This window comes from Streptomyces sp. S063, assembly GCF_002832675.1.
Classification (GTDB): domain Bacteria; phylum Actinomycetota; class Actinomycetes; order Streptomycetales; family Streptomycetaceae; genus Streptomyces; species Streptomyces sindenensis.
Genome location: NZ_CP021707.1, coordinates 2,105,849 through 2,336,534 on the forward strand (window position 1 = coordinate 2,105,849; position 230,686 = coordinate 2,336,534).

Sequence of the window (230,686 nt, forward strand, 5' to 3'; positions counted from 1 at the left end):
CCAGCGCACTGGTGATCAGGACGGGCGGGACCCCGGTCGACAACGACCATCGCAGCGCCTCCAGCGCCTCCGCCGCCCGCCCCTCGACCGCCCGGTCGGCGACGGTGAACGAGGACGCTTCGGCCCGCCCGGTGTAATAGCGCCCGACGACCGCCTCGTCGATCGTGCCTTCGACATCCGCGATCAGCTGGGACACCGCACTGGCCAGCTCCCGCAGATCGCTGCCGATGGAGTCGACCAGCGCCTGGCACGCCTCCGGCGTCGCGGACCGCCCGTGGGCCCGGAACTCCGCCCGTACGAACGAGAGCCGCTCCGCGGGCTTGGTCGTCTTCGGGCAGGGCACCTCCCGCGCCCCGGCCTTGCGCGCCGCGTCCAGCAGCCCCTTGCCCTTGGCCCCGCCCGCGTGCACCAGGACGAGCGTGATCTCCTCGACCGGTGCGCCGAGATACGCCTTGACATCCTTGACCGTGTCGGCCGAGAGGTCCTGCGCGTTGCGGACGATCACGACCTTGCGCTCGGCGAAGAGCGAAGGGCTGGTGAGCTCGGCGAGTGTGCCGGGCTGCAACTGATCGGGCGCCAGATCGCGTACGTCGGTGTCGGCGTCGGCAGCACGCGCGGCCGCCACCACCTGCTGCACCGCACGGTCCAGGAGGAGGTCCTCCTGGCCCACGGCGAGGGTGACGGGGGCGAGCGGATCGTCGGTGGAGTTCTTCCTGGTGGCCATCGCGATCCAGCATCCCACGCCCCACTGACAGCCCGGGCCGCCCGGGGCCCGGCCCCCGTACCGGACAATGTCCGGGTGAGCGATGTGAGACATGTGTTGGTGCTGCCCGACCGCGACGCCGCCGAGGAGGTGGCCGAGGAGCTGGCGGACCGCTTCGGGGTCGCCGAGGAGCCCCAGCTCGTACGGGACGCGCTGGCCGGCGAGGACGACGCCGAGGACGCCCAGTGGCTGGTGGTCGTGGAGGACGCGGCCGGACGGCTGGACCCGGCCGCGCTCGACGAGTTCGCCGCCGAGTACGACGGCTGGCTGGAGAAGCCCTAGGCGCGTCCGGTGGCCCCGCCGGGACCTGCTCAGCCCCGGGGAACGATCTGGATGTCCAGGTCGATGCTGATGCTGGGCCCCACCACCGCGATCCCGCGCGCCAGCATGGTCTGCCAGGTGAGGGTGAAGTCCTCGCGGTGCAGTTCGGTGGTGGCCCGGCAGGCGGCGCGCGTCTCGCCCTCCAGGCCGTTGCCGAGACCGAGGTACTGAGTGTCCAGCGTCACGGTACGGCTGACGCCGTGGAGGGTCAGCGCGCCGGTGACGCCCCAGCGGTTACCGCCCCGGTGGACGAAGCGCTCGCTGTAGAACTCCAGCGTCGGGTAGCGGCCGACGTCGAGGAAGTCGCCGGAGCGCAGGTGGTCGTCGCGCATCTGCACATTGGTGTCGATCGACGCCGCGTCGATGATCACGTGCATGGCCGAGTCCTCCATGCGGTCGGCGATCCGGACCGCCCCGGCGAAGGTGTTGAACCGGCCGTGGATGCGGGCCAGCCCGATGTGCCGGGCGGTGAAGCCGATCTGCGAGTGGTTCGGCTCGATGTCCCAGTCGCCGGGGTCGGGCAGCTGCGGGGGCTGCGCCACCTGGAGCGTCACATCGCCCAGGGTGGCGTGCGCCCCCTCGGTCACCGTCGCCGCCCCGTGGAACGGGGTGAACCCCTCGGCCTTGACCGCAAGCCGGTAGTCCCCGGCCGGGACCGTGGCGAGGAGACTCCCGAAGGGGTCCGTCTCCCCGGCGGTCACCTTGCGGCCGACGCCGTCGGTCACGACGAACTCGGCCCGCTGCACCGGTTCGTTGACCGGGTCCAGCACCCGGCAGCTGAGGACGCCCGCGGTACGCGGTACCTGGATTCCGGCGAGGGCCCCACCGCGCCCACCCGCCTGGCCTCTGTTTCCCGGCCAACGGCCGAACATCTTCTACGTACCCCCAGGGGCGCTTCGCACTTCGGGGCCCTGACAGCTGGACGTCGTTGTCGGATCAGCGGCCCGCCGACGAGCATGCATTCGATCACTGATGTGACGTTCGAGGCAAACAGAGAGCCTCGGATGGAGTTGTACGAAGGTGTTACCGAAGGTCCGATTTTGTGGAGTCCTAGGACTCCTGCCCGAGGCCCCGGGCCCGAGGCGCGAAGGCGTGACCACCCCTAGCGTGTCGACCATGACCGACCACGACCCCCCGCGCAGCCGGGAACAGCGCAAGCAGGACGTCCTGGTCCGCCTGCGGCAGGACGAGGACGCGTGGGTGGCGACGGCGTCCCCGGACGGTGTTCCCACCCTGGTGCCGCTGTCGTTTCTTTGGGAGGACGGGACCGGCACGCTGGTGATGGCCACCCGGCGGACCAACCCGACAGCCGTCAACGTCACTCCCCACGGGCTGATCCGGGTCACCGTCGGCCACACCCGCGACGTGGTGCTGATCGAGGGCGGGGCAAGGATCGTGGAGGCTGCGGACCTCCCCACCGCGACGAGGGACGCCTTCGCCACCAAACTCCGGGGGTGGAGCCCGCGCGGCCCCCGCTGGGTGTTTCTGCGCATCACCCCCCACACCGTGCGCGCCTGGCGCGAGGAGAACGAACTCGCCGACCGCGACCTGATGCACAGTGGCACCTGGCTGGTCTGACCCACGGGCCCCGCCACCGCGAGGAGAACAGCGAAACGGCGGGGCGCGCGGGACCGGCTCCCGTGATGTCACGACCGGCCCACCGCCCGCAGTCCCTTTCCCGCGCCCGTCACCGCGATCGGGCCGTCGGTGTCGGTGCGCAGGACCCGGGCCCCGGCCGCCCCGAGAGCGGCCACCGTGCGGGGCGAGGGATGACCGTACGGGTTGTCCGCGCCGCAGGAGATCAGCGCCAGCCTCGGCCGTACGCTGTGGAGCAGCCCGGCGTCCTGGAAGGCCGAGCCGTGGTGGGCCACCTTGAGGACGTCCACCGGGCCCGGCGCCTCCCGTTCGCGCAGCAACTCCCGCTGGGCCGGGGGTTCGAGGTCCCCGAGGAGCAGCAGCGTCAGCCCTCCGGCCGCCCGTACCCGCAGGGTGACACTGGAGTCGTTCGGCTCCCGCACCGCCGCCTCCGCTCCGCCGGGCCCGGGGCGGGGCCAGAGGACCCGCCACTCGACCGGGCCCGACCGGCGGCGCTCACCGGCCACGGCCCGCACCGTCGGGACCCGTGCCGCGGCTGCCGTCCTCCGTACGAACGCGGCCTGTCCGGGCGGGTCTTCGAGGCTCGTCGTCTGGATCGCGCCCACCGACCTGCCCCGGAGCACTCCCGGCAGCCCGCGCACATGGTCCGCGTGAAAGTGGGTGAGCACCACGAGCGGGACCCGGGTCACCGCGAGGTCGCGCAGGCACCGGTCGACCGCACGGGGGTCGGGTCCGGCGTCGATCACCACCCCCGTGCCCTCTCCCGCCGCGAGGACCATGGCATCGCCCTGCCCCACGTCGCAGAGCGCGAACGACCAGTCGGGCGGCGGCCACCCGGTCATGATCCGGGTCAGCGGAACCGGCCTGAGCACCGCCAGCACCAGAAGCAGCCCGGCTGCCGCGCAGATCCAGGGGTGGCGGGCCAGCCTCGGGGCCAGGAGCACGACGAGGGCCGTGAGACCGGCCAGCAGCGCGGCGCCGGACCACCCTCCGGGCCACTGCGCCTCGGCCCCGGGGAGGCCCGCCCCCGTCCGGGCGACCGTGGCGATCCACCCGACCGGCCAACTCGCGACCCCGGCCAGCAGCCCGGCCACCGGCGGGGCGACCGGGGCCACGGCGAGGGCCGCGAACCCGAGCACCGTCGCCGGCGCCACCGCGAACTCCGCCAGCAGATTGCACGGGACGGCCACCAGGCTGACCCGCGAGGCCAGGACCACCACCACGGGCGCGCACACGGACTGCGCGGCCGCCGCCGCGGCCAGAACCTCGGCGAGCCTGCCCGGCACCCTCCGGGCCCGCAGCGCGGCACTCCACCGCGGCGCGAGCGTCAGCAGCGCACCGGTGGCCAGGACCGACAGCAGGAATCCGTAACTCCGGGCAAGCCAGGGGTCGTGGAGCACCAGGAGGACGACAGCGGCCGCCAAGGCGGGGATCAGCGATCTCCGGCGGCCCGTCCCGATCGCGAGGAGGGTGATCAGCCCGCAGGCAGCCGCACGGAGCACGCTCGGTTCCGGGCGGCACACCACGATGAACCCGAGGGTCAGCACACCGCCGATCACCGCGGTCCCCCGCAGGGAGAGCCCCAACAGAGGTGCCAGGCCACGCCGTTCCGCGCTCGACGCCGATCCCGGTGGCCCGACGAGAAGAAAGAGCAGAATGGAGAGATTCGCTCCGGAAACGCTGAGCAAGTGCGTCAGATCGGTCGCTTTGAAGGCGTCGTGGAGTTCGGGCGGGACCCGGGAGGTGTCGCCGACCACCAGCCCCGGCAGCAGCGCACGCGCATCCGCGTCCAGACCGTCCGTCGCCTCCCGCAGCCCCGCACGCAGGCCGCCCGCCGCGCGCTGGATCCATGTCGGGGGCCCGGTGATCCGTGGCTCCCCCGCATCGTCCACCCGCAGGACCGCGGCGAGCCGCTCGCCGTCGTGTGCCGGAGGCGAGAGCCGGCCGTCGAGCCGCAGCCGGGTGGACGGGAGCAGCTTCTGCCACTCCGCCCGTCGGTCGCCCGCCGCGACCATGAGGAGCACCGGTGTACGGACCCGGGTGCTCGGCCCGTCCGGCGTCCGCACCTCCAGGACCTCGGCGTTGATCAGGAGAAGGGCCGGGGCGCTGTGGTTGCCGCGTACCGCCGGGCGGGTCGGCCGGGGATCCGAGGTCACCCGTACCTCGGCGTCGATCCGTGCGTGCTCCCGGGCCAGCCCCGGTACGGGCCCGCGCCGCACATCGGCCCCGTGCAGCCCGGCCACTGCCGCGCTCGCCGCCGCGCAGAGCAGCACGGCTCCCCCGGCGACGAGCACCCGCGACCGCCCGGCGGCCCGCCCGACGTGCGACCGTCCGGCGCGCGCGGACGCCACCAGCAGGACAAGCGCCAGAGCCGAGCAGGTGACGGCCACGACGACCGCCCACCGCCCCGAAAGGCCCAGCGTCACCGCGGCTGCCGCCCAGACCGCCAGGGCGGGCGGAACGAGCCGTAGATCCGTGGGCCCCTCCCGCCGTAGGCCCTCCCCCGCCACGCCCGCGTTTCCGGTGCCGTCCCTGTCCCTGTCCACATCCCGGGAGCCGAGCCCGGCCTCACGGCTGCTCATGGCCGTACGAGCGGCCGGAGGACGGCGAAGCGGCGGTCGCCGATCCCGTTGACCTGCCGGAGTTCGTCGACGGATCGGAAACCGTTGTTCTCCGTGCGGTAGTCGATCATGTGCTGGGCCAGCACGGGCCCGACCCCCGGCAGGGTTTCGAACTGCTCGGCCGTCGCCGAGTTCAGGCTCAGCGGCGCTGAGGGCCCGGCCCCGGCCCCGCCGCCCGCGGTCGCCCCGGCGACCGGCGGGCCGGGCGGAAGGCCCACGGCGACCTGCTCACCGTCCACCAGGACCCGCGCACGATTGAGTCCGGTGACATCCGTGCCGGCGCGCACACCGCCCGCCGCTTCGAGTGCGTCCTCCACCCGCGAACCCGCCGGAAGCCGACGGACGCCCGGCCGGTGCACCTTGCCGCTCACATCGACGACGATCTCACCGCTCCCGTTCCCGCCGCCCGTGCCGGGCGGCTCCCCGGCGGCCGGGCGGGGAACCGGGTCGGGGGTGCCGGACCGTAACGGATCCGGTGGCAGCGCGAGCGCCGCCGATTCGTCCGCGACGGGTTCCGGCGCACGCACGGGCTGGGGTCGTACGGACCAGAAGTGCACGGTGGCGACGGCCACGGCGGCGAGCAGCACCAGACCGAGCACCACCGGCGTACGCGGAGCCATCCCGCACCGGAGCCGCACCCACAACGGCAGCCGCTCCCGGGCGGCCGACACGAGACGACGCACCCTCGACGTGCCGCCGGGCGCCTCTCCCGCCGTTCCGGGCCGGGGCACGGGCACGGATGGTGTCGACGCGGACGCGGGCGGCTCGGCCGGCTCATGAACCCCGGGCGCGACATCGTTCCCGAGCCCGGCGGCACCCGCCATCAGCGCGTCCGCCCGGCGACGCGCGGCCGCCGAGGCGAGGGCGGACCGCCCCCGCACCGACCGCCCCCGCACGGACCGCCGCCCGCCGGGGCGCACACCTGCTCGCCCGCTCGGGCGAGTACCGGATCCGTACCGCGCCCGGGCGGACGTGGACGACGGATCAGAAGAGTCGGACGAGGACGCAGAGGTGAACGGGGCGTCGGGAGCCGACGCCCGAGAAGATCGAAGGGCCATGCCTCACGACGTTAGGCACATCCGCCGGAACTCGCTGAGCAGCGCCGATTCCTGTGGACAGTCCAGCAGTTGTGGACAACTCGGCCACTCCACGGAGTGAATCTTCCCCGTAGGATCAGCGCACGCTGATCACCGCAGGGAGATCACCGCGCCGAGCAGCCCCGGCCCCGTGTGCGCCCCGATCACCGCGCCGACCTCGCTGACGTGGAGATCGACGAGCCCGGGAACGCGTTCACGCAGCCGCTCCGCCAGGCGGTCCGCGCGCTCTGGGGCGGCGAGGTGGTGGACGGCGATGTCCACCGGAGCCGCACCCGCGCGGTCGACGACGATCTCCTCCAGGCGTGCGATCGCCTTGGACGCCGTCCGCACCTTCTCCAGCATCTCGATCCGGCCCCCGTCGAGCTCCAGGATCGGCTTCACCGCCAGCGCGGATCCCAGCAGGGCCTGTGCCGTGCCGATGCGACCGCCCCGGCGCAGATAGTCGAGCGTGTCGACATAGAAATACGCCGAGGTGCCCGCGGCCCGCTTCTCCGCCGCCGACACCGCTTCGTCCGGGCCGCCGCCCGCCTCGGCGGCCTCCGCCGCCGCGAGGGCGCAGAAACCCAGGGCCATGGCGACCATGCCGGTGTCCACGACGTGTACCGGAATAGGGGCGTCCTTCGCCGCGAGCTGCGCGGCGTCGTACGTGCCCGAGAACTCCGCCGACAGATGCAGCGACACCACCGCGTCCGCCCCGGCGTCGGCCGCCGCCCGGTAGGCCGCGGCGAAGACCTCGGGGCTGGGGCGGGACGTCGTCACGGAGTGGCGTTTCTGCAGGGCCAGGGCGAGCGAGCGGGCGGAGATCTCCGTGCCCTCCTCCAGCGCCCGGTCGCCCAGGACGACGGTCAGCGGCACCGCGGTGATGCCGTGCCGTTCCATCGTCGGGCGCGGCAGGTAGGCCGTGGAATCGGTGACGATAGCGACATGGCGGGACATGAGCCGGAGGTTACCTGGCGGGGTGGGGGTGCGGCAGCCCCGCCCCGGCCCTCTGATCGTTCCTGGCCGCTTCGGAGCGCATCCGCTCGGGCCTGAACCGGCCCGCGTGCGTCAGTTCGTCGTTTCCGGCCGGGTGGACTTCTGCCAGGGGTAGGTCGTGCGCAGCCGCGGGTCCGGTGCGGTGATCGCCTGCGGGCTCTCCTCGCGAGCCGGCCCGGACCACGCCTCGTCGGCCGTGCTGCCGCCGGCCGAGGGGTCCGCCGGGGCCGCCGGCTCCGGCCAGTCCGTGCCGGGGCCGCGGCCCGGTGTCGTGGTGGAGGCGCCCGCGCCGGACGCCTCCGACATCGGCTCGTCCCCGGACCAGTGGCGCAGCGCACCGGCCTCGATGTCGATCTGCGCGTTCAGCGCGTCCAGGTCGTCGTCGGCGAACTGCCGCGCCCGGTCCCGCGCCGCCCAGCGCAGCGACTCCGCGGAGTGCGTGATCCGCTGCGTGCGTTCCCGCAGCTTGGGCAGCAGACCGGCGACCGTCGCCCGGTCCGGCTCGCGCTCCAGCCTCTTCAGCTCGTCGTCCAACTCCAGACCGTGGGCGCTCAGCCGCCGGAACAGGTCCACCGACTCGGCCAGCGAGGCGTCCTCGGCGACACCGGCGTGCAGGGCGTCCTGCGTGGCCCGCATCGAGGTGCGCAGGGAGAGCCGGAGCTGGGCGAGCTCGCCCGCGACACCCACCTGCCCGAAGCTCTTGGCCCGGAGCGTGGTGTCCTCCACCGTGCGACGGGCCTGCGTGATCGTGCGGTCCACACCCCGCTTGGCCGCGCCGACGGCCTTCACGGTCGCGTAGACACCCAGCGCGACGAACGCGACCAGGAGCAACGCCAGGATCGTGAGCGCGGCTTCCATGAATGCCCCTCGGTGTCTCGATGCGGCCGCCGGTACCGGTCGCCCCCTCCACCGTAAACGGAACGGGCAGGCCGAGGGTTCCTTCGGAACCCCCAACCTGCCCGTAGGGGATGGCCCCCACCGCTCACGGGGCCGTCACGCGGGGACGATGTTCACCAGCTTCGGCGCCCGCACGATCACCTTGCGGATGCCCGCCCCGCCCAGCGCGGCGACGACGGCCTCGTCGGCCAGGGCCAGCGCCTCCAGCTCCTCGTCCGTGATGGAGGGCGAGATCTCCAGGCGGGCGCGGACCTTGCCCTTGATCTGGACGACGCAGGTGACGGTCTCGTCGACCACGTACGCAGGGTCGGCCACCGGGAAGTCCTGGTGGACGACGGAGTCGGTGTGGCCCAGCCGGCGCCACAGCTCCTCCGCGATGTGCGGGGCCAGCGGGGCGATCAGCAGGACCAGCCGCTCCGCGACCGAGCGCGACAGCGGGCCGCCGGCCTTGGTCAGGTGGTTGTTCAGCTCGGTGACCTTGGCGATGGCGGTGTTGAACCGCATCCCCGCCATGTCCTGGCCGACCCCGTCGATCGCCTTGTGCAGGGCGCGCAGGGTGTCCTCGCCGGGCTCCGTGTCGACGACGGTGACCTCACCGGTCTCCTCGTCGACGACGTTGCGCCACAGACGCTGCAGCAGGCGGTACTGACCGACCACGGCCCGGGTGTCCCAGGGACGCGACACGTCCAGGGGCCCCATGGCCATCTCGTACAGGCGCAGGGTGTCCGCGCCGTACTCCGCGCAGATCTCGTCCGGAGTGACCGCGTTCTTCAGGGACTTGCCCATCTTGCCCAGGACGCGGCTGACCTTCTCGCCCGCGTAGTAGAACGCGCCGTCGCGCTCCTCCACCTCGGCGGCGGGGACGGCGATGCCCCGGCTGTCGCGGTAGACGAAGGCCTGGATCATGCCCTGGTTGTACAGCTTGTGGAACGGCTCGGCCGAGGAGATGTGGCCCAGGTCGTGCAGCACCTTGGACCAGAAACGCGCGTACAGCAGGTGCAGCACGGCGTGCTCGGCGCCGCCGACGTACAGGTCGACGCCGCCGGCGGGCTGCCCCTCGCGCGGGCCCATCCAGTACTGCTCGATCGACGGGTCGACCAGCTGACGGTCGTTGTTCGGGTCCAGGTAGCGCAGCTCGTACCAGCAGGAACCGGCCCAGTTGGGCATGGTGTTGGTCTCGCGGCGGTACTTTTTGGGGCCGTCGCCCAGGTCCAGCGTGACGTTGACCCAGTCGGCGTTGCGCGACAGCGGGGTCTCGGGCTGGGCGGTCGCGTCCTCCGGGTCGAAGGTGCGCGGGGAGTAGTCCTCGACCTCGGGCAGCTCCAGCGGCAGCATCGACTCGGGCAGCGGGTGGGCGATGCCGTCCTCGTCGTACACGATCGGGAAGGGCTCGCCCCAGTAGCGCTGCCGGCTGAACAGCCAGTCGCGCAGCCGGAAGTTGACGGTGCCCTCGCCGACGCCGTGCTCGCGCAGCCACTCGGTGATCTCCGCCTTGGCCTCGACGACGCCCAGGCCGTCCAGCGAGATCTCGTCGTTGGCGGAGTTGACCAGCTTCGCGTCGTACGAGCTGAAGGCGTCGTCCCACGTGGCGGGGTCGGTGCCGCGGTCGTCGGAGGGCTGGACGACGCAGCGCATCGGCAGCTCGAAGGCGCGCGCGAAGGCGAAGTCGCGCGCGTCGTGCGCCGGTACGGCCATGATCGCGCCGGTGCCGTAGCCCATCAGGACGTAGTCGGCGATGAAGACGGGGACCTTCTCGCCGCTGACGGGGTTGGTGGCGTACGCACCGGTGAAGACACCGGTCTTGTCCTTGGCCTCGGCCTGCCGCTCGACGTCGGACTTGGCGGCGGCCTGCTTGCGGTACGCGGTGACGGCCTCGGCCGGGCTCGCGTGGCCGCCGGTCCACACCGGGTGGGTGCCCTCGGGCCAGGCAGCCGGAATGATCCGCTCCACCATGTCGTGCTCGGGCGCCAGCACCATGTACGTGGCGCCGAACAGGGTGTCCTGGCGGGTGGTGAAGACGGTGATGCCGCCTGCGGTGTCCACCGGGAACTCGACCCGGGCGCCCTCGGAGCGGCCGATCCAGTTGCGCTGCTGCAGCTTGATGGCCTCCGGCCAGTCCAGCGCGTCCAGGTCGTTCAGCAGCCGGTCGGCGTAGGCGGTGATGCGCATGTTCCACTGGCGCAGCTTGGCCTTGAAGACGGGGAAGTTGCCGCGTTCGGAACGGCCGTCGGCGGTGACCTCCTCGTTGGCCAGCACGGTGCCCAGGCCGGGCGACCAGTTCACCGGGGCGTCGGAGGCGTACGCCAGGCGGTACTGGCTCAGCAGGTCGGCGCGCTCGGTGGCGCTCAGCGCGCTCCACTCACGGCCGTCGGGGGTAGCGCGCGTGCCGGTCTCGAACTGCTCGACCAACTCGGCGATGGGGCGGGCCCGGTCGGCCTCGGTGTCGTACCAGGAGTTGAAGATCTGCAGGAAGATCCACTGCGTCCACTTGTAGTACTCGGCGTCGATCGTCGCGAAGGAGCGGCGGTTGTCGTGGCCCAGTCCCAGCCGGCGCAGCTGGACCTTCATGTTCTCCATGTTGGCCTCGGTGGAGACCCGGGGGTGGGTGCCCGTCTGCACCGCGTACTGCTCGGCCGGCAGGCCGAACGCGTCGAAGCCCAGGGTGTGCAGCACGTTGTGGCCGGTCATCCGCTGGTGGCGGGCGTAGACATCGGTGGCGATGTAGCCCAGCGGGTGCCCGACGTGCAGCCCCGAACCCGAGGGGTACGGGAACATGTCCATGATGAACTTCTTCGGCTTGGCGGCCAGCTCCGGGTCGCCCGCCAGGTCACCGGTGGGGTTCGGCGCCTCGTACGTCCCCTCGGCGTCCCAGAAGTCCTGCCAGCGTGCCTCGATGTCGGCGGCCATCGCCGCCGTGTAGCGGTGCGGCGCGGCCGTCTCGGCAGCGGAATTCGTCTCGCTCATGATCCTCAAAGCTCCATCGATCGTCATCTGCCGGGAAACGAAAAATCCCCTCGCACAGGAGGGGACGCCGCGCTGACTCCGACCAGGCGTTCTCACCGGTCGGGACTCTTCAGCGCGGCTCGCTAAGCAGAAGGCGTACGGCACGCATGGCGTCAGGGTACCGCACGGACCCGGAAGGGAGCGGGGAGTAACCGGAGGGCGGACATCACCCGCCCGCGCCCGGACCCCCACCACCCCGCTCACCACTCTGCGTAGTCGGAACATGGTGTTCCGGTGGCTGCCGCGTGTGCGCCCCGCGTGCTTCGGATGAGGTTTTCGCGAAGCACCGGGACGACCTCCGGGAGCCGGGAGAACGCCCGGGAAGCAGGGTTACTCCGCGTACCGACCTCTATCGGGGCAACCGAACAAACCTCGTACTGGTTGGTATGGGGCGTCCTAGCATGCGGCAACGGGACCGCTTTGCCGAACTATTCGGAGTCGCCCCCATGAACCCTCATCGCAAGATCCGCGTATCCCCCAGCATGAGCCCCGCAATGAGTCGGCCGGTACAGGGCGGCCTGACTGTCGCCGCGTTGGTCTTCGTCCCTCTGTTCGCCGTCGCAGGGAGCGACGAGCTGCGCGCCACCCTCGATTTCACCACCGGCGTCCTGTCGCTGGTGTCGCTCAGCGCGGCCGTCGCCTGGGGCCTGCTGGCCACGGACCGGCTGTTCCTCTCCACCCGCCAGCGCATCGTCTGCCAAGGCATCCACCGGGCCACCGCCATAGCCTCGCTCGGCTTTCTGCTGCTGCACGGAACCGTGAAGGTCGCCCTCGGGCATGTGGCGTTGATCGGCGCCCTCATACCCTTCAGCCTCGGCGTGACCGGCGCGGCGGGGCTGATCGGCTTCGGTTCGCTGGCCGGGCTGCTGATGGTCGTGACGGCCGCTACCGGCGCCCTGCGCAGCGCCTTCGCCCAGCCGTCCCCCAAGGCCGCCCGGCTCGGGCAGTCGCTGGGGTCGCCCCGGGACACCGGCGGGATCGCGGGCCGGTGGCGCGCCCTGCACGCGCTGGCGTATCCGGCGTGGTGCGCCGCGCTGATCCACGGCCTGTACGCGGGGCGCGCGCCCGCCACCTGGGTGGTCGTGATGTACGGGCTCTGCCTCGCCGGCGTCGCCGGGGCGCTGTGTCTGCGGCTGCTGCCGCGCCCGACGAAGCGGCGGTTCGCCGACCGGGTCGCCGAACTGCTGGGCCAGGGGCCCCGGCCGCCCCCGACCCGGTCCTGCGGGAGTCCTCGTCGGCGGCCGGGGACCCCTGGTCCGACCCGGCGGCCTGGAGTGAGCCGGACCGGGACGTACGGGGCACGCCGGTGCGCCCGCGCACGCTCTCGGCGCCGATACCCCCGATCGCGCCCCCGCCCACGGCGATCCCCGGCGTACTGCACGACGCGCCGACGGAAACGCTGTACGGCGACCTGTCACCGCTGAACGGCACCCCGCTGCACGAGCCCTCGCTGTACGAACCTCCGCCCCGCAGCGCCGACCGCATCGCCTTCGGCCCGCCGGAGGAACTGCCGGGCCCAAGGCGGAGGAAGGCGGGGCCAGGGCCCGGGCCGGGCATAACGGCCGGGTACCGCGCCGTCTCGCTCGGCGGCGGCCTGTCCGGCCCGCCGGACCCACCGGAGCCCCTCTGGCCCTCACCGTCCCCCGCCCCGCCCGGACAGGCGCACCATGCTCCGCCCCCGCAGGACCCACCGGCGTACGCCGCGCAGGAGCACGCCTACGCGACCTCCCCCTACGAAGCCCCGGAGCACGGCACACCGAGGTACGGGACCACAGAACCCGCCAAGCCCGAACCCGCCGCTCCGGAATCCGGCCCGCCCGGAACAGGCACGTCCAGGACCGGCACGCGCGGGCCCGGAACACCGACGTACACGACGTCGGAGTACGCCGGCGCCCCGACCCCGTACGACTCCACCCCGTACGACACCGCCGCATCCGCTCCCATCACCTCCCCTCCCCCTTCCGCCGCTCCCTCCCCCTTCGCCGCGCCCCGTGCCGAACCGGGGGCCGGGCCGTTCACCGCGCCGCCGGCCGGTGAACCCTGGCACGCACCCGCAGGAGACCGATAGTGAACGTCCCCCTCCCCGATGTGCCCGAGGTCCGCGTCGTCGGACTGCCGCAACTGACCACCGGATTCGACCTGGTGGAGCGGCTCGACCTCGCCATGCACCTCAAGGTGCACGGGCCGCTGGAGCCGATGACCGGTGAGCGGCTGGCCGAACTGGCCGAAACGATCTCTCTGCGCGGAAGGGGAGGCGCCGGTTTCCCGTTCGGCAAGAAGCTGCGAGCGGTGGCGAAGGCGTCCATCCGGCGCGGGGTGCGGCCCGTCGTGGTGATCAACGGCAGTGAGGGCGAACCCGCCTGTCGCAAGGACACCGTCCTGCTCAACCGCGCCCCGCACCTGATCCTGGACGGTGCGCTGCTGGCCGCGGAGGCGCTCGGCGCGCGCACCCTGGTCGTCGCGGTCACCCGCAACTCCACGGAGATCTCCGTACGGGCCGCCCTCGCCGAACGAGGCCTCTCCGACCGGCGCGGGCAGCAGTTGCGCGCCCGCGTGGTCCGCACGCCGGAACGCATGGTCTCGGGCGAGGCGTCCTCGGTGATCCGGGCGGCGAACGGCGGGCCCGCCCTGCCGCCTGGCCGGCGCGAGCGGGCGGCGGAGACCGGAGTGGGCGGCGCGCCGACGCTGCTGTCGAACGCGGAGACGTACGCCCAGCTCGCCGTCGCCGCCCGGATCGGCCCCCGCCGCTACGGACACACCGGGCTGCCGAACGAACCGGGCACCGTCCTGCTGACCGTCTCGGGGGCCGTGGCGAGGCCCATGGTCGTCGAAGTGCCGACCGGAGTGCCTCTGCGGTACGTCCTGGAGCTGGCCGGGGCCCCGCCACTCCCCCAGGGCGTGCTGACCGGCGGCTACCACGGCAACTGGATCGACGCGGTCTCCTCCCACAACGCCGTGATCTCCCGCGAGTCCCTGGCCACCGTGGGGGGCGCGCTCGGCGCGGGGGCCGTCCTGCCGATCGGCCCGGACACCTGCCCGCTCGGCGAGTCCCTCCGGATAGCCAACTGGCTGGCGGCCGAGACCGCGGGACAGTGCGGCCCGTGCAAGCTGGGCCTCCCCGCCGCCGCGGGCGGGCTCTCCGACGTGCTGAACGGTGGCGGGCCCGCCGCCCTGGAAGCCCTGCGCGAGGTCACCCAGGCCGTGAAGGGCCGCGGGGCGTGCAAACACCCGGACGGTTCCGCCCGGTTCCTGCTCTCGACCCTGTCGGCGTTCACGGACGACCTCGCCGCACACGTCCTGGACGGCGGCTGCGGCCGCGAGACGGTCGGGGTGCTGCCACTGCCCGCACCCGGTTACCAGGATCTGGAGGAGTCGATTCCGAGCGGCGAGAAGCTCGCGGTCGACTGGACGCTCTGCCAGGGCCACGGCCTGTGCGCGGACATCGTCCCCGAGCTCATCCGGCTGGGCGGAGACGGCTATCCGGCGCTGGCGGACGCCGCCGTTCCGATGCACCTGCGCGGACGCGCCCAGCGGGCCGTACGGCGCTGCCCCGCCCTGGCGCTCCGTATCGAGCAGCCGCCGGCCGAACAGCGTCCCGCCCTGCCCACCGCCCATCGGCGCGCCCTGGGCAGTGGGCGCGGCTGACCGGGCACGCTGATCCCGACATAAAGAAGCGGGCCACCCGATCCGGGTGGCCCGCTTCTCACTGTCGATCCTGTGGAGCTAAGGAGAATTGAACTCCTGACCTCCTGCATGCCATGCAGGCGCTCTACCAACTGAGCTATAGCCCCTTGCTGCTTGCCGCCCGGTTTCCCCGGCGACATCGAGAACATTACACGGTCCCCCCGGTGCTTCACCAAATCGTTTCCGATCCGCACCGATATGCCCGAATCATCCAGGGCGTTCGCCCCTCAGCCGCAGGTCAGAAGGCCACAGGCCGCGAGCCGTACGGTCGCGCGTCAGGCGGTCGCGAAGGAGTAGAAGCGCTTGAGCGTGCAGTGCTCCTCCAGGAGCCGCCCGTAGATCGGCTCCCCCTCCAGCTCCCGGTAGGTCTCGATGGGGTCGCCTTTTATGATCAGCGCCTGTGCGCATTCCTCGCACCAGTACTGATACTCCGCGTTGACGGGGTCCATGTCCCTGACGATGGGCGTACCGCTGCCGCACCAGTCGCATTTACGCCTGTGTGCACCCATCAGTCAGCTCCAGCTGTGGCCGCAGGCCGTGCACACGTAGGAGACCCCTCCGTTGTCACCCAGAACCTGGGCCACATGGGACGAACCGCAGGACGGACAGCCGAGTCGGGGTCGGGCTTCGGACGTTACGGAGCCGGGGGGCGAGGTGGCGACAAGGCGCTGGTCGGGGACGTGTTCGCGACTCGCAGGCATCGCGCTCCCTCCCGATCGGTACGTCGCCCCCTCCGGCGTTCCGATTCTGCCATGGCCCCGCAAGAGGGGCAGCCCGCTCGACACCCTCCGCCCCCTCCATGCAGAAGATCCCGCCCCCTGATGGGGACGGGATCCTGATTGTGGAGCTAAGGAGAATTGAACTCCTGACCTCCTGCATGCCATGCAGGCGCTCTACCAACTGAGCTATAGCCCCGCTGTTCGCTGTGTTTCCCTGCGTTTCCGCGCTGCGAACAAGATGAACTTTAGCCTGCGACCGGCCGGAAAGTGAAATCCGGCCCGGGCCGCCCGAGGACGGCCCGGAAACGGCCCCCGACGACCGCAGGACGGGCCGGTCTAGTCGTCGTCGCCGAGCACCGGCTCCGGGAGCGTGCCGGCGTTGTGCTCCAGCAGACGCCAGCCGCGCGCGCCCTCTCCGAGGACGGACCAGCAGCAGTTGGACAGCCCGCCGAGCCCTTCCCAGTGGTGCGCCTCCAGGCCCAGCAGCCGGCCGATCGTCGTCCTGATCGTGCCGCCGTGGCTGACCACGACGAGCGTGCCGTCCTCCGGAAGCTTCTCGGCGTGCTCCAGAACGACCGGAGCCGCACGGTCGGCGACCTCGGTCTCCAGCTCGCCACCACCCCGGCGCACCGGCTCTCCGCGCTTCCACGCGGCGTACTGCTCGCCGTAGCGCTCGACGATCTCCTGGTGGGTCAGCCCCTGCCATTCGCCCGCGTACGTCTCACGGAGTGCGGCGTCGTGCGCGACGGTCAAGCCGCTGACCGTCGCGAGCTCGGCGGCCGTGGCCGCCGCCCGCCGGAGGTCGGAGGCCACGATGGCGTCCGGCTTCAACGAGGCGAGCAGCCGGGCGGCGCGGCGGGCCTGCCCGATACCGGCCTCGGTCAGCTCGATGTCCGTGGAGCCCTGGAAGCGGCGCTCCAGGTTCCATGACGTCTGACCGTGTCGCCAGAGGACGATCCTGCGGCCCTTGCCGCTCTTGCTGCCGTTCAGCTCTGGTCACCTTCCGTGCCGCCGTTGAGCTGTGCGTGCTCCTCGGCCTTGCCGCGGGTCTTGATCGCGTCCTCGGGGAGGGCGATCTCCGGGCAGTCCTTCCACAGGCGCTCCAGCGCGTAGAAGACGCGCTCCTCGCTGTGCTGGACGTGGATGACGATGTCGACGTAGTCGAGGAGGATCCAGCGGGCGTCGCGGTCGCCCTCGCGGCGCACCGGCTTGGCGCCGAGCTCCTTCTGGAGCCGCTCCTCGATCTCGTCGACGATCGACTTGACCTGACGGTCGTTGGGGGCCGAGGCCAGCAGGAAGGCGTCGGTGATCGACAGCACATCGCTGACGTCGTAGGCGATGATGTCGTGCGCGAGCCGGTCGGCGGCCGCCTGGGCGGCGGCGTTGATGAGCTCGATGGAGCGGTCCGTGGCGGTCACATGCAGGCTTTCGTCGGCGGTCGGATGGCAACACCTCTAGGGGTGTCCTGCCGATCAGGGACGGGTAGGCCGCGGCGTCCGGTGCGGCGCATCGCAAGGCGCTGGAACGTCCTCATCGCAGAGCGATTCGGGCGTTTCGGCAACGCCGCGAGGTGCCGTGCCAGGCGTCGCGGCCCCGGCCCTGATCGGCAGGACACCCTCTAGGGTCTCACGGACCGCCGACAGAGCCTTACTGCGTTTCACCGGCGGAGCTCCGGGCCGCCGCCGGCCGGTGCCGAAGCGCCGGCCGGCGGACCCGGGTGGGCTACTGGACCTTGTAGTCCTGGCCGAGCACCACGGACACGTCGGCGTTGGCGGCCGGCTCGCCCTTCTTCACGTCGTCGGCGGAGAGACCCAGGGTCTTGGCCACCTCGACGGCCTTCTCCTTGTCCTCGGCGGAGCGGTGGAGCACGACGGACGACGCCTCGGCCCCGGCCTTGCCGCTGTCCACGAAGGCGTAGCCGCCGTTGACCAGCTGGACCCGGGCGGCCTCGGCGGCCTTCTGGTCGCCGGTGGCGTTGCGGACGGCGACCCGGAGCGGGGCGCCGTCCTCGGGGGCCTTCACCGTGCCGCCGAGGATGTCCTTGACGACGCCGCGGGTGTCCGCCTCGGTGAGGGTGCCGTCCTCCTGGACCGGCAGCAGGGCCGTCTTGTAGTCGCCGACCTTGGCCCGCGAGGCCAGCTTGGCGAGCGAGGCCCCGAGGTCCTTCTCGGGGAGCGACGGGTCGAGCACCTGGAGCAGCGTCTCGATGGTGACGGTGGCGGCCTCGGGGTCCTCGGAGATCTTGCGCAGGGTGGCCCGCATGACCTCGCCGAAGCGGGTCAGCTGCTTGGCCTCGGGCTCGCCCTCGGCGCGGTAGGTGGCGTACGCGACGGCCATCGGGCCGCTGAGTGTCTGGTCCTCGCCCTTGTTCACCAGGGGCGATTCGCCCTTCTTCGCTCCGGGCACCTCGGTGTCGGTGTCGACCTCGATGTTGCCGACCAGCTCGACGAGGTTCTCCAGGTACGGGGTGTCCAGCCGCCACGTGCCGGTGATCCGGGTGCCCAGGAGGGTGTCGATCGCCTCGCGGGTGCCGGTCCTGCCGTCGTCCTCGACGGACTTGCCGAGCGTGGTGGTGGTGCCGTCGTCGCCGGCGACGGCGAGGGAGTTGGGCAGCAGGACGGTGGTGCCCTGCTTGGTGGTGGTGTTGTCGACGAGCAGCGCCGTCGAGGTGCCGCCCTTCTTGGTGTCGTGCAGGTGCACCACGATCATGTCGCGCTGCTGGGCGCCGGCGGCGACGGCCTTCTGCTCGTCCGTTCCGGACAGGCCCGGGATCATGTCGGCGGACCACAGATAGCCGACCCCGCCGACGACGACGAGAACGGCGACGACTATCAGAGCGACCATGCGGTTGCGGCCCTTGCGCCGGGCCTCCTCGCGCCGCTCGCTGCGGCTCTCGGTGAACTTCAGCCAGTCGATGACGTCTTCGGAGTCCTCGTCGGGCTCCTCGATGAACGAGAACTGCTCGGTGCGGTAGTCGGGGGCGGGCTTGCGCTGCCCCGGAAGCGCGGCATCGGCCTCCGCCGCCGGCTCGGCTTCCCGCTGCGAGGACTGGGCGGGCGACTGCTGTACGGGGGTCTGGAGCGGGGCCTGTTCCGGTGCGGGGGCGACACCCTGCTGCGGGATGCTCCAGTGCTGACCGGTGTCGACCGCGGCGGGCTGCTGCCCGGTGGCGTAGCCGTAGCCGTAGTCGGTGGACGAGCCGTAGTCGGTGGACGAGCCGTAGCCGTACCCCTGGTCGCCGCCCTGGCCCTGCTGGTAGCCCTGCGCCGCCTGGTCGTGCTGACCGGTGGCGTAGGGGTCGTAGGCCGGCTGCTGCTGGGGGTTGCCGTACGCGTCGTAGCCGTAACCGGTGGTGTCCTGGGTCTGGTGGCCCTGGTCCTGCTGGGCGGCGTAGGGGTCGTAGCCCTGGCCCTGCTGATCGTACGGCTGGTGGCTCTGCTGCTGACCCTGCTGCTGGTAGACCGGCTGCCCGTACGCGTCGTAGCCGACGATCTGCGGCTCCTGGTAGTACGGGTCGTACGGGTTTGGTCGGTCGTTCACCGGTGCCCCTTTCCGTGGCTCACTCGCCGCGGTACAGCTGGCGCTTGTCGATGTAGCGGACCACGCCGTCCGGCACCAGGTACCAGACCGGCTCCCCCTGCGCGACCCTCTCACGGCAGTCCGTGGACGAGATCGCCAGCGCGGGCACCTCCACGAGGGAGACACCGCCCTCGGGCAGTCCGTCGTCCGTGAGCACGTGACCCGGGCGGGTCACACCGATGAAGTGGGAGAGCGAGAACAGCTCCTCCGCGTCGCGCCAGGTGAGGATCTGGGACAACGCGTCGGCGCCGGTGATGAAGAAGAGGTCCGCGTCGCCGTGGACCTCGCGCAGGTCCCGCAGCGTATCGATGGTGTACGTCGGTCCGCCACGGTCGATGTCACTGCGGCTGACGGAGAACTGCGGGTTGGACGCGGTGGCGATGACCGTCATCAGATAGCGGTCCTCGGCCGGGGAGACCTTCTTGTGGCTCTTCTGCCACGGCTGCCCGGTCGGGACGAAGACGACCTCGTCCAGATGGAACTGGGCGGCCACTTCACTGGCCGCCACCAGGTGTCCATGGTGGATCGGGTCGAACGTCCCGCCCATCACGCCGATACGGCGCTTGTCGGGGCCGGTAGGCACTTCCTGCTCTCCCATGCGTGCAGAGCCTACTGGCACAGCTGTGCGCCTCCGGCTCAGCGGTCGCGGTTGAAGCTGATGGTGATGAACAGAAGCAGCATCAGCGCGACGAAGGCCCGGCGCCGACGAGGTAGGGGTTGAGGCTTTCGTGGTTGCCGCCGCCCTCGCCCCCGGAGGCGAGAGTGACCAGCTGGTGTGTGGTGCTCATGAGGCTCATCTTCGGCAGGACCTATCGATCGTGAGTCGGAAGGAAGACGTCGGGGCCATCGTATGCGTGACCCTCGGGCACGCTCACGGCGACTCAGTCGTTGTTGTCGTCGTTGCGGTATCCACGCAGCAGGAACCAGGCGAGCAGCACCGCTCCGAGGATCGAGACGAGCAGCACGATCCGGAGGGTGCCGCCCGGTCCCTGCTCCTGGGACGCGGCGGCGAGCAGTACGGCGGTGTGCGGCATGTCGGGCGCTCCTCAAAGTTATCCACAGCCCCCCGCACACCGTAGCGCCAGCGCATACGCTGGCATTTGTCCGGGGGACGAGCAACGTCTCGTACGAACAGGGGGCCATCCATGACCGAAAACAGTCACGAGAACGTGCCGAGCAGGCAGCGCCGGCGATTCCCCGGGATCTCCTCCCGGGCCTATGAGCACCCCGCCGACCGCTCGGCCCTGGTCGCCCTGCGCAAGCTGACCGGGTTCGACACCGTGTTCAAGGCGCTCAGCGGGCTGCTCCCGGAGCGGAGCCTGCGGCTGCTCTTCCTCTCCGATTCGGTCCGCGTGAGCGACGCGCAGTTCGCCCATCTCAACGACATGCTGCGCGACGCGTGTTACATCCTGGACCTGGAGAAGGTCCCGCCGATGTATGTGAAGCAGGACCCGCAGCCCAACGCCATGTGCATCGGGATGGACGAGCCGATCATCGTGGTCACCACGGGCCTGGTCGAGCTGCTCGACGAGGAGGAGATGCGGGCGGTGGTGGGCCACGAGGTGGGCCACGCGCTCTCCGGTCACTCGGTGTACCGCACGATTCTGCTCTTCCTGACCAACCTCGCCGTGAAGGTCGCCTGGATCCCGCTGGGCAATGTGGCGATCATGGCCATCGTGACGGCGCTGCGCGAGTGGTTCCGCAAGTCGGAGCTGTCGGCGGACCGGGCCGGGCTGCTGGTGGGCCAGGACCCCCAGGCCTCGATGCGCGGTCTGATGAAGATCGCGGGAGGCAACCACCTCCACGAGATGAACGTGGACGCCTTCCTCGCCCAGGCCGACGAGTACGAGAAGAGCGGCGATCTCCGCGACTCCGTGCTCAAGATCCTCAATGTGCTGCCCCGGACGCACCCGTTCACCGCCGTGCGGGCCGCCGAGCTGAGGAAGTGGTCGGAGACCCGCGAGTTCCAGCGGATCATGGACGGCCACTACCCCAGGCGGGACGAGGACAAGGACACCTCGGTGACCGACTCGTTCCGGGAGTCCGCGTCGCACTATGCGGACACGGTCCGCACCAGCAAGGACCCGCTGATGAAGCTGGTGGGCGACATCGCCGGGGGCGCGGGAGACCTCGGCGGCAAGCTGCGCGACAAGTTCACCGGCGGCGGCTCCGGCGGCTCCTCCGCTACGGGCGGGGGCGGGACGTCCGGTCGGCCTCAGGACCCGGAGGAAGGGAGCTCGGGGCCGTCGAAGGGCTGACGGCTGCCAGAGTCCCGCACAGGGCCGCCGTAGGTGGGCCGGAGGCGTACGGGTCGGTGGCGGCCGGGCCGCGGGCGTCCGCCTTCTCCCCGGCCAGGAGGGGGCGGAGCATCCCGGTCGCGTCGGCCGAGCAGGACTGCGGCCCGGCCTGGACCTGGGCGGTGCGCACCTCCAGGCGATGCAGTCGCAGGTCCTCCCGGTCGAAGCGGAAGTGCAGTTCGCGCCGCACGGTGAAGAGGGACGCGCCGTCCTTGCGCGGGGGTCCGTCCGCCGGTCGCAGGGCGTAGGTGAAGGTGTGGTCCGAGACGACACCGAGGACGCCCGCCCCCTCCTCCTCGTAGCGGAGGGTGCCCTGGACCCGGATCTGCGGGTCCGCGAGCTCCACCCGCTCCGGGTCGAAGCGGACGAGCCAGCCGGTGGCGGCGTGGCTCCCGTCGTCCGCCGGGTCGCTCAGACTCCGTTCGAACTGGGGGCGCTGGTCCGGGTCGAGGAGGTGCTCGACCGGGCGGCGTACGGAGCCGGTGAGGACGTCGGGGTTGAGGGACGACTCCACCAGGTAGTCCTTGACCGTGGCGAGCGCGGCGGTGATCTGGCTGTCGGAGAAGTTCTGGGTGCGCTTCACGGCCGGGAAGTTGATGCCCTCCGCGCCCGTGCGGAATCCGGAGAGCGGCTCGGCCCGGTACAGCTGCTCGGGTGATCCGCCCGGTACGGCGCCCCGGGGGGCCAGGGGGACGACGGTGGTCCGCAGGGGTTCGGCGCGGCGGGGGGCCGGCTGGGGATACGGGCTGCGGAATCCGATGTAGACGGCCACGGCGAAGGCCAGGGCGATGAGGACGACCAGGGCTATGGCGGCCCGGGAGCCGCCTCCCCCGCGAACGGGGGCGGGCTCCTCGGGCAGGGTGCGGACGGCGCGGGCGTGGTCGCCCATCCGTTCCTGTGCCGAGTACTCCCGCATCCGGGCAGCCTGGATGAACGATTCGTCGAAGACGAGCGAGCGGTATTCGTCATCGCCGCCCGCGGGGTTCTCGGGCGGGCCGTCCGGCGGTTCTGAGCGGCCTGTCATGACTTCTCTCCCGATCTCCACACCAGTCGGTTCGGTGCGCAACGGTCTGCTTCGGCCGAGCGGGGCGTGCGGCAGCGAGAAGCCCCCCTGGGAACGAGGGGTCACATCTTCAGGGTAGGTCGATTGCGGTCCGTGTAAACGCGGAGACGGCCGGGAAGTGCGCGGCTGCGGGGCCACCGTCGGCGAACGGGTGACGGGAGGGGCCGGGGCCCTCGCGGGCTGCCCGTCCTGAGCCCGGCGCCGGGCTCAGGGCACCCGTGGTTCGGCGGAGACCACGGGGCGGGAGTAGTCGGCGGACGCCGACGGGGCGGCACCGGGCTTGTCCACACCACTGCTGGCGGGGGGCGGCACCTGGTCCTGGCGGTTGTTCGACGCGCCCCGGTAGACCGCGGTGAAGGCGAGGGAGACCATGCCGACGCCCATCACCACGGCGAGCAGCCAGGCGACCGGCCGGTGCCAGCGGGCGGAGTTGCGGTAGGGGCGCAGGGAGCCGCCGTGGCGGCCGTAGGGCCCGGAGCCGTCGAGGTCCCCGACGCCGTCGTCCGGGTCGTAGTCGAGGTCCTGGGGGTCGTGGTAGCCCCGGGAGCCGCCGCGGCGGCCGTACGCGTCGTCGTCCGTGCGCCGGCTGCGGCGGGCGCGGGCCGCATCGGCCTCGGCACGGGCCTCGGCGGCGGCGAGCAGGCGCTCCACGGCGGTGGGTTCGTGGACGGGCGCCGACCGGACGAAGTCCTCGTCGAACACCACGGAGGCGAAGTCCTCGTCCGCGCCCCCGCGGTCGTCGTCGGGCTCCCAGCCGTCAGGAAACGGCTTGCCCCCCACGTCGTCCGGCACGGTTTCAGCGTAGCCCGGCCGGGACCTTTTGGGCAGGGACCCCGCAAACTCCCCCGGATCGCTACGGAGGGGGCGACCGCGGCGGCGGCGGGGCTCGCTAGCGGGTGTGTCCGTCACCCGTGACGATGTACTTCGTCGAGGTCAGCTCGGGCAGGCCCATCGGGCCGCGGGCGTGCAGCTTCTGGGTGGAGATGCCGATCTCGGCGCCGAAGCCGAACTGTCCGCCGTCCGTGAAGCGGGTGGAGGCGTTCACGGCGACCGTGGTCGAATCAACCAATTGGGTGAACCGGCGGGCGGCGGCCTGCGAGGTGGTGACGATCGCCTCGGTGTGGCCGGAGGACCAGAGCCGGATGTGGGCGACCGCCGCGTCCAGGGAGTCGACGACCGCCGCCGCGATGTCGTAGGAGAGGTACTCGGTCTCCCAGTCCTCCGTCGTCGCCGGGACCACGGTGGCCTTGGAGCCCTCGGCACGCTCCAGGACGCGCTCGTCGCCGTGGACGGTGACCCCGGCCTCGGCCAGCGCGTCCAGAGCGAGCGGCAGGAAGTCGTCCGCCACGTCCTTGTGGACGAGCAGGGTCTCGGCCGCGTTGCAGACGCTGGGGCGCTGGGCCTTGGAGTTGATCAGGATGTCGACGGCCATGGCCAGGTCCGTCCGCGCGTCGACGTAGACGTGGCAGTTGCCGGTGCCGGTCTCGATGACGGGGACGGTGGACTGCTCGACGACCGTGCGGATCAGCGAGGCGCCGCCGCGCGGAATGAGGACGTCGACGAGGCCGCGGGCCCGCATCAGCTCGGTGACGGAGTCACGGCTCTCGCCGGGGACGAGCTGCACCGCGTCGGCGGGGAGGCCGGACCCGCCGACCGCGTCGCGCAGGACGCGGACGAGCGCGGTGTTGGAGGCGTATGCGGAGGAGGAGCCGCGCAGCAGGACCGCGTTGCCGGACTTCAGGCAGAGGGCGGCGGCGTCGACGGTGACGTTGGGCCGGGCCTCGTAGATGATGCCGACCACCCCGAGGGGGACCCGGACCTGGCGGAGGTCGATGCCGTTGGGCAGGGTCGAGCCGCGCACCACTTCGCCGACCGGGTCGGGGAGGGCCGCGACGTCCCGTACGTCGGCGGCGATGGCGCGGATGCGGTCCGGGGTGAGGGTGAGGCGGTCGATGATGCCTTCGCTCGTCCCGGCCTGGCGGGCGCGCTCGACGTCCTGCGCGTTGGCCTCGACGATCTCGGCGGTCCGCACTTCCAGGGCGTCGGCGATGGCCAGCAGCGCGTCGTCCTTGGCCGCGCGCGGCAGGGGCGCGATGTCGGCGGCGGCGGCGCGGGCCCGGTAGGCGGCCTGCGTGACCGGGGAGAGGTTGTCGTAGGGCGAGAGCGTGGTCATGCCCGCAGAGTAATGCGCACTCTGCGGGCATCCGTCACGTATCCCGTGATGCGAGACGGCCGACCGCGGGTCGGACGCCTCCCCCGGGACCCCTGGGGCGGCCGTCAGTAGGGGTGGACGCCCACGGGGGCTGCGGGCGGCGGCCCGTAGCCCTCCGCGACCCGCAGGTGATAGGTCTCGCGGTCGATGACTTCGAGGCCGACGATCTCCCAGGGCGGGAGCTGGGCCGTGGAGCGGTGCTCGCCCCACAGCCGCAGCGCGACGGCGGCCGCGTCGTGCAGGTCGCGGGCCTCTTCCCAGTAGCGGATCTCCGCGTGGTCGCCCGCGTAACGGCTGGTCAGCAGGAAGGGATGGTCGTGCGCGAGCTGTTCCAGTCCGCGTCTGATCTCCGCGAGCGGAGTCTCGGTGCCCGACACGCTGAGGGTGATGTGCCAGAGTCTCGACTGCGGGGGCTCCTCCTTCGCCCTCGTGACCGGCTCCCGTTCGGCGGTGTCCGACGGAAGGGGATTCCGGTCGAGATCCGCCCTCGCTCCGACACTCGTCAGGGCACGGTTGGCCGTGCCTCGGGGCGGCGCCCCCGGGCGCACTCGTCTCACCGGCGGCCTCCTGTGATGTGTTGCTGTGCGGTTCCCCTGTTTCCCCACTACAAAGTGGACCAGTCCACAGCCGGGTGTGGGGTGGTTTTGGTGAAGGTCCCCGCCGAAGAGCCGGACTTTCGGCCGTTTCAGGGGGTGAGGCGCGGCGTGAGAAGGACCAGATCGTCCCTGTGTACGACCTCGCGCTCGTAGGCGGGACCCAGTTCGCGGGCCAGGTCCCGGGTGGAGCGGCCGAGCAGCTGGGGGATCTCCTTGGCGTCGAAGTTGACGAGTCCGCGGGCGACCGGGGTGCCGTGCGGGTCGCGCAGTTCGACCGGGTCGCCGGCGCTGAACTCGCCTTCGACGGCGGAGATCCCGGCGGGCAGCAGCGAGGTGCGCCGCTCCACGACGGCCCGTACGGCGCCGTCGTCGAGGGTCAGCGCGCCCTGCGGGGTGGAGGCGTGGGCCAGCCACAGGAGCCGGTCGGCGGAGCGGCGGCCGGTGCGGTGGAAGTACGTGCCGGTGTCGCGGCCCGCGAGGGCGTCGGCGGCGCGGCTGGCGGAGGTGAGGACGACGGGGACGCCGGCGGCGGTGGCGATGTTGGCGGCCTCGACCTTGGTGACCATGCCGCCGGTGCCCACGCCCGCCTTCCCGGCGCTGCCGATGGTGACGCCGGCCAGGTCGGCGGGGCCGGTGACCTCGGCGATCCGGGAGGCGCCGGGGGTGCCGGGCGGTCCGTCGTAGAGGCCGTCCACGTCGGAGAGCAGGACGAGGAGGTCGGCGTGGACGAGGTGGGCGACGAGGGCGGCCAGCCGGTCGTTGTCGCCGAAGCGGATCTCGTCGGTGGCGACGGTGTCGTTCTCGTTGACGACGGGGACGGCGCCCATCTCCAGGAGCTTGTCCAGGGTGCTGTAGGCGTTGCGGTAGTGGCCGCGGCGGCTGGTGTCGTCGGCGGTGAGGAGCACCTGCCCGACGCGGACGCCGTAGCGGGCGAACGAGGCGGTGTAGCGGGCCACGAGGAGGCCCTGTCCGACGCTGGCGGCGGCCTGCTGGCGGGCCAGGTCCTTGGGCCGGCGGACAAGGCCGAGCGGGGCGAGTCCGGCGGCGATGGCTCCGCTGGAGACGAGGACGACCTCGCGTTCGCCGCCGTCCCTGACCTTGGCCAGGACGTCGACGAGGGCGTCGACCCGGTCGGCGTCGAGGCCGCCGGAGGCCGTGGTGAGCGAGGAGGAGCCGACCTTGACGACGACTCTGCGGGCTGTGGTCACCGCCGCCTCTCGGTGCGACGGCCTCTGCTCTGCCACGTGCTTCCTCGCTCTGGATCGCCCCGGTGTCCGATGAGGGCGTCGGAACCTGTCGGCCGGCGCCGCCCCCGGCACGTCACAGTACGCGAGCGGCCGCCCCCGCCGCCTGCCCGTTCCGCTCGGTGGACGACAGGCCTCAGAGGGCGGGGCGTCCGATGGGCGGGGTGCGGGCGGGCGGCGGGGGCGGCCGGTGGGCTCAGCCCCGCAGCTCGTCGTTGACGGCGAGCATCCGGTCGACGACCCGGGCGGCGGCGCGGCCGTCGGAGGGCTCGCAGAAGTCGACCCGGAACTGGGCGTACTTCTCCTTGTACTCCTCGCTGACCGCGTCGATGTTCCGGATCGCGGAGACCAGGTCCTCGGAGGTCTTGATCAGCGGCCCGGGGGCGCGGGAGGTGAAGTCGAAGTAGAAGCCGCGCAGGGTGTCGCGGTAGTGCTCCAGGTCGTACGTGAAGAAGAGCATCGGACGCCCGGAGTGCGCGAAGTCGAACAGCACCGAGGAGTAGTCCGTGATCATCACGTCGGCGATCAGGTAGAGGTCGGCGATGTCCGGGTAGTACGTGACGTCGTAGACGAAGCCCTGTCCGGCCCCGGGGATGGAGTCGAGGACCTTGTGGTGCTTGCGGTAGAGCAGCACGTGGTCCTCGCCGAGCTCGCGCTGGGCGGCCTCGACGTCGATCCGGTTGTCGAGCTTGAAGCGGCGTCCGCCGTAGCGCTGGTCGTCGCGCCAGGTGGGTGCGTACAGGACGACCTTCTTGTCGGCGGGGATGCCGAGCTTCTCCCGGACGGCCGCGGCGCGCTTGACGCGGTCGGGGGCGTGGAAGACGTCGTTGCGCGGGTAGCCCGCCTCCAGGACCTCGCACTGGAGGCGGAAGGCGTTGGTCATGATCGGGGTGGTGAAGGCGTTCGGCGTGATGAACAGGCTGTACTGGCGCGAGCGCTGCGGGAGGCTCGCGATGTAGGCCAAATTCGCCTTGGGGGTGCCGAGGAGGTCGGCGCCGATGCGCTTGAGCGGGGTGCCGTGCCAGGTCTGGACGACGACCTGGCCCTCGCGGCGGACGAACCACTCGCGAATACCGCCGTTGGTGACGACGTACCGGCTCCGGGCCAGCGCCTCGTACCACTCCTTGCTGCCCCACTCGACGCCTCGGACGCCGGGCGGCAGCACGACCTGCTGGTCGTGGACCATCGCGATGTGTTCGACCTCGGTGCCGCGGCGCTTGAGCTCCTCGTAGACCGCGCGGGGCGAGTCGGAGAACTGCTTGCCGCCGAAGCTGTTGTAGAGCACGGCCTCGCGCAGCGGCAGCTTGCGCTGTTCGGGGGTGTAGACGTCGCGCATCAGGCGCTGGCGGTAGGCGCCGCGCAGCTCCGGGCCGAGGACCGGGCCGGACTCCACGAAGATCCGGTCGAAGTCGACCCGCTCGACGGTGTACGTGCGGTGCTCGCCCCGGTGGGCCAGCGGGAGCGTACCGACGAGGTCGGGGCGGACGGTGACGGGCAGGTCGCGGGTGTGGTCCCACTCGGTGGTGCGGCGCAGCCGCGGCATCCACCGGCCGGCGCGCAGCGGGACGGTGCCCTCGTAGGTGGGCATGGTGTCCGGGCGCAGCCGGGCGGTGAAGCGGCCGTCGGCGAACTCGACGGGCAGCGGGCGGTCCTCGTTGCGGCCGGTGTGGCGCAGGACCATCTTCATCTGCTCGGCGGGGCCGGTGTAGACGCCGGAGAGGACGAGCTCGCCGTCGGCGCTCCACTCGACGCCGTCGACGACCGGCTGGACCGTGCGGACCTGCGGGGTGAAGTTGCCGGCGCCGTCGGTGAGGATCGCCAGCTCTCGGCCCTCGGGCAGCGGGTGCACGCCGGTGACGGGGTCGGTGCCGTTGGTGGCGCGGCGGGTGGTGCCGTCGGCGAAGACGATGAGCGTGCGGTACTTGACGGCCTTGCCGGGCCGTACACCGTCGACGGGCAGATCGGCCAAGGGCAGCCGGGCGGTGTGGCGGAGCCAGCCGTCGGCGCCGGTCTCGCCCTGCTGGAGCGGCAGGTCGGTGGCGAAGCCGCTGGGCTCGTGGTCGATGCGCAGGGCGGTGGGGTACTTGCCCGCGGGGGCGGTGACGCGGGAGCGCAGGGTGACGGTGAGGGTGTCGCCGTCCGCATCCTGGGCGATGATCTCTGCCGGTACGACGTCCACGGACAGTCTCAGCCGGTTGCGGTCGAAGCCGGCGACGAGGCGGACGCCGTCGTCGAGGGTCCGGGTGAGGCTGTGTCCGGCAGCGCCCGCGTTGTTCTTGGTGATGCTGCCGACGGACATGCCGCCGGGGCGCGGGATGCCGATGCCCAGGCGCCAGGTGCCGGGCTGCCACTGGCCGCGTACCCGGAGGCGGGAGGGGTCGACGGCGATCTCGAAGCCGGACCAGTCGTAGTTGTGCTGGGCGCCCTTGGCCTCGGCGGTGGCGCGGGGCTCCTCGACCGTGCGCAGCCGTAGCGGGAGGGTGGAGCGGCTGCCCTGGCGGCGGAGCACGGCGACGCGCAGCGAGCGCTTGCCGGAGGCCGAGGGAACGTTGGGGATGTAGGCGTAGCCCTTGATCTGGAGCTTGCCGTCCTCCCAGGCGAGGCCGAGGAGCTTGCCGCGTACGGGGAGCTCGCTGCGGTTGAAGTTGCGCACGGAGGAGGGGAGCGAGGAGCTTTCGACGCCGGGCAGCTCGATGCGGGCGCGCCGCAGGCCGCGGACGGAGAAGGCTCCCGGGTTCTCGCGCTCGTAGTGCAGCAGGTCGACCAGTTCGTCGCCGCGCCCGCTGGCCGCCAGGTGCCACTTGACCCGGGCCATCGGGGAGAACTGCCGTACGACCTTCGGGGCCGCCCGTTCCAGGAAGTCCTTGGCCGCCCGGTGGAATTCGGGGCGCTCCTCGACCGGAGTCTCCGGGAAGTACTTCATGAGCCGACTGAGCTCGTCGGGGATCGCTTCGAGGGACGCCACGGGGGGAAGGCCTTTCCGGGGGGACGTGCAGATGATGAACCCCTGGGAGACGGGGCGTTAATGAGACGTCTCCAACCGTCTCATGGTTGCCCCACAGTATGGCGTGACACCTCTCACAGGACGAACTCGCCCCGGTCGGCACCGGGGACACGAAGAGGCGTTCGAGGGCTGACCCGGAGCCCGGCGAGGAAGCCCCGCGAGCCCTCGAACGCCCGGTCAGACGCGGTGTGCGCGGGGGGCGCGCAGGGCGCTGAGGACGGACCGGCGGGCCTTGCGGACCACGCGCCGGGCGAAGGACGGACGGGGCTTGTTCCGCGGCGCCTCGATCCGCCGTCCGCCGACCCATTCCGTGACGGTCACCTCGTAGGCGCTGTCGGGGAGCACGGAGCTCTCGCCGAAGTGCGGGTAGGCCAGGTGCGTACGGGGCGGGTTCCCCCGGCGGACGGTCTCGGGCTCCTTCTTGTCGCGCAGGAAGGCGGCGATGTCCAGGAGCAGGTCGAGCCGGCCCTCGGCGATGCACATCAGCCGCAGCCGTTCGTCCACCTTGAGGTGGCGCCCGAGCTCCGGCGTCCAGTACGCCTTCATCAGGGGAGCCGCGAGTGCCATCTTCCGCTCGCGGACCTCGGGCTTCTGCTTCACCAGCCCGGGACCGAACTGCGGCAGCAGGGTGATGACGAAGGGGCGCACCATCAAGGCGTCGCGCCGAGGGCCCGGGGGCACGTGCTCGGCGATGAGCCCCATGAGGGCGCGGGCCGAGTCGAAGCGGCGGGTGTAGCCGCCCTTCTTGGTCATCTGGTTGCGGTCCTCGCGGCCGACGAGGTAGTAGCAGGTGTAGTCGGCGACGACGGAGACGCCGTTGCCGCGCAGGTACGCCTCCATCGTGAACAGGGCGTCCTCGCCCGTCTTGAGCTTCTCGTCGAAGGCCATGCCGAGACGTACCAGGAGGTCACGCCGGAACAGTTTCTGCGCGCTCAGGGTGAACTTGATGTTGGAGGAGAACAGGTCGGCGCGCTCGACGGTCTCTTTCCACATCGACTTCGCGGCACCGCGATTGACTCCGACGATCTTCCCGAGCACCACGTCCGTGCCCGCCCTGTCCCCCATGGCGACCATGCGTTCCAGGGCCTCCTCGCCGAAATAGTCGTCCGCGTCGAGGAAGAAGACGTACCGGCCGCGGGCGAGGCCGAGGCCGCGATTGCGCGGGCCGCTGGGCCCGCCGGAGTTCGGCTGCCGGACGACTCTCATGGGGATCTCGGTCCGGGCGGCGAACTCCTCCAGGAAGGCGCCCGTGCCGTCGGTGGAACCGTCGTCGACGGCGACGATCTCCATGCGGTCCGCCCCGATGGTCTGCGCCTCGACGGACTCCAGGCACCGGACCAGGTAGGGCATCGCGTCATACGCCCCGATGATCACACTGACGTCGGGCTCGTGGTTCTTCCTGGGCATGTCGGCCATGTGCACCTGTCGATTGGATCACGAAAGGAGGAAGATTGCCCGGCTACGCACCTTTCATGCATTAACACACCGAACGACCCGTACATCCCTCCCTCAGGAGAGACGTACGGGTCGCGATCGGGGTTGCCTGCTTTTCAGTCAGTTCGATCAGAAGTGCGGCGCGTGCATGTGCGACAGGACGCGCTCAGTGAACAGCCGGGGACCCCTCGGTGAGAGCGGCCCGCGCCTCGTCCTCCGCCGCGTCGGCCTCCAGGACGTCCGGGTCTGCGGTGGCGTCGGCCTCGGCGGCCGCCTGCGGATCGCCGGTCCCGGCGCCACTGGTGGCGGCCTCCGCGTCCGGCACCGCAACGGCCTGCTCACCGATCCGCTGGGTGACGGCCGCGTTACGGGCCTCGGCCTTGGCCGCCAGCGCCCGTACGGCAGCGTTGAACCGCTCCATGGAGGTCGGCTCGTCCGGCCCCAGGAGGTAGGTCTTCAGCTCACGACGGGCATCCGCCAGTGTGTCCGCCGCCGGGTCGGCCACTGCGGCCAGCAGCCCGTCCAGCTCCTCGGCGCCGTTGGAGAGGATGACCGCGGCGCGCACCGCGGTGTTCTGCCGCTTGAACTCCTCGGCTCCCAGTGCGGCCGAGTCGGTGACCGCGTACGGCTTCCCACTCGCGATGAAGTCGGAAACCACGCTGGAGATGTCCGAAACCATGGCGTCGGACTCGTTGAAGCAGTCGTACAGCCTGGGCTGCGCGCCGGTCACCGTACGGTGCTCCCACCAGCCGAACGAGCGCCAGTAGGCGTCGTTCCACTCGGTTCTCAGCCGTGCGGTCTCCGCCTCGCGGACCGGGTCGGCGAGCGAGAGCCGTGACTCCTCCGCGTCGTCGCCGCCCGAGCGGCCGGTGGCGGCGAGCTGCGCGAGCCGCGCCTCGATCCGGGCGATCTCGGCCTTGGCGGCGCTCTGCCCGGCAGCGGCCGAGGAGGCTTCCTTCGCCCAGCGGGGCTCCGACGCGCGCTCGGCGGCGGCCTTCTCCAGCATCGCCCGGATCCGGGCGTCGACGGCCTTGGCCTTGGCGCTGCGGATGCCGGTGAAAGGGTGCGGCTTGTAGATGATCCGGACCGGGTCGGCGGCCTTCAGCAGCCGGCGCACGATGTTCTCGCCCGCCAGGAGCAGGGAGGTGTTGCCCGGGTTGTCGTCCCAGCCCTCCCAGGTGGGCGCGTACAGCACGGTCGGGATGGGGTTCTTGACGGCGCCCGTCCAGCTCTTGATGGGCTCCAGCTGCGGGCGCCCGACCTCGACGATGTCCTCGTCGCGGACCCCCACATCGGCCAGGGCGTAACGGTCGCGGCCGGCCCGGCCGGCCGTCCACACCTCGTCGTACACCTTGGAGTAGGGGTTCACACTGGCGAGCTTGTCGCTGTCGCCGTGACCGATGAAGACGTGCTTCATGGTCGGAACGCGCAGGATGTGGATGTTCTTGCCCACGTTCGCGGGGTAGAGGCAGACCCGGACCGTGGAAAGGTCCAGATTCATCAGGTGGGTCCCCGCCGGAACGCAGATCACCGGGACCGAGGTCTCGGCGAGCTGGGGGACGAGACCGCGCTCCCGCATGATGATCAGCGGGCGCCCCTCGACCCGGCTCATGGTCTCCAGCCACATGTTGCCCTGGTAGGCGGACTCGTTGGAGCCGGAGAAGTAGAGCACCACGGTCGGCTGGTACTCACGCAGCCAGCTGTCGACGGCCTTGAGCACGACAGGGGCCGGAGGAGCCAGCCGGCTGCGGCGCCCGTACGGGAGGAGCAGAGCGAGGTAGAGCAGGGCCAGCAGCAGCGTCAGGCCGATGCCCGCATAGCCGATGACGTCCTCCCCGGTCCCGGCAGCGATCAGCACGCCCACCACGGCCGGAATGTCGAGGTGCAGCATCTTCTCCGCGGACCGCCGCATCAGCGCGCCGGGTGGGGCGTCGGGGATGCGGACGGCGTGCAGGTCCACGTTGCGGGTGACCACCGGCATGGTGCGGCGGAGCCGGATCAGGGTCGCGAGGGCTCCGTGCGGTGCCTGGAGACCGTAGAAGAGCAGGAAGCAGGCCACCGCCCCGTAGAACAGCGGCGACTCGGCGAGATCCATGCGGGCCAGCAGCAGGATGACCATCAGCTGCCGGAGCAGGAAGCGGATCGACAGCCCGGCCCGCACCTTGCCCAGGCGGTTGATCAGGTAGCTCCCCCGGTGGTGCAGATACCAGTCGGCGGCATAGGTGACAGCGGTGGCCGCCGCGAAGAACCAGATGTGGGGAGTGAGCGCGGCAAGCATGACGCAGGGATATCCCAGCCCCATCATCAACGCTGCCACCAGTTCCGACCTGCTGCCCACACGGGCCAGGCGAATGGCTGTCGAGATCACGAAGAACCTGCTCCAGGGGGTGCCGGTTGATTCACGTATTGGCGGAAATGTGAAGGTGCGGCTTCACGCATTCGGGCCTCTGTCATCACGCAAAGCGATGACAGAGGCCCGGAAAAGCACTTTTGTCAGGAATTATTACACATCTGCTTGACGGTCCAGCACCGAGGCCAGGGCCTGCTCGAAGCCCGAGGACTCGGCGGCACCCGCCGTCGGATCCTGCTGCCGCACGTCGATGACGTGGCCGGTCAGCTCGGAGAGCAGGACGTCCAGCGAGGTGCGCGCCACAGCCTCCGAGGAGAGCAGCGAACCCTCGGGCTCCTGGCCGAACGCCTTGGTCCGCATCGGGGTCGCGGTGCGCTCCGGGTTCACGCAGTTGACCCGGATGCCCTCGCCCGCCCACTCGTCGGCCAGCGCCTGGGTGAGGTTGACCATGGCGGCCTTGGTGGAGGAGTAGAGGCTGTACTCGGCACGGCCCCGGGTGTAGCTGCTGGAGGTGTAGAGCAGCAACTGGCCCTGGGTCTCCGCCAGGTACTTGTACGAGGCGCGGGCGATCTGCACGGGTGCCAGGTAGTTGACGTTCAGCGCTTCCTGGATCGTCGTGTTGTCGGTCTCGGCCAGCTTGCCGATCCGCAGCACGCCCGCGGTGTTGATGACGTAGTCGATGCGGCCGGTCTCGCCGTACGCCTTCGAGAGCGCGTCGTCCACGTGCTCCGGGTTCTCGACGTGCGTCCCCGTGGTGGAGCGGCCCAGCGCGTAGACCTTCGCGCCGTAGCTCTCGGCGAGGGCGGCGATGTCGGCGCCGATGCCGTACGAACCGCCGAAGACGACAAGGGTCTTGCCCGTGAGCAGCTCGCGGTAGGCGGCCTCGTCGGCCTGGCGCGGGGCGGCGGTGGAGGCCAGCTGGAAGAGCTTGTCGGTGATGAAGACGTCGACCGGCTGCGTCACCTTCATGTTGTACTCGTCGCCCGCGACCACGTAGATCGGCACGTCGGGAAGGTACTTGAGGACCACCGAGCAGTCGTCGGTGGCCTGGAAGTTGGGGTCCCCCGCCGCGACCTCGTAGGCCTTGCGGATCGTGGAGAGCTTGAAGGCCTGCGGCGTCTGGCCGCGGCGCAGCCGGGAGCGGTCGGGCACGTCGGTGATGAACTCGCCGTCCTCACCGTGCGTACGGGTCACGATGATCGTGTCCGCGGACGGGATGGCGACGTCGACGGCCTGGTAGCGCTCCAGCGCGTCGACACAATCCTTGATCACACGCTGTGACAGCAGGGGGCGGACCGCGTCATGGAAGAGGACGTTGCGGTCCTCGCCCTCGGCGAGGCCCTCGCCGAGGGCCGCGATGGCGCGCTCGGTGGTCTCGTTGCGGGTGTTGCCGCCCTCGATGATCCGAGTGACCTTGGCCAGTCCGGCCTTCGCGACGATCTTCTCGACGTCGGGGACGAAACCGGGCGCCATCAGCACGATGACGTCGTCGATGCCCTCGGCGTTCTCGAAGATGGTCAGCGTGTGCTCGATGACGGCCTTGCCGGCGATCTTCAGCAGCTGCTTGGGGATCGAGAGGCCCACGCGCTGGCCGGTCCCACCGGCGAGCACGACCGCTGTGGTCCGGGGCTTGGCTTCATGCGGCACAGACACAGACGACCTACCTTGCTATGACAGGGGGAACAGTGTGATGGTCGCACTCTCCGTGACCGTCTCGCAAGGTGGACGCTGCCCGTCGCTCGCCCTGCGGATACCCGCAGTTCACCCTCTGGCCAGGGAGGTTGGGCGCTGCCGGGGTGATACCCGGGGTGACCGACCCCACAGATGTGTTGCTCAATCCGCACATCTGCAGCACGTTCACCTGGCGTGACCGGCGGAAATCCTCCGATGCCCGGCCCCGAGGCTACCGGACGGCCCGCCTCCGCAGAGACGGGCCGTTGGCGGTGACCGGAGAGAGCACCCCTGAAGAGGGGCGACCTCGGGGCGGGGACGGGTCGGGCCCGTCGGCTAGAAGGGGTCGAACTCGTCGTATTCCTTCTGGGCGTCGTCGCGTTCGGCCTCACGGTCCTTGCGGCGCTGCGCGGCGGGGCGCGGTGCCTCCATGCGGTGGTCCTCGCCGCGGCGGCCGAGCATCTCCGCGCCGGCCTGCATGGTCGGCTCCCAGTCGAAGACGACCGCGTTGTCCTCGGGGCCGATCGCGACGCCGTCGCCGGCCCGGGCGCCCGCCTTGACGAGTTCGTCCTCGACGCCGAGGCGGCTGAGCCGGTCGGCGAGGTAGCCGACGGCCTCGTCGTTGTTGAAGTCGGTCTGGCGCACCCAGCGCTCGGGCTTCTCGCCGCGCACCCGGTAGAGGTCCTCGCCCTCGGCGGTGACCGTGAAGCCCGCGTCGTCGACGGCCTTGGGGCGGATGACGATGCGGGTCGCCTCCTCCTTCGGCTTGGTGGCCCGCGCCTCGGCGATGATCCCGGCGAGCGCGTAGCTCAGCTCGTTGAGGCCCTTGTGGGCGATCGCGGAGACCTCGAAGACGCGGTAGCCGCGGGCCTCCAGGTCGGGGCGGATCATGTCGGCGAGGTCCTGGCCGTCGGGGATGTCGACCTTGTTGAGGGCGACGATGCGGGGCCGGTCCTCCAGCCCGCCGTACTGGCGCAGCTCCTCCTCGATGATGTCGAGGTCGGAGACGGGGTCGCGGTCGGACTCCAGGGTGGCGGTGTCCAGGACGTGCACGAGCACCGAGCAGCGCTCGACGTGGCGCAGGAACTCCAGGCCGAGGCCCTTGCCCTGGCTGGCGCCGGGGATGAGGCCCGGGACGTCGGCGATGGTGTAGACGGTCGAACCGGCGGTGACGACGCCCAGGTTCGGTACGAGGGTGGTGAACGGGTAGTCCGCGATCTTCGGCTTGGCCGCGGAGAGCACCGAGATCAGCGAGGACTTGCCCGCGCTCGGGTAGCCGACGAGCGCCACGTCGGCGACGGTCTTGAGCTCCAGGACGATGTCCCGGCTCTCGCCCGGCTCGCCGAGCAGCGCGAAGCCGGGGGCCTTGCGGCGGGCCGAGGCCAGCGCGGCGTTACCGAGGCCGCCACGGCCGCCCTGACCGGCCACGAAGGTGGTGCCCTGGCCGATGAGGTCGGCGAGGACGTTCCCGGCCTTGTCGAGGACGACGGTGCCGTCGGGGACGGGCAGGACCAGGTCCTGGCCGTCCTTGCCGGAGCGGTTGTCGCCGGCGCCGGGCTGGCCGTTGGTGGCCTTGCGGTGGGGGTGGTGGTGGTAGTCGAGCAGCGTGGTCACGGACTGCTCGACGACGAGGATCACGTCGCCGCCGCGTCCGCCGTTGCCCCCGTCGGGGCCGCCCAGCGGCTTGAACTTCTCACGGTGTACGGAGGCGCAGCCGTGGCCTCCGTTACCCGCGGCGGCATGCAGCTCGACGCGGTCCACGAAGGTGGTCATGGTGGGTGCCTCCAGGTAACAGGTGCAGGTACAGCGGAAAATGCGGAGTTGTCTCTGTCGTAACACGCCGAGGGCGGACCCGCTTCCCCGTTCGCCGGGAAAGCTGAGATCCGCCCTCGGAAGGTGCTGTGTGTCGTTCTGCGCGCGTCGAGAGGACTCAGACGGCGAGCGGAACGATGTTCACGACCTTGCGGCCGCGGTGCGTGCCGAACTCCACCGCACCGGCGGTCAGCGCGAACAGCGTGTCGTCGCCGCCACGGCCGACGCCCGCGCCGGGGTGGAAGTGGGTGCCGCGCTGGCGGACCAGGATCTCACCGGCGTTGACGGCCTGACCGCCGAAGCGCTTCACGCCGAGCCGCTGAGCATTGGAATCGCGCCCGTTCCGAGTGGACGATGCGCCCTTCTTGTGTGCCATGTGTTCTCAGTCCCTTACTTCGCAGCCGTGGGGATACCGGTGACCTTGATCGCCGTGTACTGCTGGCGGTGACCCTGGCGGCGGCGGTAGCCGGTCTTGTTCTTGTAGCGAAGGATGTCGATCTTCGCGCCCTTGTGGTGGTCCACGATCTCGGCCGTGACCTTGATGCCGTCCAGCACCCACGGGTCGCTGGTGACCGAGTCACCGTCGACAACGAGCAGGGTCGAGAGCTCGACCGTGTCGCCAACCTTGGCAGTGGAAATCTTGTCAACCTCAACGATGTCGCCGACAGCAACCTTGTGCTGGCGACCACCGCTGCGCACGATGGCGTACACGCGGATCTCTCTCTCGCTCGGAACGGAACCCCTGATGCCAGCCGCCCGCACGGGCCGGGGCCCGTGTCGATCCGGAAGGATGAGCGGCCTCTCCTGGCGTCGGCGCGAACACCGACCGTTACCGGGAGGGATGTGCTCAGGGGTAGGTGCGTACGGAAACACACCGAGGGTCAAGGTTACGGGGCCGGGGTGTGGGGGTCAAACCGGGCTCGAGGGACGGGAGGCGGGCCCGCGGCCCGGGGCCGGCGAACCGCCCGCCTTATGCTTTCCGGGCGCATCAGCTCTCCGAAAGGCATGCCGTGAACTACAGGGTCCAGCCCACCGCCCAGGTCGACGAGACCGCCGAGATCGGGGACGGCTCCAGTGTCTGGGAGCTGGCGCAGATCCGTGAGGGAGCGAGGCTCGGCGAGGGCTGCGTCGTCGGCCGCGGCGCGTACGTCGGCACCGGCGTGCGCATCGGCGACAACGTGAAGCTGCAGAACTACGCCCTCGTGTACGAGCCCGCCGAGCTCGGCGACGGCGTCTTCGTCGGCCCCGCCGTCGTCCTCACGAACGACCACAACCCGCGGTCAGTCGACCCGGACGGCAAGCAGAAGCGAGGCGGCGACTGGGAGGCGGTCGGCGTGAAGGTCGCCGACGGCGCCTCGCTCGGAGCCCGCTCGGTCTGCGTCGCGCCGGTCCGTATCGGCCGGTGGGCGATGGTCGCGGCCGGCGCGGTGGTGACCAAGGACGTGCCCGACTTCGCCCTGGTCGTCGGCGTGCCCGCGCGGCAGATCGGCTGGGTCGGACGGACCGGAGTGCGCCTGACCGAGCGGCCGGACGAGCCGGGCGTGTGGGAGTGCCCGCAGAACGGGACGCTGTACGACGAGAAGGACGGCGTGCTGTCCGAGCGTTGAGATGCACCTCCGCGAAATCGCGGGGCAGACGGTGAGGGCGGGCGTCCGGTCGGACGCCCGCCCTCACCGTCTGCCGGGACGGCTCAGCCGCCGATGACGACGCGGCGCACGCCCGCCCAGTTGGCCGGGTCCGTCGTGCGGCGGCCGTCGACCAGGACGCGGACGTCCGGGAGGTCGGTGGCGGACAGCTCGCGGTACTCGGCGTGGTCGGCCTGGAGGATCGCGGCGGTGACGGCCTGGCCCTCGTGCGGGACGAGGCCCAGCGCGGTCAGCTCCTCCGGGGTGTACATCGGGTCCGAGACGAACGGCACCGCGCCCCGTGCCTTCAGCGCCTCGACGACGCCGAAGACACCGGAGAACGCGGTCTCCTTGACGCCGCCGCGGTAGGCCGCGCCCAGCACCACGACCCCGGCGCCGTCCAGGTCGCCGTAGGCGGCGGCCAGCAGATCCACGGCGTAGGCGGGCATCGCGGCGTTGGCCTCGCGGGCCGAACGCACGACGGTCGCCTCCGGGTCGTTCCACAGGTACATCCGCGGGTAGATCGGGATGCAGTGGCCGCCCACGGCGATGCCGGGCTGGTGGATGTGGCTGTAGGGCTGGCTGTTGCAGGCCTCGATGACCTTCTTGACGTCGATGTCGTTTCGGTCGGCGAACCGGGCGAACTGGTTGGCCAGACCGATGTTGACATCGCGGTAGGTGGTCTCGGCGAGCTTCGCCAGCTCGGAGGCCTCGGCCGTACCGAGGTCCCAGACGCCGTTCGGGCGGGAGAGGTCCTCGCGCTCGTCGAAGTCGAGAACGGCCTCGTAGAAGGCGACACCCGCGGCCGAGGACGCCTCGTCGATGCCGCCGACGAGCTTGGGGTAGCGGCGCAGGTCGGCGAAGACCCGGCCGGTGAGCACCCGCTCCGGCGAGAAGACCAGGTGGAAGTCCTCACCGGGGGTGAGGCCCGAACCCTCGGCCAGCATCGGCGCCCAGCGGGTACGGGTGGTGCCGACCGGCAGCGTGGTCTCGTAGCTGACCAGGGTGCCGGGCTTCAGGCCGGCCGCGATGGCCTTGGTGGCGGCGTCCATCCAGCCGAAGTCCGGGGTGCCCTCGGCGTCCACGAAGAGCGGGACGACGACCACGACGGCGTCGGACGCGGCGACCGCGGCCGTGGTGTCCGTCGTCGCGGAGAGCAGGCCCGCGCCGACCGTCTCCTTCAGCTTGACGTCCAGGTCGTGCTCGCCGGGGAACGGCTCGGTGGCCGCGTTGACGAGTTCGACGACCTTCTCATTGACGTCCGCGCCGATGACCTTGTGGCCCTTGGCGGCGAACTGCACGGCGAGCGGAAGCCCGATCTTGCCGAGCGCTACTACACAGATGTTCATCGGTTACTTCCTCTTCGACCTGGACAGCGTTCGGCGCAGCCGCGCGCCCACGCCGGACTTCGGTTCCCGCAGGGGGGCCGTCGTGACCACGAGCCGGCCCTTGGTGTTGGTGCTCGCTGCCACGCGGTGGGGCTCGTCGCTCCCCCAGCGGCGTGCCAACGGCATCGGCTGCCCTTCGGTGCGGACCGGGACCTCGTACGTCGAGCCGGCCACGTCCACGTAGAGGCGGACGCCCCTCTTGGACCGGGTGGCCGCCAGCGGGATGCGGGCGGTCAGCAGGGTGCCGCCGTCCGCCGCGGCGTCGGCGGTGAGCGTGCCGACGCACTGCGGACGCGTGGCGTTCGCCGGCAGTTTGCGCGCACCGGCCTTGTCCGCGCTCTGGGGCATGGCGCCCTGGGCCAGGGCGACAACGGCGGAGGACGTGTCGCCGGTGATACCGGCCCGCAGGGTCACGACGAAGTTCAGTTCCGTGCCGTGCTGGTCCCAGTCGGCCGACTCCAGGCGCGTACCGGCGGAGAGGCGGCCGGCCACCGTCTCGCCGAGCACCTCGTACCAACGGTCGTCGAGGCCGACGGCCGGGTCCCGGAATCCGGGATAGGTAGCGAAAGCACGGCCACCCTCCAGCAGGAAGGGCGGCGCTCCGTGCGCGGTCTCCTCCGCGACGGCGCGGGTCAGTTCCTCGACGGCACCGCTGCGGGCCAGGCCGAAGCGGACCCGGCGCTTGACGCCGGTGCCGTCCCGCAGGCCGTCGGTGAAGTAGCTGTCCACCAGCGCCCCGACGCCCTTGCACACCTGACGGCGGGTGTCCAGGTCGAGTGCCGGGAAGTCCTGCTGGAGAAGCTTGGACAGCTCCCAGTCGAAGTGGCGCTTGAGGACGGCGTCGCGCTGCGGACCCGCGGGGATCAGACCGGCCGTGTGCTCCATGATCTGCTCGACACAGCGCAGCCTGGCCAGGTGGTCCGCCCGGTAGGTGATGTTGCTGCTGTCGCCGCGCTTGACCGCGTAGTAGCAGGTGTAGTCGGAGATCACCGAGATCTTCCGGGCCCGTACGCACGCCTCGATGGTGAACGGCTGGTCGCTGCCGACCGGCATGTCCTCGGGGAAGCGGAGTCCGTGCTTCTCCACCAGATCGCGGCGGAAGAGCTTGGTGTTGGCCAGGGTGAAGGGCAGCGCCGAGTCGTAGAGGCTGATGTCGGGATGGTTCCCGTCGTACAGCTTCTGGTGAACGTACCGGCCGTTCGTGCCGACCATCTTCCCGACGACGACGTCGGCCCCGTTGGCGTCGGCGGTGGAGACCATCCTCTCCAGCGCCTCTTCGCCGAGGTAATCGTCCGCACCTATGAAGTAGACGAAACGTCCGGTGGCCACGTCCAGCGCCCGATTGCTGGGCGCGGCGGGGCCTCCCGAGTTCGGCTGGTGGAGCACCTTCACCACGTCGGGGTGGCGCTCGGCGAACCGGTCGAGTTCGGCACCGCTCCCGTCGGTCGACCCGTCGTCGACGGCCACGACCTCCAGCCGCTCCAGACCGATGCTCTGCCGGATCAAGGAGTCCAGGCACTCCGTGAGGTAGGGCATGGTGTTGTAGACGGCGACGACGACGGTGACATCGGGCTCTCGTGTCATGCCATCACCTGGGAGTCCGGTTGATGCGCCTTCACCGGTGCAGCGCCGGTCAGACGCGTGTAGACGCCGTCCAGGACCTCGGCCTGCGCCTCCCAGGTCCAGTTTTCCAGCAGCCCCTCGCGTGCGTAGACGGCGCGGTACTTCGCGGGGTCGGCGAGCACCGACTTGACCGCGCGTACGTAGTCGGAGACGTCCTCGGCGGTGAACACTTCGCCCTGACCGGTCCGCGCGACCATCTCCCCCATCGTCTTGACGTCACTCACCACGAACGGCAGGCGGGCGTGGGAGTACTCGAAGAACTTGGTGATCAAGGCGATCTCGTGGTTCGGCCAATGGTGGATCGGGATGACGCCCACGCTGGCCGCGGACAGGAAGGGAACCACCTGGTAGTGGGGCACGTACGGCAGGATGTGCAACCGGTCCGAGACGCCCAGTTCGGCGGCTCGTTGCTCGAGTTCCTGCATGTAGGCCGAGTTGGGCCGCAGGACGACGAAGGCCACATGCGTACCGGGGAGCTGGGGCAACCCCTCGATCATGATGTCGAGACCACGCTGCGGGGCCGCGGCACCGCTGTAGACCGCCAGCGGGACGTCCGGGCCGATACCGCACAGTTCGCGCAGGTCGGGTACCGGCTCCGCGGCCTGCTCCGGGGAGACCTCCGCGTCCGGGGCGTTCAGCACGACTTCCGGCAGGGCCTTGAGGCCGTGGCGCTCGACCAGCATCTCCGCGAGGGTGCTGGAGACCGTCGTGACGGCGTCGGCGTACTTGGCATACTCCCGCTCGTGCCCGCACTGCGCGATGTGCCAGCGCGGGTGCGAGCTCCACGGCTTGATCCCGGGGAGGAACTCGTGCACGTCCCAGAGGAGCTTGACCTCACGGCCCTTGGCCTCGGCGCGCAGCTTCGCCCGCGCGGCCACGCCGAGCATGCGGAAGTCGTTGGCGTGGATCACGTCGGGTTCGAGCCGGTCGATGACCTTGCCGTACGCCAGCTCGAAGTCCCACAGAGCCGGGTCGAGGCGCCGCCAAGCCCGGTCGCCCATGGTGCGGACCCAGAAAGCCGTGGTGAAGCGGTCCAGCGGCGAGTCCATGTTCTTGCGACGCCGCGCGAGCGCCTCCGTGCGGCCTGCTCGGAGGCGGACCCACTTGCTCAGCGTCTTCGCCAGCAGCCGCGGGGGCACCAGACGCGCGACGCCGAGCGGGGAACCGTTGCGCCTGGCCTCGACGTTCCGGATGTTCAGCTCGGCACGCCACGCCTTCATCCGCTGCTTGCGGTACTCCGCGAGCGGACCGGGCGGATACGCGAGAGGCGAACGCAGAACGGCCCTGCGGTACTCGTGACGGCGCCGGTGCATGGGCGTGGGCACATGCAGCAGGCGGACCTCGGCATCGCCGAGCCACCACTTCTGGGACTTCTTGGTGGGCGACTTGCCCAGAAGCACCACGTCCCACCCGGCCTCCGCCGCCGAGCGGGCTTCCTTCTGCACCCGGGAATCGCCGTTGACGCCGTTGTCGACGAGCATGACGATCTTTCCCCGGGGACTACGCTCCGGCCTCGCGGCCGAGCTGTCATTCGCCATGGCGGGCAGGCTCTCCTGTCTCGAATACGACGGTCTGGCCACGGTTGGCCGAGTCGAGCAGCGATGTCGCCACCTCGACGGTACGCAGCCCCTGCCGCAGCGTGCAGATGTCGGCGGGCTTGCCCTGCACAGCGTCGCGGAACAGCTCGTGCTCGACAAGCAGGGGCTCGCGCTTGGGGATGGCGTAGCGGATCATGTCGCCCTCGGCGACCCCGCGGAACGCGCGCAGCGCCTCCCATTCGGTGGCGACGGCGGCATTCGAGTGGAACGTGAGGTCGGCGGTGAGGGTGTCGGCGATGAAGCAGCCGCGCTCGCCCGTGACCGAGGTGAATCGTTCCTTGAGCGGGCTCAGCCAGTTGACCAGGTGGTTGACCATCGTGCCGTCGGACAGCTGGCCCACCGCGGAGACCATGTCCTCGTGGGGGCGGCCCGACTTGGAGACGGTGTGCGCCGCGATGGACGTGTACGTCTGGCCGGTGACCCAGGCGGTCAGGTCGATGTCGTGGGTGGCCAGGTCCTTGACCACGCCGACGTCGGCGATCCGGTGGGGGAAGGGGCCCTGGCGGCGGGTGACGACCTGGTAGACGTCGCCCAGCTCACCGGCCTCCAGGCGGGCACGGAGCGAGAGCAGCGCGGGGTTGCAGCGTTCGATGTGGCCGACGCCTGCGACCAGGCCGCGCGACTCGAAGGCGTCCACGAGGCGGTGGGCGCCCTCGACGGTGTCGGCGAGCGGCTTCTCGATCAGGGCACCGACGCCGGCCTCCGCGAGCTGGAGGCCGACCTCCTCGTGCAGCGCGGTCGGGCAGGCAACGACGGCGTAGTCGATGCCGAGGACGATGAGCTCCTCGACGGTGGAGAGCACGGGTGCGCCCTGGGCCCAGCCGTTCTTGTCACCCATCGGGTCGACGACGCCGACCAGTTCGACGCCCTCCAGGCTCGCGAGGACACGGGCGTGGTGGCGGCCCATGGAGCCGAGGCCGACGAGCCCGGCCTTGAGTACGGCGGTCACAGGTTCTCCCCGAGGGCGTTCACAGCGGTGACGATGCGCTCCAGGTCTCCCTGGGTGAGCGAGGGGTGGACGGGCAGCGAGACGACCTCGGCGGCGGCCTTTTCGGTCTCGGGCAGGTCCCAGGTACGGCCCGCCTTCTGGTCCGGCTCCCAGTAGGGCTTCAGACGGTGGATCGGCGTCGGGTAGTAGACCGCGTTGCCGACGCCCGCCTCGGTGAGCTTCGCCATCGCGGCGTCCCGGTCACCCTGGATGCGCACGGTGTACTGGTGGTAGATGTGCCGCGCGCCCTCGGCGACCGGCGGCGTGGTGACTGCCGGGGCGGTGATGTGGGCGTCGAGGTACGCGGCGTTGGCGCGGCGCTGCTCGGTCCAGCCTTCCAGCTTGCCGAGCTGTACGCGGCCGACGGCGGCGGACACGTCGGTCATCCGCATGTTGGCGCCGACGATCTCGTTGGCGTAGCGCTGCTCCATGCCCTGGTTACGCAACAGGCGCAGGGTGCGGGCCAGTTCGGCGTCGGCCGTGGAGACCATGCCGCCTTCGAGGGAGTGCATGTTCTTGGTCGGGTAGAAGCTGAAGGTGCCGCCGGCGCCGAACGCTCCGACCGGGGTGCCGTTCAGCGCAGCCGCGTGGGCCTGGCAGGCGTCCTCGACCACGGCGAGGCCGTGCTTCTGCGCGATGGGCATGAGCTTGTCCATCGCGGCGGGGTGACCGTAGAGGTGCACCGGCATGATCGCGGCGGTGCGCGGCGTGATCGCGGCTTCGACAGCGGCCGGGTCGAGACCGAAGCTGCCGGGCTCGATGTCGGCGAACACCACGTCGGCGCCGACCAGGCGGACGGCGTTGGCGGAGGCAGCGAAGGAGAAGGAGGGGACGATCACCTCGTCGCCGGGGCCGATGCCCAGGGCGAGCAGCAGCAGGTGCAAGGCCGAGGTACCCGAGTTCACGGCGACGCAGTGCCGACCGTCCACCAGGTGCGAGAAGCCTTCCTCGAAGGCCGCGACTTCCGGGCCCTGGACGACGCGGCCGCTGCGCAGTACGCGTACGGCCGCTTCGATCTCGTCTTCCCCGATGACCGGACGGGCAGCGGGAATCGGCTGCTCGTTGATGCTCGTCATGGACATCCTCCTTGAACACCGCAAGAGCTCGTTACCAGGCAGAGCTTTGAGGTGCGGGACGCCCTACGAGGTCGCGCTTAACCCCACCGGCGCAATGCCGACGCCCTGCCGAGGGATCCGGCCCGATCGATAGCGTCGCGGGCCGTGTCACCATCCGTAGTTTTCGTGAAGAACGATCACACGCACGGCAACCATCGTCACATTATCAGGGATTTCTTGACGCATTTCGGTCTCGTTAACCCACTTATGCATCAGTTCTGAAACAAAGCAGGTGTCCCGCCCCTATGTGCTCGGAGCGGGACACCCTGAAGATGAACGAACGGTTACCCATTCATCAGCTCGCCGATGATTCACCGTCCGCCGGGGGCGTGGAAACCGTCACAGAAGGCGACGACTGCTCGGCTGCGACGCTTTTCTTCGTCGCCTTCTTCGCGGCCGTCTTCGCCGTCGTCTTCTTCGCGGCGGTCTTCTTCGCGGCGGTCTTCTTGGCCGCCGCCTTCTTCGCCGGGGCCTTCTTGGCGGCGGCCTTGCGGGCCGTCTTCTTCGCCGGGGCGGCCTCCGCGGGCTCGAACTCCGTCGCTCCGGTCTCCGGGGCCTTCGCCTCGGACTCCTTCGCCTCCGGCGCCGGAGCGACCACGACGATCTCCGCCTCGGCCGACCCGGTGGGCGAACCCGCCGGAGCGGTGACCTTACGGGTCACCCGGCGCCGGGCACGCGGCGGGGCGGCCACGGGGGCCTCGGCCTCGGGGGCCTGCTCCACCGGGGTCTCGGGGGCCGGGGTCTCGGCGGCGGGCGCCTCGACGACCGGGTCCTCGACCGCGACCGGGTCCGTGCTGGGCTCGGCCGGCTGTACCGGCTCCGCCGCTTCGGCCTGCTTCGGCGAACCCGCCGGGGCGGTGGCCTTACGGGTGGCCCGACGGCGCGTACGGCCCTGGGGCGCGGCCTCGGCCGGAGCCTCGGGGGCTGCGGCGGCCTCGGAGGTCTCCGCGACCTCGGCGGCCTCCACGACAGGGGCCTCGGCGACCGGAGCCTCCACAACCGGCGCGGGCGCCTCGGCCTTCGGGGCGCCGGCCGGGGCCGACGCCTTGCGGGAGGCCCGGCGGCGGCCACGGCGCGAGGCGGCCGCCTCGGCCTCGGCGGGGCTGCCGTAGAACTCCTCGTCGGCGGTGACCTCGGGCTCCACGGCCACCGGGGCGGCGACCTCGGCGGCCAGTTCGGCCTCGGTCTCCGTCTCCTCGGGCTCGGCGGACACCTGGTCCTCGGAGCCGTGGTCGTGGTCGTGGGTGTGCTCGTGGTCCTGGCCGGCGCCGCCACGGCCGCGCTTCTTCGACTTCTTGCCGCCGCCACCGCCGCCGACGGACGTCGGCTGCTCCATGTGGACGATGACACCGCGGCCGTTGCAGTGGACGCAGGTCTCGGAGAAGGACTCCAGCAGACCCTGGCCCACCCGCTTGCGGGTCATCTGGACCAGGCCCAGCGAGGTGACCTCCGCGACCTGGTGCTTGGTGCGGTCACGGCCCAGGCACTCCAGGAGCCGCCGCAGCACCAGGTCCCGGTTGGACTCCAGCACCATGTCGATGAAGTCGACGACGACGATGCCGCCGAGGTCGCGCAGCCGCAGCTGGCGCACGATCTCCTCGGCCGCCTCCAGGTTGTTCCTGGTGACGGTCTCCTCCAGGTTGCCGCCCTGGCCGGTGAACTTGCCGGTGTTGACGTCGACGACGACCATCGCCTCGGTCTTGTCGATCACCAGCGAACCGCCGCTGGGCAAGTAGACCTTGCGGTCCAGCGCCTTCATCAGCTGCTCGTCGATGCGGTACGTCGCGAAGACGTCGACCTCGGAGGTCCAGCGGGAGAGCCGCTCGGTGAGGTCCGGCGCGACGTGCGAGACGTACCCGTGGATGGTCTCCCACGCGTCGTCGCCGCTGACGATGACCTTGGAGAAGTCCTCGTTGAAGATGTCGCGGACGACCCGGACGGTCATGTCCGGCTCGCCGTAGAGCAGCGTCGGCGCGTTGGAGCCGCTGGTGCCCTTCGCCTTCTTCTGGATGTCCTCCCACTGCTGCTGGAGCCGCTCGACGTCACGGCGCAGCTCGTCCTCGCTCGCGCCCTCGGCGGCGGTGCGCACGATGACGCCCGCGTCCTCGGGGACGATCTTCTTGAGGATGGTCTTGAGGCGGGAGCGCTCGGTGTCGGGCAGCTTGCGGCTGATCCCGGTCATCGAGCCCTCGGGCACGTAGACGAGGTAGCGGCCGGGCAGCGAGACCTGGCTGGTGAGACGCGCGCCCTTGTGGCCGATCGGGTCCTTGGTGACCTGGACCAGGACCGACTGGCCGGACTTGAGCGCGGTCTCGATGCGGCGCGGCCCGTGGGCCATGCCGAGCGCCTCGAAGTTGACCTCACCGGCGTACAGGACGGCGTTGCGGCCCTTGCCGATGTCGACGAAGGCGGCCTCCATGGACGGCAGCACGTTCTGGACCTTGCCCAGGTAGACGTTGCCGACGTAGCTGGTGGCCTGCTCCTTGTTGACGTAGTGCTCGACGAGCACGTTGTCCTCGAGGACGCCGATCTGGGTGCGCTCGCCGTTCTGGCGGACGACCATCACGCGCTCGACGGCCTCGCGGCGGGCGAGGAACTCCGCCTCGGTGATGATCGGGACCCGGCGGCGGCCCTGCTCGCGGCCCTCGCGGCGGCGCTGCTTCTTGGCCTCCATCCGGGTCGAGCCCTTGATGGACTGGACCTCGTCGAAGCCGGTGCCCGGCTCGCGCTCCTCCTTCTTGCGCGGCTCGCGGACCTTGACGACCGTCCGCTCCGGGTCGTCGGAGCCGTTGTCGGTGTCGACGGCGGCGTCACCGCTGCGGCGACGCCGCCGGCGGCGACGGCGGGAGCTGCTGGAGGAGGACGCCGAGGAGTCGTCGTCCTCGTCGCTCTCCTCGGCGGCCTCGGGAGCCTGGCCACGGCCGCCGTCCTGCTCGTCCTCGGAGCGGGACTCCTCGGCACGGGCGGGCGCGGACGCCTCGTCGGCGGTCTGCTCGTCGTCCATGTCGTTGGCCTCGCCACGACGGCGACGGCGGCCACCACGGCGGCGACGGCGCGAGGGGCGGTCGCCGTACTCGTCGGTGTCCTCGCCCTCGGGCTCCTCCGCCTCGGCCTCGAGGGCCTCGTCGGCGGTCTGCTCGGCGGGCTCCTGCGCCGGGGCGGCGGACTCGGCGGTCTGCTCGGTCGCCTCGGCCTCGCCACGGCGGCGGCGACGGCGGCGCGAACCACTCTGCGGCGCGGCCTCGGCGGGCGCGGTGTTCTGCTCGGCCTCGGCGGTCTGCTGCTCCTCGGCCTCGTCCACCTCGTCGTACGGCGACGTGGAACCGGCCGCGGCGGCTGCGGCGGCCGCGGTCTCGGGGGTCTGGAACATCGGCTCGGCGAAGACCGGAGCCTGGAAGACGGCGACGGCGGGGCGCGTGGCGCGGCGGCTCTTGCGGGTCGGCTCATCGGCCTTGGCCGTGAACTCGGGGCGGCCCGCGGCAGCCGTGGCCCGGCGGCGCTGGCGGCCGCGCGGGGCGGCCTCCTCGACCTCGTCCGCCTCGGCGGCGAGCTCCTCGGCGACGGCGGCGGGCAGGCTCTCGCCGGTCTCGACGGGCTCGGTGACGCTCTCGGCGGCCTCGCTGACCTGCGGCGCTCCGGCGGGCGCGGACGCCTTGCGGGACGCGCGGCGGCGGGTGCGCGGGGCGGGCGCCTCCTCCGCGGCCCCGGCCTCGGCGGCGGGCGCGGCGGACTCGGCGGCGGCCGGCTCCGGTGCGGTCACCGGCTCGGCGACGGGTGCGGCGGCCTGCGGCGCACCGGCCGGGGCGGAGGCGCGGCGGCGGGTACGGCCACGCGGGGCGGTGGGCTCCGCCACGTCGGCGGCGGGCTCGGCGGCCGGGGCGGGCTCCTCGACAGCGGCGGCAGCGGGCTCGACGACGACAGCGGCCTCGGCGGACTGCGGGGCGCCGGCGGGCGAGGTGGCCTTGCGGGAGGCGCGACGGCGGCGGGGCGCCGGGGCCTCGTCGGGGGTCTCCACGGCGACCTCGGTCTCTTCGTCGGCTGCGGGCTCGGCCGGGGTCTCGACGACCGGGGCGGGGGCCTCGGCGGACTGCGGCGCACCTGCAGGGGACGTCGCCTTGCGGACCGCGCGACGGCGGGTGCGCGGCGCGGGCGCGGCGGACTCCTCTTCGGCGGTGGGCTGCGCGGGGGTCTCGGCGGCCGCGGCGGGCTCGGCGGTCTCCGCGTCCGCCTCCGCGGGCGCGGGGGCGCCCGCGGGCGCGGTGGCCTTGCGCACGGCGCGGCGGCGCGTACGGGCGGGCGGGGCGGTCTCGGCGACCGGGGCGTCGGGTGTGTCGTCCACGGCCGGGGCGGCGGACTCGGCGGCCGGTATGGCCGGCGTGACGTCCTCGGCGGGCGCCGCGGTCGCGCCGGGCGGGCCCGCGGGGCGGGAGGCGGCGCGGCGCCTGCGGCGCGGCGGCAGCTTGTCCCCGGGGGTGTTCTCTTCGTTGTTCCCGGTCGTGCCGGGTTCGTTCGGCTGAGGCATGCGGGCGGTTCTCCCGTCGTGCTCCCGGGCGCCGCGTCTGATTCCGGTCCGGCTCGGTCCGCTGTGGTGCGATACCGCCGTCCGGGGCGCGGGCGCCGCACGGGAACTGATGTCTGGCTCGCCGGTTCCGTATGCGGTGTGCGTACGGCCTGGCGAAAGTCTTGTGGGTCAGTGCGCGGCCCGACCCAGGTGGCTCCCGGGTCGGAGGGCTGCGCTACAACGACCGCCTTACGCGGAACCCGCACCTTCCGGCGCCGTCGCGACGGCTGCCCCGGCGACCGCGGGATGTGCGGTCGGGGCGGCCTCGCGGTCGGGCGCGAGAGGGTCGGTCACCGTGCCGGACTCCTCGTCGAAGAGCCCCTGCGCCAGCCTGGTCACCGCTGCGGGGACCGGCGGCGCCAGGTCGGCCACAGCTCGGAGACCGGACAGGACGTCGTCGGGTCGGACGGCAGGTGTCACGTGCCGAACAACCAGGCGCAGTATCGCACAGGGCCGCTCGCCCGGCCTATCGACCGGAGCGTCGACGACCCGCAGGTCGGCGACGGCGGCGCGGGCGTCGAACGTCCGGATGCCGTTCTTGGCCTTGCGCTGGACCTCGACGGTCTCCGCGTCGTTGAACGCGGCCACGGCGGTGCGGACGTCCTCGGGGTCGACGCCGTCCAGGCGCAGCTCCCAGACGGAGGCGGTGAGCCGTTCGGCCAGGCCCGAGGTGCGGGCCTCCACCGCGTCGACGATGTCGAGGCCGACCGGCATGGACGCGTCGAGCAGTTCGCGCAGGACCTCGGGGTCCCGGGCCTCGGTGAGGGCGATCTCCAGGAACTCCGCCTCGCTGCCCGTGCCGGTGGGTGCGGCATTGGCGTAGGAGACCTTGGGGTGGGGCGTGAAACCCGCCGAATACGCCATCGGCACCTCGGAGCGGCGCAGTGCCCGCTCGAAGGCCCGCTGGAAGTCTCGGTGGCTGGTGAACCGGAGGCGGCCGCGCTTGGTGTAGCGCAGACGGATGCGCTGCACTGCCGGTGCGGGCGGCGGGCCTTCGGGCTGTCGCTTGCCCAGTGGTTCTTCTCCTCGGTGCGGGGCGGGCGCGGTGGCGCGCCGCCCACGAAATACGGGTGGTCCCCGGGGTGCCGCTCCGGCTCACCCCTGTTTGGCGAATGGTTCGCCGCCCAGAGGGGTCTCGGACGCCTGCGCCGCGCTGGGGACAGTCGTTGTACTACCCAGAGTACGCGCAGGGATCCCTCGCGGTTCCCCAGGCCGCTCGACGGCCGGGGCGCCGACCAGGGCCCGCCAGGCGTCGCGACGCGCCTGGCGGACGGTTTCCCGGGCGGTGGCGAGGGCCGCGCGGGCCGCCCGGCCCGCTTCGGCGGCGGCGCGCCGGGCCGGGGCCCAGACCGCGTCGCGCAGGAAGTGGCCGACGGGCGTACACACCGTGCGGTACGCCCAGGAGGCCGGTGCGCCGATCAGATACCACGCGAGCCGTGCGAGGCCCCGGCCGACGGCCCGGGAGACGTATCCGGCGATCCGCCAGGCGACCTCGAACGCGGCGGCGATCTCCCGGCCGGCCGGGGTCAGGATCCGTCGGTACATCCAGCCGAGGGGCGCGACCAGCAGGGTCATGACCAGCCAGGCAACCGCCAGGCCGAGCCCGCGTCCGGTGGCCGAGACCCCCCGCCACAGCTGCGCCAGGGTCCAGGCGGTGCCCTGCCACAGCTTGCGCAGGACCCAGGCCGTGCCGCGGCCGATCGGCGTGAGCACGGCTCCGTACAGCCACATCGCCGGGACGACCAGGCCGTAGCGCACCACGGGGACGATCGCGTAGCGCCACAGGCCCGCGACCGGCACGACGAGGAGAGTGATGAAGAGCCAGGTCAGGCCCGTTCCGAGACCGCGCGCCGCCGGGGCGAGCAGGGCGGTGCCGATCCATCTCAGGCCGTGGCCCAGCGGGGTGAACACCGAGGTGTACAGCCACTTCAGCGGAATCAGCACCAGAACGCCGAACAGCGTCCCCACCAACCAGCCGATGCCGCCGAACAGCATCTCCAGGCCTCGCCCGAGCGCCGCGCCCAGCGCCGCCAGCGCCCGTCCGAGCGGGGGCAGCACGACCCGGTCCACGGTGTGCCAGGCGCCGGCCAGGACGTCCCAGACCATGCGGACGGGCAGGACCACGATCAGCACCACCGTGCGCACCACGACCCTGACCAGCCTGTTCGGGGTGGTCTCCGGCGCGTACGGGTCCAGTTCCTGGTGCTCTCTGCCGTCCATGCCGGGAAAGACGCGAAGACCCGGTCCGCAGTTGCCGGAACCGGGTCTTCGTGTCGCCGCGCCGCCGAAGGGCCGGCTACTTGTTCACGACGCTCAGCGGCAGGAGCTTCTTGCCGGTGGGGCCGATCTGGATGTCCAGGTCGAGCTGCGGGCAGACCCCGCAGTCGAAGCAGGGGGTCCAGCGGCAGTCCTCGACCTCGGTCTCGTCGAGCGCGTCCTGCCAGTCCTCCCAGAGCCAGTCCTTGTCCAGACCGGAGTCGAGGTGGTCCCAGGGCAGGACCTCCTCGTAGGTGCGCTCGCGGGTGGTGTACCAGTCGACGTCGACGCCGAACTCGGGGAGCGTCTTCTGGGCGCAGTTCATCCAGAGGTCGTAGCTGAAGTGCTCGCGCCACCCGTCGAAGCGGCCGCCGGACTCGTAGACCGCGCGGATGACGGAGCCGACACGGCGGTCGCCGCGCGAGAGGAGGCCCTCGACGATGCCGGGCTTGCCGTCGTGGTAGCGGAAGCCGATGGAACGGCCGTACTTCTTGTCGCCGCGGATCTTGTCCCGGAGCTTCTTCAGCCGGGCGTCGGTGTCCTCGGCGCTGAGCTGGGGGGCCCACTGGAAGGGGGTGTGCGGCTTGGGCACGAACCCGCCGATGGAGACGGTGCAGCGGATGTCGTTCTGGCCGGAGACCTCGCGGCCCTTGGCGATGACGTTGACCGCCATGTCGCCGATCTGCAGGACGTCCTCGTCGGTCTCGGTGGGCAGGCCGCACATGAAGTACAGCTTCACCTGACGCCAGCCGTTGCCGTACGCGGTGGCGACCGTGCGGATCAGGTCCTCCTCCGAGACCATCTTGTTGATGACCTTGCGCATGCGCTCGGAGCCGCCCTCGGGGGCGAAGGTGAGGCCGGAGCGGCGTCCGTTGCGGGTCAGCTCGTTGGCCAGGTCCACGTTGAACGCGTCGACGCGGGTGGAGGGGAGCGAGAGGCCGATCTTGTCGTCGGTGTAGCGGTCGGCGAGACCCTTGGCGATGTCGCCGATCTCGCTGTGGTCGGCGGAGGAGAGCGAGAGGAGGCCGACCTCCTCGAAGCCGGTCGCCTTGAGACCCTTGTCGACCATTTCGCCGATGCCGGTGATGCTTCGCTCCCGCACGGGGCGCGTGATCATGCCGGCCTGGCAGAAACGGCAGCCGCGGGTGCAGCCGCGGAAGATCTCCACGGACATCCGCTCGTGCACGGTCTCCGCGAGCGGGACGAGGGGCTGCTTGGGGTAGGGCCACTCGTCGAGGTCCATCACCGTGTGCTTGGAGACCCGCCACGGCACGCCGGAGCGGTTGGGCACGACGCGGCCGATGCGGCCGTCGGGGAGGTACTCGACGTCGTAGAAGCGCGGGACGTAGACGCCGCCGGTCTTCGAGAGCCGGAAGAGCACCTCGTCGCGGCCGCCGGGCCGGCCCTCGGCCTTCCAGGCGCGGATGATCTCGGTGATCTCCAGGACGGCCTGCTCGCCGTCGCCGACGACCGCGCAGTCGATGAAGTCCGCGATCGGCTCGGGGTTGAAGGCCGCGTGGCCGCCCGCGAGGACGATCGGGTGGTCCACCGTGCGGTCCTTGGACTCCAGCGGGATGCCCGCCAGGTCCAGGGCGGTGAGCATGTTGGTGTAGCCGAGCTCGGTGGAGAAGCTGAGCCCGAAGACGTCGAACGCGCCGACGGGACGGTGGCTGTCCACGGTGAACTGAGGCACGTTGTGCTCGCGCATCAGCTCTTCGAGGTCCGGCCAGACGCTGTACGTGCGCTCGGCGAGGACACCCTCGCGCTCGTTCAGTACCTCGTAGAGGATCATGACGCCCTGGTTGGGCAGCCCGACCTCGTAGGCGTCGGGGTACATCAGGGTCCAGCGGACGTCGCAGCTGTCCCAGTCCTTGACGGTGGAGTTCAGCTCACCGCCGACGTACTGGATGGGCTTCTGCACATGCGGGAGCAGAGCTTCGAGCTGTGGGAAGACCGATGCGGCAGACATCTCGCGAACCTTCGTGAGCCGGCAGGGGTGACCATCAAGCGTACCCCGCGTCTCAGTGCTTCAGATCCGCCCGCAGTCCGGGGTCCGACGCGCGGGCCCAGACCTCGGGCAGCTCGCGCTCCCGGGCCTCGGCGGCGGCCTCCTCCTGCCCGTACAGAAGTCCCCAGGTGAACGCGGTCTCCCCCGCCGCGTGCGACTGGATCGCGAGGGTCCGCAGGGCCTCGCGGGCGACGACGCTGTCCTGGTGGCCGCCGAGGACGGACTGCACGGCCTTCACCCTCTTGGCGAACCGCTTGGCGGGCTTGCCGAGCGCGGGCCGGGCCGACTCGCCCGCGTACCGGGCGCGCTTGGCGGCCTTGCGGGCCTCGTGCATCGCGGTGTCCCGCTCGGGGCCCGGCGGCCGCTCCAGGGCGCGGTCCATGCGGCGCGCGAGCTTCTCGTAGTCCTTGAGCACCGCCCGGGGCAGGGCCTTGCCCGGTGCCTTGCGGGCGGCGGGGCGCAGGGGCGGGTCGGCGACCAGCGCGTCGAGTGCCTCCAGGAGGTCCAGATAGCGCTGCCCGTCGAGTACGTCGATGATCCTGCGGCGCGATCCGGTGCGGCGGGCAGCCGACCAGGCGCGGAGCCTGCCGCGCACCGGGCCGAGGGTCAGGGCGGCGGGCAGGGCCTCGACGCGGGAGCCGATGCGCTCGTCCAGCACTTCCTGGTCGCGGTCGAGGCCCAGCTCGGCGGCGAGCCACTTGAGCTCCGCGCCGAGGGGGTCGGTGACCTCGCGGTCGAGGATCTTGCGGTGGGTCTTGAAGGTACTGCGCAGCCGGCGGGTGGCGACGCGCATCTTGTGCACGGAGTCGGGAAGGTCGCGGCGGACGGCGGGGTCGAGGCGCACGATCGTGGCGATCTGCTCGCGTACGTAGGCGAGGACGTGGTCGCCCGCGGTGGAGGGGGCCTCGGGGTGTTCGTCCCCGCCCCCGCCCGGCGTCGTCTCCGCCAGCGCCCGGGCGAGCTTCGAGGAGGATTCCGCGGGGCGCACTCCGGCCTTGCGGAGCCGCTTCTCCACGGCGTCCAGGACGGCCGGGTCACCGTCGTCGGCCAGCTCGACCTCGATCTCTGTCCAGGCGGCACTGGTGCCGCTCCCCTCCCCCGCGAGCCGCTCCGCGAGCACCGTGTCGACGCTGACCTCGGCGAGGAGCGTGCCGTCCTCGGCCAGCAGCTGGTGGACGTCCCGCGAGGAGAGCAGCCGGACGACGGGGGCGATCTCCGCGTGGCGGACCCGGGAGCGCAGGAGAGCGGCCAGCGAGGCCGGCAGGGTGTCGGAGAGCGGTTCGTGGATCTCGTCGCGGACGCCGACCGCCACGGGGAACTTCACGTGCCAGCCCTCGTCGGCCCCGCCGGTCCTGCGGCGCAGCGTGAGGGAGTCGGCGGCGAGGCGGAGGTCGGCGGTGTCCCAGTAGACGGCGTCGAGCTCGGTCCGGCCGCGTGGGGCGACCCGGTCGACCCCGGCCGCCCGTGTCAGGTCGGGCAGCCGGGTGTCCTCGGTGGCCTCGTACTTCCGCTCGATCTCACGTTTGGTGTCCGCCATGTACGACACCTACCCGCGACCGCCCGGGTTCAGGCGGACATCGGGCGTTGCACTCTGATGGACTGGAGCAGGCCGACCGCCACCCAGACGGCGAACATCGATGATCCTCCGTACGAGACGAAGGGCAGCGGCAGTCCGGCGACCGGCATGATGCCGAGCGTCATGCCGATGTTCTCGAAGGATTGGAAGGCGAACCAGGCGATGATCCCGGCGGCGACGACCGTGCCGTACAGCTCGGTCGTCTCGCGGGCGATCCGGCAGGCGCGCCACATGACGACGCCCAGGAGCAGGATGATCAGTCCCGCGCCGAGGAAGCCCAGCTCCTCGCCGGCGACGGTGAAGACGAAGTCGGTCTGCTGCTCGGGCACGAACTGGCCGGTGGTCTGGGTGCCCTCGAAGAGGCCGGTGCCGGTGAGTCCGCCGGAGCCGATCGCGATGCGGGCCTGGTTGGTGTTGTAGCCGACGCCCGCCGGGTCGAGCGCGGGGTTGGCGAAGGCGGCGAACCGGGCGATCTGGTAGTCGTCGAGCAGACCGAGCTGCCAGATGGCGACGGCCCCGCCCGCGCCCGCGCCGATGAGTCCGAAGACCCAGCGGTTGGAGGCGCCGGAGGCCAGCAGGACACCGAGGACGATGACGGCCATGACCATCACCGAGCCGAGGTCCGGCATCAGCATGACGATGGCCATCGGGATCGCCGCGAGGCCCAGCGCCTTGGCGACGGTGCGGTGGTCGGGGTGGGCCTGGTCGCCCGCGTCGACGCGGGCGGCCAGCAGCATCGCCATCACCAGAATGATGGTGATCTTGGTGAACTCGGAGGGCTGGATCGAGAATCCGGCGGGCAGCTTGATCCAGGCGTGGGCGCCGTTGACCGTGGTGCCGAGCGGGGTGAGGACCGCGAGGACCAGCAGCACGGAGATGCCGTAGAGGACCGGGACGGCCCCGCGCAGGGTGCGGTGGCCGAGCCAGATCGTGCCGATCATCAGGGCGAGGCCGATGCCGGTGTTGAGGGCATGCCGCAGGAGGAAGAAATAGGGGTCGCCCTGGGTGAGGTGGTCGCGGTTGCGGGTCGCGGACCACACGAGCAGCGAGCCGAGGACCGAGAGCGCCAGCGCGGCCCCGAGCAGCGGCCAGTCCAGCCGCCGTACGCGGGAGTCGCGGGCCGTCAGTTTGGCCCAGGAGCCCTCGTCGGGGCCGTACCTGGAGACGGAGAATCCACCTGCCATTACGGCTGCCTCCCCGTGGACGCGGGTGATCCGGTGAGTCCGGGCTGGCCTCCGGGCGGCAGGGGCAACTGGGGTTCCTGTCCTCCCGGCTGCTCCTCGGGCGTGACCGGAGTGGGGTCGTAGGGCTTGATCTTCGGCGCGTGGATCGAGCCGTCGGACTGGATCTTCGGCAGGGCCTTCTGGGGCTTGGGCAGCAGTGCCCGCTTCAGATCCTGGTTGCCGGCGGAGTCGAGGCCGTAGAGCGCGTCGTAGATCTTGCGGACGGCGGGCCCGGAGGAGCCGGAGCCGGTGCCGCCCTGGGAGATCGTCATGACGATGGTGTAGTCGTCGGTGTAGGTCGCGAACCAGCCGGTGGTCTGCTTGCCGTACACCTGGGCGGTGCCGGTCTTGGCGCGCATCGGGATCTTGTCCTGCGGCCAGCCGCCGAACCGCCAGGCGGCGGTGCCGCCCGGCTCGACCACGGAGCGCAGCCCCTTGTCGAGGTCCTTGATGGTCTGGGCGTTGACCGGGAGCTTCCCGCTGACCTTGGGCTTGATCTCCTGGACCGTCTTGCCGTCGGGGCTGATCACGGCCTTGCCGACGGTGGGCTCGTGGAGGGTGCCGCCGTTGCTGATGGCGGCGTAGGCGGTGGCCATCTGAATGGGCGTGACGAGCACGTCGCCTTGGCCGATCGAGTAGTTGATGCTGTCGTAGGCCTTGAGCTGGTTGCCTTCGAGGCAACTCTCGTACGCGATCTGCTGGACGTAGGTGCCGCCCTTCTTGCCCTCCTTGCACCAGGCGTCCTTGTTGGCCTCCCAGAAGTCCTGCTTCCACTTCCGGTCCGGGATGCGGCCCTTGACCTCGTTGGGCAGGTCGATGCCGGTCTCGGCGCCGAGCCCGAAGTCACGAGCGGTCGTGTAGAACCAGTTCTTGGCGTCCTTCTTGGGCTTTATGCCGCCGTCCTTCACCCACTCCTCGTGGCCGAGGCGGTAGAAGACCGTGTTGCAGGAGTACTTGAGCGCGTCGCCGAGGGTGATGGGGCCGTGGCCCTGGGACTCGAAGTTGGCGAAGGTCTGGTTGCCCAGGCTGTAGGAGCTGCTGCACTGGTAGCGGTCGTTGAAGTCGTGACCGGCGCGCACGGCGGCGCTCGCCGAGACGACCTTGAAGATCGAGCCGGCCGGGGCCTGGCCCTGGATGGCCCGGTTGAGCAGCGGGTAGTTGGACTTCTTGCTGGTGAGCTTGGCGTACTGCTTGCCGGAGATGCCGCCGACCCAGTCGTTGGGGTCGTAGTCGGGCTGGGAGGCCATCGCCACGACCCGGCCGGTCTTCGACTCCATGACGACGACGGCCCCGGAGTCGGCCTCGTACTTCCGGCCGGTGATCTTGTCGGTCTCGCCCCGGACCCGCTTCATCGCGGCGGCGAGCTCGTATTCGGCGACCGCCTGGACGCGGGCGTCGAGGCTGGTGACGAGGGTGGAGCCGGCCACCGCCGGGTCGTCCTCCGCCTCGCCCATGACGCGGCCGAGGTTGTCGACCTCGTAGCGGGTGACGCCCGCCTTGCCGCGCAGCTCCTTGTCGTACGTGCGCTCGATGCCGGACCGGCCGACCTGGTCGGAACGGAGGTAGGGCGACGGGCCGTCCTGCGCCTGCTTGATCTCGTCGTCGGTGACGGGCGACAGATAGCCGAGCACCTGCGCGGTCTTCGCCTTGCCGGGGGCGGCGTAGCGGCGTACGGCGGTGGGTTCGGCGGTGATGCCGGGGAAGTCCTCGGCGCGCTCACGGATCTGGAGGGCCTGCTGGGTGGTGGCCTCGTCGGTGACCGGGATCGGCTGGTAGGGCGAGCCGTTCCAGCAGGGCTGGGGGGTCTTGGAGTCGCAGAGGCGGACCTTGTCCCGGACGTCCTTCGGCTTCATGTCCAGGACCTCGGCGAGACGGGTGAGGACGCCGACGCCGTCGTCCTTCATCTTCAGCAGCTCGGTGCGGCTGGCGGAGACGACGAGGCGGGTCTCGTTGTCGGCGAGCGGTACGCCGCGGGCGTCGAGGATCGAGCCGCGCACGGCGGGCTGGACGACCTGCTGGACGCCGTTGCCCGCGGCTTCGGCGGTGTACTCCTCGCCGTTGCGGATCTGGAGGTACCAGAGGCGTCCGCCGAGGGTGAGCAGCAGGGAGAAGACGAGGACCTGGATGACGATGAGCCGGATCTGGACCCGCTGGGTCCGCCCGGTCTCGGGAATGTTGCTCACTGGGTGCCCCCGGTGGTGGTCCGGCTGGGGGTGCGGGGGTCGTTCTCCGGGAGATACAGCCTCACGCGATGCCCCCGGGCCCCTCGGTCACGTACGGCTTCACAGGCGCTTGACCCCCTTGATCCTGCCCGCGCGGGCTGCCCGGTTGCGGGCCGCCTTGGCCCGCAGGCCGCCGCGCTGGTTACCGATCCGCAGACCGGTGCCCGAGGCGAGCCAGCCGGCGGCGACGTCGTTGGAGCCGGAGGAGGCCTCGGCGATCGGGTCGTTCTCGGTGCGTCTGGCGAGCGCCATGATGAGCGGCACCGTGAAGGGCGCCAGCAGGAGGTCGTAGACCGCGGCCGTGAACAGCAGGCTGCCCAAGCCCACATGGCGGGCGGCGGTGTCGCCGACGAGCGCGCCGACGCCCGCGTACAGCAGGGTCGAGCCGATCGCGGCGGCGACGACCGCGGCCATCGGGGCGAAGGCCGACTTCAGCTGCCCGTTCTCCGGCCGGACCAGGCCCGCGAGGTAGCCGATGACGCAGAGCACCAGGGCGTAGCGGCCCGCGGCGTGGTCGGCGGGCGGCGCGAGGTCCGCGAGGAGGCCCGCGCCGAAGCCGATGAGGGAGCCGCTGACCGGCCCGTACACGAAGGCGAGTCCGAGGACGGTGAGCAGCAGCAGGTCCGGGACGGCGCCGGGGAGCTGGAGACGGGCGAGGACGGAGACCTGGATGACCAGGGCGACCACGACCAGGGCGGTGGCGAGCAGAGTCCGGTTGATGCGCATGGGGATCAGCCCTGCCCCTGGTCGTCGGCCGCGTTGTCGGGTTGCTGGGCGTTGCCCTGTTGGTCGCCTGCCGCGTCACCGGCGGCGTCGCCGTCGCCGGGCTTCTCGTTGATGTTGCCGACGACCTTGCCGGAGCCGTCCACCAGGTCGCCGTTGGGCTGGACCGTGACGGTGACGGTGGGGGTCGGCTTCGGCTTCGTCTTGACGGGCTGTTTGGGCAGGACCGTGTCGCGCGGGTCCTGGCGGGGGGCCTGGACGACGACGCCGACGATGTCGAGCTTGGTGAAACCGACGTACGGCTTCACATAGACCGTCCGGGTCAGCGCGCCGCCGGACGGGTCGACGCGGACGACCTCGCCGACCGGGACGCCGGGCACGAACGGCTTGTCCTTGCTGGAGCCGAAGGTGACCAGCCGGTCGCCGGCCTTCACCTTGGCCTTGCCGTTGAGGAACTGCACCGACAGGGGGCGCGAGCCCTGACCGGTGGCGAAGCCGAGCTCGTCGGTCTTCTCCATCCGGGTGCCGACGGTGAAGTCGGGGTCGTTGGCGAGCAGAACCGTCGCGGTGCTCGGGCCGACCGTGGTGACCCGGCCGACCAGCCCTTCCCCGTTGAGGACGGTCATGTCGCGGCGGATGCCGTCGTTGGAACCGGCGTCGATGGTGACCGTCCAGGAGAAGCCCTGGGCCGCTCCTATGGCGATGACCTCGGCGCCCTTGATGCCGTACTGTCCGGCGCCCGCGTTCTTCAGCATGGCGTCGAGCTGACGGACCCGGCTGTTGGTGCGGTCGTCGCTGCCGAGCTTGGCCTTCAGCGCCGCGTTCTCCTTCTCCAGGGTGGCGATCCGGTCGTGCCGGTTGCCGGAGTCCCTGACCGCCCCTATGGCGTTGCCCACCGGGTCGACCGCTGCCGCGACGCCGTTCTCGACCGGTCCGAAGACGGTGGCCGCGGCCTGCCGCGCGCCGTCGACCGGTGACCCCTCGCCGCCTCGGATATCCACCGTGATCAGGGCGAATGCGATGGCGATCAAGAGCACCAGGAGCAGCCGGCTCTCTCGTGTGTCCCTCACGTGCGGCGGCCGTGCCTTCCTCGTCGGAATATTCGTGCCTGTATACGTCTCCGTACGGGGTACCGGTCGGAGGTGTCCCCGCTCCAGTACGTGTACAGCAACGATCTATATCAACGATCCGGCGACCGGAGCGGGTGCGTCCGCTCGCCGGATCGGGTGTGTCCCGCGGAAACCGCGCTGTGGCTAACGGCGGGGCTGGGCGTCCAGCACCTGCTGGAGCGCCTCGAACTCCTCGACGCACTTGCCCGAGCCGAGCGCCACCGAGTCCAGGGGGTCCTCGGCGATGTGGATCGGCATGCCCGTCTCGTGGCGCAGCCGTTCGTCCAGACCGCGCAGCAGCGCGCCGCCGCCGGTGAGGACGATGCCGCGGTCCATGACGTCGCCGGACAGCTCGGGCGGGCACTTGTCGAGCGTCGTCTTCACGGCGTCGACGATCGCGTTGACCGGCTCCTCGATGGCCTTGCGGACCTCGGCGGCCGAGATGACGACCGTCTTGGGGAGGCCGGAGACCAGGTCGCGACCGCGGATCTCGGTGTGCTCGTCCTTCTCCAGGTCGTACGCCGAACCGATGGTGATCTTGATCTGTTCGGCGGTCCGCTCACCGAGGAGGAGCGAGTACTCCTTCTTGATGTGCTGGATGATCGCGTTGTCCAGTTCGTCACCGGCGGTCCGGATCGACTGGGCAGTGACGATTCCGCCGAGCGAGATCACCGCGACCTCCGTGGTGCCGCCGCCGATGTCGACGACCATGTTGCCGGTGGCCTCGTGGACCGGCAGACCGGAGCCGATCGCCGCGGCCATGGGCTCCTCGATGATGTGCACCTGGCGCGCGCCGGCCTGGGTGGACGCCTCGATGACGGCGCGGCGCTCGACCCCGGTGATACCGGAGGGAACACAGACGACGACCCGGGGGCGGGCGAGATAGCGACGCTTGTGGATCTTGAGGATGAAGTAGCGGAGCATCCGCTCGGTGATCTCGAAGTCGGCGATCACGCCGTCCTTCAGCGGTCGCACGGCAACGATGTTGCCCGGCGTGCGCCCGATCATCTTCTTGGCCTCGGAGCCGACCGCCAGAATTCCGCCGGTGTTGGTGTTGATGGCCACGACGGACGGCTCGTTCAGAACGATGCCGCGCCCCCTGACGTACACCAGCGTGTTGGCAGTCCCGAGGTCGATAGCCATGTCACGGCCGATGAACGACATTGAGTTCCCCTTGTTCCCCATGAGGATGCGTCGGGCCTTCCCAGGTAGCGGAGATGGCTTGTTCTGGTAGGCGAGGTTGGCGCTGCGGGCGTGGAAGCTTCCATCGTAGTGCCGTATGCACGGACACAGCGCGAGGGCCCTTCGCCATTGTGAGCGGAACGGGTGGCCGTCCTACCCAAGGTGACGTTACGTCGGAGGGATGCGTTCCCGCGATCCCAAACCCTATGCCGAGGGGCGACCGAATTACCTCGGTCGCCCCTCGCCTACAGCGCTGTTTGGCCGATCGGGTCAGGAAAGTCCCGGGAAGAAAAGCTTCAGTTCTCGCTCTGCGGACTCCTCCGAGTCCGAGGCGTGGATGAGGTTCTCCCGGGTGATCGTGCCGAAGTCACCGCGGATGGACCCGGGCGCGGCGGCGATCGGGTCGGTGGGGCCGGCCAGGGCGCGGACGCCCTCGATGACCCGCTCGCCCTCGGCCACCAGGGCGACGACGGGGCCGGAGGTCATGAACTCCATGAGCGGCTCGTAGAACGGGCGGCCCTTGTGCTCGCCGTAGTGCTGCTCCAGCGTCTCGTGGTCCAGGGTGCGCAGCTCCAGGGCGGTGATCCGCCAGTTCGCCTTGCGCTCGATGCGGCCGACGATCTCGCCGATCAGGCCACGGCGGACCGCGTCGGGCTTGAGCAGGACGAGAGTGCGCTGGGTCATGTACGGCTCCTTGCAAGGCCAGGCATACGGGTGCGGTGAGGCGAGATTACAGGGGTACGGGAACAGATCCACGCCCGGGTTCACCCTGGGTCACCTTCGGGCCCCGAATCCGCCGGGCCCCGGGGCGGAGGCGGGCGTGTCGGACACCCGGCGCGCGCCTCGGGGCATCGTCGGAGTGCCGCCTAGGCGGTGGCCTCCTCGGCTTCCTGCTGGGCGGCCCAGCGCGCCTTCGCCTCGTCGATCTTGCGGCCGTAGTGGATCGAGGCCCACCACAGCCCGCCGAAGGCGAGGCCCAGGATGAACATCGTCGGGACCACGAAGCCGCTGAGGACCAGCGCGACCTGGAGCGCCCAGCCGAGCTGGACCCCGCCGGGCCGGGTGATCATCCCGCACAGCAGCACCGACAGGGCCATGCCGATGCCGCACACCGTCCAGACCACGGCCATGGAGGCGTCGTCCAGCTTCATCGCGACGAGACCGGCGAAGCCGATCACGAAGAACTCACCGATCAGCGTCGAGGCGCAGAGCGTCCGCATCCGTCTTTCAGCCCCTTCCGAGCAGCAGCCGGGCCTCGCCGACCGTGATCACGGATCCGGTCACCAGCACCCCGGCGCCCGCGTACTCGTCCTCCTCCTCGGCCAGCGTGATCGCCGCCTCCAGGGCGTCGTCGAGGCGAGGCTCGACCTGGACCCGGTCGTCGCCGAAGATCTCGACGGCGACCGCGGCCAGCGCGTCCGCGTCCATCGCGCGCGGGGTGGAGTTCTGCGTGACGACGATCTCGGCGAAGATCGGCTCGAAGGCCTCCAGGAGCCCCCGGACGTCCTTGTCGTCGCTCGTGCCGACCACGCCGATCAGACGGGAGAAGCTGAACGCCTCGGAGATGCCGTCCGCCGCCGCCTTGGCCCCGGCGGGGTTGTGCGCGGCGTCCAGGACGACGGTCGGGCTGGAGCGCACGACCTCCAGACGCCCCGGGGAGAGCACCGAGGCGAACGCCTTGCGGATGGCGTCGATGTCGAGGGAGCGGGCCTGCTCGGCGCCGATCCCGAAGAACGCCTCGACTGCGGCGAGCGCGACGGCCGCGTTGTGCGCCTGGTGGGCGCCGTACAGCGGGAGGAAGATCTCCTCGTACTCCCCGCCCAGGCCCCGCAGGGTGACGAGCTGTCCGCCGACCGCGATCTCGCGGGAGGCGACGCCGAACTCCATGCCCTCGCGGGCCACGGTGGCGTCCACCTCGACGGCCTTCTTCAGCATCACCTGCGCGGCGTCCACCGGCTGCTGCGCCAGGATGACCGTGGCGCCCGGCTTGATGACGCCGGCCTTCTCGCCGGCGATCTCGGCGGGCGTGGTGCCGAGCCGGTCGGTGTGGTCCAGCGAGATCGGGGTGACGACGGCGACCGTGGAGTCGATGACGTTCGTCGCGTCCCAGGTGCCGCCCATGCCGACCTCGACGACCGCGACGTCCACGGGGGCGTCGGCGAAGGCGGCGTACGCCATGCCGGTGAGGACCTCGAAGAAGGAGAGCCGGTAGGGCTGCTGGGCGTCGACCATCTCGACGTACGGCTTGATGTCCTCGTACGTCTCGATGAACCGCTCGGCCGCGATCGGCGAGCCGTCCAGGCTGATCCGCTCGGTGATCGACTGGACGTGCGGGGAGGTGTAGCGGCCGGTGCGCAGCTCGAAGGCGTTGAGCAGGGCCTCGATCATGCGGGCCGTGGAGGTCTTGCCGTTGGTCCCCGTGATGTGGATCGAGGGGTAGGCGCGCTGCGGCTCGCCGAGGACGTCCATCAGGGCGGCGATGCGCGTGACGGAGGGCTCCAGCTTGGTCTCGCCCCAGCGTCCGGCGAGCTCCTGCTCCACCGCGCGCAGCGCCTTGTCGGTCTCGGGGTCGGCCGGGCGGGCCGGGACCGCTTCGCCCTGCGGCTGACCCGAGTGGGCGCGCAGCGTGCGGCTCCCGGCCTCGATCACCGCCAGGTCGGGGTCGCGCTGGGTCGCCTCGTCGACGATCTCCTCGAAGGTGTCGTCGGGATCGGACGCGTCGTGCCGGTCTGGGCGGGGCTCACTCACGGGCCCCAGTCTACGGATGGGCGCCGACATCGCGCGCAGCGCCCGGCGAACCGCGGGGCAAGCGGTACGGCGAAGCCCCCGCGTCCCGGTCGGTCGGGTGCGCGGGGGCTTCGTGTCGTAGCAGATCAGCTCTGCGGGAGGGCCGCCAGCTGGGCGGAGATCCGCTCGATGTCGGCCTCGGCCTTGGCGAGCCGGCCGCGGATCTTGTCGACCACGTTGTCCGGGGCCTTGGCGAGGAAGGCCTCGTTGCCGAGCTTGCCCTCCGCCTGGGCCTTCTCCTTGCGCGCGGCCTCCAGGTCCTTGGTGAGGCGCTTGCGCTCGGCCGCCACGTCGATCGTGCCGGACAGGTCCAGGGCCACGGTGGCCCCGGCGACCGGGAGGGAGGCGGTGGCGTGGAAGCCGTCACCGGCGGGCTGGAGCCGCAGGAGCTGGCGCATGGCCGCCTCGTGCGGGGCGAGCGCCGTGCCGGTCAGGGTCAGTTCGGCCGGGACCTTCTGGCCGGGCTGGAGACCCTGGTCGTTGCGGAAACGGCGGACCTCGGTGACGACCTGCTGGACCAGCTCGATCTCCTTCTCGGCCGCGTCGTCCCGGAAGCCGGAGTCGGCGGGCCACTCGGCGATGACGATCGACTCGCGTCCGGTGAGCGCGGTCCACAGCGCCTCCGTGACAAACGGGACGATCGGGTGCAGCAGCCGCAGCATCACGTCGAGGACCTCGCCGAGGACCCGGCCCGACACCTCGGCCGGGCGTCCGCCCGCGAAGAACGTGGTCTTGGAGAGCTCGACGTACCAGTCGAAGACCTCGTCCCAGGCGAAGTGGCGCAGCGCCTCGCTGATCTTGGCGAACTGGAAGTCGTCGTAGAACGCGTCGACGTCCGCGACCGTCTTGTTGAGGCGGGAGAGGATCCAGCGGTCGGTGACCGACATCTCCTCGGCCGAGGGCAGTTCGCCCTCGATCGTGGCGCCGTTCATCAGGGCGAAGCGGGTGGCGTTCCAGATCTTGTTGGAGAACTTCGCCGAGCCCTGGACCCAGTCCTCGCCGATCGGCACGTCGGTGCCGGGGTTGGCGCCGCGCGCGAGGGTGAAGCGCAGGGCGTCGGAGCCGTACTTGTCCATCCAGTCCAGCGGATTGACGACGTTCCCGAAGGACTTCGACATCTTCTTGCCGTGCTCGTCGCGGACCATGCCGTGCAGGACGATGGTGCCGAACGGCGGGACGCCGTCGTTGACGTACAGGCCGAACATCATCATCCGGGCGACCCAGAAGAAGAGGATGTCGTAGCCGGTGACCAGGACGGAGTTCGGGTAGAACTTCGCGAGGCTGTCGGTGCGTTCGGGCCAGCCGAGGGTGGAGAAGGGCCACAGGCCGGAGGAGAACCAGGTGTCCAGGACGTCGTTGTCCTGGGTCCAGCCCTCGCCGGTGGGCGCCTCGTCGTCCGGTCCGACGCAGACGACCTCGCCGTTCGGGCCGTACCAGACGGGGATGCGGTGGCCCCACCAGAGCTGGCGCGAGATGCACCAGTCGTGGAGGTTGTCGACCCAGTCGAAGTACCGCTTCTCCATCTCCTGCGGGTGGATCTTGACCTTGCCGTCGCGGACCGCGTCGCCGGCGGCCTCGGCGAGCGGAGCGACCTTGACCCACCACTGGAGCGACAGGCGCGGCTCGATGGTGGTCTTGCAGCGGGAGCAGTGCCCGACGGAGTGGACGTAGGGGCGCTTCTCGGCGACGATCCGGCCCTCGGCGCGCAGGGCGGCGACGATGGCGGAGCGGGCCTCCAGCCGGTCCAGGCCCTCGAAGGGGCCGGGGACGGTGATGACCGCGCGCTCGTCGAGGACGGTGATGAACGGCAGGTTGTGGCGGTTGCCGATCTCGAAGTCGTTCGGGTCGTGGGCGGGGGTCACCTTGACCGCGCCGGTGCCGAACTCCGGGTCGACGTGGTGGTCGGCGACGACGGGGATCGTGCGGTCCGTCAGCGGCAGCTTGATCTGCTTGCCGATCAGGTGCTGGTAGCGCTCGTCGTCGGGGTGGACGGCGACGGCGGTGTCGCCGAGCATCGTCTCGGCGCGGGTGGTGGCGACGACGATGGTCTCGTCACCCTCCCCGTACGTCATGGAGACGAGCTCGCCGTCGTCCTCCTGGTACTCGACCTCGATGTCGGAGATCGCGGTGAGGCAGCGGGGGCACCAGTTGATGATGCGTTCGGCGCGGTAGATCAGCCCGTCGTCGTACATCTGCTTGAAGACGGTCTGGACGGCCTTGGAGAGGCCCTCGTCCATGGTGAAGCGCTCACGGGACCAGGCGACGCCCTCGCCGAGGCGGCGCATCTGGCCGGAGATCTGGCCACCGGACTCATTCTTCCACTGCCAGACCCGCTCGACGAACGCCTCACGGCCCAGGTCGTGGCGGGACTTGCCCTCCTTGCCGAGCTCGCGCTCGACGACGTTCTGGGTGGCGATACCGGCGTGGTCCATGCCCGGCTGGTACAGCGCCTCGAAGCCCTGCATCCGCTTACGGCGGACGAGGGCGTCGATCAGGGTGTGCTCGAAGGCGTGGCCCAGGTGGAGGGAGCCGGTGACGTTCGGCGGCGGGATGACGATGCTGTAGGGCGGCTTGTCGCTGTGCTCGTCCGCTTCGAAGTAACCACGCTCTACCCAGCGCTCGTACAGCTTCCCCTCTACATCGGCCGGCGCGTACGTGGTCGGCAGTTCGGGGTTGCTGGCTGGCTGCTGCGATGAGTTCTCGGTCACGGGAGACAGTTTAGGGCCGTCACAGGTCTGCACTGAAACGGATTGGTTCAGTAACGGTGTCCGGGCCGGTCCCCCGTCTCAGGGCGGCTTCCGTCAGGATGTTCGCAACGCATAAGGATTCTTGAGGGGACACCGCGAATGAGCTACAACCAGCCGGGCCCGTACGGTGGGCAGCCGCCGCAGGGCCAGCCCGGACCGTACGGACAGCAGCCGGGCCCGTACGGCGCCCCGCCGCCGCAGGGCCAGCCCGGCTACGGTTATCCGCAGCAGGCCCCGCAGGGCGTACCCCCGCAGCAGCCGAACCCGTACGGCCAGCAGCCCCCGGGGCCGCAGCAGGGTTACGGCTACCCGCAGGCGCAGCAGCCGGGTCCGTACGGACAGCAGCCGCCCCAGCCGCCGTACGGCGGGCAGCCCGGGTACGGCCAGCAGCCGCCGCAGCCGAAGAAGAAGACCGGGCTGATCATCGGTGTCGCCGTGGTGGCGCTGGCGGTCATCGCGGGCGGGGTGTACTTCCTGACCTCCGGCGGCGGCAACAGTGACGTGGCGGACTCCACCAAGGGGTACAAGCTGACGCTCCCGGCCAGCGTGGAGGACTTCCAGAAGGACGCGTCCAAGCCCTCCGTGTCCCGCCCGGTCACCGGGAAGGACAAGGAAGAGGCCGAGGCCATGGGGGTCGAGAACGCCAACAAGGTGGAGGCCCAGTACAAGAGCGGCTCCCAGGACAACCCGCTCGCCCAGAAGGCGCTCATGTTCGAGGGCGTCTGGGGAGAGGTCTCGGACCCGTCGAAGACGCTGGACGGCGCCTTCGACAAGGCCGAGGTGAACATGATGAAGGGGAACGGCGACGGCGACAGCAAGACCTCCCTGGTGGGCAGCCCCAAGGAGGTCAAGCCCGAGGGCTTCGAGGGCGCGCTGATGAAGTGCCAAGACCTCAAGGTGGTCAACGACAAGGCCGACGGCACCCCTGCGAAGGGGCCGAAGGAGTTCACCATGCCGGTGTGCATCTGGGCCGACTACAGCACGGTCGGCATCGTGGCGAGCATCGATGTCGCCTCGGCGCTGACGGGCAAGGGCGCGCCGCAGGAAGAGGTGGCCGACCTCGCCGCCAAGGTCTACAACGCCTCCCGCACCAAGATCTGATCGCCCAACGCCGAAGGGGCGCTCACCGGTTCGTCCGGTGGGCGCCCCTTCGGCGTACGTGACTGCGCTGCCGCTAAGCGGACTTCTCGTGGCGGCCGCCGTCGTTCTTGCCGATCGTGCGCGGCTCGCGCGGGACCAGCGTCGGGTTGACGTTGTCTCGGACGACGTCGGGCGTGATGACGACGCGGGCGACGTCCTTGCGGGACGGGACCTCGTACATCACGGACTGGAGGACTTCCTCCATGATCGCCCGCAGACCGCGAGCGCCGGTCTGGCGCAGGATCGCCTGGTCGGCGATGGCCTCCAGCGCCTCGCGCTCGAAGTCCAGCTCCACGCCGTCGAGTTCGAACAGGCGCTGGTACTGCTTGACCAGGGCGTTGCGCGGCTCGATGAGGATCTGCAGCAGGGCCTCGCGGTCCAGGTTGTGGACCGAGGTCAGGACCGGGAGACGGCCGATGAATTCCGGGATCATCCCGAACTTCACCAGGTCTTCCGGCATGACCTCCTGGAACTGGTCGCTCGCCTGGATCTCCAGCTTGGAGCGGATCGTGGCGCCGAAGCCGATGCCCTTGGCTCCGGCCCGGGACTCGATGATCTTCTCCAGGCCGGAGAACGCGCCGCCCACGATGAACAGCACGTTCGTCGTGTCGATCTGGATGAACTCCTGGTGGGGGTGCTTGCGTCCGCCCTGCGGCGGGACGGAGGCGGTGGTGCCCTCCAGGATCTTCAGCAGGGCCTGCTGCACGCCCTCGCCGGAGACATCGCGGGTGATCGACGGGTTCTCGCTCTTGCGGGCGACCTTGTCGATCTCGTCGATGTAGATGATCCCGGTCTCGGCCTTCTTGACGTCGTAGTCGGCCGCCTGGATCAGCTTGAGCAGGATGTTCTCGACGTCCTCGCCGACATAGCCGGCCTCCGTCAGCGCCGTCGCGTCCGCGATGGCGAACGGGACGTTGAGCATGCGGGCCAGCGTCTGTGCGAGAAGCGTCTTACCGGAACCCGTGGGGCCCAGCAGGAGGATGTTCGACTTGGCGAGCTCGATCGCGTCCTCACGACCGGCGCCGCCGCCGTTCTCCCCGGCCTGGACCCGCTTGTAGTGGTTGTACACCGCGACCGAGAGGGCCTTCTTCGCGGGCTCCTGCCCGACGACGTACCCCTCCAGGAACTCGTAGATCTCGCGGGGCTTGGGAAGCTCTTCCCAGCGCACCTCGCTCGTCTCCGCGAGTTCCTCCTCGATGATCTCGTTGCAGAGATCGATGCACTCGTCGCAGATGTACACACCGGGTCCCGCGATGAGCTTCTTCACCTGCTTCTGGCTCTTTCCGCAGAACGAGCACTTGAGCAGGTCGCCGCCATCACCGATGCGTGCCACGAGGTGCTTCCCCTTCGCCTGGGAGGCCGCCTGGTTCAGCGGCTCCTGGTGCCTCTATCCGACGGTACCTTGCCTGGGCCCCCGTTCGGGCCCCCCTTGGCACGGTTCACACGGCCGTGGTCGTGCGAACGGAATGTGCCAAGGGGAAAGACCGACGTCAGAGCGATGCGCCTGCGGTGGTCTTGCGGGTGGAAACGATCTGGTCGACCAGACCGTACGCGAGGGCGTCCTCGGCCGTCAGGATCTTGTCGCGCTCGATGTCCTCGCTGATCTTCTCCAGCGGGGTCGTCGAGTGGCGGGCCAGCATCTCCTCCAGCTGCGTGCGCATGCGGAGGATCTCGTTGGCCGCGATCTCCAGGTCGGAGAGCTGCTCGCGGCCGGTCTGCGAGGACGGCTGGTGGATGAGCACCCGGGCGTGCGGGAGCGCCATGCGCTTGCCCGGGGTGCCCGCGGCGAGCAGGACGGCGGCGGCGGAGGCCGCCTGGCCCATGCAGACCGTCTGGATGTCCGGCTTCACGAACTGCATCGTGTCGTAGATCGCGGTGAGCGCGGTGAACGAGCCGCCGGGGCTGTTGATGTAGATCGAGATGTCGCGGTCGGGGTCCATCGACTCCAGGCACAGCAGCTGCGCCATGACGTCGTTGGCCGAGGCGTCGTCGATCTGGACGCCCAGGAAGATCACGCGCTCCTCGAAGAGCTTCGCGTACGGGTCGTACTCGCGCACACCCTGCGAGGTGCGCTCCACGAAGCGCGGGACGACGTAGCGGTTGTCCACCTGCGGGCCGGTGTAGAGGCCGCTCGCGGAGGCGCCGGAGAAGTTGTTCATGTGGGTGTTCACCATCCTGGTGGCGTTCTGGGGCTGGAGGTCTCGGCGTACGAGATGAGGGTGCGGGAGTGGTGCCGACGGTCCGGTGGGGACCGGATCAGGCACCGGTGCCGCCGCCGCCCGGGATGCCCGACGCGAACGTGATGATCTCGTCGATGAGGCCGTACTCCTTGGCCTCCTCCGCCGTGTACCAGCGGTCGCGGTCGCCGTCGCGGATGATCGTCTCGACGGTCTGGCCGGAGTGGTGGGCGGTGATCTCCGCCATCCGCGTCTTGGTGCGGAGCAGGTACTCGGCCTGGATCTTGATGTCCGAGGCCGTGCCGCCGATACCGGCCGAACCCTGGTGCATGAGGATGTCGGTGTTGGGGAGCGCGAAACGCTTGCCCGAGGCGCCGCCGGTGAGCAGGAACTGGCCCATGGAGGCGGCCATGCCCATGCCGATGGTGACGACGTCGTTGGGGATGTACTGCATGGTGTCGTAGACCGCCATGCCGGCCGTCACCGAGCCACCGGGGCTGTTGATGTAGAGGTAGATGTCCTTGTCCGGGTCGGCGGCAAGGAGGAGAAGCTGTGCGGTGATCTTGTTGGCGATGTCATCGTCGACCTGCTGACCGAGGAAGATGATGCGCTCGCCGAGCAGTCGGCTGTAGACCTGGTCACCGAGGCCACCACCGAGGGACGGCTCTCCGGCGGCGTAGGGCATCAGATTCGTCACGTATCCACCTGCTCGTCTCTGACGGCTCCGGCCGTCTCAGCGTCTTCGTACCGGGCGGGTGAAGTCACTGCTCCACCCTTCCTCTTCATGGACCCTAACGCGCAGGTGGGACAACGCCATCCCGCTTCCGCAACTGTTCGCTGGGAGCGCAAGGTCCGCAGTGGGCACAAGGGTTCCGGGGGCGCGCGGCGATCCGGCGCGCTACGCCGACGGGCCCCGAACACACGATGCGTTCGGGGCCCGTCGTGACGATCAGCGCGAGGCTGTCGCGGATCGGAGCGAGGCTCAGGCCTCGTTCTTCTCCTCGGCCTTGCCGTCCGCCTTGTCCTCGGTGGCGGCCTCAACCGTCTCCGTGGCCTCGGCGGCCTCTTCCTCGTCCTCGAGGTCGACGACCTCACCGTTGGTGTCGACGACCTTGGCGGCCTCGACGACGACGGCGAGCGCCTTGCCGCGGGCGACCTCGCCGACGAGCATCGGCACCTGGCCACCCTCGACGACGGCCTGGGCGAACTGGTCGGGGCTCATGCCGGAGGAGGCCGCACGCCGCATGAGGTGCTCGGTGAGCTCCTCCTGGTTGACGTTCAGCTTCTCCTTGTTGACGAGCTCGTCCAGGATGAACTGGGTCTTGATGCCCTTGATGGCCTGCTCGGAGGTCTCGTTCTCGAACTCCTCCAGGGTCTTGCCCTGGATCTCGAGGTACTTCTCGAGGTCGAGGCCCATCTGACCGAGCTGGTGGTGCTCCAGGTTGTGCTTGCGGGTCTGGACCTCGTCCGCGAGCAGCTTCTCCGGGATCGGGACCTCGGCGAGCTTCAGCAGCTCCTCGAGGACGCGCTCCTGGGCCTGGGTGGCCTGGTCGTACTGCTTGGTGGTCTCCAGGCGCTTGCGGCTGTCGGCCTTCAGCTCCTCCAGCGTGTCGAACTCGCTGGCCATCTGGGCGAAGTCGTCGTCCAGCTCGGGGAGCTCACGGGCGGCGACGGCGGTGACCTTGACGGTGACCTCCGCGTCCTTGCCCTCGGCGGAGCCGCCCTTCAGCTGCGAGGTGAAGGTGGCCTCGCCACCGGCCTCCAGGCCGGTCACGGCCTCGTCGATGCCGTCGAGGAGCTCGCCGGAACCGATGGTGTACGAGACACCGTCGGCCACGCCGTCCTCCAGGACCTCGCCGTCGACCTTGGCCTGCAGGTCGATCGTGACGACGTCGCCGTCGGCGGCGGCGCGCTCGACCGGGTTGGTGGAGGCGAAGCGCTCGCGGAGCTGCTCCACGGCCTTCTCGACCTCTTCGTCGGTGACCTCGAGGGCGTCGACGGTGACTTCGATGCCGGAGTAGTCCGGGATCTCGATCTCGGGGCGTACGTCAACCTCGGCGGTGAAGGCCAGCAGCTCGCCGTCCTTCAGCTCGGTGATGTCGACCTCGGGCTGGCCGAGGACGTTCAGCTCACCCTCGTTGACCGCCTCGGTGTAGAACTTCGGGAGGGCGTCGTTGACGGCCTCCTCCAGCACCGCACCGCGGCCGAACCGCTGGTCGATGACCCGGGCGGGGATCTTGCCCTTGCGGAAGCCCTTCACCGTGACCTGCTGGTTGATCTTCTTGTACGCCGCGTCGAGGCTGTCCTTGAGCTCCTCGAAGGGCACCTCGATGCTGAGCCGAACCCGGGTCGGGTTCAGGGTCTCCACGGCGCTCTTCACGGTTCGGTCTCCTTGGTGGCTGACTTCTTTGGGTTCTGCTCGACCGCCGACGGCGGCTTCGCGGACCGAGCCCGGTACATCAGACACACGGGCACGCATTTTGCATAGTAACGGCAAGGGGGAGGACTCCCACAATGCGATCTTGCCGGTGGTCGGGGTGGCCGGATTCGAACCGACGACCTTCCGCTCCCAAAGCGGACGCGCTACCAAGCTGCGCCACACCCCGTCGGTGCGACACGTAGGGTACATGCACGGCGACCGTGGGATCCGCCGCTTTCCGGAGCGGCCCCACCGGGCCGGGACGGCTGCGGCGACGGGTCCGGTCCGGCGGCCGGCACAACGGGTGTGCGGGCACCGCCGCCGACCCGCTACGATGCTCTTCGTGCCGCGGTCGCAGGACCTGCGGTGCGACGCTTGCGGGCGTAGCTCAATGGTAGAGCCCTAGTCTTCCAAACTAGCTACGCGGGTTCGATTCCCGTCGCCCGCTCCACGCAGTCGAGGGCCGGGCCGGAGGATGATCCTCCGGCCCGGCCCTCGCGCGTTGCGCGGGCGGAAGCCGATCCGGACTTCAGAAGCTGATCTGGTTGATGGTGTCGGCGAGCGAGTTCATGAACCTGTTGATCGACGGGGCCATGCCGGTCGACGCCAGGAAGAAGCCGAAGAGCACGGCGACGATCGCGGGGCCGGCCTTGATGGAGCCGCCACGAATCATTACCACCAGGATGACCGCGAACAGCAGCACCATAGACAGTGATATAGCCACGTCTGATCACACCCTCGGTCGGTCCGCCTAGCCGGCCCGGAAGCGTGCACCACCGCGCGCCCCGTCGCCTCCATCGTGCCACCAACTCCCCCGTGGTTGCTGCCGGGTGACGGAAGGGAGTGACAGGATCCCGCCATCCTTCCCGGCCGGTGACGTCGCGGTGGCGGGCCCGGGCGCGGAACCGCCGTCGCGCCGCGCCCGGGAGGCGCACCGGTCTCGTACCGTCCCGCCGCTCCCTGTGCGTCGACTGTGAAACCCGGTGGCCGAATATCCGTCACCGCGATCGTTTCGGCATCCCCACACTTAATTCACAGCACATTGACGGCGTGGATGCGACGTAATTCACTCCGGTCAATACCCTGACGATATGCCCTGTTTAAGGGGGATCAAAGGGGTCATAGCGGGCGGTGCTCGACGGTTTCACATTCGAACGAAAGGGAAAACGCGATACCTCCCCGCAGTTTTACGCAAGGCAATCGACCGGTCTAAGGTGCCTTAGATGTTCCAAGCTCCGAGCCTATTTCAGAGGGCCCCGCTCCCCCCGGCGACCCGGGAGTCGGAGCCCAGACACGAGCAGACGCTCACCGCCACCGCGCCCCGGCCCGCCCTCGGGACCAGCGCTCCGGGCGCCGCCGCTCCGGCCCCCGCGGCGGCGAAGAAGCGCGATCCCTACTTCGACAACGTGAAGTATCTGGCCATCGTCCTCGTGGCGGTGGCCCACGCCTGGGAACCCGTGATGGACGGCAGTCGGGCCACCCGGGCGCTGTACATGATCGTGTACATGTTCCACATGCCGGCGTTCATCCTCATCTCCGGCTATTTCTCCCGGTCGTTCGACATGACGGCCCCCAAGGTGAAGCGGCTGATCACCTCGGTCGCGGTGCCGTACGTGCTGTTCGAGACGGCCTATTCGCTCTTCAAGCGGTACGCCGACGATTCGCCCGACATGGCGATCAGTCTGGTGGACCCGTTCTTCCTGACCTGGTTCCTGATCGCCCTGTTCATCTGGCGGGTGACCACGCCGATCTGGCAGGCGATCCGCCATCCGCTGCCGGTGGCGCTCGCCATCGCCATGCTCGCCTCCGTCTCCCCCGACATCGGCGACGACCTCGATCTCCAACGGGTGCTGCAGTTCCTGCCGTTCTTCGTGCTCGGCCTGCTGCTGAAGCCCGAGCACTTCCAGCTGGTCAGGCGGCGCGAGGTGCGGCTGATGTCCCTGCCGCTGTTCGCCGGTGCGCTGCTCTTCGCCTACTGGGCCGCCCCGCGCGTGCAGCTCGGCTGGTTCTACCGCGCCAACAGCGCGCAGGAGATGGGCGCTCCGTGGTGGTCGGGCGCGGTGATGACGCTCGCGATGTTCGGCTGCGCCCTGGTGCTGACGGTCGGCTTCCTGGCCTGGGTACCCGGCCGGGCCCGGTGGTTCACCGTACTCGGGGCCGGCACGATCTGCGGCTATCTGCTGCACGGCTTCCTGATCAAGGGGGCCGAGTACGCGGGCCTGTTCGACCGCTACACCTGGCTCTCCGACCCGGTCGGGCTGGTCGTCGTCTCGCTCGTGGCGGCGGTCGCCGTGACGCTCATGTGCACCCCGCTGGTGGGCCGCGCGCTGAAGTGGGCCACCGAGCCGGAGATGAACTGGGCCTTCCGGAAAGCCGCCGCCCGGCGCTGAGCCCCGGGGCACGAGCGCTTTCGCCGGCTCGGCCGCCGCCCCTCACACCGCTTTTCACTGATCCACCCGCCGATCCTGCCCGCGGGTGGATCAGTGCGTCTCCGGGTTGGCCGGATTCTTTCGGTCCGAGGGTGATTCGCCGCCGATCAGCCCCAGCAGTCCACGCACCTGCGCATACTTCGCCGCCAGCCGGGTACTGCTCGGCTCGTCCAGGGCCGCCAGGCGGGCGGGATCCGCGTTGTGCGCGAGATCCGCCTCCTTGACGAGCAGCGCGCCCGGGGTGGCCAGGATCCGGGCGGTGTACGAGGACAGCTCCTCCCCCGGCCGCTTGGTCACCGCCAGGACGATGTCCTTCACCTCCTGCGGCAGGGCGACGTCCGCCAGCCACCGGGCGGAGAGCGCATCGTCCTCGATCGCGTCGTGCAGCCAGGCCGCCGCGATCTGCCCGTCGTCGCCGCCGCGCGTCCGTACGCCTTCGGCCACCGCCGCGAGGTGTTCCACGTACGGGCGGCCCGCCTTGTCGGTCTGCCCCGCATGGGCCGCGCGGGCGACGGCCTCCACCTCGGAGACGCTCAGATTCCGTCCAGTCATGGGCCGACCCTACGACCGCGCACAGGGGCCCGATCCGAACTCGCCGCTCGCGCGACGGTGTTGGCGAGACACCTTCATGGAACGCAAGCGGACCAAAAGGACAAGAGCCGACAATCCGATGGATCCATAGTTGCAGCATAAATCGTTCGGTAAACTAATTACTGATGGATCCTTGATGCCCCCTTGACCAACTCTTGACCGACCTAGAAGGACCAGGCTCATCGGACACGCAGACACCCTCATCGCCATGGGCGGCGCCTTCCTGGCCGCTGCCTTCCTCGCCCGCCTCGGCGGCCGTATCGGGCTGCCGACGATCCCGCTGTTCATCCTGGCCGGGATCCTGCTCGGCCCGCACACCCCCGGATACACGCTCCTCTCGAACCCGCACGACCTGGAGATGCTCTCCGCACTGGGACTCGTCCTCCTGCTCTTCTATCTGGGGCTCGAGTTCCACATGGACGATCTCAGGACGGGTGGCCGGAAGATGGCCATCGCGGGCGGGACGTATCTCGTCCTGAACGTCGGCGCCGGTCTCATATTCGGCTTCGCGCTCGGCTGGGGCACCTCGGAGGCACTGGTCCTCGCCGGCGTCCTCGGCATCTCCTCGTCCGCGATCGTCACCAAGATCCTGGTGGACCTGGGGCGCATCGGTCATCCGGAGACCCGCCCGATCCTCGGCATCATCGTCGTCGAGGACGTCTTCCTCGCCCTGTACCTCGCCGCGCTCCAGCCGATCCTGTCCGGTGCGGACAGCCTCTCGGCCGCGCTGGTCGACGGCGGCAAGGCCTTCGGCTTCCTGCTGCTGCTGGCGCTGGCGGCCCGGTTCGGTACGAAGCTCATCGGCAAGCTCATGAACACCAAGGACGACGAACTCCTCGTCATCTCGTTCCTGGGTGTGGCCGTCCTCGTCGCCGGCGTCTCCGAGCTGTTCGGCGTCGCCGACGCGATCGGCGCGTTCATGGTCGGCCTGATGCTCGGCTCCACCTCGTCGGGCGACCGCATCCTCAAGCTGGTCCACCCGCTGCGGGACGCCTTCGGCGCCATCTTCTTCTTCGCCTTCGGCCTCTCCATCGACCCGGGCGACCTGCCGAGCGTGCTGTGGCCGGTGGTGGCGGCCGTGGTGCTGACACTCGCCATGAACATCGCGGCCGGCCTCGCGGCGGCCAAGGTGTACTCCTTCGGCGCGCAGGCCACGTCCAACATCGCCACCACGCTGGTCGCCCGCGGTGAGTTCGCGCTCATCCTGGCCACGATGGCGGCGGCGGCCGGACTGGACGAGCGGCTCTCGCCGTTCATCGCCGGTTACGTCCTCCTGCTCGCCGTCCTCGCCCCGCTGGCCGCCGGACGCTCGCACTGGCTGGCCCGCATCCTGCCGGGCGGCCGCGAGAAGGACGACCACCGGGATCAGGACCAGGTCCCGGTGTCGGTCTGAGCGCCACCGGCTGAGCACCATCGGACCGAGCAGCGCGGTCCGAGCAGCACCGGACGGCGGAGAGGCGTCCCGATACCCGGCACCCCCGGGTGACGGTCGTCTCCCCGCCGTCCGGGGTCCAACCCGGCCCCCCAGGGCGCCGGAGGCCGCCTCAGGCCCGGCGGGAGAGCAGCAGCAGCGCCCGGTCGTCGTTGACGTCCTTGGCGCAGGCCTCGATCAGATGCCAGGCCGCGCCCTCGAAGCCGGTGGAGACATAGCGGTCGGCCTCGCCCGTCAGCCGGTCGATGCCTTCGGCGATGTCCCGGTCGGAGGCCTCCACCAGGCCGTCGGTGAAGAGCATCAGGACGTCGCCGGGTGCGAGCGAGCCCTTGACCGCGTCGAACTCGGCCCCGTCGTAGACGCCGAGCAGGGGCCCCTCCCCCGACTTCTCCTCCCACTGGCCGCTGCCCGCGTGCAGCTGGAGGGCGGGCGGATGCCCCGCCGAATAGATCTCGTAGTCGCCCGACTCCAGGTCGAGCACCAGGTGGATGGAGGTGGCGAACCCCTCGTCCCAGTCCTGGCGCAGCAGATAGCCGTTGGCGGCGGGCAGGAAGGCGTGCGGGGGCAGCGAGCCGAGCAGCCCGCCGAAGGCGCCGGACAGCAGCAGCGCCCGGGAGCCCGCGTCCATACCCTTGCCGGAGACGTCCGTGAGGACCGCTTCCAGGGTGCGGCCCCCGTGGGTGCGGGCCGCGACGACGAAGTCCCCGGAGAACGACTGGCCGCCGGCCGGGCGCAGGGCCATCTCGCGGTGCCAGCCCTGCGGCAGCCGGGGCAGGGAACTCTGGACCCGGATGCGTTCGCGCAGGTCGAAGAGCATCGTGCCGCCGCGCCGCCAGGGCACACCGACCCGGGCCCGGAACTGGGCGAGGATCAGCCCGAAGAACCCGCAGGCGGCGACCACGAGCACGGTGCCCGGGGTGACCCGGGCGGGGCCGTCGAGGTACGGGCCGAGGGTGAGCGCCTCCACGATCAGCGCGCCGGCGGCCGTCGCGTACAGGCCCAGCAGGCTGGAGGGGCGCAGCAGGAGGCCGCCCGCCACGATGGGCAGGGCGAGAGCGGCCGGGTCGATCCAGATCGGGCTGACGACGGTGGCCATGGTGATGGCCGGGATCGTCAGCAGCAGACCGGCCAGGGCGATCCAGTCGGAGCCGTCGCCGCGGAAGTAGTCGACCCCGGATTTGCGCAGCCCGATACGGGCCCGGTGCATCTTTCTGCGCCACCGGGCCCAGAAGTCGTCTGTTCCTCCGCTACGGGCCACTGCCGGGACCTTATCCACCCGAACGCCTCCGGTGCAGGGGGACCCCGGTGACAATGCGCTCGAAATGGGGTCGTCCGCGCGTTCCCGCCGGTCTTCTTCGGGCGGTTTTCAGCCTTTTCCGCCGCCGGAGGGGCCGGTGGGCTGGCACCGGGGGCACCAGAAGAGGTTGCGGGAGACCAGGTCCGCGGTGCGGATCTCCGTACCGCAGATGTGGCAGGGCAGGTTCGCGCGCCGGTAGACGTAGACCTCGCCGCCGTGGTCGTCCTTGCGGGGCGGGCGGCCCATGGCCTCGGGGAGGTGTTCGGGGCGGACGGTATCGATGCGGTTGTTGCGTACGCCTTCGCGCATCAGCTCCACCAGGTCCGCCCAGAGCGTGTCCCACTCGGCGCGGGTGAGGTCGCGGCCCGTGCGGTACGGGTCGATGCCGTGGCGGAAGAGGACCTCGGCGCGGTAGACGTTGCCGACGCCCGCGATGACCTTCTGGTCCATCAGCAGGGCGGCGATGGTGGTCCGGCTGCGGGAGATCCGCAGCCAGGCGCGCTCCCCGTCCTCGTCGCCGCGCAGCGGGTCCGGGCCCAGCCGCTCGTGTATCGCGCGCTTCTCGGGCTCGGTGATCAGGGCGCAGGTGGTGGGGCCGCGCAGATCCGCGTAGTGGCCGGCGTTGGCCAGGCGGAGGCGGACGGTGTCGGTGGGCGGCGGGGGCGGGGCGGCGCCGAAGCCGAGCTTGCCGAAGAGGCCGAGGTGGATGTGGACCCAGCCGGTGTCGCCGAAGCCGAGGAAGAGATGTTTGCCGTGGGCGTCGGTGGCGGTGAGGGTGTGCCCGTCGAGCAGGGCCGCGCTGTCGAAGAACTTGCCCTGCGGACTGCTCACCCGGACCGGTGCGCCGGTGAACCGTTCGCTGTGATCGTCAGCGAGGCGGCGGATGGTGTGTCCCTCGGGCACGGCGGAGCTCCTGCGACAGGCGACAGCGGGTGGCGGTGGCGGTGACATGGCCGTGCCGCCGGATCCGGGACCCGGCGGCACGCTAGGAGGGGGAGCGGATCAGCCCTGCTGGGGGTGGTGGGCCGGGATCGGCGGGAGTTCGCCGGTGTTCTCGTACGCCGAGAGCATCTCGATGCGGCGCGTGTGGCGCTCCTCGTTCGAGTACGGCGTGGAGAGGAAGATCTCGACGAACTTCGTGGACTCCTCGACCGTGTGCATCCGGCCGCCGATCGCGACGACGTTGGCGTTGTTGTGCTCGCGGCCGAGGGCGGCGGTCTGCTCGCTCCAGGCCAGCGCGGCGCGGACGCCCTTGACCTTGTTGGCGGCGATCTGCTCGCCGTTGCCGGAGCCGCCGATCACGATGCCGAGGCTGTCCGGGTCGGCGGCCGTCTTCTCGGCGGCCCGCAGGCAGAACGGCGGGTAGTCGTCCTGGGCGTCGTAGATGTGGGGGCCGCAGTCGACGGCCTCGTGGCCGTGAGCGCCGAGCCACTCGACGAGGTGGTTCTTGAGTTCGTAGCCGGCATGGTCGGATCCGAGGTACACGCGCATGGTGCGAAGTGTGGCACGAACTCGGCGGGGCGACCGTCCCGGGGCGGTCCCCGGAGGGGCGCAGGCCCCGATTCGATGATTCGCAGGTGTGGTCCCGATTTTTGTGTGGCGAACACCACTCAAGCAATGATCAGGCAAACGATCCGAAAGGAGGGTTCCCCTTCCTCCTTGCATCGGGCTTGAATGCGTGGCCTTGTCTTCGCACACCCCACGGACAGCACGCCACGGCGGAGCACGGCAGACCCTCATGCTCGAAAAGGTAAGGAATCCCCCCATGACGTCGCAGACGACGCCGGCGAAGCCGGGTCAGGAGCCCGGTGAGCCGGACCGGCCGGACTCGTCGGGCGGGCTTCAGGCAGGCCTGAAGAACCGCCACCTCTCGATGATCGCGATCGGCGGCGTGATCGGCGCCGGGCTCTTCGTGGGATCCAGCGCGGGCATCGCCGCCGCGGGTCCGGCGATCCTGATCTCGTACGCGATGGTCGGCCTGATGGTCGTCCTCGTGATGCGGATGCTCGGCGAGATGGCCGCCGCCCGGCCGAGCTCCGGCTCCTTCTCCGCCTACGCCGACCAGGCGCTGGGCCGTTGGGCCGGGTTCTCCATCGGCTGGCTGTACTGGTTCTTCTGGGTCGTGGTGCTGGCCGTCGAGGCCACGGCGGGCGCGGCGATCCTGGAGAACTGGATCCCGGGCGTGCCCCAGTGGGCCTGGGCGCTGCTCGTGATGGTCGTGCTGACCGCCACCAACCTGGTATCGGTGGGCAGTTACGGCGAGTTCGAGTTCTGGTTCGCCGGGATCAAGGTCGTGGCGATCGCCGCGTTCGTGGTCGTCGGTTTCCTCGCGGTCTTCGGGCTGCTGCCCGGTTCGGACCATCCGGGGTCGGGTCTGGCCCATCTGACGGACAGCGGCGGGTTCTTCCCCGAGGGACCGGGCGCGATCCTGACCGGTGTGCTGATGGTCGTCTTCTCGTTCATGGGCAGTGAGATCGTGACGCTGGCCGCCGGCGAGTCCTCCGACCCGCAGCGCGCGGTGTCGAAGGCCACCAACAGCGTGATCTGGCGTATCGCCGTCTTCTACCTCGGCTCGATCTTCGTCGTGCTGACGCTGCTGCCGTGGAACGACCCGTCGATCCTGGAGAAGGGCAGCTATGTCGCCGCCCTCGACTCGATCGGGATCCCGCAGGCCGGCAACGTCATGGACTTCATCGTGCTGACGGCCGTGCTGTCGTGTCTCAACTCCGGCCTGTACACGGCCTCCAGGATGGCGTTCTCGCTCGGGGAGCGGGGCGACGCGCCGAAGTCCTTCGCCAGGGTCAACCGGCGCGGTGTGCCGCAGGCGGCGATCCTGTCCTCGGTCGTCTTCGGCTTCGTGGCGGTGTTCTTCAACTACCAGTGGCCGGACACGGTGTTCCAGTTCCTGCTGAACTCCTCCGGGGCGGTCGCGCTCTTCGTGTGGCTGGTCATCTGCTTCACCCAGCTGCGGATGCGCGGGATCATCCTGCGCGAGACCCCGGGCAAGCTGGTCGTACGGATGTGGCTCTTCCCCTACCTCACCTGGGCGACGATCGCGGCGATCTCCTTCGTCCTGGTCTACATGCTGACCGACGACACCGCTCGCGAGCAGGTCGTGCTGTCGTTGCTGGTCGCGGCTCTGGTGGTGGGCATCTCGCTGTTCCGGGAGATGCGCGACCGCAAGGCCGTCGCCGAGTAGGGCCCGGAACTCCGCCCGCGTGATCGATACCTGACGGAGGTTGTCAGGTATCCAGGGGAGGCTCTTCTTCGCACCGTCCACCACGCGAGCGAAGGAGAGCCTCCCCTCATGGTTTCCGCATCCTCAGGCGCATCCGCGGGCACCGAACGCCCCGCGGGTCCCACCACCTTCCAGACCGGCTTCCCGATCCGGCCGGACCGGCTGATCGAGGCCCGTACCGCCGACGACGTACGGGAGGCCGTGGTGTACGCCGCCGGGCACGGGCTGCGCGTCGCCGCGCACGCCACCGGACACGGGCTGCCCGGAGCGGTCGAGGGCGGCGTCCTCGTGGCCACCGGCGCCCTGGACTCCGTCACCGTCGACCCGGTCGCCCGCACCGCCGCGATCGGCGCGGGCGCGGCCTGGGGCGCGGTGACCGCGGCGGCGGCCCCGCACGGTCTCGCCCCGCTCAACGGCTCGTCGCCCTCCGTGGGTGCGGTCTCGTACACGCTGGGCGGCGGGCTGGGCATCCTGGCGCGGCGGTTCGGGTACGCCGCCGATCATGTCCGGGCGCTGGAGGTGGTGACCGCCGACGGTGCTCTGCGCCGGGTCACGCCGGAGCGCGAGCCGGAGCTGTTCTGGGGGCTGCGCGGTGGCGGGCGCCGACTGGGGGTGGTGACCTCGCTGGAGATCGGTCTGGTGGCGGTGGAGCGGCTGTACGGAGGCGCGATCGCGTTCGACGGGGAACGGGCGGCCGAGGTGATGGCCCGCTATCTGGAATGGACCCGGACCGTACCGGACACCCTGACGTCCACTCTGGCCGCGCTGCCCTATCCGAACCTGCCGCAGGTGCCCGAGGAGGTGCGCGGGCGGTACGTCGTCTCGGTGCGGGTCGCGTTCACGGGGGACGCGGCGGAGGGCGAGCGGCTGGTGGCGCCGCTGCGGGCGATCGGGCCGCCCCTGGCGGACTCGTTGCGGGAGATGCCGTACGCCGAGAGCCCCACGATCCACAACGACCCGCCGTTCCCGCACGCGTACTACGGGGAGGGGCTGATGCTCGGGGAGCTGGACGCGGGGCGGGCGGCGCGGGTTCTGGAACTGACCGGCCCCGGGGCGCCGACGATGAACGTGGTGCAGCTCAGTCACTTGGGCGGGGCGTTGGCCGAGCGGCCGGAGCCGGCGAGCGCGGTGCCCTACCGGGACGCGGGCTTCCTGCTGCGACTGCTGTCGCCGCTGGACGGTACGGACGTGGCGTCGGTGCGCTCGCTGTACGGGGAGGTGTCCGGGGTACTGGGGCCGCGGGTGCTGGGGCGGGCGCTGAACTTCTCCTTCGGCGGCGGGGACCGTACGACCGGTTTCCATGAGCCGGAAACGGCGAAGAGGCTCGCCGGTCTGGTCTCCCAGTACGATCCGGCGGGCCTCTTCGGAGGGCCTTACGAGGGCTGAGGACTGGTCAGCCGCGGCGGCCCAGCAGCTTCCAGGTGGTCGGCAGGACGCCCATGGCCAGCGCCGCCTTGAGGGCGTCGCCGATCAGGAACGGGGTGAGGCCTGCCGCGACGGCCGCGCTCAGCGACATCCCGGTGGAGAGCGCGAGGTAGGGCACGCCGATGGCGTAGATGATCGCGGAGCCGAGCACCATCGTGCCGGCGGTGCGCAGCATCGAGCGGTCCGCGCCGCGCCGGGCGAGGGCGCCGACGACGGTGGCGGCCAGCAGCATGCCGAAGACATAGCCGAGCGACGGCATGCTCCACCCCGAGCTGGCCTCCGCGAACCACGGCACGCCCGCCATGCCGACGAGCGCGTACAGCGCCAGCGAGAGGAAGCCGCGGCGGGCGCCCAGCGCGGTGCCGATGAGGAGCGCGGCGAAGGTCTGGCCGGTGACCGGGACCGGGGAGCCGGGCACCGGGACGGCTATCTGGGCCGCGATACCGGTCAGGGCCGCGCCGCCGAGGACGAGGGCCGCGTCCACGGCGTAGCGGTGCCGGGCTGCGGGCAGCAGGTCGGCGAGGACCGCTCCGGAGCGGACGGGGGCGGCAGCAGTGCTCATCGGGACTCCGCGGGTTGAGGGCTGGTGGGCCGGGGCGGCCCCCGGCGGTCGGGGTGGGGTCGGGCTCTCGCCGACGTTAGTCCACGGGTCAACGCTCGTTCACCATCAGCCGCCCACAAAGCGGTGGTTGATGGGTTGGTGGGATTCACACAAAGCCTGCGACGCAATCGCGTTCCCGCGTGACGCTCGTCACTGAGGTCGGGCGGGTGGGGGTCCGTTTTGGCGGGAGAGGGACCGCGGCCCCAGACTGTAGGTTCCCCATAAATCATCCGAGAGTGAACCGCACCCCATGCACGAGGCTCCCCCACCCCTGCCGCCACCTCGCCCGCTGCCCCCGCCGAGCCGCTGGCGCACGGGCTCAAGCAGCGCCATCTGACGATGCTGGGGCTCGGCGGGGTGATCGGGGCGGGTCTGTTCGTGGGCTCGGGCGCCGGAATCGCGGTGGCGGGGCCCGCGATCGTCGTCTCGTATCTGATCGCGGGGGCGCTCGCGATGCTGGTGATGCGGATGCTGGGCGAGATGTCGGCCGCGATGCCCGCCTCCGGTTCGTTCTCCGTGCACGCGGAACGCGCGCTCGGGCGGTGGGCCGGGTTCAGCGTCGGCTGGCTGTACTGGTTCCTGCTGGTGGTGGTCCTCGCCGTGGAGGCGACGGCGGCCGCGCAGATCGCCCACGGCTGGGTGCCGGCCGTCGAGCCCTGGGCGTGGGTGCTGCTGTTCATGGTGGTGTTCACCGTGGCGAACCTGACGGCGGTGAAGAACTTCGGCGAGTTCGAGTTCTGGTTCGCGTCGTTGAAGGTCGGCGCGATCGTGGTCTTCCTGGTGCTCGGCGGGCTGGCGGTCTTCGGCCTGCTGCCGGACACCGACCCGGTCGGGATGGCCAACCTGACCGGGCAAGGGGGTTTTCTGCCGAACGGCTGGGGCGGGGTCGTCTCCGGTGTGCTGACCGTGGTGTTCGCCTTCGGCGGCCTGGAGGTCGTCACCATCGCCGCCGCCGAGACGGACGACCCGGCGCGTGCGGTGGGCCGGGCGGTGCGCAGTGCGGTGGTGCGGATCCTCTTCTTCTACGTCGGCTCGATGCTGGTGATCGTGACCGTGCTGCCGTGGACCGCGCAGCAGGCCGGGCTGAGCCCGTATGTGAAGGTGCTGGACGCGATCGGGGTGCCGTCGGCCGGGCAGGTCATGAACATCGTGGTGTTCGTGGCGCTGCTCTCGGCGCTCAACGCCAATCTGTACGGCTCCTCCCGCATGATCTTCTCGCTGGCGGAGCGCGGGGAGGCGCCGCGCGGGCTGCTGAAGGTCTCGGGCGGCGGCGCCGACGGCTCCTCCGGCCAGGCGGGCGGGGTGCCGCGGCGGGCGGTGCTGGCGTCGGTGGCCTTCGGTTTCGTCTCCGTCCTGCTCAATCTGGTGTGGCCCGACACGGTCTTCCTCTACATGCTCAACTCGGTCGGCGCGGTCCTGCTGTTCGTCTGGGCGCTGATCGCCGCCTCCCAGCTGCGGCTGCGCGCCCGGCTGGAGCAGGAGGCCCCCGGCGCGCTCGCGCTGCGGATGTGGTGGTTCCCGTATCTGACCTGGGTGACGCTGGCCGGGCTCCTGGGGGTGCTGCTGCTGATGCTGACCGACGACGCGGCCCGGCCGCAGGTGCTGTGGTCGGCGGCGGCGACAGCGCTGGTGCTGCTGGTCGCGGTGGGGCGCGAGTGGCGGGACCGCAGGGGATCCCGGGGTCACGGCCAGGAGCGCTCGGCGTTCACCGATCGGTAGCGCGTGTGCACCTTGTGTGAGCCTGGTGACCGTATACCGGACAGTCATTCCCTGTGAGCGGTACGGATGCTCAGACTGTGGGGTCATCCCCTGTCTCAGCTAACGAACAGAGCTCGTCCATGCCTCGGACCTCCGCGTCTCCCCCCACCGCAGACTCCGCGGCCCCCGTAGGGCCCTCGGCGGACTCCGCGCTCACCCACGGCCTCAAGCAGCGCCACCTCTCGATGATCGCCCTCGGCGGGGTGATCGGCGCCGGGCTCTTCGTCGGCTCGGGCGCCGGGATCGCCGCCGCCGGACCCTCGATCATCGTCGCGTACGCCATATCCGGGCTGCTCGTCATGATGGTGATGCGCATGCTCGGCGAGATGTCGGCCGCCAACCCGGCTTCCGGCTCCTTCTCCGTGCACGCCGAGCGGGCGATCGGCCCGTGGGCCGGGTTCACCGCGGGCTGGTCCTTCTGGTTCCTGCTCTGCGTCGCCGTGGGCCTGGAGGGCATCGGTGCCGCGCAGATCGTCAGCGGCTGGCTGCCCGGGACCCCGGAATGGGCCTGGGTCGCCCTGTTCATGGTGATCTTCCTGGGCACGAACCTGGCCGCCGTGAAGAACTTCGGCGAATTCGAGTTCTGGTTCGCCGCGCTCAAGGTCATCGCGATCACCTTGTTCCTGGTGCTCGGCCTGCTGGCGATCTTCGGCGTGCTGCCGGACACGGACGCGCCCGGCCTCACCAACCTCACAGGTGACGGCGGCTTCCTGCCGAAGGGCATGGACGGCTTCATCATCGGGCTCCTCGCCTCCGTCTTCGCGTACGGCGGTCTGGAGACCGTCACCATCGCGGCGGCCGAGTCCGAGAACCCGGTGCGGGGCGTCGCGAAGGCGGTCCGTACGGCGATGTGGCGCATCGCGGTCTTCTACATCGGCTCGATGGCGGTCATCGTCACGCTGGTCCCCTGGGACGACCCGAAGGTCGCCGAGGTCGGCCCGTTCTACGCGATGCTCGACCACCTGGGCGTCGGCAGCGCCGCGCAGATCATGAACGTGGTCATCCTCATCGCGCTGCTCTCCGCGATGAACGCCAACATCTACGGCGCGTCCCGCATGGCCCGTTCGCTGGTCGCGCGCGGCCAGGGCCCGTCGGTGCTCGGAAGGATCTCCTCCGGGGTGCCGCGCAACGCGGTGATGTTCTCCTCGGTCTTCGGGTTCCTGTGCGTGCTGCTCAGCTACTGGCGGCCGGACGACGTCTTCCCCTGGCTGCTGAACATGATCGGCGCGGTGATCCTGGTGGTGTGGATCTTCATCGCGGTCTCGCAGCTGATCCTGCGCCGGCGCACCGAGCGGGAGGCGCCGGAGACCCTGGTCGTCCGGATGTGGTTCTACCCGATCGGCACGGTCGTCGCGCTCGCGGCCATGGCGGGCATCTTCCTGCTGATGCTGCGCCAGCCGGACACCCGTGACCAGCTGCTGGCCACGGGGGCTCTGACGGTGGCGCTGATCGGACTCGGTCTGCTGCGTCAGCGGCGGCGGGGCGACGAGGGAACCGGCGACGGCACGGGCGCGGGGGCCGGCACCGGCGCCGCGGCCGAGATCCCGGCGCAGCGGAAGTAGTCACGGCCCGGCTCCCGTACGGCTCCCGCACGGCCTCTACGAACGCCGGGCTCCTCCTCGTACGATCGGGGCGGAGCCCGGCGTTTCGGCGTTTCGGCCTCTCGCGCTCCGGTGCCGGGCCCCGGCGCGGCGCGCGTCCGTGGCCGACAGGACATCGCAGGGCCGGGCGCCGTACCCCGGGCCGTCACCCGTTCTCGCTTCCGTGATGGCTCACCCCACCCGAGGAGCCGTCATGTCCGTTGCCCCCAGGCGTCGTTCGATCCTCCTGGCCACCGCCGCCGTCACCGCCGCGGCCACCGCCCCCGCCCTCGCCGCCCCCGCCGGCGACCGTCACCCCCACCGCCCTTCGGGCCCCCTGGTCATCGGGCATCGCGGGGCGGCGGGCTGGCGGCCCGAGCACACCGCCGACGCGTACACCTATGCCGTACGGGCCGGGGCCGACTGGATCGAGCCGGACCTCGTGCCGACGAAGGACCATGTTCTGGTCGTGCGGCACGAGAACGAGATCGGCGGAACGACGGATGTCGCCGACCGCCCGGAGTTCGCGGACCGCCGCACCACGAAGACGGTCGACGGCAAGGCGGTGACCGGCTGGTTCACCGAGGACTTCACGCTGCGCGAGCTGCGGACGCTGCGCACGGTGGAGCGGCTGCCGCTGGTCCGCAACCGCAACACGGTCTTCGACGGGCGGGGCCGGGTGCTGACGTTCCAGGAGGTCGTGGACCTGGCCCGGCGGCTGTCGCGGGAGTCGGGCCGGCGGATCGCGGTGTTCCCGGAGACGAAGCACCCCACGTACTTCCGCTCGATCGGGCTGCCGCTGGAGGAGGAGCTGATCCGGGTGATCCGCCGCAACCGGCTGACCGCCCGGGACTGCGTCGTCCAGTCCTTCGAGCCCGGCAGCCTGCGCCGGATGGCCGCCGCCCGCCTCGGCCTCCCGCTGTGGCAGGCGCTGGGCACGAGCGGCGGCCCGTACGGGCACGGGATCACCTACCGGGACATGATGACCCCGGCCGGGCTGGGCGAGATCGCCTCGTACGCCGACTGGATCGGCCCGGACAAGTCCTCGCTGGTCCCGCCGCACACCCTGCTGGCGGACGCCCACGCGGCGGGCCTGAAGGTCGGCGCGTACACCTTCCGGGCGGAGAACCAGTACCTCCCGGCCGCATACCGCCGGGGCACCGACCCGAACGCCTTCGGCGACGCCTTCGCGGAGTACGCCCTCCACTACGGGCAGGGCGTGGACGCGGTGGTGACGGACTTCCCGGACATCGCGGTGCAGGCCAGGGAGGACCTGCGGGGGTAGCGGGAGGGCTTGGCCGGTGGGGCCTGTCGGGGGCGGGGGCCTGGCCGGTGGGCGAGGGGCCGGACGCCTCCCCCACCGGCCCTGTGGCCGTCGGGCCTGGGGTGTGTCCGGCGCCGGACACGCCCTAACCGGCATCCCCCGTACCGCCGCCCGTCGGGGTCGCGCCGGGCCGCTCCCCGCCGGGCCGGACGGGGCCGGCCGCCGCGCGGATGCTCTCCCGGGCGGCTTCGACGACCGCGGCGGGCGTGATGCCGAACTCCTCGTACAGGCGCTGGTAGGCGGCGGACGCACCGAAGTGCTCCAGGCTGACCATGCGGCCCGCGTCGCCCACGATGTCCCGCCACCCCTGGGCGACGGCCGCCTCGACGCTGACCCGGGCCCGGACCCCGGGCGGCAGCACCTCGTCCTGGTAGGCGTACGGCTGGTCGGCGAACCACTCGCGGCAGGGCATCGAGACCACCCGTGCGTCGACCCCGTCTGCGGCCAGCGACTCCCGCGCCTCCAGGGCGATGTGGACCTCGGATCCGGTGCCGACGAGGATGACGTCGGGCGTCTCGCCGCGGCTGTCGGCGAGGACGTACCCGCCGCGGGCGGCGCCGGACGCGGGGGCGCAGGAGTCCGCGCCTCGTTCCAGGACCGGCAACGGCTGCCGGGTCAGGGCGAGTCCGGCGGGCCGGTCGTGGTGCTCCAGGACGGTGCGCCAGCAGACGGAGGTCTCGTTGGCGTCGGCGGGCCGTACGACGTCGAGGCCGGGGATCGCCCGGAGTGCGGCCAGTTGCTCGACGGGCTGGTGGGTGGGGCCGTCCTCGCCGAGGCCGATGGAGTCGTGGGTCCAGACGTAGGTGACCGGCAGCTTCATCAGGGCGGCGAGCCGGACGGCGGGGCGCATGTAGTCGCTGAAGATCAGGAACGTACCGCCGTAGGGCCGGGTGAGGCTCTGGAGCGCGATGCCGTTGAGGATCGCCCCCATGGCGTGCTCGCGGATGCCGAAGTGGAGCGTGCGGCCGTACGGATTGCCGGGGAACTCGCCCGTCTGCTTCCCCTCCGGCACGAAGGACGGCTCGCCCTCCATGGTGGTGTTGTTGCTCCCGGCGAGGTCGGCCGAACCGCCCCACAGCTCGGGGAGCACGGGGGCCAGCGCGGTGAGGACGTCGCCGGAGGCCTTGCGGGTGGCGATGCCCTTGGGGTCGGGGTCGAAGACGGGCAGGCTGTCCGTCCAGCCCTCCGGCAGCTTCTGTTCCCGCAGCCGGTCGAGGAGTGCGGCGCGCTCGGGGTGGGCGGCGCGCCACGCCTGGTAGCGGGGCTCCCAGGCGCGGTGGGCGGAGGCCCCGCGCTGGACGACCGCGCGGGCGTGCTCCAGTACGTCGTCCTCGACGGTGAAGTCGGCGTCCGGGTCGAAGCCGAGCAGCTTCTTGGTGGCGGCGACCTCGTCGTCGCCGAGCGCGGAGCCGTGGGCCTTGCCGGTGTTCTGCTTGGTGGGCGCGGGCCAGCCGATGATCGTACGGAGCAGGATCAGGGAGGGTCGGCCGCTCTCGCTCTTCGCGGCCTCGACGGCGGCGAGCAGGGCGTCGACGTCCTCGACGTAATCACCGGTCCGGGTGAAGTCGACCGTCTGGACGTGCCAGCCGTACGCGGCGTAGCGGGCGGTGACGTCCTCGCTGAAGGCGATGTCGGTGTCGTCCTCGATGGAGATGTGGTTGGAGTCGTAGAAGACGATCAGGTTGCCCAGTTCCTGGTGCCCGGCCAGCGAACTGGCCTCGGACGTCACGCCCTCCATCAGATCGCCGTCGGAGGCGACGACGTACACATGGTGGTCGAAGGGGCTGGTGCCGGCGGGCGCGTCGGGGTCGAGGAGCCCGCGCTCCCGGCGCCCCGCCATGGCCATGCCGACGGCGGAGGCGAGCCCCTGCCCGAGCGGCCCGGTGGTGATCTCGACGCCCCGGGTGTGGCGGTACTCGGGGTGGCCGGGGGTGGTGGACCCCCAGGTGCGCAGCGCCTTCAGATCGTCCAGCTCCATCCCGTACCCGCTCAGATAGAGCTGGATGTACAGGGTGAGGCTGGAGTGGCCGCAGGAGAGCACGAAGCGGTCGCGGCCGATCCACTGGTCGTCGGCCGGATCGTGCCGCATCACCTGCTGGAACAGCAGGTACGCCAGCGGGGCCAGGCTCATCGCGGTGCCCGGGTGGCCGTGGCCCGCCTTCTGCACGGCGTCGGCGGCGAGCACCCGCACGGTGTCGACGGCGCGGACGTCGAGCGGCTTCCAGCCCGCCGCCTCGGCCAGGGGCGGGGCCAGTCGTGGATCGCGGCCACGGTCCGGGCCGTCCGTCGCTTCGGGGGCGTTGCGGGGTGCCATCGAGTCCTCCTGGTCACAGGGTGGGCGGGTCTGCGGGCGGCGCGCACGCGGTCCCGGCACCGACCGCCCGGCTGCTGGGCCGGGTCCCCCGGAACGACGGGACCAAACGCGCGACGGCATACGCAGCACTGGAGAAAGAGCAAACCACCTTTGCCGGTCAAAACGACGCAAGGGCGGGGTCGCCGGTCCTAGGCCGAAGGGCTGATCACTTCGCGGACCTTCCTGCTGTTAGCCTGCTCGTAGATTGCTCCTGCATATAGGTTGCAATAACAACTGGACGGCATTCCCAGCAGTCGGAGGGTTCGAACCATGGCCACGTACACGCTCCCGGAACTCCCGTACGACTACGCGGCGCTCGAACCGGTCATCAACCCGCAAATCATCGAGCTGCACCACGACAAGCACCACGCCGCTTACGTCAAGGGGGCGAACGACACCCTGGAGCAGCTGGAAGAGGCCCGCGACAAGGAGGCCTGGGGAGCGATCAACGGCCTCCAGAAGAACCTCGCGTTCCACCTCTCCGGCCACATCCTGCACTCGATCTACTGGCACAACATGACCGGCGACGGCGGCGGCGAGCCCCTCGCGGCGGACGGCGTGGGCGACCTCGCCGACGCGATCACCGAGTCCTTCGGCTCCTTTGCGGGCTTCAAGTCCCAGCTGACGAAGGCCGCCGCCACCACGCAGGGTTCGGGCTGGGGCGTGCTCGCGTACGAGCCCGTCAGCGGCAAGCTGATCGTCGAGCAGGTCTACGACCACCAGGGCAACGTCGGCCAGGGCTCGGTCCCGATCCTGGTCTTCGACGCCTGGGAGCACGCCTTCTACCTGCAGTACAAGAACCAGAAGGTGGACTTCATCGAGGCGATGTGGCAGGTCGTCAACTGGCAGGACGTGGCCAAGCGCTACGCGGCGGCCAAGGAGCGCGCGGACGTGCTGCTGCTCGCCCCCTGAGCGACGCCGGCCCGCCGGAATCGTCCTGCCTCGTGATCGTCTTCTCAACCTTCACCAGGGCAGGCGGATGAACGGAGAGCCCCCGCGAGGACGTGACTCGCGGGGGCTTTCCCATGGCCGGTGTTTAGCTATTTAGCTCATGTGCTAAACATGCACACATGGATTCACCCGCCGCTCCGGCCGCCGTTCCGCCCGTCGTTCCGCCCGACGACGAGGCGAGCGCCTTCCGCGCGCTCGCCGACCCCACTCGCCGCCAGATCCTGGAGGACCTGCGGGGCGGCGAGCTGGCCGCCGGGGAGATCGCGAACCGGTTCTCGATCAGCGCCCCGTCCATCTCACGCCACCTGGGCGTACTCAAGGGGGCCGGGCTCGTCACCGAGCGCCGGGACGCCAACCGCATCCTCTACTCACTCGCCGAGGAGCGGCTCGCCCTGTGCGTGGGCCGCTTCCTCAGCAGCGTCTGCCCCGAGCAGATCGTGCTCCGCAACACCAAGTGGCGCTCCGCGCCGGAAGGCGACGCCTCATGATCAGGTCCCGGCTGTCCAGCGTCATCGAACGCCGCCTCCTGGTGAACTACCGGGTGGACCCGCACGTCGCGGCGGCCCTGCTGCCGGCGCCGCTGCGGCCCCAACTGGTGCGCGGCCAGGCGGTGGCCGGAATCTGTCTCCTCCGCATCGGCGGCGTCCGCCCCGCCTGGGCCCCGGCCGCGACCGGCCTGACCAGCGAGAACGCGGCGCACCGCATCTCCGTGGAGTGGGACGGCCCGGACGGGGTCGAGCAGGGCGTCTACATCCCGCGCCGCGACACCGCCTCCCGCCTCAACGCTTTCGCGGGCGGCCGGATCTACCCGGGCGAGCACGGCCGCGCGGACTTCACGGTGCGGGAGGACGCCGACGCCGTACGCGTGGCCTTCGCGACCCGGGACGGCGAGGTGGAGGTGGACGCCACGGTGGAGCCGGCCGGGGAACTGCACGGCAGCGGCCTGTTCACGGACCTGGCGGAGGCGTCGGAGTTCTTCCGCCGGGGCAGCCGGGGCCTCTCCCCGCGCGCCGGGAGCGATCACCTGGACGTCCTCGAACTCTCCACGGACGCCTGGAAGGTGACGGCGGGCCGCCCCCGCCACGTACGCTCCACGTTCTTCGAGGACCTGGACCGCTTCCCGCCGGGCAGCGCGGTGCTGGACAGCGCACTGGTGATGCGGGGCGTGGCGGCGGACTGGGCGCAGGGGGAGCCGTTTCGGGTGGGGTGCGGGGCGGGAGCGGGAGCGGCGTAGGGGGTTGACGGTCGGCGGATCCGGAGCCGCACCGGCCGGGGAAGGGGGGCCGCGCAGGGCGGCTGCGGGAGGTGGCCGGGGCGGAAATGGTCAGCGGATCGGCAGGCCCGGATGCCACGATGGCGCCATGAGTTCTGCCCCCGCACCCGTCCCGGCGGACCCCACCGCTCTGCACCCGATGCCCGGCCAGCCGCGCGTGGTGCAGCTGAAGCCGCTGGTCACCTCGGAGCTGATCGAGGTGGGCGACTACGCCTACTACGACGACCCCGAGCACGCCACGGAGTTCGAGACCCGGAACGTGCTCTACCACTACGGCCCGGAACGCCTGGTGATCGGCAAGTTCTGCGCGCTGGCCACGGGGGTGCGGTTCATCATGAACGGCTCCAACCACCGTATGGACGGCCCGTCCACGTTCCCGTTCCCGACCCTCGGCGGCTCCTGGACCGACCACTTCGACCTGCTGACGAACCTCCCCAACCGGGGCGACACCGTGATCGGCAACGACGTCTGGATCGGCTACGAAGCGGTGATCATGCCGGGCGTCCGCATCGGGCACGGCGCCATCATCAGCGCCCGGTCCGTGGTCGTCTCGGACGTCCCGGACTACGGCATCGTCGGCGGCAACCCGGCCCGCCTGATCCGTACCCGCTACGAGGAGGAGGACATCGCACGCCTCTTGGCGGTGGCCTGGTGGGACTGGCCTGCGGAGCACCTCACGCGCCACATCCGTACGGTGATGTCGGGCACGGTGGCGGAGCTGGAGGCGGCGGCGCCGGGGGGTGTGTAGGGCGGGGCAGGCGTCGACTTCGAGCACCATCCCCCTCGTCGACGACGCCGTACCACCGCAGCGCCGGCCATGGCCTCGATGGTGGTCGCGGCAGTCCGGAAGACGAACTCGGCGTCCGGGCCGTTGACCGCCCGCAGCCCCCCGGGGCGACGGCTAGGACGACCCCGGCAGCCGGCTCCAGAAGTGGTCGACGATGTTCTCGACGTAGCGGCGGCCGTCCTCGCCGGATGCCGTGGTGCCGCCCGCCCGGCTCAGGGTGGCCGTCATCAGGGCCTGGTAGTCCTGTTGCATGGCCTGCAATGGGGCCTTCAGGTCACGGCGGTCCATGGAGACCAGCTTGGCGATGGCGCGGATGTGGGCCTGCCAGCGGGTGGAGACCGCCTCGGTGAGGAGGCGGGCCAGCTCCTCCTCCAGTCTGGTGATCGCGATGAAGTCGCGGGGAGGCAGACGGAGGACCTCGCCGAGCTTGGCCGACTGCCGTTTGTCGCCGGTCCATTGACCGGCCTCCTCCATGGACAGGTACGCGTCGAGGGGCAGGCCCGTGGCGCGTGCGACGTCCTCGGCCGAGACGCCGCGCGCGATGCGGTGTTCCAGCAAGGTGCTGGGGTGGCCCATCAGTTCACTTGGCTGGCACCACAACGCGCCTGCCAGGGCCGTCAGTTCACCCGTGTCCGGGACGTGCGTGCCGCGTTCCCACGCGATCACGTGCTCGGGGGTGATGTGCGATGTACCGAAGGACGCGCGCATGCCGTAGGCGACATGACCGGGGGCCATCCCGAGCTTCTCGCGCAAGGCGCGCGCTGCCCGTGCGTTGAAGGGGAGTGGTGGGTGCACACACGGAGAGTAGGGGAGTTGTCACCGGCGCTTCCATGCCCTCTGTCGGCTGCCTGCCGGTTTGGCGGCAAAGGTCGCCACCGATTCCGTAGGAAAGCACAGACGGAAAAGGGGGCCAACTAGACGCTCTACGCGGGTAGTTGCGCTCCCATGAGTGCCGCGTATGATCCGCTCGCAAGGTGCCGCATGTGCGTTCGCACAGTGCCTGCCACGCGCTTCGGGCAGCCGTCGGCGCCCTCTCGTCCCCCTCATTCGCTCGCTTGCCCAGGAGACTCCGTCATGCACGCCAGCCCGACCAGCCCACCGCCGCCCGACACGAAGCCCGCCGTATCAGGGGGCGCCGTCGACCGGTTCTTCCGCATCAGCGAACGCGGCTCGTCCTACATACGGGAGATACGCGGTGGATTCGCCACCTTCTTCACGATGGCATACATCCTCGTGCTCAACCCGATCATCCTCGGCGGGGCCGAGGACAAGTTCGGTGAGCAGTTGGACAGCGTGCAGTTGGTGACCGCCACCGCTCTGGTCGCCGCGGTGATGACGCTGATCATGGGTGTGGGCGGCAACCTGCCGCTGGCCCTGGCGGCGGGTCTGGGCATCAACGCCGTCGTGGCCTTCCAGATCGCGCCCCTGATGAGCTGGGAAGACGCGATGGGGCTCATCGTGCTCGAGGGGCTGCTGATCTGTGTCCTGGTGGTGACCGGGTTGCGTGAGGCGATCATGCACGCCATCCCACAGCCCCTGAAGCAGGCGATCAGCGTCGGCATCGGTCTGTTCATCGCCTTCATCGGCTTCGTGGACGCCGGGTTCGTCACCCGCATCCCCGACGCCGCGAACTCCACCGTGCCCGTCCAGCTCGGGACCGGCACGCTCACCGGCTGGCCGATGCTCGTCTTCTGCCTCGGCGTGCTCCTGACGATCGTCCTGGTCGCCCGGAAGGTGAAGGGCGCGATCCTCATCAGCATCGTCCTGATGACCGCCGTCGCCATCGTCATCAACGAGATCGCCGACATCAAGGCCTGGGGCCTCACGTCGCCCTCGATCCCCGGCAACCCCGTCGCCGCGCCGGACTTCGGGCTGCTGTTCCAGTTCGACCTGCTCGGGTCGTTCGGTCAGGTCAGCGTGCTGACGGTCGTCCTGCTCATCTTCACCCTGATCCTGTCCGACTTCTTCGACACGATGGGCACCGTCGTGGGTGTCACGGCGGAGGCCGGTCTCCTCGACGAGCGCGGCCAGGTGCCCGGTCTCGGCCGCGTCCTGCTGATCGACGGGGCTGCCGCCGTCGTCGGTGGCGCCACGTCCTCGTCGTCGGCCACCACCTACATCGAGTCCGCGGCGGGTGTCGGCGAAGGGGCCCGCACCGGCTTCGCCAACCTGGTCACCGGCGGGCTGTTCGCGCTCGCCCTGTTCCTCACGCCCGTGCTGACCATCGTGCCGATGCAGGCGGCGGCCCCCGCCCTCGTGGTGGTCGGGTTCCTCATGATGACCCAGGTCAAGCACATCGACTGGGACCGCTACGACGTCGCCATCCCGGCCTTCCTCACCGTCGTCGTCATGCCGTTCACCTACTCGATCACCAACGGCATCGGCGCCGGCTTCGTCGCCTACGTGGTCATCAAGGCGTGCCTGGGCAAGGCGCGCGAGGTCCACTGGCTGCTGTGGGGGACCGCGGCGCTCTTCCTCGTGTACTTCCTGATCGATCCGCTGGAGCAGGTGCTGGGAATGCAGTAGCGGGAACCCGGGGACGGGTCAGCGGATCCCCGGGGTCGGCCGACCCCGGGGCCCGCGCGGCGCCGGGCCCCGGGAGCCGTCAGTGGCTGCCGGCGTCCGCCAGACAGAACTCGTTGCCCTCCGGGTCCTTGAGGACCGTCCAGGTCATCCCCTGCATCGACTGCTCGCCGACGACCGTCGCGCCCAGCTTCGCCAGGCGCTCCACGTCGGCCGGGCGGTCGGGCGAGGCGAAGTCGATGTGGACCCGGTTCTTGCCGGGTCTGGGCTCGGGCACCCGCTGGAAGCCGAGGACCAGCGGGGTGGCCGCGAGGACGACGAACGCGTCGTAGTCCTGGAGGTCCTCGACGCCGAGCGCCTCGGCCCACCAGGCGGCCAGTGTCTGGGGGTCGGCGCAGTCGATCGTGATCATTTCCGGTGAGATTCGCATGCTCCTCACCGTACGGCGCATCACTGACAACGCCCCGCGGCACAGGGGCTCGTGGGGCCCTTCAGACCAGGACGACCTCCAGCAGCGGCAGCTCGCGGCCCGGGATGGAGCCGGACGGCGTGGCGCCGATCCGGACCGCGCCCATGGCCCGGTAGAACGGCTCCGCGTGGGGGTCGGCGTCGATGGTGAGGCGTGTGAAGCCCAGGCGGCGCGCCTCGTCCACCGTGTGGGTGAACAGGCGTCGCCCGACGCCCCTGCCGATGGTGTCCGGCTCGACGAACATCATGCCGAGCGCGCCTTCCGGCGGCTCTCCGTCCAGGGTGGTGAAGCCCAGGATCCTGCCGTCCTCCTCGGCCACCGCCGCCCGCCGCGCCGCCACCTCCGCAGGGCGCATCGTCAGCTCCTCGCGGCAGGCGGCCAGGAACTTCGCGTCGTACTTCCCGTGGCCCTTCGACCGCAGAGCCAGGTTCGTCAGTGCGGCGGCCTCGGCCGCCTCGCCCGCGCGTATCCGCATGGGGGCAGTCTCCCCCACGCGGATACCGGCGCGTCAGTCCACGGGTCGCGTCAGTCGAAGATCGGGCCCTGCGTCCGGGTCCGCTTGATCTCGTAGAAGCCGGGGATGGACGCGACCAGCAGCGTGCCGTCCCAGAGCTTCGCCGCCTCCTCGCCCTTGGGTGCGGGGGTCACGACCGGGCCGAAGAAGGCGACCTGCTCGCCGTCCGCGCCGGGGACCGCGATGACCGGGGTGCCGACCTCCTGGCCGACCTTGTCGATGCCCTCCTGGTGGGAGGCGCGCAGCTCGGTGTCGTACGTGTCCTTGTCGGCGTACCCCGCGAGGTCGGCGGGCAGGCCGACGTCCTTCAGCGCGGCGGCCACGGCCTCGCGGGTGGGGCCTTCGCCGTTGTTGTGGAAGCGGGTGCCGAGCGCGGTGTAGAGGGGGCCGACCACGTCGTCGCCGTGGAGCTGCTGGGCGGCGATGACGACCCGGACCGGGCCCCACGCCTGGTTCGCCAGCATGTCCCGGTACTCCTCGGGCAGCTCGTCCAGCTTGTCCTCGTTCAGGACGGCCAGGCTCATCACGTGCCAGCGGACCTCGACGTCCCGGACCTTCTCCACCTCCAGCATCCAGCGCGAGGTCATCCACGCCCAGGGGCAGAGCGGGTCGAACCAGAAGTCGACCGGGGTCCTGCCGTTCGCCGGGGTGTTCTCGGACATGTCTCTCCTCTGAAGGGCGTGTTCCACAGCGGGGCGCGACACACGAAGGGCGTGTTCGCCTTCGAACGAGAACGTCTCCCGGGGCGGCCCATTCCCTGCCTGCTGCCGCGCGAGAACGCATGCAAGGATCAATGGGTTCGAACACGACACAAGACGCGCGTCACGAAGGAGTGCCCGTGCCCGGTGAAAACCTGTCCCGCGACGAGGCCCAGAAGAGGGCCGAGCTGCTGACCGTCGACGGATACGAGGTCGCTCTCGACCTGCGGTCCGCCGTCGGCCGGCCCGAGGGGGCCGACGGGGACGGCGGCCCGCTGACGTTCCGGTCACTCACCACCATCCGGTTCCGCTCCGTCCGGGCCGGCGCGTCGACCTTCGCCGACCTGGTCGCGCCGGGTGTGGACGCCGTGACACTGAACGGGAAGGCCCTGGACCCGGCGGTCGTGTTCGACGGGACGCGGGTCGCCCTGGACGGGCTCCTGGAGGGCGAGAACGTCCTCGTGGTCGACGCCCGCTGCGCGTACAGCCGGACCGGCGAGGGCATGCACCGCTTCGTCGACCCGGAGGACGGCGAGGTCTACCTCTACACGCAGTACGAGCCGGCCGACGCCCGCCGTGTCTTCGCCAATTTCGAGCAGCCCGACCTCAAGGCCCCCTACCGCTTCGAGGTCACCGCTCCGCAGGGCTGGCGGGTCTGGTCCAACGGGGCCGAGGAGTCGCGGGAGGGCGGGGTGTGGCGGTTCGCGGAGACCAAGCCGATCTCCACCTACATCACCGCCGTCGTCGCCGGTCCGTACCACTACGTGAGCGACCACTACAGCCGTACGTTCGCCGACGGCACCACGCTGGACATCCCGCTCGGCGCGATGTGCCGCAAGGGGCTCGCCAAGCACTTCGACGCGGACGACGTCTTCCTGGTCACCAAGCAGGGCCTGGACTTCTTCCACGACAACTTCGACTACCCGTACCCCTTCGGAAAGTACGACCAGGCGTTCGTGCCCGAGTACAACCTCGGGGCCATGGAGAACCCGGGCATGGTCACCTTCCGCGAGGAGTACATCTACCGCGGCAAGGTCACCTCGGCGGCCTACGAGCGGCGGGCCAACGTCATCCTGCACGAGATGGCGCACATGTGGTTCGGCGACCTGGTCACCATGGAGTGGTGGGACGACCTGTGGCTGAAGGAGTCCTTCGCGGACTTCATGGGCTCCTTCTCGATGGTGGAGTCGACCCGCTTCACCAACGGCTGGGTCACCTTCGCCAACAACCGCAAGGCCTGGGCCTACCGCGCCGACCAGCTGCCCTCCACGCACCCCATCACGGCCGACATCCGTGACCTGGAGGACGCCAAGCTGAACTTCGACGGGATCACGTACGCCAAGGGCGCCTCCGTGCTGAAGCAGCTCGTGGCGTACGTGGGGCGGGACGCGTTCCTGGAGGGCGCGCGGCGCTACTTCAAGCAGCACGCGTACGGCAACACCAGGCTCGGGGACCTGCTGTCGGTGCTGGCCGAGACCTCGGGCCGGGACATGACCGCCTGGTCGCGTTCCTGGCTCCAGACGGCGGGCGTCAACACGCTCACCCCGGTGCCCGCGTACGACGCGGCGGGCGTCCTCACCGAGCTGGCCGTCGTCCAGGAGGCCGCCGCCTCGCACCCGGAACTGCGCCCGCACCGGGTCGCGGTCGGCCTGTACCGGCGTACGCCCGAGGGCGAGCTGACGCGGTACGCGCGCGCCGAGGTGGACGTGGCCGGCGAGCGGACCGTGGTGGAGGCGCTGGCCGGCTCCGAGCGGCCCGATCTGATCCTGGTCAACGACGACGACCTCACGTACTGCAAGGTCCGCTTCGACGAGGGGTCGCTGGCCACGCTCCGCGACCACCTCGGCGAGATCACGGACCCGCTGGCCCGCGCCCTGTGCTGGTCGGCCCTGTGGGGCCTGACCCGGGACGCCCTGATGCCGGCCCGTGACTTCGTCGCGCTGGTGCTGGCGTTCGCCGGGCGCGAGAGCGACATCGGCGTCCTCCAGATGCTGCACGCGTGGGCGCAGTCCGCGCTGGTCAACTACGCGGCCCCCGACTGGCGCGAGGAGGGCGGCCGGGCGCTGGCCGGAGGCGCTCTGCGCGAGCTGCGGGCCGCCGAGCCGGGCAGCCAGCACCAACTGGCCTGGGCCCGCTTCTTCGCGGCGGTCGCCTCGTCCGAGGAGGACTTCCAGCTGCTGGGCGGGCTCCTGGACGGCACGGCCCGGATCGACGGTCTCGACGTCGAACAGGAGCTGCGCTGGGCCTTCCTCTCCCCGCTCGCCTCGCACGGGGTGGCGAACGAGGCGGCGATCGACGCCGAACTGGCCCGCGACGACACGGCGTCCGGCAAGCGTCACCACGTACGGTGTCTGGCCTCGCGGCCGTCGGAGGCGGTGAAGGCGCAGGCGTGGGCGGCGGTCGTCGAGTCGGACAAGCTGTCCAACGCGCTGGTCGAGGCGACCATCTCGGGCTTCGAGCAGTCTTCGCAGCGGGAGCTGCTGGCCCCGTACGCCAAGCGCTACTTCGAGGTGATCGAGCGGATCTGGGCGGAGCGGTCCATCCAGATCGGCATGCATGTGGTGCAGGGGATGTTCCCCGGTCTCCAGGACAGCCCCGCGACCCTCGCGGCGACCGACGACTGGCTCGGCCGGCACGAGGACGCGGCCCCGGCGCTCCGGCGGCTGGTGCTGGAGGCCCGGGACGATCTCGCGCGGGCGCTGCGCGGGCAGGAGTGCGACCGGGCCGCGGCCTGAGCACGGGCGCTCGGGCCGGTCGCGGGGTGACCGGAGGGGCGTGATCGAGGGGCGCTCGGGCGGGGCGTGCGTTCGGTGTGAAAGCGGCGCTCGTACACCCGCCCGGCGCGCCCCTCCCCGATTCCCGGCGCGACGGCCCTTTTCGGTTGTCGAACGTCCGTACTTCAGGACGGCGTTGTCCGGGAATGTCGACGGACGTGTAACAGGGGTTAGGACCCCCTCCGCGGGCGGGAAACCCCGGGACATGACCCAGAACACCCCGCTCTCCGCCCGTCTCCCGCACCTCCCCCTCCCCGCCGATGACGTAACGCAGCGTGTCCTGTCCGCCGCCCAGTTGAGGGCGCGGGGCGTGTCCGCCGCGCAGACGTCGGCACAGTGCCTGCCCGGCGGCCCCTGGCAGCACCTGCTGCCCGGGGTCTATCTGCTGCACCCGGGCCCGCCCACCGGCCAGGAGCGGCTGCACGGGGCGCTGCTGTACGCGGGGCGGCCGCCGGTCTCCGCGCGACGGGCCGCGGCGGGCGCCGCGGACGCGGGGTACGGGGAGGCGATGGTCACCGGGGTCGCCGCGCTCGCGCTGCACGGCTTCGCCTCGGCCGGGGAGCTGGGCGCGCTGCACCGGATCGACGTGCTGGTCCCCCGTACCCGGCGGCTGCGGTCCACCCGGTTCGTGGAGGTGCTGCGGACCGCCTCGATGCCGGGCCCGGTGCGGGTGGGCGAGGTGCCCGTCGCCCCGGTGGAGCGGGCGCTCGCGGACGCGGTGGCGGCCACGGCCGACGCGGCGGACGTCCGACGGCTGCTGACCGAGGCGGTACGTGACGGGCACTGCGAACCGGCCGCAGTGGTACGTGAGTTGAGCGAGGCGAAACTCCTGGGTCGGCCCGCCGTGGTGGCCGCGGTGGACGCGCTTCTGGCCGAGGGGCGGGCCGTGGCGGAGGCGCGGCTGTACGCGATGGTGCGCGAGCACGGGCTGCCGGAGCCGGTGTGGAACGTGGAGCTGCGGCTGCCGGGCGGGCCGGATCTCGGCGGGGTCGACGCCTACTGGCCCGATCACGCGGTGGCGGTGGAGCTGGACTCCCGGGCACCCCGGTACGGCGTGCCCGGCCGGCGGGGCGGCCGGGCCCAGGAGGACCCGCAGTGGTCCGCGTACGCCGCGAAGCGGGAGCATCTGGAGCGGCTCGGGGTCACGGTCGTCCACCTCACGCCGAGGAAGCTGCGCGAGGCGCTCGACCAGCAGGCCACGGTGGTGCGGACGGCGCTGATGGCGGCCGCTGACCGGGAGCCGGCCGCGTACGTGATGGTGCTGCCGCGCTGAGCGGGCCCGCGCGTGCTGTCGCGGCGGGCGGGGGAGCCGGAACGGGGCACCCGGAGCGAGGCCCTCCGCGCCGGGGCGGCGGTCCGGCGCTGGTCCGGACCACGGGGCTCGAACGCACGCCTCCCACGGATGCTTTCACCTCATTCGTCCCTGGTGGCGCATTGCCCCCAGTGGCGGATCTGTGCCATGTCGCCAACTCGTCTCCGTCAACTCTCCACAAACCTCTGTCATTTACGACAGGGTGAGCGGTCATCCGGTACCGAATTCCGGACTCTCTCTTTCACTTACAGGGATGCTGATGACCAAGGAATCCCCCAGTTCCATACCGGGCGCGAGACGAGCGGCCCGCATAGCGGCCGCGGCCGGCCTCGTGGCCGCTCTCACCGCCACCGGTGCCGCTCCGGTGTTCGCCGTCGACGACCCGGCTCCGGCCCCCGTCAAACCGGCCGCCACGAGCGACCGGGGCGACAAGCTCGGCAAGGCCGACGCCGACGTCCTGGCGAAGGCCGAGGCCAAGGGCGAGAAGAACATCACCATGATGGTCGCCACCGCCCCCGGGGCGACCGAGCAGGTCAGCAAGCAGCTGGACGCCGTCAAGGGCTCCGTGCTCGGCCAGACCTACGACAAGCTCGGCTACGTCCGGGCGACGGTTCCGACGAAGAGCGCCGAGTCCACCATCAAGGCGGCCTCCAAGCTCTCCTCCGTGCTCGGCATCGATCTCAAGCAGGAGATCAAGCTGGACGACCCGACGCCCAAGGGCGACCGGGCCGCCGGGGCCAAGCAGACGAAGGCGACGGGCAGCTACGCGGCGCCGAACAAGAAGACCCCGGCGAAGAACCCGTACAACCCGTCGTTCGAGACGGGCGCGGTCGACTTCGTCGCGAAGAACCCGAAGGCCGACGGCCGCGGGATCACCATCGGCATCCTGGACTCCGGCGTCGACCTCGGTCACCCGGCCCTGAAGAAGACCACCACCGGCGAGCGCAAGATCGTCGACTGGGTGACCGCCACCGACCCGGTGAGCGACGGCGACGGCACCTGGCTGCGGATGAGCCAGTCGGTCAGCGGCCCGACGTTCACGGCCGGCGGCAAGACGTACGCGGCCCCGGCGGGCAGCTACAAGTTCGCCACGTTCGCCGAGTCGGCCACCACCGGCGGCGACATGGCGGGCGACCTCAACCGCGACGGTGACACCACCGACGTCTGGGGCGTGCTGTACGACCCGGTCACCGGCACCACGCGGGTCGACCTGAACAACAACGCGGACTTCTCCGACGACAAGGTCCTCAAGCCGTACAAGGAGAAGTTCCAGGTCTCCTACTTCGGCGAGGACGACCCGCGGACCCCGGTCGTCGAGCGCATCCCGTTCGTCGTCGAGACCCGCAAGGGCGTCACCTACAACTCGGCCGGCGCCAAGGCCGACTTCGTCAACATCGGTGTCATCGAGGGCTCGCACGGTACGCACGTCGCGGGCATCACCGCGGCCAACGGGCTGTTCGGCGGCGAGATGAACGGTGCCGCCCCCGGCGCCAAGATCGTCTCCTCGCGTGCCTGCACCTGGTCCGGCGGCTGCACCAACATCGCGCTGACCGAGGGCATGATCGACCTCGTCGTCAACCGCGGCGTCGACATCGTCAACATGTCGATCGGCGGCCTGCCGCCGCTGAACGACGGCAACAACGCGCGCGCCGAGCTGTACAAGCGGCTCGTCGACATCTACGGCGTGCAGCTGGTCATCTCGGCCGGCAACAGCGGTCCGGGTCTCAACACGATCGGCGACCCGTCGCTCGCCGACCACGTGATCTCGGTCGGCGCGTCGATCTCCAAGGAGACGTGGGCGGCCAACTACGGCTCCCACGTCACCAAGAAGTACGACATGCTGCCCTTCTCCTCGCGCGGTCCGCGTGAGGACGGCGGCTTCACGCCGATCATCTCGGCGCCGGGTGCGTCCATCAACACCACCCAGACCTGGGCGCCGGGCGGTCCGGTCAAGGAGGCGGGTTACGACCTGCCGGCCGGCTACTCCATGCTCCAGGGCACCTCGATGGCCTCCCCGCAGGCCGCGGGCGCGGCCGCGCTGCTGCTGTCGAAGGCGAAGCAGAAGGGCATCGAGCTTCCCCCGGCCGACCTGCGTACCGCGCTGACCAGCACCGCGGGCCACATCAAGGACGTGCCCGCGCACGTCCAGGGCTCCGGTCTGATCAACATCGTCAAGGCCTGGAAGCAGATCAACAAGCAGGGCAAGCCCGCCCACGAGTTCTCGGTGAAGGCCCCGGTCGACACCGCGATCGACTTCGCGCTCAAGGACCCGGGCTTCGGCACCGGCCTCTACGACCGCGAGGGCGGCCTGAAGGTCGGCGAGTCCAAGGTCTACGACGTCGTCGTCACCCGCACCACGGGCCCGGACCGCGACGTCCAGCACAAGCTGACGTGGAAGAACAACGACGGCACCTTCGATCTCAGCAGCCCCCAGTACGTCTCGCTGCCGCTCGACACGCCGGTCAAGCTGAAGGTCAAGGCCAAGGCGAAGACCGCCGGGGTGCACAGCGCCATCCTCCAGGTCGACGACAAGAAGACCTCGGGTGTCGACCACCAGATCATGACCACGGTCGTCATCGCCCACGAGCTGGAGCAGCCCGGCTTCGCCTACAAGGCGTCCGGCTCGGTGCAGCGCAACGGCACGACGTCGTACTTCGTGAACGTGCCGGAGGGCGCGAAGACCCTTGAGGTCGCCCTCAGCGCGCTGCGCTCGGGCAGCCAGACCCGGTTCATCGCCCTGCACCCGTACGGAACGCCGGTCGACCCGACCTCCACGATCAACTGCTACCCGAACTACGAGAACCCGGCCAACACCTGCCGCCCGGACGTGCGCTCCTACAAGGACCCGCAGCCCGGCGTGTGGGAGATCGAGGTCGAGTCGCGCCGTACGTCGCCGCTGCTGGACAACCCGTACAAGCTGGATGTCTCGCTGCTCGGCGCGACCTTCGACCCGGCGGTGCGCACCATCGCCGAGGCGAAGATCGGCGCCCCGGCCGCGGTGGACTGGAAGGTCACCAACACCGCCGCCGCCCTCCAGGGCAAGCTCCGGGGCGGTTCGCTCGGCTCGGCCAAGGTGGACAAGCCGTCGATCTCCACGGGTCAGACCCGTGAGACCACGGTGACCATCGGTGCGGGCGTCGAGAAGCTCGACTTCGCCATCGGCGGTACGTCGGACGCCAACGCCGACCTCGACCTGTACGTCTTCCGGGGCGCCACGCAGGTCGGCAGCGGCACCACCGCCGGTTCCGAGGAGGCGGTCAGCCTGGTGAAGCCCGCTGCGGGCACGTACACGGTCATCGTCGAGGGCTACTCGGTCCCGGCCGGGTCGACCACGTACGACTACCGCGACGTGTACTACGCGGCGTCGCTCGGCACGATCAAGGTCGACGCCACCAAGGCGGTGAACCTCGCCAACGGCGCGTCCGCCGAGGTCGGCGCCGAGGTCGTGGTCGCCGGGGCGGCTCCCGAGGGCCGTCAGTTCTTCGGTGAGGTCCAGCTGGTCAACGCGCGCGGCACCGCCGCGGGCACCGGCAGCGTCGTGATCGAGAAGGTCACGCCGTAACGGATCCCTGCGATACGACGGCGGGGCGGGCGCTCTCACGAGCACCCGCCCCGCTGTGCGTGTTCCTCGTCACAGTCCGCGCAGGCCGCCGCAGATGTTTTCCCACGCGGGCACGGGCATGGCGGATTCTGCGGTCCTCGCGGGAAGAGTCCGCAGGTCGGACAATGGATTGGACAAGGCGGGCCGGGACATACGCATCATGGTGCGGCATACGGACCGCACAGACGCACAGGTGTACAGAACAGAGGAGTCCTCGTGAAGGTCGGAATCGTCGGCGCCACCGGTCAGGTCGGCACAGTCATGCTCAGCATCCTGGCCGAGCGCAACTTCCCGGTCGACGAGCTGCGGCTGTTCGCCTCCGCCCGGTCCGCGGGTTCCACGATCGATTTCCAGGGCTCCGCCGTCACCGTCGAGGACGCCTCCACGGCCGACTACACGGGTCTGGACATCGTGCTGTTCTCCGCCGGCGGCGCGACCTCGAAGGCGCTGGCCGAGAAGGTCGCCGCCCAGGGCGCCGTGGTGATCGACAACTCCTCCGCCTGGCGCAAGGACCCCGAGGTCCCGCTCGTCGTCTCCGAGGTCAACCCGCACGCGGCGAAGGTCCGCCCCAAGGGGATCATCGCCAACCCGAACTGCACCACGATGGCCGCGATGCCGGTGCTGCGCCCGCTGCACGACGAGGCCGGTCTCGAAGCGCTGACCGTCGCCACCTACCAGGCCGTCTCCGGTTCCGGGCTCGCCGGGGTCTCCGAGCTGCACGGCCAGACCTCCAAGGTCGTCGCCGACGCCGAGAGGCTGGTCCACGACGGCGAGGCCGTGGACTTCCCCGAGCCCGGTGTCTACAAGCGCCCGATCGCCTTCAACGTGCTGCCGCTGGCCGGCTCGATCGTGGACGACGGCTCGTTCGAGACGGACGAGGAGCAGAAGCTCCGCAACGAGTCCCGCAAGATCCTGGAGATCCCGGAGCTGAAGGTCTCCGGCACCTGCGTCCGGGTCCCGGTCTTCACCGGCCACTCGCTCCAGATCCACGCCCGCTTCGCCCGCCCGATCGGCGTCGAGCGCGCCTACGAGCTGCTGAAGGACGCCGAGGGCGTCGAGCTGTCCGAGATCCCGACCCCGCTCCAGGCGGCGGGCAAGGACGCCTCCTACGTCGGCCGCATCCGGGTGGACGAGACGGTGGACCACGGCCTCGCGCTGTTCGTCTCCAACGACAACCTCCGCAAGGGCGCGGCGCTGAACACCGTGCAGATCGCGGAGCTGGTGGCCGCCGAGCTGAAGGGCTGACGCGCGGCCCTCGCACCGCGTGCGCGCACGGGAAGGGGCGGCCGCCGGGCACACCGGCGGCCGCCCCTTCCCCATGCCCGCCTCAGGGTCGCCGCACCTCGAAGTGGAAGCACCCGAACTCCACGGCCCGCACATGCGCCAGCGCCACCTCCGGGTCCGCGAACGCCTCGTCCAGGGCCGCGTCGAACCCCTTCGCCTCCTCGGCCGGGATCTCCAGGAGCCGGCCGCCGACGATCCGGCCGTGGGCGTCGTAGCGGCGGACCGTGCGCAGGGCGCCGGGGCGCGAGAACGGGTAGCCCGCGCGCTCCGGGTCCGGGCCCGCGCACGCCTCGGCGTGGATGAAGACCGGGCCCTGCTCGTCGTACGCCCCCGGGCTCACCCCGGTCGCGGCGGCCCAGCGGCGCAGCGGGGCGTAGGAGACGAGGGCGATGAGCTCTCCGGGCTCGCTGCCGCGCAGGCAGCAGCGGAGGGGTGCGCCGGTCCCTGTCTCCCGGTACGGGGCGCAAGGGTGGCCCGCGTCGTCGATGGCGCGGAGTTCGGCGAGGGCGGCGGGGTCGATGGGGCGGGGCTGGTATCCGGTCATGGTTCGAGCCTGTCCCCCGGCGCCGTCCGCGTCCGGCGGAAAACGGACATCGCGCTGGGGGCGCGGTACGTGGAAGGATGGCCGGAAACGCCGCATATCAAGTCGCACACCTAGGAGATGACCGCGTGCCTGGCACGAATCTGACCCGCGAAGAGGCACAGGAGCGGGCGCGCCTGCTGACCGTGGACGCGTACGAGATCGATCTCGACCTCTCCGGAGCGCAGGAGGGCGGCACCTACCGGTCCGTGACCACCGTGCGCTTCGACTCCGCGGAGGCCGGTGCGGAGACCTTCATCGACCTGGTCGCCCCGGCCGTCCACGAGGCCGTGCTCAACGGTGAGGCGCTGGACGTCGCCGCCGTGTTCCGTGACTCACGGATCGCCCTGGCCGGGCTGCGCGAGGGCGCCAACGAGCTGAAGGTCGTCGCCGACTGCTCGTACACCAACACCGGTGAGGGCCTGCACCGGTTCGTCGACCCGGTCGACGAGCAGGCCTATCTGTACACGCAGTTCGAGGTGCCGGACGCCCGCCGGGTGTTCGCCTCGTTCGAGCAGCCGGACCTGAAGGCGACCTTCCGGTTCACTGTGAAGGCTCCCTCCGGCTGGACGGTCATCTCGAACTCGCCGACGCCGGAGCCGAAGGACGACGTCTGGACGTTCGAGCCGACGCCGCGTATCTCCACGTACATCACGGCCCTCATCGTCGGCCCGTACCACTCGGTGCACAGCACGTACGAGAAGGACGGCCAGACCGTCCCGCTCGGCATCTACTGCCGCCCCTCGCTGGCGGAGTACCTGGACGCGGACGACATCTTCGCCGTGACCCGGCAGGGCTTCGAGTGGTTCCAGGAGAAGTTCGACTACGCGTACCCGTTCGCCAAGTACGACCAGCTCTTCGTCCCGGAGTTCAACGCGGGCGCCATGGAGAACGCGGGCGCGGTCACCATCCGCGACCAGTACGTCTTCCGCTCCAAGGTGACGGACGCGGCGTACGAGGTCCGCGCCGAGACGATCCTGCACGAGCTGGCCCACATGTGGTTCGGCGACCTCGTGACCATGGAGTGGTGGAACGACCTCTGGCTCAACGAGTCGTTCGCCACCTACACCTCGATCGCCTGCCAGGCGGACGCGGCGGGCTCGAAGTGGCCGCACTCCTGGACCACGTTCGCCAACTCCATGAAGACCTGGGCGTACCGGCAGGACCAGCTGCCGTCCACGCACCCGATCATGGCGGACATCAGCGACCTGGACGACGTCCTCGTCAACTTCGACGGGATCACGTACGCCAAGGGTGCCTCGGTGCTCAAGCAGCTCGTGGCGTACGTCGGCAAGGACGCGTTCTTCCAGGGCGTGCAGGCGTACTTCAAGGCGCACGCCTTCGGCAACACCCGCCTCTCCGACCTGCTGGGCGCGCTGGAGAAGACCTCCGGACGCGACCTGAAGACCTGGTCGAAGGCGTGGCTGGAGACGGCCGGGATCAACATCCTGCGCCCGGAGGTCACGACCGACGAGAACGGCGTCATCACCTCCTTCACCGTGCTCCAGGAGGCCCCGGCGCTGCCCGCCGGCGCCAAGGGCGAGCCGACGCTGCGCCCGCACCGGATCGCCATCGGCGCCTACGACCTCGACGCGGACGGCAAGCTCGTGCGCTCCGACCGGATCGAGCTGGACGTCGACGGCGAGCGCACCGACGTGCCCGCCCTGGTGGGCAAGGCCCGTCCGGCGGTCGTCCTGCTCAACGACGACGACCTGTCGTACGCGAAGGTCCGCCTGGACGCCGAGTCGCTGCGGGTCGTCACCGAGCACCTGGGCGACTTCGCCGAGTCGCTGCCGCGCGCCCTGTGCTGGGCCTCGGCGTGGGACATGACCCGTGACGGCGAGCTGGCGACCCGTGACTACCTCTCGCTGGTGCTCTCGGGCATCGGCAAGGAGTCGGACATCGGCGTCGTCCAGTCGCTGCACCGTCAGGTGAAGCTGGCGCTGGACCTGTACGCGGCCCCGGAGACCCGTGAGGGCGCGCTCAACCAGTGGACCGACGCGACGCTGGCGCACCTGCGCGCCTCGGAGCCGGGCAGCGACCACCAGCTGGCGTGGGCCCGCGCCTTCGCGGCCACGGCCCGTAACCCGCAGCAGCTGGACCTGCTCCAGTCGCTGCTGGACGGCACCGAGTCGATCGAGGGCCTGGCCGTCGACACCGAACTGCGGTGGGCGTTCGTGCAGCGGCTGGCGGCGGCCGGGCTGCTGGACGAGGAGGAGATCGCCGCCGAGTACGAGCGGGACAAGACGGCGGCGGGCGAGCGCCACGCGGCGTCCGCGCGGGCGGCCCAGCCGTCCGAGGAGGCCAAGGCCCAGGCGTGGGCCGCGGTCGTGGACTCCGGGGAGCTGCCCAACTCGCTCCAGGAGGCGGTCATCTCCGGCTTCGTCCAGCCGGACCAGCGTGAGCTGCTGGCTCCGTACACGGAGAAGTACTTCGCCTCGGTGAAGGAGGTCTCGGACTCGCGCAGCCACGAGATGGCCCAGCAGATCATCGTGGGCCTCTACCCGGCCCTCCAGGTCTCGCAGGAGACCCTGGACGCCACCGACGCGTGGCTGGCCTCGGCCGAGCCGGGTGCGGCCCTGCGCCGGCTGATGTCGGAGTCGCGGTCCGGTGTGGAGCGCGCCCTGAAGGCCCAGGCGGCGGACGCGGCGGCGGCCACGGCCTGATCCGTGCACCCGGAGGGGCGTCTGCTTCGCTGCGGCGGAGGGGGCGCCCCTCCGGCGTACGCCCGTCTGCGTTCGCCGTGCGCTCGCGCGTTTGCCGTACCCCAAGACGCTTTTGCCGTACGCCCGCGCGCGGGTGGGGCTCCCGTGGCCTACGGTCCGAAGGGTCGTCGCATGATGCTTCGGTCGCAGGCCACGGGAGGGTCCGGATGCCCGGCTTCGCCGCCGCCGTGCCGGTCGCGCTGGCGCTGTGCGCGGGGCTGCTGACGGGCCCCTCCCCCGCGCCCGCCGCCGTGTCTCCCGCCGCCGACTGCCGGGCCGGTCCGGCGGGCTGCTACGACCTCTACACGTACGGCTACACCCTGGGACTCCACCCGTTCACCGGGCCGGACGCCGTACGACGGCAGCTGACCGACCACTTCTGGCTCTTCCCCGTCAGCGGCGGGTGTGCGGGGCGGATCCGGGCGGGGGCGCGCTGCGAGCTGCTGGGCGGCAACCCGGTCGAGGTCGAGTACATCGGGGACGACTTCTTCCAGATCAACACGTTGCCGGGCCACCAGCTGGGCCGGGGCATGCACATCCGCTTCGCGTTCTCGCGGACCCTCGGCTTCCACACGATGACGGTCCGGGCCTGGCAGGACCGGCCCACCGACTGCACGGGGGAGGCCTTCTGCAACGGGGTGAACCGGGCGTTCGCCTGGGTGACCTGGCGGGTGCTGGCCAAGACGCTGCGCTTCACGGCGTACGCGGCCTGAGCCGCCGGGTCCGTTGGAAACCGCCCGGCGGGCGGGCGCTGATGCGCAACCGTCCGCCGGGCGGGAACCGGGGGCCGCCGGGAGGCTTCACGGGCTACGCGCCCGACTCCTCGTAGCGGCGGGTCAGCTCGGCCGCGCCGGACTCCGTGAGGGTGCCGTGCAGCCGCATCCGGGCCACGCCGCCGTCGGGGAAGGCGTCGAGGCGGACGTGGGTGACGACGGCCTGGGCGCGCAGCACGAAGCGGTGCGGGGTGTCGGGCTGGAGGCGAGTGCGCGGGAGGATCTCGAACCACTCGCCGGTGTCGCCGTTGCGGCCCTGGAGGGCGATCCAGCCGGCGGAGTTGCCCTTGAGGTAGGCGGTGTCGATCTCGATCGCGCGGACCGCGCCCTGGGCGGGGAGGCGGAAACGCACCCAGTCGTTGGTGTCGCGGACCCGGCGGCGGCGGTTCTCCCAGCCGTCGTCCATCTTGCGGGAGGTGCCCGGCAGGATGATCTGGGTGGGCGAGGAGTAGAAGCGGTCGGAGGCGTCCTCGTACGTACCGCCGTTGAGGACCGAGATCAGGTCGACGGTGCCGAGCGCGGCGAGCCAGGCCGGGTCCGGGACGACCTCGCCGTGCACGCGGAGGCGGGCGATGCCGCCGTCGGGGTGCTGGCAGAGGCGGATGTGGGTGTAGCGGCGGCCGCTCGTGATCGCGAAGGCGTTGGCGGCGTGGCCGCGCACGGGGGTGGGCGGGAGGATCTCCTCCCACTTCACGTCGTCGGCGAGCAGCTGCTCGGGGCCCGGGGCGCCCTCGACGGAGGTGGCCTGCACGGATACGCGCTGCGGGTAGTTGCCGCGGAAGTGGGCGGTGTCCACGACCAGGCCGCGGATGATGCCGGGCGCGCCGAGGCGGACGATCGCCCAGTCGTGGTCCTCGGGGGCGGGGAAGGGGTGGTCGGCGTCCGCGCCGCGGCGGCGGCGGGTCTCCCAGCCGTCCATGATCTTGCCCTTGTGCCCGAAGTGCTCGGGGTCGAAGACGGCGCGCTCGCGGATCAGCAGGTTCTCGCGCTCGGCGAAGAACTCGTCGTTGGCGGCGATCACGCCCGCGCCCAGGCGGCGGTCGGCGAGGTCGACCAGCTCGGTGAAGGCGAGGTCCCCGGCCTCGCGGTAGTCGGCGTACGGGTCGCCGCCGCCGTAGGGCGCGGCGTCATTGGCGTGGGGGTCGGTCTCGGGGTTCTGGAATGTGGTCTCGCTCGCGTCGAAGGTCATGTCCCTTACCTTCGCGCCACCGGACCCATCAGGTCCATCGAAAGTTTCCGCAGGCACCTTTCAGTTCAACTGAAGGATCGGGCGCTTTCGGTGAGCGCCGCGAGGACCCGCGCCACCGCCGGTCCGCTCTCCGCCCCGTGCCGGACGGCCGCCACCACATGGCGGCGCGGCCGGTCGGCCTCCAGCACCCGCATCACCACGTCCTCCCGGCGCTCCCGGGCGGCCATCCGGGGGACCAGCGCCACGCCCATGCCCGCCTCGACCAGGGCGAGGATCGCGGTCCAGCCGGCGGCGCTGTGGGCCTGCTCGGGGACGAAGCCCGCCGCCTCGCAGGCGGCGGTGGTGATCTCGGACCAGGGCCCGGAGCCGCCGAAGATCCAGCGCTCGGCGGCCAGGTCCGCGAGGCGCAGTCCGGGCGCGTCGGCCAGCGGGTGGCCGACGGGGAGGGCCACGTCGAGCGGGTCGGCGAGCAGCGGGAAGAGGCTGAAGCGGGGGTCGCGGGCGGTGGGCGCGTGCGCGGCCAGCGAGAGGGCCAGGTCCACCTCGCCGGCGGTGAGCAGGTCGTACGCCTGGGCGGCCTCGGCCTCCCGGACGCGTACGTCGGGCCCCGGGCGGTCCCCGGCGCGCAGCAGCCGGACGGCGGGGACGACGAGGGCGGGCACGGCGGTGGAGAACGCGGCGACCCTGACCTCTCCGGCCTCGCCGCGCAGATAGCCGGTCAGTTCGGCCTCCGCCCGCTCCAGCTGGGCGAAGACCGCCTCGGCGTGGCGCAGGACGAGATGGGCGGCGTCGGTGAGGCGGACCCGGCGGCCCTGGGCCTCCAGGAGGTCCACGCCGAGCTGCTTGGCCAGGTTCGTGAGCTGCTGGGAGACCGCGGAGGGGGTCATCAGGAGCGCCTCGGCGGTCGCCGTGACCGTGCCCCGGTCGCGCAGGGTGCGCAGGATGCGGAGCTTCTTGACGTCCCACTCGGTCATGGGCGCAACCTACCGGCCCGGCGCGGGCGGGCCGGGCCGCAGCCGGGGCGGGCCCGTCCCGGTCCGCACGCACGGGTGCGCCGCGCGGTGGTTCTCACCGGCGGCGCACCCGTCGAGCGTGTCGTGCGTGAGCGGGTCAGACCTGCTTCTTGGACTTGTCCAGGACCATCACCAGGGCCGTGATCACCACGAACAGGGCGATGGGCGCGACCACGTAGAGACCGATGGTCTCGATCGCGCTCAGGCGCGGAGCCGGGTCGTCACCGTCGTCGGGCGTGAGCGCGAGCGCCGGGGCCGACATGAGCAGCATCATCAGCGTCGTCCCGGCCGCAACGACGCCGGCGCGCATAGCGTTCTTCTTGTCCACGGTGCAAACGTAGCGAACGCCTACGGGCGGCGCTCGCCCGGGGGTGCCGTACGGGGCTTTCGGGGCCCGAGGACCTCCATCAGCGCGTGCAGCCGGGGCGAGGCGGTGATCTCCTCCAGGGTGACCGGATGGCCCTCGGGGTCGGCGATCGGGAGCCGCCAGTTGGGGTACTGGTCCCAGGTGCCGGGGAGATTCTGCGGGCGGCGGTCGCCCACGGTGTCGGGGAGCCAGACGCCGGTCATCCGGGCGGGGGTGCGCCGCAGGAAGCGGTGGACGGCCCGGACGGCGGCCTCCTCGTCGCCGTCGCCCTCGGGGAGCATCCGCAGCCGGGCCAGGAGAGCCAGCCATTCGGCGGTGCCGGTGGCGTCCTCGGTCAGCTCCTCCTCGAGGGAGCGGGTGAGCAGACCGAGGCGGTGGCGCAGCGTCACATGATCGCCGGTCAGCCGGGCGGCGGTGGACGGCAGATCGTGGGTGGTGGCGGTGGCCAGGCAGTCACGGCGCCACTTCTCCGGGGCGAGCGGCCGGCCGTCGCCGTCCCAGTCGCGCTCGAACCAGAGCACGGACGTGCCGAGCACCCCGCGCCGGGCGAGCGCCTCGCGGACCCCGGGGGCGACGGTGCCGAGGTCCTCACCGACGACGGCGGCCCCGGCCCGGTGGGCCTCCAGGACGAGGACGGCGAGCATCGCCTCGGCGTCGTAAGCGACGTACGTGCCGTCGGTGGGCGGGCGGCCCTCGGGGACCCACCAGAGCCGGAAGAGACCCATCACGTGGTCGATGCGCAGGGCTCCCGCGTGGGCCAGCAGCCCGCGCAGCAGGCCCCGGTAGGCGGCGTAACCGGTGGCGGCGAGGACGTCGGGGCGCCAGGGCGGCAGGCCCCAGTCCTGGCCCCGGGCGTTGAAGGCGTCGGGGGGCGCGCCGACGGACATGCCGTGGGCGAAGGCCTCCTGCTGGGACCAGGTGTCGGCACCGGCCGGATGCACGCCGACGGCGAGGTCGTGGACGATGCCGACGTCCATCCCGGCGTCCTCGGCGGCCCGCTGGGCGGCGGCGAGCTGGCCGGCGGTCAGCCAGGCGAGGCGGCAGTGGAAGTCGACCCGGTCCAGCAGCTCGGAGCGGGCGCGGGCGGCGCCCGGGGAGCGGGGGTCGCGCAGGGCCTCGGGCCAGGTGTGCCAGTCGGGGCCGTGGACCTCGGCGAGCGCGCACCACAGGGCGTGGTCCTCCAGCGCCTGCCCCTGCTCGGCCAGGAAGTCGCAGTAGTCGGCGCGGCGGCCGGGGGTGAGGGGCACCTGGACGACCAGCTCCAGGGCCTGGCGCTTCAGCTCCCAGACGGCGTCCCGGTCGATCAGGGCGCCCTTGTTGAGCACGGCCTCGCTGAGGGCGGCGGCGTCCTGCCGGAGGTCTTCCAGGGTGGCCCGGTCGCGGACATGGCCGTATTCGGGGATCGACTCGACGTGCAGGTGGACCGGGTCGGGGAAGCGGCGCGAGGAGGGGCGGTACGGGGAGGGGTCGGTGGGCTTCCCGGGAACGGCCGCGTGCAACGGGTTGACCTGCACGAACCCGGAGCCGATGCTGCGCCCGGCCCAGCCCGCGAGGTCGGCCAGGTCCCCGAGGTCGCCCATGCCCCAGGAGCGGGCGGAGAGCAGGGAGTAGAGCTGCACCAGGAAGCCGTGGGTGCGCTCGGGCGGCTGCGGTACGCGGGGCGGCGCGGCAATGAGGGTGGCGGTGGCCCGGCGGTTGTCCGGCGTACGGACGTGGATGCGGTGGACTCCGTGGGGCGGCGCAGTCCACCAGGCGGGGGCGGCGCCCCCGACGGCCGTCTCACCCGACGCGGGAGCGGCCCCACGCGGGGCGCCCGGGGCCGGAGCGGCCCCCTCGCCGGCGTCCGCGGCCGGGACCCCCGCCCGGGCCCGCATGCTCAGCGGGGCGGGCGGGCGGGCGGCAAGGTGTCCCGGGGGATCGGACGGCTCCGGCTCGACCGTGACGGTCGAGCCGGAGGGCAGGCCGGCCAGAGCGGACGGCAGGGGCTCGCCGGCCCAGACCACCACGGTCGGCGGCAGCAGGCGCGAGCGGGACTCCGCGACGGCGAGGCACTTCCGTACGTCCGCCGGAGTGCCGGCGTCGACGCCCAGCGCGGCGAGCACGGCGATGACCGTGTCGTCGGGGACGGACACCGTGACATCCGGCGACGGGGAGTAGGAGGTGGCGACACCGTGCAGTGCGGCGAGCCGGGACAAGCCCATTCAGACTCCTGGGAACTCCATGCCCCCCGCGGTGCCGGGTGCGGTCGGCTCGCTGGTCAGTGGGGCGACGGCGGCGAGCGGCGGCTCGCTCGTGAGAGGTGTGGCATCGGCGAGCGGCGGCTCGCTGGTCAGCGGCGCGGAATCGGCGAACGAGGATTCACCGAGCAGCAGGGGGACATCGGCGAGCGGCGGCCCGCTGATCAGGTGGGCGACGTCGGACAGGGGAAGTTCGCTGGTCAGGGGCCCGGACTCGGGCTGGGTGGGTACCTGTTTGGAGAGGGCGGAGAGCAGAAGCTGCGCAGCTGCGGGCATGGTGGCCTCCTGGCCATGGATAACAGGACACAGCAGACCTACCCAGGCCACGCCCTGGCAGACGTGGACGTGATGCAGGCGTTATGACAACGAGCACAACGTGCCCTGGGTCACATTCCGTTCCCCCGTACGGCAGGTATGAGCCGTTTTCAGCCACTCCCCTCCGTCACACCAGCCCCACAGGGCCCGAGGTATCACGATTTCCGGCAATTCCGGCAGAACGGCCAAGCGCATTGACACCCTTGCGCCCGGGTGGTGGGCTCGGAGCCCGCCAGCGGCAGTGGGTACGTACGGAAGGGGACGCGACGTGCGGATCGGGCGCAGAGGGCAGGCGACGGCCGTGGCCGCCGCCGTGATCGGCGGACTCCTCGGATCCGTCTCCGTCGCTCCGTCGGCGGCGGCCGCCCCCGGCGATCCCGGCAGGCCCGTCACCGGCACGGCCGACCGTGCCGACAGCGCGCGGACGCCGTCCGTCTGGCCCCGCCCGCAGACCATGAGGACCACCGGGTCCGCCGTACCGCTCGGCTCCGAGGCCACGCTCGTCGCCGCGCCGGACGCCGATCCGTACGCCGTCGAACAGGCGCGCTCGCTGCTGCGCTCGGCGGGCGTCCGGACCCTGCACGAGAGCCTGCCGGGCCGTGGCCCCGTGATCCGGCTCGGCGGCACGGGCGCCGGCGAGGCGTTGCGGGCGCTGCGCGTTCCCGACCGGGCCGATCTGCCGTCGGGCGGTTACCGGCTCGCGGTCGGCGAGGTCGCCGGGCGGGCCACCGTCGCGCTGGAGGGGCTCGGCGGGGACGGCCTGTTCCACGCCGTCCAGACCCTGCGTCAGCTGATCGTCGGCGGATCGGTGGCCGGGGTGACCGTCCGGGACTGGCCGGGAACCGCCGTACGCGGCATGGCCGAGGGGTTCTACGGACAGCCGTGGACCCGCGAGGAGCGGCTCGCCCAGATCTCCTTCATGGGCCGCACCAAGCAGAACCGCTATCTCTACGCGCCGGGTGACGACCCCTACCGGCTGGCGCGCTGGCGCGAGCCCTATCCCGCGGACAAGCGGGCCGACTTCCGGGCTCTGGCCGAGCGGGCGCGCGCCGAGCACGTCACGCTCGGCTGGGCCGTCTCGCCCGGTCAGGCCATGTGCATGGCATCCGACCAGGACGTCAGGGCGCTGGCCAAGAAGATCGACGCGATGTGGGCACTGGGCATCCGGGTCTTCCAGCTCCAGTTCCAGGACGTCAGCTACAGCGAGTGGCACTGCGATCTGGACGCCGAGACCTTCGGCAGCGGTCCGAAGGCGGCGGCCCGCGCCCAGGCCCGAGTGGCGGGCGCCCTCGCCCGGCATCTGGCGGAACGGCACCCGGACGCGGCCCCGCTCTCCGTGCTGCCGACGGAGTTCTACCAGGACGGCGCCACCGACTACCGCACCGCGCTGGCGGCCGAGCTGGACGACCGGGTGCAGGTGGCCTGGACGGGTGTCGGGGTGGTCCCGAAGAAGATCACCGGGGGTGAACTGGCCGGGGCCCGCGCCGCGTTCCGCCACCCGCTGGTGACGATGGACAACTACCCGGTCAACGACTACGCCCAGGACCGCATCTTCCTCGGCCCGTACACCGGCCGGGACCCGGCGGTGGCGAGCGGTTCGGCGGCGCTGCTGGCCAACGCGATGGAGCAGCCGTCCGCCTCCCGGATCCCTCTCTTCACCGCCGCCGACTTCGCCTGGAACCCGAAGGGGTACGACCCCGCCGCGTCCTGGCGGGCGGCGATCGACGATCTGGCGGACGGGGACGCGGCCGCGCGGGACGCGCTGCTGGCCCTGGCCGGGAACAGCGCGGGCTCGGTGCTGGGCGCGGAGGAGTCCGCCTACCTCCAGCCCCTGTTCGACGCCTTCTGGAGCACCCGCGCCGACGCCGCCCGCCGCGACCGGGCGGCGAACGGGCTGCGGGCGGCGTTCTCGGTGATGCGGCAGGCCCCCGAGCGGCTGAGGACCCCGGCGGAGGGCCGGCTGACCGACGAGGTGCGCCCCTGGACCGAGCAGCTGGCCCGCTACGGCCGGGCCGGCGAACTGGCGGTGGACCTGCTCCAGGCCCAGGCCGCCGGGGACGGCGCCGCCGCCTGGCGCATCCAGCTGGCCCTGGAGCCGCTGCGCGAGGAGATCGGGGCGGGCCGGGCCACGGTCGGCAAGGGGGTGCTGGACCCGTTCCTGGACAAGGCGGCGAAGGTGGCCGCGGGGTGGAACGGCACCGACCGCGCCTCGGGCCGGGTCACCAGGGACGCCCGCAGCTATACGGTCCGGCTGGACGCGACCCGCCCGGTGGAGGCCGTCACGGCGCTCGCCGAGCCCGGAGCCGCCCTCGCCGACGCGGTCGTGGAGGCCCATGTGCCCGGTGAGGGGTGGCGTCCGCTCGGGCGGCTCTCGCCGAGCGGCTTCACCCAGACCGCCGCGAAGGGGCTGCGCGCCGACGCCGTACGGGTCACCGTGCCGGAGGCCGCCCGGAGCGCCCGGCCGCCGTATCTCAGCCCGACCCTGCCCGCCGCCCCCGCCGTCGTGGCGGGGGCCCCGCAGGTGCGGGCCCTCGTGCCGTGGTTCGGCGACGAGCCCGCGGCCACGCTCGACCTGAAGCACGGCGAGACCGACGCGGAGATCGGCGGCGAACCCCAGCGGGTCGCGGCGCGGCTGGCGGGCCGGCGTCCGGTCGAGGTCAAGGGCAAGCTCACCGCGAAGGCCCCGAAGGGCATCGAGGTGCGGGTCCCGAAGGAGACGACCGTGCCGCGTGGATCGCGTACGGAGGTGCCCGTCGACATCACCGTCCCGAAGGACACCCCGGCGGGCGAGTACGAGGTGCCGCTGGCTTTCGGCGGCCAGGAGTCGACGCTGACCGTGCGGGCCTTCCCGCGTACGGGCGGCCCGGATCTGGCGCGTACGGCGAAGGCCTCCTCGTCCGGCGACGAGACCCCGGACTTCCCGGCGTCGGCGGCCACCGACGGCGATCCGGAGACCCGGTGGTCCTCACCGGTGGAGGACGGCGCCTGGTGGCAGACCGAGCTGGAGAAGCCGGTGCGGCTGGGCCAGGTGGTGCTGAGCTGGCAGGACGCGTACGCCTCCCGCTACCGCATACAGGTCTCCGCCGACGGCCGCGTCTGGCGGACCGCCGCGACCGTGACGGAGGGCCGGGGCGGCCGCGAGTCGGTCCGGATGGACGCGAAGGACACCCGGTTCGTCCGGGTGCAGGGCGAGAGCCGGGCCACGCGGTACGGCTACTCGCTCTGGTCGGTGGAGGCGTACGCGGTCGTGGACGACTGAGCCGTACGAGGGAGCCGACGGACGACACGGACGACGAAGGCCCGGTCTCAGGCGGACACGCCGTCGATCCGGGCCATCACGTCGTCCGCGCCGAACGGTTGCAGATACGGCAGCCAGCGCGGATCGCGATGTCCGGTCCCGATGATCCGCCAGGCCAGGCCGGTCGGCGGGGCGGGCTGATGGCGCAGCCGCCAGCCCAGCTCGGGGAGATGGCGGTCGGCCTTGACGTGGTTGCAGCGGCGGCAGGCCGCCACCACGTTGTCCCAGGCGTGCTGTCCACCGCGGCTGCGCGGAATGACATGGTCGACGCTGGTCGCGGCGGCCCCGCAGTACATGCAGCGCCCGCCGTCCCGGGCGAACAGCGCCCGGCGGGTGAGCGGGACGGGGCCCGGTAGGGCACCCGGACGAAGCGCTTGAGCCGGACCACACTGGGTGCGGGCACGGCACGGGTGGCACTGTGCAGAAAGGCGCCGGACTCCTCAAGACAGATGGCCTTGTTCTCGAGGACGAGGACGAGCGCGCGGCGGAGCGGTACGACGCCGAGCGGCTCGTACGACGCGTTGAGAACCAGGACGTGCGGCACGGTGGATGCCTCCTTGTACGCCGGCGGCGCGTGGCTCGCGCCGGGACGATCCGATCTCAGTCTCTCCTCATGCCTGGTCAAAGCGCCACCACGTACGGGTAACGGGCCGGGAGGATTTTTCTCACCCCGGGCCCCGCGCACCGTTCCGCGGCGTCGAACAGGTGCCTCACCAGGGCGGCCGTCCGCGCTGTGCGATGGGCCACAGCACAGGTGTTCCCGGTGAGACCCGTCTCTCCTCCCGCGACGGCAACGATCCACTCCCCGGCTTCGTTAATGTTATTGACCAGCCGTCGTCCCCCTGGAGGTCCTCGTCGTGACCCTGTCCGTCCTCTTGGCCGCAGCCCCGTCTCCCGAGCCGGTCGGCTCGCTGGGCGAAGCCGCCGAACAGGCCGGGAACGCCGCGGGCTGGGTCGAGGAGAACTGGTCCACCTGGCTGAGCACCGGCTTGCGCATCCTGCTGATCGTCGCCGTGGCGATCACACTGCGCTATCTGATCCGGCGCGCCCTGACCAACCTCATAGACCGGATGAACCGCAGCGCCCAGGCCGTGGAGGGCACGGCGCTGGGCGGGCTGCTGGTGAACGCCGAGCGAAGACGCCAGCGCTCGGAGGCGATCGGCTCGGTGCTGCGCTCGGTGGCCTCGTTCCTGATCATGGGCACGGCCGCACTGATGATCCTGGGCGCCTTCAAGATCAACCTGGCCCCGCTTCTGGCCTCCGCGGGTGTCGCGGGTGTGGCGCTCGGCTTCGGCGCCCGCAATCTGGTCACGGACTTCCTCTCCGGCGTCTTCATGATCCTGGAGGATCAGTACGGGGTCGGAGACTCGATCGACGCGGGCGTGGCCTCCGGTGAGGTCATCGAGGTGGGGCTGCGCGTCACCAAGCTGCGCGGCGAGAACGGCGCGATCTGGTACGTGCGCAACGGCGAGGTGAAGCGGATCGGCAACCTCAGTCAGGGCTGGTCCACGGCCGGGGTCGATGTCACGGTGCGCCCGACCGAGGACCTGGAACGGGTCCGTAAGGCGATCACCGCGGCCGCCGAGACGATGGCCAAGGAAGAGCCCTGGTCGGAGCAGCTGTGGGGGCCGGTCGAGGTGCTCGGCCTGGACGCGGTGCTGCTGGACTCGATGACGGTCCGGGTGACCGCGAAGACGATGCCCGGCAAGTCGGTCGGCGTGGAGCGCGAGCTGCGCTGGCGCATCAAGCAGGCGCTGGACGACGCCGGTATCCGCATGGTCGGCGCGGCGCCGCTGGAGACGGACGGCGGGAGCACGGCCGACCCGGCAGCGGGCGTGGCCGCTCCTTCCGCGTATGCGTCCGCCACCTCCCCGCAGTCCCTGGCGACGGCACCGATACCCCGGCCAACCTGAGCAAGCAGTAGGAGCCGGCCAGGCACCCGTAGAGCCACGCGTCAGCCGGAGAAGGGGCGCTCCACCGAATCGGTGGGGCGCCCCTTGACGCGTCGGCGACCCGCACCTTACGGTCCTCCCTGAATAGGAAAGTTTCCTAACAGAGTCCGCGCAGATCCGGCGCAGCTCCTCACAGAGGCGGGTGCATCCACGATGACGGGAACGACCCCGGGCACCCCCCGGGTACTGCGGGCCATGAACGACCGGGCCGCCCTCGATCTGCTGCTGGAGCACGGGCCGCTCTCCCGGACCCGGATCGGCAAGCTGACCGGGCTCTCCAAGCCCACCGCCTCCCAGCTGCTGGCCCGGCTGGAGGCGGCGGGGCTCGTCGTCGCCACCGGGACCAGCGAGGGGCGCCCCGGGCCCAGCGCGCAGCTCTACACGGTGAATCCGCGCGCCGCCCATGTCGCCGGGCTCGACGTGAACGGGCAGCGCATCGTCGCCGCCGTCGCGGACGTGACCGGGGCGACCGTCGGGCAGTTCGAGCTGGCCACGCCGGGGCGGCGCGCCGACAGTGTGGTGCGGCAGGTCGCCGACGCGCTGGACGGGGCGGTGAAGGACGCGGGGCTGACCCGCGCGGACATCCACCGGATCGTCATCGGCACCCCGGGCGCGTTCGACCCGGGCACCGGGCGGCTGCGGTACGCCTCGCACCTGCCCGGCTGGCACTCCCCCACCCTGCTGGACGAGCTGGCCGCGTTCCTGCCGATGCCGGTGGAGTACGAGAACGACGTCAACCTCGTCGCCGTCGCCGAGCAGCGCCTCGGCGCGGCCCGCGGCCACGAGGACTTCGTGCTGCTGTGGAACGAGGAGGGCCTGGGCGCCGCCCTCGTCATCAACGGCCGGCTGCACCGCGGCTTCACCGGTGGCGCGGGCGAGGTCGGATTCCTGCCGGTGCCGGGCACCCCGCTGGTCCGGCAGGTCGTCAAGGCCAACAGCGGCGGCTTCCAGGAGCTGGCGGGCGCCCAGGCGGTGCCCCGGCTCGCGAAGGCGCTGGGCATCGCCACCCCTCAGCAGCCGTACGCGAAGGTCGCCGCCGAACTGCTGGCGCGGGCGGCCGACGCGTACGAGGAGGACGAGGCGCTCACCGAGCTGCTGCGCCAGTACGCCCAGCGGCTCGCCACCGGCCTCGCCTCCGTCACCGCCGTCCTGGACCCCGGGCTGATCGTGCTCTCCGGCGGGGCGGTCGCGGCGGGCGGCGAGATCCTGCGCTCCCTGATCCAGTCCGAGCTGGCCGAGCTGGCCGCCTCCCGGCCGCGTCTGGTGGTCGGCGAGATCGGCCGCACCCCCGTCCTGCGCGGCGCCCTGGAGAGGGCGCTCGCCGACACCCGCGACGAAGTGTTCGACACCTCGCGCTGAGCCACGCCCTTCCCGCTTCCCCGTCGTCTGCCTCGTCCCCCGTCGTCTGCCTCTTCCCCGTCCCTGGTCCTGGGAGTTTCGTCATGCGCACCAGCCGTCTCACCACCACCGCTGTCGCCGTCGCCGCGATATCGGTGCTCGCCACCGCGTGCACCGGCCAGTCCGAGGCCGGCGCCTCCGACGACCCGAACGCGAAGACCACGATCAACTTCTGGCACGGCTGGAGTGCGCCCGCCGAGGTGAAGGCGGTCCAGGACAATATCGACCGGTTCGAGAAGGCCCACCCGAACATCACGGTGAAGGTCTCCGGCAATATCAACGACGACAAGCTCAACCAGGCGCTGCGCGCGGGCGGTTCGGACGGGCCGGACGTGGTCTCGTCCTTCACCACGGCCAACGTCGGCAAGTTCTGCTCCTCCGGCGCCTTCACCGATCTGAAGCCGTTCATCGAGAAGTCGAAGCTGGACCTGGAGAAGACCTTCCCGAAGGTCCTCCTGGACTACACCCAGTTCGAGGGCAAGCGCTGCGCCCTGCCGCTGCTCACCGACGCCTACGGCCTCTACTACAACAAGGACGCGTTCGAGAAGGCCGGGATCACCGCGCCGCCGAAGACGATGTCCGAACTGGCCGACGTGGCGAAGAAGCTGACGGTGGAGAAGGGCGACACCTTTTCACAGCTCGGCTTCATGCCGAACTTCCACGGCTACGAGACCGTCGTCAGCCACTACATGCCCTCGTGGAACCACGCCTACTTCGACGAGAACGGCAAGTCCAACATCGCCAAGGACCCGGCGTTCGCCAAGATGTTCACGTACCAGAAGAAGCTGGTCGACAGCCTCGGCGGCTACACCAAGCTGGAGAAGTACCGGGGCACGTTCGGTGACGAGTGGGGCGCCAAGCACCCGTTCCACACCGGCCAGGTGGCCATGCAGCTGGACGGCGAGTGGCGGCTCGGGATGGCCGAGGACGCCGGGGTGGACTTCGAGATCGGGGTCGCGCCGATGCCCGTCGCGGACGACGAGGCGGACAGCTACGGCAAGGGCTATCTCTCCGGCACCATCGTGGGCATCGCCCCGGCCAGCAAGAAGCAGAACGCCGCCTGGGAGCTGGTGAAGTTCATGACCAGCGACACCGAGGCGGTCGTCAACTTCTCCAACGGCATCCGGAACGTCCCCTCCACCCTGGAGGCGCTGAAGTCGCCCGGCCTGAAGTTCGACCCGCGCTTCAAGACCTTCCTGGACATCGCCCAGCACCCGGAGTCCAGCACCTCCGACGGGGCCGTCAACGGGGCCACGTACCAGCTGACCCTCCAGGACTTCGGCTACCAGTACGAGAAGGGCGCGGTGAAGGACCTCCAGGCGGGTCTGGAGAAGACCGCGCAGCAGATCGACACCGACATCGCCAAGGCCAAGTAGCTCACCATGACGACGCACACCCTCCGCTCCAAGCGCCGCAGGTCGGTGCTGCGGAACGCGGCCTTCATGTCGCCGTGGCTGATCGGGTTCTCGCTGTTCTTCGCCTACCCGATGGTCTCGACGGTCTACTTCTCCTTCACCTCGTACGACGGGTTCGGCGCCCCCGCCTTCAACGGGCTGACCAACTGGGCGTACGTCTTCCGCGACTACCCGATGTTCTGGCCGTCGCTGTGGAACACGCTCTGGCTGGTGGTCGTCGTGGTCACCTGCCGGGTCGTGTTCGGCCTCGGGATCGGGCTGCTGATCACGAAGATCAAGACCGGGACGGGCGTCTTCCGGACCCTGTTCTACCTGCCCTATCTGGCTCCGCCGGTCGCCGCGACGCTCGCCTTCGTCTTTCTCCTCAACCCCGGCACCGGGCCGGTCAACGCGATCCTCGGGGACTTCGGGCTGCCGACCCCGGGCTGGTTCAACGACGCCTCCTGGTCCAAGCCGGCGCTCACCATGCTCGCGGTGTGGGGCATCGGGGACCTGATGGTGATCTTCATGGCCTCGCTGCTGGACGTGCCGGCCGAGCAGTACGAGGCCGCGGAGCTGGACGGGGCGTCCGCCTGGCAGAAGTTCCGCTTCGTGACCCTGCCGAACATCTCGCCCATCGTGCTGTTCGCCGTGGTGACGGGCGTCATCCAGGCGATGCAGTACTACACCCAGCCGCTGGTCGCCGGAAAGGTCGCCTCCGGGATCATCGGCGGCTCCGGCCAGTCCTTCGAACCCGGCTATCCCGACAAGTCGACACTGACGCTTCCGCAGCTCGTCTACAACCTGGGCTTCCAGCGCTTCGACTACGGCGCCGCCTGTGTCGTCGCCCTCGTCCTGTTCGCGCTGGCCATGGCCTTCACGGCGCTGCTGATGCGGGGCCGCAACAACCTGATCTCGGCCGGTGACTGAGCCATGACCCACCTCCTCGACCCCGTCCGGGAAGCCGCTGCCGCCTCCCCCGAGCGCCCCTCGCGGACGCCTGCCTCCCGTACCGCCCGCCGGAAGGCGCTGCTGCACTGGATCGCCGTGCACTCCCTCGGGATCGCCGCCGCGCTCTTCTTCGTGCTGCCGTTCGTCTTCGTGGTGCTGACCTCGCTGATGAGCGACCAGCAGGCGCTGACCCGCGACCTCACCCCGAACACCTGGGAGTGGGGAAACTACGAACGGGTCTTCAACACCCCGGGCTTTCTGACCTGGTGGCGCAACACCCTGCTGTACGCGGGCGTCGGCACCGTCCTCACGGTGGTGTCGTCGATCCCGGTGGCGTACGCGCTGGCGAAGTTCCGCTTCCGGGGCCGCAAGCTGTCGCTGATGCTCGTCATCTCGATGATGATGCTGCCGCCGCAGGTCGTCATCATCCCGATGTACCTGTTCTGGGCGAAGCAGATGGACCTGTCCGGCACCCTGTGGCCGCTGATCATCCCGATGGCCTTCGGCGACGCGTTCTCCATCTTCCTGCTGCGGCAGTTCCTGCTGACCATCCCGAACGAGTACCTGGACGCCGCGAAGGTCGACGGCTGCGGCGAGTTCCGTACGCTGATGAGGGTCGTCCTGCCGATGGCCAGGCCCGGGATCGCGGCCATCGCCCTCTTCCAGTTCTTCGCCGCCTGGAACGACTACTTCGGACCACAGATCTACGCCTCGGAGAACCCGGCCGCCTGGACGCTCAGTTACGGCCTCGAATCCTTCAAGGGCGCGCACCACACCGACTGGAACCTGACCATGGCCGCGACCGTTCTGGTCATGGCCCCCGTGATCGCCGTCTTCTTCTTCGCCCAGAAGGCATTCGTCGAAGGCGTCACACTGACCGGAGTAAAGGGCTGACATGAAGCTCGCAGTAGTGGGTGGCGGGTCCACCTACACCCCTGAACTGATCGACGGATTCGCCCGGCTGCGGGACACGCTGCCGATCGAGGAGCTGGTGCTCGTCGACCCGGCGGCCGACCGCCTGGAGCTGGTCTCCGGCCTGGCCCGGCGGATCTTCGCCAAGCAGGACCACGCGGGGAAGATCACGACGACCACCGACATCGACGCGGGTGTCGCCGACGCCGACGCGGTCCTGCTCCAGCTGCGCGTCGGCGGACAGGCCGCGCGCAACCAGGACGAGACCTGGCCGCTGGAGTGCGGCTGCGTCGGACAGGAGACCACCGGCGCCGGCGGCCTCGCCAAGGCGCTGCGCACCGTGCCGGTCGTCCTGGACATCGCCGAGCGGGTCCGCCGCACCAACCCGGACGCCTGGATCATCGACTTCACCAACCCGGTCGGCATCGTCACCCGCGCCCTCCTCCAGGCCGGGCACAAGGCGGTCGGCCTGTGCAACGTGGCGATCGGCTTCCAGCGGAAGTTCGCCCGGCTGCTGGAGGTGGAGCCGGGCCAGGTGCACCTCGACCACGTCGGGCTCAACCACCTGAGCTGGGAGCTGGGGGTGCGCCTCGGCGGCCCGGACGGCGAGAACGTCCTGCCGAAGCTGCTCGCGGAGCACGGCGACACGATCGCGGACGACCTCCACATGCCCCGGCAGATCATCGACCGGCTCGGTGTCGTCCCCTCCTACTATCTGCGCTACTTGTACGCCCACGACGAGGTGGTGAGGGAGCTGGGCACCAAGCCCTCCCGGGCCGCCGAGGTCGCGGCGATGGAGAAGGAGCTGCTGGAGATGTACGGCGACCCGGCGCTCGACGAGAAGCCCGAGCTGCTCGCCAAGCGCGGCGGCGCGTTCTACTCCGAGGCGGCCGTGGACCTGGCGGCCTCGCTGCTGGGCGACGGCGGCTCCCCGGTCCAGGTGGTCAACACGTACAACAACGGGACCCTGCCGTTCCTCGCGGACGACGCGGTCATCGAGGTGCAGGCCCGGGTCGGGCGCGACGGCGCGACGCCCCTGGCCGTCCCGGCGCTGGACCCGCTGTACGCCGGTCTCATCGGACACGTGACGGCATACGAGGACCTCGCCCTGGAAGCCGCGCTGCGCGGTGGCCGGGACCGGGTGTTCAAGGCACTGCTGGCCCACCCGTTGATCGGCCAGTACGAGTACGCCGAGGGCCTCACCGACCGGCTGATCGCGCACAACCGGGAGCACCTGGCGTGGGCGTGAACGTGTCGGTCGTCGCCATCGACGCGGGCAACAGCAAGACCGATGTGGCGCTGATCGGCGAGGACGGCACGGTGCTGGCCACGGCGCGCGGCGGCGGATTCCAGCCCCCGGCGATCGGGGTCGAGGCCGCGATCGACGTGCTGGCCGAGACGCTGGAGCGGGCGTGCGCGGAGCTGCCGGCCCCGCCCGTCCTCTCCGGGCATGTCTCCGCGTGTCTGGCCAATGCCGATCTTCCTGTCGAGGAGGCCGAGTTGGCCGCCGCTCTGGAGGCCCGCGGGTGGGGCTCCTCGGTGGAGGTGCGCAACGACACCTTCGCGATCCTGCGCGCCGGGGTGGACGAGCCCCGGGGCGTCGCGGTGGTGTGCGGGGCGGGGATCAACTGCGTGGGGATGACCCCGGACGGGCGGACCGCCCGCTTCCCCGCGATCGGGCGGATCTCCGGTGACTGGGGCGGCGGTTCGGGGCTCGCCGAGGAAGCGCTGTGGTTCGCCGCGCGCGCCGAGGACGGGCGCGGTGATCCGTCGGAGCTGGCCCGCGCGCTGCCGGGCCACTTCGGGCTCGACTCGATGTACGGGCTGATCGAAGCGCTGCACCGGGGCACGGTCCCGCTGGGGCGGCGGCACGAGCTGACGCCGGTGCTGTTCGCCACGGCGGAGGCCGGGGACCCGGTGGCGGCGGGGCTGGTGAAGCGGCAGGCGCACGAGGTGGTGGCGATGGCCTCGGTCGCGCTGGACCGCCTGGACCTGCTGGAGGAGGAGGTTCCGGTGCTGCTGGGCGGCAGCGTGCTGGCTGCGCGCCACCCGCAGCTCAACGACCCAATCGCCGCGCTGCTGGCCGCCCGCGCCCCGAAGGCCGAGGTGCGCGTCGTGTCCGAACCGCCGGTGCTGGGCGCGGCGCTGCTGGGCCTGGACCGGACGGGAGCGGGTCCGGAGGCGCACCGGAAGCTGCGCGCGCGGTACGCCTGAGGGTTCCGGTGCACCCCTCGTCGGGGAAACGTCCCTCCACGCACGCCGTGTGGAGGGACGCTTCGCGTTTCGTCCGCTGCTCGTTTCGTCCCTCGTCTCGCTCTCGTTTCGTCCCTCGTCTCGCTCCCGTGCGTCCCTCGTGCGTTCCTCGTACGGGTGAACGGCTGGCGCACGAGGGGCGCGAGGGAACCGATCCGGCTTCTGGAACGTGTACCTGATGGGAAGTCCGTTCGCTTATGGGGATGTATCCGGGCACGTTGTGCTGCTTGCCTTGATCGGCCGCGTCTGCCCTGATCGAATGCGGGGACTGATGACGGGGACGGGACGGGGACCCAACTGTCAGTGACCGAGGGGGAGGTCGAGTGACACACCCGCCGAGCGGCGGCTCGCAGACGTCGCGTACGCCGGACCCGGTGTCCGGGCACGTCGGCGTGCCCGCGCAGCGCACCACGTGGACCACGCAGGCACGGCGCCTCCGTGCCGTGGCGACGACCGAGCCCGGCCGGCTCCAGGTCATCGGGGCCGTTCTGGCCCTGCTGGTCGTGGCGTTCGGCGCGGTGACGACGCTGGAGATAGCGCAGCGGGCCTCCTCGGCCGACGACGTGGTCAGCCGCAGCCAGCCGCTCAGCGCCGACGCTGCGGACATCTACCGCTTCCTGGCGGACGCGGACACGACAGCGGCCGGTGGATTCCTCGCGGGGGCGCAGGAGCCCGAGGCGGTGCAGGAGCAGTATCGGAAGGACATCGAGCAGGCGGCCCGGCTGCTGGTGAAGGCGTCGGGGAGCACCGACTCCGCCAGTGCGTCCAGCCGTGAGATAGCCACCCTCAACAAGCTGCTCCCGGTCTACACGGGTCTGATCGAGCGCGCCCGCGCCAACAACCGCCAGGGCCTGCCGCTGGGCGGCGCCTATCTCCGGTACGCGAACCAGAAGATGGCGGGCGAGATGCTCCCCGCCGCCGAGCGGCTGTACGCGGCGGAGACGGGCCGGCTGGAGAGCGACTCCGCCGAGGCCCGGCAGTGGCCGCTGTGGTCGATCGGCGCCGGGATCATCGTGCTGGGCGCGCTGGGGTGGATGCAACGGCGCACCTACCGCCGGACGAACCGGGTGCTGAACCCCGGGCTGCTGGCGGCGACGGCCGCTGCCTCGGTGGTGGTGCTCTGGCTGGCCGTGGGGCACACGGTGGCCCGCGCGGAACTGCGGTCGGCGATGGTGCACGGCCAGGAGTCGCTGGATGTGCTCAACGACGCCCGGATCAACTCCCTGAAGGCGCGCGCCAACGAGAACCTCACCCTGGTGGCGCGGGGCGCGGTGCTCACGCCCGACGGCTCCGCCGACCAGTACGAGGCGGACTACAGCTCGGGGATGGCGGCGCTGAAGGCTCAGCTGAAGAAGGCCGGGCGGCTCGCGGACGACGCCGGCGGGAGCGCTCCGGTGGCCGAAGCGGCGGACGGCGTGACGCAGTGGCAGGTGCGGCACCGCGAGGCCCGGGCCACGGACGACCGGGGCGACTACGACGGCGCGCTGGAGCAGATCATCGGGACGGAGAAGTCCACCGGGCAGTCCTTCCAGCAGGTGGACGCCGCGCTGGAGAAGGCGCTCGCCCATGAGCAGGGCGAGTTCACCTCGGCGGCGAAGGACGGGCGCGGGGCCCTGCGGGGCCTGCCGACCGGGGCCGCGGTCCTGGCGGTGCTGGGGGCCGTCGCCGTGATCGTCGGGGTCAACCGCAGGCTCTCGGAGTACCGGTGAGAGGGGCAGCGATGAGCAGGTCGAAGGACCGGCCCGGGCGCGGCGGCCTGCGCGGCTGGGGCGGTGTCACGGGGATGGCGGTGGCGTGCGCGGTCACCGCGGCGGTCACCCTGCTGCCGCTGGCCCACCACAGCGTCGGACCGGCCGGGGCGGGCACGTCGGGCGGGGTGGCGACGGCCGACCGGGCCCGGGCCGAGGCGTGCACCGAGCCGGAGGCGAGCCTGCCCGCGTCCGGCGACGGCGGGCCGAACATCGACCGGATCAAGGAGCGCGGCAAGCTCATCGCGGGCGTCGACCAGAACAGCTTCCGCTGGGGCTACCGCAATCCGGAGAGCGGGGACCTGGAGGGGTTCGACATCGATCTGGTGCGGGCCATCGCCGACGACCTCCTGGGCGACCCGGACGCGGTGATCTTCCGCGCCATCCCCACCAACCAGCGCATCGCCGCCCTGGAGAACGACCGGGTCGACGTCGTCGTGCGGACGATGACGATCAACTGCAAGCGGCTGGAGCAGGTCTCCTTCTCCACCGCCTACTTCCAGGCGGGGCAGCAGGTGCTCGCTCCGAAGAAGTCGCCGATCACCGGCTACGACTCCTCGCTGAAGGGCAGGCGGGTCTGCTCGGCCGAGGGCTCCACGGCGTACGAGGCACTGGAGAAGAAGTCCTTCGGGGCGCTCTACAAGGACGATTTCGACGGCACCGAGCGCGACCCGGATCTGCTGACCGTGCCCAACCAGCTGGACTGCCTGGTGCGGCTCCAGCTGGGCGAGGTCGACGCGGTCGTCACGGACAACGCCCTGGCGGCCGGGCAGGCGGCCCAGGACCCGGCGGTGGAGCTCAAGGGAGAGGATCCGTTCACCACGGAGTACTACGGCGTCGCGACGAAGAAGGGCTCCGACGATCTGGTGGCCCGGGTCAACAAGGTCCTCGTCGACTACCGGGCGGGTGGCAAGGAAAGCGCCTGGATGCGGTCCTACGAGAAGTGGCTGGCGACCGGCCTCCCCGGGATCACCGCACCGCCCGCCCCCAAATACCGCACCGACTGACCCGTGGCGTCCGCGCCGCGGCACCGTGCACCACAGCGGCGTACGGAACGGAACGAGCGGACCGGAGCAGACCGAAGCAGACCGATCCCGCCGGGCCCACCGGCCCGGCGGGGAGAGCGGAGAGGTGATCGATGGGCGTCGCGGGCTCCTTTCCCGGCTACACGGGGAGGTCCTCCGGACCGGTCATGGACCGGGAGGAGGCGGACCGTGCGCTGGCCCGGCTCGGGGCGGAGCACGAGGCCATCGAGACCTCGCTCCTCGCGCTCCAGGACCATGCCGGGCGCCGACTGCTGGAGGGCGCCGAGCTGACCGGCGTCACCCGGGAGCGCTGGGCCGCCACCGAGCAGTCGATCACCCTCCTGTGGGGGTACTTCGACGCGTACGCGGGGGCGCTGTCCGAGGCCCGCGAGATCCGTGCGCGCCGCCGCCATCCGAACCGGGACGACCTCACCGCGCTGACCGAGCTGCTGCGCGGCGAGTCGGTCACGGTCGCCAACACGGGTGCGGTGCCCCCGCCTTCGGCCGCGGGTCCGGCCCGGCTCTCCGAGCGGTTCTCGCTCCAGGAGCTGGTCGCCCGGATGAACGAGCTGTACGCCAGGTCACTGGACATGGTCGTCGCCGCCGACTCCGTCTGGTCGGCACTGCCCGCCCGGATCGACCTGCTCGCGGCCGAGCTGCACCGCACGCGTTCGCTGGCGCACTCGGTGGGGGTACGGCCCGGTGAGCATCCGGCCGGTGACGACCTGGCGGAGATCACCGAGGAGCTGACGACGCTGCGGGTGCAGGTGATCTCGGACCCGCTGGCGTTCTGGCTGCCGGGTCCCGGCAGCGCCGCGCCCGGCGGCGGCCGCCCCGACACCTCGCGCTACGACCGGGCCGCCCGCGCCCTGGAGGACGTACGGCGCGAGATCGAGGCGGTGCTCGCGGTCCGGCAGGACGCGGAGGCGCGCCTGGTGCGGCTGCGGGACGTGCTCTCGCGGGCCGACCGCACGCTGACGGAGGCGCGGGCGGCGCGCGGCGAGGTGCTGGCGAAGATCGCCGCCTCCGAGGTGCCCGCGGTCAGCGGTCCGCCGACCGCTCTCCAGGAGCGTCTGGCGGCCGCGTCGGAACACCGCAGGCACGCCCAGTGGCACCGGCTCTCGCCGCTGCTGGAGTCCCTGGAGCAGGAGGCCGAGGACGAACTGCTGCGCGCACGTGAGTCGTTGACCTCGGTGACCGCGCCGCTGGCGGTCCGCGCGGAGCTGCGCGGCCGGCTCGACGCGTACAAGGCGAAGGTGGCCCGGCACGGCCTGGCGGAGGATCCGCTGCTGATCGAGCGGTACGACGCGGCGCGCCGCATGCTGTGGAGCGCGCCGTGCGATCTGCGGGTCGCCGAGCAGGCCGTCCTGCGCTACCAGCACGCGGTCGCGGAGTTGTTGCAGCCGCACCGGCCCGACGCACCGCAGGACGGGCGGGGCGCGGGCGGACAGGGGGAGTCACGATGAGTACGCAGTGCCAGCGCCCCGCGTGCGAGGGCGACTACGAGGACATGGGCGGCGGTGAGCTGTACTGCGACACCTGCGGTCTGGCCCCGGTCGTCTCGCCGACGGGCATGGTCTCCTCGCCGCCGACCGGGATCGCCGGGGGCGGCCGGGCGAGCGGCCGGGACAGCTCCTCGCAGCGTTCCGGCTCCCGTGCCTCCGCCCGGTCGTCGTCCCGTTCGTCGACCTCGCGCCGTTCGGTCTCCGGCCGGCTGTCGCGGTCGCTGTCCGGGGCCTCCACCTCCCGTTCGGTCTCGGTGCGTTCCTCCGGCTCGACGTCCGCGGCCTCGGCCCGCGGGAGGCTGGGCGTCGGCCTGGTGGAGGTGCCGGACGTCCCCCGGCCCGATCCGCGTACGGCGGTGATGGAGCGGGCGGAGGTGCCCGAGCGCAAGCGGTTCTGCTCCCGTTCGGACTGCGGGGCGCCGGTGGGCCGCTCGCGCGGCGAGCGGCCGGGCCGCACCGAGGGGTTCTGCACCAAGTGCGGCCACCCGTACTCCTTCGTGCCGAAGCTGACCGGCGGCGACATCGTGCACGGCCAGTACGAGGTCGTGGGCTGTCTGGCGCACGGCGGACTCGGCTGGGTGTATCTCGCGGTGGACCGGGCCGTCTCCGACCGCTGGGTGGTCCTCAAGGGGCTGCTGGACACCGGCGACCAGGACGCGATGGCCGCCGCGATCTCCGAGCGCCGCTTCCTCGCCGAGATCGAGCACTCCAACATCGTGCGGATCTACAACTTCGTCGAACACCTCGACCAGCGCACCGGCTCCCTCGACGGCTACATCGTCATGGAGTACGTCGGCGGCAAGGCGCTCAAGGAGATCGCCAACGAGCGCCGCACCCCGGCCGGCAAGCGCGACCCGCTGCCGGTGGAGCAGGCCTGCGCGTACGGGATCGAGGCGCTGGAGGCGCTCGGTCATCTGCACAGCCGCAATCTGCTCTACTGCGACTTCAAGGTCGACAACGCGATCCAGACCGAGGACCAGCTCAAGCTGATCGACATGGGCGCGGTGCGCCGGATGGACGACGACGAGTCCGCCATCTACGGCACGGTCGGCTACCAGGCCCCCGAGGTCGCGGAGCTGGGCCCCTCGGTCGCCTCCGATCTGTACACGGTGGCCCGGACGCTGGCGGTCCTCACCTTCGACTTCCAGGGGTACACGAACGTCTTCGTGGACTCGCTGCCGGACCCGGACACCATCGAGGTGTTCCGCACCTACGAGTCGTTCTACCGGCTGCTGGTACGGGCCACCGACCCGGACCCGGCCCGCCGTTTCGCCTCCGCCGCGGAGATGGCCGAGCAGCTGACGGGGGTGCTGCGGGAGGTCGTGGCGCTCCAGACCGGCCGGCCGCGCCCGGCCCTGTCGACGCTGTTCGGCGCGGAACTGCGCGTGGTCGACACGGAGTTGTTCGCCCCGCAGACGGACGACGTCTCGCAGCTGGGCGGCCGGGACACCGGCTCCGGACGAAGCGGGCCGCCGGGCCGCCGGAAGGGCCGCGGTGGCCGGACCGCCGGCGTTCCCGCGCAGGGCGGCGCGGGGCAGCCCCACGGCGGGCAGCCCGGCGGCGGTACGGCTGCGGTCGCGCCGGGGGCCGTGACGTCGGCGGTGGCGGGGGCGCTGCCGGTGGGCGCCCAGCCGCCCGGCCCGGCGGGCGGTCACGCGCCGGGTGCGGCGGGGGCCGCTCCGCTGGCCACGCCGCCGACCCATGTCCGGGGCTCCGCGCCGGGCGGCGGGGCTCCGCTCCCGTACGCTCCCCCGGCGCACACCTCCGTTCCGGCGCCCCGGCCGCCCGACCAGGCCTCGGGGCCTGCGACCGGCCCGTATGCCACCGGCGCGGCGGCCGGACCGTACGTCCAGACCGCCCCGGCCGGACCGTACGGCCCCGGCGGGGGTGTCCGGCTCGCCCCGTTCGACGCCCCGGCCACCGCGTTGGCGCTGCCGGTCCCCCGGGTCGACGCGCTGGACCCGAACGCCGGCTTCCTCGCGGGTCTGATGGCCTCCGCCCCGGCCGAGCTGATCACCGCCCTGCACACGGTCCCCGCCCCCTCGCTGGAGACCCGGCTGCGGGAGCTGCGGGCCCGGCTGGAGATGCGGGAGGCGGATGCGGCCGCCCGTGCGCTGACCACCCTGGAGGGTGAACACGCGGACGACTGGCGGGTCGTCTGGTATCGGGGCGTCACCTCGCTGGTGACCGGTGACCACGAGACGGCGGCGCTCTCCTTCGACGCGGTCTACGACGCGTTCCCCGGGGAGACGGCGCCCAAGCTGGCGCTCGGTATCTGCGCGGAGGTGCTGGGCCAGTTGGACAACGCCGCCGAGTACTACCGCCTGGTGTGGGCGACCGATCCGGGGTTCGTCAGCGCCGCGTTCGGCCTGGCCCGGGTGCAGATCGCCGCCGGGGAGCGGGGGGCGGCGGTGAGCACCCTGGAGTCGGTGCCGGGGGCCTCGATCCACTACACGGCGGCGCGGGTCGCCGCCATTCGGGCACGGCTGCGCGAACGCTCCCACCGGGAGCCGCTGCTGGCCGATCTGACGGCCGCCGGGGCCCAGGTGACCGCGCTGGACGCCTTCGGCCTGGACCCGGTGCGGCACGAGCAGTTGTCGACGGAGGTATTGGGCAAGGCGCTGGACTGGGTACTCTCCGGTAGTCCCGGTGTCCCGGGGCCGGGCGGACCGGACGCCGGTCCGCCGGTTGCACGGAAGCTGCTCGGCGCCGAACCGACCGAGCGAGGACTGCGGTTCGGGCTGGAACGCTCGTACCGGATGCTCGCCCGGCTCGCGCAGCGGGGCGACGAGAGGATCGAACTGGTGGAGCGGGCCAACCGTTTCCGCCCCCGGACGTGGGTGTGAAGATGTCACAGAGCCAGCAGCAGCCCGCCCTGCCGAAGTGCCCCGGCTGCGAGGAGCCGCCGGCTGCGGGCGATCTGTTCTGCGGGGCGTGCGGCTACGACCTCTCCGCAGTGCCCGCGCGCCCCGGTGACCGGCCCACGGTGCCCATCACCGTGCCCTTGGGCTCCCCGGAGGCGTCGGCCGCCCCGGCGGCGCGGACGGCCGAGGCCGTGCGGTGGCCCGCCGCCCCGGAGACCGACAGCTCGGACGTGCCCGCGCCCGTGCACCGCCCGTCGGACCTGCCGGGAACGGACTCGGGCGGCAGGCCCCTGGCGGAACAGGAACGGGAGCAGGTGCAGAAACAGCCCCAGGAGCCGGGTGTGGCGGCCGGGCAGGGCGCGTCGGTCGGGCCCGGCCCCGGCCCGGAGCCCGTCGGCGGGCCGGAGCCCTCGGCCGCCGCGGTGCGCCACGACGACCGGGCGGCCCCGGACGCCGCCGAGCACTCCGGCGACTTCGCGCTCGCCGCGCCCGATCCCCGTACGGCGGAGCACGCCGCCGCGCCCGCCGCTCCCGCCGCCGGGGGGAAGGTCTGTGTGGCCTGCCGCTCCGGCCGGGTGGACCCCGACGGCTACTGCGAGAACTGCGGGCACGCCCAGCCCCGGGAGCGCGACCACATGGAGCAGGAGCTCGACGCGGTGGCCGCGGTGAGCGACCGGGGCCTGCGCCACCACCGTAACGAGGACTCCTTCGCGGTGTCGTCGACCGCCCTGCCGGACGGTTCGCCCGCCGTCGTCGCGATCGTCTGCGACGGCGTCTCCTCGGCGAGCCGCCCCGACGAGGCGTCGGCCGCCGCCGCGAACGCCGCCAACGAGTCGCTGCTGGAGTCCCTGGCGCGCGGTACGCATCCGCAGCAGGCGATGCACGAGGCGATCGTCGCCGCGTCCGAGGCGGTCAACGCCCTGGCGCAGGAACCGACCGGGGCGATGGAGCACGACGCGCACCGCCATCAGAACGCCCCGGCCTGCACCCTGGTCGGCGCGGTCATGGCGGGCGAGCTGCTGATCGTCGGCTGGGTCGGCGACAGCCGGGTCTACTGGGTGCCCCAGGACCGGACCCAGCCGACCGCCCGGCTCACCGAGGACGACTCCTGGGCCGCGCAGATGGTGGCGGCCGGCCTGATGAACGAGGCCGAGGCGTACGCGGACGAGCGTGCCCACGCCATCACGGGCTGGCTCGGCGCCGACGCGTACGAACTGGAGCCGCACACCGCCGCGTTCAAGCCGGACCGGCCGGGCCTGGTGGTCGTGTGCACGGACGGCCTGTGGAACTACGCCGAGTCGGCCGAGGAGATGGCCGCCGCGGTCCCGGCCGACGCCCAGGAACACCCGCTGCGCGGCGCCCAGGTGCTCGTCGGACACGCGCTCGACGGCGGGGGCCACGACAACGTAACAGTGGCACTTCTGCCGTTCGCCGTCCGGCCGCAAGGGGCAGGATCGGCCTGCGAAACCGTTTGACCCTCAGGGAGCCGACCAGATGGCCAACTTCTCCAAGTCGCGTGTGCCGCAGTTCTCCGTCGAGGTGTATCAGAACGAGTTCCTGCCCGAGGGCGGCCGTGAGGTCAACGCGATCGTCACGGTGACCTCGACCGGCGGCGGCACCACGGGCGGGATACCGCTGGCGGACGCGCCGCCCTCGCCCGCGCCCGGTGCCGGGCAGGGGCCCGGCGCGGCCGTGGTGCTGATGGTCGACTGTTCGGGCTCGATGGACTACCCGCCGACGAAGATGCGCAACGCACGTGACGCGACGGCCGCGGCGATCGACACCCTGCGCGAGGGGACCCGGTTCGCGGTCGTCGCCGGGACGCATGTGGCGAAGGACGTCTACCCGGGCAACGGGCGGCTCGCGGTCGCCGACGCGCGGACGAAGGCGCAGGCCAAGGACGCCCTGCGGAAACTCAGCGCGGGCGGGGGCACCGCGATCGGCACCTGGCTGCGGCTGGCGGACCGGCTGCTGAACTCCGCCGACGTCTCCATCCGGCACGGCATCCTGCTGACCGACGGCCGCAACGAGCACGAGTCGCCCGAGGACCTGCGGGCGGCCCTGGACTCCTGCGCGGGCCGGTTCACCTGCGACGCCCGCGGGGTGGGCACCGACTGGGAGGTGAAGGAGGTCACCGGCATAGCCGCCGCCCTCCTCGGCACGGCCGACATCGTCGCCGACCCCTCGGGCCTGGCCGCGGACTTCACGCGGATGATGGAGAACGCCATGGGCAAGGAGGTCGCGGACGTGGCGCTGCGTCTCTGGACCCCGGTGGGCGTGGAGATCCGGTTCGTGAAGCAGGTCGCGCCCACCGTCGCCGACCTGACCGCCCGGCGCACCGAGGCGACCGCCCGGGCCGGGGACTACCCGACCGGTTCCTGGGGCGACGAGTCCCGCGACTACCACGTGTGCGTCGTGGTGCCGGAGGCCGGGATCGGCCAGGAGATGCTGGCGGCCCGGGTCTCGCTGGTCCTGCCCGGCCCCTCGGGCGCGGGCACGCCGCAGACGCTGTCGCAGGGGCTCGTACGGGCCGTGTGGACGGACGACATGGTGGCGTCGACGTCGATCAATCCGCAGGTCGCGCACTACACGGGTCAGGCGGAACTGGCACAAGTCATCCAGCAGGGACTGGACGCACGCAAGTCGGGCGACTTCGACGGCGCGACGGCGAAGCTGGGCCGTGCGGTGCAGCTGGCGTCGGCGTCCGGGAACCAGGACACTGCGAAACTGCTTTCGAAGGTGGTCGACGTCGTCGATGCCGCGACAGGTACTGTGCGACTGAAGGCGAAGGTCGCGGAAGCGGACGAGATGACCCTCGAAACCCGCTCCACCAAGACCGTTCGCGTCAAGAAGTAGCACGGAACGATCACCCGCGGTCAAGGCGCCGCGACGGACAGCATGCGGCCCCCGCGGCCGGAAGAGGAGAGGGGGAAGCGCCGACATGCCGACCTGCCCGAACGGACACCAGTCGGGTTCCGAGGACTGGTGCGAGGTCTGCGGACACCGCATGACGACCGGCGGTGCGCCCGCGGGCGCGGTGCCCCCGCCGCCTCCTCCGCCGCCCGCGCCCGGTTACGGCTACCCGCAGCCGGGTTCCGGCACCGGTGGCGGACAGCCCACCATGCAGGCGGAGCTCTGCCCGCAGTGCCGTACGCCGCGTGAGGCGATGGCGCCGTTCTGCGAGGAGTGCCGCTGGAACTTCCTCACCAACACGGCGACCTCCTACACCCCGCTGGCCCCGCAGCACAGCGCGCCCAGCGGCCCGCCGCCCGGACTCAACCTGCCGCCCGGCTTCCAGGCGCAGCCCCCGGTGGTCCCGGTGGTCAGCCCGGCCCCGGTGGCCAAGGTGGTCCCGGTGGCCGGCCCGGCCCCGGTGGCCCCGGTGGTCCCGGTGCGCAGGGTGGTCCGCCCGGCGCGCCCCAGCCGCGCGACCCGTTCGACTACCAGGGCTCGCGGCCCTCGCAGATGAACCGTCCCGCCGAGCCGCTCACCCCCGAGCGGGACGGCCCGCAGCAGAACGGCGGTCCGCAGGGGAACGGCGGCCAGGGTGGTCCTCCGCAGTCGTTCCAGCAGGGTCCTCCGCCGTCCTCGTTCCAGCAGCAGGGGCCGCCGTCGACGCGCTCGCCGTTCGAGCCGCAGCAGCACCAGCAGTCGCCGTTCGAGCCCCAGCAGGCCTCGCCCTTCGCCCCGCCGCAGCAGCACCAGCAGTCGGCGCCGCCGCAGTCGTCGGGGCACACCGGCGGTGGGGACGACTGGATGCTGCCGCCGCCCTCCCAGGCGCAGTCGCAGCAGCCTCCCCAGCAGTTCCAGCAGCCGGGCCCCCACCAGGGACAGCCGGGCCACCAGGGCCAGCCGGGTCAGGGCCACCCGGGCCAGGGCCAGGGTCAGCAGCACGGGCAGGACCAGGGGTACGACCAGGGCCCGCAGCACGGTGGCGTGCCCGGCCAGGGCGGGCCGCAGCAGGCCGCCACCTGGACCGCCGTGATCGCCCCGGACCGTGCGTACTTCCTCGCGATGATGCAGCGCAGCGGCCCCGAGGCGACCGGGCTGAACCTGCCCGCGTACTCCCCGGAGCAGCGCCTTCCGCTCACCGGCAGCCAGGTCACCATCGGGCGCCGCCGGCAGAGCACCGGCGAGTCCCCCGACGTCGATCTGTCGGTGCCCCCGGAGGACCCGGGCGTCTCGCACCAGCACGCGGTGCTGGTGCAGCAGCCGGACGGCGGCTGGGCGGTCGTCGACCAGAACTCCACCAACGGCACCACGCTGAACGGCGCCGAGGAGCCGATCCAGCCCTACGTGCCCGTGCCGCTCCAGGACGGCGACCAGGTGCACGTCGGGGCGTGGACGACGATCACGGTCCGCCGGGACTGAGGCCGCCCGTACACCTGGCCGCTCACCGGCCGGGGGCGAGCGGCCAGGTGTACGGGCCCTGCGGGTCGTCGAGCCAGGCCCACTGCCGGCCCCGGCCGACCGTGATGCCGTACCTCTCCCGCTGCGGGCGACCCTCCCGCTCCCAGAGGGAGAGGGCCTCGTGCGGATCGAGGGTGCCCGCGGTCAGCGTCAGGAGGAACCGGAACAGGTCCTCGCCCGCCAGCCGGCGCGGCAGTCCGCCGAGGTGCGGCAGCCCCTCGGCCGGCGGCAGTGCCCCCCGCAGGGGCACGAAGTAGGCCGGGGTGTGCAGGAAGTGCCCCTCGGCGCGCGGGCCGTGCGCGGTCGCGCGGACCTCCAGCAGGACCAGTCCGGTGGCGAGCGGCGCGAGGATCAGCGCCCCCGGACGGCACTGTTCCGGCCAGCTACGCGGTACGGAGGGCAGGGTGCAGGTCGCGATGATCCGGTCGTACGGAGCGCGCTCCGGGCAGCCCAGGGCCCCGTCGCCGGTGATCACCGTCGGGTGGTATCCGGCCGCGGCGAGGTGGTCGCGGGCCGACGCGGTGATCTCCGGGTCCAGGTCGACGCTGGTCACGGCGGGGTCGCCGAGCCGGTGGGCGAGGAGGGCCGCGTTGTAGCCGGGGCCGGTGCCGATCTCCAGGACCGTGTGGCCGTCCCGTACGTCGAGGGCGTCGAGCATCAGCGCCATCAGGGACGGCTGGCTGGAGGAGGAGACGAGTTCGCCGTCCTTGAGGTGGGTGGCCAGCGCCCCGTCCGCGTACACCCCGTGCAGCCAGCGTGAGCGCCGGCCGGGGTCCGCGTCCTCGGCTCCGAGCCGTTCGTAGCCCCCGATTCCGTGCACGTAGAAGAACGGCACGAACAGATGGCGGGGCACCTCGGCGAAGGCGGTCCGCCAGGCGGGATCGGTGAGTCCGCCCCGCGCGACGATCTCCCGCACGAGGGCGTCCCGCGCCGCGTCGGCCTCGGCGTCAGGGGCGGACGGGGACAGGCTCTGCCGGTGTGCACCCATGTCTCCACTGTCCTGCGCCGGGGCCGAGGGGGCCAGGGGGGCGTGCGGCGGGATACCGGACGATGGTCCTAGGACCGCTGACCTCGGCCGGTGCGTCTGCGACCATGGACGGGTGACTGAGATTCCGCGCGACACGCTTCAGGAGCAGACCTTCTACGAGCAGGTCGGCGGCGAGGCGACCTTCCGGCGCCTGGTCCACCGCTTCTACGAGGGCGTGGCGGGCGACGAACTGCTGCGGCCGATGTATCCGGAGGAGGATCTGGGTCCGGCCGAGGAGCGGTTCGCACTCTTCCTGATGCAGTACTGGGGCGGCCCGCGCACCTACAGCGACCACCGGGGCCACCCGCGGCTGCGGATGCGCCACGCGCCGTTCCGGGTGGACCGCGCGGCCCATGACGCCTGGCTCGCCCACATGCGGGTCGCGCTGGACGAGCTGGGGCTCGCGCCCGAGCACGAGCGGCAGCTGTGGGACTACCTGACGTACGCCGCCGCTTCCATGGTCAACACCGCGGACTGACAACGCGAACCGGCGAGGCGAGCCGGCGTGAACGATCCGTGACCGGGTGTCACCGGAATTCGACGCTCCACCTCCGGATAACGATCACGATCGCATCAAGGTGCGCCTGTAAGCGGTTACCGAAACCCCGGTGCCTCTGAAAGCATCACCTGTACGTCGGGGGGCGTGCGCATGCGGTGTTTCCGGGGCTGGGGGATCAGGTGACGGGTTTCGTCCTTCTGCGGGTGCGGGCTCATCGCCTGCTGCTCTCGGCGGCCGTCCTCGCCGTCCTGCTGACCACCTCCGTCCTGGCCGCGCTCACCGCGTTCTCGGGTTCCGTCGGAGACGCGGCCCTGCGCCACACACTCACCCACCGGTCGGCCGCGTCCGCCGCCCTCGTCGTCTCCGCGTCGGTGGACCACGAGCGCCGCGCGGAGGCCGACGAGGCCGTCCGCAAGGCTTCCCGCGACGCCTTCGACGGGCTGCCCGTGACCGTGGAGAAGCTGGAGAGTTCGGGGTCGTACGCGCTGCCGCGGAGCCTCCAGGACCCGGCCGCCCGGCGCGGCGAACCCGACCTCACCCACTTCGCCGCCCTCGACCGCGACCGGATACGGATCACCGAGGGCAAGGCGCCCGCGGCCTCCGACGGCACCGGGCCCGTACAGGTCGCGCTGCCCGTCGTCGCCGCCGAGGCGCTGAAGCTGGAGCCGGGCGCGCGGCTCACCGTCACCGACCGGCTGCACGACGACAAGAAGCAGCGGGTCCTCGTCACCGGCGTCTACGAGGCCGGCGACCGGTCCGCCCCGTACTGGCAGCTGGACCCGCTGGGCGGGCGCGGGGTGCGCAAGCTGGCCTTCACGACGTACGGCCCGCTGCTCACCGACCCCTCGGTCCTCGCCTCGGGCGCGCTCGGCGGCGGGCAGACGTCCTGGCTGGCGTCCGCCGACTTCGCCACGCTGACCACGGGCTCCATGGAAGGGCTGCGCGACGCGTCGGCGGGCGCCCCGAAGGCGCTGACGGCCGCGCCGGTGTTCGCGTCGGGTGTCACCGCGCGCATGTCGCTGCCGACCGTGCTCGACCAGCTCGACCGGGCGCTGCTGGTTTCCCGTTCCACGCTGATGATCGTCGCGGTGCAGCTGGTGCTGCTCGCCGCGTACGCCCTGCTGCTCGTGGCCCGGCTGCTGAACAGCGAGCGGGACGGCGAGCGGGAACTGCTGCGGGCCCGGGGCGGTTCACGGGGCCGGATCACCTCGTTCGCCGCGATCGAGGCGCTGCTGCTGGCCGTGCCCGCCGCGGTGGCCGCCCCGCTGCTCGCGGGGCCGCTGACCGGGCTGCTGGCCGAACGCAGCGCCCTGTCCCGGATCGGTCTGGAGGTCGGCGAGGCCTCGACCGGGACCGTGTGGCTGGTCTCCGCGGCCGTCGCGCTGGCCTGCGCGCTGGCCGTGGTGGCGCCGTCGCTGGCGGCCGGGGCGGGCGGGCGCCGGAGCCGGGCCGCGTCGCTGCCGGGACCGGTGCGGGCGGGCGCGGACCTCGGGCTGTTGCTCATCGCGGCGGTGGCGTACTGGCAGCTGGACCGGCAGGCCGGCGGCGGGGCGCTCACCGGCGACCGGGCCGGCAACCTCGGGATCGACCCGCTGCTGGTCACCGCCCCCGCACTCGCGCTGCTCGCCGGAACGGTCCTCACTCTGCGGCTGCTGCCGCCCGCCGCGAGGCTCGCGGAACGGCGTGCGGCCAAGGGCCGGGGGCTGCCCGCGGCCCTGGCGGGCTGGCAGTTCAGCCGCCGCCCGTTGCGCGGCGCGGGTCCGGTGCTGCTGCTGGTCCTGTCGGTCGCCATGGGCATGCTGGCGATCGGGCAGAGCGCCTCGTGGAACCGTTCGCAGTCCGACCAGGCCGACTTCGGCTCCGGCGCCTCCGTCCGGCTGGTGGGTGGGCACGGCGGCGGCCCGGCGACGGCCGGGCTCTACAGCGGCCTGGACGGGGTACGGCAGGCGGCCCCCGCTCACCGGACGACGGTGGAGGCCTCCGGCGGGCGCACGGCCGAGATCCTCGCCCTGGACACCGCCCACGCGGACGAGGGGATGCTGATGCGCTCCGACCTCGCCGGCCAAAGCCCGCGCGGGGTGTTCGACACCATCGCCCCGAAGCCGGCCCCGCGCCCCGGGCTCGTCCTCCCGGAGGGCAGCACCCGGGTGAAGCTGGACCTGCGGATCACCACGGTGTCGCCGAAGCCCTCCGGGTCCGCCGTGGATCCGGACGCGCGTCCGCCGGTGGTCACCGTGCTCCTGGAGGACCGCTACGGCCTCCCCTACCGGTTCCTGGCCGGCCCGGTGCCCGTGGACGGCCGCCCGGTCCCGGTGTCGTTCGCGGTGTCGGCGGCGGGTGGTCCGGCCGTGACCGGTATCGAGGTGGACGACAGCCCGCCGTTCGGCCAGGCGCAGAAGCGCCGGATCACGGTGAGCGACGTACGCGTGGTCACCGGCTCCGGCGACGACAACGCGTCCGGCTCCGGCTCGCCCGAAGCCTCCGAAGGATCGGAACGCCCGGTGCGGGTCTCCGAATCGGTGCGCTGGGACGCGTCGATGACGCTCACCGAGCACGGTGACAGCCGCCCCGGCAAACCGCCGGTGCGCAACGGGACTTCGGGCCTGCCGGACTTCACGTACGACACCGGCGTGGAGAGCGAGGACGGCTGGGGGCAGACCACCAGCACCCTGCGGATCGCCGCCGCCCGGCCGAAGGCCGCGCCCCTCAAGGCGGTCGCGACGGACTCCTACCTGAAGAACGCGAACGCGAAGCTGGGCGACGAGATCGACCTCACGCTGGCCGGGAACACCGTCCGGGTGACCCTGGCGGATTCGGTGCGCCGGCTGCCGACCACCGGGGCCGCCGAGCTGTCCGGCACCGCGGACCCGGCACAGTACGGCGGAGCGCTGCTGCTGGACCTCAAGGCGGTCACCGAGGTCCTGTCCCAGCGCACGACGGCCACGATCGAGGCGACCGAGTGGTGGCTGAGCGCCGCCCCCGGTGACGCCCCGAAGGTCGCCGCCGCCCTGCGCGCGCTGCCGGACACCGACCCGGCGCAGGTACTCGTCCGGGACGAGGCCGCCCAGCAGTTGGTGGACGATCCGCTGGGGGCGGGGCCGCAGTCGGCGCTGCCCGCCGTCGCGGTGGTCGCCGCCGCGCTGGCGGCGGTCGGCTTCGCGGTGAGCGCCTCGGGGTCCCGGCGCGAACGGTCGGCGGAGCTCGGCGTGTTGCGGGCGCTCGGCGCCCCGCGCCGCCAGCTGGCCCGGATGATCGCCGCCGAACAGGGCGTGCTGATCGCTCTCGCCCTGCTGATCGGGCTCGGCATCGGCACCGTGCTGACCCGGGCCGTCGTCCCGCTCATCGTGCTCACCGGGCAGGCGGACCGGCCCGTTCCGCCGGTGCTGGTCGAGCTGCCCGCCGGGCAGGTCGCCGCACTGCTGGCCGGGGTCGCCGCCCTGCCGCTCGTGATCGTCGCGACGATGGCGCTGCGCCGCGGCGATCCGGCGGTCACACTGCGCCACCAGGGGGACCACTGAGATGAGTGACGGCAAGCGGGCGGCGAGCGCCCCCTGGATACGGACCCGGCTGCGTACCGCACCCGGCGCCGCGGTGGCCCTCGCGGTGCTGGTGCTGGTGACGGCGTTCCTCGCCGCGGCGTTCCCGCGGGCCGTGGACGCGTACGAGACGGAGGGGCTGCGCCACGACATCCGGCGGGCCGACGCGGGACGCAGCACCGTGGAGGTCGCCCGCCCCCAGCCCGGGCTCGAACTGCCGCGCGAGCAGCGGGAGGCCGTGGTTCGAACCCCGGAGTTGACGCGGGTCGGCGGTGCGCTCGTGAAGGCCCTGCCCGCGCCGCTGCGCGCGGACACCTCGTCCGTCGCGTACGGCGTGCGCACCACGAAGCCGGTGGTCGCGACCGAGCCGTGGCTGCCGAGGCCCGACACGGTGCCGCCGCAGCTCTCGTACACGGCGCAGACGGGGCTGAAGAAGCACGCCCGGCTGGTCTCGGGCGCCTGGCCGACGACGCCCGCCGAGGTGACGTCCGCCTCGCGTGCGGTGCGGGGCACGGTCACCGAGGAGACGGCCGCCGCGCTGAACATGAAGGTCGGCGCGACCCTCGAACTCCCCACGGCGGTCGGGGACCCGCTGAAGGTGACCATCACGGGCATCGTCGCCCCCCGTGACCCGCGCGGCAGCTACTGGTCCGCCGATCCGCTGGTGCGCACCCCGTCGCTGATCCCGGACCCGACGAGCCGATTCCCGCAGAACTACTGGACCGGCACCGTCCTGCTGGCCGAGGACGCCGGGCCCGCACTCCTGAGCACCGCCACCGAGCCGGCCCTCTTCTGGCGGCTGCCGCCCGACGCCTCAGCGCTCACCGGCCCCGACGGCGCCCGGCTGGCGTCCGTCATCGCCTCGCTGGAGAGCGGCCCCGGGCTGCTGGAGGTGCGGGCGATCGCCGGGGACACCGCGGTGCTTCTCACCGGGCTCGGTCACATCGTGGAGGCCAACGCGCGGATGCGGGACGCGATCAGCCCCGTGATCGCGGTCGCCGCCCTCGGCATCGGTTCCGTGGCCGCCGTCGTCCTGGTGATGACGGGTGCCCTGATCGCCGCCCGCCGCAGGGCCGAACTGGCGCTGATGCGCTCGCGCGGAGGCTCGCTGCGCGGCATCGGCGGCCGGCTGCTCGCGGAGACCTCGGTGACCGTGCTGCCCGCGAGCGCGCTCGGACTCCTCCTCGCGGTACTGGCCGTGGGCGAGGGCCGCTGGTGGCCGGCGGCCCTGGCGGCGGCGGGCGTCGGGCTGCTCGTCTGCGTCGCGCTGCCGCTGCGGACGACGCTCCAGCACATCCGGCCCACGCTGCACGGCGCCCGCGAGGACATGGTGAGCGCCCGGCCCTCGCGTCGGCGGACCGTCGCCGAACTGACCCTGCTCGTGCTGGCGGTCGGCGCGGTGGCGGCGCTGCGCCGCCGCGGTACGTCCGGGGGCGGCACGGATCTGCTGGTCAGCGGCGCACCCGTGCTGGTGGCGCTGATCGCGGCGCTGGTGCTCGTACGGCTCTATCCGCTGCCCCTGCGTCTTGCCGCGCGCCCCATGGCCCGGCTGCGCGGGGCGATCGGCTTCCTGTCGCTGGCCCGGGCCGGCCGTTCCTCGGCGGGCGGGGCGCTGCCGCTGCTGGCCCTGCTGCTGGCGCTGGCCACGGCGGCGTTCGGCGGCTCGGTGATCGCCGGGATCGGGGACGCGCGGGACGACGCGGCCTTGACGGCGGTCGGCGCGGACGCCCGGGTGAGCGGCAAGGGCGAGCGGGCGACGCTGCCCGACGAGCTGGTCCGCACGGTGAGCGATCTGGAGGGGGTGCGGAGCGCGGCGCCGCTGCGGATCGAGTTCGGCGTGACCATGCCGGAGACCGCGGCCGGTGACGGCGGCGGTACGGACGGCAGGGTTACGGATACGGGTGCGGACGCGGGCACCGGTGGCGGTGGCACGGCCGGGGCGAGCGGGGCGAGGGCCATCGCCATGGTGGGCGTCGACCCGGCCTCGTACACCCGGCTGGCCCGTACGACCGGGCTGCCGGACTTCCCGAGCGGCCTGCTGAAGGCGACCGGGCCCTCGGCACCGCTGCCCGAGGGTGCGACGTCCGCCCCGGAACGGGTGCTGCCGGTCATCGCCTCCCCTGCGGTGGCGGCCCGGCTGGGCAAGGAACAGCACGCCGTCGACACACTCTCCGGGAACTTCACGATCCAGGTGGTGGGGACCGTCGACCGGGTGGCTTCGCTCGCCTCCACGAACTTCCTGATCGTCAACTCCGCCTCCCTGGAGCAGCGGGCGCCCACCACGCTGCTGCTCACCGGCGCCCCCGACCCGGCGAAGCTCCGCGCGGCGGCCGACCGGAACGGCGAGGAGTTCGTCGTACAGCTGCGGTCCGAGGAGCGCGCGCGGTATGTGAACACCCCGATGCAGGCGGGGGCCGAGCGGATCTATCTGGCGGCCGTCGCGGCGGGCGCCGGATACGCCCTGCTGGCCGTTCTGCTGTCGCTGCTCCAGACCGCGCCCGAGCGCAAGACGCTGCTGGCGCGGCTGCGGACGATGGGGCTCACCACCGGGCAGGGCAGGCGGCTGCTGGCCTTCGAGGCGACACCGCAGGCGCTGCTCGCGGCGGGCGGCGGGCTGTTCACCGGCTGGGCGACCATCGTCCTGCTCTCCCCCGGCATCGATCTGGTGCCACTCGCGCTCGCGGGCGTCGCCGGATCGGACACGAGCCCCGTCACGCTGCGCGCCGACCTCTGGTCGCTGGCGCTGCCGGCCGCCGGGGTGGTGGCACTCGCCGCCGCGGTCGCGGGCGTCCAGGCGTGGTGGGCGAGCCGCCGCGGATCGATCACCGAACTCAGGGCAGGAGACTCCCGATGACCTCGTCCACGGAGACGGCAGGTACGGCCCGCGCGGCCGAGCCGACCCTCGCGGAGCTGGAGCGGCGGGCGGCGGCCCGCCGGGACCGCCCCTCCTACGGGCACGACGCGCTGATCGCCTGCGACCGGGTGGTGCGGATCTTCACCACGGACGGCGTGGAGGTGCAGGCCCTCCAGGGGCTGGATCTGCTGGTCACCGAGGGCGAGTTGATGGCCCTGGTGGGGGCGTCGGGCAGCGGCAAGTCGACGCTGATGAACATCCTGGCCGGGCTGGACGTGCCGACGGCGGGCTCGGCGAAGGTCGCGGGGTGCGATCTGCTGTCGATGGGCCCGAAGGAACGACTGCGCTACCGGCGGGACGTGGTCGGGTTCGTCTGGCAGCAGACCGCCCGCAATCTGCTCCCGTATCTCTCCGCGATCCAGAACATCACCCTGCCCATGCAGTTGCGCGGCGGTGGGAGCAAGCGCGAACGGGCGGCCCGCGCCGAGTCGTTGCTCGCCATGCTCGACATCGCGGACTGCCGCGACCGGCGGCCCCAGCAGTTGTCCGGCGGGCAGCAGCAGCGGGTGGCGATCGCGGTGGCGCTGGCCAACAACCCGTCCGTGCTGCTGGCGGACGAGCCGACCGGTGAGCTGGACTCGGCCACCGGGGAGCAGGTCTTCGCGGCGTTCCGGCGCGCCAACGAGGAGCTGGGCACCTCGATCGTGATCGTCACCCATGACCAGGCGGTCGCGAACGAGGTCCGGCGTACGGTCGCCATCCGCGACGGCCGTACGTCCTCCGAGGTGCTGCGCCGCACGGAGGTGGACGCGGCGACGGGCCAGGAGTCGCAGGTGGCCCGGGAGTACGCGATGCTCGACCGGGCGGGACGGCTCCAGCTCCCCGCGGACTACACACAGGCGCTGGGCATGGAGCACCGGGTGCTGCTGGAGCTGGAGCAGGACCACATCGGTGTCTGGCCGGACGCGCACGGGGCGTCGGAGGAGGGTCCGGCGAAGGGCGCACCGGAGAAGTAGCGGCGGTCGGGCGGCCCTTCAGCCGCGCCCGACCGAGAGGCTGAGTCCGCCGGGACCGCCCAGGCCGCCCACCGGGTCGCGGCGCAGCGCGATGGAGCCGAAGGGGGTCCGCAGCCGCAGCCAGCCGCCGGCCGACAGCAGCGAGACGGGGAAGTCCGGGTCGGGGCGGAGGAAGCCGAGGGACTGGGCGGCATGCACGGCGCGCAGGGGCAGGTCTGTCGCGCCGACCGGCCGGGACCAGATCTCGCGGCCGATCCGGTCGCGTTCGGCACGGGTGCGCGACTCCTCGGGCAGCGCCTCGTCCCGCGTACGGAACTCGGCGACGGCCTGGTCGAGGGCGGCGCGCAGGGCGTCGGGGCCGGGCAGCCCCGCCTGCTCCCGCCAGGGCCCCCGGGGCGGCAGGACGCCGGTCCAGGGCGGCCCGGTGACGGGCGCGGGCAGCGCACCGCCCCGCTCCCCCGGGTCGTCGCCGTCGCCGTCGCCGGAAACGTCGAGGGACTCCAGCAGCTCGCCCGCCGACACCGTGACGTCGAGCGTCCCGGGGCGGGCCAGGCGGGCGGTGCGGATGGCGAGGACCTCGAAGGAGGGCGGGCGGCCGAACACGGCCAGCGCGTCACCGCCGCCCGCCTGCAACCGGACCGCGGCGGCCCGGTCGTAGTGGAGCAGCCGGCCGAGGAAGGCGGCGAGATCCGCCGCCTCCCTCGGGTCGGCGAACAGCAGCGACTGCACGGGCACGGTCATGCCGCGGCGGGCTCCTCTGCCAGGTACTGCTGGAGGAAGAGCTTCTCCTCGGCGGAGATCCGCCGGGGCCGCTCCGCCGCCAGGTCGTACGGCACGACGACGGTCGAGGCGCGTACGTACACCTGGTCGTCGTCCTTGATCTCATAGGCGATCGTCAGGGACGCGGCGCCGATCTTCGTGACCCACGACTCGACGGTCACCGGCTCGTGCCGGTGGACCAGCGGCCGTACGTAGTCGATCTCGTGCCGGGCCACGACGGACCCGCCCGAGAACGACGGGGAACCGTCCCCGGGCGCCAGCCGGAACATGAAGTCGATGCGCGCCTCCTCCAGGTAGCGGAGGAAGACCACGTTGTTGACGTGGCCGAAGGCGTCCATGTCCGACCAGCGCAGGGGGCAGCTGTAGAGGTGACGGGCCAAGACGATCAGCCTCGCGTGAGCTTCTTGTACGTGGCACGGTGCGGGCGGGCCGCGTCCGGGCCGAGGCGGTCGATCTTGTTCTTCTCGTACGACTCGAAGTTGCCCTCGAACCAGTACCACTTGGAGTCACCCTCGTAGGCGAGGATGTGCGTGGCGACACGGTCCAGGAACCAGCGGTCGTGGGAGATGACCACGGCCGCGCCGGGGAACTCCAGCAGCGCGTTCTCGAGCGAGGACAGGGTCTCCACGTCGAGGTCGTTGGTGGGCTCGTCGAGAAGCAGCAGGTTGCCGCCCTCCTTGAGCGTCAGCGCCAGGTTGAGGCGGTTGCGCTCACCACCGGAGAGGACGCCGGCCGGCTTCTGCTGGTCCGGGCCCTTGAAGCCGAACGCGGAGACGTAGGCGCGGGACGGCATCTCGACCTGGCCGACGTTGATGTAGTCCAGCTCGTCCGAGACGACGGCCCAGAGGGTCTTCTTCGGGTCGATGTTGGCGCGGGACTGGTCGACGTAGGAGATCTTGACCGTGTCACCGATCTTGACCGAGCCGCTGTCGGGGGTCTCCAGGCCCTGGATCATCTTGAACAGCGTGGTCTTGCCCGCGCCGTTCGGACCGATGACGCCGACGATGCCGTTACGGGGCAGCGTGAACGACAGGTCGTCGATGAGGACCTTGTCGCCGAAGGCCTTCGAGAGGTTCTCGACCTCGACGACGATGGAACCGAGCCGGGGCCCCGGCGGGATCTGGATCTCCTCGAAGTCCAGCTTCCGCATCTTGTCGGCCTCGGCCGCCATCTCCTCGTACCGGGCGAGACGGGCCTTGGACTTGGTCTGGCGCCCCTTGGCGTTCGACCGCACCCACTCCAGCTCCTCCTTGAGGCGTTTCTGGCGCTTCTCGTCCTTGCGGCCCTCGACCTTGAGGCGGGCGGCCTTCTTGTCGAGGTAGGTGGAGTAGTTGCCCTCGTAGGGGATCGCGCGGCCCCGGTCGAGTTCGAGGATCCACTCGGCGACGTTGTTGAGGAAGTACCGGTCGTGGGTGACGGCGACGACGGCACCCGCGTACTTCGAGAGGTGCTGCTCCAGCCAGTTCACCGACTCGGCGTCCAGGTGGTTGGTGGGCTCGTCGAGGAGGAGCAGGTCCGGGGCCTCGATGAGGAGCTTGCAGAGCGCCACGCGGCGCTTCTCGCCACCGGAGAGGTTGGTGACCGGCCAGTCGCCGGGCGGGCAGCCCAGGGCGTCCATGGCCTGCTCCAGCTGGGCGTCCAGGTCCCACGCGCCTGCGTGGTCTAGGTCCTCCTGGAGCTTGCCCATCTCCTCCATCAGCGCGTCGGAGTAGTCGGTCGCCATGAGCTCGGCGACCTCGTTGAAGCGCTTGAGCTTGCCCATGATCTCGGCGGCGCCGTCCTGGACGTTCTCCAGGACGGTCTTCGACTCGTCGAGCTTCGGCTCCTGCATGAGGATGCCGACGGTGAAGCCGGGCGACAGGAACGCGTCGCCGTTGGACGGCTGCTCCAGGCCCGCCATGATCTTCAGCACCGTGGACTTACCGGCGCCGTTGGGGCCCACGACACCGATCTTCGCACCGGGCAGGAAGTTCAGATTGACGTCATCGAGAATCACCTTGTCGCCGTGCGCTTTGCGCGTCTTGCGCATGGTGTAGATGTACTCAGCCAAGAGAAACCGTCCGGCAGCAATAGAGGTGTGGGCAGATACACCCATCTTGCCTGACACCCGCCCCCGGAAGGAAACCCGTCCACCCAGCGGCACCAGAACCCCGGTCACCACTTGTGGACGGGTGTTCACTCACCGTCGGCGTGCGGCTTCTTCCGGCGGAGGGCGAAGACCGCGCCGCCGCCCACGACGAGCAGTCCGATGGCGACGGCGGCGAGCTTCGGGGTGGCGCTGGAGCCACCCGTGGCCGCGAGGTCGCCCTCCAGTCCCGACGAGGCGGAACCGGTCGTGGCCGGGACGGACCGCTCGGCGCTCTGCGTGCCGACGTCGTTGCCCGTGCCGCCCGTCTCCTCGCTCTCCCTCTCCAGGACACTGCCGCTGGTGGCGCAGTCCAGCACCCCGGTGAAGGTGCGGCTGAACCCGGCGGGTCCGGTGATGGTGAAGTCGTACGCCTGGTCCTCGGCGACGGGAACGGTGAACGTGCCGGTCTCCCCGGCGGCGACGGTGTGCTCCTCACCGGCCAGCTCGAAGGTGTACGGCTCGTCGCCCCGGTTGGCGGCCGTGACGTCCACCCCGCCCTTCGCGCAGTTCTTCCGGGCGGTCACCGCCGGGGCGGCGCCGGTCTCGGCCCAGGTGGCGGTGGCCCTCGCGGAGACGGTGGACTCGCTCGAACCGGCCAGGATCTGGGTCTGCGAACGGCCCGCCCCGGCGAAGGCCCGGCCGACCGGCACGGAGGTGGTGGCCTGGACCGTCAGCGACGCGGTGCCGTCGGCGGTGTCCTTCGGTACGGCGAAGTAGAGCCGGTCCCCGTCGGACGCCTCGGTGACCGGGGCGCCCTTCTTGTCGGTGACCCGGACGCCGCTGGCCGCCGCGTCCACCGGGGGCGACACCGAGACCTGGCCCGCGGCCGTACGGACGGTCACGGGGCCGATCGGCTCTCCGGCCCGCCCGGAGACGGCGGCCGGCTCCAGGGTGAGCGAGGCCCGGGGCTCCTTCTCCGGGCGCGCGCTGCGCTGGAGCCAGTCGGCGAGCTTCTCCGCCTGCTTGTCCGACGCGGTCACGTCGGCGTCGTCCGAGTAGCGCCAGATGGCGACCTGGGTCCCGGCGGCGGCGGTCCGCTCCGTCAGCGGACCGGTACCCGCCGCCTCGGCGAGCGCGGCCAGGTCGTCGACCTGGGGGTAGGAGTGCTGGAGGATCCAGCGGATCCTGCCCGCGTTCCGGTTGGCGCCGAGGGAGGTCTCGGCCCAGGGGGTCTCCAGGTACTTCGCCTGGTCCTGGGTGGGGTTGTGGAGGTCGACGCAGTAGGTCTTGAGCTTGCCGCCGCCGTCCACGGTCATCTCGAACAGTCCGGCGGGCAGTTCCTGGGTCCGGGCGGGTGCGCCGTTCTCCCCCGCGATGCGGAGCACGGCGCTGTCGAAGGTCTTCAGTCCGTCGAGCACGGCGGCCGCGCCGCCCTGGTGGCGTCCCGGTTCGTCGGCCGCCGCCGGTCCGGCGCCGATGAACGCGGCAGCCGCGACGAGGCCGGAGACCAGCAGCGCGGCGACCGGGCGGAGGATCCCGCGGCCGGGGTCCGCTCCTGTCGTACCGGACGACGCAGCGGACGCTGAAGGCGCAGAAAACACAGAATTCCCCTCCGGGCGAGGCCCTCGCGCGTGGTGCGCGTGTGGGGAATGCCTCGCCAGCAGACCCAAGTGACCCGTGAGCACTGGGAATCCTAAGGAACGGGCGGAGGTGAGTCCCCCGTACCGCCCTTCGCCAACCATTCCGAATCGGAATCGTTATCGCGGGATCGGCCCCGAACGCGTCACCGAACAGCCCTTTCAGGACACTGCGGCCATTGCCCCTACCTCTTCGCGTTCTCTCGGCGACGCCGCCGCGTCGCCGTCCGTGACGCGTTCCGAACGCTCCGTCAGATGGGGTTCCATCCTGGGCGCCCGGCGGAACGCGGCCGTCCCCCGGCTCAGGTCGTGGCCGACGGCTACGGCCTCGACATCGACGAACGTCCTCCGCTGACCGGCCTGTTCCTCCTCGCGCACCTTCAACCGGCCGTGCACGACCAGGGGTTCTCCGACCGAAACGGAACCGGCGAGATTCGCGGCGAGCGTCCGCCAGGACCAGACGGTGTAGAAGCTTGTGCGGCCGTCGGCCCAGAGCTGTTTCTCGCGGTCCCAGCGGCGTGGAGTGACGGCGAAACGGAATCGCGCCATTCCTCCGGTGGCCGTCTCCCGGAAGTCCACCGCCGTCGCCGCGTTACCCACCAGGGTCACCAACGTCTCGTTCATTTTCGCGCCCCCGATTTCCTCGCACCGCGCGCACCTCGTCGTACCGCGGTGTCGTACGCGCTCCATGGTGGACGCCGGAAAGGAATCGTGTCGGGGCCTGTGGACTACCGGCCGGTTGTGGAAAACTCCGTCACCGTCACGTACCGTTCGCGCACTTCCCGGTAGCGCACCAGCTCGGCCGCGACCGGGTCCAGGACCCTGGCCCGGCCGCAGCCGGCCGCCGCCTCGCGCAACCGCCGCTCGGCGTCCTGCCCGTACCGTCTGGCCGGCCCCCGGATGGCCGCCGCGCAGGCCCACTCGACCAAGGGTCCGCCGACGACGCCGGCCAGCATGATGAGCGCGGGCGTGACGAGCCCCGGCTCCAGGACGCCGATGATCTGGCCGACCAGCCACAGGCCGCCGAAGATCTGGAGGAGCGTCATCGACGCCTGGGCCAGTACCGCGGCGGGCCACCACTTCGGCCGGGGCGGCTTGGGGGGCCGCCCGCCGAGCTGGGCAACCTTCCCCTTGCCCTTCCCCGTCTCCGTGCCGCCGCCCCGCTTGGCCGCGCCGGGCGCCCCGGCCTCGACCGCCAGTTCGTCCAGCGCCTCGGGCAGCCCCCGCGCCCCGGTGAACGCCGCCTCGCGCACCGCCTGCGCCCAGGGTCCGGGCAGCCCGTCGGCGGCGTCGTCCGCGACGATCCGCACCGCCTGCTCAACGCGCTGCCGGGCCGTCAGCTCCTCCTCGGGCGGGGTGAGCGCCTGGCCCATCCGGTCCAGGCTGCCGGGCAGTCCCCGGTTCTCGTACCAGCGCCAGAGCCGCAGCCACGGCGTCCCGCAGGCCCGGCTCGCGTTGCGGCGCCACTCGCGCTCGGCGGCCTGTCCGGCGGCCGTCGCGCCGACGGCCTCGGCCAGCCGGTCGGTGAACTCCTCGCGGGCCCGCTCGCCGAGGCCGGGCCGCCCCTCGGCCACGTACACCCTGCGCAGCCGGGCCGCCGCCGCGTCGATGTCGGCGGAGAGGCGGCGGGTGGCGGCGGTGCGGTCCGAGACGAACCGGCCGATCATCTCGCGGAGTTCGGGCACCCCGTCGCCGGTGAGCGCGGACAGGGACATGACGGTGGCGCCGGGTTCGCCGTGCTCGCCGAGCGCGATGCCGTCCTCGTCGAGCAGGCGTCGGAGGTCGTCGAGGACGAGGTCGGCGGCCTCACCGGGCAGCCGGTCGGTCTGGTTGAGGACGACGAAGGTGACCTCCGCGTGCCCGGCGAGCGGCCGCAGATAGCGTTCGTGGAGGGCTGCGTCGGCGTACTTCTCGGGGTCGACGACCCAGATCACCGCGTCGACCAGGGCCAGGACCCGGTCCACCTGGTCGCGGTGCTCGGTGGCCGCCGAGTCGTGGTCGGGCAGGTCGACCAGGACGAGCCCCTGGAGCGCCTCGTCGAACGCGGCGGGGCCCGGGTGGGGCCTGCGGCGCAGCCGCCCGGGGACGGCGAGGCGGTCCAGCAGCCCGGCCGCCCCGTCGGTCCAGCTGCACGCGATGGGCTGGGAGGTGGTGGGCCGGCGCAGCCCGGTGTCGGAGATCGGGGCCCCGGCGAGCGCGTTGAACAGAGTCGACTTCCCGCTGCCGGTGGCCCCGGCGACGGCGATGACCGTGTGCCGGGAGGAGAGCCGCTGCCTGGCCGCCGCCTCGTCCAGGACGCGGCCCGCCTCGGCGAGGGTGTCCCGGTCGAGCCGGGCGCGGGAGAGCCCGACGAGTTCGCGCAGGGCGTCGAGCCGGGCGGGCAGCGGTCCGTCGGCGGGGGCGTACGCCTCGACCTGCGGCTCCGCGTCGTCGTCGGCGGGGGCGAGAACGGGCACGGGCGCGTCGGCGTCGCGGGCCGCGGCCGCCGCGGCGCGCCGGGCGATGAGCCCGTCGTCCCAGCGTCCGTCCTCGCGCCCGCCCTTGGCCCCACCCGCCTCCTTCCCGCTGTCGCCCTTGCCTTTGCCCTTGCCGTGGTCCTCGTCCGTGACGGCGGTCATCGCTGCCACCTCTCCTTCTGCAGTACGGAAAGCGCGGCGATCAGTTCGGCCTGGGGCTCGGGGGCGACGTCGAGCGCGTCGAGCGGGGCGAGGCGGCGCTCGCGTTCGCCGGCGAGGACCTGGTCGAGGGTGGTCGTCAGCAGCTCGCCGCCCTTGTCACGGAGGCGCAGCGCACCCTGGGCGCCGATGCGTTCGGCGAGCTGCTCCCCCGCCGCACGGGCGCGCCGCCCGCCGAGCAGGGCGGCCGCGAGGAGCGCGGCGACGTTCTCCGGGGCGGGCGCCACGCTGCGGTCGAGCTGCCGCACCTCCTCCTCGGCCAGCTCCTCCAGGACCCGGCGCCACCGGCGCACGGCGACGGCGATCCGTCCTTCGACGTCCTCGGCGGGGCCCCAGCCCCCGGCCTCGCGTCCGGCGTCCTCGAAGCGGAACAGGGCCCCGGCGGGTTCGCGGCGCCAGTGGGTGCGGATCTGTTCGTCGGCGGCGGAGACCGAGCACTGGAGCAGGGCCACCAGGCTGTCGACGAGGGCTTCCAGGAGTTCCTCGGGCGAGCTGTAGAGGGGGTAGCCGCGCCACCGGGTCCGCGCGTCCCCGGAGAGCACCGCCCCGTTCTTCAGCCGGCGGCGGATCCGGGTGGCTTCCTTGCCGTACGCCTCGTCGACGGCTCCGGTGAGCCGTACGGACGCGGCGTACTGGGCGGCGACGGCGGAGGCCAGGGCGGGCATCCGTACGTTGAGCGACTCGATGACGCCGGAGGCGGTACGCCCCACCGCCTGCTGCCGGGCGGCGGGGTCCTGGGCCCGGTGGGCGAGCCAGGCGCGCAGCGGGGCGACCGCGCTGGTGGGGAGGAGGCCGCTGCCACCGCCGGTGGACTCCGGCAGTTCGGGGATGGTGAAGCGGGGTACGTCCCCGAGCCCGGCCCGGGTCAGCAGGGCGGCGTACTGCCGGGAGACCTCGGCGATCACCTGGTGGGGCACCCGGTCGAGGACGGTGACGAGGGCGGCGTCGTACTCCTTCGCGGTACGCAGCAGGTGCCAGGGCACGGCGTCGGCGTAGCGCGAGGCGGTGGTGACCATGACCCAGACGTCGGCGGCGCAGATGAGTTCGGCGGCGAGGACGCGGTTGCGGACGACGAGCGAGTCGATGTCGGGAGCGTCCAGGATCGCGAGCCCACGCGGCAGGCTGACGGCGGTCTCCACCCGCAGGGCGGCCTCCCCGTCCTCTCCGCGCGCGGCGAGATCGTCAAGACCGTCGGGGTCCGGGGCCTGGCCCGGTGGCAGCCAGATCCGGGTGAGCTGCGGCAGCACCCGTACCCCCGCGAACCAGTGGTGGTCGTCCGGGTGGCAGACCAGCACCGGGGTCCGGGTGGTGGGCCGCAGCACGCCGGCCTCACTGACCCGGCACCCCACCAGCGAGTTGACCAGGGTGGACTTCCCGGCCCCGGTGGATCCGCCGATCACGGCGAGCAGCGGCGCCTCGGGGTCCTTGAGACGCGGCAGGAGGTAGTCGTCGAGCTGGGCGAGGAGTTCGACCCTGGTCTGCCGGGCGCGTTCGGCGCCCGGCAGGGGCAGTGGGAGACGCACGGCGGCGACACGGTCGCGCAGGGCGGAAAGTGCGTCGATGAGCTGAGGCCGTACGTCCATGGTCACCACATGCGAAGAATGCCCAATTTTAGAGCCTTTTTGAAGCGTATAGACCCCTCTGCGCGGCGGTTCCACCCTCTGGACAGAGTCGGGACAGAGGGGATGAGTGGGGCAGGGGCATAACGAGTGCACAACACCCGGCGCGCAGCGGGCGAAAAGCGCTGCGGAAATCGTACCTACCTGCGATTATCGGTTCGCTTCACCGAACCTCCACATCGTGCCACGCAGGTGAAGCAACCGGGTCCAGGGGATCGGAGCCCTATCCTTGTCCCGGCACGGCCACGGAACCACCGATCAGGACTCCCGGCCCCCGTAGCTCAGTGGATAGAGCAGGCGCCTTCTAAGCGCTTGGCCGCAGGTTCGAGTCCTGCCGGGGGCGCGCCGACCGCACGACCGTGAGGCCCTCCGCACAGGAGGGCCTTTCGTCGGTCAGGGGGACGGTAGCGGGCCCGGCGTCATGGCGGCTTAAGCGACGGAGCCCCCGCCTCTCTACACATCCCGCCGCCGGAGCAGCACCAGCGCCCCGAGTGTCAGCGCCGTCGTGTATCCGGCCACCAGGAGCAGGGAGGGCCAGGGGCCGAGGCTGCCCACCGTGGCGGCCGCGGCGTCCGAGGTCTGGGTGAGCTTCTCCAGGGCGGCCGTCGGGGAGAGCCCGGCGATCCAGCGTTCCGCCTCGCCGAGGAGCGGGCCGAACAGCGACGGCAGGAGCAGCAGCCCGATCACCGTGGTGACCGCCCCGGCGGAGTGGCGGACCAGGGTGCCGACGGCGAGGCCGAGCACGGCGGCCACGGCGAAGGACGCGGCGATCCCGAACAGGGCGGGCAACGGCTCGCCCTGGGCGTACCGGCCCTCGGGCAGCAGGGCGTCCCCGACGAGGTAGGCGAGCGTGCAGGAGGCCAGGGCGAGGACGTACATCACGCCCGCCACCAGGGCGGCCTTGGCGGCGAGGACCGTGGAGCGGCGGGGGCGGGCCGCGAACGTCGTCCGGATGGTGCCGCTGCTGTATTCCCCCGTCACCACCAGCGCGCCCACCACCGCCGCCAGCATCTGGGCGACGACGGAGAGCGTGAGGCTGCCGCCCAGGACCGTGTCGTCGGACTGGAGGCTTCCGCTCGTGGCGACGAACACCGCGCCCAGAACGGGGAGTACGGCGGTCGCCACCGTCGTCCACACCGTGGAGCGCACGCTGCGGAACTTGATCCACTCGTAGGCCAGGGCCTGGGCCCCGGGAGCGGCTGTCGTCATCGGACTGTCTCCTTCCGGCGGGGTGCGGCGGGCCGGTCCTCGGTGCGGTACTCCGCCGAGGAGTGCGAGAGCGCCGTGTAGACCTCCTCCAAGGAGGAGTGGGCGGGGGTGAGTTCATGGACGGCGACGCCGTGGTCGCGGGCCAGGTCACCGATGGCGGCGGCGTCCGGCCCTTCGACCCGCCAGCCGCCCGTGGGCTCCAGACGGACCCGCGCCCCCGCCGTCTCCAGCAGGGCCCGAAGCTTCTCCGGCTCGGGGGACCGTACGAGCGTGTGCGCGCGGGAGTTGGTCTCGATGAAGTCGCGCATGGTCGTGTCCGCGAGGAGCCGGCCCTGTCCGATCACGACGATGTGGTCGGCCGTCAGCTCCATCTCGCTCATGAGGTGGCTGGAGAGGAAGACCGTGCGGCCCTCCGCCGCCAGCGACCGCATCAGTCCCCGGATCCAGCGAATGCCCTCGGTGTCGAGGCCGTTGACCGGTTCGTCGAGGATCAGCACTTCCGGGTCCCCGATCAGCGCCGCCGCGATCCCGAGCCGCTGGCCCATGCCGAGCGAGAAGCCCTTGGTGCGCCGGCGGGCCGTCGCCTCGGGCAGCCCGACCAGGTCGAGCACCTCCTCGACGCGGCGGCGCGGGATGCCGTTGCTCGCGGCGAGTCCGGCCAGGTGGTGGTAGGCGGAGCGGCCGCCGTGGACGCCTTTGGCATCCAGCAGCGAGCCGACCGCCCGCAGCGGTACGGGCAGGTCCACGTACACCTTGCCGCCCACGGTGACCCGTCCCGCGCTCGCGGAGTCGAGGCCGAGGATCAGCCGCATGGTGGTCGATTTGCCGGCGCCGTTCGGGCCGAGGAAGCCGGTCACCCGGCCGGGCCGGACGGTGAACGACAGCCGGTCCACGGCGGTCCGGTCACCGTAGCGTTTGGTGAGTTCCGTTGCTTCGATCATGCGGCCGACGCTACGAGCGGGCCCCCGCTCGCGAATCCTCCCGCGGGAGCCGGTCCCTGCTCCCGCCGGAGTAGGGACCGCTTCAGCCTTCGCCTGCTCTGACCAGGCCCGTTTCGTACGCCATCACCACCAGCTGCGCCCGGTCGCGGGCGCCCAGTTTGGTCATGGTCCGGCTGACGTGGGTCTTCGCGGTCAGCGGGCTCATGATCAGCGCCCGGCCGATCTCCTCGTTGGACAGTCCGGCGGCGACGAGCGCCATCACCTCGCGCTCCCGGCCGGTCAGCACGGCGAGCCGTTCGGCGCCCGCCGCCTCGGGGGCCTTCAGCCGGGCGAACTCCTCGATCACCTGGCGGGTGACCGCGGGGGCGAGCAGGCTCCGGCCCGCCGCGACCGTGCGGATCGCGGAGCGCAGGTCGTCCGGTTCGATGTCCTTGAGCAGAAAGCCCGCGGCGCCGTGGCGCAGGGCCTCGAAGACGTACGCGTCGACCTGGTACGTGGTGAGCATGACCACCCGGACCTGGTCGAGCGAGCGGTCCTCGGCGATCCGGCGGGTGGCCTCCAGGCCGTCGACATCGGGCATCCGGATGTCCATCAGGACGACGTCCGGACGGGTCGTCCGGACCGCCTCGACGGCACGGGCCCCGTCGGCCGCCTCCGCGACGACGACCAGGTCGTCGGTGAGGTCGAGGAGGGCGCGGAATCCGGCCCGTACGACGGTCTGGTCGTCGGCGAGGACCACGCGGACGGGCCTGCCGCCACCGTCGGCCGCAGGTCGTGTCATGACGTCGCTCCCCCGGTCGGCAGCACGGCGTGGACGCGGAATCCGCCGCCCGGCACCGGACCGTACGTGACGCCGCCACCCACCGCGACCACCCGCTCCCGCATGCCGATCAGGCCGACGCCCCGCTCCGCGTCCGGGGCGGCGGGCGGGGGCGCCGGTGGGCCCTCGTCGACCACCTCGACGGTCAGCCGGCCGTCGTCGCAGCTCACCGACACAGCCGCGTGCCGCGCCGCGGAGTGCTTCACCACGTTCGTCAGCGCCTCCTGCACGATCCGGTACGCCGTGGCCTCGACGACCGCGGGAAGCCCGGCGGCCCGGGCCTCCCGCCGCAGGCTGACCCGCACGCCGCCCGCCTCGACCCCTGCGACCAGTTCCTCCAGCTGGTCGAGGCGGGGAGCCGGAGCCGTGGACTCGGCCGCGCGCAGGACCGACAGCGTGGCGCGCAGTTCCCGTACGGCCTCCTTGCCCGAGGCGCGTACCTGGGTCATCGCCTGCCGCGACACCTCCGGCGCGGCGTCCAGCGCGTCGAGCGCCACGCCGGCCTGCACGGTCATCGCGCTCACGGTGTGCGCGAGGATGTCGTGGATCTCCCGGGCGACCCGTGCCCGCTTCTGGCGTACCCGGCGGGCGGCCTCCCGTTCGCGGTCCTCCTCGGCCCGGGCGGCGCGCGCCGCGTACTCCGCGAGCAGCTCCCGGCGGGTCCGCACCACCTCACCCAGGAGCAGCGGGACGAGCGGCCAGACCATCTCCAGGACGGGCAGCCCCTGCGGGTTGACCACGTCCCGGCCGACCTTCAGCGCCACCAGGCCGGAGACCGTCGCGGCGATCGCCCCGGTCCACAGGGTGCGCCGGCGGTTCCCCAGCACCGCGACCGTGTACAGCGCCACGATCACCGGGAGGTTCAGCAGCTCGCCGATGTGCCCGTGCAGCGCCCACCCGGCGCAGGCCGCCCCCGTCACGCAGACCACCGGAACGGGCCAACGGCGGCGTACGACGAGCGCCGCAAGCGAGACCACGAGGAGAGCCCAGGTCAGCGCGTCCGCCTGCCGGTAGCCGGGCTCGTTGACGGCCGCGTCGGCGGTGGTGAACGTCCGCCCGCATACGACAGCGGGAGTAGGGCGACCCCTGGGACACCCGTGATCTTCGGGCAGAAGTTCGGACACATCCGGACGGAAGTTCGAGATGCGGTGAAACCTTCCGCCCGGCGGGACGTTCGTGAGGGCATGGAAGCGGGCAAATCAATCAGGTGGGCTCCGAAAGGCGGAATCCTCTCCCCTCAGGACCGGCCCCCCGCCCCCGTCACCTGTCACCTCTCACCCATCCCCCTTCACCCGTCGCCCGGCGGGCATCCGCGGCTCCCTGCCGCCGTTCGCCGTCCGCCGGTCCCGGTCCCGCCGCCCGCACACCCAAGCGCCCGCGTGAACCACGCACCGTCAGGGAAAGGAGCGCCGCATGGCGACGCCGCTGTCCGCCGACAAGCTGCTCAAAGCCCTCCGCGACGAAGGCCTCCACGTCGTCGAACACCGGAGCTGGCGTACCAACAACCGGAACCACAAAGGCCCCTGGGGCCCGACGCACGGCGTGATGATCCATCACACCGTCACCTCGGGCACCGCGTCCTCCGTCGAGCTCTGCTACAACGGCCACTCCGCCCTGCCGGGACCGCTCTGCCACGGTGTCATCGCCAAGGACGGGACCGTCCACCTCGTGGGGAACGGACGGGCGAACCACGCCGGGCTCGGCGACGACGACGTCCTGCGCGCCGTCATCGCGGAGAAGGCGCTGCCCCCGGACAACGAGGCCAACACCGACGGCAACCGCTATTTCTACGGCTTCGAGTGCGTCAACCTCGGTGACGGGAAAGACCCGTGGCCGGCGGCCCAGCTGCTGGCGATCGAGCGGGCCGCCGCCGCCGTCTGCCGGGCGCACCGCTGGTCGCAGCGCTCCGTGATCGGGCACCTGGAGTGGCAGCCGGGCAAGGTCGACCCACGTGGCTTCACGATGAATTCGATGCGGACGCGGATCGGGAAGCGGCTGGGCGGTGCCCCGGACGGCCCCTCCAAACCGCCGCCGAGACCGGCGTACGAGCCATTCCCGGGGGCCGCGTTCTTCAAGGTCGGCCGGAACAGCGCCGTCATCACGGCCATGGGCAAGCGGCTGGTGGCCGAGGGCTGCGGCCGGTACACGGTGGGCCCCGGCCCGGCCTGGTCCGAGGCCGACCGGAAGTCGTACGCCGCGTGGCAGCGCAAGCTGGGCTACACGGGCGGGGACGCGGACGGCATTCCCGGGAAGAGCAGTTGGGACCGGCTCAAGGTGCCCAACGTGTGACAGGGCGGGCGCGCCTCGTGGCTGCCCGGTTGCCCGGCTCGGCTGTCTGGCTGCCCGGCTGTCCGGCTCTCCGGCTGTCCGGGTGGGCCCGGAAGTCTCCGGGCCCGGACGCCCCGGACGCCCCGGACGCCCCGGACGCCCCGGACGCCCCGGACGAGCGTGCGCCGGGCAGCCGTACGGGGTCAGCGGCTGAAGCTGCTGCCCAGGCCCGCCTTCGTGGCGACCGTGCCGAGCGCCCCGTGCCCGAAGCCGAACGAGCCCTTGGCCGCCAGGCCGGAGGCGGTGGCCGGGAACACCCACAGGGAGCCCTCGCCCGCATTCTCGCCCGGCGCGCCCACGGCGAGCTCGGTGCGGCCGTCGCCGTTCAGGTCGCGCAGGGAGACCGCCCCGCCGAACCGGTCGTCCTTCTCCACGGCCCCCACGACATCCGGGGTGCCCTGGTTGAATCCGTAACTGCCCCGGCCCGTGGGGCCGGTGGCGGTGCCGGGGAGGACGACCATGCCGCCCGCGTTCGCGACGGTGCCCTGGTCCTCGCCGGGGACGCCCACCGCGATCTCGCCGTAGCCGTCGCCGTTCGTGTCCCCGATGGCCACGGACGCGCCGAAGCCGTCGCTGTGCTCGGCGGCTCCGGGGACGCCGGGCGAGTCCTGGTTGAGGACGACGGCCTTGGTGCCCTGCGGTCCGGTCGCGCCGCCCGGTACGTACGTGAGCATCCCGCCCTTGGCGAGCGGCAGGTCCAGATCGCTGTCGTATCCGTCGATGGCGCGCCCGACGGCGAGGTCGGCGTACTTGTCGTTGTTCACGTCGCCGACGGCGAGGTGTTCGCCGCCCTCCAGGGAGTAGCCGTCCTTGCCCTTGACGGAGGTGAGCTCCGGGCCGAGCCCGACCGGGGTGCCGAGGCCGATGTGGATGCGCCGGGCGTCGAACTCGTCGCCGTCGTTGACGAGGACGGCGAGGTCGTCGCGCCCGTCACCGTTGACGTCGCCCGCCGCCACATCGAGGTAGCGCTCGTCGTCGAGGTTCGGGATCTCGCCCGTCGCGGCCGCCGCGCCGTCCCGGGTGAAGGGCCCGGTGAGCGTGCGGAGGGTGTCGCCGCCCCGGATCACGACGTCGGGTGCGCCGTCGCCGTTGAAGTCGCCGACGGCCAGCCCGCGCCCGAGGTCGTCGTACTCCTCGCCGGACAGCAGGGTCGACCCGCCGGCCAGACCGGACGGGCCGCCCCACAGGACGGTGGCGCCGCCGCCCGCGACCTCGGCCGATCCGATCTTCTCGCCGGGCGATCCGACGATCAGGTCCGCGTGGCCGTCCCGGTCGAGGTCGGCGGAGGCGACGGAGGCGCCGAAGGCGTCACCGGCCTCCGGAGTGCCCGGGACGCCCGCCGAGGCCTGGGTGAACACCCTCTTCGCGGAGTCCTTGACCCCGTTGCGGGAGCCGTAGGCCACACCGACGTATCCGGCGCCCTTGAACCCCTTGACGGTCGCCCCGGGCGCGGCGAACGCCAGGTCCGGAAAGCCGTCGCCGTTGAAGTCGGCACGGAGGCCGTGGGGGTCGGGGGCGGGGGCCGGGGAGGCGTGGGCGGCCGCGGGCAGGGCGACGACCGCGGTGGCGAGGGTGAGGGCCAGGACCACACCGGTGCCGAGTGCTCGGGATGTCACGGGAACTCCTTCTGCTGGAACGTTCGCCGCGACGGTGGGGGGCGGACAGCGGGAAAGCGCTGTCCGCCCCCCACCGTGGCGTACGTGGCTGACACGGAATCGGGGGGGATCGAGTGGCCGCTCGTACCCCTTCAGACGGGCTCACCCGGCGAAGGGTTGTGCTGCGTAGGGCAGTTCGCGCCTGCGCCGCGCCCTAGGGTTTCCCCGCGGCACCGGCGACCTGCCGGTGATCCACCGCTGAAATCCGAGGGACGGTGCGATGACGAGCGAGGTACGAACGGTGCAGGCCGGCGAGGTGATCCGGTACGCCGATGGCATCCGCGACGTGTACGCGAGCGCCTTCGCGGCTCCGCTTTGGAACGAGGGTCCGGCGGAGGCCGGCGCTTATGCGGAACGGCTCGCCCGGGACGCGCTCCGGCCCGGGTTCACGGCGGCGGTGGCGACGACCGGAGGGACGGTAACCGGTTTCGCCACGGCCTGGACCACCCCGGAGGTCTTTCCGGTCGACCGCAGCTACGGGCAGGTCGCCGAAGCCCTCGGGCCGGGGCGTACGCGGGCGTGGCTCTGCGGGGCGCTGGAGGTGAACGAGTTGGCGGTCGCGCCCGGGGCACACGGCGGCGGGCTCGGCGCGGCGTTGCTGGACGCGGTGGCGGGGCCCGCCCCGGGCGGCCGTTGCTGGCTGCTGACCTCGGTGCGGGCCCAGGCGGCCCTGCGCCTGTACGAGCGGACCGGGTGGCGGCGGGTCGACGTGCCCGTACCCGGCAAGGCTGCCCTCGTGGTGCTGCTCGGCCCCCGGCATCCGGGGCGGGACGAGGCGGGCGGGTGACTCCTACAGCGCGACGGCCAGCAGCACGAACGCCGCCAGCGAGAGCACCGTGCGCACCCGGTGCAGAGTGTTCCAGCGGGACTCGAAGGCCGCGCGGGCGGCGCTGTCGTCGCCGCCCTCGGAGGCGGCGAGGGCGTTGTTGAGCGGGATGTTCCCGACGACGGTGATCAAGTGACCGGCGACGGAACAGATCAGCGCGGCCAGGATGGCCGGCCCCGCCACCCCGTCGTGCTCGCCGAGGCCCGTGAAGAACGCGGCGGCGGGCAACGCGACGACGCCGAGGAACAGGACCAGGAAGACCGGCCCGGGAACCTTCTCGTTGAAGCGGCGCATCGCCGCGGAGAACTGCTCGTCCGTCAGTTCGGCGAGGCCGGGCATGATCCCGGTCAGGAAGGCCAGCATGAAGCCCGCGTAGAGGCCGGTGACGATCGTGGCGAGCACCAGGAGGAGAGAGGTCATGGCGGACATCATGGCCCGGGAGGACGGTCCGTGGATCACCTTTTCGAGCGACCGTGCGGCCCGGACCGCCCGCACCGGGGGCGGGCCCGGTGCGGGCGGGGCCCCGGATCGCCCCGGCCCGTGGCCCGGGGCGGGCGGGCCGGCCCCCGGTCCGGTGCGTGCGGGCGCTGCGCGTCAGCCGATCTCGCCCTCGCTCGGTTCCGGGTCGTCGTCCGTCCCGGCTCCGCGCTTCAGCCGGTCCGCCTGGCCGATGGCCGTGGCCAGCTTCTCCACCGCGCTGTCCTCGGTCGATTCCGCCAACCCAGATGCCCGCGAGGCGAGTTCGCCGAGGCCGGGCGCGCCCGGCAGGTCGCCTCCGCGCAGGCGGTCGGCGAAGTAGGCGGCCACGGCCGCGACCTGGAGCCGGTCGTTGCCGCCGCCCCAGAGGGTCTTGTCGACCACCCCGGTCGTGACCGTTCCGGTCTCCTCCTGGGCCTTGCGGGTCTTGGGGTCGAGCCAGCGCACCGTCGCCTTGGCCACCGTGCCGGACGCGCCCTCGCGCAGCCGTACGGCGTACAGAGCGGTCACGGTGTGGCCGGGGCCGACCTCGCCGCCGTCGACGCTGTCGTTGCGGAAGTCCTCGTCGGCGACCTTGCGGTTCTCGTAGCCGATCAGCCGGAACTGCTTCACGTTCTTCCGGTCGAACGCCACCTGGGCCTTGGCGTCGCGGGCCCGGATCTCCAGGTGGGCGGGCAGCTGGTCGACGAAGACCTTGCGGGCCTGCGTCTCGTCACCGACGTACGTCGTGTTGCCGTCGCCCTTGTTGGTGAGCTGCTCCATGAACGCGTCGCCGTAGTCGCTGCCGACACCGACGCCGAAGAGCGTGATGCCGTACTCGCGACGAGCCGAGTCGATCTTCTTCAGGATGCCTTCGGCCTCGGTCTCGCCGGTGTTGGCGAGAGCGTCGGAGAGGAGCACCACGCGGTTGGTGGCGCCTTCCCGGTGGCCCTCGACCGACTCCTCGTAGCCGAGCTTGATACCCGCCTCGACGTTGGTGGACTGCGCCGGCTGCATGTCCCCCACCACGTCCTTGATCCGGTTCCGGTTGCCCTTGACGCGGGTCATCGGCAGCCGGGTCTCGGCCTCGTTGCTGAAGGTGACCAGGGAGAGGGAGTCGTCGTCGCGCAGTTCGTCGGCGAGGAGGGTCAGGGACTTGCGGACCAGGTCAAGGCGGCCGGTCTCGGCCATGGACCCCGAGATGTCGACGACGAACGTGAGCGCGGCGGGCGGCCGTTCCGCGGTGGGCGGCGCGGTCTTCGTGGCCAGGCCGATCCGCAGCAACGACCAGTCGGGGGCTCCGGTTCCGCCGCCTCCGCCCTTCGCGGAGCTGATGCGCGCTCCGTCGACGTTGACCGAGAATCCGTTGCCCTCGGGCCGTTCGTACCCCTGGCGGAAGCTGTTGACGAACTCCTCGGGGCGTACGTCCTCGGCCGCGGGCAGCCTGCCGTCGCCGAGGGTCCGGCGTGCGTAGCCGTAGCTGGCGGTGTCCACGTCCAGGGCGAAGGTGGAGAGGTAGTCGGGCGGCGGGACATCCAGCCTGCTCACGTCCCCGGACTCGCCCGCAGGCGCGGCCGACCGGCCCATCTCGGGCGCCACCCCGTCCGGCGCGGGCTGTCCGCCGCCGGTCGATCCCTGACCGTTGCGCTTGCCCGAGCTCAGATCGCGCGTGCTTTCCGAACTGCTGCCGCTGCCACCGCAGGCGGTGAGCGCCATGGCACCCGCGAGGAGGAGCGCCACGGCACCCGCCCGTCCTCCTGACCGGTACCCCGCTCGGTCTCCCGTCCGCTTCTCATGTCGTCGGCTGACCTGGTTCATGCGTAACCCCCACGTCGTCACGGTGTCCTCGACACCTGTGAATGTGACGTACGGGGCCGCCGACCGGAGTCGACGAAAGCGTTGCGGAACCATCTCGATGCGGCAACAGCGGGCGGGAAACCGGCGGAACATCAGGTTCAGGACACGATGTCCTTACGACTGAACCCGCGGAAGGCCAGCGCGAACAGAATCAGGGCATAGGTCACCGATACGGCCGCGCCCTTGATCATGCCGCCCCACTCCAACTGCGGCTGGAGCGCGTCGGCCCAGGCGAACTGCCAGTGCGCGGGCAAGAAGTCGCGCCAGGAGCCGAGCGCGGTCACCGCGTCGAGCACATTGCCGACGATGGTGAGGAAGACCGCTCCGCCGACCGCTCCGAGCGGCGCGTCCGTCTTGGTGGAGAGCCAGAACGCGAGTCCGGCCGTGACCAGTTGGGAGACGAAGATGAAAGCCACGACGATCGCCAGGCGCGGCACGGTGTCCCCCGCGGACAGGGCTCCCCCGGTCGGCAGTTTCAGCGGCCCCCAACCGTAGGCCGCCGTGCCCGCCGCCAGCGCGACGACCGGCAGCAGCACCATCGCGGCAAGGCTGAAGCCGAGCGCGACGACGAGCTTGGACCACAGCAGCCGGACGCGCGGCACCGGCGCGGCGAGCAGGTAGCGCAGGGAGGACCAGCTCGCCTCGGAGGCGACGGTGTCCCCGCAGAACAGGGCCACCGGGATCACCAGCAGGAAACCGGCCGAGACGAACAGTGAGGTGGCGGCGAAGTTCGCGGCGGACTCGGTCGCCACGTCCATCAGGTTGATCCGGTTGCCGCCCCGGCCCCCGCCGCCGTCCTCGCCGTCCGGCGTGCCGCCGATGGCGAAGGCGATGATCAGGATGAACGGGAGGGCGGCGAGCACCCCGCCCATGAGCAGGGTGCGGCGGCGGCGCAACTGCCGCATGGCCTCGACGCGGAGGGGGAGCGTGCGTCCGGCGCGGTAGCCCGCGGCCTCCGGGTGCTCGGTCTCCACCCGGGCCTCGGGCGGCTGGACGGGGGCGCTCATGCTGCTCCTCCGGAGATGAGGGTGAGGAAGGCGTCCTCCAGGCGGCGGTGCGGTCCGACCCCGGTGACCGGGACGTCGAGCCGGACCAGGTCGGCGACGAGCCGCGAGGTGGTGGCCCCGTCCAGGCGGACGAGGAGCCCGCACCCGTCGTCGGTGGGGACGGCGGAGCCGATGCCGGGCAGGGCGGCGACCTTCTCCGCAAGCGGCTCGGACACCTCGTCGGCCGTGGTCACCAGGATCATGTCGCCGGATCCGGTGATCTCGGCGACCGGGCCGGCCTGCACGAGCCGGCCCCGGTCCATGACGACCAGGTGCGTGCAGGACTGCTCGACCTCCGAGAGGAGGTGGCTGGAGACGATGACGGTCCGGCCCCCGGCCGCGTACCGGATCATCACGTCCCGCATCTCGCGGATCTGCGGCGGGTCGAGCCCGTTGGTCGGCTCGTCGAGGATCAGCAGGTCCGGCATGCCGAGCATGGCCTGGGCGATGGCGAGCCGCTGCCGCATGCCCTGGGAGTACGTCCGTACGGCACGGGCCAGCGCATCGCCGAGTCCCGCGATCTCCAGGGCCTCGTCGATGTGGGAGTCCTCGGCGGGGCGGCCGGTGGCCTGCCAGTACAGGTCGAGGTTGGCGCGCCCGGAGAGGTGGGGCAGGAAGCCCGCGCCCTCGACGAACGCCCCGACCCGGGACAGCACGGGGGCGCCGGGCCGGACGGCCTGCCCGAAGACGCGGATCTCGCCCTCGTCGGGGGTGATGAGCCCCATGAGCATGCGCAGCGTGGTCGTCTTGCCCGCGCCGTTGGGGCCGAGGAGCCCGAGCACCTGGCCCTTCTCGACGCGGAAGGACAGCTCGCGCACGGCGTACCGGTCGACGGACTTGGCGTACTTCTTCGAGAGCCCGGTGATCCGGAGCGGTACGTCGGCGAGTCCGGGGTCCGGCGCGGGCGTCGCGGTCCGCCGCCGGGCGGTGATCAGGAGCGCGGCCGCGATGACGAGCGCCGCGGCCGGGAGGCCCCAGGTCCACCAGGGGAGAGCGGCGGCGGCGGTCGTCACGGCGGGTGCGGTGGGGACGGTCAGCGGTCCGTCGAGGGTCACGGCGTACGTGGCGGGCTCGGCCGGGGACGCGTAACCGAGGTCCGTCGCGGAGAACACGAGGCGCATCCGGTGTCCGGCGTCGAACTCGTGGTCCACGGCGGGCAGGGCCAGCTCGATCGGCTTGCCCTGCTGGTCGGGGGTGATCCGGTAGGGGGCGACGAGCTGGTGGGGCAGCACCTGCTGCCTGCCGTCCGGCGACACGTCGTACACCTTGCCGAAGAGCACCGCGTCCCGGTCGCCGTCGGCCTTCACGTTCACCGTGACGGTGGGCGTGCCGGTGACGCGTACGGAGGTGTCCAGCGGGGCGGACTCGAACCGGCCGAACTGTCCGGGGAAGTCGAGCGAGAGCCCGACGCCGAGGGAGGAGAGCTGGGCGAGTGAGCCGCCGACGCCGGGAACGGCGGAGATGGCGGGCGGCACGGATCCGGCCGGGTTGCGGAAGGTCTTCGTCCCGCCGTCGAGCACGATGTCCCGGCCGCCGCTGCGCAGCCCCGGGTAGGTGTCGCTGCTCGCGCCGCGGAGGAGGGCGGCGCCGTCGGTGGAGTCGACGCCTCCGGTGCGGGTGACGCGGAAGGCGGGCCCGGTGCCGGTGCCGGCGTCTTCCTTGAGATACCGGTCGAACCAGTCCCCGACGCGCCCCTCGACCCGGCTCGTCTCGCTGTCGCCGCCGTCGTGGCCGCCGGAGATCCAGTCGACGGAGACGGGGGCGCCGTTGGCGCTGATGGCCTTCTGCATGGCGTCGGCCTGGCCGAGCGGGAAGAGGGAGTCGGACTGTCCCTGGAGGAGGAGCGAGGGGACCTTGATGCGGTCGGCGACGGCCGACGGCGAACGCTCGGCGAGAAGCTTGACCGCCTCCTCGTCGGGCTCGCCGCTGACGGCGACGCGCTCGTACATCTCGCAGAGCCGCTTCTCGAACTTCTCGCAGCCGCCGCCGGTGGTGATGAAGATCCCGGCCCAGAGCTTCTTGAAGACCCCTTCGGGGAAGAGGGCGTCGGCGAGGTTCCAGTAGGTGATGACGGGTGCGATGGCGTCGACCCGCTCGTCGTGCCCGGCGGCCAGCAGGGAGACGGCCCCGCCGTAGGAGGCCCCGGTGAGACCGACGCGGGGGTCGCCCTTGCCGTCCAGCTCCACCTCGTGCCGCTCGGCCAGCCAGTCGATGAGCCGGGAGACGTCCTTGACCTCGTGGTCGGGGTCGTTGAGGGTGATCTCCCCGCCGGACTTCCCGAAGCCGCGCGCCGACCAGGTCAGCACGGCGTATCCGTCGGCGGCCAGCTTCTCGGCCTGGGCCCGGACGTCGTTCTTGCTGCCGCCGAATCCGTGCCCGATGAGCACGGCGGGCCGCTTACCGGAACCCTTGGCATGGAAGTACGAGGTGTCGATCGGCACCCCGTCCATGCGCAGGATCCGGTCCTCGCGCTGCACGGCGGGCGTACCGTCGTCGGCGACGGCGGACCAGGTGCCGCCGCCCACGAGCACGGCGAGCGCGGCACCGACCGCAACCCACCGGCCGGGTGTACGGGGCAGAAGGCGCCGCCATCGAGCAGTAGGGGTCTCCATCCCTCGACCCTAAACGGAGGACGCAAGCCGGTTGAGTGCCGCCAGGGTGAAGTGCGCGGCCTCCCTGAGAGGTACGGTGCGCCTCGCCCGTACTCCGGACGCGGTACGGAACTTCTGCCACCGGGAGGCCCTTGTGGACATTCGCCCCGCTATCCGCCCCGCCACGACCGTCGCGGAGCTCCTGGCCGCCGGCCACCTCTTCGACACCCCGCCCCGCGAGGAGTGGGCGGCCCGCTTCCTCGCGGCGGACGGTCACGTGCTGCTGATCGCGTATGTCGACGGGGTCCCGGCGGGCTTCGTCTCGGGCATCGAGATGCTGCACCCGGACAAGGGCACGGAGATGTGCCTGTACGAACTCGCCGTCGACGATCCGTTCCGCCGGCGGGGCATCGGCGGGGCCCTGACGCGGGCGCTGGTGGACCTCGCCCGGGAGCAGGGGTGCTACGACGTGTGGGTCGGCGTGGAGCCGGACAACGAGGCGGCGCTCGCCACGTACCGGTCGACGGGGGCGAAGGACGAGGGGCGGTTCGCCATGCTGGTGTGGGAGTTCGAGGGCGGGACCGGACCGTAGAAGACACGGCGTCCCGGGAGTCAACCCTGACGTTCGTCGGGGGACGCTCCTGCCGTTCGGCCCCCGCGCCGGGCCGTCGTCCCTCCGTACGTTCGCCGCATGGCACAGCACACACGACAACACCACTGGCCCGCCCGGCTGTTCGCATCGTTCGCCCTGACGGCGACGGCGGCGGCCGTGATCACGGTGCTCTCCCCCGGTGGCCTGGGGCGGCCCGGCCCGACCGAGGTCACGGACGGGGCGTCCGTGTCCGCGTACCGCTCGCTGACGGAGGCGGTCGGTGATGCCCCGGGGTGGGTGGGGCACCTGCTGGAGCTGTCGTCGGAGGCCACGCTGATCGTCCTCGGCCTGCTGCTGCTCGGGGTCTGCTGGGCCGCCCTGCGCCGGAGGGATCCGGACGCGGTGGCGGGGGCCGTGCTCGTCGGCGCCGGGACCGTGGTCGCGTACGCCGTCAGCGAGGCGCTGAAGCTGGTCGTCGACGAGGAACGTCCGTGCCGGGCGCTGGACGGCGCCGAGGCGGTCGCCGCGTGTCCGGAACCGGGCGACTGGTCGTTCCCGAGCAACCACGCCACCCTGGCCGCCGCCCTCGCGGTGGGGTTGGCGCTACGGCGGCCCCGACTGGCCGCGGTGACCCTGCCGGTGGCGGTGGCGGCGGCGCTGCTGCGGGTCCTGGTGGGGGTCCACTATCCGCACGACGTGATCGCCGGCGCGCTGCTCGGCGGTGCGGTGGTCGCCTCGGTGCTCCTGGTGCTGGTGCGCCCCGCCGGTCTGCTCGCCTCAGCGCTGCTCGGGCGGTGGTGGGGGCAGGATTCCGGCCTCGTGGGCGACGACGGCGGCCGCGGCCCGGTTGTCGACGCCGAGGCGGGCCAGGACGGAGCTCACGTACGCCTTGACGGTCCCTTCGACCAGGTGCAGCCGCCGGGCGATCTGCCCGTTGGAGAGTCCGCCGCCGAGGTGGGCCAGCACTTCGCGCTCCCTGGGCGTCAGCCCGGCGACCCGCTCCCGGGCGGCGTCCCGCCGTTCGGCCAGGGCCCCGGCCCCGGTGGACGCGAGGTGCGCGACCACCCGGGCGGCGACCTTCGGTGACAGGTAGGCGGCGCCGTCGGCGACGGCCCGCACCCCGGCGACGAGTTCCTCGGGCTCGCCGGACTTGATCAGGAATCCGGCGGCACCGGCCCCCAGCGCCCGCAGGATGAAGTCGTCCTCGCCGAAGGTGGTCAGCATGACGACGCCGGTGCCGGGCAGGGTGCGCCGGATCTCGGCGGCGGCGTCGATGCCGTCGGTGCGCGGCATGCGTACGTCGAGGACGGCCACGTGCGGGCGGTGCGCCCGGACCAGCTCCACGGCCTCGTGTCCGTCGGCCGCCTCGGCGACGACCTCGATCCCCGGGTCGGTGGCGAGGACGGCGCGCACACCGGCCCGGATCATGGGCTCGTCGTCGGCGACGAGGACCCGGACCGGTCCGTCCACCGGGGTCGTATCGCCCCGGTTCATCGGGCGCTCACGGTGTCAGTGCGTCGCGGGAGACCAGTCTGCCGTCCCGGAAGCAGAGCCGGTACGCGTCTCCGGACCGGTCGTCGAAGCGGTCGGCCGTCATCGCGTAGAACTCGCACGTCACTCCCTGTTCCCGCCGTTCGTCTTCTTCCTCCGGCCCGGCGGGCGTCGGCCGCGCCGCCGTCTGCCGGGCCGGCAGCACCTTCCGGATCTCCGACCGATCCTGCCCCACCCGCAGCCGGGCGTAGTCGCCCGGGTCGAGAACGGACCGGGAGGCGGCCACGGTCTCCCACGTCCCGACGACGGCGAGCAGCACCGCGCCCGCCGCCAGCGGCACGGTCAGCGCGGTCAGCAGGGTGCGGCGGACGCGCCGCCGGGCCCGCCGGTAGCCCGGGGGCGCGGGGCTCTCCCGATGGCCGACGGGCCTCGGCGGGGTCTGCGCGGGGGCGCGGTGCGGCAGCCGGGCGGTGACGGTGAAGCCGCCGTCCCGAGGCCCGTGGTCGAGGGATCCGCCGACGTGGCGAACGCGTTCGTCCAGCCCGATGAGCCCGCGGCCGCCGTGCGGGGGAGGCGCGGCGGAGGGGTGCCGGGGAGCTCCGTTGCGGACCGCCACCCGGGTCTCCGTCGCCGTGTGCGAAAGCTCGACGCTGACGGACGCGCCGGGCGCGTGCTTGGCCGCGTTCGTCAGGGCCTCCTGCACGACCCGGTGCGCGGCGCGCCCGACGGTGGGCGGCAGCCCCGACGCGTCGCCGTCCACGGAGAGTTCGACCGGGAGACCGGAGGCGGCCGCGTCCCCGACGAGCCGGGCGATGTCGGAGTCCCCCGGCCCCTGGGACGGGCTCTCGCTCTCCTCGCGAAGGACGCCGATGACCTCGCCGAGCCGTTCCACCGCTGCCGCCGCCCTGCCCCGGATGTCCTGGGCGGCCCGCCGGTGCCGCTCGTCCAGGCCGGGCGCCAGTTTCAGGGCGCCGGCCGACAGGGCGATCAGACTCAGATCGTGGCCCAGCACGTCGTGCATGTCCTGGGCGATCCGGGCCCGCTCCAGCAGTCTCGCCTGCTGGGCGATCAACTGCCGCTCCCGTTCCATCTGTTCGGCCCGCTCCCAGCCGGCCCGGACCAGCTCCCGGTACTGGCGGGAGAACCGCCCCGCGAACCAGGGCACCAGCACGGCGAGGACGACGACCGCGACGAACTGCGTGGCGAGCACGAGAAGGGACGGCACGAAGGCCATCGCCACCGCTCCGGCCGCCAGCGCCCCGGCCAGGAACAGGACGAGGGTCCTGGCGCGCCCGGGCCCCCGCCCGGCGGCGAACGCGGCGATCGCGGTCGGCAGGCCCCACCACCACCCCACGAGGCTCAGCGCGCCGAACGCCGCCGTGGCGGGCACCAGCAGACCTCCGGGGTCCGCCCACCGGAGGCCGGGCCGCCCACCGGCCGTCCTTTTCACGAGGGAGAAGCTGTTCACGAGGGAGAGGTTACGGAGACCGGGAAGCCGTCCGGCACTGCCGAAAGTCAGATACGGGGCGCCTTCGAGGCGTCAGGCACCGGCCGGGGCGCCGCCAGGTCGAGCGGCGTCTCCACCGGCAACAGGGCGGCGGCCCGGTCCCGCTCCCCCGACCGGACCGCCGCGTGCACCTCGCGGGCGAGCGGGGTGACATCGCGTACGGAGACGGTCCACTCGTCCGCGTACCGGCGGGATGCCTCGCCGCTCAGCCCGAGCTGGAGGGAGCGGTACGGGAGCGGGTTCAGGTCGAGGTCGCGTTCGGGGTCCCACTGCACCCGGGTGGGTGCGGCACGGAGGGCGCGCTGCCAGGAGGCCCGGTCCGGGTGCACACCGCGTACGTAATGGGAGAGTTCGGCGTTCGCGAGCGCCCATTCCAGGCCTGCCCGCTCGATCTCGACGGCGAGGACGACCTCCTGCCCCTCCTTGGTGCCCCAGCCGCAGCGGTACATCATCCACAGGAAGCTGGGCTTGATCCAGGTCATCCGGTCCCGCTTCCACGCGGCGGGGAACCGTCCGTCGCGTGCGGCCGGGAGGCCGATGTCCGGCCGGTACGCCTGGTAGACGGTGACCGTCGTGGCGGTGTGGAGCGCGCGGATCTGGTGGCGGGGCGGGACGGCCGGGGTGTTCATGGGCCCCAGGATGCGGGACACGGGCGCGCCCGGGCATCCGGATTTCGCCGGAGGCCCGGGCGCGGCCGGGGGAACGTCGGTGTCAGTGGTTGCGCGGGAATCCGAGGTCGACGCCGGCCGGGGCGTCGGCCGGGTCGGGCCAGCGGGTGGTGACGACCTTGCCGCGGGTGTAGAAGTGCACGCCGTCGTTGCCGTAGATGTGGTGGTCGCCGAAGAGCGAGTCCTTCCAGCCGCCGAAGGAGTGGTAGCCCACCGGGACCGGGATCGGCACGTTGACGCCGACCATGCCGGCCTCGACCTCCAGCTGGAAGCGGCGGGCCGCGCCGCCGTCGCGGGTGAAGATCGCGGTGCCGTTGCCGAACGGCGAGGCGTTCATGAGGGCGACGCCGTCCTCGTACGTGTCCACGCGGAGCACGCACAGCACCGGGCCGAAGATCTCGTCCTTGTAGGCGTCGGAGTCGGTGGAGACCTTGTCCAGGAGGGACAGGCCGATCCAGTGGCCGTCCTCGAAGCCCTCGACCGTGTGGCCCGTGCCGTCGAGGACGACCTCCGCGCCCTGGGCGGCGGCACCCGTGACGTACGAGGCGACCTTGTCGCGGTGGGCCGCGGTGATCAGGGGGCCCATCTCGGAGGTGGGGTCGTTGCCGGGGCCGATCTTGATCTTCTCGGCGCGCTCGCGGATCTTGGCGACCAGCTCGTCGCCGATCGCGCCGACCGCGACGACCGCGGAGATCGCCATGCAGCGCTCACCGGCGGAGCCGTACGCCGCCGAGACCGCCGCGTCGGCTGCCGCGTCCAGGTCGGCGTCCGGGAGGACCAGCATGTGGTTCTTGGCGCCGCCGAGCGCCTGGACCCGCTTGCCGTTGGCGGAGGCGGTGGCGTGGATGTAGCGGGCGATGGGGGTGGAGCCGACGAAGGAGACGGCGGCCACGTCGGGGTGGGCCAGGAGGGCGTCCACCGCGACCTTGTCCCCGTGGACGACGTTGAGCACGCCGTCCGGAAGGCCCGCCTCCGCGGCCAGCTCGGCCAGCAGGTTGGCCGCCGACGGGTCCTTCTCGCTCGGCTTCAGCACGAACGTGTTGCCGCAGGCGACGGCCAGCGGGAACATCCACATCGGCACCATGGCCGGGAAGTTGAACGGGGTGATGCCCGCGACCACGCCCAGCGACTGGCGGATGGACGATACGTCGACCCGGTTGGAGACCTGGGTGGACAGCTCGCCCTTGAGCTGGGTGGTGATCCCGCACGCCAGCTCGACGATCTCCAGACCACGGGCGACCTCGCCCAGCGCGTCCGAGTGCACCTTGCCGTGCTCGGCGGTGATCAGCGCGGCGATCTCGTCGCGGTGGGCGTCGAGCAGCGCGCGGTAGCGGAAGAGGACGGTGGTGCGCTGGGCGAGCGAGGAGGTGCCCCAGGTCGCGTACGCGGCCTTCGCCGCCGCCACGGCCGCGTCGACCTCCTCCGCGGAGGCCAGCGCCACCTGCGTGGTGACCGCCCCGGTGGCCGGGTCGGTGACGGGACCGTACTGGCCCGACGTGCCCTCCACTGTCTTGCCGCCGATCCAGTGGTTGACGGTCTTCGTCATGACGTACTCCTTCAGGCTTCGGACAGGCGCGGGGGCTGGTCTCACAGATGGCGGCGTCGGGCGGCGACCTGGCGGTCGTACTCCTCCCGGGCCTTCACCGCCGCCGGTCGGCTCGCGGTTTCGGCTACCGGAACATCCCACCACGCCTGCGCCGGAGGGGGGCCCGACACTGTGTCGGGCGTTTCGGTCTCGACGTAGACACAAGTGGGGCCCTCCGCGTCGCGGGCCTCGGAGAGTGCTTTGCGCAGGTCGTCGACGGTGGTGGCGCGCAGGACCCGCAGGCCGAGGGAGGCCGCGTTGGCGGCCAGGTCGACGGGGAGCGGCGGGCCGGTGAACCCGCCGTCGGCGTCGCGGTGGCGGTAGGCGGTACCGAAGCCTTCGGCGCCGACCGACTCGGAGAGGCCGCCGATGGAGGCGTACCCGTGGTTCTGAAGGATCAGCAGCTTCAGCGGCAGGTTCTCCTGGACGGCGGTGACGATCTCGGTGGGGTTCATCAGATACGTGCCGTCGCCGACCAGGGCCCAGACGGGGCGGGTCCGCTGCCTGGTTCCGGCGGCGAGCAGGACGCCGATCGCCGCCGGGATCTCGTAGCCCATGCAGGAGTAGCCGTACTCCACGTGGTACTGGTCGCGGGAACGGGGCCGCCAGAGTTTGTGCAGGTCACCGGGGAGGGAGCCGGCCGCGTTGATGAGGATGTCCTCCTCGGTGACCAGGTCGTCCAGGAGGCCGAGGACCTGGGTCTGAGTAGGGCGCGCGGTGGGGTCGGGGGTGGCGAAGGACGCCTCGACCCGCTCCTCCCACACTTCCTTCGCGCCGGTGTACTCCGTCTCGTACGCCGGGTCGACCCGGTATCCGCGTCCGGCGAGGGCTGCCGTGAGCGCCTCGAGGCCCGCCCGGGCGTCGGCGACCAGGGGCAGGGCGGCCAGCTTGTGGGCGTCGAAGGCGGTGATGTTGAGGTGGAGGAAGCGGACGGCCGGGTTCGAGAAGAGGGTGCCGGAGGCGGTGGTGAAGTCGGAGAAGCGGGTGCCGACGCCGATCACCAGGTCGGCGGTACGAGCCAGGTCGTCGGCGGTGGCGGTGCCGGTGTGGCCGATGCCGCCGACGTCGGCCGGATGGTCGTGGCGGAGCGCGCCCTTGCCCGCCTGGGTGGAGGCGACCGGGATGCGGGTCGCGGCGGTGAACGCGGCGAGCGTCTCCTCGGCGGCGCTGTGCCGGACCCCGCCGCCCGCGACGATCAGGGGGCGGCGGGCGGAGCGGATCGCCCGTACCGCCGCGTCCAGTTCGTGGGGGTCGGGCGCGGGCCTGCGGATGTGCCAGTCGCGCTCGGCGAAGAACTCCTCCGGCCAGTCGTACGCCTCCGTCTGCACGTCCTGCGGCAGCGCGAGCGTGACGGCCCCGGTCTCGGCCGGGTCGGCGAGGACCCGCATCGCCTGGAGGGCGGCCGGAATCAGCGCCTCCGGCCGGGTGATCCGGTCGAAGTAGCGTGAGACCGGCCGTAGACAGTCGTTGACCGACACATCACCGGCGTACGGCACTTCGAGCTGTTGCAGTACGGGGTCGGCGGGCCGGGTCGCGAAGGTGTCGCCGGGCAGGAGCAGGACGGGGAGCCGGTTGATCGTGGCGAGGGCGGCCCCGGTGACGAGGTTGGTGGCCCCCGGCCCGATGGACGTGGTCACCGCCTGCGCGGAGAGCCGCCCCGACTGGCGGGCGTACCCGACGGCCGCATGAACCATGGCCTGTTCGTTACGTCCCTGGAGATACGGCATGCGGTGCGCGGCGCCGTTCCCTCCGTGGCCCGCCTCCACGAGTGCCTGGCCGATGCCCGCGACGTTGCCGTGGCCGAAGATGCCCCAGGTGGCGCTGATCAGCCGCTGCCGACGGCCGTCGCGCTCGGTGTACTGCCGGGCCAGGAAGGCGACCAGGGCCTGAGCGGTGGTCAGACGGCGGGTGCGGGCGGGGTCCTTGGGGCTCTTCGGGCTCAAGGCGTTACCTCCGGGCCGGGCGACGGATGCGCCGTGTAGAGCGGAAGTCTGGCGTCGATCGGCTCGTCCGGCCAGGTGTCGCGGATCCACCGGTGGTCGGGGTGGTCGCGGATCAGCCAGGCGCGCTCCTCCCCCGGTCCGGCCATCACGTTCAGGTAGTACAGCGTCCGGCCGGGCGGGGCGATGGACGGGCCGTGCCAGCCGTCGGGGATGAGGACCACGTCGCCGCTGCGGACTTCGGCGAGGACGTCCGTACCGCCGTCGCGCGACGGGGAGACCCGGTGGTAGCCGAGCCCGCCGTCCTGGACCTCGAAGTAGTAGATCTCCTCCAGTTCGCACTCCTCGCCCGGCACGTGCTCGTCGTGTTTGTGGGGCGGGTAGGAGGACCAGTTGCCGCCGGGGTGAGGACCTCGACGGCGATCAGCCGGTCGCAGTCGAAGGTGTCGGCGGCGGCGAAGTTGTTCACCTGCCGCGAGCAGGTCCCGGAGCCGCGCAGCTCGACGGGTACCTCCGGCGCGGGGCCGTAGCGAGCGGGGAGTCGTCGCTCGCACTTCGCTCCTGCCAGGGCGAAGCGGCCTCCTGCGCCGGAGGAGATCTCTGCGTGGGCGTCGCGCGGCACGTAGGCGAAGTCGGAGACCCCGCTGAACACGCTTTCCCGGCCCCGCAGTTCAAAGGCCCCACCTGCTGTACGCACCGTACAGCCACCGGCCAACGGCAGGACGATCCATTCGCTGTCTCCGGTGACGAGCGTGTGAACACCGCCCGCTTCCAGCTCCAGCACCCGCAGGCACGAACGGTCCCAGCCGGCCCGCCCGGGATCGATGTCGACGGCGTACGCCCCGCGCGCGGCGCTGCCGGAAGGGAGGTGGAACCGGTTCTGGTCCTGGTCCTGACTCTGGCCGTAGGCCTGCTCCTGGCCGGGGGCTCGGTCCGGGCCGTGGGCCAGGTCCTGGCCGTGGGCCCGGTCCTGGTCGGGGTGATCCGTCGTCATGGCCCTTCCCTACCCGGCTGGAGCAGCGATACGGCGGTGTCGACGGCGCGCGCCACGTCCCCGTCGACCGGGTAGAGCAGCGACCGTCCCACGACCAGCCCCCGCACCGTGGGCAGCCGCAGCGCGTCGCGCCACTTCCCGTACGCGGCGTCCTGGTCGTCGCCGACTTCGCCGCCGAGCAGGACGGCGGGCAGCGTGGAGGCTTCCATCGTCCGGCCCATGGCGTCCGGGTCGTCGGTGACGGGCACTTTCAGCCACGTGTACGCGGACGTGCCGGCGAGGCCCGACGCGATGGCGATGGAGGTCGCCACGGCGGCTGCGCCCAGGTCGTTGCGGAGGCGGCCGTCGACCCGGCGGCAGAGGAACGGCTCGACGAACACGGGCAGCCGGTGCGCGGCCATCGCGTCGATGGTCCGGGCGGCGGTGTGCAGGGTGTCCAGCGAACCGGGGTCGTCGTGGTCGATGCGCAGCAGCAGCTTCCCGGCGTCGAACCCCTGCCGGACCAGGTCGTCGGGGCGGTAGCCGGTGAACCGGTCGTCGAGCTCGAAGGACGCGCCCGCGAGCCCGCCGCGGTTCATCGAGCCCATGACGACCTTGTCCTCCAGGGCTCCCAGCAGGAGGAGGTCGTCCAGGACGTCGGCCGATGCGAGCACCCCGTCGACCCCGGGGCGGGAGAGGGCGAGGCAGAGCCGCTCCAGCAGCTCGAAGCGGTTGGCCATGGCGAGGGACCGGTCCCCCACGGCGAGCGCGCCGCGCGCGGGGTGGTCGGCCGCGATGATCATCAGCCGGTCGCCGGGGTGCCGGATCAGCCGCCGCCTCTTCCGCCGGGCGGCGGCCTCGGCAACGGCTTCGGGACGCTCGGCGCGCAGCCGGACGAGCGCGGAGAGGGAGGGCGCGAGCGGCGTCATGAGCCCCCTCCGGCCCGGGCGTCCGTGGGGGCGTCAGGGTCGGCACCCGCCGCGGACCGCGTCTCCGAGTCGGCCAGGCCGCCCGGATGCGTCGGGCCGCCCGGACGGGCCGCGCCGCCCGGACGGGCCGGGCCGCCGGTCCGGTCCTCTATGCCGCGAACGGCCCGCGTGGCGAGGTCCGCCGTCACCGCACCCGCCGCGAGGGCCTCCTCGACCTCCTCCGGGAACGGCATCGCGGACGAGCAGGCGAGCCGGGAGGCGACGATGGCGCCGGCCGCGTTCGCGTACCGCACGATGCGTTCGAGGGGCCACCCGGCGAGCAGCCCGTGGCAGAGCGCACCCCCGAACGCGTCCCCGGCGCCGAGGCCGTTGACCACCTCGACCGGCAGCGGCGGGCAGTCGGCGGTGGTGCCGTCACGGTGCACGGCGAGGACCCCCTTCGGCCCCTGTTTGACGACGGCGAGCTCCACTCCGGCCGCGAGCAGGGCCCGGGCCGCGGCGTACGGTTCGCGTTCGCCGGTCGCGATGGCGCACTCGTCGACGTTGCCGACGGCGACCGTGGCATGGGCCAGCGCTTCGCGGTACCGCGCGGGTGCCTCGGCGCTGTCGTCGCCCCCGTCCCAGAACATGGGCCGCCAGTCGAGGTCGAAGACGGTCGCCGTAGGCCGCGGGTCGCCCGCCGGGCGGCCGGCCCGCGCCGCGCTCCCGGTGCGGGCGCGGAGGGCGGCCAGCGTGGCCGAGCGGCTCGGCTCGGCGCTGAGTCCGGTGCCCGTCATCCAGAAGATCCTGGCGTCGCGCACGGCGTCCAGGTCGAGGTCCGGTGCGTGGATCTCCAGATCGGGTGCCTTGGGCCGCCGGTAGAAGTAGAGCGGGAAGTCGTCCGGCGGGAAGATCTCGCAGAAGGTGACGGGGGTCGGATACTCCGCGACGGCCGTGGCCCAGCGGGGGTCGACGCCGAACCGTTCCAGTTCCTGGTGGAGGTAGGCGCCGAAGGGGTCCTGCCCGGTCCGGGTGATGACGGCCGTGCGCCGACCCTGCCGGGCCGCCGCCACCGCGACGTTCGCCGGGGAGCCACCGAGGAACTTGCCGAACGTCTCGACCCGGGCGAGCGGCACGCCGACCTCCAACGGGTAGAGGTCCACCCCGATCCGCCCCATGGTGATCACGTCGTACGGCTCAGGCATGCCCATCCCTTCGCACCACCGGCTCGCCCCGCCGGTTCGCCCCGCCGGTGGCCGGCTGGTCCCAGGTCTAGCCCTCCGCCCGGAACCCTGTCAACATTTTGTCCGGACATTCGGACGAACCCTTGACACTCTTCCGCGCGGGCCACGAGGCTGGCCGTTATGACCCACTCCGTCCCCTCCTCGGCCCGCATCCGTATCGGCTCGGCCCCCGACTCCTGGGGCGTGTGGTTCCCCGACGATCCGCAGCAGGTGCCCTGGCAGCGCTTCCTCGACGAGGTGGCCGAGGCCGGCTACGCGTGGATCGAGCTCGGCCCGTACGGCTATCTGCCCACCGATCCGGCCCGGTTGGCCGACGAGACGCGCCGCCGGGGGCTCACGGTCTCCGCCGGAACCGTCTTCACCGGATTGCACCACGGCCCGGAGGTCTGGGACCGGACCTGGGCGCATGTCGCGGACATCGCCGCGCTGACCCGGGCCATGGGCGCCGAACACCTGGTCGTCATCCCCTCCTTCTGGCGTGACGACAAGACGGGCGAGGTGCTGGAGGACCGTACGCTCACCCCCGCGCAGTGGCGCGATCTGACCGCGCAGACGGAGCGGCTGGCCCGGGAGGTGCGGGAGCGGTTCGGGCTGCGGATCGTCGTCCACCCGCACGCCGACACCCACATCGACACCGAGGAGAACGTCAACCGCTTCCTCGACGCCACCGATCCGGACCTGGTCTCGCTCTGCCTGGACACCGGGCACTACGCCTACTGCGGTGGCGACAGCGTGAAGCTCATCGAGACGTACGGGGAACGCATCGGCTACCTCCACCTCAAGCAGGTCGACCCGGAGATCCTGGCGGCGGTGGTGGCGGACGAGGTCCCGTTCGGCCCGGCGGTGGCCCGGGGTGTGATGTGCGAGCCGCCCGCCGGGGTCCCCGCCCTGGAACCGGTCCTGGACGCGGCACGCGCTCTGAACGTCGACCTGTTCGCGATCGTGGAGCAGGACATGTACCCCTGCCCGCCGGACAAGCCGTTCCCCATCGCGCGCCGCACCCGGGAGTTCCTCCGCTCCTGCGGACGCCCCGGCTCATCCCTCTGAGCCCCGGGGCCCTGGGCGACGGGTCAGCGGGTCAGCGGGTCAGCGGGTCAGCGGGTCAGACCCCCGTACGCCCGTCCACGCGTTCGCGGATCAGGTCGGCGTGGCCGCAGAACGCGAGCACCCGGCGGAACCAGTTCCGTTCGCCCTCGGCCAGATGCCGGAGCAGTCCGATCCAGCGGGGGCATGGGGTGTTCGGCAGTGCTCATGTCTTTCATCGTGGCGCCCGGGTCCGGCAGCAACCGCGCCGTTCGCTGCCGATCCGCCACCATCAGCCACGCTTCATCCTTTCTGTCACAGCAGTAACCGTTTCGGCACACATATCTCCGTTACGCGGGTTTTCTGTCACAGCCGGTCGACAGCCCCGCCCCGCCTGCCGCCCGGAGTCGTTCATCCGAGCACAGGCTGAGTGATCGTCGGCTCGGGAAGTGCAGAGAGGTGTCACCGATGACGGACAGAACACTCTGGTCCTACAAGGACATTGCCGCGCACATCCAGGTCCAGCCGGACACCGTCCGCTCCTATCGCAAGCACGGCCTCCTGCCCCCGCCCGACCAGGTGAAGAACGGGAAGCCGTACTGGTACGGAGACACCGTCCGCGCCTGGGTCGCCTCGCGCCCCCGCAACCGGGGTCGCTGACGCCCGGCTACCCCTGGCGGGTCGCTCTGTCGGCGGCCCTGCGGAAGAGGGCTGTCCAGAGGAAGGACTCCCCGAAGAGCGGGGATTCGGGTGACTCGTCGTTCATTCGGCGCAGCTCGATCTCCGTCAGCCCGGAGAAGACACCGCGCAGGTCGTCGTCCGTGTAGGCAAGGCCGCCGTGCAGACCACCCGCCAGGTAGAGCTCCGCGTCCGGCAGCTCCGAGCCCATCCCGCCCTCCCCGGCGGCGAAGCAGGTGAGTGCGAAGTGGCCGCCGGGCGCGAGGCAGCGTTCCAGGAGGGCGAGGTAGCTGATCCGGCGGTGGGGCGGCAGATGGTGGAAGCAGCCCGAGTCGTAGATCAGGTCGTAGGGGCCGGTCAGGGCGGCCCCCGCGGCCGTCAGGGCGAACGCGTCACCGTGATGGAACCGGATGGAGCCGGCCCCCGCCTCCTCGGCCCGCTCCCGGGCCCAGGCCAGTGCCGCCGGGGAGAGATCGACCGCGTCGACCTCGAAGCCGAACAAGGCCAGGTGGACCGCGTTGCGGCCGGGCCCACAGCCGAGTTCGAGCGCGCGCCCAGGGGCGATCCGCCCTTGGCGGAGGTGGGCGTCGAGATTCTCGTCGGGCTTGTCCGCGAAGAACGGCACCTCCCGTGAACGGTCGGCGTAGAACGCGTCCCACCACGGCGCTCCGCCGGCCGTCCACCGGTCCGCCTCCGGGGCGAACAGCCCGTCCATCAAAGCCAATACGTCATCCGTCGTGCGGACGTTCCGGTCCATCCGGGCCCCCTTTTCCGTTGAGGGAATTTTAGGCCGGATGAGCATGAAAGCCCAGGTCAGCGGTGCTTTGGTGATGCCGTCGACGGGCCTGTGGGGCCTTCCTGGCGGGCCGAGGAGCCGGGCCCCCGCCCGCCACCCGTTCGACGGCGGGCGGGCCCGCCCTGTCGCACCTGGAGGGCATTCCCGGCTTCCCCGAGGACTCTTTCCGGACGGCTTTTCCCGTGGGTCCCTTCGAGGGTCTCAGCGTCGCGCCGGCTCGCCGATATCCCTGCTGACGCCCGATATCTCCCCGGTCTCCGCCGTCGGTTCCGGGCCTCCCGGCCCGCTCCGGTCACCGGGACCGCCCGGGTCCGGCAGAGCGGCGGGAATGGCGGCCGGGGCGGCCTCTCCTTCGCTCAGGCCGAACCTGCGGTGGAAGGCCCGCAGGGGCGCGGGGGCCCACCATGTGGAGCGACCCATCAGCTTCATCACCGCGGGGACCAGCAGACTGCGCACCACCATGGCGTCCATCAGGACCGCGAGGGCGATACCGAGTCCCAGCATCTTGGTGTTGGTGACCCGTGAGGTGCCGATGGCGACCATGACCACCGCGAGGATCACGGCGGCCGCGGTGATCAGCCCGCCGGTGTGCCGGAGCCCGAAGGTGACGGAGTGCTCGTGGTCGCCTGTGCGGTCGTACTCCTCCTTGATCCGGGATATCAGGAAGACCCCGTAGTCCATGGAGAGCCCGAAGGCCACGCAGAACATCAGGACGGGCAGTGTCGTCTCGATGTCACCCGTGCTGGTGAAAGCGAGCAGTCCGGAGAGATTTCCGTCCTGGAAGACCCAGACCACCGCCCCGAACATCGCGGTCAGGCTGAGGGCGTTGAGCACGACCGCCTGGAGCGGAATGAGCACACTGCCGGTGAGCAGGAAGACCAGGAGCAGGGTCACGACGACGATGATCGCCAGGGCCCAGGGCAGCCGGTCGGCTATGGCGTCCTTGGAGTCGACGAGAACCGCCGCCGCGCCCGTGACCGAGGTGTCGAGGGAGGAGGCGGAGGGCAGGGTCCTCAGGTCCCGTACGAGCTGCTGGGCCTGCTCGCCGACGGCCTCGCCCTCGGGCAGCACGCTGTAGTAGGCGACGGTGCCCTCGGCGACCGGGCCGTCGACCCGCAGCACGCCGGGGAGTTGTTCGATCCGGCCCTTCAGGGCCGCGTGGTCGGCGGAGGAACCCTGCCCCTCGGCCAGCACCTCCAAGCCGCCCCCGGGGCTGCCGGGGAACCCGTCGCGGATGTGCTCCTGGACGACCCGGGATTCCGCGGAGACCGGCAGCTGGCGGTCGTCCGCCGTGCCGAACTCGACGCCGAGGAAAGGCAGCCCGAGAAGCAGGAGCCCCACGGTCGTGACGATGGCGAAGACGGGCGCCCGGCGCATCACCAGCGCACCCAGCCACGCCCAGCCCCGCCCGGGCGACGCATCGGCGCCACCCTCGGAACCGGCGGAACCGGCCCGGGGGCCTCCGGCCGCGGCACTCGCGGCACCCGCCGTGCCGGCCCCTGCCGTCGTGGTCTTCTTCCGGCTGCGGAAAGCCTTGCGCAGGTCCAGCGAGTTGATCCGGGTACCGAGCAGCACGAGTGCCGCGGGCAGCAGGATCAGTGCGGCAGCGGCGGCCAGCAGGACCACCGCGATCCCGGCGTAGGCGAAGGACCGCAGGAAGTACTGCGGGAAGACGAGCATGGCCGACAGGGAGACCGCCACGGTCAGCGCGGAGAACAGCACCGTACGCCCGGCGGTCCGCAGCGTCGTGCCCACCGCCGCCCGGGGGTCGGCCCCGCCCGCCAATTCCTCGCGGAAGCGGCGGACGATGAACAGGGCGTAGTCGATGGCGAGTCCGAGGCCGAGGGCCGTGGTGAGGTTCATCGCGAAAACCGAGACGTCGGTGAACTCCGTCAGGCCCCGCAGCACGGCGTTGGTGCCGAGGATGGCGACGATGCCGACGGCGAGCGGCAGCATCGCGGCGACGGCGCTGCCGAAAACCATGACCAGCAGGACGAGCGTCACCGGCAGAGCGATCAGCTCGGCCCGCAGCAGATCCTCCTGGATGATCGTCTGCATCTCGTGCTGCACGGCGACGGGCCCGCCGAGGGAGACCGTCACCGGCCCCCGCTCCCCCGCGAAGGCCGGGGCTATCCGGTCGAGGGTCTCGCCCGCGGTCTTCTCGTCGCCCCCGATCCGGGCGGCGATGATCGCCTCCTGGCCGTCCTCGGAGCGCAGGGCGGGCGACGCGGTCTCCCAGTAGGACCCGACGCCCGATATCCCCGGCTCGGCCTTCAGCCGCTCCGCCAGGCGGGCGGCTTCCGCGCCCACCGCCGGGTCGTCGACGCCCGCGGAGCCGCTGTCCACCAGCAGGAGCAGGTTGGGCTGGGAGGCGGGGAACTCCCGCGCCAGCACCTCCGTCGCGTACGTCGACTCGGCGTCGGGGGCCTGCCACCCTCCGCTGCCCATCCGGTCCGCCACCCCGCTTCCGGCGAACACGGCGAGTGCGGTGATCACCAGCGCGGCCAGCAGGGCGAGCCGTGGCCGGGCGGTGACGAACCGGGTCCAGCCGCCGACCGGGGGCGGCGCGGAACGGTTGACTTCGGGCATGGTGCGGTGTCCCCTTCACCGAGACCCGGGCAGCGCAGGGCAGCATGGGTCGGTCGTTGCCGTTTTTCGCGGCAAACACGAGTAGTCGCTCGCGTTTCACTAGAATGCGAGCGACCACTCGTGTTTGTCAATCGCTTCATGAGAGCTGGGGATTGACCGTGCCGGAGGCCAAAGCAAACAAGACCGCCACCGAGGCCGCCGTCGAAGCCGCCACCGAGGCCGCCGGGGGCGCGGGAGCCACCACCGCCCGGGCGGCGGACTCCGCCCGCCCCCGCCGCCGCCAGGCCCGCGGCGAGGCCCGGATCGCGCAGCTGCTCCGGGCCGCCGCCGAGGTCTTCTGCACCAGCGGCTACACCGCTTCCAGCACCAACGCCATCGCCCGCGAGGCGGGGGTCTCACCCGGCACGCTCTACCAGTTCTTCCCGAACAAAGAGGCCATCGCCGTCGAGCTCGGCGACCGACTGCTGGACCGCTGGCGGGACACCTACGGCGCGGCCTTCACCCAGAGCCACACGGAGCTGCCGCTCGACCGCATGCTGGACGCCGTCCTCGACCCGCTGATCGCCTTCAACTGCGAGAACCCGGCGTTCTTCGTCCTGATGCACGGCTCGGAGATCCCCGGCCAGATCACCGATGCACACGACACGCTGCACGCCACGATGCTGACGCGGGTCGAATCGGTGCTCGCCGGCTACCTCCCCGGCATGCCCGCCCCTCAGATCCACCGCATCGCCGAGATGGCCTTCATGGTCTTCAAGGCAGGGCTGGACCTGATCATGGCCAGCGAGGGCGAGGAGCGCGCGGCCTACATCCAGGAGCTGAAGACGGTGATGTTCCGCTACCTGGACCCACTGGTCGGCGACGATGCGTCGTGCCTCGGCGCCGACAGAGCGCATTGATACCCCCTAGGGGTATAGTATGGCGGAGAGGGGGACGCCCCGGGGCCCTCTGTGGCCCCACGCGCCCCACCGTGCCGCCGAAACGTGTTCGCGAAGAGGAGAACGTCATGACCGCCGAGACAGAGACCACGCCGTCCACCGGTTCCTGCTGCTCGCCCACCGGCTCCTGCCACGACGGCGCGGCCGACGTGCAGATCGGGCAGACCGACTCGGTCACCACCGTGTACCAGGTCAAGGGCATGACCTGCGGCCACTGCGAGGGGGCCGTGTCGGAGGAGATCTCCGGGATCGCGGGCGTCACCTCGGTCGCCGCCGTCGCCGCCACCGGCCTGGTCACCGTCACCTCCAAGGCCCCCTGGCCGAGGACGCCGTGCGCGCCGCCGTCGACGAGGCCGGTTACGAACTGCTCGGCCCGGCCGCCTGAGCGCCGGCCCGCTGCCGCACCACCCCCGTTCACCAGCCGCACCACCCGTTCGCCGTCGGGCCGGCTCCACCAGTCGATACTGGTGGGGTACGGCTCGATCTGCGTTTTTCAGGAGTTCCGGACATGGCCAGCACAGCAGCAGCCGGTTTCTCGGCCGCCGACGCCTCCGAGGCCGAGCTCATGATCGGCGGGATGACCTGCGCCTCGTGCGCCGCCCGCGTCGAGAAGAAGCTCAACCGGATGGACGGCGTCACCGCCACGGTGAACTACGCGACCGAGAAGGCCCGCGTCACCTTCGGGGAAGGGCTGAAGCTGGGGGATCTCGTCGCCACGGTCGAGAAGACCGGTTACACGGCCCGCCCCGTCGCACGGCCGTCCACTCCGGCTCCCACCCCCGCACCCGAGGCCGCGCCCCAGGCCACCGACGAGACCGCCCAGGGGGCACCGGAGTTCACGTCGGAGCCCGCGCCGGGGCTCTTGGCGGAGCCCACCTCGGAGATCCCTCCGGGGCCCGCCTCGCAGATCCCTCCGGGGCCCGCCTCGGAGATGCCTCCGGAGCCCATCCCCGACTCCGTCGCCCGGGACGCCGAGGCGGACCAGGACGCCTCCCTCGCCGCGCTCCGGCAGCGCCTCGTCGTGTCCGCCGTGCTCGCCGCCCCCGTCGTCCTGCTCGCCATGGTCCCGGCTCTCCAGTTCGACTTCTGGCAGTGGCTGAGCCTCACCCTCGCCGCACCCGTCGTCGTCTGGGGCGGCCTGCCCTTCCACCGGGCCGCCTGGACCAACGCCAAGCACGGCGCGGCGACGATGGACACACTGGTCTCGCTCGGCACGCTCGCCGCGTTCGGCTGGTCGCTGTGGGCCCTGTTCCTCGGCGACGCGGGCATGCCCGGTATGCGCCACGGCTTCGACCTCACCGTCTCGCGCGCCGACGCCACCTCGACGATCTACCTGGAGGTGGCGGCCGGCGTCATCACGTTCATCCTGCTGGGCCGCTATCTGGAAGCCCGCGCGAAGCGGAAGTCCGGCGCGGCACTGCGGGCGCTGATGCACCTGGGGGCGAAGGACGTCGTCGTACTGCGGGGAGGCAGGGAGGTACGGGTCCCGGCGAGCACGCTCATCGTCGGCGACCGCTTCGTCGTGCGTCCCGGGGAGAAGATCGCGACGGACGGGACGGTGGTCGAGGGCTCGTCCGCCGTCGACGCCTCGATGCTGACGGGTGAGTCCGTGCCCGTCGAGGTCACCACCGGCGACACCGTCACCGGCGCCACCCTCAACGCCGCAGGCCGCCTCGTCGTCGAAGCCACCCGCGTCGGCGCCGACACCCAACTCGCCCGCATGGCCGAACTCGTCGAGAACGCCCAGAACGGCAAAGCCTCCGCACAACGCCTCGCCGACCGCATCTCCGCCGTCTTCGTCCCCGTCGTCATCACCCTCGCCCTCGCCACCCTCGGCTACTGGCTCGGCAACGGCGCCGGACTCACCGCCGCCTTCACCGCAGCCGTCGCCGTCCTCATCATCGCCTGCCCCTGCGCCCTCGGCCTCGCCACCCCCACCGCCCTCATGGTCGGCACCGGACGCGGCGCCCAACTCGGCATCCTCATCAAGGGACCCGAAGTCCTCGAAACCACCCGCCGCACCGACACCATCGTCCTCGACAAAACCGGCACCGTCACCACCGGCCGCATGACCCTCCAGACCACCCACACCACCGACGAAACCGACGAGACCGAAGTCCTGCGGCTCGCAGGCGCCCTGGAGAACGCCTCCGAACACCCCATCGCCCAAGCCGTCGCCACCGCGGCGACCGACACCACCGGCCCCCTCCCCACCCCGAGAACTTCACCAACGTCCCCGGCCTCGGAGTCCAGGGCACCGTCGAGGGCCACGCCGTCCTCGTCGGGCGGCCCCGCCTCATCGCCGACGCGGAGATTCCCCTGCCCCCCGCGCTGTCACGGGCGCTGGAGGAGGACGAGGCGCACGGGCGCACGGCGGTCGTCGTGGCCTGGGACGGGGAGGCCCGGGGCGTGTTCGGGGTGGCGGACGCGGTCAAGGACAGCAGCGCGGCCGCCGTGGCCGAGCTGCGCGCACTGGGGCTGGAGCCCATCCTGCTGACCGGCGACAACCGGGCGGTGGCGGAGGCCGTCGCGCGCGAGGTGGGCATCGACCAGGTCCATGCGGAGGTCCTCCCCGAGGACAAGGTGGACGTCATCAAGCGCCTTCAGGCCGAGGGCCGCGTCGTCGCCATGGTCGGCGACGGGGTCAACGACGCAGCCGCGCTGGCCACGGCATCCCTGGGGCTGGCGATGGGCACTGGGACGGATGCGGCGATCGAGGCGAGCGACCTCACACTGGTTCGTGGAGATCTCAAGGTGACAGCTGACGCAATCCGCCTTTCCAGGCGTACGCTGGCCACCATCAGGGGCAACCTCTTCTGGGCCTTCGGGTACAACGTTGCGGCCTTGCCCCTGGCTGCAAGTGGCCTGCTCAACCCTATGATCGCGGGAGCCGCCATGGCGTTTTCGTCCGTGTTCGTCGTCACGAACAGCCTCCGGTTGCGTGCCTTCACGTAACTTCCACAAAGAGATTTAGATCACACCGATTTCAGGGTAACCATCCGGTGGGTTCGCGAGTCTTAGAGTGCGATTGCCAAGGATGTCTTGGGGGACGTCCGACGGAGTGTCTTGGGGGACGCTCCTGATGGCATGCGTAGGCCGGGGCACGTGCACCGGGGAGCTTTGAGCGGCCCTCCCGTACGTACCCCGGCAGATCGCGGCACAACAGAACAACGGGAGCCTCGGCTCCCTGCAGACGCCCGGCCGGATCCCGTGGGGGGAATCCGCTCCGGGATATGGGAAGCGCCCCGACCGTCGACCCGTGGGGGGATCGACGGCGGGGCGCTTCTCCCTTTTCAAGGGCGTGCCACCGGTTTCAAGGGCGTGCCACCGGTTTCAGGGGCTGCCTGCGCGTTGCGGCCCCCGGCAGGCCCGGCAGGGCCCTCATAACGCCGAATCGCCCCGGACACCGCGCTCTGTGCGAAGCGCGGTACGCGGGGCGAAGGCAGTCGGCCGAAGAGGCCGGGGCACTACGGGGCGGACACGAGGTCCGGGCCGGGGGCCGGGTCAGCGGCCCTCGACCGGGACGAAGTCACGCAGGACCTCGCCGGTGTAGATCTGGCGCGGGCGGCCGATGCGGGAACCCGGCTCCTTGATCATCTCGTGCCACTGGGCGATCCAGCCGGGCAGTCGGCCGAGCGCGAACAGCACGGTGAACATCTCGGTCGGGAAGCCCATGGCCCGGTAGATCAGACCGGTGTAGAAGTCCACGTTGGGGTAGAGGTTGCGCGAGACGAAGTAGTCGTCGGAGAGCGCGTGCTCCTCCAGCTTGAGCGCGATGTCGAGCAGCTCGTCGGACTTGCCGAGCGCGGACAGCACGTCGTGCGCGGCAGCCTTGATGATCTTGGCGCGCGGGTCGAAGGACTTGTACACCCGGTGGCCGAAGCCCATCAGGCGGACGCCGTCCTCCTTGTTCTTCACCTTGCGGATGAAGGAGTCGACGTCGCCGCCGTTGGCCTGGATGCCTTCCAGCATCTCCAGCACCGACTGGTTGGCGCCACCGTGCAGGGGGCCCCACAGCGCCGAGATGCCGGCGGAGATCGAGGCGAACATGTTCGCCTGCGAGGAGCCGACCAGGCGCACGGTGGAGGTCGAACAGTTCTGCTCGTGGTCCGCGTGCAGGATGAGCAGCTTGTCCAGCGCCGAGACGACGACCGGGTCCAGCTCGTACTCCTGGGCGGGGACCGAGAAGGTCATGCGCAGGAAGTTCTCGACGTACCCGAGGTCGTTGCGCGGGTAGACGAAGGGGTGGCCGATCGACTTCTTGTAGGCGTACGCCGCGATCGTCGGGAGCTTCGCCAGCAGGCGGATCGTCGACAGGTGGCGCTGCTGCTCGTCGAACGGGTTGTGGCTGTCCTGGTAGAACGTGGACAGCGCGCTGACGACCGAGGACAGCATGGCCATCGGGTGGGCGTCGCGCGGGAAGCCGTCGAAGAACCGCTTGACGTCCTCGTGCAGCAGCGTGTGCTGGGTGATCTCGTTCTTGAACGCCGCCAGCTCGTCGACCTTGGGGAGGTCGCCGTTGATCAGCGTGTACGCGACCTCGAGGAACGACGAGCGCTCGGCGAGCTGCTCGATCGGGTATCCGCGGTAGCGCAGGATGCCCTGCTCGCCGTCGAGGTACGTGATGGCGGATTTATAGGCGGCGGTGTTGCCGTATCCGCTGTCCAGCGTCACCAGGCCGGTATTGGCCCGGAGCTTCCCGATGTCGAAGCCCTTGTCGCCGACGGTGCTGTCGATCACCGGGTAGGTGTACTCGTCATCGCCGTACCGCAGTACTACAGCGTTGTTGGTGTGCTCGCTCACGTCATCCCTCACCGACGTAGTGCCTCTTCTTCGAGGTGCCCTGACTGTCTTCCACCCTCCCCCATTCGGCTCAGGAGAGTGCACTCGGGGTCGTCCATTGGACCTACTGACGGCACTGAGTGCCGCCAACTTACTCATCCTGCCCCTTGACTGCGGTTCCGGAAGACCTCCGTGATGTTTCCCACCGATTTGATCGATCATTTTTGCGCAGGGGTCACGAGAAGTCTTCGCCGGAGCCGCCCCGGAGCCGGAAATCCAGTGCCGTACAGCGTCGGCCTGCGGAAACCGTGCGGACCGCCTGGCCGATCGCCTTACGGGACCCGACGAGGACGACGAGCTTCTTGGCGCGGGTGACGGCGGTGTAGAGCAGGTTGCGCTGGAGCATCATCCAGGCACTGGTGGTGACGGGGATGACGACGGCCGGATACTCGCTGCCCTGGGAGCGGTGGATCGTCATGGCGTACGCGTGGGCCAGCTCGTCCAGCTCGTCGAAGTCGTAGCCGATCTCCTCGTCCTCGTCGGTGCGGACGGTGAGCTTCTGCTCGTCCGCGTCGAGGCCGGTGACGATGCCGACGGTGCCGTTGAAGACGCCGTTCTCGCCCTTGTCGTAGTTGTTGCGGATCTGGGTGACCTTGTCGCCGACCCGGAAGACCCGCCCGCCGAACCGCTTCTCGGGGAGGTCCGGGCGGCCCGGGGTGATGGCCTGCTGGAGCAGCCCGTTCAGATGGCCCGCGCCGGCCGGGCCCCGGTGCATCGGGGCGAGGACCTGCACGTCACGGCGGGCGTTGAGGCCGAACTTGGCCGGAATGCGGCGGGCCGCGACATCGACGGCGAGCTTGCCCGCGTCCTCCGTCTCGTCCTCGACGAAGAGGAAGAAGTCGCTCAGCCCCTCGGTGAGGGGTGGCTGTCCGGCGTTGATGCGGTGCGCGTTGGTGACCACGCCGGACTGCTGGGCCTGGCGGAAGATCCGGGTGAGCCGGACGGCGGGGACCGGGCTGCCCTCCGCGAGCAGATCGCTCAGCACCTCCCCCGCCCCGACCGAGGGCAGCTGGTCCACATCGCCCACCAGGAGGAGGTGGGCACCGGGTGCCACCGCCTTCACGAGCTTGTTGGCGAGCAGCAGATCGAGCATCGACGCCTCGTCGACGACGACCAGATCGGCGTCCAGCGGGCGGTCCCGGTCGTACGCCGCGTCCCCGCCCGGCTTCAGCTCCAGGAGCCGGTGCACGGTGGACGCCTCGGCCCCCGTCAGCTCGGAGAGGCGTTTCGCGGCGCGCCCGGTGGGGGCGGCGAGCACCACCTTGGCCTTCTTCGCCCGGGCCAGCTCGACGATCGACCGAACGGTGAACGACTTCCCGCAGCCGGGGCCGCCGGTCAGGACGGCCACCTTACGGCTGAGCGCGAGGCGTACGGCCTGCTCCTGCTCGGGCGCCAGCGAGGCCCCCGTACGGGTCGCGAGCCAGCCGAGCGCCTTGCCCCAGTCCACGTCCTGGAAGGCCGGCATCCGGTCTTCCTCCGTCCGTAGCAGCCGCCGCACCTGCCCGGCGAGGGACAGCTCGGCCCGGTGGAAGGGGACGAGATAGACCGCCGTGATCGGCTCGCCGCCCTCGGGGGACGGCACCTTCTCCCGTACGACGCCCTCCGGGTCGGCCGCCAGCTCGGCCAGGCACTCGATGACCAGCCCGGTGTCGACCTGGAGCAGCTTGACTCCGTCCGCGATGAGCCGTTCCTCGGGGAGGTAGCAGTGCCCCTGGTCGGAGGACTGGGACAGGGCGTACTGGAGCCCGGCCTTGACCCGCTCGGGGCTGTCGTGCGGGATGCCGACGGCCTGGGCGATCCTGTCGGCGGTGAGGAAGCCGATGCCCCAGACGTCGGCGGCCAGCCGGTAGGGCTGGTTCTTCACGACGGAGATCGAGGCGTCCTCGTACTTCTTGTAGATGCGGACGGCGATGGAGGTGGAGACGCCGACGCCCTGGAGGAAGACCATGACCTCCTTGATCGCCTTCTGCTCCTCCCAGGCCGCCGCGATCATCTTCGTGCGCTTGGGACCGAGGCCGGGGACCTCGACGAGCCGCTTCGGTTCCTGCTCGATGATGTCCAGGGTGTCGACGCCGAAGTGGGTGGTGATCCGGTCGGCCATCACCGGTCCGATGCCCTTGATCAGCCCGGAGCCGAGATAACGGCGGATGCCCTGGATGGTGGCGGGCAGCACGGTGGTGTAGTTCTCCACGGTGAACTGCTTGCCGTACTGCGAGTGCGAGCCCCACCGGCCCTCCATCCGCAGCGACTCACCGACCTGCGCGCCGAGCAGCGCCCCGACCACGGTGAGGAGGTCGCCGGCTCCCCGCCCGGTGTCGACGCGGGCGACCGTGTACCCGTTCTCCTCGTTGGCGTAGGTGATCCGCTCCAGGACCCCTTCGAGGACGGCCATGTTGGACATGACCCGACGCTACCCGGTGCCACTGACAGGTCGGTTCGCGGGCGGGAGGTCCGGTGTGTGGCGGCAGCCGGCCTGTCCTCGTGAGATAACGACTTGGAATCGCGCCCCCCTGGCACGTCTCGACGCCTGCATGCTCAGGCCATGGGAAGACGCGACGGGGTGCGCAGGGGAACAGCCCGGGGGTATCTGCTCGACGGCTGCCTGGCCGTGCTCGTGCTGCTTCTTGTGTGTCTCATCGGCCTGTGGGTCTGGCTGGCCACGGCGGATGACCGCGCCGAGGCAAAGGCCCGCGCCGATGTGCGGAGTGCTGCTGAGACTCGGCAGGAGAGGCTCGCCGGAGCGGCAGCCGACGGTGTGCTGGACGACAGCGAGATCGCCCAAGTCTTCCCACAGGGAAAGCCGGCTCACGGCCTGGTCGGCGTCGAGCGGCAGGGCCCTGAGCTCACGGTGACGGCAGAGCTGCTGGGCATCGGACCGGGGGTCTTCCTTGCCGGCGAGACACTTGTGACGGGGTGCTTCGCCTTCGGGGTCGCGCTGGACGGCAAGTCAGGGCCTGCGGTCACCGTCAGGGAACTGGCCGTGGAAACCGAACCGCAGTCGGCGTGTACGGCGGCAGGGGTGCCGACTCCCAGCGCCCGTCCAGGAGAGCACCCAACCTCGTCGTGAATCAGGCCACGTTTGTTTGGTGAGGTGTGACCCGCTCCAGGACCCCTTCGAGGACGGCCATGTTGGACATGACCCGACGTTACCCGGTGCCACTGACAGGCCGGTTCGCGGGCGGGATTCCGGTCGGAGGCCGTAGGAGGGGTCAGGGGGCGGGGGGTGTCGGGCCGCCGTTCTCGTACTCGTTCGCCAACAGCGCGTCCATCGTGGAACGCAGGGTGCCGAGGAACCGCTCGAACCGCTCGATCTCCTGCACCGGGTACGCCGCCATCGCCTCGGCCATCCGCTCGCTGTACGGGCCGAAGAACGCCATGGCGCGCGGCCGGATGTCCGGGCTGCTGCGCAGGGTCACGACCCGGCGATCGGCGCTCTCGCGGGTACGGACGATGTGGCCCGCCTGTTCAAGCCGCTTGAGCAGGATGGCGGTGGCGCCGGAGGAGAGCGAGACGCGTTCGCTGAGCCGGGCCGGCGACAGGGGGGCGCCCTGGTCCTCCGCGTAGAGGATCTCGACGAGGGCGGCAGCGTCCGTGGAGTGCAGCCCGAGCCAGGTCGCGAAGCGGCGGGTGAACTCGGTGTAGTTGGCCCCGAAAGCGCGCAGGCCGTCCATCACGCGGTCGACCCGTACGGCCTCGCGGTCGGCTGGGCCGCTCCCGACGGCCTCGCGCCCGTTCGTCATCGGCACTGCCCCACGCCCTCTCCCTCTTCCACTTCCGGCTTCCGGCTTCCGGCTTCCGGCTTTGACAACCTACCCCGCCCCATTTACCTTTCCCACAAAGTTATCTACCTTTACGGCAAAGCGATAATGGGGAGTCGAGGCATCGTGACCGAACCTGCGGAAACCCCACCCACGGCCCGCCAGTGGCTGGGCCTCGTCGCCGTGGCGCTCGGGGTGGCCCTGATCGTCGTCGACCTGACGATCGTCAACGTGATCCTTGCGCCGATCATCGAGGACCTGTCCATCGGCTCGTCGGAGGCCCAGTGGATCCAGGAGTCGTACGCCATCACGTTCGCGGCGCTCCTGTTGGTCACCGGACGCCTCAGTGATCTGCACGGTGCGCGGCGGATCTTCCTGCTGGGCCTCGCCGTGTTCGGCGCGACGAGCCTGCTGGCCGCGCTGGCTCCCAGCGGCGGCCTGCTGATCCTCGCCCGGTTCGTCCAGGGCGTCGGCGGGGCGATGATGCTGCCCACCTCGCTGGCTCTGCTGAACGCCGCGTTCACCGGGCGGGCGCGCGGTCAGGCGTTCGCCGTGTGGGGCTCGACCATCGGAGCGGCGGCGGCCGTGGGACCGCTGCTGGGCGGGTGGCTCGCGGACATCTCCTGGCGTTGGGCCTTCGGCATCAACATCCCGGTGGTCGCCCTCATCGTGTGGGGGGGTGCTCCGGTACCTCGACCTGTCGCCCCGCACCCGGGGCCGTATCGACGGCGTCGGCGCGGTGCTGTCGGCGGTGGGCCTGGGGCTGCTCTCGTTCGTGCTGATCGAGGGACGTACGCACGGCTGGCTGATGACGACGAAGCCGCTGGAGGTCGGAGGCCTTTCCTGGTCCGGCGGAATCTCGCCGGTGTTCGTCGCCCTGCTGCTGTCCGTGCCGGCGCTGGGCACGTTCTGGCGCCGGCAGGCCGTGTTGAGCCGGGCCGGGGACGAGCCGCTGATGGACGTGGGGCTGTTCGCCATCCGCTCGTTCCGCAACGGCAACTTCGTCACGCTGATGGTGGGCCTCGGGGAGTTCGGCATCATCGCGGTCCTGCCGCTCTGGCTGCAATTCTCCCTCGGCTACAGCGCCTTCGAGGCAGGTCTCGCTCTCGTCGCCCTGGCGGCCGGCAGCTTCGCGGCCTCCGGGGCGAGCTTCCCGATGGCCGCGACGGTATCCGCGCTCGCCCAGGTCAGGATCGGCCTGGTGCTGGAGGCGGCCGGGCTGACGATGCTGGCCCTGATCGCCTCCACGGACAGTTCGTGGTGGCTCATCGCCATCGCGTTGTTCGGGTACGGGATCGGCGTCGGCTTCGCCACGGCGCAGGTGACCAATATCGTCCTCGTGGACATACCGGAACGGAGCGGCGGCCAGGCGTCCGGCATCCAGAGCGCGGCCCGCGAGCTGGGGTCCGCCCTCGGTATCGCCCTCCTGACCACGCTGTTCTTCAGCACTCTGGCCTCCGGGGTGACCGACCGGCTCACCCGGGACGGCCTCGCGACGGACGAGGCGGAACGGATCGGCGGCGTGGTGACGGACAGCGCCGGATCGGTGATCGACGCCCTCGCCGCGGAGCCGCGTACGGCATCGGCGGCGGAGGCGGCACGCGAGGCGATGGCGGTCGGCGTCCAGGTCACCGGATACGTCTGCGCGGGGCTGCTGCTCCTGGCGCTGGCGGCGACGCTGTTCATGTCGCCGAAGGCGCGTACGGGGGCGGGGACGGCGGACGCGGGGCCGGAGGCGCGCAGGAAGGACCCCGGCGAGCGGACCGCGTCCCGGCCGCCGCGGTGACCGGAGCGACCTGGATGACCGGAGCGACGTGAGTCCCCGCTACTCCCGTGGGGCCCGGCCGGCCAGCCCGTTCTCCCACGTCCAGGCGGCTATGCCCACCCGGTTGCGTACCTTCAACTTCGCCTGGACGTTGGCGATGTGGGTCTTGGCCGTGCCCGCCGTGATGAAGAGCTTCTCGCCGATCTCGGCGTTGGTGAACCCCTCGGCGACCAGGCGGGCGATCTCCTGCTCCCGGGCGGTGAGAGGCGACGGAGGCGGGGGCGCCACGGCGGCGGGAGGTGAGGCGGGGGCCAGGTTCTGGAGCAGCCGGACCGTGATCTGCGGGCTGATGAGCACGTCCCCCGCGATGGCCGCCCTGACCCCCTCGATCAGCAGTCCGGGGCCCGAGCGCTTGAGGAGGAACCCGCAGGCGCCGTCGCGCAGGGCCGTACGTACGTAGTCGTCGTGGTCGAAGGTCGTGACGACGAGGACGCGCATCGGGTCGGGCACGCCGGGGCCCGCGAGGCGCCGGGTCACTTCGAGGCCGTCCACGCCCGGCATCCGGATGTCGGCGAGGACCAGGTCGGGGCGCAGGCTGCGGGCGAGGTCGACGGCGGTGACGCCGTCCGCCGCCTCGCCGACCACGGTCATGTCGGGCTGCGAGCCGAGAATGAGGCGGAACCCGCTGCGGACGTCCTCCTGGTCGTCGGCGATCAGGAGGCGGGTCGGGCCGAGGGGCGTCGCCATGGGACCTTCCCTGGCATCGTCCGGGGTCTTCCCCTGCATCGTCATGAGGTCTTCTCCTTCAGGGACGCGAGGGGCGCGACGGGCAGGACGGCGGTGAGCTGCCAGCCGCCGTCGCCGTGGGGCCCGGCCGAGAGGGTTCCTCCGAGGGCCTGGGCATGCTCGGTGAGCGCGGGGAGACCGAGGCCGCCGCCCCGGGCGGCCCGGCAGGCCGAAGTCCGCCCCGCGCCACGGTCGTTGGTGATGCGGATCTCCACCGTGGTGGCCGTGGGGGTGAAGGCGACGGTGGCGCGGGAGGCGTCGGGGGCGTGCCGGCGGATGTTGGTCAAGCCCTCGACGACGATGCGGTACGCGACCGATCCGGCCTCACGCGAGAGCCGCTCCGCGACCGGGTGAGGCAGGTCGAGACGCGCCTCGGTGGCTCCCGCTGCGGTGAAGTTCTCGACGAGAAGCGGGAGTTGAGACACCTCGGGGAGCGTCTCGGTGACGGCCGCCTCCGGGCCGTGCAGCATCTGCACCGTCCGGTCCATCGCGGCCAGGGCGCTCAGCCCCGCCCTCTCGATGCGTTCCAGGGCGAGCGCCGCGTGGGACGGGTCGGTGGCGGCGACGAAGCGGGCCGCCTGGGCCTGGACGACGATGCCGCTGATGTCATGGGCGACGAAGTCGTGGAGATCGCGGGAGAGTTGCAGGCGCTGGGCGCTGCGGGCCTCCGCCACCGCACGCCGGCGGCGCAGGGCCTGGCGGCGGGGGTAGGCGCCGACCGCCACCGCGGCGACCACGGGAAGAAACCAGAAGGCGCCGATCCCGATGGACTCCAGAAAGGACTCACCGGTGGCCAGCGGCAGCGGCCAGAGGGTCACCGCGAGGGCGGCCGGCGTCAGGGCCAGGGCGAGTTGAGACACCGGCGACCAGCGGGTGACCACCGCGACGAGGAGCAGCAGAAGGGCCGCCTCCGCCATCTTCCAGCCGGAACCGGCCTGCGGCGGTGCGAAGCCGGTGATCAGCGAGAGGGCGGCGCACACCGCGGTCGGGCGGGCCAGGCGGCCGAGCCGCCGCCGCATCTCGGCGCGGCGGCAGGTGACGGCCCACACCAGTAGGCCCGCCGCCGCGAGCGACGGCAGGACGCCGAGCACCATGACGGCCGGGCCGGTTGATTCCCCCATGGCGATCAGCGTACGGGGGCGGGGTGCGGCCGGTCCCTCTGCCGAACGGCACACAACGGCAGGCCGGCGAGGCGGTCCCACTGCCGGCACCGGGAGCGCCGATGCGGGCGCGGGACGCGGGCCCGGCTCAGCATGTGCCTACGTCACATGAGCTTCCGGCGGCCGGTCTCGCTCCTGAGGCCGCCCTCGTTGATCGGCTGGAGGATGACGGTGATCGCGCCGGCGGAGAAGTGCCGCACCGGGCCCCCGGTGTTCCGCCCGTGGAAACTGTTCGGCAGCGCTTGGCCGTTGGTCGGGTCCGTGCCCGATGTGTACATGTCGATGATGCCCTCGTACCCCTGCCGGGCCTTCGCGTCGTTGCCGTCCGCGGCCTGTTCCACGGTGATGCGGTCGTCGCCGTCCACCGCGACCACGGCCGCCACGTGGTAGGGCCACCCACTGGTGTTGTCGGGCCGCTCGTAGTCCCCCTGCCACGCGGTCTCCACGATGGCGAACGCCTGGCCGGGGCCCGGCCGCTCCTCGCCGTTCGCGTACGGGCCGGCGGGCCGGGCCGCCGCGTAGGCCTGGGCGCCCTCCGCGTTCTCCCGGTCGCCCAGGCCGAACTGGGCGCCGCCCAGCGCGAAGGCGCTGGCGTCCTGCCCGAGGGCCAGCCGCTGCTGGTGCATGATCTCCTCGGCCGTGTGGGCGCAGTCCGCGAGGAAGGGCGTCGCCGGCTCGTACTCCACGTACTGGCGGCCCCCGATGGCACCGCTCTGCCCGGTCGGCGTGCAGTACCGGGGCGCCGGGGCGTCCGCCAGGGCCCAGATGACGGTGGTGTCCGCCCCCTGCGTGAGCGGCATGAGGTAGAGGCCGTTCTCCGAGAGCCGTACGTTTCCCAGCTCGTCGGTGCGGCCCTCGGAGAAGCGCTGGACGGCCGTCTCACCGGCATCGCGCACCGTGTGCCGGGAGCCCTGATCTCTCCGGTCCTTCCCGTCGATCCGGTCACCCTCGGCACCCTGCTCGGGCGTCCGCCTCATCACCCGGACCGCGTTGGCCTCGGCCTCGCGCTCGAAGCGGTCGCCGGGGTCGGAGACGCTCAGCCCGGACCCGTTGTCCGTACCGGCCACCCGGCCCTGCCGCTGCTGGATGACGTGCGTCAGCTCATGGGCGAGCGTGTGCTTGTCGCCACCGCCGTCGCCGATGACGACGTGGTTGCCGGAGGTGTAGGCACGGGCCCCCACCTCGGCGACGGAGGCGCGGGCCGCGGAGTCGGTGTGCAGACGGACGTCGGAGAAGTCGGAGCCGAGCCGGGACTCCATCTCCTCGCGCAGCGGTGCGTCCAGCGGTCTGCCCGGCGCGCGCAGCACGTCGTGCACGGCCGACCGCTGCACCGGCTTTGCGCCGGGCTGTTGGTGACCGCAGTCGGGGCCGTGCCGGTGCCGGTCACGCTGGAGCATGCGGAGGACGGCGGCGTTGCCGGTGGTGCGCTGGAGAGCGAGGAGCGTGTCGGGCAACCGGTCGGCCGGGGTCCCCTCCCCCGGCCGCTCGGCCGCACCCCTGGCGGGGCGCTGCGGCTCTTGCTCGTTCTCTTTCGGCTGGTGCGCGCGCATGGACTTCCGCTCGTAGGGCCGGCGACAGGGCTGTGTTCCTCCTGCCTACCCGGTGCGGCGGCCCCGGGTAAGGGCCGTACGGGACACGGTGCGGTGGACCGTGGGGGCAACGCGTCCGCCCGACGGGGGCCTGGGAGCCTGCCGGGGCCTCGGTCGACGACAGACGACGGGAGGGCTTCGTCCAGCCGATGGCCCGCCCTGGTCGTTCAGCCCATGCTCGCCGCGACCTCGCTCCGGAGCTGCGGCAGCTTGTCGTGCAGGACGCCCGGGCAGAGGGTGTCGCCGAAGTCCTTGTGTCCGTAGAGGCGGCTGGGCGCGATGCCGTATTGGTGGCAGACGTACGCGCAGAGCGCCACCAGGACCTCCCACTGGGCCCGGGGCGGTTGTGCGCCGTCGTGGTACGCGCCCTCGTTGGCGATGCCGATGGCCTGGTCGTTCTGGCCGGACGTGTGGGCGCCGAGGACGAAGTCGGTACCGCCGCGCAGGGTGCTCAGGCTGCGGTGGCGGCCTTCGGTGATCCAGCCGCCCCGGCTGACGAGGAAGTGGTAGCCGGTGTCGGCCCACCCGTTCTTGTCCATGTGCAGGTCCTGGACCCAGTGGGCGTGTCGGTGGGCCTGGGCGCGGGAGACGTCGGAGGTGTTGGCGCTGACCGTGTGGTGCACGATGATCTTCGTCGGCCGCTTGCCGACCAGGCTGACCGGGGACCGCGGCGGACGGGCCTGCCACTGTGCCGTGCCGTCGATGTCCGGTTCGACGACGGCGGGGAGGGCGTGGGCCGTGCCCGGCAGGGCGGCCGCGGCCAGGCCGCCGGCGCCGGCGAGCAGGATGTGGCGGCGGGACGGCTGCGGAAGGTTCACGGCGGGCTCCTGGTGTGAGGGGTCGGGCACACGGGGGGGGTGCGGCCGGGTGAGTCGCCGAGGGGCTCACCCGGCCGCCGCTGGGGCCGGGAGGTTACGCCGAGTTGTTGGCGAGGGCCTGGAGGCGGGTGAAGCTGCCGTTGAACTTGTTGCGGTCCACGTCGCCGGAGACTCCGCCGACCCGGCCGGTGGCCGTGTACTGCCAGATCGTCCAGGTGGGGAAACCGCTGGGAATGGACGGGTTGCTGGTGCCCCAATGGGCGATCCACAGAGGCGACTTGGTGGCCATGCCGGTCCAGTTGCCGGTGCAGGTGTTCCACCAGCTCGCCGTCGTGTAGATGACGACGTCGCGGGTGGTGCGCGCCTTGTACGTGTTGTAGAAGTCGTTGATCCACGTCCGCATCTGGGTCGTGGAAAGGCCGTAGCACATGGCGCCGTACGGGTTGTGCTCGATGTCCAGCACACCGGGGAGCGTCTTGCCGTCCCTGGACCATCCTCCGCCGTTGCTCGCGAAGTAGCCCGCCTGCGTGGCCCCGTTGGAGACGTTGGGGCGGGCGAAGTGGTAAGCGCCCCGGATCAGGCCGGCGTTGTAGGAGCCGGTGTAGTTGGCGTTGAAGCTGCTGTCCTTGAAGCTCGTTCCCTCGGTGGCCTTCATGTAGGCGAAGTCGATGCCCGCGGCCTTCACCGAACCCCAGTTGATCGCCCCCTGCCAGTGGGAGACGTCGATGCCCTGGACGCCGCTGGTGTCCATCGGCGTGATCTCGCCCGCCGCCGAGGAGGCGGGGCCCTGCTCGATGCGGGTACCCGCCCCCATCCACGCCTGTCCGGACCGGACCGGCTCGTCGGGCGCGGGCGGTGCGGCGGCGGCCGTGCCCGTTCCGGTCAGGATCAGCGCCACGGCACTGCCGAGAGCGCCGGCCAGCACTGCGCCTCGGGGTCTCTTCAGTCGGCGGGACGGAGAACGGTACGCGAGCATGGCCACCTCCGGGCACGTTGGCGAGGACGGAATGCGCACGGCATGGCATCCGAGCGGCATCCGATAATCGGATGCCATGCACATGTCATGAGTAAGGCACGGGCGCGGAAAGGCGTAAAGGGCCCTTTTGGCCTAGACCTGTGACGCCGTCCCCCACCTGCGAGAACGTGCCGGGGCGGCGAAAATTTTCATTCCTGAAGGCCTGCCGCCTCCGTTGACCGAGGTATTCAAATTTGACTACAGTGCCGGCATGACCGAGACGACGATCCCGATGCTTCCCTGCCGGACCTCCTTGATCGACTCCGTGGTCGCCTTCTACACCGCCCTCGGCTTCGACACGACGTATCTGCAGAGGAGCCCGTACGCGTACGCCGTCGTCGAGCGTGGCCCGGTCGAACTCCAGCTGTACGGAATGAAGGAGTACGACCCCGCGTCCTCCCACTCCGGGTGCTACGTCCTCACCGAGAACGTGGACGGTCTGCACGCGGCGTTCCGCGCGGGGCTCAAGACGGCCTACGGGCGCGTCCCCACGCGGGGGCTGCCGCGCATCGGCCCACTGAAGGACATGTCGTACGGGGTACGGCAGTTCCTGGTGACCGACCCGACCGGCAACACGATCCGGATCGGGCAGCCCATCAGCGAGGACCCGAACCACCGGCCCGCCCCGAAGGAGACGTTCGCCCGCGCGCTGCACATGGCGGATCTCTTCGCGGACTCCAAGCAGGATCTGCCGGGGGCCGCGAAGATCATCGACCGGGTGCTGGGGCTGACGGACGAACAGCCGACCCCGGTGCAGAGGCTGCGGCTGCTCGTCCTGCGCGGGGACATCGCCCAGCGGATGGGCGAGGCGGAGCGGGCGACGGAGCTGCTGGAGGAGGCGGCGGCGGTCCCGCTCGACGCGGCGGAAAGGACTTCCGCGCATGATGCGCTGGCCAGGCTGGCGGAGCTGCGGGACTGACCGGTCGCGGCGGCGCACCGGGCGGCGAAGCACCGGACGGGCGGGAAATTCGGTGGCCGGTCCCCCGGCCCCCTTGTTACGGTGCTCGCTCCTCCACCGCGGGTTCCGACCGCGGGTGACCTCTGGGCGTGAGCCCTGGAAAGCAGTTGATGTATGCCCCGGACAGTGACTCCGAGCCTCCCTCGTCGCACCTGTGACGCCGGGGTGACCGGGCCTGACCGTCCGCGGCCGCCGTACGCGACCGACTGCTGACACCTCACGGCCGGCTGCCGTCGCGCAGCCGTCCTGCCCCGCTCCCCGTACGCCCCTGGCGCGAGGGGTGCTCGGTACTTCCCTGCTGCTTCGTTCCTCATCTTCGGCAAGGAGTATCCGGGTGTCTCACGACAACCCCCAGCACCGCTCAGCCATGTCCTCCCTGGACACCTTCACCTGCGTCCGCTGCGGACTGACCGTCGCCGCGTACGCACCCGACGGCAGCCCGCGCAATCACTGCCCCAGCTGCCTGCACTCGCAGCACCTCGTCGACCACGTCGAGGGCGGCCGCTCCGACTGCGAGGGCCGGATGACCCCGATCTCCATCGCGGTGCTGCGCACCGGCGACTGGATGGTCGTCCACCGTTGCACCCGGTGCGACGAGCTGACCTCGAACCCGGTCTGCGGGGACGACAACCAGCTGATCCTGATGCGGATGGCCGTACGTCCGCTGGCACAGCCGCCCTTCCCGCTCGAAGCCTTCGGTGACCTGTGAACCGGGCGACCGGGAGGCTCCGATGACGCGGCGAGGACCCCGTCGGGGGTCGGCACGGCGTCCGCAGCGGGCCAAGGACGTGCTGCACGGACCGGCCGGGGCGCGCGGTGACGCGTTCCGGTGCGTCGGCTGCCGGCTCGACGTCCCGTTGGCGGCGCCGGGCACCGCTCACCGTAATCACTGCCCGTCCTGCCTGGTCAGCCTGCATGTGGACGGGCGCGTCCCGGGAGACCGGGCGGCGGGGTGCCGTGGGCGGATGGCACCCCTGAGTCTGTCGGTGCGGCAGGACGGGGAGTGGATGCTCATCCACCACTGCCTCGCGTGCGGGCGGCTCAGCGCCAACCGCATCGCGGGCGACGACAACGCGCTGGCGCTCGTCCGGCTGGCGCTGCGGCCGCTCGCGGACGCGGAGATCCCCGTGCGGGCGATGCTCGCGCTGTGACCCCGGGGCCGCTCGGCACCCGCCGGGCGGCCCCGGGCCTGCCCGTCCCGGAGGCCCCGCGTGTCAGGTCACCCCCGGCCCATGCCCGAGGATCACCCCGGGTCCTCGCCCGTCAGGCCGTCGACCGACTCGCGGATGAGGTCGGCGTGGCCGACATGGCGGGCGTACTCCTCGACCAGGTCCAGGAGGATGCGGCGGAGGTTGGGGCGTTCGCCGGCGCGGGTGACGTACGCGCCGAGCTGGTCCAGGCCGTCGCCGGTGCTGAGCGCCTCCTCGACGACGGCGCGGGAGCGGGCCGCCGACTCCCGCCACAGCGTGCGCAGTTGCTCGGGGGTGTCCTGGGCGGCGGTGCGGTAGGCCCAGTCCGGGTCGTTGTCCCAGTCGACCGTGTCCCAGGGCTCGCCGACCGGGACACCGAGCCAGAGGCGGGCGAAGTGGCTGTCCTCGACGTGCGCCAGGTGCTTGAGCAGGCCGCCCAGGGTGACGGAGGACGCCCCGACCGTGGCTCGCAGCCCGGCCGCGTCCAGGCCCGAGGTCTTCCAGGCCAGCGTGGCCCGCTGGCGCTCCAGCGCGCCGATGACGGCCGCCGCCTCCGTACCGGCGAGGGGAGGCTCGGGCCATTCTTCCGCTGCGCTCTGCGTCATGGCGGCAGGTCCTAACGAACCGGCGTCACGGGGCGGGTGGACACGGGAGGCGGACGCATGGGCGTGAGGCAGCCGGGTAAAGCGGAATGGGGCCCGGCCTCGCGGCCGGACCCCCCTCGCTTTCCCCTCCCGTCGGGCCTTCCCGTTCCCCCCGGACCCCTCCCCGGAAGTCCCGACGCCATGTGTGACCCGGGAGGGTACGCAAAGGTTGCAGCCCTTTACGATCTCTTTACCTTCGGTCTCGTGCGGGGCTCTCAGCAGGCATGTCGCACATAGCGTTCCGCGACTTCCGCCAGGACCTTGGCCCCGTCGCGGGCCCACAGCGCCTCGTTGAAGATCTCCACCTCGATCGGGCCGTCGAAGCCGGCTGCCTCCACCGCGCGGCGGAACGCCCGGAAGTCCACGCTCCCGTCGCCCAGTTGCCCCCGGCCCAGCAGAACGCCCGCCGGGAGCGGGGTGATCCAGTCGGCCAGCTGGAAGGAGTGGATACGGCCGCCCGCGCCCGCGCGGGCGATCTGGGCGGGCGCCCCGTCGTCCCACCACAGGTGGTAGGTGTCGACGACCACCCCGACCTGCTCGGCCGGGAACCGTTCCGCGAGGTCCAGGGCCTGGGCGAGGGTGGAGACCACACAGCGGTCGGAGGCGTACATCGGGTGCAGGGGTTCGATCGCCAGGCGCACGCCGCGCGTCGCCGCGTACGGAGCCAGCTCCGCCAGCGCCTCGGCCACCCGCTCCCGGGCCCCGTGCAGGTCCCGGCTGCCGGGCGGCAGGCCGCCGGAGACCAGGACCAGGGTGTCGGTGGCGAGGGTCGCCGCCTCGTCGATCGCCGCCCGGTTGTCGTCCAGGGCCCGGGCGCGCTCGGCGGGGTCGAGGGCGGTGAAGAAGCCGCCCCGGCAGAGGCTGGTGACGCCGATCCCGGCGTCGGAGAGCAGCCGTGCCGTGCGCTCGACGCCGTACGCCTGCACCGGGGCCCGCCACAGGCCGACCTTGTCGACCCCCGCCTTGCCGCAGCCCTCGGCGAGCTCCGGCAGCGACCACTGCTTGATGGTCTCCTGGTTGATGCTCAGACGTGCCAGGCAGTTGTCGGTCATCGTGTGCCTCCGTGGACGGCGAGCAGCGCGCGCATGCGGTGGGCGGCCAGCTCGGGGTCCGGGAACAGGCCGAGCCCGTCCGCCAGTTCGTACGCCGTGGCCAGATGCGGCAGCGAGCGGGCCGACTGGAGTCCGCCCACCATCGTGAAGTGGTCCTGGTGGCCGGCCAGCCAGGCCAGGAACACCACGCCCGTCTTGTAGAAGCGGGTGGGCCGCTGGAAGAGGTGCCGGGACAGCTCGACCGTGGGGTCCAGGAGGGCCCGGAAACCGGCCACGTCCCCCGTGTCCAGCACCCGTACCGCGTGCGCCGCCAACGGGCCCAGCGGGTCGAAGATGCCCAGCAGGGCGTGGCTGAAGCCGCGTTCGTCGCCCGCGATGAGCTCCGGATAGTTGAAGTCGTCGCCCGTGTAGCAGCGCACCCCGCCCGGGAGACGGCGGCGGACGTCGATCTCGCGGGCCGCGTCCAGGAGGGAGATCTTGATGCCGTCGACCTTGTCCGGGTGTTCGGCGATGACCTCGATGAACGTGTCCGTGGCCGCGTCCAGGTCGGTGCTGCCCCAGTAGCCCTCCAGGGCCGGGTCGAACATCGGGCCCAGCCAGTGCAGGATCACCGGCTCCGACGCCTGGCGCAGGAGATGGGCGTACGTGACGAGGTAGTCCTCGGGCCCCCGGGCGGCGCGGACCAGGGCGCGTGATGCCATGAGGATCGGCTGGACGCCGTGCTCCTCGGCCAGGGCGAGCTGCTCCTCGTAGGCCGCCGTGACCTCGGCCAGGGTGGGCGCGGGTCCTTCGGGCAGCTGGTCGGTGCCCACGCCGCAGGCGATCCGGCCGCCCACCGCCTTCGCCTCGGCGGCCGAGCGGCGGATCAGTTCGGCCGCGCCCGCCCAGTCCAGGCCCATCCCGCGCTGCGCGGTGTCCATGGCCTCCGCGACGCCCAGGCCGTGCGACCAGAGGTGGCGGCGGAAGGCGAGCGTGGCCTCCCAGTCGACGGCCGCCGGGTCGTCCGGACCGATGTCCGCGTACGGGTCGGCGACCACGTGCGCCGCCGAGAAGACCGTACGGGAGGAGGGGGCCCCGGCTCCCGGCGCCAGGTCGAGCGGGGTGGCGCGGGGGGTGTACGGGCCCCGGGGCAGGGGGACGACAGCCGTCACAGTGTCAGCTCCGGGATGGCGAGGCGCCGGCCCTCTGCGGACGACTTCAGTCCCAGTTCGGCGAGTTGGACGCCCCGGGCACCGGCCAGGAGGTCCCACGTGTACGGCGTGTCCTGGATGACATGGCGCAGGAACAGCTCCCACTGGGCCTTGAAGCCGTTGTCGAACTCCTGGTTGTCCGGGATCTCCTGCCACTGGTCGCGGAACGACTCGGTGACGGGAAGGTCCGGGTTCCAGACCGGCTTGGGGGTCGACGAGCGGTGCTGGACGCGGCAGTTGCGCAGTCCGGCGACGGCCGAGCCATGTGTGCCGTCGACCTGGAACTCGACCAGTTCGTCGCGGTTGACCCGCACCGTCCAGGAGGAGTTGATCTGCGCGACGGCCCCGCCCGCCAGCTCGAAGATGCCGTACGCGGCGTCGTCGGCGGTCGCCTCGTAGGGCTTGCCCCGCTCGTCCCAGCGCTGCGGAACGTGCGTCCGGACATGCGCGGTCACGGAGGTGACCTGGCCGAACAGTTCGTGGAGGACGTACTCCCAGTGCGGGAACATGTCGACGACGATGCCGCCGCCGTCCTCCGCGCGGTAGTTCCACGAGGGGCGCTGGGCCTCCTGCCAGTCGCCCTCGAAGACCCAGTAGCCGAACTCCCCGCGCACGGACAGGATCTCGCCGAAGAAGCCGCCGTCGATCAGGCGCTTCAGCTTGCGCAGGCCCGGCAGGAAGATCTTGTCCTGGACGACGCCGTGCTTGATGCCGGCGTCGCGCGCGAGGCGGGCCAGGTCGAGGGCCCCCTCGACGTCCGTGGCGGTCGGCTTCTCGGTGTAGACGTGCTTCCCCGCCGCGATCGCTTTCTTGATCGCCTCCACCCGGGCCGAGGTGACCTGGGCGTCGAAGTAGATCTCGACCGTGTCGTCCGCGAGCACCGCGTCCAGGTCCGTCGACCACTCGGTCAGACCGTGGCGCTCGGCGAGTTCCTCCAGGGCGTGGGCGCGCCGGCCGACGAGCACAGGCTCGGGCCACACCACCTCGCCGTCGCCGAGGACCAGGCCTCCCTGCTCACGGATCGCGAGGATCGAGCGCACCAGGTGCTGCCGGTGTCCCATGCGTCCCGTGACGCCGTTCATGGCGATGCGCACTGTCCTGCGTGTCACGAAGTTTCCTCCATACAGCCGTAGCAAGCGCTTTCTATCGAGGATGACGCTAGCCTGCCGACAGCGGCCGGACAAGAGGGGGCCGCACGTGACCTCACGGAGGACAGCGATGACAGTCACCCTGGCGGATGTGGCGGCCCGCGCCCGGGTGTCCCCGGCCACCGTCTCCCGCGTGCTGAACGGCAACTACCCGGTGGCGGCCTCGACCCGGGAGCGGGTCCTGCGGGCGGTGGACGACCTGGACTACGTGCTCAACGGGCCCGCCAGTTCGCTCGCGGCGGCCACCTCCGACCTGGTCGGCATCCTGGTCAACGACATCGCGGACCCCTTCTTCGGGATCATGGCGGGGGCCGCGCAGACGCAGATCGGCGGGCCCGGGGACGGTTCCGGGCGGGCGGGCGGCGAGAAGCTGGCCGTCATCTGCAACACCGGCGGCTCCCCGGAACGCGAGCTGACCTATCTCACGCTCCTCCAGCGCCAGCGCGCCGCCGCCGTCGTCCTCACCGGTGGCGCGGTCGAGGATCCGGCGCACCAGGCCGCGATGGCGGCGAAGCTGGTGAAGCTCGCGGACGCGGGCACCCGGATCGTCTTCTGCGGGCGGCCCCCGCTGCCCGAGGGGGACGCGCTCGTCGCGGCCCTCACGTTCGACAACCGGGGTGGCGGCCGTCGCCTCACCGAGCACCTGATCTCGCTCGGCCACCGCAGGATCGGTTACGTCGCCGGGCCCCCGGAGCGCACCACCACCCGCCACCGGCTGGAGGGCCATCGGGAGGCGCTGCGCGCGGCGGGGCTGGATGACCTCCCGGCCGGGGACGGTACGGCCGACGGCTCCGGCGGCCGAGGGACCGACGACGACCGGCTCGTCGTGCACGGGCCCTACGACCGGCGCTCCGGGTACGAGGCCACCCTCGAACTCCTGCGCAGGGCACCGGACGTGACCGCGATCGTGGCAGCCAACGACACCGTGGCGCTGGGCGCGAGCGCGGCCGTACGGGACCAGGGGATGCGCATCCCGCAGGACATCTCGGTGGCCGGCTTCGACGACCTGCCGTTCTCGGTGGACGCGGTACCGGCCCTCACGACGGTCCGGCTGCCGCTCTTCGAGGCGGGCGCCCGGGCGGGACGGCTCGCGATGGGCAAGGAGAACCCCCCGCCCGGCGGCATCGCGACGATCGCGGCCGAGCTGATGATCCGCGGGTCCACGGCGGCGCCGAGGGGTTGACCCGGCCGCGGGGCCGGCACGGCCGCCACCGCCGTACCCGGTGGGCCTTCCCGGGCCGTGGGAGGCGGCCACGGGCGGCGGGCGTTCGCCGCGCATGGGGGCTCCGCGGGCCGGAGGGCGAAAGATGGGGGCGACTCCCCCATGTGCCCGTGCCCCCTCCCCCGCCACGATGGTCACGGGCGGCCCGCACGGGGCCGGTCCGGGACCGGGGAGGTGCGGTGCGGTGGCGGAGAAGGACCTGATCGACAGAGGTACGAGCCGTCGTCCCGCCCCTGCCGCCTCCGCCGTCTCCGTCGCCCCCCTCCACGGCGCGGCCTCCGAGCCGTGGTGGCTGCCCGGGGTCCTCGGGGGCAGCACCTCCGGCGAACCCGCCTGGGCCTCCTTCGCCCGGGAGGCCGTCGCCGCCGCCCCGCGCGAGGTGGTGGTCGCCGACCGCGCGTACCCGGGGCTCAGCGGCTTCGGGCCGATCGTCGCGCCGTTCGTCGAGGCGGCCGCGGGTAGGCTCCGGGACGCGCTGGCGGGCGGGGAGTCCGAGGGGGACGGGGCGCCCGTCCTGGCCGACTTCCGGCGGCAGCTGACCCGGCGGCTGGCCCGGATCGCGGCGCGCACGCTCGTCACCGAACTGCACGAGGCCCGGCGGCTGGGCCGGTTGAGCGGGGAGGGACCCGAGGAGCGCTTCCGGGACTTCGTCGCGCTGACCGCCCGCCGCGACGGCCTCGACCGGCTCGTCACCGGCTACCCCGTGCTGGCCCGCCTCCTCGCGACGGCCTGCCTCAACACCGCGTCCGCCTTCGCGGAGCTGGTCGCGCGGCTGGCCGCCGACCGGCATCTGCTGGCCCCCGCGGGGGTGTTCGGCGCCCCGGCAGCCGGTCCGGGCGGGCTCGGACCGGCTGCCGGGCCGGGGGCGCTCACCGGGGTCGAGGCGGGGGCGGGCGACAGCCACCGCGGCGGCCGCTCGGTGATGCTCCTGCGGTTCGCCGACGGCACCCGGCTGGTCTACAAGCCGCGCCCGCTCGCGGCGCACCGGCACTTCAACTCCCTCGTCGAGTGGTTCGGTTCGCTGCCGGGCACACCCGAGCTGCGGGTCCTGCGCGTCCTGGACCGGGGGGACTACGGCTGGGCCGAGTTCGTGGAGGAGCGGCCCTGCGCCTCGGGGGCGGAGACCCGGCAGTTCTACCGGCGTCAGGGCGCGCTGCTGGCCCTGCTGCACGCGCTGGACGGTACGGATCTGCACCACGAGAACCTGATCGCCTGCGGCCCGCACCCGGTTCTGGTCGATGTGGAGACCCTGTTCCACCCGCCGCTGGGGCCCGCCCGGTCCGCAGATCCGGCCGCCCGGGCCCTGCACGACTCCGTCCACCGGGTGGGTCTGCTGCCCCAGTTGCTCGTCGGGGACACCTCCGCGCTCGACATGTCCGCCATCGGCGGGGGCCGGGCCGCCTCGTCCCCCATCGAGACCGCCGACTGGGCGGAGGCCGGCACCGACCGCATGCGGCTGGTACGACGAGCGGGGCGGTTCACGGAGTCCGCCAACCGGCCCCGGCTCGGCGCCGAGGCGGCCGACCCCTCCGCGTACACCGAGGCCCTCTGCGACGGATTCCGCGCCGGGTACACCGCGATCCGCGACCACCGGGACGAACTCCTGAGCTCGGAGGGGCCGTTGCTGCGGTTCGCCGGGGACGAGGTGCGCGTCGTCCCCCGGCCCACCTGGACGTACACGACGCTGCTGGACGAGTCGACCCACCCCGACCTGATGCGGGACGCCGCCGAACGGCACCGGGTGCTGTCCCTGCTGCGCACCCCGCTCCTGGGCGTGCCCGCGCTGTCCGGCGTGGAGGACGAGGAGATCGCGGAGCTGTGGTGCGGTGACGTGCCCGTGTTCGCCACCCGGCCGGGCTCCGGCCGGCTGTGGAGCGGCACCGGCCGTACGGTCGCGGGCTCGGCACCCGAGGGGTCCGCGCCCGGCGCCGACGCCCCCACCGGGCTGGCGCGCGTCGAGGCGAAGGTGCGCGCGATGGACACCGTGGACCGCCAGGACCAGGAACGGATCATCCGGACCGCGATGGTGAGCACCTCCCCCGAGCCGCCGCACCGGCCCGGCCCGGGCGGCCGGACGCCGAGTGCGGCGACCGCGCCGGAGCCCGAGCAACTGCTGTCCGCCGCACGCTCGGTGGGCGACCAGCTCGTCTCCCTCGCCTACCGGCACGAGGGCCGCACCAACTGGATCGGGCTCGAACTGCTCGGTGAACGCTACTGGCGGCTCACACCGATGGCGGCGGACCTCGCGGGCGGCTACACCGGACCCGCGCTCTTCCTGGCCCAACTGGCAGCGCTCACCGGCGTGTCCCGGTACGCGGAGGCGGCCCGCGAAGCACTCGCACCGGTCCCGGGGCTGCTGGACGCCCTGCACGGGCGGGCCGACGAGCTGGGGGCCCTGGGCTCCGGCGCCTACGCGGGCCTCGGCGGCATCGCGTACACGCTGACCGAGGTGGGCACACTGCTGGGCGACCGGGAGGTGCTGGACCAGGCCGGTCCGGCCGTCCGGCTGAGCTGTGCGGCGAACGCGGCCGAGGACGGGTACGGGGTGCGCGGCGGCGCGGCGGGCGGGCTGGTCTCGCTGCTCGCGGTGTACCGCGTCACCGGCCGCCCGCAGGCCTGGTGGGGCGCCGTGCGCTGCGCCGAGCGGATCGCCGCCGCCCCGGTCCCCGAGACCGGAGGCTTCGCGGACGGGGCGGCGGGGGCCGGCTGGGCGCTGCTGCGCCTCGCCGAAGCCGGGGGCGACGCCCGCCACCGGAGCACCGGGCTGAACGCGCTGCGCCGGGCGACCGCGCTGACGGACGCCGCGACGGGCCACGGGCCCGCCTGGTGCGACGGCACGGCCGGGGTCGCCCTGGCGATCGCCGACAGTCCCGACGCCCGGGAGGACCCGGAGCTGTCCGGCTGGCTGGCGGCGCGCTCCGGCGAGCTGGCGGCCATGGGGCCGCTCGCCGACGACAGCCTGTGCCACGGGGAGTCCGGGCTGCTCGAACTCCTCGGTCACGGCGCCCTGCCCGCCCTCGTGCCCGGCGTACGGGCCGCGTGGGTGCGCCGGGCCGGGACGCTGGTGGCCGCGGCGGACCGGGCGGGGCCGCTGTGCGGGACGCCCGGTCGCGTGCCGCACCCGGGGCTGCTCACCGGTCTCTCGGGGATCGGGCACGGGCTGCTCCGGGCGGGGTTCCCCGACCGGATCGGCTCCGCCCTGCTCCTGAGCCCCTCCCGGGCCCCCTGAGCCGGGTCCCGGCAGCCGGCACGCAGAACCCGGAACCCCGAACCCCAGATCCCGAAAACCGATCGCATCACCCATCACCACCACCCATCACCGATCAGCAGAGGATGAGGCAGAGATGAAGCAGTTCGGCGAATCGGCCCTGCAGGCGTCCGGCGACATCGCGCACGAGGGCTCGCCGGAGCACCCGGCCGGGCAGATCTCCCTCGGGTCCACCGGTGGACTCGGTGCGCGCAGCAGACTCCTCAGCGCCTCGGAGGGCGAGAGCGGCTACAGCCACGACCTGCCGTGGACCACCATGACGGCCCCGTGGTGACCAGATCCAGCCAACTCGGCGACGATTGAGCCGAATTGGCCTGCTGCCGTGGGAGTTGTCACTCCAGTAATCTGCGGCCATGCGAGCCACTTCGCCGGTCATCGTCGGGCGGGACGAGGAGATCGGACTGCTGAGCAGCGCCCTGGACGCCGTGCAACGGCGTTCGGGGCGCGCGCTGTTCCTCATCGGGGAAGCCGGTATCGGAAAGTCCCGGCTGGTGGGCGAGTGCGCTTACCGGGCCTACGGCCTCGGCATGCCGGTGCTGCGCGGACGGGCCACCTCGACCGGGCTCGTCGTGCCGTTCCGTCCGCTCGCCGAGGCGCTGGCGTCCCGGTTCCGGGCGGCCGGCACCCCGACCGATCCGGAGCTCGCGCCCTACCATCCGGCGCTGGCCCGGCTGGTCCCGGAGTGGCGCAGAGCCGGATCGCCCGGATATCCGGAGACGGTCGTGGAGCTGGCCGAGGCGCTGCTGCGGCTGCTGGCCGTGCTGGGCAGGGAGGCGGGCTGCGCGATCCTGCTGGAGGATCTGCACGACTGCGACACGGAGACCGTCGCGGTCGTCGAGTACGTCATCGACAACCTCGCCGACCTGCCCATCCTGTTCCTGGGCACCCTGCGCCCGGAGCCGGGCGCCGCCCTGGACCTCGTACGCTCCGCGGAGCGCCGTCAGGCCGCGACCGTCAGGGAGCTGAGCCCACTCGACGGCGACCAGGTACGGGCGCTGACGGGCGCGTGTCTGGAAGCGGGGCCGCAGGAGATACCGGAGGCGGTGCACCGGCGGCTGGCCGGGCGCGCCGCGGGCAACCCCTACCTGCTGGAAGTGCTGCTGGCGGACCTCCTCGACACCGGCCGGCTCCGGCGGACGGACGGCGGCTGGGAAGCGGTGGAGCAGCAGGGCGACTCCATCCCCTCGGACATCGTGCGCAGTTGGGCCCGCAGGCTGGAGCGTCTCGACGAGCCGGTACGGGATCTCTTACTGGCGTCGGCCACGCTGGGCAGCCAGTTCTCGGTGACGGTGCTCCAGACCGTCACCGGCTTCGAGGACCGGGCCCTGTTCACCCACCTTCGGACCGCGGTGGAGGCCGGAGTGATCGCCCCGGACGGCGCGGCCCCCGACCGCTACACCTTCCGGCACTCGCTCACCGCCGAGGCCCTGATCTCCTCGCTCGCACCGGCCGAGCGCGCCTCCCTGGCCCGCCGGGCCGCCGCCGCCATCGAGCGGTCCGGGGAGCCGCTGGACGAGGACGGGCGGCAGCTGGTGGCCTCGCTGCAACTGGCGGCGGGGGACCGGGCCGGGGCCGCCCGCCAGTTCGCGGAGGCCGGAAGACGGATGCTCGCTTCGGGAGCGCACGGCTCCGCCGTGGTGCTGCTGGAGCGGGCGCACCCCCTGGCCGACGAGGCCGACCGAGCCGCCGTCGCCGAGTCGTTGGCGGTCGCCCGGGCCGAGGGCGGCGATCTGGACGGCGCGCTGAAGCTCGCGGACGCGCTGCCGCCGGTTCCGGCGCGTTCCGAGGCCGCCGCCCGGCGCGGCCAGATCCACATCGACCTCGCCTGGGCGGCGGTCATGGCGGAGCGCCCCGCCGATGCCGCGCTCCAGGTCGAAGCGGCCCGGGCCCTCCTCGGCCCGACGCCGCCCCCGGGCCGCCGGGCCGCGCTCGTGGTGGTCGACGGCTATCTGGCGCTGCTCCCCGGGCTCCCCGGGCACGGGCGGCCGTACCGGGATCCGGTGGAGACCGAGCAGGCCGTCCAGCAGGCCGCCGAGACCGCCGAGGCCGAGGGGCTGCCCGTGGTGGCCTGCCAGGCCTGGCAGTTGCTGGCGCTGCTGCGGCGCGAGGAGGGTTTCGACGCGGCGGACGCCGCGCTGGAGCGGATGCTGTCGATCTCCACCGAACACGCCCTGCCGGTCTGGCGGGTGGAGGCGCTGGTACGGCTGGGCGCGAACGCCTTCATGCGGACCGGGGACGCGTCCCGGCTGCTCTCCGCCCGGGCGGCGGCCACCGATCTCGGCGCGCTGCTGCTGACCCGTACGGTCGACGGACTGCTCGCGATGAACGCGGTGCTGTGCGCCCGGTGGGAGGAGGCGCAGGAGATCATCGACCGCTCGGCCGAGGCCAGTGCCCGGGTCGGGGATCTGTCCGCCCACCGCTATCTGCTGCTGGCCGGGGCGACGATGGCCGCGCACCGGGGGCGGCGGCGGGACATGGACCGGGCGTTGGCCGCGTTCCGGCGGGCCGGGGGGGAGCAGTCGCTGCTGGTGCCGCTCCGGTCGGGTCTCTGCCGGGCGTTCGGGGCCCTGCTGGAGGAGGACCGGGAGCGCGCGACGGCGGGTCTGGACGAGTCGCTGGCCTGGGAGTTGGACCACCCGAGCTACTACTACCTGAGCGGGCGGTACGGGCTGCGCCCGCTGTTGCGGATCCTGGCCGGGCAGGCGGACCGGACGGAGCTGGAGGAGGCGCGGGCGGCTCCCGGGGGCTGCCTCGCCTGGAACCGGCAGTTCCTGGATCTGGCCGACGCGGTGCTGCTGGGCCGGAAGGGGGACCCGGCCGGGGCCGCCCGGATGATGGCGTCCTTCGCACGGCGCTCCGCCCCCTTCCCGGTCGCCCACCACCTGGGGCTGCGGCTGGTCGCGGACGCGGCCCGGGAGGACGGGTGGGGCGAGCCGGTGGCGTGGCTGCGGACCGCCGAGGAGTTCTTCTACGGGGCCGGGGTGCAGCCGGTCTCCGCCGCCTGCCGGGCGGCGCTGCGGCAGGCGGGGGCGAGCGTGGGCCAGCACCGGGGCGGCTGGGACCGGATCCCGTCTCCGCTGCGGACCAGTGGGGTGACGCCCCGCGAGTACGAGGTGTTCGTGCTGCTGCCCGAGCGGCCCGGGAACCAGCAGATCGCCCGCCGGCTGTCGATCTCGCCGCGCACGGTGGAGAAGCACATGGCCAGCCTGCTGAACAAGACGGGCCGTGCGGACCGGGCGGCGCTGTGCGAGTTCGCCGCCGAGTGCGCCGCCGAGCCGGCCTGAGGGGCGAGGAGCAGGGCTCACCGCGTACCCGCGCCGCGCTGCGGACGTACGGGCATGGGGGCCGGGCCGGGCAACATGGGGGTGCCGGGCGGTTTCGGTCGGGTGCCCGGACGGAAAATGCGGGCGGGGCCCCGATGTGCGGAGGCGTGGGCGGCAGCAGGATCGGCCGTGCGCACGGTCCAGTCCGCCGCCCGTCCCCCTCCCGGAGGCCCGCTGATGACCCGACCTCCCGTCCGTACCGGTTCTGCCGGCGCCGCCGGTGCCGTTCACTTCTCGCTGCTCGGCCCGTTGACCGCCCGGCGGGACGGCCGTGAACTGCCGCTCGGCCCGCGCAAGCAGCGCCTGGTCCTCGCCACCCTGCTGTCCCGGCCCAACACCCCGGTAGCGGTGGACGTGTTGACCGACGCGGTGTGGCCGGACGACCCACCCCGTACCGCCCGCAAGAACCTCCAGGTCTACATCAGTGCCGCCCGCGCCCTCCTGGGCCCGGCCGGGGACGGCGGGGCTGACCGGCTGGTGCACGGCTGCGGGGGCTATCAACTGCGCATCGCCGAGAGTGAGCTGGACACGCTGCGCTTCGGGGCGCTGGCCCGTGCGGGGCGGGCGGCTGCCGAGCGGGGCGATGTGGCCGGCGCGGCCCGGCTGCTGCGCGAGGCGCTCGACCTGTGGGAGGGGCCGCCGCTGCACGATCTGCGGGACTCGGCCGGGGTGGCCGAGGAGGCGGACCGTCTGGAGGCCCGATGCCTGACGGTGTACGAGGACTGGGCGGAGGCCGAGATCGAGCTGGGCCGGGCCGCCGTCGCGGTGGACGGGCTGCGGGATCTGGTGGAGCGCCACCCGCTGCGGGAGCGGCTGCGGGCCGCCTGGATGAACTCCCTGCACCAGTCCGGCCGGCAGGCCGAGGCCCTGGCGGTGTACGACGACTACCGGCAGCTGATGGCCCGGGAGCTGGGCCTGGAGCCGAGTCCGGCGATGGCCGGGCTGTACCGCTCGATGCTCGGCCGGGGGCGGGAGGCGCGGCGGCCCGCCGTGTCCCGGGAGACGACGTGCCCGGTGGCGCTGCCCGCCGGTACCGGGGCGTTCACCGGCCGCCGGGAGGAGCTCCGGGACCTGCTCGACGTGCTGGGCGGCGGGGAGCGCGTGGTCGTCGTGTCGGGCCCGGGCGGGGCCGGCAAGTCGGCGCTGGCGGTCCGGGCGGCGCAGCTGCTGGCCGATCCGTTCCCCGACGGCCGCGTCCACGTACGGGTGCGCCGGGAGGACGGCACGGCGCGCGGCCGGGCGGAGATCCTGGCGGAGCTGGGCCGGTGGTGCGGGGTGGCGGAGGCCCGCGCCGAGGCCCCGGGGCCGGCGACAGGCGCTGAGGTCCCCGCGTCGGCCGGCGCCCTCGCGGCGCTCGCGGAGGCCTGGCAGGAGTGGCAGGCCCGGCACCGGGCGCTGGTGGTCCTGGACGACGTGCCGGACGAGGCGTGCGTACGGGGGCTGCTGCCCCGGTCGGGGAAGTGCGCCGTCATGGTCACCGCCCGGGGCCAGCTGCCCGGTCTGGCCCCGGTGCACCGCATCGCGCTGCCCGCGCTGGCGGACGGCGAGGCGCTGGAGCTGCTGGGAAAGCTGATCGGGGCCGGCCGGCTGCGGACGGACCCGGGGGCGGCGTTGCGCATCGTCCGGGCCTGCGGGGGCTGCCGCTGGCGGTGGAGGTGAGCGGGATGCGGCTGGCGGTGCTGCGGCATCTGCCGTTGGCCGAGTACGCGGACCGGCTCGACGACCCGTCGGCCGCGCTCGACGAACTGGTCGCCGGTGACGTCTCCGTACGGCACCGGATCGCGTCCGGCTGGCGGGATCTGGCGGACGGCGACCGGTGGGTGCTGGGGCGGCTGGCGGGGCTCGCCGAGGACGGGTGCTTCACCCTGGACCGGGCCACGGTGGCGCTGGGCTGCGGGGAGCGGGCGGCGATCCGGGCCGTGGAGTCGCTGATCGACGCCGGTGCGGTGACCTCCCCGGCGGGCGAGGTCACCGCGCATGCCGCACTGTACGAAGTGCCGCGCCTGCTCTGCCTGTTCGCGCGTGAACAGGCGGCGACGGGCGAGCAGGGGGCGGGCGCACTGGGGCCGGTGGCCGGCCGGACCGGTGCGCCCGCCGTCGCCCTCAGCCCAGGGTGAGCAGCTTCAGCAGATCGTGCGGCCGGTGGCCGTCGCTCCCGAGGCCATGGCCCCCCGGGGCGGCGGCCCCGTCGTTGTCCGACCCGGCATCCGCCCCCGCCAGGAAGTGCAGGGCGAGCAGCAGTCCGGCCGACCCGGTGGCCAGGTCGGCGGAGCAGCGCCGCAGCCGGGCCCCGGGCACCAGCAGCCGGTCCCCGTCGGCGACCAGGTGCCAGGACAGGTTGCGCACGGAGGCGAGGACCTCGGGCCCGACCGGGCCGCCGTCCTCCAGCTGACGGGCGGTGGCGACGAGTCCGGCGCGCCCGGTGAACAGCCCCGGCTCGCGGACGAACTCGTTGCCGCAGCCCTTGCGCACCCCGGGCAGCAGACCCGCGAGCGAGGGCGCTTCCTGCCGGGCCAGGTAGGCGCGGGCGACCAGGGCGAAGCCGCCGCTGCCCTGGTCGAGGTAGAGGAGGTGGCGGCGGCCGTCCTTGACCTGGACCGTGCCGTCGTCCATCGCGACGCAGTGGCCGGAGTCCCGGTACAGGGCGGTGCGGGCGGCGCGCAGCAGCCACTCCTCGCCGGTGAGCGCGTGCAGTTCGAGGTGGAGCAGCGCCGCGCCGCTGAGTCCGCGCAGCAGCCCGGCCGACGGCGGGGCCGCGGGGCCGCCCGCCACCGTCTCGCCCCGCACCAGGCAGTCGAGGTCCCAGGCGGTGCGCAGGGCGGTGTCCACCAGCTCCGGGTCCGGGGCGCCGGGGCCGGCCGCGGCCAGGCGGACGGCGGCCAGGGCGATGCCCGCGCGCCCGGTGAGCAGGTCGACCGAGGGGGACGGGTGGGCGGCCTCGGCGGCTCGGGCGAACAGCTCGCGCCCCTCGTCCGGGCGGCCGAGCAGCGCCAGCGTCACGGCCGTGCCCGGCAACCCGTCGTAGAGGCCGCCCGGGGCCGCGGGGTCGCGGCGGCGGGCGGTCTCCGCGAGCCAGTCGGTCCAGGCGGCCGGGACCGGGGCCCCGACGCGGTGGAGGGCGTAGAGGACACCGGCGGCCCCGTGCGCCAGATCCGTACCGCCGGTGGCGAAGCCCTTGGGGTCGCCGGGGAAGAGCCGGTCGTGCCGCTCGGGCGTCGCGCCCGCGTGGATACCCGCGATCAGCCGGGCCCGCAGCTCGGCCCAGTCGGGCGTGGGCCCGCCCAGGAGGGCGGCGATCTCGCTCTCCCGGTCCATGGCGCGCTCCGCCGCCCACAGCAGGGCCGGGCGGGCCGGACCGGCGTCGGGCGCGAGACCGTAGCGCTCCCGGGCCCAGGACTCCAGGGACAGTGCCTTGACCCGGTCGTGGGAGGCCATCTCGGTCAGCGGCATCAGCATGGTGAGCCAGGTCGCCCACAGGGCGTAGGCGTCGGCCTCCGCGCCCGGGGTGCCGGGCGGCGCCTGGAGCCCGGGGGCGCCGGCCAACGGGGTTGTCTCGTCGTCGAGTTCGGTGGCGTACTCGAAGTCGACGAGGGCGAGCCGACCGTCGGGCCGCAGAATGATGTTGGAGGGGTGCAGATCGCCGAAGCGCAGCCCCCGGCCGTGGATCTCGCGCAGTGCGTCGCCGAGTTGGGCGGTCACATGGTGCACCCACGCCGCGTAGGGGGCGAGTTCGTCCGCCGTGCGGGCTCCGCGTACCAACGCGAAGCGGGCCACGATCTCGTCGAGCAGGGTCGGCCCCTCCACGTACTCCGTCATCAGGAACCGGTGCTCCCACACGGTCCGTACGCCGTACACCTCCGGTACGCAGTCGAGCCCGGCGAGCGCCGTGAGGGCCCGGTGCTCGCGCTCCAGCCGGGTCACGGCGTCGTCGCCCACCGCGTCGAGCCCACAGTGCGGCCGGGCCTCGCGCAACACGACCCGGTGGCCGGTCTCCCGGTGCCGGGCGAGGTAGATGCCGCCCGCGTTGGAGAACTGGAGCGCCTCGGTGACGGTGTACGGGAAGGAGTCGTCGCGGGCGGCGGCGCGGGCGGCGAGGTGGGGCCGCAGCAGCTCGGGCACCTTCACCCAGGCGGGCGTCCGGAACACCACGCCCCGTTCGTCGGGCACGAGTTCACCGGAGGGGTGGCGCAGGGCGGGCACCCGCTCACCCCGGGCGTCGCGGCACCAGCGGTCGACGAAGGAGCCGTACCGGACGTAGACGGGGGCGTCGCCGATGCGCAGGTCGCTCAGGATGTACGGGCCCGGGCGGCCGGCGAGGGCCGTGGTCAGCTCGTCGAGCACGCGGGTCAGGGCCGTCTCGTCCGGCGGGTAGAGGGTGAGGAACTTCCCCGCGCTGCCTCGGGACATGTACTTTCCCGACATCAGCAGGAGCGCCTGCTCGCTGCGGAGGAATTTGAACGGCACCCGGTGGCGGAGGCAGATCGCGGCGGTGTCGCGAAGGGTCAGCGCCGCCTCCTCGGGGACGGTCGACACATGGATCTTCCAGCCCTGTTCGGCCGGCTCGCCGTCCTCGGGCAGCAGCGCGGTCCACAGCCCGCCGGCCACGCGCCGCCACCCGGCGGGCGGTTCGGCCGTGTCGAGGGGGTAGCGGGTCTCCTGGTCGGGCAGCCGCGCCGGGGTGTCGTAGTACCGGCGGTCGGCGAGGCAGTACAGCTGGGTCTCCTGGATGCCGGGCACGGCAATACCTCCTCAGAGTGCGCCGGGACCGGCGGCGTCGGGGACGGGGCGGGGCGCGGCCTCGCGCGGGCCGGGGGCGTCAGGGGCGGCGGCGCCAGGGGCGGGGTGCGGCACGGCCGCATGCGGGCCGGGGGCGACGGCTTCGTCGTCGTCCGGGGCGGCGGGGCCGGAGGGCGGTGGGACGGCCCCGGACCGTACGGAGGGGGCGAGCGTCATGACCGCCGCCGAGACGGCCAGCACCGCCCCGACCACGCCGAAGGCGTTGCGCGGGCCGAGCGCGGTCAGCAGCGCGCCGCCCGCGAGCGGGCCGAACGGCTGGACGATCGAGGACAGGAAGGAGGCCGCGCTCTGCACCCGGCCGACCCGGTCCTCGGGGGTGACGACCAGCAAGGTCGACAGGAAGCCGATGCTGGCGACCGTCGACAGGCACATGCACACCGCGCAGAGGAGCCCCGCCACCAGCGGGCTGCTGAGCCAGGCCAGCACTCCGGCCGTCAGCACGCAGCTCCAGCAGGTGACGACCAGGAGGGCCCGGATGTGCCGGTCGGGCGAGAGCCGGGGTGCGAGCAGCGCACCCACCAGGGCGCCCGCCGAGACGCAGGTGATGACGAAGCCGCCGCCGAGCCCGGAGCGGCCGCCCTCGGAGAAGACGGCGAGCGCGGTGAAGGTGAGAGCGCCGAACGCGAAGTTCATGCCGAGGCCGAAGACCAGCAACACGGTTCGGAGGTAGGGCAGTTGCCAGAGGAAGCCGAGTCCGGCGGTGAGCTCGTCGCGGCTGAGGACCGACCCGGCCTTCTTGCGGGCGGCCGAGCGGGTGCGTACGAGGGCCACGCAGACGGTCGACAGGAACAGGCCGAGGAACTGGGCGGTGAAGGGCAGCGCCTCGTGGATGCCGAAGAGCGCTCCGCCGACGAGCGGGCCGACCAGCCGGACCGTGGCGGTACGCGCCTGGAGCCGGGCGGTCGCCTGGCCCATCTGGTCCGGTGGCACGACCGCGCGCAGCAGACCGAAGGCGGCGGGAGCGTAGACGCTGTTGAGGACGGCTCCGGCGGTGGCGACCAGCAGGACGAGCGCCATGGGCGCGTGGCCGTTCCACACGGCGACGGTCAGGGCGGTGACCGCGAGCAGGCTCCCCACGTCGCACAGCCGCATCAGCCGACGGCGTTCGACCCGGTCGGCCATGACCCCGCCGGGGAGCATCGTGATCAGCACGGCGCAGATGGAGACGGTCCCCACGGTGCCGGCCTGCACGGCGGAGCCGGTCTCCTTGAGGATGAGCAGGGGCAGCGCGAGGGCGCTCATCTGGCTGCCCAGAACGGCGAACAGGCCGCTCATCCAGAGCAGCCGGAAGTCCCGGTTGGAGCTGAGGGGCGTGGCCATCGGCAGGCTCCCGGAGATCGGCGTACGGACGTGGGACGAAGGACAAGCGCGGCGGGGCGGCTCCCGTTGTTCGCGGAGCCGCCCCGTACCGCCTGGCCGCCGGCCGGGCGCCGCGGGGGCGAGGCCTCGGCCTCGTCCCGCCGCGGCGCACGGCCCGGTGGTTCAGCGCTCAGTTCAGCGCTGCTGCTCGACGACGCTCAGCACGCTGATGCAGTTGCCGTCGGTCGTGTCGCCGCCCTGGACGGACGTCTCCTGGAGGTCCAGGACGGAGTGCGCCTCGACCTCGGGGGTCTCGTTGGTCTCGTCGCCGGCCGGCTTGGTGTTCTCGGACATGGTGGTCTCCATCCACTGGATGTGCGGTGTGCGGATCGCGGTGTGACGGAAATGCGGTGTGCGGCGGGCGAGATCAGTTCTCGACGACGCTGAGCACGCTGATGCAGTTGCCGGGGGGCGCGATGATGTCGCGGTCGGCGTTGACGGACGTCTCCTGGAGGTCCAGCACGGAGTGCGCCTCGACCTCGGGGGTCTCGTTGGTCTCGTCGCCGGCCGGCTTGGTGTTCTCGGACATGGTGGTCTCCATCCACTCGTCACTGCGGGACCGGTACACCGGAGGACGCCCTCCGGTGTCCGGTGCGGCGGGCCGGTGCCTGCCGTTGCCGAGAAAGTTAGGAAGCCGGGCCTGGCGATCGCTTCGCCGCCGGTATGGCTCCGGTTTGGCCCCAGCTCGCGGCGGAGGGAGCACCCCCGGCCGGGTGGGCCGACGCCCCGGGAGCCCGTGCCGACCTGCGCCCATACCGCTGCCGAAGCGCCTTCGGACCGTCCTCGAACCGGTGGCCCACAGCCTGGGTACGCGCCCGACGCGCCCCGGCCCCGAAGGAGGCGGCCCGCATGGAACTCGCCGAACTCGTCGCACGGCGGCCCTTCCCCGCCGCAGGACTGCTGCTCGGTCTCACCCGGCGCTGCCCGCTGAGCTGCGCGCACTGCTCGACCGGGTCCGGCCTGTCCACCCGCCAGGAGCCGGACGCCGCTCAACTGGAGCGGTTCGTCGGCTCGTTCACCACGGAGAACCGGCCCGACGTGGTCATGCTCACCGGCGGGGAGCCGCTGCTCCTGCCCGCGCTCGCCGAACGGCTGAGCACCCTGGCACGGGAATCCGGATCCCGTACGGCGCTCCTGAGCGGCATGTTCTTCGCGCGGGGCTGGAGCCGACGGGGCGGGGGGCGGCGGGCCGGGGGCCGGCTGTACGGGCGCGGCACACCGGGCGGGGGGCTTACGGGCCGACGAGGCGTGGCGGTTCCGCCCGCCATCCTGCGCGCCATCCGCTCGGTCGACCATTTCTCGGCCTCGCTCGACGTCCACCACGAACGCGAGGTGTCGCGGGCCGACGTGTTCCGCGCCCTGCACCTCGTCCGGGAGGAGGGCGTGGCCGTGAGCCTCCACCTCACCGGGACGGGCGGCTCGGACCCGTATCTCGCCGACCTCACCCGGGCGGTGGAGGAGGAGTTCGGCGGCCGGGTGCCGTGCCTGGTCAACGAGGTACGGCCGTTCGGCCGGGCCGCTTCCTGGGCGCGGGCCACCCGCACCGGTCCCGACCCCGCCGCGGCGTCCCCGTGCTCGATGGCCGCCTGGCCGGTGGTCGCCTTCGACGGCCGGGTGCTGGCCTGCTGCAACCAGGACACCGTGGACCGCCGGCCCGTCCCGGTCCATCTGGACCTCGGTCACATCGCGCACGACGACTGGGCGACCGTGCGCCGCAGGGCGCTGGAATCCCCGATGCTGCGCATGCTCCGCACGGTCGGGCCGACGCATCTGGCCGCCCGGTACGGTTCCGGCCCCCGGCCGGGCTCCTACTGCGACGGCTGCCGGGCGCTGGGCGGCGACGAGGCGGTGGCGGCCGGGGCCCGGTCGGTGGCGGGCGGTGCGGCCGGCGCGCTGCTGGACCTGACGGCCGCGATGCGGGGTTCCCGGGAGGGGGCCCAGGGCATCGTGCGCCGCCACGGCTGCGCGGAGTACGCGCCGCTGGTCGCCACGGGCGAGCCGGCCCGGCCGGAGACCGACGGACGGGACATCCGATGAGCACCGGCGCCTCCGTCCGGCTGCGGACCAAACTACTGCTGCTGGAACCGGAGTTCCGTGGCGCCACACACCACATGTGGCGCGCCGAGGGGCTGTTGCCGCGCTACCGGACGTATCTGTGCACCATGCACGCCGTCATCCGCGCCTCCGTCCCGCTGATGGAGCTGGCCCTCGACCGCCTGCGCGGCCGGGCCGCCTCCGGTGATCCGCTCGCGGCGCCGCTCGCCGGGTATCTGGCGGAGCACATCCGGGAGGAGGAGGGCCACGACGCCTGGCTGCTGGAGGACCTCCGGGCGGCGGGCGGGGCGGGCGAGGACGCGCTCGGCCCGCTGCCCTCTCCCCTGATCGCCTCGCTCGTCGGGTCCCAGTACTACTGGATCGAGCACCACCACCCGGTGGCCCTGCTCGGCTACATCGCCGTGCTGGAGGGCTACGCGCCCGCCCCCGGCCTGACCGACCACATCGCCCGGCGCACCGGGCTGCCCGCCGCCGCCCTGCGGACCGTACGGGAGCACTCGGTGCTCGACACGGAGCACCTGGACGAGCTCTACGCCCTGCTGGACCGGCTGCCGCTCGGCCGGGGCCGGGAAGCGGCCGTGGCGGTCAGTGCCCTGCACTCCCTCGACGCGCTCACCCGGCTGTTCGTCCGGCTCGGGCGCTCCGCGCCGGCGCCGTCGCCGCGGGGAGCCGGACCTGTCTCACCGATGGGAGTCACACCATGACCGGACCACCCGACAACGGCGAACAGGTGCCGCTGCCCGACGCGTTGTACGAGGCGGGCTTCCCCGTCGACCTGCTCACCGAGGAGCAGCGCGAGGTGCTGAGCGGTCTGACGCCGGAGGAACTGGCGCTGCTGCTCGATGTGAAGAGCCGGCTGGACGCCGTGGGGCCGGAGGTCCAGGCGCACGGCGAGATCGCCGGGGGCGCGCTGTTCTGACCCGGCCCGGCCCGGTTCGGGCCGGCCGGCGGTACGGGCCCGGCACCGCGACCACCGCGGCCGGGCCCGTACCCCCCGCCAGTCCGGAGAGCCCGACAGTCCGGAGAGCCCCGACGTCCCGGAGAGCCCGACAGTCCGGAGAGAAGGACCCGTCATGAACTGCCTCTCGTGCCGGCAGGATCTGCCGCCCACGGCCCGCTTCTGCTCGTCCTGCGGGACGCCGTGCGCGACCGACGTGACCACCGGGGCCGCCGGGTCCGCCACCGCCCCGGTGGCCGCCGGGCGGGGCCGGCCCTCGCGGACACTCCCCCGCCGGCCGACGAACGCAAGCCGGTGACCGTGCTCTTCTGCGATCTCGTCGGGTCCACCGCGCTGTCCGGCGTGCTCGACCCGGAGACGCTGCGCACGGTGACCCTCCGGTACTTCGAGGCGATGAGCGCGGAGATCGTGGCGTGGGGCGGCACCCCGGAGAAGTTCATCGGGGACGCGGTGATGGCCGTCTTCGGCGTCCCGGTGGTCCGGGACGACGACGCCCGCCGGGCGCTGGCGGCGGCGCTCGGGATGCGCCGGGCACTCGCCCGGCTGAACGAGGAGCTGGCCGCCACCCTCGGCATCGAGCTGGCCATCCGGATCGGCGTCAACACCGGTCAGGTGGTGGCGGGTTCGGACCGGACCGCCCGGCAGGCGCTGGTCTCCGGGGAGACCGTGAACATCGCCGCCCGGCTGGAGCAGAACGCGGGCCGGGGCGAGATCCTGATCGGCCCCGGGACCCTGCTCGCCGCCGGTCCCACGGTGCGCGCCGAGCCCACCGGGCCGCTGCGGCTCAAGGGCAAGCGGGACAGCGTCGAGGCCCACCGGCTGCTCGCGCTGGGCGCGGACGACCCCGAGCTGCTGCGCCGCTTCGACGTCCCGTTCGTCGGGCGCGACGCCGAGCGGCGGGCGCTGGACGCCGCGCTGGAGCGGGCGGTGCGCGAGGGCGCGGCCGCACTGCTGCGGGTCGCCGGGGAGGCGGGGATCGGAAAGACCCGGCTGGTACGGGAGTGGCTGGTGGGGCGGTCGCGGTCCGGCGGGCTCGCGTACGGGGCCGGGCGGTGCCGCAGTTACGGGGACCACGGCACCCTCGCGCCGCTGGCCGACGCGGTGCGCTCCCTGCTGGCCGCGGCGGACCCCTCGAAGAACCCGCAGGAGGCCGCCGACGGGCCGGCGGTCGACGACGCGATGGCTCTGCTGTCCGGGGGTCTGCTGCGTGACGGTACGCCGAACGCGCCCTTCGAGGACATGTGCGCGGCCCTGACGACGGTCCTGGAACGGGTGGCCCGGATCCGCCCGGTCGTCCTGGTGCTGGACGACTGGCACGCGGCGGCCCCGCTGCTGGTCCGCACGGTGCACCGGCTGACGGACGGTTCGGGGTGCGCCGGCGTGCTGGTGCTCTGCGCGGGCCGGCCGGACGGGCCGGACGGGGGCGACGATCCGCCCGCCGGTGCGGGGGCGTCGCTCCAGCTCACGGGGTTGCCGTACGAGGAGGCGGCGAGGCTGGCCGCAGTTCTCGCCGGTCCGGACGGCGGGCCGCCCGGCGACGGCATCCGGCCCGCCGAAGGTGCTGGGCCCGGCGACAAGGACCCGGCCGGCGACGACGGGGTCCCCGGCATCGACCGGCTCCTGGCGCGGGCCGGGGGCAACCCGCTCTATCTGGAACAGCTCCTGGTCGGCGACCGGGCGGACGCCGGGGGCGGAGTGGGCGGGGCGGCGGGGCCGGGCGGGGCGGCCGGCGAGGAGCTGCCGCCCACGCTCCAGGCGCTGCTGGGCGCGCGGATCGGTGCGCTGGCCCGGGCGGAGCGCGATGTGGTGGACCTGGCCGCCGTGATCGGCCGGGAGTTCACCGCACCGGAACTGGTCCGGCTCCAGCTGTCCGTACGGGCCGCGGAGGGGCATGGGGCCACCTCGCAACGGCAGCTCGTGGACGAGGCGTTGGAAGCGCTGGGCCGCCGGCGGCTGGTCGAGTCGGGCCCTTCGGGAGACCGGGCGGCGGAGGCGTACCGGTTCAGCAGCGGACTGGTGCACGAGGTCGCGTACGCCTCGCTGTCCAAGCGGTCCAAGGCCGAACGCCACGCCTGGGCAGCCGAGTTGCCCAGTGTGCTGCGCAGCGGCGACGGGGCGGTCGGCGGCCATCTGGAGCGGGCCTACCGCTACCGGGCGGAGCTGGGTCTGCTGGACGACCGGGCCCGTCTGCTGCGCGACCGGGCCGCCGCCGCGCTGGGCCGGGCCGGGGCGCAGGCCGCCGCCCGGTCCGACCTGCACTGGGCGCACGGCCTGCTGGAGCGGGCGGTGGAGCTGAGCCCCGGCGACCCGGCGGCGACCCGGCGGCTCGGCGAGGTGCGGGTGGCGCTCGGCCGCGCCGCGGAGGGCGCCGAACTGCTGCTCCGGGTACGGGACAAGGCGGCCGATCCGGTGGAGGCCGCGCACGCCCGTCTCGCGCTCGCGGTGCTGGACCCGGGCGCCCCCGGACCCGGCCCCGCCGCCGTGGCCCGTACCGTGCTCCCGGTGTTCGAGGCGGCCGGGGACTCGGTCGGCCGGGCGCGCGCCCATCTGCGGCTCGCCCAGCAGTTCCAGCGGTCCGGGCGGCACGAGGAGGCCGAGCGGGACCAGGCGCGGGCCCTGGAGCACGCCGTGCTGGCCGGCGCGGAGCCGGAGCGGGCCGGGGCGCTCGGCGCGATCGGCATCTCCCTGTGGCGCGGGCCGGTCCCGGTGCCCGCCGCGGTGATCCGCTGCCGGACGCTGCTGGCGGCGCACGGCGCGGGCCGCCCCACGGTCCGGGTCACGCTCAACTGCCCCCTGGCGGTGCTGTACGCGCTCCAGGACGCGGCCGATGACGCGTACGGCTGCCTGGCCGAGGCGGAGCGGCTGGCCGGGAAGCTGGGGTTCGCCGAGGCGGAGGTCTTCCTGCCGAT

At 72.1% G+C, this 230,686-nt stretch carries 166 protein-coding genes, 5 tRNA genes and 11 pseudogenes (2 of these 182 cut by a window edge); 69 read left to right on the forward strand and 113 right to left on the reverse strand.

Annotated elements, in window-relative coordinates; translation table 11 throughout:
- Window positions 1–724, reverse strand: the 5' portion of a protein-coding gene (holA, locus tag CCZ36_RS09615; protein WP_128817460.1) for a DNA polymerase III subunit delta. The gene continues 263 nt to the left of window position 1, outside the view; 724 of the gene's 987 nt are visible here — the first part of the coding sequence; the start codon lies at window positions 722–724; its stop codon lies beyond the left edge, outside the window.
- 75 nt (window positions 725–799) lie between these two features.
- Here holA and CCZ36_RS09620 point away from each other — a divergent pair, with 75 nt between their 5' ends.
- Window positions 800–1,045: a hypothetical protein gene (locus CCZ36_RS09620; RefSeq protein WP_079134093.1), complete on the forward strand. Its 246-nt coding sequence runs from the start codon at window positions 800–802 to the stop codon at window positions 1,043–1,045.
- Window positions 1,046–1,074: 29 nt separating this feature from the next.
- Here the strand turns inward: CCZ36_RS09620 and CCZ36_RS09625 are convergent, their stop codons facing one another.
- Window positions 1,075–1,956 (reverse strand): YceI family protein, encoded by an 882-nt coding sequence (locus tag CCZ36_RS09625; RefSeq protein ID WP_128817461.1) that lies wholly within the window; start codon window positions 1,954–1,956, stop codon window positions 1,075–1,077.
- 244 nt (window positions 1,957–2,200) lie between these two features.
- On the opposite strand from CCZ36_RS09625, the gene CCZ36_RS09630 reads away from it, so the two are divergent.
- Window positions 2,201–2,662, forward strand: a complete 462-nt coding sequence (locus CCZ36_RS09630) for a pyridoxamine 5'-phosphate oxidase family protein (protein WP_128817462.1) — start codon at window positions 2,201–2,203, stop codon at window positions 2,660–2,662.
- 68 nt (window positions 2,663–2,730) lie between these two features.
- Here CCZ36_RS09630 and CCZ36_RS09635 read toward each other — a convergent pair whose 3' ends face one another.
- From CCZ36_RS09635 to leuS, 5 genes are all read right to left on the reverse strand, one after another.
- Entirely contained in the window at window positions 2,731–5,262 is a 2,532-nt protein-coding gene (locus CCZ36_RS09635) for a ComEC/Rec2 family competence protein (RefSeq protein WP_237302617.1), read from the reverse strand.
- On the reverse strand, window positions 5,259–5,921 hold the full coding sequence (locus CCZ36_RS36910; RefSeq protein ID WP_128819429.1) for a helix-hairpin-helix domain-containing protein: 663 nt from the start codon (window positions 5,919–5,921) through the stop codon (window positions 5,259–5,261). Before CCZ36_RS36910 ends, CCZ36_RS09635 begins: the two co-directional genes overlap by 4 nt.
- A 567-nt stretch (window positions 5,922–6,488) precedes the next feature.
- Window positions 6,489–7,334 carry a DegV family protein gene (locus CCZ36_RS09645; RefSeq protein WP_128817463.1) on the reverse strand — a complete coding sequence of 282 codons (846 nt, stop codon included), beginning with the start codon at window positions 7,332–7,334 and terminating at the stop codon, window positions 6,489–6,491.
- A gap of 111 nt (window positions 7,335–7,445) precedes the next feature.
- Window positions 7,446–8,231 carry a hypothetical protein gene (locus CCZ36_RS09650; protein WP_128817464.1) on the reverse strand — a complete coding sequence of 262 codons (786 nt, stop codon included), beginning with the start codon at window positions 8,229–8,231 and terminating at the stop codon, window positions 7,446–7,448.
- Window positions 8,232–8,366: 135 nt separating this feature from the next.
- Window positions 8,367–11,234 carry a leucine--tRNA ligase gene (gene leuS / locus CCZ36_RS09655; protein WP_128817465.1) on the reverse strand — a complete coding sequence of 956 codons (2,868 nt, stop codon included), beginning with the start codon at window positions 11,232–11,234 and terminating at the stop codon, window positions 8,367–8,369.
- A gap of 533 nt (window positions 11,235–11,767) precedes the next feature.
- Here leuS and CCZ36_RS09660 point away from each other — a divergent pair.
- Window positions 11,768–13,341, forward strand: a pseudogene (locus tag CCZ36_RS09660) (hypothetical protein).
- A complete protein-coding gene (locus tag CCZ36_RS09665; protein WP_069736532.1) occupies window positions 13,341–14,918 on the forward strand; it encodes an NADH-quinone oxidoreductase subunit NuoF family protein in 1,578 nt (525 codons plus the stop codon). The pseudogene CCZ36_RS09660 and the gene CCZ36_RS09665 overlap by 1 nt, the downstream one beginning before the upstream one ends.
- A gap of 73 nt (window positions 14,919–14,991) precedes the next feature.
- Here the strand turns inward: CCZ36_RS09665 and CCZ36_RS09670 are convergent.
- The 9 genes from CCZ36_RS09670 to CCZ36_RS34735 form a co-directional block, all read right to left on the reverse strand.
- Window positions 14,992–15,064: transfer RNA gene (locus tag CCZ36_RS09670), tRNA-Ala, on the reverse strand.
- A gap of 168 nt (window positions 15,065–15,232) precedes the next feature.
- On the reverse strand, window positions 15,233–15,466 hold the full coding sequence (locus CCZ36_RS09675; RefSeq protein WP_030585393.1) for a hypothetical protein: 234 nt from the start codon (window positions 15,464–15,466) through the stop codon (window positions 15,233–15,235).
- Window positions 15,467–15,469: 3 nt separating this feature from the next.
- Window positions 15,470–15,658, reverse strand: coding sequence for a hypothetical protein (locus tag CCZ36_RS36915; RefSeq protein WP_443069798.1), 189 nt, complete (start codon window positions 15,656–15,658; stop codon window positions 15,470–15,472).
- Between the two features lie 141 nt (window positions 15,659–15,799).
- Window positions 15,800–15,872 (reverse strand) — tRNA-Ala (locus tag CCZ36_RS09685).
- A 140-nt stretch (window positions 15,873–16,012) separates the two neighbouring features.
- Complete coding sequence (locus CCZ36_RS09690; protein WP_069742310.1) at window positions 16,013–16,666, reverse strand: histidine phosphatase family protein; 654 nt, start codon at window positions 16,664–16,666, stop codon at window positions 16,013–16,015.
- Window positions 16,663–17,094, reverse strand: coding sequence for a ribosome silencing factor (gene rsfS / locus CCZ36_RS09695; protein WP_010062919.1), 432 nt, complete (start codon window positions 17,092–17,094; stop codon window positions 16,663–16,665). Before rsfS ends, CCZ36_RS09690 begins: the two co-directional genes overlap by 4 nt.
- Before the next feature lie 304 nt (window positions 17,095–17,398).
- Window positions 17,399–19,216 (reverse strand): LCP family protein, encoded by a 1,818-nt coding sequence (locus tag CCZ36_RS09705; protein ID WP_128817466.1) that lies wholly within the window; start codon window positions 19,214–19,216, stop codon window positions 17,399–17,401.
- A 19-nt stretch (window positions 19,217–19,235) separates the two neighbouring features.
- The gene (gene nadD, locus CCZ36_RS09710; protein ID WP_010070672.1) at window positions 19,236–19,853 is read right to left on the reverse strand and encodes a nicotinate-nucleotide adenylyltransferase; all 618 of its coding nucleotides are present in this window, start codon (window positions 19,851–19,853) and stop codon (window positions 19,236–19,238) included.
- 283 nt (window positions 19,854–20,136) lie between these two features.
- Window positions 20,137–20,289 carry a hypothetical protein gene (locus tag CCZ36_RS34735; RefSeq protein ID WP_164873493.1) on the reverse strand — a complete coding sequence of 51 codons (153 nt, stop codon included), beginning with the start codon at window positions 20,287–20,289 and terminating at the stop codon, window positions 20,137–20,139.
- 111 nt (window positions 20,290–20,400) lie between these two features.
- On the opposite strand from CCZ36_RS34735, the gene CCZ36_RS09715 reads away from it, so the two are divergent.
- Window positions 20,401–21,513: a M48 family metallopeptidase gene (locus tag CCZ36_RS09715; protein WP_069736529.1), complete on the forward strand. Its 1,113-nt coding sequence runs from the start codon at window positions 20,401–20,403 to the stop codon at window positions 21,511–21,513.
- Here the strand turns inward: CCZ36_RS09715 and CCZ36_RS09720 are convergent.
- The 12 genes from CCZ36_RS09720 to rplU all read right to left on the reverse strand — a co-directional run bounded on the left by CCZ36_RS09720 (window position 21,440) and on the right by rplU (window position 37,649).
- Complete coding sequence (locus CCZ36_RS09720; protein ID WP_128817467.1) at window positions 21,440–22,576, reverse strand: SCO2583 family membrane protein; 1,137 nt, start codon at window positions 22,574–22,576, stop codon at window positions 21,440–21,442. The genes CCZ36_RS09715 and CCZ36_RS09720 overlap by 74 nt on opposite strands.
- A gap of 246 nt (window positions 22,577–22,822) precedes the next feature.
- Window positions 22,823–23,407, reverse strand: a complete 585-nt coding sequence (locus tag CCZ36_RS09725) for an SCO2584 family spore wall biosynthesis protein (RefSeq protein ID WP_069736527.1) — start codon at window positions 23,405–23,407, stop codon at window positions 22,823–22,825.
- 97 nt (window positions 23,408–23,504) lie between these two features.
- Window positions 23,505–24,788: a glutamate-5-semialdehyde dehydrogenase gene (locus CCZ36_RS09730; RefSeq protein ID WP_128817468.1), complete on the reverse strand. Its 1,284-nt coding sequence runs from the start codon at window positions 24,786–24,788 to the stop codon at window positions 23,505–23,507.
- A gap of 104 nt (window positions 24,789–24,892) precedes the next feature.
- A complete protein-coding gene (locus tag CCZ36_RS09735; RefSeq protein ID WP_069742304.1) occupies window positions 24,893–25,384 on the reverse strand; it encodes a hypothetical protein in 492 nt (163 codons plus the stop codon).
- Between the two features lie 128 nt (window positions 25,385–25,512).
- Window positions 25,513–26,667, reverse strand: a complete 1,155-nt coding sequence (gene proB, locus CCZ36_RS09740) for a glutamate 5-kinase (protein ID WP_237302618.1) — start codon at window positions 26,665–26,667, stop codon at window positions 25,513–25,515.
- A 196-nt stretch (window positions 26,668–26,863) separates the two neighbouring features.
- Window positions 26,864–29,632: a CDP-glycerol glycerophosphotransferase family protein gene (locus CCZ36_RS09745; protein ID WP_069736523.1), complete on the reverse strand. Its 2,769-nt coding sequence runs from the start codon at window positions 29,630–29,632 to the stop codon at window positions 26,864–26,866.
- Window positions 29,633–29,848: 216 nt separating this feature from the next.
- Window positions 29,849–31,087, reverse strand: a complete 1,239-nt coding sequence (locus CCZ36_RS09750; RefSeq protein WP_069736522.1) for a glycosyltransferase family 2 protein — start codon at window positions 31,085–31,087, stop codon at window positions 29,849–29,851.
- A gap of 184 nt (window positions 31,088–31,271) precedes the next feature.
- Window positions 31,272–33,383 carry a hypothetical protein gene (locus CCZ36_RS09755; protein WP_237302619.1) on the reverse strand — a complete coding sequence of 704 codons (2,112 nt, stop codon included), beginning with the start codon at window positions 33,381–33,383 and terminating at the stop codon, window positions 31,272–31,274.
- A 225-nt stretch (window positions 33,384–33,608) separates the two neighbouring features.
- Window positions 33,609–35,108, reverse strand: coding sequence for a bifunctional cytidylyltransferase/SDR family oxidoreductase (locus tag CCZ36_RS09760; protein WP_069736520.1), 1,500 nt, complete (start codon window positions 35,106–35,108; stop codon window positions 33,609–33,611).
- A gap of 354 nt (window positions 35,109–35,462) precedes the next feature.
- The gene (gene obgE / locus CCZ36_RS09765) at window positions 35,463–36,899 is read right to left on the reverse strand and encodes a GTPase ObgE (protein ID WP_069736519.1); all 1,437 of its coding nucleotides are present in this window, start codon (window positions 36,897–36,899) and stop codon (window positions 35,463–35,465) included.
- 157 nt (window positions 36,900–37,056) lie between these two features.
- The gene (gene rpmA, locus CCZ36_RS09770; RefSeq protein WP_006124388.1) at window positions 37,057–37,314 is read right to left on the reverse strand and encodes a 50S ribosomal protein L27; all 258 of its coding nucleotides are present in this window, start codon (window positions 37,312–37,314) and stop codon (window positions 37,057–37,059) included.
- 14 nt (window positions 37,315–37,328) lie between these two features.
- A complete protein-coding gene (gene rplU, locus CCZ36_RS09775; protein ID WP_006124389.1) occupies window positions 37,329–37,649 on the reverse strand; it encodes a 50S ribosomal protein L21 in 321 nt (106 codons plus the stop codon).
- A gap of 299 nt (window positions 37,650–37,948) precedes the next feature.
- On the opposite strand from rplU, the gene CCZ36_RS09780 reads away from it, so the two are divergent.
- Entirely contained in the window at window positions 37,949–38,545 is a 597-nt protein-coding gene (locus CCZ36_RS09780) for an acyltransferase (protein WP_069736518.1), read from the forward strand.
- Window positions 38,546–38,628: 83 nt separating this feature from the next.
- Here CCZ36_RS09780 and CCZ36_RS09785 read toward each other — a convergent pair whose 3' ends face one another.
- From CCZ36_RS09785 to CCZ36_RS09875, 19 genes are all read right to left on the reverse strand, one after another.
- Window positions 38,629–39,912, reverse strand: a complete 1,284-nt coding sequence (locus tag CCZ36_RS09785; RefSeq protein ID WP_128817469.1) for a nucleotide sugar dehydrogenase — start codon at window positions 39,910–39,912, stop codon at window positions 38,629–38,631.
- Between the two features lie 3 nt (window positions 39,913–39,915).
- Window positions 39,916–41,535, reverse strand: coding sequence for a glycosyltransferase family 2 protein (locus CCZ36_RS09790; protein ID WP_069736516.1), 1,620 nt, complete (start codon window positions 41,533–41,535; stop codon window positions 39,916–39,918).
- Window positions 41,532–43,055, reverse strand: a complete 1,524-nt coding sequence (locus CCZ36_RS09795; RefSeq protein ID WP_069736515.1) for a glycosyltransferase family 4 protein — start codon at window positions 43,053–43,055, stop codon at window positions 41,532–41,534. Before CCZ36_RS09795 ends, CCZ36_RS09790 begins: the two co-directional genes overlap by 4 nt.
- 46 nt (window positions 43,056–43,101) lie before the next feature.
- Window positions 43,102–44,121 carry a Gfo/Idh/MocA family protein gene (locus CCZ36_RS09800; protein WP_128817470.1) on the reverse strand — a complete coding sequence of 340 codons (1,020 nt, stop codon included), beginning with the start codon at window positions 44,119–44,121 and terminating at the stop codon, window positions 43,102–43,104.
- The gene (locus CCZ36_RS09805; protein ID WP_069742295.1) at window positions 44,118–45,236 is read right to left on the reverse strand and encodes a DegT/DnrJ/EryC1/StrS family aminotransferase; all 1,119 of its coding nucleotides are present in this window, start codon (window positions 45,234–45,236) and stop codon (window positions 44,118–44,120) included. Before CCZ36_RS09805 ends, CCZ36_RS09800 begins: the two co-directional genes overlap by 4 nt.
- A gap of 334 nt (window positions 45,237–45,570) precedes the next feature.
- Entirely contained in the window at window positions 45,571–49,797 is a 4,227-nt protein-coding gene (locus CCZ36_RS09810; protein WP_128817471.1) for an Rne/Rng family ribonuclease, read from the reverse strand.
- Window positions 49,798–50,025: 228 nt separating this feature from the next.
- The gene (locus CCZ36_RS09815) at window positions 50,026–50,808 is read right to left on the reverse strand and encodes a TIGR03936 family radical SAM-associated protein (protein ID WP_069738282.1); all 783 of its coding nucleotides are present in this window, start codon (window positions 50,806–50,808) and stop codon (window positions 50,026–50,028) included.
- Window positions 50,809–50,931: 123 nt separating this feature from the next.
- Window positions 50,932–52,056, reverse strand: coding sequence for a hypothetical protein (locus tag CCZ36_RS09820; protein WP_128817472.1), 1,125 nt, complete (start codon window positions 52,054–52,056; stop codon window positions 50,932–50,934).
- A 76-nt stretch (window positions 52,057–52,132) separates the two neighbouring features.
- Window positions 52,133–54,061: a TIGR03960 family B12-binding radical SAM protein gene (locus CCZ36_RS09825; protein ID WP_069738280.1), complete on the reverse strand. Its 1,929-nt coding sequence runs from the start codon at window positions 54,059–54,061 to the stop codon at window positions 52,133–52,135.
- Between the two features lie 52 nt (window positions 54,062–54,113).
- Window positions 54,114–55,637 (reverse strand): CYTH and CHAD domain-containing protein, encoded by a 1,524-nt coding sequence (locus tag CCZ36_RS09830; RefSeq protein WP_128817473.1) that lies wholly within the window; start codon window positions 55,635–55,637, stop codon window positions 54,114–54,116.
- A gap of 29 nt (window positions 55,638–55,666) precedes the next feature.
- Entirely contained in the window at window positions 55,667–56,860 is a 1,194-nt protein-coding gene (rodA, locus tag CCZ36_RS09835; RefSeq protein WP_128817474.1) for a rod shape-determining protein RodA, read from the reverse strand.
- On the reverse strand, window positions 56,860–59,082 hold the full coding sequence (gene mrdA / locus CCZ36_RS09840; protein WP_069738277.1) for a penicillin-binding protein 2: 2,223 nt from the start codon (window positions 59,080–59,082) through the stop codon (window positions 56,860–56,862). Before mrdA ends, rodA begins: the two co-directional genes overlap by 1 nt.
- Before the next feature lie 99 nt (window positions 59,083–59,181).
- Complete coding sequence (mreD, locus tag CCZ36_RS09845; RefSeq protein WP_069738276.1) at window positions 59,182–59,847, reverse strand: rod shape-determining protein MreD; 666 nt, start codon at window positions 59,845–59,847, stop codon at window positions 59,182–59,184.
- Window positions 59,848–59,852: 5 nt separating this feature from the next.
- Window positions 59,853–60,914: a rod shape-determining protein MreC gene (gene mreC, locus CCZ36_RS09850; RefSeq protein WP_069738275.1), complete on the reverse strand. Its 1,062-nt coding sequence runs from the start codon at window positions 60,912–60,914 to the stop codon at window positions 59,853–59,855.
- Window positions 60,915–61,097: 183 nt separating this feature from the next.
- Window positions 61,098–62,117 carry a rod shape-determining protein gene (locus tag CCZ36_RS09855; RefSeq protein ID WP_069743829.1) on the reverse strand — a complete coding sequence of 340 codons (1,020 nt, stop codon included), beginning with the start codon at window positions 62,115–62,117 and terminating at the stop codon, window positions 61,098–61,100.
- A 288-nt stretch (window positions 62,118–62,405) separates the two neighbouring features.
- Window positions 62,406–62,819 carry a nucleoside-diphosphate kinase gene (ndk, locus tag CCZ36_RS09860; RefSeq protein ID WP_069738273.1) on the reverse strand — a complete coding sequence of 138 codons (414 nt, stop codon included), beginning with the start codon at window positions 62,817–62,819 and terminating at the stop codon, window positions 62,406–62,408.
- Window positions 62,820–63,001: 182 nt separating this feature from the next.
- On the reverse strand, window positions 63,002–63,355 hold the full coding sequence (locus tag CCZ36_RS09865; protein ID WP_069743828.1) for a DUF4233 domain-containing protein: 354 nt from the start codon (window positions 63,353–63,355) through the stop codon (window positions 63,002–63,004).
- 7 nt (window positions 63,356–63,362) lie between these two features.
- Entirely contained in the window at window positions 63,363–64,883 is a 1,521-nt protein-coding gene (gene folC / locus CCZ36_RS09870) for a bifunctional tetrahydrofolate synthase/dihydrofolate synthase (protein WP_069738271.1), read from the reverse strand.
- Window positions 64,884–65,008: 125 nt separating this feature from the next.
- Entirely contained in the window at window positions 65,009–67,630 is a 2,622-nt protein-coding gene (locus tag CCZ36_RS09875) for a valine--tRNA ligase (protein ID WP_069738270.1), read from the reverse strand.
- Between the two features lie 138 nt (window positions 67,631–67,768).
- Between CCZ36_RS09875 and CCZ36_RS09880 the strand changes: the two genes are divergently transcribed.
- Window positions 67,769–68,770, forward strand: coding sequence for a hypothetical protein (locus CCZ36_RS09880; RefSeq protein ID WP_069738269.1), 1,002 nt, complete (start codon window positions 67,769–67,771; stop codon window positions 68,768–68,770).
- 73 nt (window positions 68,771–68,843) lie between these two features.
- On the opposite strand, the gene clpX is transcribed toward CCZ36_RS09880, so the two are convergent.
- The 5 genes from clpX to CCZ36_RS09905 all read right to left on the reverse strand — a co-directional run bounded on the left by clpX (window position 68,844) and on the right by CCZ36_RS09905 (window position 73,592).
- A complete protein-coding gene (gene clpX / locus CCZ36_RS09885) occupies window positions 68,844–70,142 on the reverse strand; it encodes an ATP-dependent Clp protease ATP-binding subunit ClpX (protein ID WP_006124414.1) in 1,299 nt (432 codons plus the stop codon).
- 157 nt (window positions 70,143–70,299) lie between these two features.
- A complete protein-coding gene (locus CCZ36_RS09890; RefSeq protein WP_006124415.1) occupies window positions 70,300–70,983 on the reverse strand; it encodes an ATP-dependent Clp protease proteolytic subunit in 684 nt (227 codons plus the stop codon).
- 82 nt (window positions 70,984–71,065) lie between these two features.
- Window positions 71,066–71,671: an ATP-dependent Clp protease proteolytic subunit gene (locus CCZ36_RS09895; RefSeq protein ID WP_048858618.1), complete on the reverse strand. Its 606-nt coding sequence runs from the start codon at window positions 71,669–71,671 to the stop codon at window positions 71,066–71,068.
- Between the two features lie 297 nt (window positions 71,672–71,968).
- Window positions 71,969–73,366, reverse strand: coding sequence for a trigger factor (tig, locus tag CCZ36_RS09900; protein ID WP_164873494.1), 1,398 nt, complete (start codon window positions 73,364–73,366; stop codon window positions 71,969–71,971).
- A 149-nt stretch (window positions 73,367–73,515) separates the two neighbouring features.
- Window positions 73,516–73,592 (reverse strand) — tRNA-Pro (locus CCZ36_RS09905).
- Between the two features lie 190 nt (window positions 73,593–73,782).
- Between CCZ36_RS09905 and CCZ36_RS09910 the strand changes: the two genes are divergently transcribed.
- Window positions 73,783–73,856: transfer RNA gene (locus tag CCZ36_RS09910), tRNA-Gly, on the forward strand.
- A gap of 78 nt (window positions 73,857–73,934) precedes the next feature.
- On the opposite strand, the gene CCZ36_RS09915 is transcribed toward CCZ36_RS09910, so the two are convergent.
- A complete protein-coding gene (locus CCZ36_RS09915; protein ID WP_237302620.1) occupies window positions 73,935–74,111 on the reverse strand; it encodes a hypothetical protein in 177 nt (58 codons plus the stop codon).
- 517 nt (window positions 74,112–74,628) lie between these two features.
- On the opposite strand from CCZ36_RS09915, the gene CCZ36_RS09920 reads away from it, so the two are divergent.
- The gene (locus CCZ36_RS09920; protein ID WP_069738266.1) at window positions 74,629–75,795 is read left to right on the forward strand and encodes an acyltransferase family protein; all 1,167 of its coding nucleotides are present in this window, start codon (window positions 74,629–74,631) and stop codon (window positions 75,793–75,795) included.
- A gap of 90 nt (window positions 75,796–75,885) precedes the next feature.
- Here the strand turns inward: CCZ36_RS09920 and CCZ36_RS09925 are convergent, their stop codons facing one another.
- The gene (locus CCZ36_RS09925; RefSeq protein WP_069738265.1) at window positions 75,886–76,386 is read right to left on the reverse strand and encodes an HD domain-containing protein; all 501 of its coding nucleotides are present in this window, start codon (window positions 76,384–76,386) and stop codon (window positions 75,886–75,888) included.
- A gap of 247 nt (window positions 76,387–76,633) precedes the next feature.
- Here CCZ36_RS09925 and CCZ36_RS09930 point away from each other — a divergent pair, with 247 nt between their 5' ends.
- Window positions 76,634–77,818 carry a cation:proton antiporter gene (locus tag CCZ36_RS09930; protein ID WP_069738264.1) on the forward strand — a complete coding sequence of 395 codons (1,185 nt, stop codon included), beginning with the start codon at window positions 76,634–76,636 and terminating at the stop codon, window positions 77,816–77,818.
- A gap of 151 nt (window positions 77,819–77,969) precedes the next feature.
- On the opposite strand, the gene CCZ36_RS09935 is transcribed toward CCZ36_RS09930, so the two are convergent.
- The 3 genes from CCZ36_RS09935 to CCZ36_RS09945 all read right to left on the reverse strand — a co-directional run bounded on the left by CCZ36_RS09935 (window position 77,970) and on the right by CCZ36_RS09945 (window position 80,645).
- Complete coding sequence (locus CCZ36_RS09935) at window positions 77,970–79,064, reverse strand: PP2C family protein-serine/threonine phosphatase (RefSeq protein WP_370738550.1); 1,095 nt, start codon at window positions 79,062–79,064, stop codon at window positions 77,970–77,972.
- A gap of 159 nt (window positions 79,065–79,223) precedes the next feature.
- Window positions 79,224–80,057: an Fpg/Nei family DNA glycosylase gene (locus CCZ36_RS09940; RefSeq protein WP_128817476.1), complete on the reverse strand. Its 834-nt coding sequence runs from the start codon at window positions 80,055–80,057 to the stop codon at window positions 79,224–79,226.
- A 99-nt stretch (window positions 80,058–80,156) separates the two neighbouring features.
- Entirely contained in the window at window positions 80,157–80,645 is a 489-nt protein-coding gene (locus CCZ36_RS09945) for a ribose-5-phosphate isomerase (protein ID WP_010062974.1), read from the reverse strand.
- Window positions 80,646–80,919: 274 nt separating this feature from the next.
- Between CCZ36_RS09945 and CCZ36_RS09950 the strand changes: the two genes are divergently transcribed.
- Both CCZ36_RS09950 and CCZ36_RS09955 read left to right on the forward strand, forming a co-directional pair.
- Window positions 80,920–82,353, forward strand: coding sequence for an amino acid permease (locus CCZ36_RS09950; RefSeq protein ID WP_128817477.1), 1,434 nt, complete (start codon window positions 80,920–80,922; stop codon window positions 82,351–82,353).
- Between the two features lie 108 nt (window positions 82,354–82,461).
- Window positions 82,462–83,778 carry an FAD-binding oxidoreductase gene (locus CCZ36_RS09955; protein ID WP_128817478.1) on the forward strand — a complete coding sequence of 439 codons (1,317 nt, stop codon included), beginning with the start codon at window positions 82,462–82,464 and terminating at the stop codon, window positions 83,776–83,778.
- Between the two features lie 7 nt (window positions 83,779–83,785).
- On the opposite strand, the gene CCZ36_RS09960 is transcribed toward CCZ36_RS09955, so the two are convergent.
- Complete coding sequence (locus CCZ36_RS09960; protein ID WP_069738259.1) at window positions 83,786–84,379, reverse strand: biotin transporter BioY; 594 nt, start codon at window positions 84,377–84,379, stop codon at window positions 83,786–83,788.
- A gap of 289 nt (window positions 84,380–84,668) precedes the next feature.
- Between CCZ36_RS09960 and CCZ36_RS09965 the strand changes: the two are divergent.
- The 3 genes and pseudogenes from CCZ36_RS09965 (at window position 84,669) to CCZ36_RS09975 (ending at window position 89,041) form a co-directional block, all read left to right on the forward strand.
- A pseudogene (locus CCZ36_RS09965) lies at window positions 84,669–86,137 on the forward strand (amino acid permease).
- Between the two features lie 119 nt (window positions 86,138–86,256).
- Window positions 86,257–87,738 (forward strand): amino acid permease, encoded by a 1,482-nt coding sequence (locus tag CCZ36_RS09970; protein WP_128817480.1) that lies wholly within the window; start codon window positions 86,257–86,259, stop codon window positions 87,736–87,738.
- 232 nt (window positions 87,739–87,970) lie between these two features.
- Window positions 87,971–89,041: a glycerophosphodiester phosphodiesterase family protein gene (locus CCZ36_RS09975; RefSeq protein ID WP_128817481.1), complete on the forward strand. Its 1,071-nt coding sequence runs from the start codon at window positions 87,971–87,973 to the stop codon at window positions 89,039–89,041.
- A 124-nt stretch (window positions 89,042–89,165) separates the two neighbouring features.
- Here the strand turns inward: CCZ36_RS09975 and tkt are convergent, their stop codons facing one another.
- Window positions 89,166–91,394 (reverse strand): transketolase, encoded by a 2,229-nt coding sequence (tkt, locus tag CCZ36_RS09980; protein WP_069738255.1) that lies wholly within the window; start codon window positions 91,392–91,394, stop codon window positions 89,166–89,168.
- A gap of 309 nt (window positions 91,395–91,703) precedes the next feature.
- Between tkt and CCZ36_RS09985 the strand changes: the two genes are divergently transcribed.
- From CCZ36_RS09985 to CCZ36_RS10000, 4 genes are all read left to right on the forward strand, one after another.
- Entirely contained in the window at window positions 91,704–92,345 is a 642-nt protein-coding gene (locus CCZ36_RS09985; protein WP_069738254.1) for a superoxide dismutase, read from the forward strand.
- Between the two features lie 158 nt (window positions 92,346–92,503).
- A complete protein-coding gene (locus CCZ36_RS09990) occupies window positions 92,504–92,872 on the forward strand; it encodes a metalloregulator ArsR/SmtB family transcription factor (protein WP_069738253.1) in 369 nt (122 codons plus the stop codon).
- Window positions 92,869–93,618: a DUF2071 domain-containing protein gene (locus tag CCZ36_RS09995; RefSeq protein WP_128817482.1), complete on the forward strand. Its 750-nt coding sequence runs from the start codon at window positions 92,869–92,871 to the stop codon at window positions 93,616–93,618. Before CCZ36_RS09990 ends, CCZ36_RS09995 begins: the two co-directional genes overlap by 4 nt.
- Before the next feature lie 127 nt (window positions 93,619–93,745).
- A complete protein-coding gene (locus CCZ36_RS10000; protein ID WP_069743818.1) occupies window positions 93,746–94,405 on the forward strand; it encodes a CatB-related O-acetyltransferase in 660 nt (219 codons plus the stop codon).
- 153 nt (window positions 94,406–94,558) lie between these two features.
- Here the strand turns inward: CCZ36_RS10000 and CCZ36_RS10005 are convergent, their stop codons facing one another.
- On the reverse strand, window positions 94,559–95,179 hold the full coding sequence (locus CCZ36_RS10005; RefSeq protein WP_069738250.1) for a helix-turn-helix domain-containing protein: 621 nt from the start codon (window positions 95,177–95,179) through the stop codon (window positions 94,559–94,561).
- A gap of 339 nt (window positions 95,180–95,518) precedes the next feature.
- On the opposite strand from CCZ36_RS10005, the gene CCZ36_RS10010 reads away from it, so the two are divergent.
- Window positions 95,519–96,970, forward strand: a complete 1,452-nt coding sequence (locus CCZ36_RS10010; RefSeq protein WP_069738249.1) for an NCS2 family permease — start codon at window positions 95,519–95,521, stop codon at window positions 96,968–96,970.
- A 79-nt stretch (window positions 96,971–97,049) separates the two neighbouring features.
- Here CCZ36_RS10010 and CCZ36_RS10015 read toward each other — a convergent pair whose 3' ends face one another.
- The 3 genes from CCZ36_RS10015 to CCZ36_RS10025 form a co-directional block, all read right to left on the reverse strand.
- Window positions 97,050–97,397 carry a VOC family protein gene (locus CCZ36_RS10015; RefSeq protein WP_069738248.1) on the reverse strand — a complete coding sequence of 116 codons (348 nt, stop codon included), beginning with the start codon at window positions 97,395–97,397 and terminating at the stop codon, window positions 97,050–97,052.
- A gap of 61 nt (window positions 97,398–97,458) precedes the next feature.
- Complete coding sequence (locus CCZ36_RS10020) at window positions 97,459–97,911, reverse strand: GNAT family N-acetyltransferase (protein WP_128817483.1); 453 nt, start codon at window positions 97,909–97,911, stop codon at window positions 97,459–97,461.
- Between the two features lie 50 nt (window positions 97,912–97,961).
- Complete coding sequence (locus CCZ36_RS10025) at window positions 97,962–98,612, reverse strand: mycothiol-dependent nitroreductase Rv2466c family protein (protein ID WP_069743813.1); 651 nt, start codon at window positions 98,610–98,612, stop codon at window positions 97,962–97,964.
- A 176-nt stretch (window positions 98,613–98,788) separates the two neighbouring features.
- On the opposite strand from CCZ36_RS10025, the gene pepN (CCZ36_RS10030) reads away from it, so the two are divergent.
- The 4 genes from pepN (CCZ36_RS10030) (at window position 98,789) to CCZ36_RS10045 (ending at window position 107,580) form a co-directional block, all read left to right on the forward strand.
- Window positions 98,789–101,383 (forward strand): aminopeptidase N, encoded by a 2,595-nt coding sequence (gene pepN / locus CCZ36_RS10030; RefSeq protein WP_128817484.1) that lies wholly within the window; start codon window positions 98,789–98,791, stop codon window positions 101,381–101,383.
- Between the two features lie 244 nt (window positions 101,384–101,627).
- Window positions 101,628–102,695, forward strand: a complete 1,068-nt coding sequence (locus CCZ36_RS10035) for a hypothetical protein (RefSeq protein ID WP_128817485.1) — start codon at window positions 101,628–101,630, stop codon at window positions 102,693–102,695.
- A gap of 292 nt (window positions 102,696–102,987) precedes the next feature.
- Window positions 102,988–106,296 (forward strand): S8 family serine peptidase, encoded by a 3,309-nt coding sequence (locus CCZ36_RS10040; RefSeq protein ID WP_176734668.1) that lies wholly within the window; start codon window positions 102,988–102,990, stop codon window positions 106,294–106,296.
- Between the two features lie 255 nt (window positions 106,297–106,551).
- Window positions 106,552–107,580, forward strand: coding sequence for an aspartate-semialdehyde dehydrogenase (locus tag CCZ36_RS10045; RefSeq protein ID WP_069738244.1), 1,029 nt, complete (start codon window positions 106,552–106,554; stop codon window positions 107,578–107,580).
- An 82-nt stretch (window positions 107,581–107,662) separates the two neighbouring features.
- Here CCZ36_RS10045 and CCZ36_RS10050 read toward each other — a convergent pair whose 3' ends face one another.
- Entirely contained in the window at window positions 107,663–108,163 is a 501-nt protein-coding gene (locus CCZ36_RS10050; protein ID WP_069738243.1) for a DUF1203 domain-containing protein, read from the reverse strand.
- Window positions 108,164–108,288: 125 nt separating this feature from the next.
- On the opposite strand from CCZ36_RS10050, the gene pepN (CCZ36_RS10055) reads away from it, so the two are divergent.
- Both pepN (CCZ36_RS10055) and CCZ36_RS10060 read left to right on the forward strand, forming a co-directional pair.
- Window positions 108,289–110,865, forward strand: a complete 2,577-nt coding sequence (gene pepN, locus CCZ36_RS10055; RefSeq protein ID WP_128817486.1) for an aminopeptidase N — start codon at window positions 108,289–108,291, stop codon at window positions 110,863–110,865.
- Window positions 110,866–111,071: 206 nt separating this feature from the next.
- Entirely contained in the window at window positions 111,072–111,617 is a 546-nt protein-coding gene (locus tag CCZ36_RS10060; protein WP_128817487.1) for a hypothetical protein, read from the forward strand.
- Between the two features lie 94 nt (window positions 111,618–111,711).
- Here the strand turns inward: CCZ36_RS10060 and alc are convergent, their stop codons facing one another.
- The 5 genes from alc to CCZ36_RS10085 all read right to left on the reverse strand — a co-directional run bounded on the left by alc (window position 111,712) and on the right by CCZ36_RS10085 (window position 116,759).
- Window positions 111,712–112,866, reverse strand: a complete 1,155-nt coding sequence (gene alc, locus CCZ36_RS10065) for an allantoicase (protein ID WP_069743807.1) — start codon at window positions 112,864–112,866, stop codon at window positions 111,712–111,714.
- A gap of 65 nt (window positions 112,867–112,931) precedes the next feature.
- A complete protein-coding gene (locus CCZ36_RS10070; RefSeq protein ID WP_069743806.1) occupies window positions 112,932–113,840 on the reverse strand; it encodes a LysR family transcriptional regulator in 909 nt (302 codons plus the stop codon).
- Between the two features lie 136 nt (window positions 113,841–113,976).
- Window positions 113,977–114,207 (reverse strand): hypothetical protein, encoded by a 231-nt coding sequence (locus tag CCZ36_RS10075; RefSeq protein ID WP_006124466.1) that lies wholly within the window; start codon window positions 114,205–114,207, stop codon window positions 113,977–113,979.
- A 20-nt stretch (window positions 114,208–114,227) separates the two neighbouring features.
- Window positions 114,228–116,447, reverse strand: coding sequence for a 4-alpha-glucanotransferase (malQ, locus tag CCZ36_RS10080; RefSeq protein ID WP_128817488.1), 2,220 nt, complete (start codon window positions 116,445–116,447; stop codon window positions 114,228–114,230).
- Window positions 116,448–116,759 carry a hypothetical protein gene (locus tag CCZ36_RS10085; protein WP_069738237.1) on the reverse strand — a complete coding sequence of 104 codons (312 nt, stop codon included), beginning with the start codon at window positions 116,757–116,759 and terminating at the stop codon, window positions 116,448–116,450.
- Window positions 116,760–117,066: 307 nt separating this feature from the next.
- Between CCZ36_RS10085 and CCZ36_RS10090 the strand changes: the two genes are divergently transcribed.
- A complete protein-coding gene (locus tag CCZ36_RS10090) occupies window positions 117,067–120,057 on the forward strand; it encodes a beta-N-acetylglucosaminidase domain-containing protein (RefSeq protein ID WP_128817489.1) in 2,991 nt (996 codons plus the stop codon).
- A gap of 47 nt (window positions 120,058–120,104) precedes the next feature.
- Here CCZ36_RS10090 and CCZ36_RS10095 read toward each other — a convergent pair.
- Window positions 120,105–120,640: pseudogene (locus tag CCZ36_RS10095) on the reverse strand (HNH endonuclease).
- Between the two features lie 313 nt (window positions 120,641–120,953).
- Between CCZ36_RS10095 and CCZ36_RS10100 the strand changes: the two are divergent.
- From CCZ36_RS10100 to CCZ36_RS10165, 14 genes and pseudogenes are all read left to right on the forward strand, one after another.
- Window positions 120,954–122,009: a mechanosensitive ion channel family protein gene (locus CCZ36_RS10100; RefSeq protein ID WP_128817490.1), complete on the forward strand. Its 1,056-nt coding sequence runs from the start codon at window positions 120,954–120,956 to the stop codon at window positions 122,007–122,009.
- A gap of 192 nt (window positions 122,010–122,201) precedes the next feature.
- On the forward strand, window positions 122,202–123,407 hold the full coding sequence (locus CCZ36_RS10105; protein ID WP_069738234.1) for an ROK family transcriptional regulator: 1,206 nt from the start codon (window positions 122,202–122,204) through the stop codon (window positions 123,405–123,407).
- Between the two features lie 83 nt (window positions 123,408–123,490).
- Entirely contained in the window at window positions 123,491–124,822 is a 1,332-nt protein-coding gene (locus tag CCZ36_RS10110) for an ABC transporter substrate-binding protein (RefSeq protein WP_069743801.1), read from the forward strand.
- 6 nt (window positions 124,823–124,828) lie between these two features.
- Window positions 124,829–125,770 (forward strand): carbohydrate ABC transporter permease, encoded by a 942-nt coding sequence (locus CCZ36_RS10115; protein WP_069743800.1) that lies wholly within the window; start codon window positions 124,829–124,831, stop codon window positions 125,768–125,770.
- Between the two features lie 3 nt (window positions 125,771–125,773).
- Complete coding sequence (locus CCZ36_RS10120) at window positions 125,774–126,685, forward strand: carbohydrate ABC transporter permease (RefSeq protein ID WP_069738231.1); 912 nt, start codon at window positions 125,774–125,776, stop codon at window positions 126,683–126,685.
- A 1-nt stretch (window position 126,686) separates the two neighbouring features.
- Window positions 126,687–127,952: a 6-phospho-beta-glucosidase gene (locus CCZ36_RS10125; protein WP_128817491.1), complete on the forward strand. Its 1,266-nt coding sequence runs from the start codon at window positions 126,687–126,689 to the stop codon at window positions 127,950–127,952.
- Window positions 127,943–128,917, forward strand: coding sequence for an N-acetylglucosamine kinase (locus CCZ36_RS10130; protein WP_128817492.1), 975 nt, complete (start codon window positions 127,943–127,945; stop codon window positions 128,915–128,917). The genes CCZ36_RS10125 and CCZ36_RS10130 overlap by 10 nt, the downstream gene beginning before the upstream one ends.
- 362 nt (window positions 128,918–129,279) lie before the next feature.
- A complete protein-coding gene (locus CCZ36_RS10135; RefSeq protein WP_069738228.1) occupies window positions 129,280–130,665 on the forward strand; it encodes a hypothetical protein in 1,386 nt (461 codons plus the stop codon).
- A gap of 11 nt (window positions 130,666–130,676) precedes the next feature.
- Window positions 130,677–131,711, forward strand: a complete 1,035-nt coding sequence (locus CCZ36_RS10140; RefSeq protein ID WP_128817493.1) for a glutamate ABC transporter substrate-binding protein — start codon at window positions 130,677–130,679, stop codon at window positions 131,709–131,711.
- A 131-nt stretch (window positions 131,712–131,842) separates the two neighbouring features.
- Entirely contained in the window at window positions 131,843–133,195 is a 1,353-nt protein-coding gene (locus CCZ36_RS10145) for a hypothetical protein (RefSeq protein WP_128817494.1), read from the forward strand.
- A complete protein-coding gene (locus tag CCZ36_RS10150; RefSeq protein WP_128817495.1) occupies window positions 133,192–136,080 on the forward strand; it encodes a tetratricopeptide repeat protein in 2,889 nt (962 codons plus the stop codon). Before CCZ36_RS10145 ends, CCZ36_RS10150 begins: the two co-directional genes overlap by 4 nt.
- 2 nt (window positions 136,081–136,082) lie before the next feature.
- The gene (locus CCZ36_RS10155; RefSeq protein ID WP_128817496.1) at window positions 136,083–137,573 is read left to right on the forward strand and encodes a PP2C family protein-serine/threonine phosphatase; all 1,491 of its coding nucleotides are present in this window, start codon (window positions 136,083–136,085) and stop codon (window positions 137,571–137,573) included.
- A 19-nt stretch (window positions 137,574–137,592) separates the two neighbouring features.
- Window positions 137,593–138,954 (forward strand): vWA domain-containing protein, encoded by a 1,362-nt coding sequence (locus CCZ36_RS10160; protein WP_069740661.1) that lies wholly within the window; start codon window positions 137,593–137,595, stop codon window positions 138,952–138,954.
- 85 nt (window positions 138,955–139,039) lie between these two features.
- A pseudogene (locus CCZ36_RS10165) lies at window positions 139,040–140,469 on the forward strand (FHA domain-containing protein).
- 22 nt (window positions 140,470–140,491) lie between these two features.
- Here CCZ36_RS10165 and CCZ36_RS10170 read toward each other — a convergent pair.
- Window positions 140,492–141,496: a methyltransferase domain-containing protein gene (locus tag CCZ36_RS10170; protein WP_128817497.1), complete on the reverse strand. Its 1,005-nt coding sequence runs from the start codon at window positions 141,494–141,496 to the stop codon at window positions 140,492–140,494.
- 112 nt (window positions 141,497–141,608) lie between these two features.
- Between CCZ36_RS10170 and CCZ36_RS10175 the strand changes: the two genes are divergently transcribed.
- From CCZ36_RS10175 to CCZ36_RS10190, 4 genes are all read left to right on the forward strand, one after another.
- A complete protein-coding gene (locus CCZ36_RS10175) occupies window positions 141,609–142,013 on the forward strand; it encodes a globin (protein ID WP_003969111.1) in 405 nt (134 codons plus the stop codon).
- A gap of 200 nt (window positions 142,014–142,213) precedes the next feature.
- Window positions 142,214–145,552: an FtsX-like permease family protein gene (locus CCZ36_RS10180; RefSeq protein WP_128817498.1), complete on the forward strand. Its 3,339-nt coding sequence runs from the start codon at window positions 142,214–142,216 to the stop codon at window positions 145,550–145,552.
- Between the two features lies 1 nt (window position 145,553).
- Window positions 145,554–148,424, forward strand: a complete 2,871-nt coding sequence (locus tag CCZ36_RS10185) for an ABC transporter permease (RefSeq protein WP_128817499.1) — start codon at window positions 145,554–145,556, stop codon at window positions 148,422–148,424.
- A complete protein-coding gene (locus tag CCZ36_RS10190) occupies window positions 148,421–149,440 on the forward strand; it encodes an ABC transporter ATP-binding protein (RefSeq protein WP_069739700.1) in 1,020 nt (339 codons plus the stop codon). The genes CCZ36_RS10185 and CCZ36_RS10190 overlap by 4 nt, the downstream gene beginning before the upstream one ends.
- An 18-nt stretch (window positions 149,441–149,458) precedes the next feature.
- Here CCZ36_RS10190 and CCZ36_RS10195 read toward each other — a convergent pair whose 3' ends face one another.
- From CCZ36_RS10195 to CCZ36_RS10225, 7 genes are all read right to left on the reverse strand, one after another.
- On the reverse strand, window positions 149,459–150,181 hold the full coding sequence (locus tag CCZ36_RS10195; protein ID WP_128817500.1) for a hypothetical protein: 723 nt from the start codon (window positions 150,179–150,181) through the stop codon (window positions 149,459–149,461).
- Window positions 150,178–150,600, reverse strand: coding sequence for an acyl-CoA thioesterase (locus tag CCZ36_RS10200; protein ID WP_006124496.1), 423 nt, complete (start codon window positions 150,598–150,600; stop codon window positions 150,178–150,180). The genes CCZ36_RS10195 and CCZ36_RS10200 overlap by 4 nt, the downstream gene beginning before the upstream one ends.
- Window positions 150,601–150,605: 5 nt before the next feature.
- On the reverse strand, window positions 150,606–152,270 hold the full coding sequence (gene ettA / locus CCZ36_RS10205; protein WP_128817501.1) for an energy-dependent translational throttle protein EttA: 1,665 nt from the start codon (window positions 152,268–152,270) through the stop codon (window positions 150,606–150,608).
- 125 nt (window positions 152,271–152,395) lie between these two features.
- On the reverse strand, window positions 152,396–153,889 hold the full coding sequence (locus tag CCZ36_RS10210) for a Cys-Gln thioester bond-forming surface protein (RefSeq protein WP_069739702.1): 1,494 nt from the start codon (window positions 153,887–153,889) through the stop codon (window positions 152,396–152,398).
- A gap of 198 nt (window positions 153,890–154,087) precedes the next feature.
- Window positions 154,088–154,549, reverse strand: coding sequence for a single-stranded DNA-binding protein (locus tag CCZ36_RS10215; RefSeq protein WP_069739703.1), 462 nt, complete (start codon window positions 154,547–154,549; stop codon window positions 154,088–154,090).
- 104 nt (window positions 154,550–154,653) lie between these two features.
- Complete coding sequence (locus CCZ36_RS10220) at window positions 154,654–156,543, reverse strand: GTPase (RefSeq protein ID WP_069739704.1); 1,890 nt, start codon at window positions 156,541–156,543, stop codon at window positions 154,654–154,656.
- On the reverse strand, window positions 156,540–158,183 hold the full coding sequence (locus CCZ36_RS10225) for an ATP-binding protein (protein ID WP_128817502.1): 1,644 nt from the start codon (window positions 158,181–158,183) through the stop codon (window positions 156,540–156,542). Before CCZ36_RS10225 ends, CCZ36_RS10220 begins: the two co-directional genes overlap by 4 nt.
- Window positions 158,184–158,489: 306 nt before the next feature.
- Between CCZ36_RS10225 and CCZ36_RS10230 the strand changes: the two genes are divergently transcribed.
- Window positions 158,490–158,562: transfer RNA gene (locus CCZ36_RS10230), tRNA-Arg, on the forward strand.
- 110 nt (window positions 158,563–158,672) lie between these two features.
- Here CCZ36_RS10230 and CCZ36_RS10235 read toward each other — a convergent pair.
- From CCZ36_RS10235 to CCZ36_RS10250, 4 genes are all read right to left on the reverse strand, one after another.
- Window positions 158,673–159,428 carry an ABC transporter permease subunit gene (locus CCZ36_RS10235; protein WP_128817503.1) on the reverse strand — a complete coding sequence of 252 codons (756 nt, stop codon included), beginning with the start codon at window positions 159,426–159,428 and terminating at the stop codon, window positions 158,673–158,675.
- On the reverse strand, window positions 159,425–160,369 hold the full coding sequence (locus CCZ36_RS10240) for an ABC transporter ATP-binding protein (RefSeq protein WP_128817504.1): 945 nt from the start codon (window positions 160,367–160,369) through the stop codon (window positions 159,425–159,427). Before CCZ36_RS10240 ends, CCZ36_RS10235 begins: the two co-directional genes overlap by 4 nt.
- Window positions 160,370–160,451: 82 nt before the next feature.
- Window positions 160,452–161,150, reverse strand: a complete 699-nt coding sequence (locus CCZ36_RS10245; RefSeq protein WP_128817505.1) for a response regulator — start codon at window positions 161,148–161,150, stop codon at window positions 160,452–160,454.
- Window positions 161,147–162,313 (reverse strand): sensor histidine kinase, encoded by a 1,167-nt coding sequence (locus CCZ36_RS10250; protein WP_237302622.1) that lies wholly within the window; start codon window positions 162,311–162,313, stop codon window positions 161,147–161,149. The genes CCZ36_RS10245 and CCZ36_RS10250 overlap by 4 nt, the downstream gene beginning before the upstream one ends.
- Before the next feature lie 289 nt (window positions 162,314–162,602).
- On the opposite strand from CCZ36_RS10250, the gene CCZ36_RS10255 reads away from it, so the two are divergent.
- Window positions 162,603–163,478 carry a peptidoglycan-binding protein gene (locus tag CCZ36_RS10255; protein WP_069739708.1) on the forward strand — a complete coding sequence of 292 codons (876 nt, stop codon included), beginning with the start codon at window positions 162,603–162,605 and terminating at the stop codon, window positions 163,476–163,478.
- Window positions 163,479–163,660: 182 nt separating this feature from the next.
- Here the strand turns inward: CCZ36_RS10255 and CCZ36_RS10260 are convergent, their stop codons facing one another.
- Window positions 163,661–165,133, reverse strand: coding sequence for an FG-GAP and VCBS repeat-containing protein (locus CCZ36_RS10260; protein WP_128817506.1), 1,473 nt, complete (start codon window positions 165,131–165,133; stop codon window positions 163,661–163,663).
- Window positions 165,134–165,392: 259 nt separating this feature from the next.
- On the opposite strand from CCZ36_RS10260, the gene CCZ36_RS10265 reads away from it, so the two are divergent.
- Window positions 165,393–165,959 (forward strand): GNAT family N-acetyltransferase, encoded by a 567-nt coding sequence (locus CCZ36_RS10265; RefSeq protein ID WP_128817507.1) that lies wholly within the window; start codon window positions 165,393–165,395, stop codon window positions 165,957–165,959.
- Between the two features lie 3 nt (window positions 165,960–165,962).
- Here the strand turns inward: CCZ36_RS10265 and CCZ36_RS10270 are convergent, their stop codons facing one another.
- From CCZ36_RS10270 to CCZ36_RS10285, 4 genes are all read right to left on the reverse strand, one after another.
- On the reverse strand, window positions 165,963–166,418 hold the full coding sequence (locus tag CCZ36_RS10270) for an anthrone oxygenase family protein (protein ID WP_370738582.1): 456 nt from the start codon (window positions 166,416–166,418) through the stop codon (window positions 165,963–165,965).
- 174 nt (window positions 166,419–166,592) lie between these two features.
- The gene (locus CCZ36_RS10275; RefSeq protein WP_443069799.1) at window positions 166,593–168,272 is read right to left on the reverse strand and encodes a YfbK domain-containing protein; all 1,680 of its coding nucleotides are present in this window, start codon (window positions 168,270–168,272) and stop codon (window positions 166,593–166,595) included.
- Between the two features lie 137 nt (window positions 168,273–168,409).
- Complete coding sequence (locus tag CCZ36_RS10280) at window positions 168,410–169,318, reverse strand: ABC transporter permease (RefSeq protein WP_069739712.1); 909 nt, start codon at window positions 169,316–169,318, stop codon at window positions 168,410–168,412.
- Window positions 169,315–171,969 carry an alpha/beta fold hydrolase gene (locus CCZ36_RS10285; RefSeq protein WP_206515719.1) on the reverse strand — a complete coding sequence of 885 codons (2,655 nt, stop codon included), beginning with the start codon at window positions 171,967–171,969 and terminating at the stop codon, window positions 169,315–169,317. The genes CCZ36_RS10280 and CCZ36_RS10285 overlap by 4 nt, the downstream gene beginning before the upstream one ends.
- Before the next feature lie 133 nt (window positions 171,970–172,102).
- Between CCZ36_RS10285 and CCZ36_RS10290 the strand changes: the two genes are divergently transcribed.
- On the forward strand, window positions 172,103–172,540 hold the full coding sequence (locus tag CCZ36_RS10290) for a GNAT family N-acetyltransferase (protein WP_079149710.1): 438 nt from the start codon (window positions 172,103–172,105) through the stop codon (window positions 172,538–172,540).
- Window positions 172,541–172,639: 99 nt separating this feature from the next.
- A pseudogene (locus CCZ36_RS10295) lies at window positions 172,640–173,326 on the forward strand (phosphatase PAP2 family protein); the annotation flags it as partial.
- Here the strand turns inward: CCZ36_RS10295 and CCZ36_RS10300 are convergent.
- The 8 genes and pseudogenes from CCZ36_RS10300 to iolC all read right to left on the reverse strand — a co-directional run bounded on the left by CCZ36_RS10300 (window position 173,318) and on the right by iolC (window position 182,817).
- On the reverse strand, window positions 173,318–174,034 hold the full coding sequence (locus tag CCZ36_RS10300; RefSeq protein WP_069739714.1) for a response regulator transcription factor: 717 nt from the start codon (window positions 174,032–174,034) through the stop codon (window positions 173,318–173,320). The pseudogene CCZ36_RS10295 and the gene CCZ36_RS10300 sit on opposite strands and share 9 nt — an antisense overlap.
- Window positions 174,035–174,041: 7 nt before the next feature.
- Window positions 174,042–175,421: a sensor histidine kinase gene (locus CCZ36_RS10305; protein WP_176735310.1), complete on the reverse strand. Its 1,380-nt coding sequence runs from the start codon at window positions 175,419–175,421 to the stop codon at window positions 174,042–174,044.
- A 125-nt stretch (window positions 175,422–175,546) separates the two neighbouring features.
- Window positions 175,547–176,167: a DUF4291 domain-containing protein gene (locus CCZ36_RS10310; RefSeq protein WP_128817508.1), complete on the reverse strand. Its 621-nt coding sequence runs from the start codon at window positions 176,165–176,167 to the stop codon at window positions 175,547–175,549.
- Between the two features lie 82 nt (window positions 176,168–176,249).
- Entirely contained in the window at window positions 176,250–177,752 is a 1,503-nt protein-coding gene (mmsA, locus tag CCZ36_RS10315; RefSeq protein ID WP_128817509.1) for a CoA-acylating methylmalonate-semialdehyde dehydrogenase, read from the reverse strand.
- 41 nt (window positions 177,753–177,793) lie between these two features.
- On the reverse strand, window positions 177,794–179,734 hold the full coding sequence (gene iolD / locus CCZ36_RS10320; RefSeq protein WP_128817510.1) for a 3D-(3,5/4)-trihydroxycyclohexane-1,2-dione acylhydrolase (decyclizing): 1,941 nt from the start codon (window positions 179,732–179,734) through the stop codon (window positions 177,794–177,796).
- Window positions 179,731–180,725, reverse strand: a pseudogene (gene iolB, locus CCZ36_RS10325) (5-deoxy-glucuronate isomerase). The gene iolD and the pseudogene iolB overlap by 4 nt, the downstream one beginning before the upstream one ends.
- On the reverse strand, window positions 180,722–181,633 hold the full coding sequence (locus CCZ36_RS10330) for a Cgl0159 family (beta/alpha)8-fold protein (RefSeq protein WP_128817511.1): 912 nt from the start codon (window positions 181,631–181,633) through the stop codon (window positions 180,722–180,724). Before CCZ36_RS10330 ends, iolB begins: the two are co-directional and overlap by 4 nt.
- A complete protein-coding gene (gene iolC, locus CCZ36_RS10335; RefSeq protein WP_128817512.1) occupies window positions 181,630–182,817 on the reverse strand; it encodes a 5-dehydro-2-deoxygluconokinase in 1,188 nt (395 codons plus the stop codon). The genes CCZ36_RS10330 and iolC overlap by 4 nt, the downstream gene beginning before the upstream one ends.
- A gap of 159 nt (window positions 182,818–182,976) precedes the next feature.
- Here iolC and CCZ36_RS10340 point away from each other — a divergent pair, with 159 nt between their 5' ends.
- Window positions 182,977–183,903 (forward strand): sugar phosphate isomerase/epimerase family protein, encoded by a 927-nt coding sequence (locus CCZ36_RS10340; RefSeq protein ID WP_069742980.1) that lies wholly within the window; start codon window positions 182,977–182,979, stop codon window positions 183,901–183,903.
- 444 nt (window positions 183,904–184,347) lie between these two features.
- A complete protein-coding gene (locus CCZ36_RS10350; RefSeq protein WP_010064909.1) occupies window positions 184,348–184,539 on the forward strand; it encodes a helix-turn-helix transcriptional regulator in 192 nt (63 codons plus the stop codon).
- A 7-nt stretch (window positions 184,540–184,546) separates the two neighbouring features.
- Here the strand turns inward: CCZ36_RS10350 and CCZ36_RS10355 are convergent, their stop codons facing one another.
- Complete coding sequence (locus CCZ36_RS10355; RefSeq protein ID WP_128817513.1) at window positions 184,547–185,314, reverse strand: class I SAM-dependent methyltransferase; 768 nt, start codon at window positions 185,312–185,314, stop codon at window positions 184,547–184,549.
- 240 nt (window positions 185,315–185,554) lie between these two features.
- Window positions 185,555–187,942, reverse strand: a complete 2,388-nt coding sequence (locus CCZ36_RS10360; RefSeq protein WP_128817514.1) for an MMPL family transporter — start codon at window positions 187,940–187,942, stop codon at window positions 185,555–185,557.
- Between the two features lie 158 nt (window positions 187,943–188,100).
- On the opposite strand from CCZ36_RS10360, the gene CCZ36_RS10365 reads away from it, so the two are divergent.
- The 3 genes and pseudogenes from CCZ36_RS10365 to CCZ36_RS10375 all read left to right on the forward strand — a co-directional run bounded on the left by CCZ36_RS10365 (window position 188,101) and on the right by CCZ36_RS10375 (window position 191,835).
- Entirely contained in the window at window positions 188,101–188,841 is a 741-nt protein-coding gene (locus tag CCZ36_RS10365) for a TetR family transcriptional regulator (protein WP_069739746.1), read from the forward strand.
- A gap of 107 nt (window positions 188,842–188,948) precedes the next feature.
- Window positions 188,949–189,265: pseudogene (locus CCZ36_RS10370) on the forward strand (heavy-metal-associated domain-containing protein).
- Window positions 189,266–189,388: 123 nt separating this feature from the next.
- Window positions 189,389–191,835, forward strand: a pseudogene (locus tag CCZ36_RS10375) (heavy metal translocating P-type ATPase).
- A gap of 549 nt (window positions 191,836–192,384) precedes the next feature.
- Here CCZ36_RS10375 and CCZ36_RS10380 read toward each other — a convergent pair.
- Both CCZ36_RS10380 and recD2 read right to left on the reverse strand, forming a co-directional pair.
- A complete protein-coding gene (locus CCZ36_RS10380) occupies window positions 192,385–193,683 on the reverse strand; it encodes a citrate synthase (protein WP_010056523.1) in 1,299 nt (432 codons plus the stop codon).
- A 214-nt stretch (window positions 193,684–193,897) separates the two neighbouring features.
- Entirely contained in the window at window positions 193,898–196,123 is a 2,226-nt protein-coding gene (gene recD2 / locus CCZ36_RS10385; protein ID WP_069739725.1) for an SF1B family DNA helicase RecD2, read from the reverse strand.
- 141 nt (window positions 196,124–196,264) lie between these two features.
- Between recD2 and CCZ36_RS10390 the strand changes: the two genes are divergently transcribed.
- Window positions 196,265–196,789, forward strand: coding sequence for a hypothetical protein (locus CCZ36_RS10390; RefSeq protein ID WP_128817515.1), 525 nt, complete (start codon window positions 196,265–196,267; stop codon window positions 196,787–196,789).
- A gap of 142 nt (window positions 196,790–196,931) precedes the next feature.
- On the opposite strand, the gene CCZ36_RS10395 is transcribed toward CCZ36_RS10390, so the two are convergent.
- Complete coding sequence (locus CCZ36_RS10395) at window positions 196,932–197,462, reverse strand: MarR family winged helix-turn-helix transcriptional regulator (protein ID WP_128817516.1); 531 nt, start codon at window positions 197,460–197,462, stop codon at window positions 196,932–196,934.
- Between the two features lie 126 nt (window positions 197,463–197,588).
- On the opposite strand from CCZ36_RS10395, the pseudogene CCZ36_RS10400 reads away from it, so the two are divergent.
- A pseudogene (locus CCZ36_RS10400) lies at window positions 197,589–199,266 on the forward strand (MFS transporter).
- 39 nt (window positions 199,267–199,305) lie between these two features.
- On the opposite strand, the gene CCZ36_RS10405 reads toward CCZ36_RS10400, so the two are convergent.
- The 5 genes from CCZ36_RS10405 to CCZ36_RS10425 form a co-directional block, all read right to left on the reverse strand.
- Window positions 199,306–199,992 carry a response regulator gene (locus tag CCZ36_RS10405; RefSeq protein ID WP_069739747.1) on the reverse strand — a complete coding sequence of 229 codons (687 nt, stop codon included), beginning with the start codon at window positions 199,990–199,992 and terminating at the stop codon, window positions 199,306–199,308.
- Window positions 199,993–200,033: 41 nt separating this feature from the next.
- A complete protein-coding gene (locus CCZ36_RS10410; protein WP_237302623.1) occupies window positions 200,034–201,152 on the reverse strand; it encodes a sensor histidine kinase in 1,119 nt (372 codons plus the stop codon).
- Between the two features lie 143 nt (window positions 201,153–201,295).
- Window positions 201,296–202,741, reverse strand: a complete 1,446-nt coding sequence (locus tag CCZ36_RS10415) for an eCIS core domain-containing protein (RefSeq protein WP_128817517.1) — start codon at window positions 202,739–202,741, stop codon at window positions 201,296–201,298.
- Window positions 202,742–202,947: 206 nt separating this feature from the next.
- Complete coding sequence (locus tag CCZ36_RS10420; RefSeq protein ID WP_069739730.1) at window positions 202,948–203,598, reverse strand: peptidoglycan recognition protein family protein; 651 nt, start codon at window positions 203,596–203,598, stop codon at window positions 202,948–202,950.
- 94 nt (window positions 203,599–203,692) lie between these two features.
- Window positions 203,693–204,574, reverse strand: a complete 882-nt coding sequence (locus CCZ36_RS10425; protein ID WP_069742971.1) for a lysozyme — start codon at window positions 204,572–204,574, stop codon at window positions 203,693–203,695.
- A 250-nt stretch (window positions 204,575–204,824) separates the two neighbouring features.
- Between CCZ36_RS10425 and CCZ36_RS10430 the strand changes: the two genes are divergently transcribed.
- The 3 genes from CCZ36_RS10430 to CCZ36_RS10440 all read left to right on the forward strand — a co-directional run bounded on the left by CCZ36_RS10430 (window position 204,825) and on the right by CCZ36_RS10440 (window position 206,722).
- On the forward strand, window positions 204,825–205,532 hold the full coding sequence (locus CCZ36_RS10430; RefSeq protein ID WP_128817518.1) for a bleomycin resistance protein: 708 nt from the start codon (window positions 204,825–204,827) through the stop codon (window positions 205,530–205,532).
- Window positions 205,533–205,938: 406 nt separating this feature from the next.
- Window positions 205,939–206,280, forward strand: coding sequence for an RNHCP domain-containing protein (locus CCZ36_RS10435; protein WP_069739749.1), 342 nt, complete (start codon window positions 205,939–205,941; stop codon window positions 206,278–206,280).
- A 22-nt stretch (window positions 206,281–206,302) separates the two neighbouring features.
- Window positions 206,303–206,722 carry an RNHCP domain-containing protein gene (locus tag CCZ36_RS10440; RefSeq protein WP_069739733.1) on the forward strand — a complete coding sequence of 140 codons (420 nt, stop codon included), beginning with the start codon at window positions 206,303–206,305 and terminating at the stop codon, window positions 206,720–206,722.
- A 92-nt stretch (window positions 206,723–206,814) separates the two neighbouring features.
- Here CCZ36_RS10440 and CCZ36_RS10445 read toward each other — a convergent pair whose 3' ends face one another.
- The 4 genes from CCZ36_RS10445 to CCZ36_RS10460 form a co-directional block, all read right to left on the reverse strand.
- Window positions 206,815–207,366 carry a DinB family protein gene (locus tag CCZ36_RS10445; RefSeq protein WP_069742969.1) on the reverse strand — a complete coding sequence of 184 codons (552 nt, stop codon included), beginning with the start codon at window positions 207,364–207,366 and terminating at the stop codon, window positions 206,815–206,817.
- Window positions 207,367–207,620: 254 nt separating this feature from the next.
- Window positions 207,621–208,457 (reverse strand): sugar phosphate isomerase/epimerase family protein, encoded by an 837-nt coding sequence (locus CCZ36_RS10450; RefSeq protein WP_128817519.1) that lies wholly within the window; start codon window positions 208,455–208,457, stop codon window positions 207,621–207,623.
- Window positions 208,454–209,608, reverse strand: a complete 1,155-nt coding sequence (locus CCZ36_RS10455; RefSeq protein WP_069739736.1) for a dihydrodipicolinate synthase family protein — start codon at window positions 209,606–209,608, stop codon at window positions 208,454–208,456. Before CCZ36_RS10455 ends, CCZ36_RS10450 begins: the two co-directional genes overlap by 4 nt.
- Window positions 209,605–210,756 carry a Gfo/Idh/MocA family protein gene (locus tag CCZ36_RS10460; RefSeq protein ID WP_128817520.1) on the reverse strand — a complete coding sequence of 384 codons (1,152 nt, stop codon included), beginning with the start codon at window positions 210,754–210,756 and terminating at the stop codon, window positions 209,605–209,607. The genes CCZ36_RS10455 and CCZ36_RS10460 overlap by 4 nt, the downstream gene beginning before the upstream one ends.
- 109 nt (window positions 210,757–210,865) lie before the next feature.
- On the opposite strand from CCZ36_RS10460, the gene CCZ36_RS10465 reads away from it, so the two are divergent.
- The 5 genes and pseudogenes from CCZ36_RS10465 (at window position 210,866) to CCZ36_RS10485 (ending at window position 220,725) form a co-directional block, all read left to right on the forward strand.
- Complete coding sequence (locus CCZ36_RS10465) at window positions 210,866–211,978, forward strand: LacI family DNA-binding transcriptional regulator (RefSeq protein ID WP_234427792.1); 1,113 nt, start codon at window positions 210,866–210,868, stop codon at window positions 211,976–211,978.
- A gap of 169 nt (window positions 211,979–212,147) precedes the next feature.
- On the forward strand, window positions 212,148–215,246 hold the full coding sequence (locus tag CCZ36_RS10470; RefSeq protein ID WP_373297625.1) for a type 2 lanthipeptide synthetase LanM family protein: 3,099 nt from the start codon (window positions 212,148–212,150) through the stop codon (window positions 215,244–215,246).
- Window positions 215,247–215,361: 115 nt separating this feature from the next.
- Window positions 215,362–215,559, forward strand: a complete 198-nt coding sequence (locus CCZ36_RS10475; RefSeq protein ID WP_069740673.1) for a hypothetical protein — start codon at window positions 215,362–215,364, stop codon at window positions 215,557–215,559.
- A gap of 79 nt (window positions 215,560–215,638) precedes the next feature.
- Window positions 215,639–218,569, forward strand: a complete 2,931-nt coding sequence (locus CCZ36_RS10480; RefSeq protein WP_128817523.1) for a helix-turn-helix transcriptional regulator — start codon at window positions 215,639–215,641, stop codon at window positions 218,567–218,569.
- Window positions 218,570–218,785: 216 nt separating this feature from the next.
- Window positions 218,786–220,725, forward strand: a pseudogene (locus tag CCZ36_RS10485) (BTAD domain-containing putative transcriptional regulator).
- Here the strand turns inward: CCZ36_RS10485 and lanKC are convergent.
- From lanKC to CCZ36_RS34745, 4 genes are all read right to left on the reverse strand, one after another.
- Window positions 220,712–223,345: a class III lanthionine synthetase LanKC gene (gene lanKC, locus CCZ36_RS10490; protein ID WP_128817524.1), complete on the reverse strand. Its 2,634-nt coding sequence runs from the start codon at window positions 223,343–223,345 to the stop codon at window positions 220,712–220,714. The pseudogene CCZ36_RS10485 and the gene lanKC overlap by 14 nt on opposite strands.
- A 12-nt stretch (window positions 223,346–223,357) precedes the next feature.
- Window positions 223,358–224,725 (reverse strand): MFS transporter, encoded by a 1,368-nt coding sequence (locus tag CCZ36_RS10495; protein WP_128817525.1) that lies wholly within the window; start codon window positions 224,723–224,725, stop codon window positions 223,358–223,360.
- Window positions 224,726–224,899: 174 nt separating this feature from the next.
- Window positions 224,900–225,058 carry a hypothetical protein gene (locus CCZ36_RS34740; RefSeq protein WP_164873495.1) on the reverse strand — a complete coding sequence of 53 codons (159 nt, stop codon included), beginning with the start codon at window positions 225,056–225,058 and terminating at the stop codon, window positions 224,900–224,902.
- Window positions 225,059–225,131: 73 nt separating this feature from the next.
- Window positions 225,132–225,293: a hypothetical protein gene (locus CCZ36_RS34745; RefSeq protein ID WP_164873496.1), complete on the reverse strand. Its 162-nt coding sequence runs from the start codon at window positions 225,291–225,293 to the stop codon at window positions 225,132–225,134.
- Window positions 225,294–225,613: 320 nt separating this feature from the next.
- Between CCZ36_RS34745 and CCZ36_RS10500 the strand changes: the two genes are divergently transcribed.
- The 4 genes and pseudogenes from CCZ36_RS10500 to CCZ36_RS36505 all read left to right on the forward strand — a co-directional run.
- Window positions 225,614–226,801, forward strand: coding sequence for a radical SAM protein (locus CCZ36_RS10500; RefSeq protein ID WP_069740675.1), 1,188 nt, complete (start codon window positions 225,614–225,616; stop codon window positions 226,799–226,801).
- Window positions 226,798–227,523 (forward strand): iron-containing redox enzyme family protein, encoded by a 726-nt coding sequence (locus tag CCZ36_RS10505; protein WP_069740676.1) that lies wholly within the window; start codon window positions 226,798–226,800, stop codon window positions 227,521–227,523. The genes CCZ36_RS10500 and CCZ36_RS10505 overlap by 4 nt, the downstream gene beginning before the upstream one ends.
- Window positions 227,520–227,738: an aroma-sacti cluster domain-containing protein gene (locus tag CCZ36_RS10510; RefSeq protein WP_069740677.1), complete on the forward strand. Its 219-nt coding sequence runs from the start codon at window positions 227,520–227,522 to the stop codon at window positions 227,736–227,738. The genes CCZ36_RS10505 and CCZ36_RS10510 overlap by 4 nt, the downstream gene beginning before the upstream one ends.
- 154 nt (window positions 227,739–227,892) lie before the next feature.
- Window positions 227,893–230,686: pseudogene (locus CCZ36_RS36505) on the forward strand (adenylate/guanylate cyclase domain-containing protein) (it continues 523 nt past the right edge of the window).

What these genes read in the sequence shown, in the direction of transcription:
- CCZ36_RS09625 (WP_128817461.1), bottom strand. Translation starts at nt 1,956, where the DNA reads ATGTTCGGCCGTTGGCCGGGAAACAGAGGCCAGGCGGGTGGGCGCGGT.
- CCZ36_RS09630 (WP_128817462.1), top strand. Translation starts at nt 2,201, where the DNA reads ATGACCGACCACGACCCCCCGCGCAGCCGGGAACAGCGCAAGCAGGAC.
- CCZ36_RS09635 (WP_237302617.1), bottom strand. Translation starts at nt 5,262, where the DNA reads ATGAGCAGCCGTGAGGCCGGGCTCGGCTCCCGGGATGTGGACAGGGAC.
- CCZ36_RS36910 (WP_128819429.1), bottom strand. Translation starts at nt 5,921, where the DNA reads ATGGCTCCGCGTACGCCGGTGGTGCTCGGTCTGGTGCTGCTCGCCGCC.
- CCZ36_RS09645 (WP_128817463.1), bottom strand. Translation starts at nt 7,334, where the DNA reads ATGTCCCGCCATGTCGCTATCGTCACCGATTCCACGGCCTACCTGCCG.
- CCZ36_RS09650 (WP_128817464.1), bottom strand. Translation starts at nt 8,231, where the DNA reads ATGGAAGCCGCGCTCACGATCCTGGCGTTGCTCCTGGTCGCGTTCGTC.
- leuS (WP_128817465.1), bottom strand. Translation starts at nt 11,234, where the DNA reads ATGAGCGAGACGAATTCCGCTGCCGAGACGGCCGCGCCGCACCGCTAC.
- CCZ36_RS09675 (WP_030585393.1), bottom strand. Translation starts at nt 15,466, where the DNA reads ATGGGTGCACACAGGCGTAAATGCGACTGGTGCGGCAGCGGTACGCCC.
- CCZ36_RS36915 (WP_443069798.1), bottom strand. Translation starts at nt 15,658, where the DNA reads ATGCCTGCGAGTCGCGAACACGTCCCCGACCAGCGCCTTGTCGCCACC.
- nadD (WP_010070672.1), bottom strand. Translation starts at nt 19,853, where the DNA reads ATGGGAGAGCAGGAAGTGCCTACCGGCCCCGACAAGCGCCGTATCGGC.
- CCZ36_RS34735 (WP_164873493.1), bottom strand. Translation starts at nt 20,289, where the DNA reads ATGCCGCACACCGCCGTACTGCTCGCCGCCGCGTCCCAGGAGCAGGGA.
- CCZ36_RS09715 (WP_069736529.1), top strand. Translation starts at nt 20,401, where the DNA reads ATGACCGAAAACAGTCACGAGAACGTGCCGAGCAGGCAGCGCCGGCGA.
- CCZ36_RS09720 (WP_128817467.1), bottom strand. Translation starts at nt 22,576, where the DNA reads ATGACAGGCCGCTCAGAACCGCCGGACGGCCCGCCCGAGAACCCCGCG.
- CCZ36_RS09730 (WP_128817468.1), bottom strand. Translation starts at nt 24,788, where the DNA reads ATGACCACGCTCTCGCCCTACGACAACCTCTCCCCGGTCACGCAGGCC.
- CCZ36_RS09750 (WP_069736522.1), bottom strand. Translation starts at nt 31,087, where the DNA reads ATGGCCGACATGCCCAGGAAGAACCACGAGCCCGACGTCAGTGTGATC.
- CCZ36_RS09755 (WP_237302619.1), bottom strand. Translation starts at nt 33,383, where the DNA reads ATGCTTGCCGCGCTCACTCCCCACATCTGGTTCTTCGCGGCGGCCACC.
- obgE (WP_069736519.1), bottom strand. Translation starts at nt 36,899, where the DNA reads ATGACCACCTTCGTGGACCGCGTCGAGCTGCATGCCGCCGCGGGTAAC.
- rpmA (WP_006124388.1), bottom strand. Translation starts at nt 37,314, where the DNA reads ATGGCACACAAGAAGGGCGCATCGTCCACTCGGAACGGGCGCGATTCC.
- CCZ36_RS09785 (WP_128817469.1), bottom strand. Translation starts at nt 39,912, where the DNA reads ATGAACATCTGTGTAGTAGCGCTCGGCAAGATCGGGCTTCCGCTCGCC.
- CCZ36_RS09790 (WP_069736516.1), bottom strand. Translation starts at nt 41,535, where the DNA reads ATGACACGAGAGCCCGATGTCACCGTCGTCGTCGCCGTCTACAACACC.
- CCZ36_RS09795 (WP_069736515.1), bottom strand. Translation starts at nt 43,055, where the DNA reads ATGCTCGTCGACAACGGCGTCAACGGCGATTCCCGGGTGCAGAAGGAA.
- CCZ36_RS09805 (WP_069742295.1), bottom strand. Translation starts at nt 45,236, where the DNA reads ATGACGAGCATCAACGAGCAGCCGATTCCCGCTGCCCGTCCGGTCATC.
- CCZ36_RS09810 (WP_128817471.1), bottom strand. Translation starts at nt 49,797, where the DNA reads ATGCCTCAGCCGAACGAACCCGGCACGACCGGGAACAACGAAGAGAAC.
- CCZ36_RS09820 (WP_128817472.1), bottom strand. Translation starts at nt 52,056, where the DNA reads ATGGACGGCAGAGAGCACCAGGAACTGGACCCGTACGCGCCGGAGACC.
- CCZ36_RS09825 (WP_069738280.1), bottom strand. Translation starts at nt 54,061, where the DNA reads ATGTCTGCCGCATCGGTCTTCCCACAGCTCGAAGCTCTGCTCCCGCAT.
- CCZ36_RS09830 (WP_128817473.1), bottom strand. Translation starts at nt 55,637, where the DNA reads ATGGCGGACACCAAACGTGAGATCGAGCGGAAGTACGAGGCCACCGAG.
- rodA (WP_128817474.1), bottom strand. Translation starts at nt 56,860, where the DNA reads ATGGCAGGTGGATTCTCCGTCTCCAGGTACGGCCCCGACGAGGGCTCC.
- mreD (WP_069738276.1), bottom strand. Translation starts at nt 59,847, where the DNA reads ATGCGCATCAACCGGACTCTGCTCGCCACCGCCCTGGTCGTGGTCGCC.
- CCZ36_RS09855 (WP_069743829.1), bottom strand. Translation starts at nt 62,117, where the DNA reads ATGTCGTTCATCGGCCGTGACATGGCTATCGACCTCGGGACTGCCAAC.
- ndk (WP_069738273.1), bottom strand. Translation starts at nt 62,819, where the DNA reads ATGACCCAGCGCACTCTCGTCCTGCTCAAGCCCGACGCGGTCCGCCGT.
- CCZ36_RS09865 (WP_069743828.1), bottom strand. Translation starts at nt 63,355, where the DNA reads ATGCGGACGCTCTGCGCCTCGACGCTGATCGGTGAGTTCTTCGTGATC.
- CCZ36_RS09880 (WP_069738269.1), top strand. Translation starts at nt 67,769, where the DNA reads ATGAGCTACAACCAGCCGGGCCCGTACGGTGGGCAGCCGCCGCAGGGC.
- CCZ36_RS09890 (WP_006124415.1), bottom strand. Translation starts at nt 70,983, where the DNA reads ATGGTGAACACCCACATGAACAACTTCTCCGGCGCCTCCGCGAGCGGC.
- CCZ36_RS09895 (WP_048858618.1), bottom strand. Translation starts at nt 71,671, where the DNA reads ATGCCCTACGCCGCCGGAGAGCCGTCCCTCGGTGGTGGCCTCGGTGAC.
- CCZ36_RS09915 (WP_237302620.1), bottom strand. Translation starts at nt 74,111, where the DNA reads ATGGTGCTGCTGTTCGCGGTCATCCTGGTGGTAATGATTCGTGGCGGC.
- CCZ36_RS09920 (WP_069738266.1), top strand. Translation starts at nt 74,629, where the DNA reads ATGTTCCAAGCTCCGAGCCTATTTCAGAGGGCCCCGCTCCCCCCGGCG.
- CCZ36_RS09925 (WP_069738265.1), bottom strand. Translation starts at nt 76,386, where the DNA reads ATGACTGGACGGAATCTGAGCGTCTCCGAGGTGGAGGCCGTCGCCCGC.
- CCZ36_RS09930 (WP_069738264.1), top strand. Translation starts at nt 76,634, where the DNA reads ATGGGCGGCGCCTTCCTGGCCGCTGCCTTCCTCGCCCGCCTCGGCGGC.
- CCZ36_RS09935 (WP_370738550.1), bottom strand. Translation starts at nt 79,064, where the DNA reads ATGCACCGGGCCCGTATCGGGCTGCGCAAATCCGGGGTCGACTACTTC.
- CCZ36_RS09945 (WP_010062974.1), bottom strand. Translation starts at nt 80,645, where the DNA reads ATGCGCGTGTACCTCGGATCCGACCATGCCGGCTACGAACTCAAGAAC.
- CCZ36_RS09950 (WP_128817477.1), top strand. Translation starts at nt 80,920, where the DNA reads ATGACGTCGCAGACGACGCCGGCGAAGCCGGGTCAGGAGCCCGGTGAG.
- CCZ36_RS09955 (WP_128817478.1), top strand. Translation starts at nt 82,462, where the DNA reads ATGGTTTCCGCATCCTCAGGCGCATCCGCGGGCACCGAACGCCCCGCG.
- CCZ36_RS09960 (WP_069738259.1), bottom strand. Translation starts at nt 84,379, where the DNA reads ATGAGCACTGCTGCCGCCCCCGTCCGCTCCGGAGCGGTCCTCGCCGAC.
- CCZ36_RS09970 (WP_128817480.1), top strand. Translation starts at nt 86,257, where the DNA reads ATGCCTCGGACCTCCGCGTCTCCCCCCACCGCAGACTCCGCGGCCCCC.
- CCZ36_RS09975 (WP_128817481.1), top strand. Translation starts at nt 87,971, where the DNA reads ATGTCCGTTGCCCCCAGGCGTCGTTCGATCCTCCTGGCCACCGCCGCC.
- tkt (WP_069738255.1), bottom strand. Translation starts at nt 91,394, where the DNA reads ATGGCACCCCGCAACGCCCCCGAAGCGACGGACGGCCCGGACCGTGGC.
- CCZ36_RS09985 (WP_069738254.1), top strand. Translation starts at nt 91,704, where the DNA reads ATGGCCACGTACACGCTCCCGGAACTCCCGTACGACTACGCGGCGCTC.
- CCZ36_RS09990 (WP_069738253.1), top strand. Translation starts at nt 92,504, where the DNA reads ATGGATTCACCCGCCGCTCCGGCCGCCGTTCCGCCCGTCGTTCCGCCC.
- CCZ36_RS09995 (WP_128817482.1), top strand. Translation starts at nt 92,869, where the DNA reads ATGATCAGGTCCCGGCTGTCCAGCGTCATCGAACGCCGCCTCCTGGTG.
- CCZ36_RS10000 (WP_069743818.1), top strand. Translation starts at nt 93,746, where the DNA reads ATGAGTTCTGCCCCCGCACCCGTCCCGGCGGACCCCACCGCTCTGCAC.
- CCZ36_RS10005 (WP_069738250.1), bottom strand. Translation starts at nt 95,179, where the DNA reads ATGGCCCCCGGTCATGTCGCCTACGGCATGCGCGCGTCCTTCGGTACA.
- CCZ36_RS10010 (WP_069738249.1), top strand. Translation starts at nt 95,519, where the DNA reads ATGCACGCCAGCCCGACCAGCCCACCGCCGCCCGACACGAAGCCCGCC.
- CCZ36_RS10015 (WP_069738248.1), bottom strand. Translation starts at nt 97,397, where the DNA reads ATGCGAATCTCACCGGAAATGATCACGATCGACTGCGCCGACCCCCAG.
- CCZ36_RS10020 (WP_128817483.1), bottom strand. Translation starts at nt 97,911, where the DNA reads ATGCGGATACGCGCGGGCGAGGCGGCCGAGGCCGCCGCACTGACGAAC.
- CCZ36_RS10025 (WP_069743813.1), bottom strand. Translation starts at nt 98,612, where the DNA reads ATGTCCGAGAACACCCCGGCGAACGGCAGGACCCCGGTCGACTTCTGG.
- CCZ36_RS10035 (WP_128817485.1), top strand. Translation starts at nt 101,628, where the DNA reads ATGACCCAGAACACCCCGCTCTCCGCCCGTCTCCCGCACCTCCCCCTC.
- CCZ36_RS10040 (WP_176734668.1), top strand. Translation starts at nt 102,988, where the DNA reads ATGCTGATGACCAAGGAATCCCCCAGTTCCATACCGGGCGCGAGACGA.
- CCZ36_RS10050 (WP_069738243.1), bottom strand. Translation starts at nt 108,163, where the DNA reads ATGACCGGATACCAGCCCCGCCCCATCGACCCCGCCGCCCTCGCCGAA.
- CCZ36_RS10060 (WP_128817487.1), top strand. Translation starts at nt 111,072, where the DNA reads ATGCCCGGCTTCGCCGCCGCCGTGCCGGTCGCGCTGGCGCTGTGCGCG.
- alc (WP_069743807.1), bottom strand. Translation starts at nt 112,866, where the DNA reads ATGACCTTCGACGCGAGCGAGACCACATTCCAGAACCCCGAGACCGAC.
- CCZ36_RS10070 (WP_069743806.1), bottom strand. Translation starts at nt 113,840, where the DNA reads ATGACCGAGTGGGACGTCAAGAAGCTCCGCATCCTGCGCACCCTGCGC.
- malQ (WP_128817488.1), bottom strand. Translation starts at nt 116,447, where the DNA reads ATGGGCTTGTCCCGGCTCGCCGCACTGCACGGTGTCGCCACCTCCTAC.
- CCZ36_RS10085 (WP_069738237.1), bottom strand. Translation starts at nt 116,759, where the DNA reads ATGCCCGCAGCTGCGCAGCTTCTGCTCTCCGCCCTCTCCAAACAGGTA.
- CCZ36_RS10105 (WP_069738234.1), top strand. Translation starts at nt 122,202, where the DNA reads ATGACGGGAACGACCCCGGGCACCCCCCGGGTACTGCGGGCCATGAAC.
- CCZ36_RS10110 (WP_069743801.1), top strand. Translation starts at nt 123,491, where the DNA reads ATGCGCACCAGCCGTCTCACCACCACCGCTGTCGCCGTCGCCGCGATA.
- CCZ36_RS10115 (WP_069743800.1), top strand. Translation starts at nt 124,829, where the DNA reads ATGACGACGCACACCCTCCGCTCCAAGCGCCGCAGGTCGGTGCTGCGG.
- CCZ36_RS10120 (WP_069738231.1), top strand. Translation starts at nt 125,774, where the DNA reads ATGACCCACCTCCTCGACCCCGTCCGGGAAGCCGCTGCCGCCTCCCCC.
- CCZ36_RS10125 (WP_128817491.1), top strand. Translation starts at nt 126,687, where the DNA reads ATGAAGCTCGCAGTAGTGGGTGGCGGGTCCACCTACACCCCTGAACTG.
- CCZ36_RS10140 (WP_128817493.1), top strand. Translation starts at nt 130,677, where the DNA reads ATGAGCAGGTCGAAGGACCGGCCCGGGCGCGGCGGCCTGCGCGGCTGG.
- CCZ36_RS10145 (WP_128817494.1), top strand. Translation starts at nt 131,843, where the DNA reads ATGGGCGTCGCGGGCTCCTTTCCCGGCTACACGGGGAGGTCCTCCGGA.
- CCZ36_RS10150 (WP_128817495.1), top strand. Translation starts at nt 133,192, where the DNA reads ATGAGTACGCAGTGCCAGCGCCCCGCGTGCGAGGGCGACTACGAGGAC.
- CCZ36_RS10155 (WP_128817496.1), top strand. Translation starts at nt 136,083, where the DNA reads ATGTCACAGAGCCAGCAGCAGCCCGCCCTGCCGAAGTGCCCCGGCTGC.
- CCZ36_RS10160 (WP_069740661.1), top strand. Translation starts at nt 137,593, where the DNA reads ATGGCCAACTTCTCCAAGTCGCGTGTGCCGCAGTTCTCCGTCGAGGTG.
- CCZ36_RS10170 (WP_128817497.1), bottom strand. Translation starts at nt 141,496, where the DNA reads ATGGGTGCACACCGGCAGAGCCTGTCCCCGTCCGCCCCTGACGCCGAG.
- CCZ36_RS10185 (WP_128817499.1), top strand. Translation starts at nt 145,554, where the DNA reads ATGAGTGACGGCAAGCGGGCGGCGAGCGCCCCCTGGATACGGACCCGG.
- CCZ36_RS10190 (WP_069739700.1), top strand. Translation starts at nt 148,421, where the DNA reads ATGACCTCGTCCACGGAGACGGCAGGTACGGCCCGCGCGGCCGAGCCG.
- CCZ36_RS10195 (WP_128817500.1), bottom strand. Translation starts at nt 150,181, where the DNA reads ATGACCGTGCCCGTGCAGTCGCTGCTGTTCGCCGACCCGAGGGAGGCG.
- CCZ36_RS10215 (WP_069739703.1), bottom strand. Translation starts at nt 154,549, where the DNA reads ATGAACGAGACGTTGGTGACCCTGGTGGGTAACGCGGCGACGGCGGTG.
- CCZ36_RS10220 (WP_069739704.1), bottom strand. Translation starts at nt 156,543, where the DNA reads ATGACCGCCGTCACGGACGAGGACCACGGCAAGGGCAAAGGCAAGGGC.
- CCZ36_RS10225 (WP_128817502.1), bottom strand. Translation starts at nt 158,183, where the DNA reads ATGGACGTACGGCCTCAGCTCATCGACGCACTTTCCGCCCTGCGCGAC.
- CCZ36_RS10235 (WP_128817503.1), bottom strand. Translation starts at nt 159,428, where the DNA reads ATGACGACAGCCGCTCCCGGGGCCCAGGCCCTGGCCTACGAGTGGATC.
- CCZ36_RS10240 (WP_128817504.1), bottom strand. Translation starts at nt 160,369, where the DNA reads ATGATCGAAGCAACGGAACTCACCAAACGCTACGGTGACCGGACCGCC.
- CCZ36_RS10245 (WP_128817505.1), bottom strand. Translation starts at nt 161,150, where the DNA reads ATGACACGACCTGCGGCCGACGGTGGCGGCAGGCCCGTCCGCGTGGTC.
- CCZ36_RS10255 (WP_069739708.1), top strand. Translation starts at nt 162,603, where the DNA reads ATGGCGACGCCGCTGTCCGCCGACAAGCTGCTCAAAGCCCTCCGCGAC.
- CCZ36_RS10265 (WP_128817507.1), top strand. Translation starts at nt 165,393, where the DNA reads ATGACGAGCGAGGTACGAACGGTGCAGGCCGGCGAGGTGATCCGGTAC.
- CCZ36_RS10270 (WP_370738582.1), bottom strand. Translation starts at nt 166,418, where the DNA reads ATGACCTCTCTCCTCCTGGTGCTCGCCACGATCGTCACCGGCCTCTAC.
- CCZ36_RS10275 (WP_443069799.1), bottom strand. Translation starts at nt 168,272, where the DNA reads ATGAACCAGGTCAGCCGACGACATGAGAAGCGGACGGGAGACCGAGCG.
- CCZ36_RS10280 (WP_069739712.1), bottom strand. Translation starts at nt 169,318, where the DNA reads ATGAGCGCCCCCGTCCAGCCGCCCGAGGCCCGGGTGGAGACCGAGCAC.
- CCZ36_RS10285 (WP_206515719.1), bottom strand. Translation starts at nt 171,969, where the DNA reads ATGGAGACCCCTACTGCTCGATGGCGGCGCCTTCTGCCCCGTACACCC.
- CCZ36_RS10300 (WP_069739714.1), bottom strand. Translation starts at nt 174,034, where the DNA reads ATGAACCGGGGCGATACGACCCCGGTGGACGGACCGGTCCGGGTCCTC.
- CCZ36_RS10310 (WP_128817508.1), bottom strand. Translation starts at nt 176,167, where the DNA reads ATGAACACCCCGGCCGTCCCGCCCCGCCACCAGATCCGCGCGCTCCAC.
- mmsA (WP_128817509.1), bottom strand. Translation starts at nt 177,752, where the DNA reads ATGACGAAGACCGTCAACCACTGGATCGGCGGCAAGACAGTGGAGGGC.
- CCZ36_RS10330 (WP_128817511.1), bottom strand. Translation starts at nt 181,633, where the DNA reads ATGACGCCGCTCGCGCCCTCCCTCTCCGCGCTCGTCCGGCTGCGCGCC.
- iolC (WP_128817512.1), bottom strand. Translation starts at nt 182,817, where the DNA reads ATGCCTGAGCCGTACGACGTGATCACCATGGGGCGGATCGGGGTGGAC.
- CCZ36_RS10340 (WP_069742980.1), top strand. Translation starts at nt 182,977, where the DNA reads ATGACCCACTCCGTCCCCTCCTCGGCCCGCATCCGTATCGGCTCGGCC.
- CCZ36_RS10350 (WP_010064909.1), top strand. Translation starts at nt 184,348, where the DNA reads ATGACGGACAGAACACTCTGGTCCTACAAGGACATTGCCGCGCACATC.
- CCZ36_RS10355 (WP_128817513.1), bottom strand. Translation starts at nt 185,314, where the DNA reads ATGGACCGGAACGTCCGCACGACGGATGACGTATTGGCTTTGATGGAC.
- CCZ36_RS10360 (WP_128817514.1), bottom strand. Translation starts at nt 187,942, where the DNA reads ATGCCCGAAGTCAACCGTTCCGCGCCGCCCCCGGTCGGCGGCTGGACC.
- recD2 (WP_069739725.1), bottom strand. Translation starts at nt 196,123, where the DNA reads ATGTCCAACATGGCCGTCCTCGAAGGGGTCCTGGAGCGGATCACCTAC.
- CCZ36_RS10390 (WP_128817515.1), top strand. Translation starts at nt 196,265, where the DNA reads ATGGGAAGACGCGACGGGGTGCGCAGGGGAACAGCCCGGGGGTATCTG.
- CCZ36_RS10395 (WP_128817516.1), bottom strand. Translation starts at nt 197,462, where the DNA reads ATGACGAACGGGCGCGAGGCCGTCGGGAGCGGCCCAGCCGACCGCGAG.
- CCZ36_RS10405 (WP_069739747.1), bottom strand. Translation starts at nt 199,992, where the DNA reads ATGGCGACGCCCCTCGGCCCGACCCGCCTCCTGATCGCCGACGACCAG.
- CCZ36_RS10410 (WP_237302623.1), bottom strand. Translation starts at nt 201,152, where the DNA reads ATGGGGGAATCAACCGGCCCGGCCGTCATGGTGCTCGGCGTCCTGCCG.
- CCZ36_RS10415 (WP_128817517.1), bottom strand. Translation starts at nt 202,741, where the DNA reads ATGCGCGCGCACCAGCCGAAAGAGAACGAGCAAGAGCCGCAGCGCCCC.
- CCZ36_RS10425 (WP_069742971.1), bottom strand. Translation starts at nt 204,574, where the DNA reads ATGCTCGCGTACCGTTCTCCGTCCCGCCGACTGAAGAGACCCCGAGGC.
- CCZ36_RS10430 (WP_128817518.1), top strand. Translation starts at nt 204,825, where the DNA reads ATGACCGAGACGACGATCCCGATGCTTCCCTGCCGGACCTCCTTGATC.
- CCZ36_RS10435 (WP_069739749.1), top strand. Translation starts at nt 205,939, where the DNA reads ATGTCCTCCCTGGACACCTTCACCTGCGTCCGCTGCGGACTGACCGTC.
- CCZ36_RS10440 (WP_069739733.1), top strand. Translation starts at nt 206,303, where the DNA reads ATGACGCGGCGAGGACCCCGTCGGGGGTCGGCACGGCGTCCGCAGCGG.
- CCZ36_RS10445 (WP_069742969.1), bottom strand. Translation starts at nt 207,366, where the DNA reads ATGACGCAGAGCGCAGCGGAAGAATGGCCCGAGCCTCCCCTCGCCGGT.
- CCZ36_RS10450 (WP_128817519.1), bottom strand. Translation starts at nt 208,457, where the DNA reads ATGACCGACAACTGCCTGGCACGTCTGAGCATCAACCAGGAGACCATC.
- CCZ36_RS10465 (WP_234427792.1), top strand. Translation starts at nt 210,866, where the DNA reads ATGACAGTCACCCTGGCGGATGTGGCGGCCCGCGCCCGGGTGTCCCCG.
- CCZ36_RS10470 (WP_373297625.1), top strand. Translation starts at nt 212,148, where the DNA reads ATGGTCACGGGCGGCCCGCACGGGGCCGGTCCGGGACCGGGGAGGTGC.
- CCZ36_RS10475 (WP_069740673.1), top strand. Translation starts at nt 215,362, where the DNA reads ATGAAGCAGTTCGGCGAATCGGCCCTGCAGGCGTCCGGCGACATCGCG.
- CCZ36_RS10480 (WP_128817523.1), top strand. Translation starts at nt 215,639, where the DNA reads ATGCGAGCCACTTCGCCGGTCATCGTCGGGCGGGACGAGGAGATCGGA.
- CCZ36_RS10495 (WP_128817525.1), bottom strand. Translation starts at nt 224,725, where the DNA reads ATGGCCACGCCCCTCAGCTCCAACCGGGACTTCCGGCTGCTCTGGATG.
- CCZ36_RS34740 (WP_164873495.1), bottom strand. Translation starts at nt 225,058, where the DNA reads ATGTCCGAGAACACCAAGCCGGCCGGCGACGAGACCAACGAGACCCCC.
- CCZ36_RS34745 (WP_164873496.1), bottom strand. Translation starts at nt 225,293, where the DNA reads ATGTCCGAGAACACCAAGCCGGCCGGCGACGAGACCAACGAGACCCCC.
- CCZ36_RS10500 (WP_069740675.1), top strand. Translation starts at nt 225,614, where the DNA reads ATGGAACTCGCCGAACTCGTCGCACGGCGGCCCTTCCCCGCCGCAGGA.
- CCZ36_RS10505 (WP_069740676.1), top strand. Translation starts at nt 226,798, where the DNA reads ATGAGCACCGGCGCCTCCGTCCGGCTGCGGACCAAACTACTGCTGCTG.
- CCZ36_RS10510 (WP_069740677.1), top strand. Translation starts at nt 227,520, where the DNA reads ATGACCGGACCACCCGACAACGGCGAACAGGTGCCGCTGCCCGACGCG.